This is a genomic window from Pseudomonas sp. Y3 TE3536 (genome assembly GCF_053629175.1).
The window spans coordinates 4,698,221-4,925,272 of the sequence record NZ_JBRJHU010000001.1 but is presented as its reverse complement, the minus strand read 5'-3'; the positions used below and the strand labels follow the sequence as shown (position 1 = coordinate 4,925,272).

General features: G+C 62.2%; 203 protein-coding genes, 8 pseudogenes and 1 riboswitch (2 of these 212 only partly in view). Of the genes and pseudogenes, 104 read left to right on the top strand and 107 right to left on the bottom strand.

The features are described from left to right. Positions 1–635, top strand: the 3' portion of a protein-coding gene (locus AB7M33_RS22295) for an MFS transporter (RefSeq protein ID WP_099429493.1). Its footprint begins 559 nt before the window's first position; 635 of the gene's 1,194 nt are visible here — the last part of the coding sequence; the start codon falls outside the window, past its left edge; its stop codon occupies positions 633–635. Here the strand turns inward: AB7M33_RS22295 and AB7M33_RS22290 are convergent. Beyond that, entirely contained in the window at positions 597–1,643 is a 1,047-nt protein-coding gene (locus AB7M33_RS22290) for an alpha/beta hydrolase family protein (RefSeq protein WP_454243634.1), read from the bottom strand. The two genes, AB7M33_RS22295 and AB7M33_RS22290, sit on opposite strands and share 39 nt — an antisense overlap. A gap of 197 nt (positions 1,644–1,840) precedes the next feature. On the opposite strand from AB7M33_RS22290, the gene yghU reads away from it, so the two are divergent. From yghU to AB7M33_RS22270, 4 genes are all read left to right on the top strand, one after another. Next, a complete protein-coding gene (gene yghU / locus AB7M33_RS22285) occupies positions 1,841–2,680 on the top strand; it encodes a glutathione-dependent disulfide-bond oxidoreductase (RefSeq protein WP_099429495.1) in 840 nt (279 codons plus the stop codon). A gap of 137 nt (positions 2,681–2,817) precedes the next feature. Beyond that, positions 2,818–4,524, top strand: coding sequence for an amidase (locus tag AB7M33_RS22280; protein ID WP_454243633.1), 1,707 nt, complete (start codon positions 2,818–2,820; stop codon positions 4,522–4,524). Between the two features lie 73 nt (positions 4,525–4,597). After that, positions 4,598–5,290, top strand: a complete 693-nt coding sequence (locus AB7M33_RS22275) for a helix-turn-helix transcriptional regulator (RefSeq protein WP_027594837.1) — start codon at positions 4,598–4,600, stop codon at positions 5,288–5,290. Between the two features lie 15 nt (positions 5,291–5,305). Next, positions 5,306–6,223 carry a pyridoxal-phosphate dependent enzyme gene (locus AB7M33_RS22270; protein WP_454243632.1) on the top strand — a complete coding sequence of 306 codons (918 nt, stop codon included), beginning with the start codon at positions 5,306–5,308 and terminating at the stop codon, positions 6,221–6,223. Between the two features lie 95 nt (positions 6,224–6,318). Here the strand turns inward: AB7M33_RS22270 and AB7M33_RS22265 are convergent, their stop codons facing one another. Continuing rightward, positions 6,319–6,777, bottom strand: coding sequence for a metallophosphoesterase family protein (locus tag AB7M33_RS22265; protein ID WP_099429499.1), 459 nt, complete (start codon positions 6,775–6,777; stop codon positions 6,319–6,321). Between the two features lie 201 nt (positions 6,778–6,978). Between AB7M33_RS22265 and AB7M33_RS22260 the strand changes: the two genes are divergently transcribed. The 4 genes from AB7M33_RS22260 to AB7M33_RS22245 all read left to right on the top strand — a co-directional run bounded on the left by AB7M33_RS22260 (position 6,979) and on the right by AB7M33_RS22245 (position 12,118). Further along, entirely contained in the window at positions 6,979–8,076 is a 1,098-nt protein-coding gene (locus tag AB7M33_RS22260) for a carboxynorspermidine decarboxylase (protein WP_027594834.1), read from the top strand. 31 nt (positions 8,077–8,107) lie between these two features. Then, the gene (locus AB7M33_RS22255; RefSeq protein WP_027594833.1) at positions 8,108–9,352 is read left to right on the top strand and encodes a saccharopine dehydrogenase family protein; all 1,245 of its coding nucleotides are present in this window, start codon (positions 8,108–8,110) and stop codon (positions 9,350–9,352) included. A 144-nt stretch (positions 9,353–9,496) separates the two neighbouring features. Beyond that, positions 9,497–9,877, top strand: a complete 381-nt coding sequence (locus AB7M33_RS22250; RefSeq protein WP_265969594.1) for a RidA family protein — start codon at positions 9,497–9,499, stop codon at positions 9,875–9,877. Between the two features lie 240 nt (positions 9,878–10,117). Then, complete coding sequence (locus AB7M33_RS22245) at positions 10,118–12,118, top strand: peptidase U32 family protein (protein ID WP_027594831.1); 2,001 nt, start codon at positions 10,118–10,120, stop codon at positions 12,116–12,118. A gap of 189 nt (positions 12,119–12,307) precedes the next feature. Here the strand turns inward: AB7M33_RS22245 and AB7M33_RS22240 are convergent, their stop codons facing one another. Beyond that, entirely contained in the window at positions 12,308–13,630 is a 1,323-nt protein-coding gene (locus tag AB7M33_RS22240; RefSeq protein WP_027594830.1) for a sigma-54 dependent transcriptional regulator, read from the bottom strand. Positions 13,631–13,972: 342 nt separating this feature from the next. Between AB7M33_RS22240 and AB7M33_RS22235 the strand changes: the two genes are divergently transcribed. After that, a complete protein-coding gene (locus AB7M33_RS22235; RefSeq protein ID WP_013972506.1) occupies positions 13,973–14,239 on the top strand; it encodes a hypothetical protein in 267 nt (88 codons plus the stop codon). A 129-nt stretch (positions 14,240–14,368) separates the two neighbouring features. Here AB7M33_RS22235 and AB7M33_RS22230 read toward each other — a convergent pair whose 3' ends face one another. The 4 genes from AB7M33_RS22230 to cobW are packed head-to-tail and all read right to left on the bottom strand — an operon-like array spanning position 14,369 to position 20,881. Next, positions 14,369–14,983 (bottom strand): vWA domain-containing protein, encoded by a 615-nt coding sequence (locus AB7M33_RS22230; RefSeq protein WP_225935652.1) that lies wholly within the window; start codon positions 14,981–14,983, stop codon positions 14,369–14,371. Between the two features lie 53 nt (positions 14,984–15,036). After that, entirely contained in the window at positions 15,037–16,047 is a 1,011-nt protein-coding gene (locus AB7M33_RS22225) for an ATP-binding protein (RefSeq protein WP_265968150.1), read from the bottom strand. Position 16,048: 1 nt separating this feature from the next. Further along, positions 16,049–19,810: a cobaltochelatase subunit CobN gene (gene cobN, locus AB7M33_RS22220; protein ID WP_454243631.1), complete on the bottom strand. Its 3,762-nt coding sequence runs from the start codon at positions 19,808–19,810 to the stop codon at positions 16,049–16,051. Positions 19,811–19,813: 3 nt separating this feature from the next. Further along, positions 19,814–20,881, bottom strand: coding sequence for a cobalamin biosynthesis protein CobW (gene cobW, locus AB7M33_RS22215; protein ID WP_099429505.1), 1,068 nt, complete (start codon positions 20,879–20,881; stop codon positions 19,814–19,816). A 100-nt stretch (positions 20,882–20,981) separates the two neighbouring features. Then, positions 20,982–21,195: riboswitch (cobalamin riboswitch) on the bottom strand. Between the two features lie 111 nt (positions 21,196–21,306). Here cobW and AB7M33_RS22210 point away from each other — a divergent pair. The 5 genes from AB7M33_RS22210 to AB7M33_RS22190 all read left to right on the top strand — a co-directional run bounded on the left by AB7M33_RS22210 (position 21,307) and on the right by AB7M33_RS22190 (position 25,643). After that, positions 21,307–21,684 (top strand): glyoxalase superfamily protein, encoded by a 378-nt coding sequence (locus AB7M33_RS22210; protein ID WP_454243630.1) that lies wholly within the window; start codon positions 21,307–21,309, stop codon positions 21,682–21,684. After that, complete coding sequence (locus AB7M33_RS22205; protein ID WP_027594824.1) at positions 21,681–22,040, top strand: hypothetical protein; 360 nt, start codon at positions 21,681–21,683, stop codon at positions 22,038–22,040. The genes AB7M33_RS22210 and AB7M33_RS22205 overlap by 4 nt, the downstream gene beginning before the upstream one ends. A 375-nt stretch (positions 22,041–22,415) precedes the next feature. After that, positions 22,416–23,435, top strand: coding sequence for a branched-chain amino acid aminotransferase (locus AB7M33_RS22200; protein ID WP_454243629.1), 1,020 nt, complete (start codon positions 22,416–22,418; stop codon positions 23,433–23,435). Positions 23,436–23,593: 158 nt separating this feature from the next. Next, positions 23,594–24,274, top strand: a complete 681-nt coding sequence (locus AB7M33_RS22195; RefSeq protein ID WP_027594822.1) for a response regulator transcription factor — start codon at positions 23,594–23,596, stop codon at positions 24,272–24,274. Beyond that, positions 24,252–25,643, top strand: a complete 1,392-nt coding sequence (locus AB7M33_RS22190; protein WP_454243628.1) for a sensor histidine kinase — start codon at positions 24,252–24,254, stop codon at positions 25,641–25,643. Before AB7M33_RS22195 ends, AB7M33_RS22190 begins: the two co-directional genes overlap by 23 nt. Here the strand turns inward: AB7M33_RS22190 and AB7M33_RS22185 are convergent. Beyond that, the gene (locus AB7M33_RS22185) at positions 25,556–26,401 is read right to left on the bottom strand and encodes an AraC family transcriptional regulator (protein ID WP_265968146.1); all 846 of its coding nucleotides are present in this window, start codon (positions 26,399–26,401) and stop codon (positions 25,556–25,558) included. The two genes, AB7M33_RS22190 and AB7M33_RS22185, sit on opposite strands and share 88 nt — an antisense overlap. Positions 26,402–26,514: 113 nt before the next feature. On the opposite strand from AB7M33_RS22185, the gene AB7M33_RS22180 reads away from it, so the two are divergent. Beyond that, positions 26,515–27,402 carry an EamA family transporter gene (locus AB7M33_RS22180; protein ID WP_454243627.1) on the top strand — a complete coding sequence of 296 codons (888 nt, stop codon included), beginning with the start codon at positions 26,515–26,517 and terminating at the stop codon, positions 27,400–27,402. 40 nt (positions 27,403–27,442) lie between these two features. Here AB7M33_RS22180 and cysS read toward each other — a convergent pair whose 3' ends face one another. Continuing rightward, positions 27,443–28,825 (bottom strand): cysteine--tRNA ligase, encoded by a 1,383-nt coding sequence (gene cysS / locus AB7M33_RS22175; protein WP_085273481.1) that lies wholly within the window; start codon positions 28,823–28,825, stop codon positions 27,443–27,445. A 9-nt stretch (positions 28,826–28,834) separates the two neighbouring features. Continuing rightward, positions 28,835–30,538, bottom strand: a complete 1,704-nt coding sequence (locus tag AB7M33_RS22170; protein ID WP_027594817.1) for a glutamine--tRNA ligase/YqeY domain fusion protein — start codon at positions 30,536–30,538, stop codon at positions 28,835–28,837. Positions 30,539–30,787: 249 nt separating this feature from the next. On the opposite strand from AB7M33_RS22170, the gene AB7M33_RS22165 reads away from it, so the two are divergent. Both AB7M33_RS22165 and AB7M33_RS22160 read left to right on the top strand, forming a co-directional pair. Further along, entirely contained in the window at positions 30,788–31,291 is a 504-nt protein-coding gene (locus AB7M33_RS22165) for a peptidylprolyl isomerase (RefSeq protein ID WP_027594816.1), read from the top strand. Next, on the top strand, positions 31,288–32,010 hold the full coding sequence (locus AB7M33_RS22160; RefSeq protein ID WP_099429509.1) for a UDP-2,3-diacylglucosamine diphosphatase: 723 nt from the start codon (positions 31,288–31,290) through the stop codon (positions 32,008–32,010). Before AB7M33_RS22165 ends, AB7M33_RS22160 begins: the two co-directional genes overlap by 4 nt. A 139-nt stretch (positions 32,011–32,149) precedes the next feature. Here the strand turns inward: AB7M33_RS22160 and pvdQ are convergent, their stop codons facing one another. Further along, a complete protein-coding gene (gene pvdQ, locus AB7M33_RS22155) occupies positions 32,150–34,441 on the bottom strand; it encodes a bifunctional acylase PvdQ (protein ID WP_454243626.1) in 2,292 nt (763 codons plus the stop codon). A gap of 196 nt (positions 34,442–34,637) precedes the next feature. On the opposite strand from pvdQ, the gene AB7M33_RS22150 reads away from it, so the two are divergent. Beyond that, positions 34,638–35,012, top strand: a complete 375-nt coding sequence (locus AB7M33_RS22150) for a fe2+ zn2+ uptake regulation protein (protein ID WP_085273484.1) — start codon at positions 34,638–34,640, stop codon at positions 35,010–35,012. Between the two features lie 36 nt (positions 35,013–35,048). On the opposite strand, the gene AB7M33_RS22145 is transcribed toward AB7M33_RS22150, so the two are convergent. Continuing rightward, positions 35,049–35,237, bottom strand: coding sequence for a hypothetical protein (locus AB7M33_RS22145; protein WP_027594812.1), 189 nt, complete (start codon positions 35,235–35,237; stop codon positions 35,049–35,051). A 149-nt stretch (positions 35,238–35,386) separates the two neighbouring features. Between AB7M33_RS22145 and AB7M33_RS22140 the strand changes: the two genes are divergently transcribed. From AB7M33_RS22140 to AB7M33_RS22125, 4 genes are all read left to right on the top strand, one after another. Beyond that, positions 35,387–35,845, top strand: a complete 459-nt coding sequence (locus AB7M33_RS22140) for a hypothetical protein (protein WP_454243625.1) — start codon at positions 35,387–35,389, stop codon at positions 35,843–35,845. Positions 35,846–36,094: 249 nt separating this feature from the next. Continuing rightward, positions 36,095–36,502 (top strand): Mor transcription activator family protein, encoded by a 408-nt coding sequence (locus AB7M33_RS22135; protein ID WP_099429511.1) that lies wholly within the window; start codon positions 36,095–36,097, stop codon positions 36,500–36,502. Between the two features lie 40 nt (positions 36,503–36,542). Then, the gene (locus AB7M33_RS22130) at positions 36,543–37,205 is read left to right on the top strand and encodes a DUF2589 domain-containing protein (protein ID WP_265968141.1); all 663 of its coding nucleotides are present in this window, start codon (positions 36,543–36,545) and stop codon (positions 37,203–37,205) included. Positions 37,206–37,268: 63 nt separating this feature from the next. After that, positions 37,269–37,829, top strand: a complete 561-nt coding sequence (locus AB7M33_RS22125) for a DUF2589 domain-containing protein (RefSeq protein WP_265968140.1) — start codon at positions 37,269–37,271, stop codon at positions 37,827–37,829. Positions 37,830–37,838: 9 nt separating this feature from the next. On the opposite strand, the gene AB7M33_RS22120 is transcribed toward AB7M33_RS22125, so the two are convergent. The 3 genes from AB7M33_RS22120 to AB7M33_RS22110 are packed head-to-tail and all read right to left on the bottom strand — an operon-like array spanning position 37,839 to position 43,954. After that, the gene (locus tag AB7M33_RS22120) at positions 37,839–41,513 is read right to left on the bottom strand and encodes a translocation/assembly module TamB domain-containing protein (protein WP_454243624.1); all 3,675 of its coding nucleotides are present in this window, start codon (positions 41,511–41,513) and stop codon (positions 37,839–37,841) included. Beyond that, positions 41,510–43,252 (bottom strand): autotransporter assembly complex protein TamA, encoded by a 1,743-nt coding sequence (locus AB7M33_RS22115; RefSeq protein ID WP_027594807.1) that lies wholly within the window; start codon positions 43,250–43,252, stop codon positions 41,510–41,512. The genes AB7M33_RS22120 and AB7M33_RS22115 overlap by 4 nt, the downstream gene beginning before the upstream one ends. A gap of 51 nt (positions 43,253–43,303) precedes the next feature. After that, the gene (locus AB7M33_RS22110; protein ID WP_027594806.1) at positions 43,304–43,954 is read right to left on the bottom strand and encodes a GNAT family N-acetyltransferase; all 651 of its coding nucleotides are present in this window, start codon (positions 43,952–43,954) and stop codon (positions 43,304–43,306) included. Between the two features lie 163 nt (positions 43,955–44,117). Here AB7M33_RS22110 and xthA point away from each other — a divergent pair, with 163 nt between their 5' ends. Next, the gene (xthA, locus tag AB7M33_RS22105; protein ID WP_027594805.1) at positions 44,118–44,930 is read left to right on the top strand and encodes an exodeoxyribonuclease III; all 813 of its coding nucleotides are present in this window, start codon (positions 44,118–44,120) and stop codon (positions 44,928–44,930) included. 334 nt (positions 44,931–45,264) lie between these two features. Here the strand turns inward: xthA and AB7M33_RS22100 are convergent, their stop codons facing one another. Both AB7M33_RS22100 and AB7M33_RS22095 read right to left on the bottom strand, forming a co-directional pair. Then, on the bottom strand, positions 45,265–46,017 hold the full coding sequence (locus AB7M33_RS22100; RefSeq protein WP_027594804.1) for an anti-sigma factor family protein: 753 nt from the start codon (positions 46,015–46,017) through the stop codon (positions 45,265–45,267). Next, positions 46,014–46,535 carry a sigma-70 family RNA polymerase sigma factor gene (locus AB7M33_RS22095; RefSeq protein WP_238214916.1) on the bottom strand — a complete coding sequence of 174 codons (522 nt, stop codon included), beginning with the start codon at positions 46,533–46,535 and terminating at the stop codon, positions 46,014–46,016. The genes AB7M33_RS22100 and AB7M33_RS22095 overlap by 4 nt, the downstream gene beginning before the upstream one ends. 124 nt (positions 46,536–46,659) lie before the next feature. Between AB7M33_RS22095 and AB7M33_RS22090 the strand changes: the two genes are divergently transcribed. From AB7M33_RS22090 to AB7M33_RS22070, 5 genes are all read left to right on the top strand, one after another. Then, positions 46,660–47,712, top strand: a complete 1,053-nt coding sequence (locus AB7M33_RS22090) for a catalase family peroxidase (RefSeq protein ID WP_454243623.1) — start codon at positions 46,660–46,662, stop codon at positions 47,710–47,712. Further along, positions 47,709–48,242 (top strand): cytochrome b, encoded by a 534-nt coding sequence (locus AB7M33_RS22085; RefSeq protein WP_274883726.1) that lies wholly within the window; start codon positions 47,709–47,711, stop codon positions 48,240–48,242. The genes AB7M33_RS22090 and AB7M33_RS22085 overlap by 4 nt, the downstream gene beginning before the upstream one ends. A gap of 85 nt (positions 48,243–48,327) precedes the next feature. After that, on the top strand, positions 48,328–49,533 hold the full coding sequence (locus AB7M33_RS22080) for an MFS transporter (protein ID WP_265968135.1): 1,206 nt from the start codon (positions 48,328–48,330) through the stop codon (positions 49,531–49,533). A 79-nt stretch (positions 49,534–49,612) separates the two neighbouring features. Then, positions 49,613–50,158, top strand: coding sequence for a cupin domain-containing protein (locus tag AB7M33_RS22075; protein ID WP_027594799.1), 546 nt, complete (start codon positions 49,613–49,615; stop codon positions 50,156–50,158). A gap of 2 nt (positions 50,159–50,160) precedes the next feature. Continuing rightward, positions 50,161–50,460 carry a DUF7693 family protein gene (locus AB7M33_RS22070; RefSeq protein WP_454243622.1) on the top strand — a complete coding sequence of 100 codons (300 nt, stop codon included), beginning with the start codon at positions 50,161–50,163 and terminating at the stop codon, positions 50,458–50,460. Here the strand turns inward: AB7M33_RS22070 and AB7M33_RS22065 are convergent. After that, the gene (locus AB7M33_RS22065) at positions 50,433–51,047 is read right to left on the bottom strand and encodes a 2-hydroxychromene-2-carboxylate isomerase (RefSeq protein WP_454243621.1); all 615 of its coding nucleotides are present in this window, start codon (positions 51,045–51,047) and stop codon (positions 50,433–50,435) included. The genes AB7M33_RS22070 and AB7M33_RS22065 overlap by 28 nt on opposite strands. Before the next feature lie 29 nt (positions 51,048–51,076). Further along, positions 51,077–51,808: an SDR family oxidoreductase gene (locus AB7M33_RS22060; RefSeq protein ID WP_454243620.1), complete on the bottom strand. Its 732-nt coding sequence runs from the start codon at positions 51,806–51,808 to the stop codon at positions 51,077–51,079. A gap of 89 nt (positions 51,809–51,897) precedes the next feature. Here AB7M33_RS22060 and AB7M33_RS22055 point away from each other — a divergent pair, with 89 nt between their 5' ends. Then, a complete protein-coding gene (locus AB7M33_RS22055; protein WP_099429523.1) occupies positions 51,898–52,461 on the top strand; it encodes a TetR/AcrR family transcriptional regulator in 564 nt (187 codons plus the stop codon). After that, positions 52,448–53,041, top strand: a complete 594-nt coding sequence (locus AB7M33_RS22050) for an eCIS core domain-containing protein (RefSeq protein WP_454243619.1) — start codon at positions 52,448–52,450, stop codon at positions 53,039–53,041. Before AB7M33_RS22055 ends, AB7M33_RS22050 begins: the two co-directional genes overlap by 14 nt. Positions 53,042–53,235: 194 nt before the next feature. Here AB7M33_RS22050 and AB7M33_RS22045 read toward each other — a convergent pair whose 3' ends face one another. Continuing rightward, on the bottom strand, positions 53,236–54,228 hold the full coding sequence (locus tag AB7M33_RS22045) for a bile acid:sodium symporter family protein (protein ID WP_099429524.1): 993 nt from the start codon (positions 54,226–54,228) through the stop codon (positions 53,236–53,238). Positions 54,229–54,347: 119 nt separating this feature from the next. Between AB7M33_RS22045 and ampC the strand changes: the two genes are divergently transcribed. Together ampC and AB7M33_RS22035 are read left to right on the top strand one after the other, a co-directional pair. Then, positions 54,348–55,490 carry a class C beta-lactamase gene (gene ampC, locus AB7M33_RS22040; protein ID WP_454243618.1) on the top strand — a complete coding sequence of 381 codons (1,143 nt, stop codon included), beginning with the start codon at positions 54,348–54,350 and terminating at the stop codon, positions 55,488–55,490. Positions 55,491–55,814: 324 nt separating this feature from the next. Next, positions 55,815–56,147 carry a hypothetical protein gene (locus tag AB7M33_RS22035; RefSeq protein WP_027594791.1) on the top strand — a complete coding sequence of 111 codons (333 nt, stop codon included), beginning with the start codon at positions 55,815–55,817 and terminating at the stop codon, positions 56,145–56,147. 46 nt (positions 56,148–56,193) lie between these two features. On the opposite strand, the gene AB7M33_RS22030 is transcribed toward AB7M33_RS22035, so the two are convergent. The 6 genes and pseudogenes from AB7M33_RS22030 to AB7M33_RS22005 form a co-directional block, all read right to left on the bottom strand. Then, the gene (locus AB7M33_RS22030; protein WP_027594790.1) at positions 56,194–56,499 is read right to left on the bottom strand and encodes a hypothetical protein; all 306 of its coding nucleotides are present in this window, start codon (positions 56,497–56,499) and stop codon (positions 56,194–56,196) included. A gap of 144 nt (positions 56,500–56,643) precedes the next feature. Beyond that, positions 56,644–56,832: a hypothetical protein gene (locus AB7M33_RS22025; protein WP_027594789.1), complete on the bottom strand. Its 189-nt coding sequence runs from the start codon at positions 56,830–56,832 to the stop codon at positions 56,644–56,646. A 139-nt stretch (positions 56,833–56,971) separates the two neighbouring features. After that, positions 56,972–57,292, bottom strand: coding sequence for a YbjQ family protein (locus AB7M33_RS22020; RefSeq protein WP_027594788.1), 321 nt, complete (start codon positions 57,290–57,292; stop codon positions 56,972–56,974). A 61-nt stretch (positions 57,293–57,353) separates the two neighbouring features. Then, entirely contained in the window at positions 57,354–58,241 is an 888-nt protein-coding gene (locus tag AB7M33_RS22015; protein ID WP_099429526.1) for an EamA family transporter, read from the bottom strand. Between the two features lie 141 nt (positions 58,242–58,382). Beyond that, positions 58,383–59,027 (bottom strand): annotated as a pseudogene (locus AB7M33_RS22010) (class II aldolase/adducin family protein); the annotation flags it as partial. After that, a pseudogene (locus AB7M33_RS22005) lies at positions 59,012–59,443 on the bottom strand (ABC transporter substrate-binding protein); the annotation flags it as partial. The pseudogenes AB7M33_RS22010 and AB7M33_RS22005, both read right to left, overlap by 16 nt. A gap of 177 nt (positions 59,444–59,620) precedes the next feature. On the opposite strand from AB7M33_RS22005, the gene AB7M33_RS22000 reads away from it, so the two are divergent. From AB7M33_RS22000 to AB7M33_RS21985, 4 genes are all read left to right on the top strand, one after another. Continuing rightward, a complete protein-coding gene (locus AB7M33_RS22000) occupies positions 59,621–61,573 on the top strand; it encodes an oxidoreductase (protein ID WP_454243617.1) in 1,953 nt (650 codons plus the stop codon). Positions 61,574–61,611: 38 nt separating this feature from the next. Next, a complete protein-coding gene (locus tag AB7M33_RS21995; protein ID WP_027594783.1) occupies positions 61,612–62,214 on the top strand; it encodes a cupin domain-containing protein in 603 nt (200 codons plus the stop codon). 38 nt (positions 62,215–62,252) lie between these two features. Next, positions 62,253–63,308 carry a GlxA family transcriptional regulator gene (locus tag AB7M33_RS21990; protein ID WP_238214896.1) on the top strand — a complete coding sequence of 352 codons (1,056 nt, stop codon included), beginning with the start codon at positions 62,253–62,255 and terminating at the stop codon, positions 63,306–63,308. 81 nt (positions 63,309–63,389) lie between these two features. Then, positions 63,390–64,595: an NAD(P)/FAD-dependent oxidoreductase gene (locus tag AB7M33_RS21985; protein ID WP_265968126.1), complete on the top strand. Its 1,206-nt coding sequence runs from the start codon at positions 63,390–63,392 to the stop codon at positions 64,593–64,595. A gap of 120 nt (positions 64,596–64,715) precedes the next feature. Here AB7M33_RS21985 and AB7M33_RS21980 read toward each other — a convergent pair whose 3' ends face one another. Further along, a complete protein-coding gene (locus AB7M33_RS21980) occupies positions 64,716–65,327 on the bottom strand; it encodes an FMN-dependent NADH-azoreductase (RefSeq protein ID WP_265968125.1) in 612 nt (203 codons plus the stop codon). A gap of 132 nt (positions 65,328–65,459) precedes the next feature. On the opposite strand from AB7M33_RS21980, the gene AB7M33_RS21975 reads away from it, so the two are divergent. After that, the gene (locus AB7M33_RS21975; protein WP_027594779.1) at positions 65,460–66,362 is read left to right on the top strand and encodes a LysR substrate-binding domain-containing protein; all 903 of its coding nucleotides are present in this window, start codon (positions 65,460–65,462) and stop codon (positions 66,360–66,362) included. Next, on the top strand, positions 66,355–66,714 hold the full coding sequence (locus tag AB7M33_RS21970; RefSeq protein ID WP_027594778.1) for an MmcQ/YjbR family DNA-binding protein: 360 nt from the start codon (positions 66,355–66,357) through the stop codon (positions 66,712–66,714). The genes AB7M33_RS21975 and AB7M33_RS21970 overlap by 8 nt, the downstream gene beginning before the upstream one ends. Before the next feature lie 3 nt (positions 66,715–66,717). On the opposite strand, the gene AB7M33_RS21965 is transcribed toward AB7M33_RS21970, so the two are convergent. Beyond that, positions 66,718–67,122 (bottom strand): DUF1294 domain-containing protein, encoded by a 405-nt coding sequence (locus tag AB7M33_RS21965; RefSeq protein ID WP_454243616.1) that lies wholly within the window; start codon positions 67,120–67,122, stop codon positions 66,718–66,720. Between the two features lies 1 nt (position 67,123). After that, positions 67,124–67,954 (bottom strand): undecaprenyl-diphosphate phosphatase, encoded by an 831-nt coding sequence (locus AB7M33_RS21960; RefSeq protein ID WP_027594776.1) that lies wholly within the window; start codon positions 67,952–67,954, stop codon positions 67,124–67,126. A 296-nt stretch (positions 67,955–68,250) separates the two neighbouring features. Between AB7M33_RS21960 and mcpP the strand changes: the two genes are divergently transcribed. The 11 genes from mcpP (at position 68,251) to AB7M33_RS21905 (ending at position 80,012) form a co-directional block, all read left to right on the top strand. Further along, positions 68,251–69,885 (top strand): methyl-accepting chemotaxis protein McpP, encoded by a 1,635-nt coding sequence (gene mcpP, locus AB7M33_RS21955; RefSeq protein WP_099429535.1) that lies wholly within the window; start codon positions 68,251–68,253, stop codon positions 69,883–69,885. Between the two features lie 114 nt (positions 69,886–69,999). After that, positions 70,000–70,566: a nicotinamide riboside transporter PnuC gene (gene pnuC, locus AB7M33_RS21950; RefSeq protein WP_027594774.1), complete on the top strand. Its 567-nt coding sequence runs from the start codon at positions 70,000–70,002 to the stop codon at positions 70,564–70,566. Continuing rightward, complete coding sequence (locus AB7M33_RS21945; protein WP_454243615.1) at positions 70,563–71,114, top strand: AAA family ATPase; 552 nt, start codon at positions 70,563–70,565, stop codon at positions 71,112–71,114. The genes pnuC (AB7M33_RS21950) and AB7M33_RS21945 overlap by 4 nt, the downstream gene beginning before the upstream one ends. A 298-nt stretch (positions 71,115–71,412) precedes the next feature. Continuing rightward, positions 71,413–71,850 (top strand): hypothetical protein, encoded by a 438-nt coding sequence (locus AB7M33_RS21940; RefSeq protein WP_027594772.1) that lies wholly within the window; start codon positions 71,413–71,415, stop codon positions 71,848–71,850. A gap of 1 nt (position 71,851) precedes the next feature. Further along, a complete protein-coding gene (locus tag AB7M33_RS21935; RefSeq protein ID WP_027594771.1) occupies positions 71,852–72,424 on the top strand; it encodes a hypothetical protein in 573 nt (190 codons plus the stop codon). 51 nt (positions 72,425–72,475) lie between these two features. Next, on the top strand, positions 72,476–73,975 hold the full coding sequence (locus AB7M33_RS21930) for a heme utilization protein (RefSeq protein ID WP_454243614.1): 1,500 nt from the start codon (positions 72,476–72,478) through the stop codon (positions 73,973–73,975). A 64-nt stretch (positions 73,976–74,039) separates the two neighbouring features. Next, entirely contained in the window at positions 74,040–74,720 is a 681-nt protein-coding gene (locus tag AB7M33_RS21925; RefSeq protein ID WP_027594769.1) for a C39 family peptidase, read from the top strand. Between the two features lie 44 nt (positions 74,721–74,764). After that, entirely contained in the window at positions 74,765–75,523 is a 759-nt protein-coding gene (locus AB7M33_RS21920) for a hypothetical protein (protein ID WP_265968122.1), read from the top strand. Positions 75,524–75,569: 46 nt separating this feature from the next. Further along, the gene (locus AB7M33_RS21915; RefSeq protein ID WP_027594767.1) at positions 75,570–76,850 is read left to right on the top strand and encodes a hypothetical protein; all 1,281 of its coding nucleotides are present in this window, start codon (positions 75,570–75,572) and stop codon (positions 76,848–76,850) included. A 138-nt stretch (positions 76,851–76,988) separates the two neighbouring features. Continuing rightward, positions 76,989–79,190, top strand: a complete 2,202-nt coding sequence (locus tag AB7M33_RS21910) for an LTA synthase family protein (RefSeq protein ID WP_454243613.1) — start codon at positions 76,989–76,991, stop codon at positions 79,188–79,190. Between the two features lie 96 nt (positions 79,191–79,286). Then, positions 79,287–80,012 (top strand): DUF899 domain-containing protein, encoded by a 726-nt coding sequence (locus AB7M33_RS21905; protein ID WP_454243612.1) that lies wholly within the window; start codon positions 79,287–79,289, stop codon positions 80,010–80,012. 138 nt (positions 80,013–80,150) lie between these two features. Here AB7M33_RS21905 and ureG read toward each other — a convergent pair whose 3' ends face one another. The 18 genes from ureG to AB7M33_RS21815 all read right to left on the bottom strand — a co-directional run bounded on the left by ureG (position 80,151) and on the right by AB7M33_RS21815 (position 100,422). Then, positions 80,151–80,774: an urease accessory protein UreG gene (gene ureG, locus AB7M33_RS21900; RefSeq protein ID WP_010953755.1), complete on the bottom strand. Its 624-nt coding sequence runs from the start codon at positions 80,772–80,774 to the stop codon at positions 80,151–80,153. An 11-nt stretch (positions 80,775–80,785) separates the two neighbouring features. Continuing rightward, positions 80,786–81,460 carry an urease accessory protein UreF gene (locus AB7M33_RS21895; RefSeq protein ID WP_265968116.1) on the bottom strand — a complete coding sequence of 225 codons (675 nt, stop codon included), beginning with the start codon at positions 81,458–81,460 and terminating at the stop codon, positions 80,786–80,788. Then, entirely contained in the window at positions 81,460–82,005 is a 546-nt protein-coding gene (locus tag AB7M33_RS21890) for a HupE/UreJ family protein (RefSeq protein ID WP_099429542.1), read from the bottom strand. The genes AB7M33_RS21895 and AB7M33_RS21890 overlap by 1 nt, the downstream gene beginning before the upstream one ends. Positions 82,006–82,023: 18 nt before the next feature. Next, positions 82,024–82,521, bottom strand: a complete 498-nt coding sequence (gene ureE, locus AB7M33_RS21885) for an urease accessory protein UreE (RefSeq protein WP_027594762.1) — start codon at positions 82,519–82,521, stop codon at positions 82,024–82,026. A gap of 10 nt (positions 82,522–82,531) precedes the next feature. Further along, positions 82,532–84,235, bottom strand: coding sequence for an urease subunit alpha (gene ureC, locus AB7M33_RS21880; RefSeq protein ID WP_275751362.1), 1,704 nt, complete (start codon positions 84,233–84,235; stop codon positions 82,532–82,534). Continuing rightward, positions 84,232–84,549: an urease subunit beta gene (locus AB7M33_RS21875; protein ID WP_027594760.1), complete on the bottom strand. Its 318-nt coding sequence runs from the start codon at positions 84,547–84,549 to the stop codon at positions 84,232–84,234. Before AB7M33_RS21875 ends, ureC begins: the two co-directional genes overlap by 4 nt. A 19-nt stretch (positions 84,550–84,568) precedes the next feature. Beyond that, positions 84,569–84,871 carry an urease subunit gamma gene (locus tag AB7M33_RS21870; protein WP_027594759.1) on the bottom strand — a complete coding sequence of 101 codons (303 nt, stop codon included), beginning with the start codon at positions 84,869–84,871 and terminating at the stop codon, positions 84,569–84,571. A gap of 10 nt (positions 84,872–84,881) precedes the next feature. Then, on the bottom strand, positions 84,882–85,715 hold the full coding sequence (locus AB7M33_RS21865; protein WP_454243611.1) for an urease accessory protein UreD: 834 nt from the start codon (positions 85,713–85,715) through the stop codon (positions 84,882–84,884). Positions 85,716–86,080: 365 nt separating this feature from the next. Then, positions 86,081–86,995: a site-specific integrase gene (locus tag AB7M33_RS21860; RefSeq protein WP_027594757.1), complete on the bottom strand. Its 915-nt coding sequence runs from the start codon at positions 86,993–86,995 to the stop codon at positions 86,081–86,083. A 261-nt stretch (positions 86,996–87,256) separates the two neighbouring features. Then, positions 87,257–89,518, bottom strand: a complete 2,262-nt coding sequence (locus AB7M33_RS21855) for an ATP-dependent DNA helicase (RefSeq protein WP_454243610.1) — start codon at positions 89,516–89,518, stop codon at positions 87,257–87,259. After that, on the bottom strand, positions 89,515–91,164 hold the full coding sequence (locus AB7M33_RS21850; RefSeq protein WP_454243609.1) for a VRR-NUC domain-containing protein: 1,650 nt from the start codon (positions 91,162–91,164) through the stop codon (positions 89,515–89,517). The genes AB7M33_RS21855 and AB7M33_RS21850 overlap by 4 nt, the downstream gene beginning before the upstream one ends. A gap of 252 nt (positions 91,165–91,416) precedes the next feature. Continuing rightward, entirely contained in the window at positions 91,417–92,724 is a 1,308-nt protein-coding gene (locus AB7M33_RS21845) for an MFS transporter (protein ID WP_274883843.1), read from the bottom strand. 97 nt (positions 92,725–92,821) lie between these two features. Beyond that, positions 92,822–94,039 (bottom strand): fumarylacetoacetate hydrolase family protein, encoded by a 1,218-nt coding sequence (locus AB7M33_RS21840; protein ID WP_027594754.1) that lies wholly within the window; start codon positions 94,037–94,039, stop codon positions 92,822–92,824. A gap of 26 nt (positions 94,040–94,065) precedes the next feature. After that, complete coding sequence (locus AB7M33_RS21835; protein ID WP_265968107.1) at positions 94,066–95,136, bottom strand: Ldh family oxidoreductase; 1,071 nt, start codon at positions 95,134–95,136, stop codon at positions 94,066–94,068. A gap of 16 nt (positions 95,137–95,152) precedes the next feature. Then, a complete protein-coding gene (locus AB7M33_RS21830) occupies positions 95,153–96,733 on the bottom strand; it encodes an aldehyde dehydrogenase (NADP(+)) (protein WP_265968106.1) in 1,581 nt (526 codons plus the stop codon). A 35-nt stretch (positions 96,734–96,768) separates the two neighbouring features. Continuing rightward, a complete protein-coding gene (locus AB7M33_RS21825) occupies positions 96,769–98,310 on the bottom strand; it encodes a UxaA family hydrolase (RefSeq protein WP_454243608.1) in 1,542 nt (513 codons plus the stop codon). Positions 98,311–98,474: 164 nt separating this feature from the next. After that, positions 98,475–99,440 carry a LysR family transcriptional regulator gene (locus AB7M33_RS21820; protein WP_099429551.1) on the bottom strand — a complete coding sequence of 322 codons (966 nt, stop codon included), beginning with the start codon at positions 99,438–99,440 and terminating at the stop codon, positions 98,475–98,477. A gap of 34 nt (positions 99,441–99,474) precedes the next feature. Beyond that, positions 99,475–100,422 carry a LysR family transcriptional regulator gene (locus AB7M33_RS21815; RefSeq protein ID WP_099429552.1) on the bottom strand — a complete coding sequence of 316 codons (948 nt, stop codon included), beginning with the start codon at positions 100,420–100,422 and terminating at the stop codon, positions 99,475–99,477. A 101-nt stretch (positions 100,423–100,523) separates the two neighbouring features. On the opposite strand from AB7M33_RS21815, the gene AB7M33_RS21810 reads away from it, so the two are divergent. Further along, on the top strand, positions 100,524–101,837 hold the full coding sequence (locus AB7M33_RS21810) for an L-fuconate dehydratase (RefSeq protein ID WP_454243607.1): 1,314 nt from the start codon (positions 100,524–100,526) through the stop codon (positions 101,835–101,837). Between the two features lie 67 nt (positions 101,838–101,904). Next, the gene (locus tag AB7M33_RS21805) at positions 101,905–103,206 is read left to right on the top strand and encodes an MFS transporter (RefSeq protein ID WP_454243606.1); all 1,302 of its coding nucleotides are present in this window, start codon (positions 101,905–101,907) and stop codon (positions 103,204–103,206) included. 7 nt (positions 103,207–103,213) lie between these two features. On the opposite strand, the gene AB7M33_RS21800 is transcribed toward AB7M33_RS21805, so the two are convergent. From AB7M33_RS21800 to AB7M33_RS21790, 3 genes are all read right to left on the bottom strand, one after another. Next, positions 103,214–104,587: a GntR family transcriptional regulator gene (locus AB7M33_RS21800; RefSeq protein WP_454243605.1), complete on the bottom strand. Its 1,374-nt coding sequence runs from the start codon at positions 104,585–104,587 to the stop codon at positions 103,214–103,216. Further along, the gene (locus AB7M33_RS21795; RefSeq protein WP_085273503.1) at positions 104,587–105,969 is read right to left on the bottom strand and encodes a hypothetical protein; all 1,383 of its coding nucleotides are present in this window, start codon (positions 105,967–105,969) and stop codon (positions 104,587–104,589) included. The genes AB7M33_RS21800 and AB7M33_RS21795 overlap by 1 nt, the downstream gene beginning before the upstream one ends. A gap of 515 nt (positions 105,970–106,484) precedes the next feature. After that, complete coding sequence (locus AB7M33_RS21790; RefSeq protein ID WP_454243604.1) at positions 106,485–107,510, bottom strand: zinc-dependent alcohol dehydrogenase family protein; 1,026 nt, start codon at positions 107,508–107,510, stop codon at positions 106,485–106,487. Positions 107,511–107,714: 204 nt separating this feature from the next. Here AB7M33_RS21790 and AB7M33_RS21785 point away from each other — a divergent pair, with 204 nt between their 5' ends. From AB7M33_RS21785 to AB7M33_RS21770, 4 genes and pseudogenes are all read left to right on the top strand, one after another. Then, on the top strand, positions 107,715–108,629 hold the full coding sequence (locus AB7M33_RS21785; RefSeq protein WP_027594743.1) for a LysR family transcriptional regulator: 915 nt from the start codon (positions 107,715–107,717) through the stop codon (positions 108,627–108,629). Between the two features lie 933 nt (positions 108,630–109,562). After that, complete coding sequence (leuS, locus tag AB7M33_RS21780; RefSeq protein ID WP_454243603.1) at positions 109,563–112,157, top strand: leucine--tRNA ligase; 2,595 nt, start codon at positions 109,563–109,565, stop codon at positions 112,155–112,157. 167 nt (positions 112,158–112,324) lie between these two features. Next, positions 112,325–112,549, top strand: a pseudogene (locus AB7M33_RS21775) (IS5/IS1182 family transposase); the annotation flags it as partial. 740 nt (positions 112,550–113,289) lie between these two features. Next, positions 113,290–113,607, top strand: a complete 318-nt coding sequence (locus AB7M33_RS21770) for a type II toxin-antitoxin system PrlF family antitoxin (protein WP_454243602.1) — start codon at positions 113,290–113,292, stop codon at positions 113,605–113,607. Between the two features lie 158 nt (positions 113,608–113,765). Here the strand turns inward: AB7M33_RS21770 and AB7M33_RS21765 are convergent, their stop codons facing one another. Next, positions 113,766–115,256, bottom strand: a complete 1,491-nt coding sequence (locus AB7M33_RS21765; RefSeq protein WP_454243601.1) for an MFS transporter — start codon at positions 115,254–115,256, stop codon at positions 113,766–113,768. A gap of 68 nt (positions 115,257–115,324) precedes the next feature. Here AB7M33_RS21765 and AB7M33_RS21760 point away from each other — a divergent pair, with 68 nt between their 5' ends. After that, on the top strand, positions 115,325–116,155 hold the full coding sequence (locus AB7M33_RS21760; protein ID WP_265968095.1) for a helix-turn-helix transcriptional regulator: 831 nt from the start codon (positions 115,325–115,327) through the stop codon (positions 116,153–116,155). A 470-nt stretch (positions 116,156–116,625) separates the two neighbouring features. Here the strand turns inward: AB7M33_RS21760 and AB7M33_RS21755 are convergent, their stop codons facing one another. Continuing rightward, complete coding sequence (locus AB7M33_RS21755) at positions 116,626–117,141, bottom strand: cupin domain-containing protein (protein ID WP_265968094.1); 516 nt, start codon at positions 117,139–117,141, stop codon at positions 116,626–116,628. A 157-nt stretch (positions 117,142–117,298) separates the two neighbouring features. On the opposite strand from AB7M33_RS21755, the gene AB7M33_RS21750 reads away from it, so the two are divergent. Together AB7M33_RS21750 and AB7M33_RS21745 are read left to right on the top strand one after the other, a co-directional pair. Continuing rightward, positions 117,299–119,086, top strand: coding sequence for a thiamine pyrophosphate-requiring protein (locus AB7M33_RS21750; protein ID WP_265968093.1), 1,788 nt, complete (start codon positions 117,299–117,301; stop codon positions 119,084–119,086). A 54-nt stretch (positions 119,087–119,140) separates the two neighbouring features. Then, positions 119,141–119,767, top strand: a pseudogene (locus AB7M33_RS21745) (molybdopterin cofactor-binding domain-containing protein); the annotation flags it as partial. A 15-nt stretch (positions 119,768–119,782) separates the two neighbouring features. Here AB7M33_RS21745 and AB7M33_RS21740 read toward each other — a convergent pair. Beyond that, positions 119,783–120,013: a hypothetical protein gene (locus AB7M33_RS21740; protein WP_238214826.1), complete on the bottom strand. Its 231-nt coding sequence runs from the start codon at positions 120,011–120,013 to the stop codon at positions 119,783–119,785. A gap of 162 nt (positions 120,014–120,175) precedes the next feature. Here AB7M33_RS21740 and AB7M33_RS21735 point away from each other — a divergent pair, with 162 nt between their 5' ends. Further along, on the top strand, positions 120,176–120,679 hold the full coding sequence (locus AB7M33_RS21735; RefSeq protein WP_238214825.1) for a CinA family protein: 504 nt from the start codon (positions 120,176–120,178) through the stop codon (positions 120,677–120,679). Between the two features lie 16 nt (positions 120,680–120,695). Here the strand turns inward: AB7M33_RS21735 and AB7M33_RS21730 are convergent. From AB7M33_RS21730 to AB7M33_RS21720, 3 genes and pseudogenes are all read right to left on the bottom strand, one after another. Further along, positions 120,696–121,364 (bottom strand): annotated as a pseudogene (locus AB7M33_RS21730) (OprD family outer membrane porin); the annotation flags it as partial. Between the two features lie 140 nt (positions 121,365–121,504). Then, positions 121,505–122,227, bottom strand: coding sequence for a DUF72 domain-containing protein (locus AB7M33_RS21725; protein ID WP_454243600.1), 723 nt, complete (start codon positions 122,225–122,227; stop codon positions 121,505–121,507). Continuing rightward, positions 122,224–122,517: a hypothetical protein gene (locus tag AB7M33_RS21720; RefSeq protein WP_454243599.1), complete on the bottom strand. Its 294-nt coding sequence runs from the start codon at positions 122,515–122,517 to the stop codon at positions 122,224–122,226. The genes AB7M33_RS21725 and AB7M33_RS21720 overlap by 4 nt, the downstream gene beginning before the upstream one ends. A 350-nt stretch (positions 122,518–122,867) precedes the next feature. Here AB7M33_RS21720 and AB7M33_RS21715 point away from each other — a divergent pair, with 350 nt between their 5' ends. Further along, complete coding sequence (locus AB7M33_RS21715; RefSeq protein WP_454244247.1) at positions 122,868–123,356, top strand: DUF2878 domain-containing protein; 489 nt, start codon at positions 122,868–122,870, stop codon at positions 123,354–123,356. On the opposite strand, the gene AB7M33_RS21710 is transcribed toward AB7M33_RS21715, so the two are convergent. Genes AB7M33_RS21710 through AB7M33_RS21690 form a run of 5 tightly spaced genes read right to left on the bottom strand, consistent with a single transcriptional unit; the run spans position 123,327 to position 126,385 of the window. After that, positions 123,327–123,476, bottom strand: a complete 150-nt coding sequence (locus AB7M33_RS21710; RefSeq protein WP_186676319.1) for a DUF2256 domain-containing protein — start codon at positions 123,474–123,476, stop codon at positions 123,327–123,329. The two genes, AB7M33_RS21715 and AB7M33_RS21710, sit on opposite strands and share 30 nt — an antisense overlap. Continuing rightward, the gene (locus AB7M33_RS21705) at positions 123,473–125,014 is read right to left on the bottom strand and encodes a cryptochrome/photolyase family protein (RefSeq protein WP_454243598.1); all 1,542 of its coding nucleotides are present in this window, start codon (positions 125,012–125,014) and stop codon (positions 123,473–123,475) included. The genes AB7M33_RS21710 and AB7M33_RS21705 overlap by 4 nt, the downstream gene beginning before the upstream one ends. Beyond that, on the bottom strand, positions 125,008–125,313 hold the full coding sequence (locus AB7M33_RS21700; RefSeq protein ID WP_099429573.1) for a DUF6482 family protein: 306 nt from the start codon (positions 125,311–125,313) through the stop codon (positions 125,008–125,010). The genes AB7M33_RS21705 and AB7M33_RS21700 overlap by 7 nt, the downstream gene beginning before the upstream one ends. Further along, entirely contained in the window at positions 125,310–125,846 is a 537-nt protein-coding gene (locus AB7M33_RS21695; RefSeq protein ID WP_265968085.1) for a DUF3833 domain-containing protein, read from the bottom strand. Before AB7M33_RS21695 ends, AB7M33_RS21700 begins: the two co-directional genes overlap by 4 nt. 2 nt (positions 125,847–125,848) lie before the next feature. Next, positions 125,849–126,385, bottom strand: coding sequence for a chalcone isomerase family protein (locus tag AB7M33_RS21690; protein WP_454244246.1), 537 nt, complete (start codon positions 126,383–126,385; stop codon positions 125,849–125,851). A 224-nt stretch (positions 126,386–126,609) separates the two neighbouring features. Between AB7M33_RS21690 and AB7M33_RS21685 the strand changes: the two genes are divergently transcribed. After that, a complete protein-coding gene (locus AB7M33_RS21685; protein ID WP_454243597.1) occupies positions 126,610–127,938 on the top strand; it encodes an SDR family oxidoreductase in 1,329 nt (442 codons plus the stop codon). A 38-nt stretch (positions 127,939–127,976) separates the two neighbouring features. On the opposite strand, the gene AB7M33_RS21680 is transcribed toward AB7M33_RS21685, so the two are convergent. Next, positions 127,977–128,501: a hypothetical protein gene (locus tag AB7M33_RS21680; RefSeq protein ID WP_027596487.1), complete on the bottom strand. Its 525-nt coding sequence runs from the start codon at positions 128,499–128,501 to the stop codon at positions 127,977–127,979. 185 nt (positions 128,502–128,686) lie between these two features. On the opposite strand from AB7M33_RS21680, the gene AB7M33_RS21675 reads away from it, so the two are divergent. The 10 genes from AB7M33_RS21675 to AB7M33_RS21630 all read left to right on the top strand — a co-directional run bounded on the left by AB7M33_RS21675 (position 128,687) and on the right by AB7M33_RS21630 (position 138,419). Next, positions 128,687–129,544: an SDR family oxidoreductase gene (locus AB7M33_RS21675; protein WP_454243596.1), complete on the top strand. Its 858-nt coding sequence runs from the start codon at positions 128,687–128,689 to the stop codon at positions 129,542–129,544. Between the two features lie 166 nt (positions 129,545–129,710). Next, entirely contained in the window at positions 129,711–130,175 is a 465-nt protein-coding gene (locus AB7M33_RS21670; RefSeq protein ID WP_099429577.1) for a hemerythrin domain-containing protein, read from the top strand. A 150-nt stretch (positions 130,176–130,325) separates the two neighbouring features. Further along, positions 130,326–131,246 (top strand): ABC transporter substrate-binding protein, encoded by a 921-nt coding sequence (locus AB7M33_RS21665; RefSeq protein WP_454243595.1) that lies wholly within the window; start codon positions 130,326–130,328, stop codon positions 131,244–131,246. Beyond that, positions 131,243–132,391, top strand: coding sequence for a phosphotransferase enzyme family protein (locus tag AB7M33_RS21660; RefSeq protein WP_454243594.1), 1,149 nt, complete (start codon positions 131,243–131,245; stop codon positions 132,389–132,391). The genes AB7M33_RS21665 and AB7M33_RS21660 overlap by 4 nt, the downstream gene beginning before the upstream one ends. Positions 132,392–132,402: 11 nt before the next feature. Further along, positions 132,403–133,281: a sulfurtransferase gene (locus AB7M33_RS21655; RefSeq protein ID WP_454243593.1), complete on the top strand. Its 879-nt coding sequence runs from the start codon at positions 132,403–132,405 to the stop codon at positions 133,279–133,281. A 120-nt stretch (positions 133,282–133,401) separates the two neighbouring features. Next, entirely contained in the window at positions 133,402–135,567 is a 2,166-nt protein-coding gene (locus AB7M33_RS21650; RefSeq protein WP_454243592.1) for a TonB-dependent siderophore receptor, read from the top strand. Positions 135,568–135,576: 9 nt separating this feature from the next. After that, a complete protein-coding gene (locus tag AB7M33_RS21645; RefSeq protein ID WP_454243591.1) occupies positions 135,577–136,410 on the top strand; it encodes a 5'-nucleotidase, lipoprotein e(P4) family in 834 nt (277 codons plus the stop codon). 19 nt (positions 136,411–136,429) lie between these two features. Further along, positions 136,430–137,026 carry a nicotinamide riboside transporter PnuC gene (pnuC, locus tag AB7M33_RS21640; RefSeq protein ID WP_454243590.1) on the top strand — a complete coding sequence of 199 codons (597 nt, stop codon included), beginning with the start codon at positions 136,430–136,432 and terminating at the stop codon, positions 137,024–137,026. Further along, positions 137,023–137,811, top strand: a complete 789-nt coding sequence (locus AB7M33_RS21635) for a GntR family transcriptional regulator (RefSeq protein WP_454243589.1) — start codon at positions 137,023–137,025, stop codon at positions 137,809–137,811. The genes pnuC (AB7M33_RS21640) and AB7M33_RS21635 overlap by 4 nt, the downstream gene beginning before the upstream one ends. Continuing rightward, complete coding sequence (locus tag AB7M33_RS21630) at positions 137,808–138,419, top strand: HAD family hydrolase (protein WP_454243588.1); 612 nt, start codon at positions 137,808–137,810, stop codon at positions 138,417–138,419. The genes AB7M33_RS21635 and AB7M33_RS21630 overlap by 4 nt, the downstream gene beginning before the upstream one ends. Before the next feature lie 9 nt (positions 138,420–138,428). Here AB7M33_RS21630 and bcsC read toward each other — a convergent pair whose 3' ends face one another. From bcsC to AB7M33_RS21550, 16 genes are all read right to left on the bottom strand, one after another. Then, on the bottom strand, positions 138,429–141,947 hold the full coding sequence (gene bcsC / locus AB7M33_RS21625; protein ID WP_454243587.1) for a cellulose synthase complex outer membrane protein BcsC: 3,519 nt from the start codon (positions 141,945–141,947) through the stop codon (positions 138,429–138,431). Continuing rightward, positions 141,935–143,050: a cellulose synthase complex periplasmic endoglucanase BcsZ gene (gene bcsZ, locus AB7M33_RS21620; protein ID WP_454243586.1), complete on the bottom strand. Its 1,116-nt coding sequence runs from the start codon at positions 143,048–143,050 to the stop codon at positions 141,935–141,937. Before bcsZ ends, bcsC begins: the two co-directional genes overlap by 13 nt. Then, positions 143,050–145,332 (bottom strand): cellulose biosynthesis cyclic di-GMP-binding regulatory protein BcsB, encoded by a 2,283-nt coding sequence (gene bcsB, locus AB7M33_RS21615; RefSeq protein WP_454243585.1) that lies wholly within the window; start codon positions 145,330–145,332, stop codon positions 143,050–143,052. Before bcsB ends, bcsZ begins: the two co-directional genes overlap by 1 nt. Beyond that, positions 145,329–147,938, bottom strand: coding sequence for a UDP-forming cellulose synthase catalytic subunit (gene bcsA / locus AB7M33_RS21610; protein WP_454243584.1), 2,610 nt, complete (start codon positions 147,936–147,938; stop codon positions 145,329–145,331). Before bcsA ends, bcsB begins: the two co-directional genes overlap by 4 nt. Continuing rightward, positions 147,935–148,639, bottom strand: coding sequence for a cellulose biosynthesis protein BcsQ (gene bcsQ, locus AB7M33_RS21605; RefSeq protein ID WP_454243583.1), 705 nt, complete (start codon positions 148,637–148,639; stop codon positions 147,935–147,937). The genes bcsA and bcsQ overlap by 4 nt, the downstream gene beginning before the upstream one ends. Further along, positions 148,636–148,854, bottom strand: coding sequence for a cellulose biosynthesis protein BcsR (bcsR, locus tag AB7M33_RS21600; RefSeq protein ID WP_265968066.1), 219 nt, complete (start codon positions 148,852–148,854; stop codon positions 148,636–148,638). The genes bcsQ and bcsR overlap by 4 nt, the downstream gene beginning before the upstream one ends. Beyond that, positions 148,851–150,470 (bottom strand): cellulose biosynthesis protein BcsG, encoded by a 1,620-nt coding sequence (gene bcsG, locus AB7M33_RS21595; RefSeq protein ID WP_454243582.1) that lies wholly within the window; start codon positions 150,468–150,470, stop codon positions 148,851–148,853. The genes bcsR and bcsG overlap by 4 nt, the downstream gene beginning before the upstream one ends. After that, positions 150,463–150,648 carry a cellulose biosynthesis protein BcsF gene (gene bcsF, locus AB7M33_RS21590; RefSeq protein WP_265968063.1) on the bottom strand — a complete coding sequence of 62 codons (186 nt, stop codon included), beginning with the start codon at positions 150,646–150,648 and terminating at the stop codon, positions 150,463–150,465. Before bcsF ends, bcsG begins: the two co-directional genes overlap by 8 nt. Beyond that, a complete protein-coding gene (bcsE, locus tag AB7M33_RS21585; RefSeq protein WP_454243581.1) occupies positions 150,645–152,135 on the bottom strand; it encodes a cellulose biosynthesis protein BcsE in 1,491 nt (496 codons plus the stop codon). Before bcsE ends, bcsF begins: the two co-directional genes overlap by 4 nt. Before the next feature lie 312 nt (positions 152,136–152,447). Further along, positions 152,448–152,606 (bottom strand): hypothetical protein, encoded by a 159-nt coding sequence (locus AB7M33_RS21580; protein WP_265968060.1) that lies wholly within the window; start codon positions 152,604–152,606, stop codon positions 152,448–152,450. After that, positions 152,600–152,854: a dermonecrotic toxin domain-containing protein gene (locus AB7M33_RS21575; protein WP_369124823.1), complete on the bottom strand. Its 255-nt coding sequence runs from the start codon at positions 152,852–152,854 to the stop codon at positions 152,600–152,602. The genes AB7M33_RS21580 and AB7M33_RS21575 overlap by 7 nt, the downstream gene beginning before the upstream one ends. Positions 152,855–152,931: 77 nt before the next feature. Then, positions 152,932–155,445, bottom strand: coding sequence for a hypothetical protein (locus AB7M33_RS21570; RefSeq protein ID WP_454243580.1), 2,514 nt, complete (start codon positions 155,443–155,445; stop codon positions 152,932–152,934). Positions 155,446–155,728: 283 nt separating this feature from the next. Further along, positions 155,729–156,370, bottom strand: a complete 642-nt coding sequence (locus AB7M33_RS21565) for an alpha/beta hydrolase (protein WP_454243579.1) — start codon at positions 156,368–156,370, stop codon at positions 155,729–155,731. Beyond that, positions 156,360–157,535, bottom strand: a complete 1,176-nt coding sequence (locus AB7M33_RS21560) for an MFS transporter (RefSeq protein ID WP_454244245.1) — start codon at positions 157,533–157,535, stop codon at positions 156,360–156,362. Before AB7M33_RS21560 ends, AB7M33_RS21565 begins: the two co-directional genes overlap by 11 nt. A gap of 189 nt (positions 157,536–157,724) precedes the next feature. Further along, a complete protein-coding gene (locus AB7M33_RS21555; RefSeq protein WP_265968057.1) occupies positions 157,725–158,387 on the bottom strand; it encodes an RraA family protein in 663 nt (220 codons plus the stop codon). A 59-nt stretch (positions 158,388–158,446) separates the two neighbouring features. Continuing rightward, a complete protein-coding gene (locus AB7M33_RS21550) occupies positions 158,447–159,796 on the bottom strand; it encodes an MFS transporter (protein ID WP_454243578.1) in 1,350 nt (449 codons plus the stop codon). A 176-nt stretch (positions 159,797–159,972) separates the two neighbouring features. Here AB7M33_RS21550 and AB7M33_RS21545 point away from each other — a divergent pair, with 176 nt between their 5' ends. Next, a complete protein-coding gene (locus AB7M33_RS21545; protein ID WP_085273786.1) occupies positions 159,973–160,872 on the top strand; it encodes a LysR family transcriptional regulator in 900 nt (299 codons plus the stop codon). A 99-nt stretch (positions 160,873–160,971) separates the two neighbouring features. Next, entirely contained in the window at positions 160,972–161,637 is a 666-nt protein-coding gene (locus AB7M33_RS21540; RefSeq protein ID WP_274883371.1) for an RraA family protein, read from the top strand. Positions 161,638–161,705: 68 nt separating this feature from the next. On the opposite strand, the gene AB7M33_RS21535 is transcribed toward AB7M33_RS21540, so the two are convergent. The 7 genes from AB7M33_RS21535 to vasI form a co-directional block, all read right to left on the bottom strand. Next, entirely contained in the window at positions 161,706–162,215 is a 510-nt protein-coding gene (locus AB7M33_RS21535) for a hypothetical protein (RefSeq protein WP_454243577.1), read from the bottom strand. Further along, positions 162,212–163,237 (bottom strand): hypothetical protein, encoded by a 1,026-nt coding sequence (locus tag AB7M33_RS21530; protein ID WP_085273789.1) that lies wholly within the window; start codon positions 163,235–163,237, stop codon positions 162,212–162,214. Before AB7M33_RS21530 ends, AB7M33_RS21535 begins: the two co-directional genes overlap by 4 nt. A gap of 237 nt (positions 163,238–163,474) precedes the next feature. After that, positions 163,475–164,554, bottom strand: coding sequence for a type VI immunity family protein (locus AB7M33_RS21525; protein ID WP_454243576.1), 1,080 nt, complete (start codon positions 164,552–164,554; stop codon positions 163,475–163,477). 11 nt (positions 164,555–164,565) lie between these two features. After that, the gene (locus AB7M33_RS21520) at positions 164,566–165,294 is read right to left on the bottom strand and encodes a VRR-NUC domain-containing protein (protein ID WP_454243575.1); all 729 of its coding nucleotides are present in this window, start codon (positions 165,292–165,294) and stop codon (positions 164,566–164,568) included. A gap of 471 nt (positions 165,295–165,765) precedes the next feature. Then, positions 165,766–169,335 (bottom strand): type VI secretion system membrane subunit TssM, encoded by a 3,570-nt coding sequence (gene tssM, locus AB7M33_RS21515; protein WP_454243574.1) that lies wholly within the window; start codon positions 169,333–169,335, stop codon positions 165,766–165,768. Further along, positions 169,332–170,798, bottom strand: coding sequence for a type VI secretion system protein TssA (tssA, locus tag AB7M33_RS21510; protein ID WP_454243573.1), 1,467 nt, complete (start codon positions 170,796–170,798; stop codon positions 169,332–169,334). The genes tssM and tssA overlap by 4 nt, the downstream gene beginning before the upstream one ends. Continuing rightward, the gene (gene vasI / locus AB7M33_RS21505; RefSeq protein WP_454243572.1) at positions 170,786–171,325 is read right to left on the bottom strand and encodes a type VI secretion system-associated protein VasI; all 540 of its coding nucleotides are present in this window, start codon (positions 171,323–171,325) and stop codon (positions 170,786–170,788) included. The genes tssA and vasI overlap by 13 nt, the downstream gene beginning before the upstream one ends. A 356-nt stretch (positions 171,326–171,681) precedes the next feature. On the opposite strand from vasI, the gene tssB reads away from it, so the two are divergent. From tssB to AB7M33_RS21420, 17 genes and pseudogenes are all read left to right on the top strand, one after another. Continuing rightward, a complete protein-coding gene (tssB, locus tag AB7M33_RS21500) occupies positions 171,682–172,185 on the top strand; it encodes a type VI secretion system contractile sheath small subunit (protein WP_454243571.1) in 504 nt (167 codons plus the stop codon). Positions 172,186–172,241: 56 nt separating this feature from the next. Then, positions 172,242–173,693 carry a type VI secretion system contractile sheath large subunit gene (gene tssC / locus AB7M33_RS21495; RefSeq protein WP_454244244.1) on the top strand — a complete coding sequence of 484 codons (1,452 nt, stop codon included), beginning with the start codon at positions 172,242–172,244 and terminating at the stop codon, positions 173,691–173,693. Next, positions 173,690–174,097 carry a type VI secretion system baseplate subunit TssE gene (tssE, locus tag AB7M33_RS21490; protein WP_454243570.1) on the top strand — a complete coding sequence of 136 codons (408 nt, stop codon included), beginning with the start codon at positions 173,690–173,692 and terminating at the stop codon, positions 174,095–174,097. Before tssC ends, tssE begins: the two co-directional genes overlap by 4 nt. 3 nt (positions 174,098–174,100) lie before the next feature. Beyond that, the gene (gene tssF, locus AB7M33_RS21485) at positions 174,101–175,867 is read left to right on the top strand and encodes a type VI secretion system baseplate subunit TssF (RefSeq protein WP_454243569.1); all 1,767 of its coding nucleotides are present in this window, start codon (positions 174,101–174,103) and stop codon (positions 175,865–175,867) included. Next, positions 175,831–176,847 (top strand): type VI secretion system baseplate subunit TssG, encoded by a 1,017-nt coding sequence (gene tssG, locus AB7M33_RS21480; protein WP_454243568.1) that lies wholly within the window; start codon positions 175,831–175,833, stop codon positions 176,845–176,847. Before tssF ends, tssG begins: the two co-directional genes overlap by 37 nt. Then, positions 176,844–177,401, top strand: coding sequence for an FHA domain-containing protein (locus tag AB7M33_RS21475; RefSeq protein WP_454243567.1), 558 nt, complete (start codon positions 176,844–176,846; stop codon positions 177,399–177,401). The genes tssG and AB7M33_RS21475 overlap by 4 nt, the downstream gene beginning before the upstream one ends. Continuing rightward, entirely contained in the window at positions 177,398–178,192 is a 795-nt protein-coding gene (gene tssJ, locus AB7M33_RS21470) for a type VI secretion system lipoprotein TssJ (RefSeq protein ID WP_454243566.1), read from the top strand. The genes AB7M33_RS21475 and tssJ overlap by 4 nt, the downstream gene beginning before the upstream one ends. Positions 178,193–178,244: 52 nt before the next feature. Then, positions 178,245–179,588 carry a type VI secretion system baseplate subunit TssK gene (gene tssK / locus AB7M33_RS21465; protein WP_454243565.1) on the top strand — a complete coding sequence of 448 codons (1,344 nt, stop codon included), beginning with the start codon at positions 178,245–178,247 and terminating at the stop codon, positions 179,586–179,588. Further along, a complete protein-coding gene (gene icmH, locus AB7M33_RS21460; protein WP_454243564.1) occupies positions 179,585–180,460 on the top strand; it encodes a type IVB secretion system protein IcmH/DotU in 876 nt (291 codons plus the stop codon). The genes tssK and icmH (AB7M33_RS21460) overlap by 4 nt, the downstream gene beginning before the upstream one ends. Positions 180,461–180,592: 132 nt before the next feature. After that, a complete protein-coding gene (locus AB7M33_RS21455) occupies positions 180,593–181,108 on the top strand; it encodes an Hcp family type VI secretion system effector (protein WP_265968019.1) in 516 nt (171 codons plus the stop codon). A gap of 74 nt (positions 181,109–181,182) precedes the next feature. Then, positions 181,183–183,168 carry a type VI secretion system Vgr family protein gene (locus tag AB7M33_RS21450; protein ID WP_454243563.1) on the top strand — a complete coding sequence of 662 codons (1,986 nt, stop codon included), beginning with the start codon at positions 181,183–181,185 and terminating at the stop codon, positions 183,166–183,168. Between the two features lie 47 nt (positions 183,169–183,215). Next, positions 183,216–183,647, top strand: a complete 432-nt coding sequence (locus AB7M33_RS21445) for a DcrB-related protein (protein ID WP_454243562.1) — start codon at positions 183,216–183,218, stop codon at positions 183,645–183,647. A gap of 53 nt (positions 183,648–183,700) precedes the next feature. Beyond that, positions 183,701–188,263 carry an RHS repeat-associated core domain-containing protein gene (locus AB7M33_RS21440; RefSeq protein ID WP_454243561.1) on the top strand — a complete coding sequence of 1,521 codons (4,563 nt, stop codon included), beginning with the start codon at positions 183,701–183,703 and terminating at the stop codon, positions 188,261–188,263. Next, a complete protein-coding gene (locus tag AB7M33_RS21435) occupies positions 188,264–188,695 on the top strand; it encodes a hypothetical protein (protein ID WP_454243560.1) in 432 nt (143 codons plus the stop codon). A 248-nt stretch (positions 188,696–188,943) separates the two neighbouring features. After that, positions 188,944–189,684, top strand: a pseudogene (gene icmH / locus AB7M33_RS21430) (type IVB secretion system protein IcmH/DotU); the annotation flags it as partial. Between the two features lie 132 nt (positions 189,685–189,816). Continuing rightward, complete coding sequence (locus AB7M33_RS21425) at positions 189,817–190,332, top strand: Hcp family type VI secretion system effector (protein WP_454243559.1); 516 nt, start codon at positions 189,817–189,819, stop codon at positions 190,330–190,332. Positions 190,333–190,405: 73 nt separating this feature from the next. Next, positions 190,406–191,389, top strand: a pseudogene (locus tag AB7M33_RS21420) (type VI secretion system Vgr family protein); the annotation flags it as partial. A 257-nt stretch (positions 191,390–191,646) separates the two neighbouring features. Here AB7M33_RS21420 and AB7M33_RS21415 read toward each other — a convergent pair. From AB7M33_RS21415 to pedF, 13 genes are all read right to left on the bottom strand, one after another. Next, positions 191,647–193,374: a PAS domain-containing hybrid sensor histidine kinase/response regulator gene (locus AB7M33_RS21415; protein WP_454243558.1), complete on the bottom strand. Its 1,728-nt coding sequence runs from the start codon at positions 193,372–193,374 to the stop codon at positions 191,647–191,649. Then, positions 193,358–194,521, bottom strand: coding sequence for an alcohol dehydrogenase-like regulatory protein ErcA (gene ercA, locus AB7M33_RS21410; protein ID WP_099429598.1), 1,164 nt, complete (start codon positions 194,519–194,521; stop codon positions 193,358–193,360). Before ercA ends, AB7M33_RS21415 begins: the two co-directional genes overlap by 17 nt. 89 nt (positions 194,522–194,610) lie before the next feature. After that, on the bottom strand, positions 194,611–195,780 hold the full coding sequence (pqqE, locus tag AB7M33_RS21405; protein ID WP_454243557.1) for a pyrroloquinoline quinone biosynthesis protein PqqE: 1,170 nt from the start codon (positions 195,778–195,780) through the stop codon (positions 194,611–194,613). Continuing rightward, positions 195,731–196,003 carry a pyrroloquinoline quinone biosynthesis peptide chaperone PqqD gene (gene pqqD, locus AB7M33_RS21400; protein WP_027596452.1) on the bottom strand — a complete coding sequence of 91 codons (273 nt, stop codon included), beginning with the start codon at positions 196,001–196,003 and terminating at the stop codon, positions 195,731–195,733. Before pqqD ends, pqqE begins: the two co-directional genes overlap by 50 nt. Continuing rightward, entirely contained in the window at positions 196,000–196,752 is a 753-nt protein-coding gene (gene pqqC, locus AB7M33_RS21395) for a pyrroloquinoline-quinone synthase PqqC (protein ID WP_027596451.1), read from the bottom strand. Before pqqC ends, pqqD begins: the two co-directional genes overlap by 4 nt. 31 nt (positions 196,753–196,783) lie before the next feature. Continuing rightward, positions 196,784–197,698 carry a pyrroloquinoline quinone biosynthesis protein PqqB gene (gene pqqB / locus AB7M33_RS21390; protein WP_454243556.1) on the bottom strand — a complete coding sequence of 305 codons (915 nt, stop codon included), beginning with the start codon at positions 197,696–197,698 and terminating at the stop codon, positions 196,784–196,786. Between the two features lie 53 nt (positions 197,699–197,751). Further along, positions 197,752–197,823 carry a pyrroloquinoline quinone precursor peptide PqqA gene (pqqA, locus tag AB7M33_RS21385; RefSeq protein ID WP_003253598.1) on the bottom strand — a complete coding sequence of 24 codons (72 nt, stop codon included), beginning with the start codon at positions 197,821–197,823 and terminating at the stop codon, positions 197,752–197,754. Positions 197,824–198,055: 232 nt separating this feature from the next. Further along, positions 198,056–199,576, bottom strand: a complete 1,521-nt coding sequence (exaC, locus tag AB7M33_RS21380) for an acetaldehyde dehydrogenase ExaC (protein ID WP_252824541.1) — start codon at positions 199,574–199,576, stop codon at positions 198,056–198,058. Positions 199,577–199,711: 135 nt separating this feature from the next. Then, a complete protein-coding gene (gene pedH, locus AB7M33_RS21375) occupies positions 199,712–201,526 on the bottom strand; it encodes a PQQ-dependent alcohol dehydrogenase PedH (RefSeq protein ID WP_027596448.1) in 1,815 nt (604 codons plus the stop codon). Between the two features lie 279 nt (positions 201,527–201,805). Next, a complete protein-coding gene (locus tag AB7M33_RS21370; RefSeq protein ID WP_454243555.1) occupies positions 201,806–202,744 on the bottom strand; it encodes a quinoprotein relay system zinc metallohydrolase 1 in 939 nt (312 codons plus the stop codon). A 41-nt stretch (positions 202,745–202,785) separates the two neighbouring features. After that, positions 202,786–203,547 (bottom strand): quinoprotein dehydrogenase-associated SoxYZ-like carrier, encoded by a 762-nt coding sequence (locus tag AB7M33_RS21365; protein ID WP_454243554.1) that lies wholly within the window; start codon positions 203,545–203,547, stop codon positions 202,786–202,788. Continuing rightward, positions 203,544–204,419: a substrate-binding periplasmic protein gene (locus tag AB7M33_RS21360; RefSeq protein WP_265968046.1), complete on the bottom strand. Its 876-nt coding sequence runs from the start codon at positions 204,417–204,419 to the stop codon at positions 203,544–203,546. Before AB7M33_RS21360 ends, AB7M33_RS21365 begins: the two co-directional genes overlap by 4 nt. A 5-nt stretch (positions 204,420–204,424) precedes the next feature. Continuing rightward, positions 204,425–204,886 (bottom strand): cytochrome c-550 PedF, encoded by a 462-nt coding sequence (gene pedF, locus AB7M33_RS21355; protein ID WP_027596444.1) that lies wholly within the window; start codon positions 204,884–204,886, stop codon positions 204,425–204,427. 254 nt (positions 204,887–205,140) lie between these two features. Here pedF and exaA point away from each other — a divergent pair, with 254 nt between their 5' ends. Together exaA and AB7M33_RS21345 are read left to right on the top strand one after the other, a co-directional pair. Beyond that, complete coding sequence (exaA, locus tag AB7M33_RS21350) at positions 205,141–207,036, top strand: quinoprotein ethanol dehydrogenase (protein ID WP_454243553.1); 1,896 nt, start codon at positions 205,141–205,143, stop codon at positions 207,034–207,036. Positions 207,037–207,101: 65 nt separating this feature from the next. Further along, entirely contained in the window at positions 207,102–207,758 is a 657-nt protein-coding gene (locus AB7M33_RS21345; RefSeq protein WP_454243552.1) for a pentapeptide repeat-containing protein, read from the top strand. Between the two features lie 316 nt (positions 207,759–208,074). Here the strand turns inward: AB7M33_RS21345 and AB7M33_RS21340 are convergent, their stop codons facing one another. Beyond that, complete coding sequence (locus AB7M33_RS21340; RefSeq protein WP_027596441.1) at positions 208,075–208,713, bottom strand: response regulator; 639 nt, start codon at positions 208,711–208,713, stop codon at positions 208,075–208,077. Then, positions 208,713–209,987: a histidine kinase gene (locus AB7M33_RS21335; RefSeq protein ID WP_454243551.1), complete on the bottom strand. Its 1,275-nt coding sequence runs from the start codon at positions 209,985–209,987 to the stop codon at positions 208,713–208,715. Before AB7M33_RS21335 ends, AB7M33_RS21340 begins: the two co-directional genes overlap by 1 nt. 164 nt (positions 209,988–210,151) lie before the next feature. Here AB7M33_RS21335 and AB7M33_RS21330 point away from each other — a divergent pair, with 164 nt between their 5' ends. The 6 genes from AB7M33_RS21330 to AB7M33_RS21305 all read left to right on the top strand — a co-directional run bounded on the left by AB7M33_RS21330 (position 210,152) and on the right by AB7M33_RS21305 (position 215,793). Continuing rightward, positions 210,152–211,339, top strand: coding sequence for an ABC transporter substrate-binding protein (locus tag AB7M33_RS21330; RefSeq protein ID WP_454243550.1), 1,188 nt, complete (start codon positions 210,152–210,154; stop codon positions 211,337–211,339). A 30-nt stretch (positions 211,340–211,369) separates the two neighbouring features. Then, positions 211,370–212,359, top strand: coding sequence for a YVTN family beta-propeller repeat protein (locus AB7M33_RS21325; RefSeq protein WP_274888817.1), 990 nt, complete (start codon positions 211,370–211,372; stop codon positions 212,357–212,359). Then, positions 212,356–213,102: an ABC transporter ATP-binding protein gene (locus tag AB7M33_RS21320; RefSeq protein ID WP_027596437.1), complete on the top strand. Its 747-nt coding sequence runs from the start codon at positions 212,356–212,358 to the stop codon at positions 213,100–213,102. Before AB7M33_RS21325 ends, AB7M33_RS21320 begins: the two co-directional genes overlap by 4 nt. Further along, positions 213,102–213,893: an ABC transporter permease gene (locus tag AB7M33_RS21315; RefSeq protein ID WP_265968042.1), complete on the top strand. Its 792-nt coding sequence runs from the start codon at positions 213,102–213,104 to the stop codon at positions 213,891–213,893. Before AB7M33_RS21320 ends, AB7M33_RS21315 begins: the two co-directional genes overlap by 1 nt. Before the next feature lie 616 nt (positions 213,894–214,509). Next, positions 214,510–215,070 carry a PQQ-dependent catabolism-associated CXXCW motif protein gene (locus AB7M33_RS21310; protein ID WP_412764489.1) on the top strand — a complete coding sequence of 187 codons (561 nt, stop codon included), beginning with the start codon at positions 214,510–214,512 and terminating at the stop codon, positions 215,068–215,070. A 57-nt stretch (positions 215,071–215,127) separates the two neighbouring features. Further along, the gene (locus AB7M33_RS21305) at positions 215,128–215,793 is read left to right on the top strand and encodes a response regulator (RefSeq protein WP_027596434.1); all 666 of its coding nucleotides are present in this window, start codon (positions 215,128–215,130) and stop codon (positions 215,791–215,793) included. Here the strand turns inward: AB7M33_RS21305 and AB7M33_RS21300 are convergent. From AB7M33_RS21300 to AB7M33_RS21290, 3 genes are all read right to left on the bottom strand, one after another. After that, positions 215,790–218,093: a NahK/ErcS family hybrid sensor histidine kinase/response regulator gene (locus tag AB7M33_RS21300; protein WP_454243549.1), complete on the bottom strand. Its 2,304-nt coding sequence runs from the start codon at positions 218,091–218,093 to the stop codon at positions 215,790–215,792. The two genes, AB7M33_RS21305 and AB7M33_RS21300, sit on opposite strands and share 4 nt — an antisense overlap. Then, the gene (gene nosP, locus AB7M33_RS21295) at positions 218,023–219,186 is read right to left on the bottom strand and encodes a nitric oxide-sensing protein NosP (RefSeq protein WP_027596432.1); all 1,164 of its coding nucleotides are present in this window, start codon (positions 219,184–219,186) and stop codon (positions 218,023–218,025) included. The genes AB7M33_RS21300 and nosP overlap by 71 nt, the downstream gene beginning before the upstream one ends. 221 nt (positions 219,187–219,407) lie before the next feature. Further along, the gene (locus tag AB7M33_RS21290; RefSeq protein WP_027596431.1) at positions 219,408–220,595 is read right to left on the bottom strand and encodes a porin; all 1,188 of its coding nucleotides are present in this window, start codon (positions 220,593–220,595) and stop codon (positions 219,408–219,410) included. Between the two features lie 239 nt (positions 220,596–220,834). Between AB7M33_RS21290 and AB7M33_RS21285 the strand changes: the two genes are divergently transcribed. Beyond that, the gene (locus AB7M33_RS21285) at positions 220,835–221,326 is read left to right on the top strand and encodes a DUF1543 domain-containing protein (protein ID WP_099429615.1); all 492 of its coding nucleotides are present in this window, start codon (positions 220,835–220,837) and stop codon (positions 221,324–221,326) included. Between the two features lie 164 nt (positions 221,327–221,490). Here the strand turns inward: AB7M33_RS21285 and AB7M33_RS21280 are convergent, their stop codons facing one another. Next, complete coding sequence (locus tag AB7M33_RS21280) at positions 221,491–222,132, bottom strand: DUF1109 domain-containing protein (RefSeq protein ID WP_454243548.1); 642 nt, start codon at positions 222,130–222,132, stop codon at positions 221,491–221,493. Beyond that, positions 222,119–222,707: pseudogene (locus AB7M33_RS21275) on the bottom strand (sigma-70 family RNA polymerase sigma factor). Before AB7M33_RS21275 ends, AB7M33_RS21280 begins: the two are co-directional and overlap by 14 nt. A 167-nt stretch (positions 222,708–222,874) precedes the next feature. Here AB7M33_RS21275 and AB7M33_RS21270 point away from each other — a divergent pair. Genes AB7M33_RS21270 through AB7M33_RS21255 form a run of 4 tightly spaced genes read left to right on the top strand, consistent with a single transcriptional unit; the run spans position 222,875 to position 225,233 of the window. Further along, positions 222,875–223,153 (top strand): BufA1 family periplasmic bufferin-type metallophore, encoded by a 279-nt coding sequence (locus AB7M33_RS21270; protein ID WP_027596420.1) that lies wholly within the window; start codon positions 222,875–222,877, stop codon positions 223,151–223,153. A gap of 16 nt (positions 223,154–223,169) precedes the next feature. Further along, complete coding sequence (bufB, locus tag AB7M33_RS21265) at positions 223,170–224,003, top strand: MNIO family bufferin maturase (protein ID WP_454243547.1); 834 nt, start codon at positions 223,170–223,172, stop codon at positions 224,001–224,003. Beyond that, the gene (locus tag AB7M33_RS21260) at positions 224,000–224,755 is read left to right on the top strand and encodes an HvfC/BufC N-terminal domain-containing protein (protein ID WP_454243546.1); all 756 of its coding nucleotides are present in this window, start codon (positions 224,000–224,002) and stop codon (positions 224,753–224,755) included. The genes bufB and AB7M33_RS21260 overlap by 4 nt, the downstream gene beginning before the upstream one ends. Before the next feature lie 10 nt (positions 224,756–224,765). Beyond that, positions 224,766–225,233: a DoxX family protein gene (locus tag AB7M33_RS21255; protein WP_454243545.1), complete on the top strand. Its 468-nt coding sequence runs from the start codon at positions 224,766–224,768 to the stop codon at positions 225,231–225,233. Positions 225,234–225,384: 151 nt separating this feature from the next. Here the strand turns inward: AB7M33_RS21255 and AB7M33_RS21250 are convergent, their stop codons facing one another. After that, positions 225,385–225,915, bottom strand: a complete 531-nt coding sequence (locus tag AB7M33_RS21250; protein ID WP_454243544.1) for a PqiC family protein — start codon at positions 225,913–225,915, stop codon at positions 225,385–225,387. 23 nt (positions 225,916–225,938) lie between these two features. Then, positions 225,939–227,052, bottom strand: partial view of a PqiB family protein gene (locus tag AB7M33_RS21245; protein ID WP_027596415.1) — the 3' portion only. It continues 527 nt past the right edge of the window; the window shows 1,114 of its 1,641 coding nt (coding positions 528–1,641); its start codon lies beyond the right edge, outside the window; its stop codon occupies positions 225,939–225,941.

Sequence of the window (227,052 nt, the reverse complement as noted above, 5' to 3'; positions counted from 1 at the left end):
TGGTGCTGGCGCTGCTGGCCATGCTGGTGCTGCGCAAACGCCCGGACGTGGTGGTGGTACGGGGCGAACGGCTGCCCTTCTGGTCTGCCTTCGGCCGCGTTGCGCCCTGTGGCCTGGGGCTGACATTGGCGTCGATCGGCTATGGCACGCTGACCACGTTCGTCACCCTCTATTACCTGGAACGTGGCTGGGCCGGTGCAGCCTGGTGCCTGAGCGCCTTCGGCGTGTGCTTTATCATTTCGCGGCTGTTGTTCGTCAATGCGGTCAACCGGTTTGGCGGATACAACGTGGCAGTGGTGTGCATGGCCACCGAGGTGATTGGCCTGGGGCTGCTGTGGCTGGCACCCTCGCCGCCTTGGGCGTTGGCAGGTGCCGGGCTCACAGGGTTCGGCTTGTCGCTGGTGTACCCGGCACTGGGTGTAGAGGCCATCAAGCAGGTGCCTAGCAGCAGCCGCGGCGCTGGGTTGGGGGCTTACGCGGTGTTTTTCGACATGGCCTTGGCCATTGCCGGCCCGGTGATGGGCGCGGTGGCAGTGCACCTGGGCTATGCCTCTATCTTCTGCGTTGCCGCCCTGCTCGCCTTGGCAGGCGTTGGCTTAACGCTGCTTCTGGCGCGGCGCAGCCGACGCAGCTGAGCGCTCATCCGGTAGCGGTGCGCTGAGGGCCTGGCTGAAGAACGCTGCGGTGTCGCGTTGCAACGAGTGATGAATATGGCGGCGGTCAACGCCTTCGGCATCCTTGCACAGCGCCGGCATGCGGGCGTGTTGTTCTTCGTCGCAGCGCGCCATGAACACGAAATGCCCTGCGCCGGCCAGCAGACGGTAATCCGGTGTGACTGGCAGCTTGCGTGCTAACGCTTCGGCATTGCGGTCCACAGCCACCAGTTGGTCGCGGTCGCCGCTGTAGATCAGCACCGGGATGTGCACACTGGCCAGCGCATGGCGGCCAAACAGCAGGCTCAGCGGCGCCATCAGCATCGCCGCGCCCACCCGTGAATCGGCCTTCGGTGCCAGCTCGCTGCGGTCGGCAATCAGCACGCCATGGGTCTTGCAGGCGTCGCCATCGCTGGGGCGCTCGAGGCAGTACTGGCGCAGGCGGTCCAGGTCGGGTTGCGCACCCGAGACGATCAGCGCCGTTTCGCCCCCGGCCGAATAGCCGATGACACCTACCTTGCCATCATTCAGGTAGGGCCCAAGCAGCGCGTCGTCACGGGCAGCCGTGATCGCGGCGCTGACTTGCAGCGGCCGGCCATAGAGGTTGCTCAAGGTACCCAGGCGACTGTGATCGCGGGCGTTGTCCCCCGGGTGCACCACCGCCACGACCACAAAACCCTGCCGTGCCAGCGCGGTGGCCAGGTAATGCAAGGCCAGCGGGCTGCCGGTATTGCCGTGGGAGAGCACCAGTAAAGGGAACTGCCCCACGGCCACCGGCGCCTCTTCGGCGACGTCGAGCGGGTAGCCGTCGATGCGCATGTTATGGGGCACACCTGTCGCCGGGTAAAACGCCAGCGCTTGCATCGGGCGATCATCGACAGGGTCGGCCAGGGTCATGTGGTGCAGACCGGCGACCCAAGGCGCGGCGTGGGCGTGCGCCAACACGCCGCCGAGCAGGACCAGCGCCAACACGCTGCGAGGGATGTTCATCGCCAGCCGTTCCGTGCAGGGTCAGAGATAGCGCCAGCATAGAGCCGCCGACGCCAAGGGCAGATGAAAACTGGATGAAACCCTGCATGCACGCAACGCCCGCGCCCAATGCAATTGCGCTTTTCCGAGAACCCATGGCATAGATGCAGGTCAATCGCTTTACCTGACCCTTTCGCGACCTTGAAGGAGCACCCTGCATGAGCAAGCACCCTTACGCCCCACCCAAGGTCTGGCGCAATGACGCAGCCTCCGGTGGCCAGTTCGCCAGCATCAACCGCCCGGTAGCCGGCCCGACCCATGACAAGGCACTGCCAGTGGGCAAGCACCCCTTGCAGTTGTATTCGCTGGCCACGCCCAACGGCGTGAAGGTGAACATTGCCCTTGAAGAGCTGCTCGCCCTGGGCCACAGCGGCGCTGAATACGACGCCTGGTTGATCCGCATCGGCGAGGGTGACCAGTTTTCCAGCGGCTTCGTGCAGGTTAACCCCAACTCGAAGATCCCTGCCCTGCTCGACCGCAGTGTCGAGCCACCGGTACGGGTATTCGAGTCGGGCTCGATCCTGTTGTACCTGGCGGAAAAGTTCGGTGCGCTATTGCCCACGTCTGCCGCTGCACGTACCGAAAGCCTGAACTGGCTGTTCTGGCAGATGGGCGCGGCGCCTTACCTGGGCGGCGGCTTTGGCCACTTCTACGTGTACGCCCCGGAAAAGTTCGAATACGCCATCAACCGCTTCACCATGGAAGCCAAGCGCCAACTGGATGTGCTCGACCGCCGCCTGGCCGAAAGCCGTTATTTGGGCGGCGATGAATACAGCATCGCCGATATCGCCGTGTGGCCTTGGTATGGCGAGCTGGTGCGCGGCAATCTTTATGGCGCAGCAACGTTTCTGGCGGTGCACGAATATACCCACGTACAGCGTTGGGCCGAAGAGATCGCCCAGCGGCCCGCCGTGCAACGTGGGTCACGGGTCAATCGCACCTGGGGCGATGAAGCCAGCCAAGTACCAGAACGGCACTCGGCGGCCGACCTGGATTGACCGTTCGGGGCCGCCTCGCGGCCCCGACAATGCTCGCCTGCATAAAACCATTTGCCCCTGCGCAAACCTGCGTCCGGCAATGCCTTCTTGTACACTCCTCGCACTAGCCCCCACCTGCAAAACTTTTTGGTGAACGCATGATCGAGGTAACCGAGGTTTCCATTGCCGAGCTGCGCGACGCACTCGAGTCGGGCCGCACGACGGCGGTCGAGCTGGTCAAGGCCTACCAGGCGCGCATCGACGCCTACGATGGCGCCGACACCGCTACCACACTGAACGCCGTGGTGGTACGCAACCCAGACGCACTGAAGGAGGCTGAAGCCTCCGACGCCCGCCGCGCCAAGGGCCAGCCCCTGAGCCCGCTGGACGGCATCCCCTACACAGCCAAGGACAGCTACCTGGTCAAGGGCCTGACTGCGGCTTCCGGCAGCCCAGCCTTCAAAGACCTGGTCGCCCAGCGCGACGCCTTCACCATCGAGCGCCTACGCGCCGCCGGTGCTGTGTGCCTGGGCAAGACCAACATGCCGCCCATGGCCAACGGTGGCATGCAGCGGGGCGTCTATGGCCGTGCCGAAAGCCCGTACAACGCCGCCTACCTGACTGCGCCCTTCGCCTCTGGCTCGTCCAACGGTGCCGGCACCGCGACGGCCGCCAGCTTCAGTGCCTTTGGCCTGGCCGAGGAAACCTGGTCCAGTGGCCGTGGCCCAGCATCGAACAACGGCCTCTGCGCGTACACCCCTTCGCGTGGGGTGATCTCGGTGCGTGGCAACTGGCCGCTGACCCCGACCATGGACGTGGTGGTGCCTTATGCCCGCACCATGGCCGACCTGCTGGAAATCCTCGACGTGGTGGTTGCCGACGACGCCGACACACGCGGTGACCTGTGGCGCTTGCAGCCGTGGGTAACTATCCCGGCCGCCTCGTCGGTGCGCCCAGCGTCGTACCTGGACCTGGCTGTGGATGCCAGCGCGCTCAAGGGCAAACGCTTTGGCGTGCCGCGCATGTACATCAATGCCGACCCAGAAGCTGGCACTTCCGAGAAACCGGGTATCGGTGGCCCAACCGGCCAGCGCATCAACACCCGCGACAGCGTCATCGACCTGTGGCAACAAGCGCGCCAGGCGTTGGAAGCTGCAGGTGCCGAAGTGCTCGAAGTGGACTTCCCGTTGGTCTCCAACTGCGAAAGCGACCGCCCAGGCGCCCCGACCGTGTACAACCGCGGCATCGTCAGCAAGGCATTCCTCCATGACGAACTGTGGGAGCTGTCGGGCTGGGCCTTTGACGACTTCCTGCGGGCCAACGACGACCCCAAGCTCAACCGCCTGGCCGATGTCGATGGGCCGAAGATCTTCCCGCACGACCCCGGCACCCTGCCCAACCGTGAGGACGACCTGGCCGCCGGCATGGACGAATACGTCAACATGGCCAAGCGCGGCCTGAAGACCTGGGACCAGATAGAAACCCTGCCCGACGGGCTGCGCGGTCTGGAGAAGACCCGCAAGCTGGACCTGGAAGACTGGATGGACACCCTGGGCCTGGACGCGGTGCTGTTCCCGACCGTGGCCGATGTAGGGCCAGCGGATGCTGACGTCAACCCGGCTTCGGCCGACATTGCCTGGAGCAACGGCATTTGGGTGGCCAACGGCAACCTTGCGATCCGCCACCTGGGCGTACCGACCGTCACCGTGCCCATGGGTGTAATGGCTGACATCGGCATGCCGGTGGGGCTGACCTTCGCCGGCCGCGCTTATACCGACAACCACCTGTTGAGCTTCGCAGCGGCCTTCGAGGCCACTGGCTCGCGCCGCATGATTCCACCGCGTACGCCAGCACTGGGCAAGTAAACTCGCCCCTCACATCGCCATTTTCAACGTATTGTGTAAAAATGCACAAACCGTTGAATTTGGCGATGCATTCATGCCGCTCTCTCCCCCTGAAGAACGTCAGCTCACCCTCACCGTTCTCAAGGCCGCTATCCAGGCTTTGGGCAGCGTTGCCGCGCGCAACATGGAAATCCTCCTGCACGACCTTGACCACCCGGAACACTCCGTGGTGGCGATCGTAAACGGCCACCTCTCCGGCCGTGTCGTCGGCAGCCCAATCCTCGCCGCGCCGGAGCAGGACCTAGGCTTCAAGGCCCTGATGCGGGCCACCGTGGAACAGCGCGGCTGTGCGCCTGTGGTCTTGCCGGATTACCCGACCACGCTCAAGGGCCGCACCCTGCGCAGCGCCACGGCCATTTTCCGCGACAGCACCGGCCACCCGTTCGCCAGCCTCTGCATCAATACCGACGTTACGGGGCTGGACGCTGCGATGAATTTTCTGCAGCAGTTACAGCCCCTGAGCGACTCGCCAGCGGTCAGCGAACCCGCCGACATGGCGCTGTTGATGAGCGAAATCATCCAGGGCGCGCTGCAACGCAGCGGCCAAGGCCGGATGACCAAGCAGGCCAAGGTCGACGCGGTGCGGGTCATGCAGGAGCGTGGCTTGTTCATCGTCAAAGGCGGCGTGGAAAAGGCTGCCAGCGCCCTTGGGGTGACCCGCTACACCGTTTACAACTACCTGGAGCAGTTGCGTGGCGAACAACCGGCAGCGGCTCGTGAAGACTGACGCTTGGAGCTAACGATGACTTTGCATATACAGACGCCGCTGATCGAATCCCGCCCGCTTTCGCTGGCGTCAGGCTGTACCGTTTGGCTCAAGCTTGAGGCAGTGCAGCCTTGTGGTTCGTTCAAGCTGCGTGGCGTGGGCCATGCCTGCGAAGTCCACCATGCCAGGGGCGCGCGCCATTTTGTGTCGTCGTCCGGGGGCAATGCCGGGCTGGCGGTGGCGTATGCCGGCCGCAAACTGGGGGTGCCGGTGACCGTGGTGGTACCCGAGACCACCACCGAGCGCGCCAAGCAACTGCTGCGCCTTGAAGGCGCCAAGGTGGTGGTGCATGGCAGCTCCTGGCAGGAGGCCAACGAGCTAGCCCAGACCCTGCTCGGCAGCGGCGATGCGTTCATTCACCCCTTCGACGACCCATTGCTCTGGGCCGGACATGCCAGCCTGATCGACGAAGTTGCCGCGACCGGGCTTAGGCCCGATGCGGTGGTGCTGTCGGTCGGCGGAGGCGGATTGCTCAGTGGCGTAGTCGAAGGGCTGAAACGCAATGGCTGGGATGATGTACCTGTGCTGGCGGTGGAAACTACCGGTGCCGCCTCGCTGCACGCAGCGGTGCAGGCTGGCCACCCGGTTGAACTTGAGCGCCTCGCCTCGGTGGCCACCTCCCTGGGTGCGAAGCGCGTTGCTGATCAGGCATTGGAATGCGCGCGTAACCATCCGCTGCACAACCATCTGGTCAGCGACCGTGCCGCGCTGGAAGCCTGCGAACGCTTCTTGCTCGATCATCGGGTATTGGTGGAGCCCGCGTGTGGGGCTGCATTGGCGGTAGCTTACGAAGCCGAGAAATTGGCCGAGTACAACAATGTGCTGATAGTGGTTTGCGGGGGCGCCACGGCGACACTGGCGCAGATTCAGGATTGGTTGAAGCAGGTCGATTGAGGTTGCCTGTTCCGGCCCTTTCGCGGGCAAGCCCGCTCCCACAGGAATAACTTTGCCCTGTAGGAGCGGGCTTGCCCGCGAAGGGGCCGAGGCAGTCAATCGAGCAAGGGAATGATGTTGGCGACTAACGCTTCTCCCTCTATTTCAATCACCGCCACCGTCACGGGCAATTTGAACCGTCGCGGCCCGGCGCTTCCGGGATTCAGGTAAAGCAGCCCGTTCCGCCAGTCGATCAGCGGCTTGTGCGAATGCCCGGTGATCACCACCCGCACAGCCTCATCGAGCTTGGCCGGCACATCGGCGATGTCATGCACCAGGAGTGCCTGCCAGCCCCCCATGTCGAAGCGCAGTTGATCGGGTAAGTCCGCCGCCCAAGGCCATTTCAGGTCATTGTTGCCGCGCACTACCCGCACCGGCGCCAGGGCCTCCAGCACCTCCAGTACGTCCGGTTTGCCGATATCGCCGGCATGCACGATCAGCGCACAACCGACCAGCGCATCCACCGCCTCTGGGCGCAATAAACCGTGGGTGTCGGCGATCACGCCAATTTTCATGCTTGCGTTCCTGGTCCAATGGAGTGGAGAGAAAAACGCCCGTGAGATCAGGATAGTCACACAGGCCTGTTCTAATGAGCCTCAAGCACCTGGGAAAATTCCAGCGAGCCTGACGAAAAGCGCATCTCGCCCTTTCGATCTGTAGCGAGTGAAGGCACAATGCGTGTCCTTTTTTTGGCCGGCCTTGCCGGGGGCCTTTAAATGATCAAGACGCCGTACTACCTCATCGATAAAACCAAGCTGCTGGGCAACATGGAGAAGATCGCGTATGTGCGCGAGAAGTCCGGTGCCAAGGCGCTGCTCGCCCTCAAATGTTTCGCGACCTGGTCGGTGTTCGACCTGATGCAGCAATACATGGACGGCACCACCTCTTCGTCGCTGTTCGAGCTCAAGCTCGGCCGCCAGAAATTCGCAGGCGAAACCCACGCCTACAGCGTTGCCTGGGCCGACGACGAAGTCGAGGAAATGCTCGAGAACTGCGACAAGATCATCTTCAACTCGATCGGCCAGCTGCAACGCTTCGCCGAACAGTCCGAAGGCAAGGTTCGCGGCCTGCGCGTCAACCCGCAAGTCAGCAGCTCCGACTACCTGCTCGCCGACCCGGCACGCCCGTTCAGCCGCCTCGGTGAGTGGGACCCGGAGAAGATCGAGAAGGTCATCGAGCAGATCTCCGGCTTCATGTTCCACAACAACTGTGAGAACGGTGACTTCAGCCTGTTCGACAAGATGCTCACGCACATCGAAGAGCGCTTCGGCCACCTGCTGCACAAGGTCGAGTGGGTCAGCCTCGGTGGTGGCATCCACTTCACCGGTGAAGACTATGCAGTCGATGCGTTTTGCGCGCGCCTTAAAGCCTTCTCGGAAACCTACGGCGTGCAGGTGTACCTGGAGCCGGGCGAAGCCGCCATCACCAACAGCGCCTCGCTGGAAGTGACCGTGCTCGACACCCTGTACAACGGCAAGCACCTGGCCGTGGTCGACAGCTCGATCGAAGCGCACCTGCTCGACCTGCTGATCTACCGCCTCAACGCCAAGATGGCCCCCAACGATGGCGAGCACACCTACATGGTCTGCGGCAAATCGTGCCTGGCCGGTGACATCTTCGGCGAGTACCAATTCGATCGTCCGTTGGCCATTGGCGACCGCCTGTCGTTCATCGACACGGCCGGCTACACCATGGTCAAGAAAAACTGGTTCAACGGTCTGAAAATGCCATCCATCGTGGTCAAGCAGCTCGACGGCAGTGTCGAGGTGGTGCGCGAGTTCGGTTTCGAAGACTACGTTTCCAGCCTGTCGTAAGACCGGCTTTCAGTAAGGAGCAAGGGATAAATTGAAGAAGAACGTTCTTATCATTGGTGCAGGAGGTGTCGCCAAGGTGGTGGCCCACAAGTGCGCGCAGCATAACGACGAACTCGGTCGTATTGCCATTGCGTCGCGGAACATCTCCAAATGCCAGGCCATCATCGACAGCGTCAAGGCCAAGGGTAGCCTCAAGGTACCCGCCGACATCCAGGCCTTCTCGCTCAACGCCCTCGATGTCGAGGCGACCAAAGCACTGATCCGCGAGACCGAATCGCAGATCGTGATCAACGTGGGCTCTGCCTTCCTCAACATGTCGGTGCTGCGTGCCTGCATCGATACCGGTGTCGCCTACCTGGACACCGCGATTCACGAAGAACCGGGCAAAATCTGCGAGACGCCGCCCTGGTACGGCAACTACGAGTGGAAACACCTCGAAGAGTGCCAAGAAAAGAACATTACCGCCATTCTCGGCGTCGGTTTCGACCCGGGTGTGGTGAACAGCTACGCAAAACTTGCGCAGCAGCAATACTTCGACAGCATTGATTCGATCGACATCCTCGACGTCAATGCCGGTTCGCATGGCAAGTACTTCGCCACCAACTTCGACCCGGAAATCAACTTCCGCGAGTTCACCGGGCAAGTATGGAGCTGGCAGAACAGCCAGTGGACCAGCAACACCATGTTCGAGGTCAAGCGTACCGACGACCTGCCCGTAGTAGGTTCGCAAAACCTGTACCTGACCGGCCACGATGAAGTTCACTCGATTTCGAAGAACCTCAACGTGCCGAACGTGCGCTTCTGGATGAGCTTCGGCGAGCACTACATCAATGTGTTCACCGTGCTGAAAAACCTCGGCCTGCTCTCCGAGCAACCGGTCAAGACCGCCGAAGGCCTGGAAGTGGTGCCGTTGAAAGTGGTCAAGGCCGTGCTGCCAGACCCAGCCTCCCTGGCCCCGGGCTACACCGGCAAGACCTGCATCGGTGACCTGGTCAAGGGCACCAAGGACGGCCAGCCGCGCGAAGTGTTCATCTACAACGTGGCGGATCACGAAGAAGCCTTCGCCGAGACTGACAGCCAAGGTATTTCCTACACCGCCGGTGTACCGCCAGTGGCTGCCGCCCTGCTGGTCGCCCGTGGCGAGTGGGATGCCAAGCGCATGGTCAACGTCGAAGAACTGCCAGCCGAGCCGTTCCTCAAGGCGCTGGACGTGATGGGCCTGCCGACCCGCGTCAAAGATGAGAAAGGCGATCGTCCTTGGGACGCTGAAGCCTAAGCAACATAAAACAGGGCGCCTATCAGGCGCCCTGTTTTTTTGGGATGTGCCGGTGGTACCTGCGGCAGCGCCCGAACGACTCGACCCCTGCCGCCTGCTCGCGTACGCTTGCCGCTTTCCTTCCGTAGCAAGGCAAACGCGCCCATGGCAAACACAGACATCATCTACACCCCCGATCCGGACGCCGATTCCATTTCATCCGACGTCGCCGAATACAACGGTGTGTTGGTCTCCACCCAGATCCCCACCCGCGCCGATGGCAGCCTCGAGCTGGGCGACATCGTTGCGCAGAGCGAATGCACCCTGCAGGCGCTGAAAGTAGCCCTGGAAAAAGCCGGCAGCAGCATGGACCGCGTGCTGCACCTGACCATCTACCTCACCGACATGGCTGAACGTGCAGCGTTCAACGAGGTGTACCAGCGCTTCTTCAGCAAGCCATGGCCCGTGCGCGCCGCCGTTGGCGTGGCCTCGCTGGCGGTCGAAGGCATGCGCGTGGAAGTCACCGCGATGGCTGCCAAACGCTAATCCCGCCAGCTCACGCATGCCCTATTGTAGGAGCGGCCTTGCGTCGCGAAAGGGCTGCGAAGCGGCCCCAAATTCGGTGCAGTCACAAAGACAGCTGGGGCCGCTCCGCGACCCTTTCGCGACGCAAGGCCGCTCCTACATCTCCAGGTCGCGCCGCCTCTGGGCAGCGTAGGGATGCCACCAGCCCGTTTCACCGCTACAATGCCCGCCTAAACCGTGACCGCCCGAAACTATAACGACATGTCCCTTCCAAAGAATCACCTGGAACTGCTCAGCCCTGCCCGTGACGTGGCCATCGCTCGCGAAGCGATCCTGCACGGCGCTGATGCCATCTATATCGGCGGCCCGAGCTTCGGCGCGCGCCATAACGCCTGCAATGAAGTCAGCGAAATCGCCGAACTGGTCGAGTTCGCCCGTCGCTACCATGCACGCGTGTTCACCACCATCAACACCATCCTCCACGACAACGAGCTGGAGCCGGCGCGCAAGCTGATCCATCAGCTCTACGACGCGGGCGTCGACGCCTTGATCGTGCAGGACCTGGGGGTGATGGAACTGGACATCCCACCGATCGAGCTGCACGCCAGCACCCAGACCGACATCCGTACCCTGGAGCGCGCCAAGTTCCTCGATCAGGCGGGCTTCTCGCAGCTGGTACTGGCCCGTGAGCTGAACCTGCAGCAGATCCGCGCCATTGCTGCCGAAACCGACGCCGCCATCGAGTTCTTCATCCACGGTGCGCTGTGCGTGGCCTTCTCCGGCCAGTGCAACATCTCCCACGCCCAGACCGGGCGCAGCGCCAACCGTGGCGACTGCTCGCAAGCCTGCCGCCTGCCCTACACCCTGAAGGATGACCAGGGCCGCGTGGTGGCCTTCGAGAAGCACCTGTTGTCGATGAAGGACAACAACCAGACCGCCAACCTGCGCGACCTGGTCGACGCTGGCGTGCGCTCGTTCAAGATCGAGGGCCGCTACAAGGACATGGGCTATGTGAAGAACATCACGGCCCACTACCGCAAAGAGCTCGACGCCATCCTCGAAGACCGCCCGGACCTGGCCCGCGCGTCAAGCGGCCGCACCGAGCACTTCTTCGTCCCCGACCCGGACAAGACCTTCCACCGCGGCAGCACCGACTACTTCGTCAGCGACCGCAAGATCGACATCGGCGCGTTCGACTCGCCAACGTTCACCGGCTTGCCGGTGGGCGTAGTGGAAAAGGTCAACAAACGCGACATGCTGGTCACCACTGACGTGCCGCTGACCAACGGCGACGGCCTGAACGTGCTGGTCAAGCGCGAGGTGGTGGGGTTCCGCGCCAACATTGCCGAACCCCGTGGCGAGTTCGAGGAAGACGGCCAGAAGCGCTATCGCTACCGCGTCGAACCCAACGAAATGCCTGACGGCCTGTACAAACTGCGGCCAAATCACCCGCTGTCCCGCAACCTCGACCACAACTGGCAACAGGCCTTGCAGCGCACGTCGGCCGAACGCCGAGTGGGTGTGGAATGGCACGCGGTGCTGCGCGAGCAGCGGCTGATGCTCACCGTCAGCAGCGAGGAAGGCGTCAGCGTGCAAGTGGCCCTGGACGGCCCGTTCGGCGCGGCCAACAAGCCGCAACAGGCGCTGGACCAACTGCACGACCTGTTGGGCCAACTGGGTACCACCCAGTACCACGCCAACGCCATCGAACTGGATGCCCCGCAGGCGTATTTCATCCCTAACTCGCAGCTCAAGGCCCTGCGCCGTGAAGCCATCGAGGCGCTGACCGCTGCTCGGGTCAAGGCGCATCCGCGCGGCGGCCGTAAAGCTGAAACCACGCCGCCTCCGGTGTACCCGGAGTCGCACCTGTCGTTCCTGGCCAACGTTTACAACCAGAAGGCGCGCGATTTCTACCACCGTCACGGCGTGCAGCTGATCGACGCGGCCTACGAGGCCCATGAAGAGCACGGCGAAGTGCCGGTGATGATCACCAAGCACTGCCTGCGCTTCTCGTTCAACCTGTGCCCCAAGCAGGCCAAGGGCGTGACCGGCGTGCGCACCAAGGTGGCGCCGATGCAGCTGATTCAGGGCGACGAAGTGTTGACCCTGAAATTCGACTGCAAACCGTGTGAAATGCATGTGGTCGGCAAGATGAAAAGCCACATCATCGACCTGCCGACCCCCGGCAGCGCGGTGGCCCAGGTGGTTGGCCATATCAGCCCGGAAGACCTGCTCAAGACCATCCCGCGCGCACCGCATTGATCGCGCCCTTGTAGGAGCAGCCTTGTGCTGCGAAGAGGCCGGCGGCAGCATCCGAAATCTTAAGTGCTGCCACCGCCCTCCCTTGTAGGAGCAGCCTTGCGCTGCGAAGAGGCCGGCGGCAGCATCCAAGATCTTATGTGCTGCCACCGGCCTCTTCGCAGCTCCAGGCTGATCCTACACTGGCAGGCGTCAACGAATCTGGTGCTTGTGCAGCAGCCGATAGAATGTCGGCCGCGAAATACCGAGTACTTTCGCAGCGATGCTCAAGTTGTCGCTGTGCCGGTTAAGCACATCACACAAAGCCTGGCGCTCTGCCCGGTGCTTGTACTCCTCCAGCGTACCCAGCGGCTGCTGCTCTTGCTCGATCTGCAAGCCCAGGTCCTGCGCCTCGATCTGCCGCCCCTCGGCCAACACCAGCCCGCGCCGCACTCGGTTGGCGAGCTCACGCACATTGCCCGGCCAGTCATGCCGGCCCATGGCCGCCAACGCATGGTCACTGAACGAGCGCGGCCTGCGCCCGGTTTCCAGGCTGTAGAAATGGGCAAAATGGCTGGCCAGCATCGACAGGTCACCATGCCTGTCTCGCAGTGGCGCCGTCACCACCTGCAACACATTCAGCCGGTAATACAGGTCCTCGCGAAAGCGGCCCTGTTCGATGGCTTTTTCAAGGTCCACGTGGGTCGCCGCCAACACCCGCACATCCACGGGGATAGGCTGGCTGCCACCGACCCGTTCAATGTGTTTTTCCTGCAGAAACCGTAGCAGGTTGGCTTGCAGTTCCAACGGCAAGTCACCCACCTCGTCCAGGAACAAGGTACCGCCATGCGCCGCCTCTATTCGCCCGGCCTTGCGCTGATGCGCACCGGTAAAGGCACCCTTCTCGTGCCCAAACAGCTCGGACTGGATCAGGTGCTCGGGTATCGCCCCGCAGTTGATCGCGATGAACGGCTGATCGTGCCGCTGCGACTGCCGATGCAGGGTGCGCGCCACCAGCTCCTTGCCTGTGCCACTCTCGCCACGGATCAAAACCGGCGACTCGGTGGGCGCCAGTTTCCCCAACAGTTTGCGCAACTCGCGGATCGGCCGGCTCTCACCCAGCAACTCGTGAACCGAGTCGTCCACCCGCACCGCACCCTTGCCACGCAGCCGCGCCATGCCGAAGGCACGCCCGAGGGTAACCTGAACGCGGGAAACGTCGAACGGCAAGGTATGGAAGTCGAAAAACCACTCGCAGACAAAATCACCGACGTTCTGCATGCGCAACTGCTCGGCGCTGAGCACGGCGATCCACTCGGTATTGCTGCGCTTGATCATGTCCTTGACCGCGTCGGGATGGCGCAGGTGCGACGCCTGCAGCCGCAGCAGGCCGACATCACAGGCGTGGTCCAGGGCAGCGCCGAGCATACAACTGTCCACATCCCAGCCGGCACTGCGCAGGCCTGGCAATAAACGGTGGCAGTCGTCGCAGGGGTCGACGATGAGCAAACGGCGTTGGGAAGCGGGTTGCTGCATGACCGTTCCTTGGCGCCAGAGTTTGGTTTTGTGAAGTAAAACAGCAAGTTGTGGCGCCCAATTAACAGTAGCAACGAACTTGACGGTGCCCAGTACCGTCTGTCTGCCGAATCATTTTTTTACAAACCCTGACGGGAATTTTCGCACTTTATCGACATCCCATGGCGGCGCAGGCAAGAACGGATTCAACCTTGAAACAAATTTTTACACCCAATGTGTGACTTGCCCCCGGACAACGAGCATCAGTACACATAACCCCGCGCTGCATATCGCGATGATTGAGGCGAATTTAAAGCAACGCGGACTTCACTTCGATGTTTGGGACCATAGAGAGACCGAACCATGAATGCCCCGCTCCGTGTCAACGAAGCACTGCTGATTGCCGACCACGCCTTCGAACCTTTCCAGTGCGTAGCCTGGGATGCGCCCAATGGTACTGGTGAATTGAGCCTGGCAGTGATCGACCGGACCAGCACCCGCATCGGCAGCAAGCAAGTGTCCTCGCGCATTTATTCCGACCCTGCGCAATGGGCCAGCCTGATCGAGGAAGTGCGCGCCGAGCTGTGCGAAAAAGGTTATGACCTGCAACCGTGGTCGATGCCGAAGTAATTGCGATTGCCCCTCCAAGTGCGTGCCCTGCCACGCACTTGTGCAACTTCTCAGTTGCTGCCGCTGCAACTTTTCTTATTGCGACACCTTATTGCGACATTGTGTCGCAGTATCACGCCGCACTGTTATTCAATCCACGACCTTGAAGTGTTCCAGGTGCTGATAATCGGCCTGCAGTTGCGCAGCCAATTGTTGCGCACGGCCCAGACGAACGGGCGCCAGCTCCATGTCGACCAGTAGCGTGGCACAGCCCATCGGTTGCACGTTATCCGAGTGCTGCAGCCGACCGTCGGTAAATACCAGGCAGCGCACAGCTTCATGAGGGTGAGCCTGCTGCCGCGCCTGCAGCCACTGCCGCGCTTGCTCCAACGCAGCGATCAACGGTGTACCACCTCCTGCCCCCAGTGCTTGCAACCAGGGCTGCAAGGCCGCCGAGGCCTTGAGGCCGTGTCGCTGCCACTGCGGCGTCTGCCCGCTCGCTGTCAGCAGGGCCAACCGCGCCCGCTGACGGTATGCCTGGTCGAACAACGCCGCCAGCAAACCTTTGGTCTGCGCCAGCGCCTGGTGGCGGCGGGTTGAGGCCGAGGCGTCGACGATCACCAGCCACAGTTCGCCAGGCTGAGCCTTGCGCTGTTGCCAGCAGAGGTCTTCACGCAGCCGTGGCCGCCCCTTGAGCAAAGTCGGCAGCCAGGCTACTCGGCCCGAAGTGGTGCTGTGTACACGGCCACGGCTGGCACCTTTCAACTGCCCTGCACGTGGCCTGGCATCCGTCCCTTGGGCCTTTGGCTGGCGGATGCTCAGGGCTTTTTTGCCCAGTTCGGCACCTCACGGCGCGCACCACTGGTCACTGGCTGTGGTGGCAGCGCGCCCCAGTCACCCTGCCCGCCTTGGCTGCCCTGGCTGCTTGCGCTCTGCTGGCCCGTCTGAGGCGGTGTCGAAGGCGGCGGCTGCTGGGGCGATACACGGCGACGATGGCGCAAAGCGAACTCGGCCACCGCCTCGACATCGGCTTCATCAATGGCCTCGCCGCCGCGCCAGGCACAGTGCGCGCGTGCTGCGCGCAGCCAGACCAGGTCCGCCCGCAGGCCATCGACCCCGGCGGCGTAGCAGCGCTCGGTGATCCAGGCCAGGGCCTGGTCGTCCAGGGCAATCTGGGCGAGGTCGTGGCGCGCCTGCTGGCAGCGCTGGCGCAGTTGCGCCTGGGCAGTTGCCCATTGCGCGCAGAAGGCCTGGGGGTCGCTGTCGAACGCCAGGCGGCGGCGGATGATCTGCTGGCGCGCCTGGGGCTCCGGCAAGCCTTCGAGGGCCACATTCAAGCCAAAACGGTCAAGCAGCTGCGGTCGCAACTCGCCCTCTTCCGGGTTCATGGTGCCAATCAGCACAAAACGCGCGCTGTGCCGGTGCGAGATGCCATCACGTTCGATGCGGTTGGTGCCGCTGGCGGCCACGTCGAGCAACAGGTCGACGAGGGTATCGGGCAACAGGTTGACCTCATCCACGTACAGCACGCCGCCATCGGCCTGGGCCAGCACACCGGGTGAAAACTGGGCCTTGCCCTGCCCCAACGCAGCGTCCAGGTCGAGGGTGCCGACCAGGCGCTCTTCACTGGCGCCCAACGGCAGCGTGACGAACGGCCCTTCGCCGAGCAGGTCGGCGAGGCCACGGGCCAAAGTACTCTTGGCCATACCGCGCGGGCCTTCAATCAGCACGCCACCGATCTTCGGGTCGATGGCGGTCAGGCACAGGGCCAGTTTCAGCGCGTCGGCACCGACCACGGCGGCCAGCGGAAATTGTACGGGTTCACTCATTTCAAGCCTGTTCCTCGCCGTCGAGCAGTTGCGCCTCAAGGGCTTCGCGGTAATCGCCGGGCGCCTCCCACAGGCCGCGTTGCTGGGCCTCCAGCAGGCGTTCGGTGAGGTCGCGCAGCGCCTCGGGGTTGTGCTCGCGCATGAAATCGCGGGTCGCCGGGTCGAGCACGTAGGCATCGGCCAGCGACTGATAATGATGGTCGTCGATCAGGTGCGTGGTGGCATCGAAGGCGAACAGGTTGTCGACCGTTGCTGCCATTTCGAAGGCACCCTTATAGCCATGGCGCTTTACCCCGTCGATCCACTTGGGGTTGAGCGCACGGGCACGAATGACCCGGTTGAGCTCCTCCTTGAGGGTACGGATGCGCGGCCGATCGACCTGGCTGTGGTCGCCGTGGTAGCTGGCCACCGACACGCCAGACAAAGTTTCCGAGGCGGCCAGCATGCCACCCTGGAACTGGTAGTAGTCGTTGGAATCGAGCAGGTCATGCTCGTGGTTATCCTGGTTCTGCAGGACCGCCTGGACCTGCCCCAGGCGGCGGGCGAACTGCTCACGGGCCGGGGTGCCTTCATCACTGCCGCCATAGGCGTAGCCGCCATGGTTGAGGTAGACCTCAGCCAAGTCGTCACGGCTGTGCCACAAGCGGCCGTCGATCGCATTCTGCACCCCAGCACCGTAGGCACCGGGCTTGGCCCCGAATACCCGCCAGCCCGCCTGGCGCGCCGCTTGCTCGGCTTCCACGCCCTGCGCCTGCAGAGCTTCACGCTCGCTGCGCACGCGCGCTGCCAGCGGGTTGAGGTCATCAGGCTCATCCAGCGCCGCCACCGCCTGAACTGCAGCATCGAACAGGCGGATCAAGTTGCCGAACGCGTCGCGGAAGAACCCCGACACCCGCAAGGTTACGTCCACCCGCGGGCGGTCGAGCAGGCTCAGCGGCAAGATTTCGAAATCGTCGACCCGCTGGCTACCGGTAGCCCACACCGGGCGTACCCCCATCAGGGCCATGGCCTGGGCGATATCGTCGCCGCCGGTGCGCATGGTCGCAGTACCCCATACCGACAGGCCCAACTGGCGCAGGTGGTCGCCATGGTCTTGTAAATGGCGCTCGAGAATCAGGCTCGCCGAGGCAAAACCCAGGCGCCAGGCCGTGGTGGTAGGCAGGTTGCGTACATCCACGGTATAGAAGTTGCGCCCGGTCGGCAGTACATCCAGGCGACCGCGGCTTGGCGCGCCACTCGGGCCGGCCGGCACGAAACGGCCGGCCAGGGCCGCCAGCAGGCCGTTGATCTCGGCCGCACCACAAGCATCCAGGCTCGGCGCCACCACGTCACACAATGCTTGCACTACATCACGTACCGGTTGCCACTCGCTCAAGCCGGGCAGTACCAGCGTGCCGCCAAGCGCCTGCTCTATCACCTGCAAGGCCAGCAGCTCTAAGCGCTCGCGGGTATCGCCACAGGTGCGCCATGGCGCGTCGCTGATCGCCTGCAAAGGCCCAGGCCGCAGCCCCTGCCACGGCTGCCCAAGGTCGCAATCGAGCGGGTCGAAGCCCGGCACCAGCGCCTTGGCCAGTGCACGCAACAGGCTGGCATTGCCACCCCGGCCGTCACCCCGCTCCACACGCAGCAAGGCCAACAGGGTGTCCAAACGCAGCCGACCCTCGGGCGACTGGCCAAACACGTGCAAGCCATCGCGAATCTGCGATTCTTTGAGGTCACACAGGTAGGTGTCCAGACGCGGCAGCCACACAGCGGCATCGTCCAGCTGCCCTTCCAGTTGCAGCTCCCGGTCGATGTGGTTGGCCTTGACCAGCTCAAGAATGTCGCGTTGCAGCTCGCGGGCACGCCGCGGGTCGAGCAGCTGCGCCTCGTAGAATTCGTCCGCCAGTTGTTCCAGGTGACGCAGCGGGCCATAGGTTTCGGCCCGGGTCAGCGGCGGCATCAGGTGGTCGATGATCACCGCCTGGGTTCGGCGCTTGGCCTGGGCGCCTTCACCCGGGTCGTTGACGATGAACGGGTAGATGTTCGGCAGCGGGCCCAGCAGCGCGTCAGGCCAGCATTGCGCAGACAACCCTACCCCCTTGCCAGGCAGCCACTCCAGGTTGCCGTGCTTGCCGACATGGATCACCGCGTCGGCGGCAAAGGCATGGCGCAGCCAGAAGTGAAACGCCAAGTACGCGTGTGGCGGCACCAGGTCAGGGTCGTGATACACCGCGCTTTGATCGACCTGATAGCCCCGCGCCGGCTGGATGCCGACGAAGGTCAGGCCATAGCGCAAGCCCGCAACCATCAAGCGGCCACTGCGGTACATCGGGTCTTGCTCCGGCGGCCCCCAGCGCTCCAGCACTGCCTGGCGGTTGACTTCAGGCAGGCGGGAAAAGGCTGCCTGGTAGTCATCCAGGCTCAGGCTCTGCGCGCACGGGCGTTGGTCCAGGTGATCGAGGTCATTGGTCACGCCGCCCAGCAACTGCTGGATCAACTGCGTGCCAGTGCCTGGCAGGCCCGCCAACGGATACCCTTCGGCCTGCAGTGCCTTGAGGATATTCAAGGCCGCTGCCGGCGTATCCAGCCCTACCCCGTTGCCGATCCGGCCGTCACGGGTCGGGTAGTTGGCCAGCACCAGCGCTACGCGCTTCTGGCCATTGGCTAACCGGGCCAGCTCTACCCAGCGCCGAGCGAGCTCGGCGACAAAATCCATGCGCTCGGGGTGGGCGCGGTAACAGACTACGTCGGACTGGCTGCGCTCACTGCGCCAGGCCATGTCCTTGAAACTGACCGGGCGAGTGATGATCCGCCCGTCCAGCTCCGGCAAAACGATGTGCATGGCCAGGTCACGCGCGCCCAGGCCCTGCTCGCTGGCTTCCCATGCGGGTTGGTTGTCCTGCGCGCAAATGGCCTGCAACACCGGGATGTCGCGGCGGAACGGGCGCAGGTTGGGACGTTCGGGGCTGGACAAGGCAAACCCCGTGGTGTTGATCAAGACCTCGGCGCCGACTTCATCCAGCCAGGCTTCGACCTGTTCGAAGCAGGCGCTTTCCTTGAGGCTGGCCACGGCAATCGGCAAGGGGTTGAGCCCCGCCGCCAGCAAACGCTCGCAAAAGACGTCGATGAACGCGGTGTTGGCCGCTTGCAGGTGTGACCGGTAGAACAGCAACGGTGCCACCGGATGCTCCGGGTGCCACTGCGCGTACCAGTCCTCAAGCAGTGCACTGCCTTTGGCCGGGTGATACACCGAGGTGCGTGGCAGTGGCTGCGGCTCGTCCCAGCCATAGTCACGGCCCAGCCATTGGTTGGCCAGGCAGTTGAACAGGTTGAGGGCGTTGGCCTTGCCGCCCTGGCGCAGGTAGTGCCAGAGGCGTTCGGCCTGATCGCCGGTCACGGTGCCCAGGCCGGTCAGCTCAGGGTCCGGGCGGTCATCGCCCGGCACCAGGATCAACTGCACGCCGCGGGCCGCCAGGGCGACCAGTTGCTCGACGCCATAGCGCCAGTAGCCAACGCCCCCGTGCAACGACACCAAAATGACCTTGGCATGGCGCAGCACCTCGTCGACATACAGGTCGACCGAGGCGTGGTTCTGCACCTGCATCGGGTTGGCCAGGCGCAGGCTGGGGTAGTCCTCGGGCAATTGCTCGGCGGTATCGGCGAGCAATGCCAGGTGTGAATCGCCGCTGCAGAGGATCACCAGTTCGGCGGGTGTCTGGCCGAGGTCGGCAATGCTGTCATCCGGCACGAAGCCGCCGGGCTGGGTCCGCAGCAGGTGCATGGGTCAGGCGCCCAAGGCCTGGCGCAAACGCGCTTCGAGCTGCACGGCATCCAGGTCCTGACCGATCAGCACCAGGCGTGTGATACGCGGTTCGTCGGCGCGCCAGGCGCGGTCGAAGTGCTTGTCGAAGCGGGTACCCACGCCTTGCACCAGCAGGCGCATCGGCTTGCCCGGGATGGCGGCGAAACCTTTGGCGCGCAGGATGCCGAACTCGACCACCAACTGGGTCAGGGCATCGAGCAACAGGCTTTCGTCGGCTTCTGGCAGGTCGATGGAGATCGAATCGAAGGCGTCGTGGTCATGATCGTCGTGATCATCGCCATCGTGGTGCGAATCGTGGTGGGTACGGCGGCCATCGATGTGCACCTCGGACTCGGCGCCCACGCCCAGCAGTACGTCCAGTGGCAGACGGCCGCTGCTGGCCTCGATCACCTTGACGGCGGGTGGCAGCTCTTCGGCCACCTCGGCGCGGACCTTGGCCAGGCCTTCCGCGTCGATCAGGTCGGCCTTGTTCAGCACCACCAGGTCGGCACTGGCCAATTGGTCGGCGAACAGTTCGTGCAGCGGCGACTCGTGGTCCAGGTTCGGGTCGAGCTTGCGCTGTGCGTCCACCTGGTCTGGGTAGGCGGCAAAGGTGCCGGCCGCCACAGCCGGGCTGTCGACCACGGTAATGACCGCATCGACGGTGCAGGCGTTACGGATTTCTGGCCACTGGAAGGCCTGTACCAACGGCTTTGGCAGCGCCAGACCACTGGTTTCGATGAGGATGTGGTCAAGGTCGCCACGGCGTGCGACCAACTCGCGCATGACTGGGAAGAACTCTTCCTGCACGGTGCAGCACAGGCAGCCATTGGCCAGCTCGTACACGCGGCCGCTGGCCTCTTCTTCGGTGCAACCGATGCTGCACTGTTTTAGGATCTCGCCATCGATGCCCAGTTCGCCAAATTCATTGACGATCACCGCGATACGGCGGCCTTGGGCGTTGTCGAGCATGTGGCGAAGCAAGGTGGTCTTGCCCGAACCGAGGAAGCCGGTAACGATGGTGACGGGGAGTTTGGCCAGTGTTTTCATGTCGCGATGCCCTTGGCAAGATGGCGCGGGCATGCAGGACGAAAGCCACGGGCCAGGTCGGCCGGGCTTGTTCGCCACCGGATCACCCCGCCCGGTTGAAAGTCGAAATCGCCTCGAGGCAGGTCTCCTGGCTCGCACCGTACCTGCCATGCTTTGAATAGCAGGGCTGGAGGGCGCGACGCCTTCCCGCGCGGTTACGCAGTGGCTGTGTCGACCCGTTGTCGGTGCTTACAGTTGCGGGGGCAGCCGCGGCTTGTACCGCGTTCCCGTCTTAGCTTCGGCCTGGCCGAAGAACCTCGAAGTGGCAAGGCTACGCAGTGGCTGGCAGGTGGTCAACCATTGCCGTCGACCATTGCGCGACAGACACACAGGCATTGGCGCATCTGCGCTACAGTTGCACCTTTATCAACGGCCAAGGACGCCCTATGCCGCTCGCCCCCGCCATCCCGGTACTGCGTATTTTCTCGGTCGAAAAAGCCAAAGAGTTCTACCTCGACTTCCTCGGCTTCAGCCTGGACTGGGAACACCGCTTCAGCCCGGACCTGCCCCTGTACGCGCAAATCCACCGCGACGGGTTGATCCTGCACCTAAGCGAACACCACGGCGATGCCACCCCGGGTTCGACCGTGTTCGCCCGCCTCGACGACCTGCGCGCCCTCGAGCGCGAACTTCAGGCCAAACGCTACGGCTACGCCCGCCCCGAAGCCGAACGCCTGGACTGGGGCCTGCAGATGCAGGTCCATGACCCGTTTGGCAACCGCCTGCGCTTCTGCCAGCAAATCGATGATGAGGCCTCGCAATGAAGGCCATGGGCAAGCGCGAAATGGCCCGCGTGGAGCGTGAGCTGGTGGTTTGCCTGACGGACGCCTGCGAAACGGCCAAGGCAGAGATTGTCGGGTTCACCTGGCTTACCCATCACCTTGACCCCGACAGTTTTCCGGCCAGCCTGCGCATTACCTGGGTATTCGAGCGCGAGGCAGACAAGGCTGCAGCGCTGGCTGGGGTGGCCAAAGCGCGGATGCTGGCGTTGACCTGTCAGGCGCTTGATGAAGTGGGGATACGGCTGGACCACCCGGCCTGGCATGTGCGGTTTGACAGTGAAGAGGCTTGTAGTCGGAGCCACGGCGGGGATTGGGGTAAGCGGTTGCGGGGGCGCTGAGATAGAAGTAGTGGCCTGGGTGTATGGCGGAGGGTCTTCGGCGCTCTCGAGATCGAGCCCCGCCTGCGCGGGGCTTCGCAGCACAAGGCTGCTCCTACAGTCTGTTTCGGGCCAGTATCGAGGCGGGCGTCAATGCCTCAGGAATAATTGGCCCGAAACTGACTGTAGGAGCAGCCTTGTGCTGCGAAGCGCCGCGCGGGCGGCGCTCGGCCTCATAGCCGCCGCAAAACCCCAGACATACGCCCTCCCCCTACCCAATCGCACGCTGTTTCGTGACTGGCCGTTCCCGATCCGCGACGGATGTATTATCGTGGCGTGGTGCGCATATAACAGCAGCCCGAGCGATCGGGCATCTGCAAGACAATCGAGGGTGTCATGAGTAACGAGAGCATTAACTGGGACAAGCTGGGTTTCGACTACATCAAGACCGATAAACGCTACCTGTCCGTATGGCGCAATGGCGAGTGGGACAAGGGCACCCTGACCGAAGACAACGTACTGCACATCAGCGAAGGCTCCACTGCCCTGCACTACGGCCAACAGTGCTTCGAGGGCCTGAAGGCCTACCGGTGCAAGGACGGCTCGATCAACCTGTTCCGCCCGGACCAGAACGCCGCACGCATGCAGCGCAGCTGCGCCCGCCTGCTGATGCCACACGTGCCGACCGATGTGTTCATCGAGGCGTGCAAGCAAGTGGTCAAGGCCAACGAGCGTTTCGTGCCGCCCCATGGCAAAGGCGCCCTGTACCTGCGCCCGTTCGTGATCGGCACCGGTGACAACATCGGCGTGCGCACCGCCCCCGAGTTCATCTTCTCGGTCTTCGCTATCCCGGTTGGCTCGTACTTCAAAGGCGGCATGAAGCCGCACAACTTCCAGATCTCCAGCTTCGACCGTGCCGCCCCACAAGGTACCGGCGCGGCCAAGGTCGGTGGCAACTATGCCGCCAGCCTGCAGCCGGGCGCTGAAGCCAAGAAAAACAACTTCGCCGACGCCATCTACCTCGATCCGCTGACTCACACCAAGATCGAGGAAGTCGGTTCGGCCAACTTCTTCGGCATCACCGCCAACAACGAGTTCGTAACTCCGAAATCGGCCTCCGTGCTGCCAGGCATCACCCGCCTGTCGCTGATGGAACTGGCGCAATCGCGCCTGGGCCTGAAAGTGATCGAAGGCGATGTAGAGATCAACCACCTCGACCGTTTCATCGAAGCAGGCGCTTGCGGTACCGCTGCGGTAATCACCCCGATCGGTGGCATCGAGTACAACGGCAAGCTGCACGTCTTCCATGACCTGGAAAAAGTCGGCCCGGTAACCCAGAAGCTCTACAACGAGCTGACCGGCATCCAGAGCGGTGACGTCGAAGCACCAGCAGGCTGGATCGTCAAGGTCGCCTGAGGCGCTTTGCAAGCCTGACAAAGGGGCATGCCAGATGATGGCATGCCCTTTTTTTTGGCTGCTGGGTCGGGCCCGAACCGCCAGATGAATTTTTCTTAAATCGCCGTTTGTCTATTCTTTGGCACAATCAAGCCTCTATTCGCCGCCCAGGAACCAGCATGCCACGCGTACTGACCATCGAAGACGACGCCGTCACCGGCCAGGAAATCGTCGCCGAACTCTCCAGCCACGGCCTGGACGTGGATTGGGCCGACAATGGCCGGGAAGGCCTGGCCAAGGCGATTGCCGGTGGCTACGACCTGATTACCCTGGACCGTATGCTGCCCGAAGTCGATGGCCTGACCATCGTCACGACCTTGCGCAACCTGAAAATCGCCACGCCGATCCTGATGATCAGCGCCCTGTCCGACGTTGACGAACGCGTGCGTGGCCTGCGTGCCGGGGGGGATGACTACTTGACCAAGCCGTTCGCCTCGGACGAAATGGCCGCCCGTGTCGAGGTGCTGCTGCGCCGCAACAGCGTGCCGATGACCCAGACCCGCCTGCAAGTCGCCGACCTGCAACTGGACCTGATCAGCCACGAAGCACGCCGCGGCGAGCACACCCTAAATCTGCTGCCGACCGAGTACAAACTGCTCGAATACCTGATGCGCCACAGCGGCCAGGTGATCACGCGGATGATGATCTTCGAAGAAGTCTGGGGCTATCACTTCGACCCGGGCACCAACCTCATCGACGTCCACATCGGCCGCTTGCGCAAGAAGATCGACTCGCCCGGCCAATCGCCGCTGATCCGTACGGTACGGGGCTCCGGCTATGCCATTGCTGAACCCGTCTAAGGGCTGGAGCTCGTCAACCAGCCGCTTGCTGGCGCTGTACAGCTTTCTGTTCGTGGCCTGGAGCAGCATCCTGATGGGGGTGCTGTACTTCGAGGTCTCCAGCTACCTGAACAAACTGACTCGCCATTCCATGCTGCAGCGCCAGCACCTGTTCGCACACATGAGCGGCAAGCAACTGGACGACGCCTTGATTGCCAGCCAGGCCTTCGAAGAGCGCAGCTTCGATGCCTACGGCCTGTTCGATGCCCAGCTCAACCCGCTTGGCGGCCGCCTGCGCACGCTGCCTTCAGAGCTAGGCTTGGACGGCAAGGTGCATGAGCTCAAACGCTGCCTGGACGCCGATGACCCGCACATGCCACGCGACAGCTGCGACGCCGTGGCCATCAAAGTGCAGGATGGCCGTTGGCTGGTGCTGGTACGGGACAATGGCTCGTTGTTTGTGGTCACGCGGATCATCCTGCATGCCCTGCTCTGGGGTATTTCCCTGACCTTGATCCCCGGGTTTGCCGGCTGGTACCTGCTGCGCCGCAGGCCGCTCAAGCGCATTCGCGCGATTCAGGCCCAGGCCGAGTTGATCGTCGCCGGCGACCTCACCCACCGGCTGCCGCTTTCAGCCCGTCGCGACGAGCTGGACATGCTTGCCGCCATCGTCAATGCCATGCTCGACCGCATCGAGCGGTTGATGCACGAGGTCAAGGGGGTGTGCGACAACATTGCCCACGACCTGCGCACGCCGCTGACCCGCCTGCGCGCGCAGCTGTACCGAATCCGCCAGCAGAGTGCCGCAGATTCGGCGCAAGCCGAGGCGCTGGACCAGGCGATTGGCGAAACCGATACCTTGATGGCGCGCTTTCGCGGCTTGTTACGCATCAGTGAACTGGAGGACCGTCAGCGGCGTGCAGGTTTTGTACAACTCGACCCGCATGGTCTGCTGGTAGAGCTGCACGACTTCTACCTGCCGCTGGCGGAAGATGGCGGTATTCGCCTGGAGCTTGAGCAGCCCGCGCAGCTACCGGCGCTGCACGGTGACCGCGAACTGCTGTTCGAGGCATTGGCCAACCTAGTGGGCAACGCTATCAAGTTCACCCCAGAGGGTGGCCGCGTGCGCGTGTTGGCGACGCAGGACGACCAAGGCCTGCACATCGCCATCGAGGACAGCGGCCCGGGGATTCCCGAAGAGGAACGTACGGCGGTACTCAAGCGGTTTTATCGCAGCGAGGAAGGTCACCGCCACCCAGGCTTCGGGCTGGGCCTGTCGATCGTTGCCGCGATCGTCGACCTTCATGGGTTTGGGCTGGAGGTAGGCGCCAGCGAACTGGGCGGCGCCAGGCTGGTACTGCATTGCCCATTGACGGGGGCATCGAAGTAACGGCTGGGCGCCTCGCCCAGCAAGCGCTTGAACACGGTCGCAAAGGCGCTCGGGCTGCTGTAGCCAAGCGCCAGCGCGACGCGGGTGACTGGCTCCCCTTTGCCAAGCCGAACCACGGCGTCCAGCAAGCATGCCTGCTGGCGCCATTCAATGAAGCTGATCCCGGTGTACACGCGAAACTGGCGCGTGAACGTGCGCCGGCTCATGCAGGCCCAGTCCGCCATGCCATCGATGCCTGTTTGCAGCGAGGGCGCTGCCAGAAACGCTCGGCATGCCCGCGCAAGGCGCGGCTCCTCGGGGATCGGCGCATTCAGCGACAGCGCCGGCATGTCGGCAATCTCATGCAGCAGCAAGCCCATCAAGCAGGCATCACGCCCCTGCAAGGGGTATTGCGCAGGCACTTCGATCGCCTTTTCAAGCAGCTGCTGCACCAAAGGGGAAACCGCAAACACCTGGCAATGCCCAGGCAACCCAACCCGCTCGGCGGCCTGCGGGCAAATATAGGCATTGAGCATGGTTACCGGGCCGCGCATCTGCATGGCATGGGCCACTTCTGCAGGCACCCAGATGGCCCGTAAGGGCGGCACGGCCCAATTACCTGATTCGGTTGCAACCGTGATCACGCCGCAAGCGGCAAAGGCAAACTGGCCTCGACCATGGCGATGCATCGGGAACAGTTCGCCATCCGCAAAGGCCTTTCTCGTCACCACCACATCACAAGGCGTGTCGTCGTACAGCGTATCTTCAACGTAGGTCATGGCCTGATTTTAATTGGATTCGACCTTGAATTGAAAGCGGGCCAAACCGTTACCGCGGCATAGTGACTGAAGCGTCAAGGCGCACTGCCGCGACCTCAGAAGATTGCCAAACCATGCACAGAAAACACCTGACCCTTGCCGTCCTGGTCACAGCCCTATGGGGCCTTAACTTCCCGATCACCAAACTGGGCTTGGCCCACGTCGACCCACTGCTGCTCACCGGCTTACGCTTCGCGCTGTGCGCATTGCCGTGGGTGTTTTTCGTCAAGCGCCCCAAGGTTGCCGTCCGCTGGTTAGGTGCCTATGGCCTGATCTTCGGCGTAGCCATGTGGGCACTGATCAATCTCGGCATCGCCATGGGTGTGCCACCAGGCAGCGCCTCGCTACTGATCCAGTTCAGTGCATTCTTTACCCTGGCGTGGGGCTGCTTGCTGTTTCGCGAGCCCCTGAGCGGCCCGCAACTGCTCGGCATCGTGCTAGCGGCGACCGGCTTGGTTGGCATCCTCGCAGCAAGCCCGGGCAAAACCACGACAACAGGGTTGCTGCTGGTCTTGATCAGTGCCCTGGCCTGGAGCATCGGCAACGTCATCATCAAGCTGTCAAAAGTGAAGGAGATCTTTGCCTTCGTGGTATGGGCCAGCCTATTTGCGCCAATACCCTTGCTGTCGCTCACGTGGTGGCTGCATGGCGCAACCCCGTTCGTGGCACTGGCAGCGCAGACGAATGCCATCGTGGTCTTTTCCCTGGTCTTCCAGGTGTATGCCGCGACGCACTTCTGCTATTGGGGATGGAATTACCTGTTGCGCGAATACCCGGTGTCCACGGTAGCGCCGCTGTCGCTGCTGATTCCGGTATTCGGCATCGTCAGCTCAGCCTTGATCGTGGATGAGGTGCCTAGCGGTTGGGAGTGGTTGTGTATTGCCCTGATCTTGTCAGCGCTGGCGGTCGGCATGAAAAAAGGGCGAGCGGTGCTGGGGAGAAAACCGCTGCCTGTTGTTTAGTGTCGCGAAAGGGCTGCGTGGCAGCCCCTCGCGCCACTGATCAGTCGGCCAAGCGCCAGGTAGTCCCGCCCTTGCCGTCTTCCAGCACCACGCCCATGGCGGTCAGCTGGTCACGGACACGGTCGGATTCCGCCCAGTTCTTGTCTGCACGCGCCTGCAGGCGCGCCTGGATCAACGCTTCCACTTCAGCCGCATCGACCTTGCCTTCTGCGCCTGCACGCAAGAAGTCGTCGGCCTCCAGCTGCAGCACACCCAGCACATCACCCAGCTCACGCAGGCGGCCAGCAAGGCCCGCTGCCGCGTCGAGATCGCTGTCGCGCAGGCGATTGATCTCGCGCACCAGGTCAAACAGCACGGCGCAGGCTTCGGGGGTGCCGAAGTCGTCGTTCATCGCCATGCTGAAGCGCTCGACAAACGCCTCGCCCCCCTTGGCCGCCACCCGTGGCAAGCCGCGCAGGGCGTGGTAGAAGCGCTCCAGCGCGCCTTTGGCATCGCGCAGGCTGTCTTCGGAGTAGTTGATGGCACTGCGGTAGTGGCTGGCCACCAGCAGGTAGCGCACTACCTCCGGGTGGTACTTCTCGAGCACGTCACGGATGGTGAAGAAGTTGTTCAACGACTTGGACATCTTCTCGCCGTTGATACGGATCATGCCGCAGTGCATCCAGGCATTGGCGTACTGCTTGCCGGTGGCCGCTTCGCTCTGGGCGATCTCGTTCTCGTGGTGCGGGAACTCCAGGTCGCTGCCGCCACCGTGAATGTCGAAGCTCTCGCCCAGGCAGCAGGTGGACATCACCGAGCACTCGATGTGCCAGCCCGGACGGCCCGGGCCCCACGGCGATTCCCAGCTCGGCTCGCCCGGCTTGACGCCCTTCCACAGCACGAAGTCCAGCGGGTCTTGCTTGGCCTCGTCGACCTCGATGCGGGCACCGATGCGCAGGTCTTCGATCTTCTTGCGCGACAGTTTGCCGTAGCCGACGAACTTGCCTACCCGGTAGTACACGTCGCCGTTACCCGGCGCGTAGGCGTAGCCCTTGTCGATCAGCGTCTGGATCATGGCGTGCATGCCCGCGATATGATCGGTGGCACGTGGTTCCTGGTCCGGCGGCAGGATGTTGAGGCGGCGCTCGTCTTCGTGCATCGCGTCGATCATGCGGGCGGTCAGCGCGTCGAAGGTCTCGCCGTTCTCGTTGGCCCGGTTGATGATCTTGTCGTCGATGTCGGTGATGTTGCGCACATAGGTCAGCTCGTAGCCGCTCTTGCGCAGCCAACGGGTGACCAGGTCGAAGGCCACCATGCTGCGGCCGTGGCCAAGGTGGCAGTAGTCGTACACGGTCATGCCGCACACGTACATGCGCACCTTGTTGCCATCCAGCGGCTTGAAGGCTTCCTTGGTTTTGCTCAGCGTGTTGTAGATGTTAAGCACGACGGTTCCTTAGCTGCCCCAGGAGTCACGCAGGGTGACGGTGCGGTTGAACACCGGGCGACCCGGCTGGCTGTCCTTGAGGTCGGCGCAGAAGTAGCCTTCGCGCTCGAACTGGAAGCGGTCTTCAGGCTGCGCCTGGCCCAGCGACGGTTCGGCGCGGCAGCCGGTCAGCACTTGCAGTGAATCTGGGTTGATGTTGTCCAGGAAGCTGCCGCCGTCCTCGGTCTTTTCCGGGTTTGGCGAGCGGAACAGGCGGTCGTACAGGCGCACTTCACACTCGACGCTGCCTGCGGCCGGCACCCAGTGGATCACACCCTTGACCTTGCGGCCTTCCGGGTTTTTGCCCAGGGTGTCCGGGTCGTACGAGCAACGCAGTTCGACGATGTTGCCGTCGGCATCCTTGATGGCTTCATCAGCGCGGATCACGTAGCTGCCACGCAGGCGCACCTCACCGGCCGGCTCCAGGCGCTTGTAGCCCTTTGGCGGTTCTTCCATGAAGTCGTCGCGGTCGATGTACAGCTCGCGGGCGAACGGCAGTACACGTACCCCCATGTCTTCCTTCGGATGGCGCGGCAGTTCGAGCTGCTCGACCTGGCCTTCCGGGTAGTTGGTGATGACCACTTTCAGCGGGCGCAGTACGCACATGGCACGTGGCGCGGTGCGGTCGAGGTCGTCACGGATGCTGAATTCAAGCATCGACATGTCGACCACGCCGTCGGAACGGTTGGTACCGATCATCTCGCAGAAATTGCGGATCGACGCCGGCGTGTAACCGCGGCGGCGGAAGCCGGACAGGGTCGACATGCGCGGGTCATCCCAAGCGTCGACATGTTTCTCGTCGACCAGCTGCTTGAGCTTGCGCTTGGAGGTGATGGTGTAGTTCAGGTTCAGGCGGCTGAACTCGTACTGACGTGGGTGCGCCGGCACCGGCAGGTTGTCGAGGAACCAGTCGTACAGCGGACGGTGGCCTTCGAACTCCAGGGTGCAGATCGAGTGGGTAATGCCCTCGATGGCGTCCGACTGGCCGTGGGTGAAGTCGTAGTTCGGGTAGATGCACCACTTGTCACCGGTCTGGTGGTGGTGGGCATGACGGATGCGGTAAAGAATCGGGTCGCGCAGGTTCATGTTCGGCGACGCCATGTCGATCTTGGCCCGCAGCACGCGCTCGCCGTCCTTGAACTCGCCGGCCTTCATGCGTGCGAACAGGTCGAGGTTTTCTTCGACGCTGCGCTCGCGGAACGGGCTGTTCTTGCCAGGCTCCTTGAGGTTGCCGCGGTATTCCTTGGCCTGATCAGGGGTCAGGTCGCAGACATAGGCCTTGCCACGCTTGATCAGCTCGACCGCCCAATCGTGCAACTGGTCGAAGTAGTTGGAGGCATAGCGCACGTCGCCGGCCCAGTCGAAGCCCAGCCACTTGACGTCGCTTTGGATGGCGTCGATGTATTCCTGGTCTTCCTTGGCCGGGTTGGTATCGTCGAATCGCAGGTGGCAGACGCCACCAAATTCCTTGGCCAGGCCAAAGTTTACGCAGATCGACTTGGCGTGACCAATGTGCAGGTAACCGTTGGGCTCCGGCGGGAAGCGGGTGACGATGCTGCTGTGCTTGCCCGAGTCCAGGTCGGCCTGGATGATCGGCCGCAGGAAGTTCGCAGGGACAGCGGGGGCGCCTTTGGCAGCGGCGTTGGGCGCGTTGTCGGCAGTGGGCTTGCTCATAGGATCCTTGAATGCACGTGTCCGGCCTGGGTAGGCCGATTGAATCAAAGGGCCTATCATAGCCGAAGCAGTCAAGCTGCTGACAGCCGGGCTCGGACAAACTGGCGTGATTTATCACGGCTTTTTGCCGCAGGCTGGCAAAATGGCCTGTGCGCGCCATTGTGTCGCGATCGCCTGATACTGCGTCAGGTGATAACCCGCGCACTGCGCACCCTAATTCCTTAATGCCTTGAAAGAGCGAATTTCAGCATGTCCAAAGTTAAACTGACCACCAACCACGGCGACATCGTCCTGCAACTGAACGCCGAAAAAGCCCCGCTGACCGTTGCCAACTTCCTGGCATACGTTGAAGCCGGTCACTACTCGAACACCGTGTTCCACCGTGTGATCAAGGGCTTCATGATCCAGGGCGGCGGTTTCGAGCCAGGCATGAACGAAAAGCGTGACAAGCGTGCCAGCATCCAGAACGAAGCCGACAACGGCCTGAAGAACGACAAGTACACCATCGCCATGGCCCGCACCATGGAGCCGCACTCGGCCTCGGCGCAGTTCTTCATCAACGCCTCCAACAACGACTTCCTCAACCACAGCGGCAAGAACGTGCAGGGTTGGGGCTACGCGGTATTCGGCGAAGTGATCGAAGGCCGTGAAATCGTCGACGCCATCGAAAAAGTCGCCACCGGTTCGAAAGCGGGCCACCAGGACGTACCGAAAGAAGACGTGATCATCGAGAAAGCCGAGATCATTGGGTGATACTGCTGATCTCCGATCTGCACCTGCAAGAAGAACGCCCGGATATCACCCGGGCGTTTCTTGATCTGCTCGATGGCCGTGCGCGGCATGCCAAAGCGCTGTACATCCTGGGCGACTTCTTCGAAGCGTGGATCGGCGACGATGCCATGACGCCGTTCCAGCAGTCGATCTGCCAGGCCATGCGCCAGTTGAGCGACAGCGGTACGGCGGTCTACCTGATGCACGGCAACCGTGATTTCCTGATCGGTCAGGCCTTTTGCGATGCCGCAGGCTGCACCTTGCTGGCCGACCCGAGCGTTGTCGAACTGGGCGGTGAGCAGGTGCTGCTGATGCATGGTGACACGCTGTGCACGCGGGACGTGGCCTACATGAAGCTGCGTCGTTACCTGCGCAACCCGTTGAGCCTTTGGATTCTGCGGCACCTGCCGCTGTCCACGCGGCACAAGCTGGCGCGCAAGCTACGCAGTGAAAGCCGCACGCAAACGCGCATGAAGGCCACGGAAATCGTCGACGTCACGCCAGAGGAAGTGCCCAAGGTGATGGCGGCGCACGGTGTCAGGACACTGGTTCACGGTCACACCCACCGGCCGGCGATTCACAAGCTGGTGGTGGACGGGCAACCGGCACGGCGCATTGTGCTGGGGGACTGGGACCGCCGGGGCTGGACCCTGCAGGTCGATGAACAGGGCTTTCAGTTAACGCCGTTCGAGTTTTCCTGACTACCCGGAAATCTGGGGCCGCTTTGCAGCCCATCGCAGGCAAGCCAGCTCCTACAGGTATGTGCGAATCCCTGGGAATACGCTGTACCTGTAGGAGCTGGCTTGCCTGCGATGGGCTGCGAAGCAGCCCCAGATTCACTTATCTATCCCCTTCGCTGATCACTGTCTCGCGATACTCAGGATCTGCCTTTATCTGCGCCTCGGTAAACGGAATCACTGCCAACTGCTTGGCCGAGAACGCCTTGGTCTGGTCATGCGCATGCGCCGAGCCCGCCTCGCTTGACTGTGAAAACGCCAGCAGCCCGCGCGCCTGCGGCCCTTGTTCGGTAAAGCTGACCAGTTGCAGGTAGCTGGTACCACTGACCACCATGCGCTTGCCCGGCCCATGCGGCACACTGTGGATCGCGTTGTACACCCCAAGCCCCTGCGGCCCGCCAGGCACCGGCGTACCATCGATAGCCTGCTGCACCTGCCCCCAACGGCTGTCGCCCCCTACCCCGCTTTTGGCCACATGTTGCTGGGACGCCAGCGCCGCCTGGTGCAGTAGCTTGCGCACTGCCGCCTGCTCGACCGCCAGGCCGCGCGGCGTATGCTGCGGGTCGGCCGGGTTGAACGCTACCCGCCAGCTTTCAGGGTGAGCCACCAGGGCCTCAAGCATGTTTTCGAAATGCACCAGGCCAACGCCGCTGTCCAGGTCTGCCTTGCCATTCCAGGCGACCAGGCTGGCACAGACAGGCTGCACATCTGCCTCGGCATCCTTGCACCACGCCAGCAGGTCCGGCAGCAGCAGGCTCGCGAGGTAGACTTCATCATCCATCACCATGCGCTGCAGGTCGTCTACACCCAGCTTGGCCGTGCCTTGCAGGCGCTGCAGGGCAAAACGCCCACGCATGCCGAGCGGCTGGTCATCGCGGCTGACCAGCGGCGAAAACCCGGTCAACGGCTGAGCCGGGTTGGCCATCCAGGCAGGGTCGTTGGAGTTCTGCACGAAGTCCTTGCGCTCGAGGCTCGGCAGCAATCGTGCGGGGAAGATGCCGGGCTGCGCCGCCCGCGCGTCGACCTTCCACTGGCACGCACTGCGCGAACCATCGAGCACCACCATGCGCCCTTGCGCCTTGGGGTTGCCGCACTCACTCAGCAGTTGCTGGTCGACGTACGGCACCACCGACTGGTTCAGGTACAGCGCCCCGCCCCCCTCATCGACAGCAAGCGTGTTAACCCAGGGAATGCCCTGCAACTGCTGCACCGAACCCTTCAACGCGTCCAAGCTGTCGGCGCGGTTGATGCGGTACCACTGCTGCAGCACCCGCGTGTTGCCCAGGTTGGCGTCGCGCAGGCTGTAGGCCGCGTGCGCGTCCCAATCCAGGCGCCCAGGCCATTGCACCACTGGCCCGAATTCCGAGCTGTAGACCTGGCGTTCTACCTGGCTCAAGGTGCCATCCTCGGCCTTGACCGTAACGCTGACAGCCTGCCGCATCAACGGCAGTGACTTGCCATCGAGCATGTAGCGGGTCGGGTCCTTCGGGTCGAGCTGAAGGCGATAAAGGGTGAAATGGTTTGACGTGTCGACCGTATGCGTCCACGCCAGATGCCGGTTGAAACCGATGTTCACCACAGGCAAGCCCGGTAGTGCCGCCCCCATCACATCCAGCTGGCCCGGTATGGTCAGTTGCATCTGGTAGAAGCGCATGCCGCCCATCCAGGGAAAGTGCGGATTAGCCAGCAGCAGGCCACGGCCATTGGCCGAGCGCTGCGAACCGACGGCCACCGCGTTGCTGCCGCGCTCCGAGGCAAAACGCTCCTGCCGGGCCAACGCCGTGGCAAAGCCTGTGGCCTCGCGCTGGCTGGTCAATGAGGGGGGCTGTGCCCCTGCCAACGCTTCGGCGAATTGTCCTACGCCCCCCTCAGCCAACAGGCGACGGGTCAACTTGATCAAGTCTTCGCTGGTGATCGGCCGCACCCAGTCACCCTGCCCGCACTCTGCCGGCAGGCCTTGGCTGCGGCGCTCGGCGAGGGCACGGTTGAAGCCGCGTGCATAGCCATCGAGCAGGTCACGCACCGGTGCCGGTTGTGCCTGCAGAAATGCCCCCACAGCGCTCGGCGTATTGAGCCAGGTGAAGAACAGGTCGCTGGCAAGGTTGTCCCGTTGCTCGACGGTCTTGGCCTTGGCACCGAAGTGCCGCGATCGCTCGCCGCTGACCGTCAGCACTTCGTTAGCCAACAGGCACAGGTTGTCCTGTGCGTAGGCATAGCCGATGCCATACCCAAGGCCGCGCTCATCCTTGGCCACGATGTGCGGCACTCCGTAGCTGGTACGCCGGATCTGCGCACTGGCATCCATGCTGGCGGGCTGCGCCAGCGCGGCAGTGCTGAAGGCGACCAACGCAGCCGCCAGGCCTGCGCTGGTCATGGGACGAGAAATTGAGAACACGGGCACACCTCGGATCCAGGGGTCATCCCGATCAGACGAATGGCTGAATGAAAATTTTACGTATTACAAGGCGATAGAACGTCTTGAACAGGAAAGGCATATTTTTTTTCGAGCGGGCTGCAGATTTTCCGTTCTCATTCGTCCTAGTAAGTGAGGCAACCACATTTCGGGTTAGTCCACGAAAAGGAGCATTCACATGTACAACCCGCAACCCTCAATGCAGGCTGCACGCGTACCCGGCAAAGCGCCCAAGGGACAGGACGTTTTCGCCGAAGAACGTGTCGGTAACGAACAGATTCGCGAACTTTTACGCACCTTTGGCTTGCGCACCAGCCTGATCCGCTTGAAGGTGATCGATGCGCTGCATGCGGCCGACCGTAATGGCCGCAGCATTGGCGTGCGTGGCGTGCACGCGCAACTGGAACAACTGGACATTCCGCTGTCGTTCCTGAGCGTGCGTGAAGTGCTCAAGCGGCTGTGCGCTGAAGGCGTCATCAATCTGGGCAGCGACAAATGCTACAGCCTCAACCCCCAGGCCCGCGCCGTGCTGGATCAAGCGTCCCCGCGCTGAGCGTACGGCCGGCCACGCCTGGCCGGCCCGCACAGGTCAGGGCTTGACCTTGCGCCGCAGAATGCCGTTGATGACTACCACGACCACCGCAATGGCGATCGCCAGCAACTGGAAGGTCTGCTCACTGATCGTGCCCTGCTTTTGCAGGTGGGACAGGCCAACCATGAGGCCCAGTACTACCAGGATGATCAGAAGTGAATATTTGAGGCGCTGCACGTGTGTCATTGAAAGTTCCTTGCAACATCAGGGGCAAAAGGCTCGCAACGAGCCGCGGCAATGATACAACGCCCACCCGCACTGGCGCTGCATTTCCTGCTTAGTGTGGTGCCACTCGCCTGAAAGCATGGGCCCTCATCGCCCGTGCCGGAGGCACTATGTACAAATCCCTGCTGTTCGCATCCCTTACTGTGACGCCCTTACCTCTTTACGCGCTGGACACGCGCCAGACACCCCCCGAACAGTTGCTCAAGCTAGGCAGTGAACTGGCGACCAACGCCGGGTCCAGTCAATGGCAGCAACTCTGGTACAGCGTTCGCGAAGCGGGTTACCTGCAGGCTCATGCCTCCCAGGTGCACTTCACCGTGCCGGCAACCCTGTTACCGGAGTTGGCCCGACAAACACTGGCACAGGCCGACCAGGTGCACGCAGTGAAGCAGACCCGGGCACTTTATCGCCGAAATTTTCCCGATCGCATTGTAGGAAAACGCGCCGAGCATGCGTTCAACGCGCTGTGCCTGCTGGTCGACTGGCGCGCCCTGCCCCAAGGCATGAGCACGACCCCCAAGGCATACCTGAGAAGCGCAAGCCTGTTGAGCCTCTATCCGTGCGACTGAGGGTCACTGACCCAGCAGGTAAGCCATGGCGTGTCACAGCGGGAATTCACCGGCTGCAGCGAATAGTTGAAGGCATGTCCTACAAGAAGGGAAATCACTGCCTGCAAACACTGTTCAACGAGGCTACAAACCCAAGCCTATATGGCGCCTAGCGACGCACCTTGGCTCTACCTGAGAATTCGGTCACACCTTCGACACAACGCCGCAGGTGATCGCTTACCGCATCTACACCGAACGAAGGAGCGTCTTATGGAGTTACCAGACCTTACCCGGATAGACATCAGCCAGTTACCCCACTCACTGCAAGCGCTGATCGACTGCATCGGTATCGACAATGCATTCCAGCTCACCTGCGCCTATGGCGGCAGACCCAAATACATCCCCAAGCACCGCGAGCGCACCAAGCTCGCCGATGTGCTCCCGGCCGACGCGCTCGATGCGCTGATCAAGCGCTTCGCTGGCGTGGCCCTGGAAATCCCCAAGGCCGACCACTTCATGCGCCAGTTGCGCAACCTGCAGATCCAACAGGAAAGCGCCGAGGGCTTGTCACGCAGCCTGCTGGCCGACAAGTACGGCCTGAGCCTGCGGCAGATCGGCAATATCCGCCGACAGGACCCCCTATGTTCACTAGGCGATAACCCTAATGGTCGCCACTGACGGCTACGTTTGCAGCACCCATTAAAAAGAGAATCCAGCTATGTCCCTAGACAACAGCCTCATCGGATCCGTCATCAATGCCTTGCCGATGGACCGCATGATCGCAGGCCCCCTGCAAGCCATGGTTCAGGCACAAGTTACCGCAAGCAAGTCCTACGCCGACTTCCTGATGCAAGTGTGCGTTCAGGAAGGCAAGGCGGTCGCCATCCAATTCGACTACGACGAAACCATCGTCGATGAACAGGGTGAGTACCAAGGCGTCGTCAGCAAAACCATGAAAGTGCCGCTGGTAGCGGCGATCACCCACCCGAACATCGCCATTGAGGAAGGTAATGTCGAGTTCGAACTGACCATCAACCAGATGTCGGAAGACGTGGCCGACAGAAACCTGGCCGCAACGGCAACCGGGTCGCTGGGTTGGGGGCCATTCAAGCTCAACGTCAAGGGCAGCATCAGCCACAAGTCCACGCAAACCCGCAAGACCGACACCCGCGCCCGCTACGCTTTCAGCACGACCCTGAAGCGCCAAGACCCGCCTGAAGCGGTGATGAGGGTTATCGATTTCCTGACCGAGGCTGCCACCAAACCCACTGTCGTCAAGTCCGCAAAGCTGAATAGCCCGGACATGATCTCGCAAGCCGACACGCTCAACGGCCTCGCGAACGGCAGCAAAGCAACGCCTGGGGCACCTGCTGCTAACTAACGTTGGTAACGATCGCCCCCTTGCAACAGGGGGCACCCCCCCCTGGACCCAGGAGCCGAACGTTTGGACAAGTCCCCCGCCCCCATGACATCCATCGACCTGCGTGAGATCACACGCGGCCTGCAAGAAGCCGCCAGCGCCACCAACAGCCTGATAGCTCAACAGTACATCAATCTGTTCGATCAATTCTTCGACTGCGACACCGAAGCTCTGGGTGCGCCCATGAAGGCCAAGATGGTCGAAATCGCCATGGATGAGCAGCACATCATGCGTGTGCCCTTGTTTGCGCTAGTGTCGCCCAAGGGCCTGGCACTTGAGCGCATGCAGGTTGACCTGTCGGTCCGCGTCAAGGGCACCGAGGCGCAGCAAGCGCTGCAGGCGGCCAGCGAGACGAACGCCGCCAGTTTCAAGGTGACCATTGGTGGCCAGGGCCGTCAGGGTGACAGTCGCGACCCTGACGAGGTGCAGATCCGCATGCAGTTCCAGGCCAGTGAGCCGCCTGAAGCGCTTAACCGGCTGATCGAGGAATACACCAGCCTGATCACACCGGTGCGCATAGCCAAACCCACACCCTCGCCTACTCCCGATACCAATGAATTCGTCGAAGCTGCCACGGTCCGCTGACCGCGGCGGTCAGAAGTCCCGTTTGTAGAAGATGTCCAGCGAGCTTGCCAAGCCGCTGGCAGCCTCCAGGTACACCATCCGGCTCAACTTGTAGCGCAACGCGATGGTGTTGGCAGGCTCGAACACCCCTACCCCGTAACGCAAGCTCAGCTTCTCGGTCAGGTTGCCGCTGGCGACCACACTGGTGGTATTGCCTGAGCCTTCGGTATCCAACTGGAAATCATCGATACCCAGGCTCGATGCCAGGCTGCCGGTAATGCCGGCACTGCCTGCCAAGCCCAAGCCCAACGCGGCCTCGGCGAGCATGTTGTTGTCCTCACCCGACGTGCCCAAAGGGCGACCCAGCACCAGGTACGACAGCGCCTGTTCCTGGCTCATGGCAGGTTCGGAGAACACCTGCGTGGTGGGCTGCTCGGCACTGCCGCTCAAGCGAATACCGGCAATCACATCATCGACTTTGCGAATCGCTTCGATGTCCAGGTACGGCTGGTCGAGCGGGCCGGCAAACAGCAAGCGCGCCCGGCGTATGGTCAGGCGCTGCCCGTAGGCGCGGTAACGACCATCGGCCAGGCTCAGTTCACCGCGGGTATCGAGGTTGTCGCCGATATGCACGTGGCCCAACAGGTTGGCCGTGAGGCCAAAGCCTTTGAACGACAGCTTTTCGCGCCCGACATCGACATCGATGTCCATGGCCATCGCCATGGGCGGCTTGCCCTCCTCGGTCTGATGGCCAACGATAACGGTGTCATCAGACACCTTCACCGTCGAGGGCGGCAGCTCGCGTACCGTGATCTTGCCTTTTGGCACCTGCACCTTGCCGGTTATCGCCATCTTGTCGTCGACCAGGCGCAGGTTCAGGTCCGGGGCGACTTCCAGCGTCGCATAGGGCTCGACCGTCACCGGCAATTGTTGCCCCTGCAAACGCAGGTCCATGCCTAAGGCCTGGCCCCAGGTCAGGTTACCGGACAGTTGGCCGCGCCCCGCTTCACCACTGCGCCAACCGCCGTTGAGCTGGACCTGTTCACCCGCGATCGTAGCCTGCAGCGACAGGTCTTGGAGGCTCACCGGCAGTTCGGCACCACTGACCTCGCCCTGGCTCAGTACGAGGTTGCCGTTGACCTGCGGTGCCAGCAGCGTACCCGACAAATTTCCGCTGCCATTCAACTGCCCGGCCAGGCGTTCGACCATGGGCACGAACGGTCGGGCGACGGACAGGTCCAGGCCCGCCAGGCGGAAATCGCCGGACAATGGCTTGTTCTTGCCCAACGGGTCGAGGCGGGCATTCAGGCTCAGTTCGCCCAGGCGCTCACCCCGGAAATTCAAGCGGGTGTCGATGCGGCGAGGTGCCAGGGTGCTGTCCAGGCGCAGCGCCTGATAAGGGAAATCGATCCAGCGCCCCTTGTCGCGCACGCGCAAGGTGCCGCCACTGGCGTCGACAACAATGTTGCCTTTCGGGCCGCTGGCCGGGATATCCAGGTTGACGTCGGCATTCAGCAGGCCCTGCCAGGCAAAGTCCTTTGGCAGCCACTGGGCCAGGCTGTCCAGCGGGAACTGTTTAAGGTGGTAGCGCAAGCGCGGCTCAGGCGCCAGGCGCTGGTCATCACCACACAGGCTGGCCTGGCCGGAACGCCAGCAATGGGCGCCAAAATCCAGCTGGCCGCTGGCCAATCGCTGCAGGCGTGCCGGCGCCTGCAACTGCCAATCCTGGCCTCCGGCCTGGATTCGGCCACTGGCAAGGCGACCACGCCAATCGCCTTTGCTCAACTGGCCGTCCAGGCCCAGGTCCAGCTTGAGCTGCGGGCCGTCGAGCGCCAGGGTCAGGGCTTGCTGGCGAATGTCGCCTTTGCCATTGGCCTGCAAGGTGCCCAGTGCCGTGTCACCGAGGTGAATGCCGCCGGCTTTGAGGTCGATCACACCACGTTGGGCGCTGTCCAGGCGTGCGTCCAGGTCCAGGCGCTGAATACGGTTTTCGGCCTGCGCCAACTGTTGGCCCTGCAAAGTGAGCGTACCTTGGGGTGCCGTTAAGGTCCCGGCGACGTCCAGCCGGCCCTTGACCTGCCCTTGCAGCCTGGGCCATAGCTGCCCCAAACGCGGCAAGTCGAGATCCACGCGCCCGGCCAGCCGCTGTTGCAGGCTGCCACTGCCATTGATGCGGTTGTCACCCAGCTGGATAGCCAGGGCTCCGAGCGTCCAGCTTTCCCCTGCCCCTTGGGCTTCGACCTTGAGCACTGCCGGCTGCCCGCGCAGGCGGCCTTTAAGGTCGAGCTGGGCATCGAGCTTGAGTGCATCCCCCTTCATTTCACCTTTGCTGCGCAGCGGCCCGGCCAGGGTGCCGGGCAGTTCGGCAAGCCAATACGCGGGGTCGAGCGCCGAGAGCTGCAGGTCGACATCCCACGCCAGCGTATCGGCGAAGCGCACCGCGACGCTGCCTTCGGCCTTGCCTTGCCCAGCGCTGAGCGCCAGCTGCTGCAGTTTCACCTGGCTCAAATCACCTTCGAACGGGCTGGCCAGGGAAAACGCCCCCGCCGGGCCGTCGAGATCACCCTTGAAGGTGCCTTGATAGTTGCCATCGCGGTAGTGGACCTGGGCATTGAATTGCTTGAGCGTGACGTCAGGCGGCGTCTCCAGCGGGTACAGGCGCAACCACGGGAAGTCCAGCCAATCGAGCTGGGCATCGGCTGTCAGGCCCTGTTGCCAGTCGGCACTGGCCTGCAGCTTCAGCCGCTGGTTATCGCTGGCGTTGAGGTCCAGGGCATCGACCTTGGCCCCTTTGCTATCCACCCGCCCGGACAGGACCAAGGCAATCGGTGACTGCTCAGCCGGCAAACTGGCCGAGCCCGACAATTTATAGCCCTTGAGCAAATCACCTTTGGCATTGAGCTCAAGCTGATTGAACTGCAGGGTGTCCGGCAGCGACCCGGTTGGTTTGAAAGCGTCGGAACGGATCTGCAGCGTTGCCGGCAGGTGCTCGGCCAACGCTTGTAGCTCACCGTTCAGCCGTGCATCGAGGTAACCCGAGCTGGTGCCTTCGAGAGTGAGGGTTTTCTGCAGCTCGCCTTGCGCGGTCAACGCCAGTTGCCAGCTTTTACCCTCTACCGAAGGCAGCTGAACTTGCCCTTGCAGCTGCAGCGGCCAATCGCCCTCAGGTTGCAGGTCGCCTTGCAGGTCCAGGCGCAGGTCATCGCGCTGCAGATGCAGGCGGTCGATGCGCATGCCCGTTTGGGTCCAGTGGGCGGCCAGTTGCACATCACCCAGCAGGTCGCTGCCGTCGAGTCGCAGTTGGCCGATCTTGACCTCGCCCAGCTCGATGGCGACCGGCAAGCGCAGGGCCGGGAGTTGCAGCGGGCCGCTTTCAGCCGGTGCATCGCTGGGTGCAAACGCCATGTCGATGCGCTGCGCCTGCAGTTGATCGATACACAAGGTGGCACGCAGCAGGCACCCGGGCGACCATGTCAACAGCGGGGCCTGCACCTCGACCCGATTACCGCCCTCCACCCAGCTCAGCTGGCTGGCTTGCCAACTGCCCGCCAGGCGCCCTTGGAAGTCAGCGACCTGCAACCCCGGCACCCTGGCCAGTGCCCAGCGGCTGCCGCTTTCGGTCCCCACCAGCACGCCCAGCGCCAGGCCCACGGCCACTACCCCGCCGAGCACGCCCAGCAGTACGAATTTGAACACACGTGTCACAGCTCAGGCCCCATAGAGAAGTGCAGGCGAATACCGCCCTCGTCATCGAGGGCCTTGGCCAGGTCCAGGCGCAATGGCCCGACCGGTGAAACCCAACGCACACCAATGCCCACCCCGGTCTTGAGGCTTGGCAGCTCGAAGGTGTTGAACGAGTTGCCCTGATCGACAAAGGTTGCCACGCGCCACTTTTCAGTCAGTGAGTACTGGTACTCGACGCTGCCAGCCACCAGGTAGCGGCCACCGATGCGGTCGCCGTCGCTGTTTTTCGGCGACAAGGTCTGGTAGTCATAGCCGCGCACACTCTGGTCGCCACCGGCGAAGAAGCGCAGCGATGGCGGGATGTTGTTCTTGTAGCCGTTGGTGGCGCTGCCGCCAAATTGCACTCGGCCGAGGAAGCGATGGTTATGGCCAAGCGTGGTCAGGCCCTTGAGCAGCACGTTGCCGTGCAGCAGGTTGGTGTCGGAGACCAGGCCTTCCTTCGCCACCTGGGTATCGAACTGCAGGCGGTAGCCATTGTGCGGGTCAATGCGGTTGTCGCTGCGCAGGTACGAGAAGCTGACGCCCGGCATCAGCAAGTTGCTCAGCCCCGAGTCATCGCCCAGGCGGTACTCTTCACGCTGGTACTTGAGCGAGATGACCCGCTGCCAACCACTGGGCAACTTGCTGTGCCATTCTGGCCCGACGGTGAGCAGCTTGCTGAGGGTGTCGGTACCGGCGAGTTCCTCGTTCTGGTAACCACCGGCAAAGCGCAGTTTGTCGGTCAGCGGCGGGTCGAGCGGCACGTCATACCACAGGCCGACGTTCTGCCGAGGTGCCGACAGTTCGGTTTCCCAGCCGTAGCTGTGGCCCTGAGGGTTGACCCAGTGTCGCGTCCAGTTGGCCTTGCCACGGGGGCCGACGTCAGTCGAGAAGCCCAGGCCCAGGCCCATGGTGCGTGGTTTTCGGGTTTCCAGGCGGACCTCCACCGGGATGTCCTCGCCCACGGCGGCAGTCGGCGCGGCGTCTACCCGCACACCTTCGAAGTAACCACTCGATTGCAGGTCGTTGTTGAGTTCGGCAATCAGCTCGGAGTCATAGGGCGTGCCTGGCTTGAACGAAACCATGCGCTGCAGCAGGTCTTCATCCAGCGGTGTGTCACCGCCAAACTTGACCGCGCCCAGGCGATAGCGAGGGCCGCTTTGGTAGACCAGTTCGATGTCGGCCACGCCGGCCTGGGGGTCGACCGCCAGGCGTTGGCGGCTGAAGCGGCCGGCGAAGAAGCCATAGCGTGAAGCCTGGTTCTGGATCAGCCGTTTGGCATCTTCGTAAAGCCCATGGTTTAGCTGCTCCCCAGCGCGCAGTGCCTTGCTGTCGGGCACTCGAAACGCCTTCATCTCACTGGCAGGCCCTTCGATGCGCACCGTCACGTTGCGCAGGCGCACAGGCTCGCCGGGGGCGATCTGGATTATCAATTGCGGGGCTTGGTCGGCTTTGGCGGGAGGCTTGACCTCGGTATCGATCTGGGCTTGATAGTAGCCAAGTGCCTGCGCGGCTTTGCGCGCCTGCTCCTGAGCCCCGCGACTGAAGCGCAGCAGCGCTTCTTCGTCGCGGTCACCCAAGTTGCCGATATAGCCTTCGACATTGGCCTTGAGCGCTTTGTTGGCTGGTTTTACCTTCACCAGCAACTCGCTCTGGCCCCATGCTGCGAAACTGGCGACCCAGAAAACCAGGCCCCAGGTTAATCTTCCTGAATACGTCATGCGGGGCATGCTACCAGAGCCGGGCGCTCAAGGGAGCCGTCTGGCGGCTTGTCAGGCAAAAGCGGAAGTTGAAGACACGGGGTTGGGATGGAAGAACACCCTTTCTCGGATCGGCCCTACGGCAACCTCGCCAATTTCTTCATAGCCCTGACGCTGGTAGAACGCCAGGTAGTGCTCATTGCCGGTGTCCAGCACCACGCCCTGGGTGCTGGGGTCTTCCGCGCACCAGTCATGCACAGCTTGTAACAATTGCTCACCGTACTGGCGCCCCTGAAATTGCGGGTGCACGCCCAGTAGCGGCAAGACGTGTACTTGGTCTGTAGGCAAGCAACTGGCCAATGCCGCCTGGTAGTCCATGTAGCGTCGCGTGCAGCGCAGGCCGGTACCCAGCATCATGCGCAAACGCCAGGCCCAGCTGTCGGCCACCCCCAGCCTGCGCAGCGGCGGCACGATCAGGGCCAGGGCAATCAAGCGGTCATCCAGCAACAGGCCAATGGCCGGCAGTTGCAGGTAAAAGTGCTGGCGTACCCATTCACGCACCATCACGCGCAGGCGGCGCTCATAGCCTGGGCGCTGCGCCTCGAAAATGTAAGCAAAGGTAGGTTCATGGCGGTAGGCGTTGTACAGCAGCGAACGCGCCTCACGGCTGTAGCCGTCGTCGAGTTGGCAGATACGCGCCGGCGTGGCAGTGGTTTCGGGCATTGCGGGCAGTCCTCCTGGAATGGGCTTGCAATGCCTTGGAGTGTGCTCCACCGCGCATCGTTCATCCCCTACAGCACGTTAGCAGCAGCACCCCGAACCCGCCATGCTGGTGATGACGCGCGATGTCGGCTAGCATCGCGGCTTTTACCGGGATTGTCTTTCCATGAAGATCGTCTGTTTCAACATCAACGGCCTGCGAGCGCGCCCGCATCAGCTGGCGGCGCTGATCGACAAGCATCAGCCTGACGTGATCGGCCTGCAGGAAACCAAGGTCAGCGACGATCAGTTCCCTCTGGCCGATGTCCAGGCACTGGGCTACCACGTGCATTACCACGGCCAAAAAGGCCACTATGGCGTCGCCTTGCTGTCGCGCCAGGCACCGCTGAGCCTGCACAAGGGCTTTGCCACCGATGAGGAAGACGCCCAGCGCCGCTTCATCTGGGGCACCTTCGCCGATGCCGACGGCAACCCGATCACCATCATGAACGGCTACTTCCCCCAGGGTGAAAGCCGCGACCACCCCACCAAATTCCCGGCCAAGCAGCGCTTCTACAGCGACCTGCAGGCCCTGCTCGAAAACCAGTTCCGCAACGACCAGCCGGTGCTGGTGATGGGCGACATGAACATCTCGCCCCAGGACTGCGACATCGGCATCGGCCCGGACAACGCCAAACGTTGGCTCAAGACCGGTAAATGCAGTTTCCTGCCGGAAGAGCGCGAATGGATGGAGCGCCTTAAAGGCTGGGGCCTGGTCGACAGTTTCCGCCACCTGCACCCGGACGTGGCCGACCGCTTCAGCTGGTTCGACTACCGCAGCCGCGGTTTCGAGGATGAACCCAAGCGTGGCCTGCGCATCGACCTGATCATGGCGTCGCAGCACCTGGTGCCACGGATCAAGGCGGCGGGTGTGGACTATGAGTTGCGCGGGATGGAAAAGCCGTCGGACCATGCACCGATCTGGCTGGAGTTGAGCTGACCCTAGTCAGGTGTAAGCCATTGGATTTTTATTGCCCGTGAGATCGAGCGCCGCCCGCGCGGCGCTTCGCAGCACAAGGCTGCTCCTACATTTTTTTCGGGCCAGTAACGCCTGTAGCAACGCGCACGACCGCCTTGTTTGTTCCACACGATATCGAGGTGGGCGCCAAAGGGCCGCGCGCCTCTGTCTCAGGACTGATTGGCCCGAAACAGATGTGGGAGCAGCCTTGTGCTGCGAAGCGCCGCGCGGGCGGCGCTCGATCTCACAGGCGCTGTAAATCCAATGCCCTACACCTGGCTGCCCACACCCACTCAACCAAATCATCACCATCACCCTACAACCCCAACCGCAACGCCTCCCCTACCCCCGCCCCACGCGTATCGTCCGCCGCACTGACCAACGCAAAGTTATACGCCCCATGCGACCAGTACCGTGCCTCCAGTTGCCCATCAACCCGCTGCCCCTCGGGCATGCGTTCATAACGCTCACCCGGCGAGCGCAGAAACAGGCTGATGCGTTCCCCTTTGCCATCCTGAAACACCAGGAGCGCCGCAGGCCCTTGCTCGTTGCTGAGCAACCGCGCGCCCACCGGCCTGAAACCGTAACCCGCCAGGTCCGGCAACTGGCCTACCCGGCTGAAATGACGCCCCAACCAGTCACGCAATTGAGTCGGGTCGCTGGCCTGGATATCCAGCGCCTCGCTACCGGCAAACAGCCGATGAGCCTGGACCGCATCGGCCATGGGGAGATCGACCCTGGCCAACATCGCATCCCGCGCCTGCCAACCGCCCAAACCACCCACACCAATCGCCAGCACGAGCACTGCCGCCGATGCCCAGCGCCGTTGACGACGCTGGCGCAGCCGCTGCTTTAATTGGCCCAGATCCAGCTGCGCAGCCCCCGGTTGTTCACCCAGGCCGGCGAGTGCCACACGCAGCCGCCGCGCATCGCTGCGCCAGCCCTCGACCCGCGCCGCTTCCTGCGGGTTGGCCGCCAGCCAAACCTTTACCTCTGCCCGGCGGGCAGGCGTCAGGCGCTCATCGATGTAGGCATGCAACTCATCTTCTGTGGGGATCAGGCGTGTCATTTCAGTCTCCGCAAGGCCGGGGGTTGAGGGTTGCCCTCGGTCAGTTCGCGCAAGGCATTGCGGGCGCGCGACAAGCGCGACATCACGGTACCGATAGGGATGCCCAAGGCCTGGGCGGCCTCTTTGTAACTCAAACCTTCGATGCTCACCAGCAGCAGCAAAGCACGCTGCTCGGCCGACAGCCGAGCGAAGGCACGCAGGTCGGCCTGGGCCAGCACGATGTCTTCGATATTGCCGCCAACGGGCTCGCTTTCCACCTCGGCGCGGCCGAACCAGGACAGCCAACGGGCATGCAGGCGGTCGCGGCGTTTGCCGTCAAGAAACAGCCGATAAAGGATGGTGAACAGCCAGGCGCGCAGCGCCTCAGCTTCACGTTGCTGGCCCTGGCGGCTCAAGGCGCGCTCGACGGTGGCCTGTACCAGGTCGTCGGCGCTGCCCGGTTCACGCGTCAACCACAAGGCAAAGCGGCGCAAACGTGCCAGCAGCTCGCGCCACTGGTGTTCGTCCAGATCGTGCATGGCTATGTCCCGGCCTCTGGGGTTGTCAGTGTAAGAGGCAGACGCCCGGTAACAAAATCTATTCCCACCGAGGGAATAAGTTTTTCCCTGCTGCGTCGTACCGGCACCTTCACAGAACCGGACGATGATCATGAACTCACCTTTGCACGGCCCCGCCAAGGCGCTGCGCCTGGCGGCCATCGGCGCTGTCATGCTGACTGCCGGCGCAGGCTTTGCCTATGCCGCCGGCTGGATCGGCGCACCTGAACTCACGCCAAAGCGCATCATCAACACCTTCGAGGCCCAGGCCGGGCACTACCCAGGCTACCGCAAGAACCACGCAAAAGGCCTCTGTGTCTCGGGCTACTTCCAGGCCAGCGGGCAGGCTGCCAGCCTGTCCACGGCCCGCGTGTTCAGCCAGGCACGCGTGCCGGTTATCGGCCGTTTTGCCATTGGCGGCGCCAACCCGTTCGCGCCGGACACAGCAATCCCTGTGCGCAGCCTGGCGCTTCAGCTCAGCACTGACGATGGGCAAGTCTGGCGTACCGGCATGAACAACCCGCCGGTGCTGGCGGTGGGTACGCCGCAGGCGTTCTATGAACAAATCCTGGCCAGTACGCCAGACCCTGCCACTGGCAAACCGGACCCGGCCAGGCAACAAGCGTTTTTTGCCGCCCACCCCGAAAGCGCGGCGTTCCGCCAGTGGGCGGCGAGCTACAAGCCAAGCAACAGTTTCGCCAGTACCCAGTATCACAGCATCAATGCCTTCCGCCTGATCGACGCCGCCGGCGCGGCACAGCCGGTACGTTGGCAACTGGAGCCGCAAACCCCGTTTACCGCCCTGCCAGGCCAGGTGGACGACAAACAATACCTGCAGCACGACCTGCAACAGCGCCTGGCCCAAGGGCCGCTGCGCTGGACCCTGCGCCTGGTCCTGGCCGAGCCTGGCGACGCCGTGGACAACCCGGCCAGCCCATGGCCTGCGCAACGGCGCAGCGTAGACGCCGGCACGCTTGTGCTCGAACAGGTCGACGCGCCTGAGCAAGGTGCTTGCCGCGACATTAATTTCGACCCGCTGATCCTGCCCCACGGCATCGAAGCCTCTGCCGACCCGATTCTGGCCGCCCGATCCGCCGCCTATTCGGAATCGTTCAACCGCCGCAGCCGTGAATCGCTCGGCACTGGAGCCCGCCCATGAAACCTGAAGCCTTCCACCCCCTCGCCCGCCTGCTGCACTGGCTGATGGCGGTGTTGATTGTGGCCATGTTGTTCATTGGTGTGAGCATGGTCAGCGACCTGTCACTGCGCCACCCCGTATTGCTCAGCCTGCACAAGGCCACTGGCCTGGCCTTGCTGGTACTGGTGGTGTTGCGTATCGGCCTGCGTTTAGCCTTGCCACACCCACCGCTGCCACGCGACCTGCCACGGCTGCAGCGGTTCGCCGCCGGTGCCTCGCATGTGCTGCTCTATGGCCTGATGCTGGCCATGCCACTGCTGGGCTGGGCCATGCTGTCGGCCGGCGGCTACCCGCGGCCCCTGCAATTGCCGGCAATCGCCCCCCACGACCTGCAGCTGTATGCCGTGCTGCGACAAGCCCACGGCTGGGCTGGCTACCTGCTGTTCGCGACGATCCTGGTGCACCTGGGCGCAGCGCTGATGCACGCCTTGGTGCGCCGCGACGGCGTCTTGCGTAGCATGTGGCCTGGCCCCCTGCGTCGCAGCGAATAAGCCGGTGCGGTTCAGGGCGTTCGACAATCGATAATAATTCTTACTAAGATCGGCGCACTTATCGCTGAACTTCTCTGGACTGCCCATGAACGTCGCAAAGGATCCTGCCACTCTCGTGCCTGCCAGCACGCTGGACTTACGCCCACTGCTGCTGGCCAACATGGCCTGCACCATGTCGATGATGGCCTTCGTTGCCCTGATAGGCCCAATCGCTCGCCAGCTCGGCATGGCCACCTGGCAGGCCGGTGCCGCTGTTACCGTCGCCGGGGTGGTCTGGGTGCTGCTGGCACGCCCGTGGGGCCGCGCCGCTGACCGGCTCGGCCGCCGCCGCGTGCTGCTGCTGGGAAGCGCAGGCTTCACCGTGGCCTACTGGCTGTTGTGCGTGTTCGTCGAAGGCGCGCTGCGCTGGATGCCGGGCGCAACCCTGGCCTTTATCGGCCTCATGCTCGCACGCGGCTGCATCGGCGCCTTCTACGCCGCCATCCCAGTGGCTTGCAATGCACTGATCGCCGACCATGTCGAACCGCAGCGCCGAGCCCGCGCCATGGCCTCACTGGGCGCGGCAAACGCGGTCGGCCTGGTGCTGGGCCCAGCACTGGCCGCACTGCTCGCGCGCTACAGCCTGAGCCTGCCGTTCCACCTCATGTCGCTGCTGCCGGCCACCGCGTTCTTCGTGTTGCTGTTCACACTCAAGCCACAAGCGCTGGCGCACACCCATGCGCCCAGCCCTGTGCAACTGACCGACCCCCGGCTGCGCCGGCCTTTGCTGGTGGCCTTCAGCGCCATGCTTAGCGTCACCGTGTCACAGATCATTGTCGGGTTCTTCGCCCTGGACCGCTTGCAGTTGGGCCCGGCTGACGCGGCTCAGGTCGCCGGCATTGCCCTGACCACGGTCGGTGTGGCGCTGATCCTGGCCCAAGTTGTGCTGCGCCAACTGGAATGGCCGCCGCTGAAGATGATCCGGGTGGGCGCCAGCGTGTCGGCCGTGGGCTTTGCCTGCGGTGCACTGGCGACCACCGCGCCCTGGCTGTGGGCGTGCTTCTTCGTCGCTGCGGCCGGCATGGGCTTTGTGTTCCCGGCGTTTTCGGCGCTGGCGGCCAATGCCATGCAGGCCTCGGAGCAAGGCGCCACAGCGGGCTCGATCGGCGCCGCCCAAGGCATGGGCGCGGTGATTGGGCCACTGGCCGGCACCCTGGTGTATGCCCTGGACCCACGCTTGCCGTTCCTGGCGGTAGCCGCGCTGTTGCTGCTGGTCGGGCTATGGCCGATGCCACGCGAACCACGTGCCTGATAAGCACAGCGCGCAAGCGTGCAGAGTGTGTTTTAATGCGTCGCTCATTATTTTTGACACCTCTGATTACAAGGCGGCTATGGACACGGGGACGCGACTCAAACTGGTGCGTGAACGCAACAACCTCTCCCAACGGGAACTGGCCCGCCGCAGCGGGCTGACCAACTCGACGATCTCGCAGATCGAACAGAACCGCGTCAGCCCTTCGGTCAGCTCCCTGAAAAAACTGCTCGAAGGGATCCCGATGAGCTTGGCGGAGTTTTTCAGCTTCGACGAGCCGGTGCGGGAAGAGCGCTTCGTGTTCCGCGCCAGCGAGCAGCCAGACTTGGGCCGTAACGGCCTGCGCATGCTGTTGGTAGGTGCCAGTGTCGAGGCCCGTCAGATGCGCATGCTGCGTGAACTGTACGCACCGGGCGCCGATTCGGGCGAGCCGATCGTGCATGCAGAAGGCGAAGAGTGCGGCCTGGTCACTCGCGGCACCGTCGAGTTGTGGGTCGATGGCCAGGTCAGCGTGCTCAATTCGGGTGATGGCTACTACATCCCCACTACCCTGCCGCACAGCTTCAAGAACATTGGCCAGGATGAGGCCGAAATCATCAGCGCCAACACCCCGGCGAACTTCTGACCGTGAAGCGCCCAGGCACCGTGAACGCACGGGCCGCGTATCAGCGCTTGCGTGACGCAGCCCTGGGCGTCCATCCCGTGCACATCACCGCCCAGCGCGCCGAAGGGCTGGTCGATGTGCTGATCGAAGGCTGGCAGTTGACACTGGCCGTGGATGCCGAAGGCCTTGCTCAATGCGTCCAGTGCGTGGCCCCCAACGGTGATCAGGCCGGCCTTGAAGACTGGCACCGCTACGGCACCAACCCCACCGACCTGCTCAGCCTGTGGGAACGCACTCAGCTGGAAGCACGCCTGGCCGGTTGACGCAGCGCGTCCTCGACAAAATCCAGGCGGTCTTGCCCAAAGAACATCTCATCACCGACAAAGCAGGTCGGCGCACCAAATACACCGCGCGCAACGGCTTCCTCGGTCGCCTGCTTCAGGGCCGCCTTCACCTGCGCGTCGCTTGCCAGGGCAGTGAGCGCGGCAAGGTCAAAGCCGGCCTGTTCCAGCGTCTGCTGCAACACCGCCGCGTCCCCCAGGTTGCGTCGCTCGGCCCACAGGCCGTTGAACAATGCCCGCAACAGTGTCTCGAAGCGTTCCGGTGCTTGCAACTGTGTGCCGATTACACCGCGCATCAGCATCAGGGTATTCATCGGGAAGCCCGGTGGAAGCCCAAACGGCACACCATAGCGCGCTGCGAAGCGTGCAAGGTCGGTAAACATGTAGCGGCCCTTGGCTGGGATCATTGCCGGCGAGGCATTGCCGGTGGCCTGGAATACCCCACCCAACAGCATGGGCCGATAATGCAGCGCCGCGCCATGGCGGTCACAGATACCCGGCAGCTGGGTCCACGCCAGGTAACTGGCGGGGCTGCCGAGGTCAAAGAAGAATTCGACGGTCTTGGTCATGGGTTCGGTCCTTGGTCGATGAGGGGGGCTTACCAGCGTTCCATCCAGGGGCGCAGGTCCAGTTCGAATGTCCAGGCATCTCGCGGTTGGGCGTGAAGGAACCAGTAGCTGTCGGCAATATGGGCCGGGGCGAGGATGCCATCCTGGTCCTTGAGGGCGTAGCGCTCGGGGAAACTGTCGCGGATGAACGCGGTATCGATTGCCCCATCCACCACTACATGAGCGACATGGATATTGCGCGGCCCCAGCTCACGCGCCATGCTCTGGGCCAATGCCCGCAGGCCATGCTTGGCACCGGCGAATGCGGCAAAGCCAGCAGCGCCACGGGTACCTGCAGTAGCGCCTGTGAACAGGATCGTGCCGCGCTCACGCACCGCCATGCGCCGTGCCACCGCCTGCGCCGTCAGAAACCCGGCAAAACAGGCCATTTCCCAAATCTTGAAATACTTGCGCGGCGTTTCATCCAGAATGCTGCAAGGCACATTGGCGCCGATATTGAAGACAAACGCCTCGATCGGGCCAATATCACGCTCGATGGTCTCAACCAGCGCGGCCACCTCTTCCTCCTTACGCGCATCGGAGCCAAAGCCATGAGCCTGGCCACCTTCGGCGCGGATCTCGTCCAGCAGCGGTTGCAGCTTGTCCGCCTGACGGCGAGTGACGCAGGCCACGTAGCCCTCCCGCGCGAAGCGCTTGGCGATCTCGCCCCCCGTGGCATCCCCTGCGCCGATCACCAGCACTACTTTCTGTGGTTGAGTCATGTGCGCCCCTTTGGTGAATGATCGTTTAGTAAACGAACGCTATGTTATGATCGCCCCCATCGTCAAGCCAAGCGCGCAGAGGCAAATGAATGCGCTATACCAGCGACCACAAGCAACAAACCCGCGAAAAGCTGCTGGCCACCAGCGGTGCACTGGCCAAACGCGGCGGTTTCACCAGCACTGGCGTAGCCGGGCTGATGAAAGCCATCGGGCTGACCGGCGGTGCCTTTTACAATCACTTCCCTTCCAAAGATGACCTGTTCACCGAAGTCGTTCGCCAGGAACTTTGCAACAGCCCGCTGGCGCGCCTGGCCAGCCAAGGTGCCAGCCGCGAGCGCCTTGGCCGTTGCCTGCAGCAGTACCTGAGCCTGGCCCACCTGCACAATGCCGAAGGGGGCTGCCCCTTGCCGCCGCTTGGGGTGGAAATCGCCCGGGCAGATCAACCGGTGCGTGAGGTGGCCGAACATTGGCTGGTCGAGTTGCACAAAGCCTGGAGCACAACATTGGAGGATGAACAACTGGCCTGGGTATTGATCAGCCAATGCGTCGGTGCGTTGCTGATCGGGCGCATGCTCGCCAGCGAAGCCGTGCAGTCCGAAGTACTCGATGCCAGCCGCAGCTTCGTCGAAAAGGCCTTGAATGAAAGCCGTTAACCTGTTGCTTGGCCTGTTTTTGAGCGTGCCCGTGTTTGCTGAAGAGGCCTGCCCTCCAGGGCAATACCAGGTCTGCCTGATGGGCTGTTTCTGTGCGCCAGTCGACCCAGGCCAGGCTGGGCAGATCCTCAAAGACGTCGAAGCCATGGCCTCAACCAGCCTGGCCTACGCGTTGCGCCAGGCCCGCGACGAAGCCAGCGCCAGCGGCAGTGAGCCGATCCCGCTGCACATCCGCGCCCAGCTCGAACCCTGGTATGACTTTGCCGTGCTCGATGCCGCGCGCTTCAGGGTTGGCGATGAACAGCAGATGAGCGCAGCCAACGCGATGCTGCAAAACCCCGATGTGAATGCCGTGACACTGATCGACACGATCATCTTCCGCCATGCCAGCGATGCTGAAGACAATGTGGCGCTGTGGGCGCACGAGCTCAAGCACGTGCAGCAGTACCAGGCATTAGGCGTCGATGAGTTCGCCCGGCGCTACACGCGTGACTTCAATGAGCTGGAAGGCCCGGCCTACAAGATAGAGGCGGAGGTTGCCAAGGCGTTAAGAGCGCGCAGCTCCGGCCAGGCCCGGTGATGTGACAAAGAACCTCAAGAACAACACATAACTACCTGACTCAGTGGGTATTTGTTGGAGATCCAAGGTCTGAACCTGCGCAGTCACCTGTGGGAGCGGCGGTGCGGCGGTCCGACTTGCCCGCGAAGAGGCCGGAACACGCACCACAAAACAGTTGCTCTCACACAGTCAGCAGTAGGTATACCCCTTGTCTATCAAGACGATACAGGGGCCTTCTCACCCACATCCTCACGGCTGGCATAACGCTGAGCCAGCACCGCGCACACCATCAGCTGGATCTGATGGAACAGCATCAACGGCAAAATCATCGCGCCAATGCCACTGCCCACGAACAGCACCTGAGCCATCGGCACGCCGGTCGCCAGGCTCTTCTTCGAACCTGCGAACAGAATGGTGATGCGGTCTTCAAGGTCAAAGCCCAGCACCTTGCCAAGGAAACGGGTGCCATACAGCACCACCGCCAACAAAATCCCGCAGACCACGAACAGCCCCGCCAGGTGCTGTGGCGATACCGTGTGCCACAGGCCCGTCACCACCGCTTCACTGAACGCGGTGTACACCACCAGCAGGATCGACCCCTGGTCCACGACCTTGAGCCAGCGCGCGTTGCGCTTGACCCATGCACCAATCCAGCGGCGTGCGATCTGCCCGGCCACGAAGGGCACCAGCAGCTGCAGGGTGATTTTCAGTACGGCATCCAACCCCGACCCAGTGTCACCGCTGGCGCCGAGCAACATCATCACCAGCAGCGGCGTGAGGAAGATGCCCAGCAGGCTCGAAGCGGCAGCGCTGCAAATGGCGGCCGGCACGTTGCCGCGGGCCAGGGAGGTGAACGCGATGGCTGACTGCACAGTGGCCGGCAATGCACACAGGTACAGCACGCCCAGGTACAGCTCATTGCCAACCAATGGCACGAACAGGGGCTTGAACGCCAACCCCAGCAAGGGGAACAGTACAAAGGTGCAGGAGAACACCAACGCGTGCAGGCGCCAGTGCCCGGCCCCGGCGATGATCGCTTCGCGCGACAACTTGGCGCCGTGCAGGAAGAACAGCAGGCCGATGGCCAGGTTGGTCAGCCAGCCAAAATACACTGCACCGTCACCCGAGCAGGGCAGCACGGTGGCGATCAGCACCACCCCGAGCAACGCCAGGGTGAAATTGTCGAATAACATCCGCAAGTACTTCATCACAGGTTCCGTCTTGTCATTGTGCAAGGGCAGACGATAAGGTCTGCGGCTTTTCTTCGCTAACGCCGGAACCCCCACAGGTGTCGATGAACGGACACAACCCCACAAAGGACCTGCCCATGTTGCTCCCTCGCCTGGCCGCACTGACTGCCGCCATCACATTCGCCATGGGCCACGCAGCCGCTCAGGCTGACGACACGCTGCAAGCACGCGTCGACCCCCTCATTCGCACGCTGATGCAGGAGCAAGGCATCGCCGGCATGGCCGTGGCGGTGTACGCCCACGGCCAGGCGCACTATTTCAACTATGGCGTGGGCAGCAAGGCCGAGGGCACGCCGGTTACCCAAGACACCCTGTTCGAGGTCGGCTCGTTGAGCAAGACCTACACGGCTACCCTCGCCGCCCTGGCCAGCGCCGAAGGCAAACTGGACCTTCAGGCCCCGGCAAAACGCTATCAGCCCGCACTGGCTGGGGTGCCACTGGGAGACGCCAGCGTGCTGGAACTGGGGGCCTACAGCGCCGATTGCCTACCGTTGCAATTCCCCGATGAAGTGCAGACGCCGCAACAGGTCGTGGACTTCTTCCGCCACTGGAAGCCTCGCGCCGCGCCGGGCACCCAGCGCTGCTATTCCAACCCGAGCCTGGGCCTGTTCGGCGATTTGGCGGCACGCGCGCAGCAGCGCCCCTTCGCGGAGCTGATGAGCCAGGGCCTGCTGGTGCAACTGGGCCTGAAACACACCTACCTGCAGGTGCCCGCCAGCGCCCAAGGGCTTTATGCCCAAGGCTACGACGCAGAAGACCGCCCGGTACGCGTCAGCCCAGGCCCTTATGCCGATGAAGCCTATGGCATCAAGACCAGCGCCAGCGACATGCTGCGCTACGTGCGCCTGCAGATGAAACCAGACGGCCTGCCCGCTGCACTGCAAAACGCCATCGCGATCACCCATAAGGGCTACTTCCAGGTCGGCGCCATGACCCAAGGCCTTGGCTGGGAGCATTACCCTTATCCGGTTGCGCTAGGCACCTTGATCGATGGCAACAGCCCTCGCCTGATCCGTGAGCCTCAGGCCACCACCCGCCTCGTCCCTGCCAGCCCTGCCCTGCGTGAGGCTTGGTACAACAAGACCGGCGCAACCAGCGGTTTTGGCGCGTACGCCGCTTTTATTCCTGCCAAAAACATGGCCGTGGTGTTGCTGGCCAACCGTAATTATCCCAACGAAGCCCGCGTGCGTGCGGCCTTCCAGATTCTTGAGGGGCTGTAAAGGCAACGGCCGGTTTTACGCCGGCCAGCCGCTGGATTGTCGAACAACATGACAAAAATGTAGTGCCTAAAAATATTCACTACAAAACTGTTGACGCCGTTCATCGCGCTTGGGCATGATTGAGTCGTCTCCCCGATCGGGAGCGGTGGCAAGGGTGTTCCAGACGGCTTGCGCGGTAACGCAGGCCGTCCGTGGAGAGGGAACTGTCCAAAAGGCAGCGTGTGAAAGCCCCTGTTGCGATGCTGCTGTAGCAGCCTTGGTAGTGCGCTACACCGTGGTAGCGCCAACTGTGAAAATCACCTACGAATGGGTAATGGGGGCTTTATGATGAACTTGAACAACAATCCCACAATCGACCAATTGGCCCAGCTGTTCGCCGTGCGCAAGGACAGCCTCGACGACCATCTGCTGTGGGTCAGCCAGACCGGTGAGGTGCGTCTCGACCGCCTGCCACCGAACACCATCGAAGCTGAATTCGAAGAGCACCTGCCCAGCATGCGTGCACGCTTCAAGGTCTACCGCCGTGGCCAAGGCTACGTCGGCAAGAAGGCCGCTGCCGACACCGAGTTCGTTGGCCGCGTGCTGCAGACCCTGCAACAAGAATGGCCCGCCGCCCGTGAGCGGCAGGCAGTCAAGGTGATCGAACCGCTCAACTGAGTGGCTAACCGCACCCTCAAGCCCGGCCCCAAAAGGCCGGGCTTTTTCATGCGCGCCTGCGCGGTTGCGCCATGGCTGGCAGCGGCAAGGCGCCGGTAGCCAGTGCCCGGGCCCGCTCGACGCCCCAGACCAGCGCACGGGTCATGGTCTCGCCAGGGCGCGAGGGGTAATACTCTTCCAGCACTGCCCGGCCATTGCCGGCGTACACACCGAGGAACAACTGGGTGGCGCCGAGGCGCGACAACCGCACCTGCACATCCAGCGTGGTGCCGTCACTGAGTGCTTCATCGTGGCTGCGGCTGTGCAGTTGAGCGTCGGCCCACTGCCAATAGGTCTCTTCCCTGACTCGCATGAGCGTTCAATCTCCGTTTGCTGAAATGCCGCGCCAGAAAACCACATCTTCGCAAGCCCTGCGAGCGCAACCCAGCGATGCCATGAGCAGCGTCAACGAATGGCAATAAAAACCCCGCCGTTTGGCGGGGTTGCTGGAGCGGGATCACTTTTTCAGCGGAACCCGCGGCATGAAGCGGCCCTTCTTGGTGCGCTGCAGATGTGCAGGCTGAAGCTGTTCCGAATCATCCAGCGTCATGTTGGCGAAGCCCAGACGGAATGCCGACTGGCCGCAACGCACCTGGCTGTTGATCGGGAATGCGTCGTTCAGGTCTTCAAAAAAGGATTCGCTCATGCCCAGTCTCCCTCCAGTGGTGGTCGCGCCGGCAAGCAGATGGATTGCCTAGGTGAACGCGGCCGGTAAAAGTGAGACTAGCTGGTCATTTGCAGACTGCTTGGCCAAACGCTTTACGCCCGACCAGTGGCACATGGCCTTACTTCAGGCGGACTGCCGTGCCGGTTGCGAACACCACGACCATGCCCCCCTGCACCGATGGCATGCTGATTTCGAAATCCACACCGACTACGGCATCAGCATTCAACTGCCGTGCGCGCGCTTTCAACTCTTCGGTAGCCTGTTCGCGGGCCTCGCGCAGTGCGCTCTCCAGGGTTTGTGAACGGCCACCGAAGAAGTCGCGGAAACGCGCGAAGAAATCCCGCACAAAGTTGATGCCCTGCACGGACTCAGAACTGACGACGCCCAGGTAGTCGGCAATCGGACGGCCTTCGAGCTGGCTGGTGGTGGAGATGATCATGAAAGTGCTCCGTTGGCCTGGCGAAAAGCGCCAATTCTAACAGAGCACTGGCAGCCCGGCGTCAGGAGACGCTGGCCGCACGTAACCGCTGGCCGATCTTCGCGCCAAACACATTCACCAGCAGCCCGACCATCACCAGCAACGCGCCCCACCCCTGCAACACGGTCAGGCGTTCCCCCAGCAACCAGGCCGAGGAGCTCAAGCCAATCACGGGGACCAGCAGCGAGAATGGCGCGACCTTGCCCGCCGGGTGGCGCGACAACAGCTTGCTCCACAGGCTGTAGCCGAGCATGGTGGCGACGAATGCCAGGTACGCTAACGCCAGTACCGAGTTCCAACCGATGTTGGCCAAAGCATGGCCGATGCGCTCAGGCCCTTCCAGCCACCACGACAAAGCCAAGAATGGCAACGGTGGAATCAGCCCGCCCCAGATCACCAGCGCCACCAGGTCGACCGACCCGAAACGCCGCGTGATGATGTTGCCCACGCCCCACATCGCGCCCGCACACAGGGTCAGCAACAGCGCAAACATCGGCACATGGCCGCCGTCTTCACTGCCGATCAACGCCAACCCGCTGGCCGCCACCAGCAGCCCCAGCAGGCTGGCAAGGCGCAACCGCTCACCCAGGAACAACGCAGCGAAACCCAAGGTGAAGAATGCCTGGGATTGCAGAATCAACGACGCCAACCCCGGCGGCATACCGCTGTACATGGCCTGGAACAAGAAGGCGAACTGCCCCAAGGAGATCGTCGCGCCATAAGCGATCAGCCAGCGCCAGGGCAGCTTGGGCCGCTTCACCAGCAACACCGCCGGGAAGGCCACCAACAAGAAGCGCAACGCCCCCAGCAGCATCGGCGGCAGGCCATCCAGGCCGACCTTGATGACCACGAAGTTGACTCCCCACGCAACAATCACCACCAGGGCGATCAGCAGGTCCTTGAGCGGCATTGCGACATCCTTCTTCAGGCTTTCTAGACATATTTCGTTACAGCATAAGGCTATTCCTTTTCCAGGGACCAGCACAGTTAGGGCGCAGGGTTGCGCAACAGTGTCACTGTTGCAGTCTTCATACGCCGTGGCATTCAACCATCAGTCGCGGTAACCCGGCGCCACCCGCTCCAGCATCCGCAGTAGCGCGCCCCACGCCAGCCCCACTGCATCCGGGTCCGACAGTTCGCCCTGCTTCAAGCCCTTCAGTGGCGCATTGAACTGCTGCTCGGTACGCTCACACACGGCGGCCGGCGGCATTATCAATTGCCCGGCACTCTGCGCCGCCAACTGGATCTCGCAGGCTTTTTCCAGGTAGTACATGCGCAAGAAGGCTTCGGCCACAGAACGCCCGGTGGTCAGCAACCCATGGTTACGCAGGATCATCACCGGCCGGTCACCCAGGTCGGCCACCAAGCGCTGTTGCTCATCCAAGTCCAGGGCGATGCCTTCGTAATCGTGGTAGGCAACCTTGCCATGAAACTCCATGGACATCTGGTTGACCGGCAGCAGGCCACATTCCAGTGCCGCCACCGCACACCCGGCCCGGGTGTGGGTGTGCAGCACGCAGTGGGCGTCTTCGCGAGCCGCATGAATAGCACTGTGGATGACGAACCCGGCCGGGTTGACCGGGTGTGGGGTCGCCTCGACTGGCTGCCCATGCAAGTCGATCTTCACCAGGCTGGAGGCTGTGATCTCGTCGAACAGCAAGCCGTAGGGGTTGATCAGAAAGCGGGGGCTTGAGCCAGCTTGTTGCGGTCGTAGGCAATCGCCACGCTCCACACCAGGGCGGCAGAACCGCAGTCCTGCGCGGCATCCGGAATCAGCTCGGCAGCATGGCCCAGGCGCTGCCAGTCCAGCCGCTCATAGATGCCCTCCTCACAGCCGCGCATCAGGTCGGGCCCCTCGATCTGCACCACGTCCCAATCGACGTTGCCGGTATCGGCCATGACCTGGATACGGGCCATTTCGCCGTTGTATTCGCTCTGGATCAACTTGCTGCCGTCCTGGGCACTGAAAGGCTTGAAGATCGCCTCGTCCTGGGCTTTCTGACCAGCGCCGCCATAACCGACCACGACCATCTGCGGCGCAGCGTGCGCACTGCCCAAGCCAAGGGCCAGAAGCGCTGCGCAAAGGTGGGTTCTGCGAGGGAATGCATGCATCGAGGTTTCCTCCTGCCGGTGCCCAAGGGCCCGATTTCTTGTTGTTGTGAGGTCACGCCCTCACCAGTGAGGGTGAAGAAAACCTAGCCGCGCACCAGTAAAAAAACAAGTTGATTTTTTACTGGCGGTACACTTTCATAAACAAAACAAGAACAACACCGCACCGGAGCCGCCCGTATGCAAACTGCCTTTCCCCACCTGTTCGAAACCTTGCAGATTCGCGGCAAACGGTTGAAGAACCGCATCATGTCCACGGGCCACGACACGTGCCTGCCCACCGACAACCTGGTCAACGACAAGCTCATCGCTTACCAGCGTGACCGCGCCGCCGGTGGGGTTGGCCTGATCGTGCTGCAGGTGGCCGGTGTGCATGACAGCGCCCGCTACACCTCCCACGTGCTGATGGCCACCGACGATGCCTGCATCGACGGCTACCGCCGCCTGGCCGAGGCCTGCCATGAACACGGCACCGTGGTGCTGTCGCAGCTGTTTCATCCAGGGCGGGAGATCATGGAATCTGCCGACGGCTTGCTGGCAGTGGCCTATTCGGCCTCGTCGGTGCCCAACGAGCGCTTCCGGGTGATGCCGCGCGCGCTGGACCAGCCGATGATCGATGACATCATCCAGGGCTATGCCAGCGCCGCCCGCCGCCTGCACCAGGCGGGGCTGGATGGCGTCGAAGTGGTCGCCAGCCATGGTTACCTGCCTGCGCAGTTTCTCAATCCGCGGGTCAACCTGCGCACCGATGGTTACAACGGCGGCCTGGAGCAGCGCCTGAGGTTTCTGCGCGAAGTGTTGGCGGCGGTGCGCGCCGCGACCGACGAACACTTCATCGTCGGCCTGCGCATCAGCGCCGACGAGCGTGACAGTGAAGGCCTGAGCGAAGACGAGTCGCTGGCGGCCGCCGAAGCGTTGCAAAGCCAGCTCGACTACCTGCACATCGTCGCCGGCACCTCGGCGTCCCTGGGGGGCGCGGTGCATATCGTCCCGCCCATGGCCATCGAGCCGGCCTACCTGGCGCGCGAAGCCGGCACGTTCAAGCAGCGCCTGGCCATTCCGTTGTTCGTTACTGGGCGCATCAACCAACCCCAAGAGGCCGAGCTGATCCTGGCGCGTGGCCAGGCCGACGTGTGTGGCATGACCCGCGCACTGATCTGCGACCCGCTGATGCCGACCAAGACCGAGCATGGCCGGGTTGAGGACGTGCGCGCCTGCATTGCCTGCAACCAGGCATGCATCGGGCATTTTCACCGCGGCCTGGCGATTTCCTGCATTCAGCGCCCAGAAACCGGCCGCGAACTGCAGTACGGCCAGATGACGCCCACCCCAGCTCCCAAGCGCATCCTGGTTGCAGGCGGCGGCCCCGCAGGCATGAAAGCGGCCACCGTCGCCGCCGCGCGCGGCCACCACGTCACCCTGTATGAGGCCGGCCCGCAACTGGGTGGCCAGGTGCTGCTGGCACAACTGCTGCCCCGGCGCAGCGAATTCGGCGGCGCCAGCACCAACCTGCAACGGGAAATGGCCTTGGCCGGCGTGGAGGTGGTGCGCAACACGCGGGTCGACCGCGCACTGGTCGAGCGCGAGCGGCCCGACCTGGTGATTGCCGCCACCGGCGCCACGCCCTACTGGCCGGCATTCGAACGCGCCGGCGAACTGCAGGTAGTGGATGCCTGGCAAATCCTGCGCAACGAGGTCACCCCAGGGCGCTCGGTCCTGGTCATCGACTGGCGTTGCGACTGGATCGGCCCGGGTATCGCCGAGCGACTGACGCGCGAAGGGCATCAGGTGCAATTGGCGGTGAACGGCACCCATTGCGGCGAGAACCTGCCGCTGTACGTGCGCGATCAACTGGCTGGCGAGCTGCACCGCCTGGGTATTCCCATCACGCCCTACGCCCGCCTCTATGGCTGCGACGACAACAGCGTGTACTTGCAGCACACGGCCAGCGGCGAACCGATGATCTTCGAAGGCATCGACACCTTGGTGCTGTGCCTGGGCCACCAGCCAAACGACACCTTGGCTTCGGAGCTGGCCGGCCTGGTCGAAGTTCGGCGCATCGGCGACTGCCTGGCACCGCGTACCGCCGAGGAGGCAATTCACGATGGCCTGACGGTTGCCTGGGCGCTCTGAGGCTGTACATACTGCCGTTTTCCGACGGACCGACGTGCATGAGCCAACTCCCGCAGCCCCCCTCCGCCACCGACGACGGCAGCGCCGCGCCGCAGTTTCTGGGAACCCGCATCCGCGGCCTGCGCAAGCGCCGCGGCATGACCCTGGCGGAGTTGGCCACACAGAGCGAGCTGACGGCCGGCTACATCAGCCAGTTGGAGCGCAACCTCTCTTACCCGTCGATCCCGGCACTGTTCAACATCGCCCGCAGCCTGGGTGTGACCATCCAGTGGTTTTTTGCCAGCGAGGCCAGCACTGCGCCAGAGGACCAGGGCTACGTGGTACGCCGTAACAGCCGCCTCAGCGTGCATTATGAGGACGGCATCGTCGACCAACTGCTGACACCCCAGCCCAACCGCGAGCTGGAGATGCTTCACTCGCGCTTTCCACCGGGCACCTACAGCCAGCAGAGCTACAGCCACGACGGCGAAGAGGCAGGGTATATTCTCAGCGGCAGTTTTGAACTGTGGGTGGGCGAGCGCTATTTTCAGCTGGGCGAAGGCGACAGTTTCAGCTACTCCAGCCAGGAGCCGCATCGCTATGGCAACCCAGGGGACGTGGATGCTGTGGTGATCTGGGTGATCACGCCACCGACCTTTTGAGCCCGCCAAGCGGTCACTTTTGATCAGGCCATCCGCCAATGACTGAACACGCCCACCAGCTTGAGCCTGCGCTGCAACCGGTCGACCACCCTCGCGTCGTGGTCTTCGTCGCCTATCCGCACATGGGCCTGCTCGACCTCACGGGCGCCCAGACGGTGTTCTGGGCCGCCACCAAGGCCATGGCCGAACGCGGCCGACCAGGCTATCGGGTACACACCGCCAGCCTTGACGGCGGCCTGCAGCAAACCGCTGAAGGCCTGGTGGTGGCGACAGAAACCTTGGACACCGTGATGGCACAGGTTGTCGACACGCTGATCGTACCCGGCGCCCCGGACATCATCCGCACCCTCCCCGACCACGCGCCGCTGGTGGCCTGGCTGCGCCGCGCCGCCGTGCAGGCCAGGCGCACAGCCTCGGTGTGCAGCGGCACATTTCTGCTGGCCAGCGCCGGTTTGCTCGATGGGCGCCGCGCCGCCACCCACTGGGCCATGTGCGAGGTACTGCGCCGCGACTTCCCGGCGGTGCAGGTAGACCACGAGTCGATCTTCGTTCAGCAAGGCGCGGTGTGGACCTCGGCCGGGGTCAGCGCCGGCATCGACATGGCCCTCGCCCTGGTCGAACTGGACTGCGGCCGTGAAGTGGCGATGCAGGTGGCACGCGAGTTGGTGGTCTTTCTCAAGCGGCCTGGCGGCCAGGCGCAATTCAGTGAGCTGCTCAAGCTGCAGGGGCGCGATTGCAGCGAGTTCGAAGCCCTGCACCTCTGGCTCAACGAACACTTGGGCGACCCACGGCTGAGCGTCGAACACCTGGCCGAACAGGCGCACATGAGCCTGCGTAACTTCACCCGGGTGTACAAGCTCAAGACCGGCCGCACACCGGCCAAAGCCATTGAAGTGTTCCGCCTGGAAGCCGCGCGGCGCCTGCTGGAAAGCGCCGACAGCCACATCGAGCAGGTCGCGCGCCAGTGCGGTTTCGGCAACGAAGAACGCATGCGCCTGGCCTTCCAGCGTCATCTGGCGGTAACACCGCGTGACTACCGCGCCCGTTTTGCACGCTCTGTTTCGTTGGCCGAAATTCAGGGTTCTTTGGCCTAGGGCGTTACGCTCGTCGCTCGTAACATCGGTCTCCTCAAACACGGGCTACCTTGGTTACCCGGACATTCCAGGAGCACAACGATGAAGAATATCCTGATCATTGGCGCGGGCTTTGCCGGCCTCTGGAGCGCTCTGAGCGCTATACGCCAGCTGGACTTGAACGGTCGCAATGATGTCGAGGTGACGCTGCTCGCGCCCCAGGCCGAACTGCATGTACGCCCGCGCTTCTACGAACCTGAAGTACATACGATGGCCGCGCCGCTGGAAGCGCTGTTTGAGGCGGTGAACGTGCGCTTTGTGCAAGGCACGGCCTTCCACATCGACGAAGCCGCCAGGCGCGTGCGCTATCGCACGCAAAGCGGTACCGAGTGCGAGCTGGGTTATGACCGCCTGATCATGGCCTGCGGCAGTGTGCTCAACCGGCCGGACATGGTCGGCATCGAGCATGTTTTCGATGTCGACAAGATCGACAGCGCGGCGCGCCTGGAGGCGCACCTCAAGTCCCTGGCTAGCCTGCCGGACACACCTGCCCGCAACACCGTGGTGGTGGCCGGGGGTGGCTTCACCGGCATCGAGACTGCCACCGAGTTGCCGGCGCGCTTGCGCAACATCCTCGGTGAACAGGCCACACTGCGTGTGGTGGTCATCGACCGTGGCGCCAGGATCGGCGCAGCCTTGGGTGATGGCATCCGCCCCGCGATCGAGCAGGCATCCGAGGCTTTGGGGGTGGAATGGATCTGCGGCGCAACCGTGGCCTCGGTGGACCCCGACGGCGTCCTGCTGGATAACGGCCAGCGCATCGATGCCAATACCGTGATCTGGACGGTGGGGTTCAAGGCCAACCCGTTGACCGAGCAGATCAGCGGTGACCGGGACCGCCAAGGCCGGCTGCACGTGGACGGCAACCTCAAGGTCAAGGGTAACGACGCGGTCTACGCGGCAGGTGACGTTGCATATGCCGCATGCGACGAAGCTGGCAACTATGCGGTAATGTCTTGCCAGCATGCGATCCCGCTGGGCCGCTACGCCGGCAACAATGCCGTGGCCGAATTGATCGGCGTGGCACCGATGACCTACAGCCAGCCCAAGTACGTCACCTGCCTCGACCTGGGCGCCTGGGGCGCAGTGTATACCGAAGGTTGGGAGCGCAAGGTGTCGCCACCGGAAGACAAGGCAGAAGCCAAGGTGCTCAAATCGCAGATCAACACGGTCTGGATCTACCCACCGGCCGCGAACGATCGTGCGGCGGCGCTGGCGGCGGCTGACCCGACGATACCGGTCGCCTGACACAGCCGAATTGCCGGCAAGCCGGCTCCCACAGGTACAGCGCCAGAACTGAGGTTGGCGCTATCTCTGTGGGAGCCGGCTTGCCGGCGATGGGGCGCAAGGCGCCCCCTTTTACTGCAATCAGGCAGCAGCGAACAGCTCGTTGGCGATCTGGGCCTGTGCGGCGTCGATGGCCTGGCTGCGGTGCTCTGGGCCGTAGGCCAGACCATGGGCGCGTACGATTTCCAGGTCGGTGACACCGATAAAGCCCAGGAACACCTTGAGGAAGTCTTCATGGCCGGCACCCGTCGGCTGGCCAGCGTGCAGGCCACCGGCGGTGGATACCAGGATCACCTTCTTGTTACCGCACAGGCCTTCTGGGCCGGCTTCGGTGTAGCGGAAGGTCTTGCCGGCAACGGCTACGCGGTCAATCCAGGCCTTGAGCTGGGTCGGCACGGTGAAGTTGTACATCGGCGCACCCATCACAACGGCGTCGGCGGCGAGGAATTCTTCCAGGGTTTCGGCGCTCAGCTTGGCTTCGAAGGCCTGGGCCGCGTCGCGCATGTCTTCAGCGGTACCGGCGGCCACCAAGGTAGCAGCGGAGAAGTGGGCGATGGCGTCGGCAGCCAGGTCGCGGTAGACCACTTCCAGGCTTGGGTCGGTGGCTTTCCAGGCTTCGACCACTTCGCGGCTCAGCTGGCGGGAGGCGGAATTGTCGCCCAGGATGCTCGAATCGATGTGCAACAGTTTCATGGGACTCTCCTGTAATGAAGACCGCGGCATTGGGCGATCACGATGGGGAGAATCCTACCGGGATGACGAATAGCTGATAAGCAGGCAAAAATGCGTTAGTTTGTCCCACAGATGGAACAGTGAGACATTCCCATGCAAGACCTCAACGACCTCTTCTACTTCGCACGCGTGGTCGAAGCCGGCGGTTTCGCCGCTGCCGGGCGCCAGCTGGGCATCCCTAAATCACGCCTGTCACGGCGCATCGCCGAGCTGGAAGAGCGCCTGGGCACACGCCTGCTGCAGCGCACCACGCGGCAATTGAAGCTGACCGCCGTGGGCGAGCGCTACCTGCACCACTGCCAGGCCATGCTGCTGGAGGCAGAAGCCGCCGACGAGGCCGTCGCCAGCATGAGCAGCGAACCACGCGGGCGGCTGCGGGTGTCCTGCCCAGTAGCACTGGCACATGCGTTTCTGCCGGACGTGATCAGCCGTTTTCTCGCACAGTACCCACTGGTGCAACTGGACATGGTCCTGCTCAACCGCCGTGTCGACCTGATTTCCGAAGGCATCGACGTAGCCCTGCGCGTGCGTGACCTGGGCGACGAGGACCCGGCCCTGGTTACCCGCCGGCTGCGCCAGGCGCAGATGCAACTGGTCGCCGCTCCAGGCTTTGCCGACCACATTCGCGAGCCCGCCGAGCTGGCCTCATTGCCGGTGCTGGGCGCGGCCGAAGCTGACCGGCTGGTACACTTTCGCCTGCTCGGCCCGAATGGACGCCAACAGGACATCGCCCTGGAGCCACGCTTGGCCATCGATGATTTCGTGGTGCGTAATGCGGCGGTCCGTGCCGGGTTGGGCTTCACTGCGCTGCCCAGTATGTTCTGCGAAGAGGAACTGGAACGTGGCGAGCTGGTGCGGCTGCTGCCGGACTGGTCATTGCCGGGGGGGTATCTGCAGGCGGTGTACCCTCACCGGCGCGGTGTGTTGCCGGCCGTACGGGTATGGATTGATCATCTGGCAGCGTCGTTCGAGGCCTGTGGGGAGCGTTATGTCTAAGCAGAAAATGACCGAAGCCCAAGTGGCGGACTTTTGCCTGAGCCTGCCCGGTGCGCGGGAGGACTATAAATGGGGCGGTATCCGGGTGTTTTCGGTCGCAGGCAACAAGATGTTCGCGGTGCTCGACCTGGCGGGCGCAGGGTTATCGTTCAAGGTCGCCGATGAGCTGTTTCTGGGCTACTGCGACCGCCCCGGCGTGCGGCCCGCGCCCTACCTGGCCCGGGCGCGGTGGGTCAGCATGGCGCCGCCTTACCCCATGGGGCGCGACGAGCTGTGTGACCTGCTGCAGCGTTCGCACCAATTGGTGGTGCGAAAGCTGGCGAAGCGGTTGCAGGTGGGCTTGTTGATCTGATGATCAGATGGCGGAGAGCAGGTGGCGCCCCAAAAACAGGTAGTCCACCCAGAACACCTGATGCAGCAACACAATCCCCCAGAACACCAGCTGATACGACAGCTTGCGCGTCTTGTGCCGGAACATCTGCTGGGCAACCAGCGCCCCAGGCCAGCCGCCACACAGCTCGCTGGCATGCAGCACGTTTTCTGGCGTGCGCCAGGCCTGGCTGCGTGCCTGTTGTTTGTCCTGCCAGTACAGCAGCAGGCTGATCAGGCTTACCGCCGGGTAGAGCGCCAACGGCAACCAGGACTGGTCGGTCCAGGCCATCTGCGCCGCGCCCAGGCCCGGCAGCAGGCACAGCACGCCCAACACCAGCAGTTTCAGGCGCACATTACGTACGCCCTCCTCGCTTTGAGCTTTGGCCATATCAACCATGCGCCGTCGACCAGTCGACCCAACCGAACTGCCAGGTGGCCAGTATCAACAGGCCAAAGGCAATGCGGTACCAGGCGAACGCCGCATAGCTGTGGTTGGCGATGAACTTGAGCAACGCGCGCACAGCGATCATGGCAAAGATGAACGAGGTCACGAAGCCGATGGCGAATACCGGCAAGTCGCTTGGCTGGAACAGGTCACGGTACTTGTAGCCCGAGTACACCGCTGCACCGACCATGGTCGGCATCGCCAGGAAGAACGAGAACTCGGTCGCGGCCTTGCGCGACAGCCCGAACAGCAGGCCGCCAATGATGGTCGAGCCAGAACGCGAGGTACCCGGAATCATGGCCAGGCACTGGACGAAACCAATTTTCAAGGCATGGCTCCAGCGCATCTCGTCAACGTGGTCGACCTCCACGCGGTGCTCACGGCGCTCGGCCCACAGCATGATCACACCGCCCACCACCAGGGCCGCAGCCACGGTGATCGGGTTGAACAGGTATTCGTGAATCAGGTCGGCGAACAGCACGCCCAACACCACCGCCGGCATGAACGCCAGCAACAGGTTACCCGTAAAGCGCCGCGCCGTAGGCTGGGTGGTGAGCCCAAAGACCACGTCGAGTATCTTGCGTCGGAATTCCCACACCACCGCCAGGATGGCGGCAAGCTGAATGATGATGTTGAACGCCATGGCCCGTTCGCCACCAAAGCCGATGAGGTCGGCGACGATGATCTGGTGCCCGGTGCTGGAGATCGGCAAGAACTCCGTCAACCCTTCGACCACGCCTAAGATGATTGCCTGAAAGGCAGTCCAAAAATCCATCATTCCCCCGATGGAGCCCTGCTGCTGCAGGCCCCTTGTTCTTGATTTACTTGAAGTTGCCGCACACGGCCCGGCTGTTTTACAGCGACTGTTGAGCGTAACGCCAGTGGAAAAGTTCACGCCCCCTAAAGGTTTCATCTTGCGCGGCCGAAATCCTATCAAAGCCGCTTTGCAATGGCTTGCTCCGTTGCTGCAGACTACGACCAGACTAGCACTTAGCCATTAGTCGAGTGGGGGCTTGTCGCAAAGCATGCTTGGATGCACCTGAATAACAAGAACAAGGCGGGAGTGCCTGGATGAAAACCCTGAGATCGATGTCGATCAGCCGTCGTCTGTGGCTGATTCTGCTGGTGGCAGTGGCGATGCTGGTAGTACTGGGCCTGCTGATGCTGCGCCAGATCCATGGCGACCTGTATCACGCCAAGGCGGAAAAGACCCGCCACGTGGTGCAGACCGCAGCCGGTGTGCTGGCCTATTACCAAGGCCTGGAGGCGGCCGGCACGCTGAGCCGCGATGCCGCCCAGCAACAGGCGTTGCAGGTGGTGCGCGCCCTGCGTTACGACCACGACGACTACTTCTGGATCAACGACCTGGGGCCGAAGATGATCATGCATCCGGCCAACCCCAAGCTCGACGGCCAGGACCTGTCTGCCATTCGCGACCCCGACGGCTTTGCCGTGTTCAACGAAATGGTCAACCTGGCCCGCAGCCAGGGCGCCGGCCCGGTCAACTATCGCTGGCCCAAACCCGGCGCCAGTGAACCGGTGGCCAAAACCTCCTATATACAGCTGTTCAAGCCGTGGGGCTGGGTTATCGGCTCAGGCGTGTACATCGATGACGTGCAGGCCGAATTTGCCCGGCAATTGCGCGACGCCTCGCTGGTCGGCCTGGGCATTGCCCTGCTGATGGCGCTGGTGGTCATGCTGATTGCCCGCAGTATCGCCCGCCCCTTGCAGGAGGCCGTGCAGGCCATGGGCACTATCGCCAGTGGCGAAAGCGACCTGACCCGACGCCTGGACACCCACGGCCGGGATGAAATCACGCACTTGGGTGAACACTTCAACCGCTTCAACGGCAAGCTTCAGGGCGTGGTCGGCCAGCTACAGGGCGCCGCCCATGACCTGGCCAGGTCCGCCGGCCATGTCGGTGACAACGCCGGGGCAGCGCAACAGCACAGTGCCCAGCAATCCCAACAGATGGAACAGGTGGCCACGGCCGTCAACGAAGTCACCTACGCCGTGCAGGATGTGGCCAAGACAGCCGAGCAGGCCGCCGGGGAAATGCGCGCTGCGCAGCAACAAGTGCAGCATGGCCAGCAGGCCATTCATGGCAGCCTGGAACAGATCGATCGGCTGTCGGCGACCATCGACCAGGCTGTTCATGTGATTCGCGACCTGGCCGGGCACAGCACGCGCATTGGGGGTGTGCTGGACGTGATCCGCTCCATCGCCGAGCAGACCAACCTGCTCGCCCTCAACGCGGCCATCGAAGCGGCACGCGCCGGTGAACAGGGCCGTGGCTTTGCGGTGGTCGCCGACGAGGTTCGCCTGCTGGCCCAGCGCACCGCTCAGTCCACGGCCGAAATCCATACCATGATCGAGCACCTGCAAGGCCAGTCGGACGCGGCAGTACGGGCTATCGACACCAGCAGCGAGGCCTCGCGCCAGACTATCGAGCAAGCCCGCGAGGCCGGTGCCAGCCTGGATGCCATCAGCCAGGTGCTGCATAACCTGACCGCGCTCAACGCATCCATCGCCAGTGCCACCTTGCAGCAATCGCATGTGGTCGAGGAGATCAACCGCAACGTGCTGGATACCGCCGGCTTGTCCCAGCAGACCGCCGAGGCGGCGCGCCAGTCGAGTGATGCAGGCGTGGCGCTGGGGCGGTTGAGTGAGGAACTGGAGCAACTGTTGCGGCAGTTCCGCGTGTAGCCCCCTGTAGGCGCGGCCTTATTGCCACGCAGGCCGCGCCTACACCCGTACTACTCCTTCTATTATCGACAAGCTACAATCGCGCCCCTCTTATCGCCTCTCCAAGGATCGCCGATGTCCGGCCTTGAACTCATCGCCGCCGTACTCGGCGTCACCGCTGTCTGGCTCACCGTCAAGCAGAACGCCTGGTGCTGGCCGATCGGGCTGGTCATGGTGTTGATCTATGGCTGGCTGTTCTTCGAGGTGAAGCTGTACTCGGGTATGTTGCTGCAAGTGGCCTACGCCCTGTTGCAGCTGTACGGCTGGTGGCAATGGAAGCGCCCAGGCCGTGCGCACGATGCCCGCCAGGTGACACGCCTGCACACGCGCGCGCTGTGCACCGGGCTCGCACTCGGCGCACTGCTCAGCACGGCCCTGGGTGCAGCCATGGCCAACTGGACCGATGCCGCCCTGCCCTGGCTGGACGCCACGCTGACCGGCTTCAGCCTGGTCGCGCAACTGTGGATGGCACAGAAACGCCTGCAATGCTGGCCATTGTGGTTTGTGGTAGACATTGTCTATGTCGGCCAATACCTGCATCAGCAACTGTATTTCACCGCAGGCTTCTTCGCGGTGCTCACGCTGATCGCCATACGTGGCTGGCTGGAATGGCGCCGTGACCCCGCGCTGGTGCAAGCATGAAGGTGCTGGTGCTGTGCGGGCCGGAATCCAGTGGCAAGAGCTGGCTAAGTGGCGTGCTGCAGGCGCATTTCGGTGGCGTGGTGGTCGCTGAATACGTGCGCCACTTCATCGACCACGAATGCCGCGACACCTGCTACGCCGACATCCCCACCATCGCCCAGGGCCAGCTCGAGTGGGAAGACCGCGCCCGCGCGCAAGCGCCCGAACTGTTGATACTCGACACCCACCTGCTCAGCAACATGCTCTGGAGTCGCGCCCTGTTCGACGACTGCCCGGCCTGGCTGGAACAGGCCTTGCTTGCTCGGCACTACGACCTGCACTTGTTACTGAGCCCTCAAGGCGTGGACTGGGTTGCCGATGGCCAGCGTTGCCACCCCGACCTGAACGACCGTCAGCGCTTTTTCGACGACAGCCTGAAGTGGCTGCAACGCCATCAACAAGCGCTATTAGTGATTGATGGCAATTGGCCGCAACGCCAGTTGCGGGCCTTGCAAGCAGTCGCTACGCTGCTTGATAGCGATGCGCCAGCCTGCCCCACCGAGTGTTAAGCCACTGACACACCCTGGTGGGTGATAGTCCCCGCAAATGCGGGGGTTGCCCCTGTTCCGGGGGCAGTGTCAACCTCGTGAAACACCCCTGCAAAAATCCCTCCAGGCACGGCCTGTGCTGGCTTTGCCAGTGGCTGGCCAAATGCTCTGTTTCAGCGGTGATACAAAAAAAGCCGCTCTTCTTCAGCTTTTCTTCCCAACGTGTTGATTCCATAGCATTAACTGAAAGCGGCACACCTTCTGCTCTCTTCTTCGCAACGCTGAATAGGGCCAGCGCTCAAAAGAAGGAATTGCCATCGTGGGGAATCTTGATAAAGGCATTTATCGGCTCCTGCTGGTCAGTAGCATCGTCGGATCGGGTTTGAGCCTGCCTGCCCAGGCCGAGAATGGGATCATCACCATTACCCGCGATGTGCAGACGCGCAACGCGACCATCCCGCCGCTGATTCCCGACCCCAGCCCGACCACCGTCAACGCCAACCCGTCCGCGCAGATTCTCAAGCAAACCCATGAGCTGAGCGACGGCGACTTTGCCAACATCAGCAGCGGTGCTGGCATCAGCGCCCTGGTCACGCAACAGACCAACACCATTGGCGGCAACGTCACTAACCAGACGCAATTGCCCAACCTCGCCGCTGGGCGCGGCTCAGGTTCAGGCAACGGCATCTCCAACATGGTCAACTCAAGCGTGCAACGCGGCCTGGCCCCCTTGCAAATCCTGACGGGAGGCAAGTGAGATGAGGCATACGCTGCTGATCCTGGCCACGCTCTGCAGTGCGCCGGCCTTTGCGCAATCCCCCGTGATCAACAACGCCAACATCGACGATTCGGGCAGCCAATACCAGGGCAACCTCACCGTCAACCAGGCAGCCGGCGACCTGCAGCAGCAGGCTAACGCCCGCGCTATCGCCGTGGGCCATGAGGCCAGCGCCACCACCCAGATACGCCAGCGACTCGGCACCGCAGTCGACCGCAACATGGATGCCACCGCCAGCATCCAGGGCAATGCTTTCAGCCAAGGCAGCGGCGCCCTGGGCGTCAACCAGAGCGCCGGTGCCAGCACCCAGCAAGCCAACGCACTGCGCATCAGCCTCAGTACTCAACCGCAAAGCATCGACGACAGCGTCCTCATGCAACAGAACGTGGCGCTGCTCAACAACTCCGATCCAGCTGACACCGCACCCGGCCATCGCCAGGTCACGACCAGTGACCAGGCATTCACCGGTAGCCGTGGGGTGATTCAGGTGAATCAGAGTGCCGGGGTGGGAAACCGAATGGCCAACACCTTGAGCATACGGGTCGCGGATTGACCCAAACAGTTAAGAACAACACTTAACCTAAATAAAGTACGGAGAATCACCATGAAACCCTCGATGGCAATCAAGCCTCTGGTTTTCGCAATTGCTGCGGTCATGGCTGTTGCTGTACAAGCTGGGCAAAACGATCGGCGTAATGACCATCACAATGGCCACCACAACAATGGTCAGCACACGCCTCCACCCACCAAGATCCCTGTGTATGCAACGGCAAATGCTCTCGATAGCCAGCGCAGCACCGGTAATACCGTCACCAACCAAGGCACCGTCAACGAAGCCGAAATGAGCAGCTCGGCCACCGGTGCCAGCGGCAACGTCGGGGTCAACGTGGCGGCCGGTAACGGCAACCAACAAGACAACGCCGCTGCCATCGCCAACGCAGCGTCCGACTCGAGCCTGGACAACAGCTTCGTGTTCGGCACCGCCGAAGCCACTGCGGACGTTCGCCAGTTCAGCAACAACAACCGGGTCGACAACTGGTCTACCCAATCGTCTGCGGTGATGAGCGGTTCGGGTGACGGCTCCTCCGGTAACGTGGGCGTCAACATTGCTGGCGGCGACCTCAACCAACAGAAAAACACCATGGCGATCGCCAACACCAATGCGCCATTGGGTAATGCCACCGCAACCGCCTCTGCCGACCAGAACGGCCCAGGCCTGACCGTGCACAACAACGCCGACCGCACCTACCGTGTGGATACGCTGACCTTCACCACGTCGGCCAGCGGTTCGAGCTCTCGCGATGGCTCGTTCACCTCCAGCGATGACCGCAGCTCGTCCTCGAGCTTCAGCGTGGCGGGCGCCCAAAGCGCCAGCAACAATGGCTCCAGCTCCTGGAACTCCAGTGGCTCGGCCAGTTCGAACGCCAGCGGCTCCAACAGCTCCAACGCCAGCGGGTCGAACAGCGCCACTGCCAGCGGCTCCAATAGCTGGAACGCCAGCGGCTCTGCCAGCGGCAACGCCAGCTCGTCCAGCAGTGCCAGCCTGAACGCTACCCTGGCTGCTGCCGCCGATGCGACGCGCACTGTGACCACCGACGACGGCCGTCGTGAACGCACCCGTACCGACAGCTTCGATGCTTCGCTCAATGCGTCGCTCGATGCTTCGATCGACAAGTCGCATGAAAGCGCCTACGACTCGTCGTTCGAAAAAGCGTTCGACTCCTCCTACGACAAGACCCGCAACTCTTCGTACGACAAGTCTCGCGACTCTTCGTACGAGAAGTCCCGCGACTCTTCGTATGAGAAAGCCCACGATTCTTCCTACGCAAACGCTTCGGAGTCTGCGTACGAAAAATCGGGCGAAAAAGCCAATCAATCGTCTAACGACGTGTCGAAAAGCTTCAGCGAAAGCAGCTCGTATGACCTGAGCAACACCGTGTCCTTCCAAGTGCTGACCCCAACCGGCTGGGCCAACCCTGTGACCAACACTGCAACCCTGAGCGGTTCGGTGAATGGCGGCAGCGGCAACCTGGGCGTCAACGTGGCAGCCGGTGTGGGCAACCAGCAAAGCAACTCGCTGGCCATCTCCAACACCTCGTTCTAACAGCTGTAGCCTCGAGGCCCCCTACGGGGGGCCTTTTTCAACCAGAACAAGAAGGCACCCGATCATGCGTATTTTCGCCTTGGCGTTTTTGCTGTGCCTGGCCAGCGTGAGCGAAGCTGCACAAATGCCGTTGTCCGTGCTGCCCGGTGGCGCGGTGGTGTTCAAACCCATCCAGAGTGTGCGCGAGCGCAAGTTCGCCGACCTGGTGCAACAAAAAACCGACTTCAGTTGTGGCGCCGCAGCGCTGGCCACCATCCTGCGCCAGGCTTATTGGCTGGACGTGGACGAACAACACATCATCGAAGGCATGCTGGCGCACGCCGATCAAGACTTGGTGCGCACGCAGGGCTTCTCCATGCTCGACATGAAACGCTACGTGGAAAGCCTGGGCATGCGCGCCCGTGGGTACCGGGTAGCACCCGAAACCCTGACCAGCGTGCGTATCCCGGTCGTGGTGCTGATGGACATCCGTGGCTACAAGCACTTTGTGGTCATGCAAAAGGTCGACAACGGCTGGGTGTACATCGGTGACCCTGTGCTGGGCCACAAACGCTTCAAGGTCGAGGACTTCCTCAAAGGCTGGAACGGCATCATCTTCGCCGTGATCGGCCAGGGTTATGACAAGGGCAATGCCCTGCTCGACCCGCCTCTGCCACTGACTGCCAAGGGCCGCGTCAATAACTTCACCCCGGTACAGGACGCAGAGCTGCTGGATTTCGGCTTCATCAAAAGCGACTTTTTCTAACGGTTCTTCTAACGATAGGGAGCACGACGCTCCGGGAGCATCCAATGAAGATTCCATTCTGGCTAGCCGTGGCATGCCTGGCCGCCAGCCTACCGACCCACGCACAGCCGCTTACCCCCATCGAACTGAAGGATCAGGAGTTGGCGAACCTGCGCGGGCGCTACGTGATGCCGGGGCGGATCGTCAGCTTCGGCATCGTCATGACCAGCACCTGGCAGAACGCCAAGGGCGACGTGATCGGGGCATCGTCGACGCTGCAAGTGCAGCAAAACACCATCAAACCGCAGTTCTATGTGTCGATGATCGACGAAAAAGGCACCAGTGCGGCTCATTCGCAAAGTGCCAGCCCTGCGCCCGGCACCGGTGCGGTAAGCGGCGGCAGCGGCCTGAACACCACCGAAGGGGTGACCCAGGTGGTGCGTGCGGCGGGCGACAACAACACCGCCTATAACAATGTCGACATCAACGTCACCAAGGCCAACCAGGCGCCCGTGGCCCAGCCGCAGGGCCAGGCACTGACCGCAGGCTCGACCCTGGTCGGCGAAAACGGCGCAGGCGCGCTGAGCGTTTCGTCCACCGGCGTGGGCGTGCAGCTCAATATCAATGCCGCCAACAACCAGGGCAGCACCGTGCAACGCCTGGCCCAAGGGGGCCTGACGCAGAACACGACGTTGCTTGGCAACGGCAACCAGGTCAGCAACCTCACCTCCCTCAACGTCGTCATGCGCGAGAACGTACCCACGGCCGCTTCGCTGAACGGTAGCCTCGACCAGCTCAAAGGTCTTCGCACTCTCGGATACTGATCTACGCTCAGTCTCATCAAAAGTAGTCGGAAGGGACGGCATATCCATGCACCGATCGTTAACGTTCAGAGCTTTTGTCTGTTTGACTACCCTGGCCCCATCCACCGCCCTTTATGCCGCAGTCGACCCACAGGTTGAGGCCCTGAAACAAGAACTGATGGCGTTGAAACAGCGCTACGAAGCGCAGCAGCAAGCGTTGATGGTCCTTGAACAACGGGTTCGCCAGGTGGAGGAGACCCCCGCGGCGCCGCAGCCTAAACGGTTGACCAAATCCCCGGCCGAAACGGTCAAAGGCGGGCAGACCGTCGCCGCCGGGGCGCCAGGCACCACCGGTAGCTCCTATGGCCAATCGCTCAAGGACGATTCCGAACCTGCGCAAAGTGTGTCCAACCTGTACGACGAGGCCAGCGGCTTCTTCGGTGGCGGCAAGTTCAGTTTCGAAACCGGCGTCACCTACACCCATTACGACACCCGCGCACTGGTGCTTAACGGCTTCCTTGCGCTGGACTCGATTTTCCTCGGCAACATCAACCTGGACCGCATCAAGGCAGACAACTGGACCCTGGACATGACCGCCCGCTACAACCTGGCACAGCGCTGGCAGTTCGACATTAACGTCCCAGTGGTCTACCGCGAATCGACCTACTCGTCTGGTGGCGCTGGTGGTGCGGCCCCGGTCACCAGTGATGAAACCGTCACCCGCGACCCGGAAATCGGCGATATCAACGTCGGCGTTGCCTACAAGTTCATGGACGAGTCCGAAAACTGGCCCGATGCGGTAGCGACACTGCGGGTAAAGGCGCCAACCGGCAAGGACCCGTACGGCATCAAGCTGCGCGAGGTGCCAGGCAACGACAACCTGTCGGTGCCAGAAAGCCTACCGACCGGCAACGGCGTATGGGCGATTACACCCGGCATCTCGCTGGTCAAGACCTTCGACCCCGCCGTGCTGTTCGGCAGCCTGTCCTACACCTACAACATGGAAGACTCGTTCAGCGACATCAGCCCCCAGGTCAACAGCAAGGTGCCGGGTGACGTGAAACTCGGCGACTCCTGGCAAGTCGGGGCCGGTATCGCCTTTGCCTTGAACGAGAAGATGAGCATGTCGTTCTCGGTTTCCGACCAGTTTGCCCGCAAGAGCAAGATCAAGCCGGATGGCGGCGACTGGCAATCGATCAGCAACAGCGATTACAACTCAGCCAACTTCAACATCGGCATGACCTTTGCGGCCAGCGACAACCTGACCATCGTGCCCAACCTCTCGATTGGCCTGACCGACGATGCGCCAGACTTCTCCTTCAGCCTCAAATTCCCCTACTACTTCTGACCCCCAGCCGCCTGCCGGGCCTGCGCAAGCCAGCCCGGCATTTGGTTACCAGCCTTGTAGCCCGCCGTATTCCCTGGCCCAGCCTGTTATCATTCAGCACAGTTGCATGACGATTTAATGGCAAAAGGGAAGTTTTCTGTGAAGAACCTGTTCGACCACCCACGCACCCGGCTCGTCGCTTTGGCGGGCCTGGTGCTGGTGATCCCACTGGGTACGCGCGCCATGCTGGGTTGGTCCAACCCGCTCGGTTATCTGTCCGACCTGGCCCTCGGCAGCCTGCTGGTCTTGCTGCTGCACCGCCGGCCGTGGTGGCTGGCGTTGCCGGTTCTGCTGGCCTGGGCGGCGCTCTGGGTGGCGTCGGCCGAGCTGGTGAGCGCGGTGGGCAGGCTGCCCACCAGCGCCGACCTCGGCTACCTGACCGACTCCCAATTCATGGAGAACTCAACCGGCGGCGGCCTCGCGCATGGCTGGTTGCCCTGGCTTTTGGCGGCCGGCCTGCTGGGCTGGTTGCTCAGCGTCTGGAGCAGCCGCGGCCAACGTGTCGCCCCCCTGCCCCGCAAGGCCTGGGCAGTTACGCTGCTGCTGTTTGGCGCGCACTGGGGCAGCCAACACCTGGCGCCTTCCGATGCCGAGCAGTGGCGGCAGTACAACCTCTCCCATCAGTTGCTGTCGGCCGGCGTCGGTAGCCTGCAGCGCCAGGCCCTGGGCTGGGCCGGCCAGGAACAGGGGGTCACGCCCTTGCCCAGCAGTGGCCTGACCCAGTCCGACCTGCATGGCCAGAAGCTGCTCAAGGCACCGGGCAGTGCACGCAACCTGTTGGTCATCACCGTCGAAGGCATCCCCGGGGCCTACATTCGCCCCAACCGCCAGGCCCTGCATAGCCGCTTCGACGAAGACCTGATGCCAAAGCTCAGCCGTTGGGCCGAGCGCGGCATGAACACCCCGGATTATGTGCTGCACACCCACCAGACCATCCGTGGCCTGTACGCGATGCTGTGCGGTGATTACGACAAGCTGGCCAACGGCACGCCTAAGGGCGTCGAACTGCTGACCCAGAACGACCGTAACCAGGCCTGCCTGCCGGCACAGTTGCGCCAGGCCGGGTTCACCACCCACTACCTACAGGGTGCTGGGCTGCGCTTCATGGCCAAGGACCGCATCATGCCGCACATCGGTTTCGATTCGGTGCATGGCCTGGAGTGGTTCCGCAACAAGAACTACCTGGAATTCCCTTGGGGCAAGGACGACCGCGCTTTCTTCGAAGGTGCCCTGGACTATGTCGGCCAGCTGAGGAAACAAGACAAGCCTTGGATGCTGACCTTGCTGACCGTGGGCACTCACCAGCCATATTCGGCACCGGCGGCTTACCTCGAGCGCTACGACACGCCCAAGCAGGCTGCCGTCGCCTACCTGGATGATGCAATCGGCGCGTTTCTCGATAACCTCGAACGCCAGGGTGTGCTCAAGGACACCCTGGTGGTAGTCACCTCCGACGAGTCCCACGGCATAGACGGCGTGCGCCTGGCATCCTCGTGGGGTTTCAACCTCACCCTGGCGCCGGAGCAGGCGGAGCTACCCACTATCAAGCGCGGCACTTATGGCCATATCGACCTGACCACGTCGCTGCTCGACTACTTCGCCTTGCCGATCCCCGTCGCACTGGGTGGCCGCTCGCTGTACCGCGATTACGACACTGGCCGCGAGATGATCTCCTACACAAACGGCATGCTGCGTTACCACAACGGCCAAGGCGTGTTCACCGAATGCGACTTCCAGCAGCGCTGCCGACGCTATGCCAGCGAAGGTTTCATCGCCGACCAGGCGCGCTACCTCGGCACCGGTGACGACATGCTCGGCCAGCAAATTGTCACCCTAGCCGGCACCCTCGACCAGTCGCTGCTGCAAACGCCGCTCAACCTGCGCTACCAGTTCGGCGGCCCATCACCGATAAAGTTGCGCAAGCGCATTCACGATGACTGGGCCGACAACCTGATCGGTGCGCAGTACCTGGAGATGCCCGGCGGCTCGCACACCCGCGTACGGGTCAAGGTGCGCTCGCTGGACCCGCGTCGTGCGGCCTACATTCAGCTCAAGGCCAAGCAACTGGAGCAAGATGTGCCATTGGGGCTGCCAGAAGAAATCCGCGTGACGGCGGATCAGCCACTAGAGATGGAGTTCAGCTTTGACAACCCGACCGAGCGCAAGGCGTTTTCCTTCCACCTGCTGGGGTATGGCGGCGGTGCGGTCGAAGTCAGCGACTTCAGTGTTATTACCGCATTACCTGGGGAAAGTGACGTGCCGGATGAACTGACCGACGACCCTATCGCCCATTCGGGCTGACGCCAAGCCCACCGTTCATCGCACCACCTTCGATGCCTGTCGATCTGGCCCTGCCCCGCTCGACCAGTGCTGAATCCCTACCCTGGAGTCAGCACCATGAGCAGTGAAAACAGGCATGAGGTGGTCTCCCGCAGCCAGTGGCTGGCAGCACGCCGGCAGCTGTGGTTGCACGAAAAAGCCTTCACCCATCAACGCGACGAGCTGGCTGCAGCACGTCGCGCTTTGCCCTGGGTGAAGGTCGAACAACCCTATCGATTCCAGGGGCCGGAGGGCGAACTGAGCCTGGCCCAACTGTTCGCCGGGCGCAGCCAGCTTTTGCTCTATCATTTCATGTTCGCCGAGGGCTGGCGTGAAGGTTGCCCAGGCTGCTCTTTCCTGGCTGACCATTTTGACGGCGCGAACCTGCACCTGGCGCACCACGATGTATCGCTGGTGGCTGTCTCCCGGGCGCCCTACGCCGAATTCCAGGCATTTCGCCAGCGCATGGGCTGGCAGTTTCCCTGGTACTCGTCCGCAGGTAGCGGGTTCAATGAAGACTTTGGCGTCAGCGTGGGCAGCGATGGGCCTCGGCAGTACAACTATGAGCCTTATGAAGGCAGCGAAAGCGAGTTGCCGGGGCTGAGTGCGTTCTACCTTGACGCGGACGGCAGCGTGTACCACACGTACTCAACCTATGCCCGCGGGCTGGACATTCTGGTCAATACCTACAACTTCCTCGACATTGCACCGCTGGGGCGTAACGAGGCCGGGACCATGGACTGGGTGCGGCACCATGACCGCTATGAAGGGCAGACCGGCAAGGCGCATTGTTGCCATGACTGATGCAAGCCTGCCCTGAATGGTGCCCTGTAGGAGCAGCCTTGTGCTGCGAAGAGGCCGGTGAAAGCAGCGAACATTGCCTGTGTAGCCGCCGGCCTCTTCGCAGCTCAAGGCTGCTCCTACACGCGTATTGCATGCCGGCTAGCCGCGCACGCCAAGCATCCCGCGTTCGACGATGAAATCGATCACCGCCTGCAGCCCTTCGCCCTTTTTCAGGTTACTGAATGTCCATGGCCGCTGTGGGCGCATGCGCTGGGTGTCGCGCTCCATCACCTCCAGCGATGCACCGACGTAAGGCGCAAGGTCGGTCTTGTTGATCACCAGGAAGTCGGACTTGGTAATCCCCGGTCCGCCCTTACGCGGGATCTTCTCACCCTCGGCAACATCGATGACGTAGATGGTCAGGTCGGCCAGCTCCGGGCTGAAAGTGGCGCTGAGGTTGTCACCACCGCTCTCCACGAAGATAACCTCAAGGTTACCGAACTTGCGCGCCAAGGCCTCCACCGCCGCCAGGTTCATCGAGGCGTCTTCGCGGATCGCCGTGTGTGGGCAGCCGCCGGTTTCCACGCCGACAATGCGCTCAGGCTCCAGTGCACCTGCCTCGGTGAGAATGCGTTGGTCCTCTTTGGTGTAGATGTCGTTGGTCACCACGGCGATCTGATAATGATCGCGCATGGCCTTGCACAGGGCTTCGAGCAGCGCGGTCTTGCCGGAACCGACCGGGCCGCCGACACCGACGCGCAGGGGTTGTTGATAGCTTTGCATGAAGGCAGTCCTCAGGAGCGGAACAAACGGGTGTATTGGGTTTCATGTCGCGATGAAGCAATCGCCAGCAACGGCAGGCCGCCACCGAGCTGGTCATCGCCCAGGGCCAGCGCCTGGTCGAGCACGGCGGGTAAGTCCTGGCCAAGGTCGCGCAGCAAGGTTTGCGCCGCCTGCTGGCCGAACGGCACCAGCTTGACCCCGGCCATCACTGCGCCTTCGAGCCAGGCGAAGCCAATGCCCAGCGCCAACTGACGCAGCGGGATCGACCAGTAGGCGCCGAGCCAGGCCATACCGCCCAGTTGGCTGAGTTCAAGGCTGGCCCGCCAGGCGGGGTCCTGCCCCAATTGCCAGCCATCGAGCAGGCGTGCCAGCGCCGAGCCACGCTGTTGTTCTTCCAGGCGCAACTCCGCGGTTTCCCGGTTGGCCAGCAGAAAGCGGCTCCATTGGCTGAATGCTTGGGCATCCGTGGCCAGGCAGGCCTGATACAGGCGTGCCAGCACGGGCCAGTCGACGCAGCCCAGGGTGTCGTGCAACTGCTCGCGCTGCCAGGCACTGAAGCTGGCGATATCCTTCACCCAACCCGCTTCGACGGCCCATTCCAGCCCTTGCGAGTAGGTGAACCCACCCACCGGCAAACCCGGGCTGGCCAGTTGCAGCAAGCGCAACAGCGCCAGGTCGCTGTCCATCAACCGGCCAGGACCAGTGCGGCGCCGGCCAGCAGGCCACCACCGAAGGCTTTTTGCAGGCCGCTGTGGCGGCGCAGCAAGCAACCCACCGCGAACCCGGCCACCAGCAGCAGGCCGCTGACGGTCACGAAGCCAGCACTGAATTGCCAGAACGCGCTGGGCGTGGCTTCAACGCCATGCGCCCAGCCGTGAAACAGGGCGAACACCGGCATGGCCAGCGCCAGCAACAGCTGGCGGCTAGGCAGCAACAGGGCCCCGGCGGCGACCAGCAACGACACGCTGATCATCGTTTCCATGCCCAACACATCCCCAAAAAGATGGCCGCACACCGCGCCACCAAACATCGCCGCCAGGGTTGCCAAGGGCAAGGTCAGGTTGCGTCGGGTCAGCGCAGCGAGCACGCCAGTGCCCAGCAGCATCAGCAAGTGGTCCAGGCCGGTCAGCGGGTGCAGCAGGCCGTCCTGCAACGGGTTGCTGTCGTGGCCGGGGTGGGCGAAGGCCGGCACCGCCAGCATCAGCAGAAACAGGGCGAACGTCTTTTTCATCAGTGGCTCCAGGGCAGTTCAGGAATGGGCAGGCAGGCGCACGAACGGGTGGTCGTTGCCATGGCTGTGGCTATGGCTGTGCGGCGCGCTCTGGTAGGCGCCCGCCTCGGGTTCGAACGGCGCCTGTTCGGTTTCCACCGTCAAGCCCAGGCCTCGCAGCATGTCGTCCAGCACATAGTCGTGCTGGTAACGCAGCAGGCCAGGTTCGATCTGCAGCGGCACATGACGGTTGCCCAGGTGGTAGGCGGCCCGTGCCAGCAAGTGGGGGTCGGCGCAACGTACCGTCGAAACCGTTTCTGGGGCGGCCAGCACGCGAATGACCTGGCTGCCATCGGCATCGGCCAGCAGTTCACCGCCACGCAGCAGGTGGCCGCGCGCGAGCATCAGCCCGGCGTCGCGGCCGTCGTCGAGGGTTACCCGCAGGCGGCTCTTGATGCGGCTGTCCACATCCAGGGTGACGGTACCGGTTTCGGCAAGCGAGCCGGGTTCGGTGACCCGGCGAGTCAGGACTATCATCTGTGCTCCTTCAGAACAGGAAGTAACGCTGGGCCAGCGGCAGTTCGCTGGCCGGTTCGCACACCAGCAACTCGCCGTCGGCACGCACCTGGTAGGTCTGCGCATCGACTTCGATGACCGGCTGCAAGGTGTTGTGGACCATGTCGGCCTTGCGCACCCGTCGGCAGCCGTGGGCCACACCGATCAGGCTGCGCAGGTTGAGTGATTCGGCCAGGCCGCTGTCCATGGCGGCCTGCGGCAGAAAGGTCATCCGCGTGGCGTGCCGCGCCGCGCCCAGGGCGCCGAACATCGGCCGGTAGTGCACGGGTTGCGGCGTCGGGATCGAGCCATTGATATCACCCATGGGCGCGGTGACGATCATCCCGCCCTTGATCACCAAGGCGGGCTTGACCGCAAAAAAGGCCGGGGCCCACAGCACCAGGTCAGCCAACTTGCCCACCTCCACGGAACCCACTTCATGTGCAATGCCGTGGGTCAACGCTGGGTTGAGGGTGTACTTGGCGATGTAGCGCTTGACCCGGAAGTTGTCGCTGTAGCTGTTGTCCGGCGCCAGAGGCCCACGGCGCAGCTTCATCTGGTGCGCCACCTGCCAGGTGCGCAGTACCACCTCCCCTACGCGGCCCATGGCCTGGGAGTCGGACGAGGTCATGGCGAAGGCGCCCATGTCGTGCAGGATGTCCTCGGCAGCGATGGTCTCGCGGCGGATGCGCGACTCGGCGAACGCCACGTCCTCGGCGATGCTCGGGTCCAGGTGGTGGCAGACCATGAGCATGTCCAAGTGCTCGTCAACGGTGTTGACGGTGTACGGCAAGGTCGGGTTGGTCGAGGACGGCAGCACGTTGGCTTGCCCTGCGGCGCGGATGATGTCCGGCGCATGGCCACCGCCCGCGCCCTCGGTATGGAAGGTGTGGATGGTGCGGTCGCCAATGGCCGCTAGGGTGTCTTCGATGCAACCGGACTCGTTGAGGGTGTCGGTGTGGATCGCCACCTGGATGTCCATTTCCTCGGCCACGCCCAGGCAACAGTCGATGGCTGCCGGGGTCGAGCCCCAGTCCTCGTGCAGTTTCAGGCCGACGGCGCCTGCCGCGATCTGCTCGCGCAATGCCTCGGGGCGCGACGCATTGCCTTTGCCCAGCAGGCCGATATTGATGGGCAGGCTGTCGGCGGCCTGGAGCATGCGCGCCAGGTACCATGGGCCAGGGGTGCAGGTGGTGGCGTTGGTACCAGTGGCCGGCCCCGTGCCGCCACCGATGAAGGTGGTGACGCCGCTGGTAAGCGCCTCCTCCACCTGCTGCGGGCAGATGAAGTGGATGTGCGAGTCGATGCCGCCAGCGGTGACGATCTTGCCTTCCGCAGCGATCACCTCGGTGCCTGGGCCGACTGGCACGGTGACCCCTGGTTGCACATCGGGGTTGCCGGCCTTGCCAATGGCAGCGATGCGGCCGTGCTTGACGCCGATGTCTGCCTTGACGATACCCCAATGATCGATGATCAACGCGTTGGTCAGCACCAGGTCCATGGCTTCGGCCGCCAGCATCTGGCCTTGCCCCATGCCATCGCGGATGACCTTGCCACCGCCGAACTTGACCTCTTCGCCATACACGGTGAAGTCTTTCTCGACCTCCACCCACAGCGCGGTATCGGCCAGGCGCACGCGGTCGCCCACGGTGGGGCCGAACATGTCGGCATAGGCCTGGCGGGAAATACGGCTCATGCCCTGCCCTCCAGTGCGCCCATCACCTTGCCCTGGAAGCCATAGACCTCGCGCTTGCCGGCATAGGCAACCAGTTGCACGGTGCGGGCCTGGCCCGGCTCGAAGCGCACAGCGGTGCCGGCTGGAATGTCCAGGCGAAAGCCCAGCGTAGGCGCACGCTCGAACACCAGTGCGTCGTTGACCTCGTAGAAGTGGTAGTGCGAGCCGACCTGCACGGGCCGGTCGCCGTGGTTGGCCACGCTGACGCTCACCGTCGCGCGGCCGCTATTAAGCTCGATGTCGCCGCCGGCGACCTGGATTTCACCTGGGATCATGCTGGGCTCCTGGGCTGTATCAGACGATGGGGTCATGCACGGTCACCAGCTTGGTGCCATCGGGGAAGGTCGCCTCGACCTGCACGTCGTGGATCATTTCAGCGACGCCAGGCATAACTTGCTCATGGCTCAACACTTCACGGCCCAGGCTCATCAGCTCGGCCACCGTGCGGCCATCCCGGGCGCCCTCGAGCACGGCGGCACTGATCAGCGCCACCGCTTCCGGGTAGTTGAGTTTCAGGCCGCGGGCCAGGCGCCGCTCCGCCAGCAACGCGGCGGTGAACAGCAGCAGTTTGTCTTTCTCTCTTGGGGTCAGCTCCATGGCGCTTCTCTCAGGTAGCCCAGATACGCGGCGGGCATGCCGGCAGGCCGAGGACGGCCGGGCGCAAGGCATGCCAGAGGCGTTGCAAGGTGTGTTGCAGGTGTTGGTTGTCGTGGTCGAGCAGGCGGATGACCAGCAGCGAGCCGATCAGGGTGGCGCCAGCGGGGTTGTCCAACTCATCGAGCAAGGCCCGGACGTGGTCCAGCAGCGCAGGGTCCGCCGGGGCGGCGCAAAAGGTGGCAACCAAGGGATGCCCACCGAGCTTGCCTAATTGCCCGCCTTCGATGCGCAGGCGCTCGTACAGGCCTGGGTCATCGGGCATTTCGATGTGCAAGCGGCTGTCGAGGGCGCCGTGATCGAAGCGCTCATTCATCACCGGGCGGCCCAGGCACAGGGTTTCCCAGGCCAGCAACCGGGCGCCTGGCGCCAGGGTGAAGCGGCTGTCGAGGGTGGCACGGGCACCGGCGAAGAAAATGCTGTCTTGAGGCAGCCATTCCAGGGTGCTGTCGGCGGCCAGGTGAAAACGCTGGGCCAGCCGTGCGGTCGGGCCAATGCTGCGGTAGAACTTGCTCGCGCCGGGCATGGTCAGCAAGGCGTGGCTGCCAGGTTCAAGGTGGATGTCGAGTTCCAGCCGGTCACCGGCAACGATGCCGCCGGGCGGATGCAGCACATAGACATGGCACGGCGCGCCCTCGGGATAGAAAGGCCGCTGCACCAAAAGAGGTCCAAAATGCCGCCGCGCACCAAGGCGGGTCACACCGTCGCGCTGGGTGAAACGCAACTGCAGGAAGGCACTCCAGCCTGCATCGTCTTGTTGTTGTTCGATCTGCTCCGCGAGCGACATCCTGCGGCCCCTGATATCCGTGGCCTGGTGGCCGTTTAGAGGGCCAGGCAGGCGGCGCTTGAGGGCTGCCAGCCTGACCACTCGATCAAATTCTCAGGCTGGATATAGCAGGTTGCGGGCCAACTACGCAGGTGAACAAAAATGAAATCGTCAGTGCGACCGCTCTGGCATCGGGCACACAGGGGTGGCGCGCACAAAGCGAGGGCGCGCGAAGGCCCTGTTTCGGTGCCGGAATGTAATGAGCTTTGTTTTTTGTAGGAGCAGCCTTGTGCTGCGAAGAGGCCGGTGCAAGCAGTGGAGATTGCAGGTGCTTACACCGGCCTCTTCGCAGCACAAGGCTGCTCAGACAGCTATGCAGTGAGGCTTCAGTAATCGAAGCGGTCTACCGCCCGCCGCCGTTCGTTGTCATCTCGGCGGTCGTAACTGGCAGTGGTCTGGATATTGGCATGGTGCGCGAGCTTCTGGGCAATCGACAGGTCGTGCTCTTCAATAACCCGGGTGATGAATGCACGGCGAAAATCATGGGGCATGATCTTCACACCCACCTGGGCACCGCGTTGGCGCGCAATGTAGTAGATCGCATGCTTGGTGATGCGGGCGCGGGTAATGTGGTTGCCCCGGCGAATACGGTTGAACAGGAACGGGTCGTCCGCTGCCCCCTCCGGCAAATCGTTGCGACGCAGGTCTAGCCACGCCTGCAGCTTTTCGAACGCCCAAGGCGGCGCATACTTGATCAACTGCCGGTTGCCCTTGCCCAGTACCTGCAGGCTGCGAGCATCGAAGTCGACCTGGTCCAGGTCGATGTCGACCGACTCCGACTTGCGCATGCCGGTGCCGTACAGCAAGGCAATGATCGCCGCGTCGCGCACACCTTGCGGCCGAGGGTCGGCCGCGCACACGTCCATCAACTCACGGATCAGGCTGCGCCGCAGGTTGCGCCCCGGTGGCAGGCGGCTACCGGTCGCCGGCTTGACCTCGCGGATCCTCAACAGCTGCTCATGATCGATCAGGCCCTGGCGCCATGCCTCGTTCATCACCCCACGCACCGCATTCACATACAGCGACGAACTGTTAGGGGCGTAACCATCCTCGCGCAATGCCGCTACCAAGCCGATCACATGCCCAGGTTCAAGCAAGTGCCACGGTACATCGACAAGGTTGCAGTCGACGAAACCCAGCCGGTCGGCCGCGTCCTGAAGGATGTAGCGCATGGTTTGCTGGCTCGACGGCGCCAGGCGGGCCATGTACTGCAGCAGCGGGTTCTTCGAGAGATCGGTCACAACGTGAATCCTGTAGCGACGCTTGGACCGATACGGGGCCAGCCAAAGCGTGAAGCGAGTCTATTCGACATGAAAGCAAGCCCAAATGACAACGCATGGCCATTCGGGCTTGAAGCAGTGCCATCACCTTGATATTCAAGGGGTTTGAAGACGGCGCGGAGGGTAATGTTACCCCAACTGACGCCCGCATAACGAACCCAAGCCCGCCTACCCGTCCACAGTTTGACCAGCGGTGAACGGCGCCAAGGGCAGCGGCAAGCGTCACGCACCGCCCGACCGCCACCAACTGGGAAACATCTGCTGAACCCGCGGTTCGGCAAAACGTTCGTCGATCAGCACCAACACGCCTTGGTCCTGATCCCCCCGAATGACCCTGCCCGCCGCCTGAATGACCTTGCGCACGCCTGGGTAGAGGTAGGCGTAATCAAAGCCCGCGCCAAACTGGCGCCCCAGGCGCTGCTTGAACTGCTCGTTGACAGGGTTGACCTGGGGCAGCCCGAGGGTCGCGACAAACGCCCCGATCAAGCGCGTGCCGGGTAAATCGACCCCTTCCCCGAACGCGCCCCCCAGCACCGCAAAACCCACCCCGCAGCCATCCGCCACGAAGCGATCGAGAAATGCCTGACGCGCCTCTTCATCCATGCCTGCCGCCTGCGCCCACAGAGGGATGTCTGCATGCCGCTCTGCCAACAAGCCGGCCACCTGCTGCAGGTATTCGAAACTGCTGAAAAAGGCCAGGTAGTTACCGGGCATGCGCTGGTACTGCTCGGCGATCAGCGCGACGATTGGCGCCAGCGAAGCCTGGCGTTCTCGGTAACGGGTCGAGACCTGGCTGGCGATGCGTACTTCGAGTTGTTCGGCGCGAAACGGCGCTGCCACTTCCAGCCAAGCCGTGTCGGCCGGCATGCCGAGCAAGTCGCTGTAGAAATGCCGAGGGCTCAGCGTGGCGGAAAACAGCGTCACACTGCGCGCCGCCTGCATGCGTGGGGCCAGCAGCCGCGCCGGGGTGACATTGCGCAGGCACAGGGTGGCCAGGCGCCGCTTGCGCTGGCCTTCGCGCTGGCTGATGTCGAAGATGAAATGCTCGTCGAACAATTCAGCCACCCGGCTGAACTGCAACGCCTGGTAGAAGAACTGCAGCACCTGCGCATCTACCTCGGCTGGTGCCTGATTCATGCGCTCCTGGATCAGCCCGATGCACTGCTGCAGGGCGCGTAGGAAGGCCTCCGGCAACTGCTCGCTGGCCTGATACGGTGCACGCTGCTCTTTGTACAACGCGTTCCACTGCCGGTTGAGGCGGTCCAGCGCATGGGTGAGCCCTTGCGGTTTGCTCTGGCGCAAGGCGAGCAACTGGCTTTGATCGAGGCTGGCGCTGTACATGCCGCGACCGCGCTCGACCAGGTTGTGCGCTTCGTCCACTAGCACCCCCACCCGCCATTGGTTAGCCTGGGCCAAGCCGAACAGCAAGGCATGGGCATCGAAGTAATAGTTGTAATCAGCCACCACCAGGTCGACCCAGCGGGCCATTTCCTGGCCCAGGTAATAAGGGCAAACCTGATGCGCCAAGGCCACCTCGCGCAGGCTGGCACGGTCCAGCAACGGCACCCCTGCTGCAGCCTCGCGCGCGGCGGGCAGGCGGTCGTAGAAGCCTTGCGCCAACGGGCAGGACTCGCCATGGCAGGCTTTGTCGGGGTACTCGCAGGCCTTGTCGCGGGCGATCAGCTCCAAGGTGCGCAAGGCCGGTTGCGGCGTGGCATCGGTGATCTGGCGCATGGCATCGAGGGCCAGCGCACGGCCCGGCGTCTTGGCCGTCAGAAAGAACACTTTGTCGAGCTGCTGCGGCACCATCGCCTTGAGCAACGGGAACAAGGTGCCCAGGGTCTTGCCGATACCGGTACTGGCCTGGGCCATCAGGCAGCGGCCGGTGCTGACGGCCTTGTACAGGGTCTCGGCCAGTTGCCGCTGGCCCTGGCGGAATTGCGCATAGGGAAACCCCAGCGCCTGCAGATCGCGGTTACGCTCGGCCAGTCGGCCTTGCTGACGCTGCGCCCAAGCCAGAAAGCAGCGGCACTGGGTTTCGAAGAACGCTTGCAGCGCGGCAGCCGTGTGGTGCTCGCTGATCAGCGTCTGGCCATCGCTGTCCACGTCCAGGTACACCAGGGCCACTTCGATGGCCGGCAACTGCCGCGCTTGGCACATCAACCAGGCGTAGACCTTGGCCTGGGCCCAGTGCAGCTGGCGATGGTTGGCCGGCTGGCGCGCAAGGTCGCCGCGGTAGGTCTTTATCTCTTCCAAGCGGTTGCAATTGGGGTCGTAACCGTCGGCCCGGCCTCGCACCCGCAGGCTTTCAAACTGCCCCTCAAGGGCCACTTCCGACTCGTAATCAGCCGCACGCCGCGCCACTACCCGACGGTGCCCCTCGATGCCCTCCTGGGCCGTGGGCGACGGGGTGAAGCGCAGGTCCAGGTCGCCAACCTTGGCACTGAACTCGCACAGGGCACGCACCGCCACGCTGTAGCTCACGCCGCCTCGCTCCAGCGCACATGGCACACTGCAACGGGCAAACCTTGGGCACGGCAGAACTCTAGCCAGCGTAATTGGTTGTCTTGCAGGCGGTCGCCCGGCCCCTTGACCTCGACCATGCGGTAGCCGCCCTGCTCGGGCCAGAACTGGATCAGATCAGGCATCCCGGCGCGGTTGTTGCGGATGTCCTGCAACAGGCGCAGGAAGCACTGCTTCAGGTGCGCGGCAGGCAGGCAAGCCAGTGCCTGTTCGAGCAAGGCTTCGCTGAGCATCGGCCAGAACACGAACGGCGACTGCAGGCCGTGCTTGGCGGCGTAGCAATCGAGAATGGCCTGGCGGTGGCTACCCTCGTCGAGCCGCCCCAGGCAGCGGTCGAACAACGCACTGCGCCGTTGCTGGAAGTCGCTGTCGTGCAGGTCTTGTGGCGCGGCCTGGAACGGGTTGAAAAAGGCACCCGGTACCGGCGCGAAAATCGCCTCCCAGCACAACAGGCCGAACAAGCTGTTGAACAGTGTGTTTTCCACGTAATGAACCTGCCCGCCGGCCTCGGCCAAGTGCTGGCGCACAGCCTCCTCCACACCCAGGGCTGCGTGTTCACGCGGCAGCTCAACTTCGATCAAGTGCAGCGGCGCAGCACGCTGGCGACGTTGTGGCGGGCCGCCGAGTTTGCGGGCCAGGCGCGGCAGCATGCGTTCGAGCGCCTGCACCTCCAGCGCATTGGCCGGTGCCGCGGCCAGCTGCTGTGCCAGCGCATGGGCCTGCGGCCATTGTTCGCTACGTTCCAGTACACGCACCTGACGGATTCGCGCTTGCGCATGGCTGCACTGGCCGTAGACAGCCATGGCCTGGTCCCAGTCGCCCTGGCGCTCGCATTGCTGGCCCAGGGCAAACAGCAGGCGCGCATGACGCCGGGCCAACCAAGGGTTGTCACTGTGCAGCCCTGCCATCGCGCCCAGAATCGACAGCGGGTCATCGCCCTGCTCCAGCCGCTCGGCGCACTGGTGCAAGGCCATGGCCAGATCGACCTCGGCGCGATGGCGCAAGGCGCGGGAATCGGTGCTGAAAGGCACGTGCTCGTAGCGCAGCAAGCCCAGGTCGGCGAGCACGAAGTCCGACCAGTCCTGGTAAAGGTTGCCGAAGAACAACAGGCGCATGCGGTCACACAGCGGCTGCAGGCACCACTGGAAAATGCGCACGTCACTGCCGGGGAACCACGCCTGCAATGGCCTGGCCGTTAGCCCCAGGGGTTGAAGCTGTGCGAGCAAGTCGTGCTTGGCGGCGCGCGGCCGGCTCAATTGGGCGGCGAAGCACGATGCCAGTTCGTCCTTGCGCAGCAAGCTGAACAGCTGCTCCAGCTCCAGATGCGCAGGCTCCCGAACCCAACCCAACGCCTGCAACGGCTGCACGGCCAGCGCGGTATCGCCGATCTCGGCATAGGTCAGCTTGTCACTGCGAAACAGCTCGCCCTTGCGCATGACCATACGCACCATCAAGGCCTGCGCCGGCGCGTCCAATTGCGTAAACGCCTGGATGAACGCCAGCTCCTGGTCATCGAGCAGGTCGTCATAGCGCTGCTCGACCCATAGCAGCACCTGGCGGAAGTTGTGCAGGTAATAGAACGGGTCGTCGACAGAATGGGCGATCACGGGGCAAGGTCGGGCAGTGAATGTGGGTACTGGTTATACATACAGATACCCACACCTGACAAGTGCCGTAGGTCCAATTGCGCTGCCAGGCTGTGCGCGGGGCCTGGGTGTGGGACTTGGTTGTAGGAGCGGCCTTGCGTCGCGAAAGGGCCGCAAAGCGGCCCCGGCATTCTTCGTTGCAATACGAGAATTTGGGGCCGCTACGCAGCCCTTTCGCGACGCAAGGCCGCTCCTACAAGGGCCAATCCAGCGCTATTCGGTCACCCCAACCATCGGCCCCGCCTCGGCCTTGGCACTGCCGATCGGTGCCTTCAGCAGCAGGAAGTAAGCCACCGCCGAGCACAGTGCCACGATCGCGCTGATCATGAATGCCGTGTTGAACGAGCCCGAGTACTGGATGCTGAAGCCGGTGACGATCGGTGCCACGGAGCCCGCAATGTAGCCGCCGAAGTTCTGGATCGAGCCAAACGACGCCACCCGCGGGCTGTCGACGATGGTGTTGACGATCATCCACGCGGTGGCACTGGCCATGTTGATGCTGAACAGCGCCAGGCACAGCAGGACCACACAGCCGGTCAGGCCACTGACGAAGGACAGCGGCAAGGTGAACAGCGCCGCCAGCACCAGGCCGGTGATCACGCTGAATTTGCGACTGCCAAGAATGCTCATGCCGCGTTTGACCAGCAAGTCGCAGAAGCGCCCGGCGACGATCGTGCCCGCCGCGCCGAAGCCATAGGCCAGCGAAACCACCCAGGCAGTCTTGTACAGGTCCAGGCCGTGTTCACGCTCAAAGTAGCCGGGCAGCCAGGTTAGGTGCAGCCAGAGCATGTAGATCACGCCCATGAAGCCCAGTACCGCCCCCCAAGTGCTGCGGTGCTTGAACAAGTCGAGCCAACCCGCAAAGTACGACACCTTCGGCGCCTGTGGATTGGCCGCAGGCAGCGGCTGCTTGTACTCGGAAGGCAACGGTTTACCTTGCGCAGCGAGCTCAGCCAGGTACTGCGCCTTGCTCTTGTAGAAGCTCAACCAGCACACCGCCAGCACCACACCGATCAACCCGGTAATGATAAACATGCCGCGCCAGCCGAAATTGACCATGAACAGCGTCAGCAAGGGGGGCGCCAGGCATGGGCCAAGGCAGGTCGAGGACCAGACGATACCGGTCGGGGTGCCGCGTTCGTTGGCATCGAACCATTCCGACAAGGCCTTGGCCGCCGAAGGGAACATCGGCGCCTCGCCAATCCCCAGCAACACGCGCAAGCCCATGAAACCGGCAAAGCTGCTGACCATGCCAAAGGTGGCCTGGGCCACCGACCAGGCCAGCAACGAGGCGCCGAGGGCGATCTTGCTGCCCAGGCGGTCGATGATCATGCCCATCGGCAACTGGGCAAAGGCATAAGCAATGGAGAAGGCCGACAACAGAATGCCCATCTGCGAGGGGCTGATCATCATGTCTTTCTGGATCGAGGTGTTGGCGATCGACAGCGCACTACGGTCCAGGTAGTTGACGATGCCAATCAACAGCAGGAAGACAACGGTGAGGCGCTGATACTTCTTCATAGGGTTCATTGGGTGGCCTTTATTATTATTGTTGCGGCGCCTTCAGCGCCTTGGCGATCCGTCGGTCCTGTTGCGTTCATCCTTGGTGCGGCAACCCTCAAGGTTGACGCGCAGTTACCGCCGCCTCGAGCAGGCCGCGCCGGCTCAGGCTGTCGATCAGCGCACGCAGGCCGAAGCCCCACTGCGGCGCGAGGTCGCTGGTGGTGACACGGTTGCACAGGGTGCCCAGTTGCGCGTTGCTGATGGCGACCAAGTCGCCGGGCTTGTGGGTAAAACCGTTGCCTGGCTGGTCGCGGTCCTGCTTGGGCGCGAACAGGGTACCGAGAAACAGCACCAGGCCGTCGGGGTACTGGTGGTTTTCGTTGAGGGTCTGCTGCACCAGGTCCTGGGGGTCGCGGCTGATCTGGCGCATGGAGCTGCGGCCGGACAGGATGAAGCCGTCCTGGCCCTCGACACGCAGGTCCACTTCGGCGTTACGCACATCGTCCAGGCTGAAACTTTCGTCGAACAGGCGCAGCAATGGCCCCAACGAGGTGGAGGCGTTGTTGTCCTTGGCCTTGGACAGCAGCAAGGCACTGCGCCCCTCGAAATCGCGCAGGTTGACATCGTTGCCGAGCATGGCGCCCTTGATGCTGCCGTCGCTCGACACCGCCAGTACCACTTCCGGCTCCGGGTTGTTCCAGCTCGACTTGGGGTGGATACCGATGTCGGCACCATGCCCGACCGCCGACAGTGGCTGCGCCTTGGTGAAGACTTCGGCATCCGGGCCGATGCCCACCTCCAGGTATTGCGACCACAGGCCCTGCTCCACCAGGACCTTGCGCAGCGCTTCGGCCTGAGCAGAGCCCGGGATGATCTGCGAGAGGTCCGCACCGATCCGGCTGGCCAGGGTGTCGCGAATGGCATCGGCCTTGGCCGGGTCACCCTTGGCTTGCTCCTCCACCACTCGCTCCAGCAAGCTGGCGGCGAAGGTGACGCCGGCAGCCTTCACTGCTTGCAGGTCGATCGGTGCCAACAGCCAAGGCAAGCGCGCGTCACGTTGACCAGGGTCGCTGTTGGCCAGCAGCGCCGGCAACTCGATCAACGCGTCGGCCAATGGCAACGCACGCAGGTAGGCCACCGGGTCGGCCACCTCCAGCAGGGCCGAAACCGTCGCTACATGAGCACTGATATCGTGCACGGCGCCGGCTTTGACCAGCACCACGGCGGGGCCTTGATCCGGCAGCCAGACGCGCCCCACCCAACTGCCGGTGTCGAACACGGCAAGGTCGTGGCTTAGCGGCAGTGGCTGGTTGGCATTCGATTGGTCTGTCATGGGTGCACCCTTGTTGTCATTGTCATTCATTGGGAAAGCGCCTGCGAACGGGTCGCCAGCTGCAACTGCTCGGCCAGCCGGTCGAGGTCGTCGAGCACTGGCTGGGACAGGCTCAGGCCCTGAGCCAAGGCTTGCCGGCGCAACGCCAGGCCAGCTTGCCCAGGCAGGCGCACCGGGCGCTCGGGGTCTACCGGTCGGCTGGCCACGATCAACCGGCCAAGGAAGCTGGTTTCGTCGGTAAACGCTTGCAAGCCGCCGAAGAAGCGCGGGTCGATGACCACCGCGGTGGCCGACGCGCCCCACTGGTCCGGGGCGTCCTTGCGGCCATGGCCGGCCAATGCCGAGGTCAGTGCCTCGACCAGGATTGCCAGGGCAAAGCCCTTGTGGCCAAAGGCCTGACCCCCCAGTGGCAGAATGCTGCCCTGGGGCGTGGTGAAGAAGTCACGCGGGTCATCGCTCAGGTGGCCATCGTTGCTCATCAGCACCGGGTGCGGCAGCCGGCTGCCGGCATCACGGCACTGCCCGACCAGGCCGAGGGTCACCGTAGACATGCTCACGTCCAGCAGGATCGGCTCACCCTGGGTCGGTATGCCGGCGGCAATCGGGTTGGGCGTGAACACCGGGTCGACCCCACCATGGGCACAGACCAGCCCCACGGACGGGTCCGAGGAATACACCATGGCCACCAGGCCACGGTCGGTATAAGGCTTGAGGTAAGCCGCCAGGCAGCCAATGTGCGCAGCCCGGCGCACCACGGCAATGCCGATGCCCTGTGCGCTGGCACCTTTGGCCGCACACTCTAGGGCCCGGCTGACACAGTACGGGCCAAGTACGTAATGGCCGTCGAAAAGACTGGAAATGCCGCTGTCCGACACCTGCTCCAGCGCCTGAGCCTGCGCCTTCACCTGCCCGCTGAGCATACCGCCAATATAGCGGCTGACCAGGTTCAGGCCATGGGTGCGATGGCCCAGCAGTTCGCCTTCGAGCAATACCTGGGTCACCACCTGGGCGACCTCGGCATCGGCACCGGCTTTTTCAAACAGTTGCTCGACGAACCGGGTTAGCGCCTGCACGTCATACCGTTTGGTTTGCGTCATGCCTGTCACTCCACGGTCAGTTCAGGGCTGCGGTGCTGGGCTTGCCGTCCACCAGGCGCTGGATGCCCAGCGGGTTGGCGTTCTGCAAGGCGGCAGGCAGCAAGGCGTCAGGCACGTTCTGGTAGCACACCGGGCGCAGGAAGCGGTCGATGGCCAGGGTACCGACCGAAGTGCCGCGGGCGTCCGAAGTGGCCGGGTATGGGCCGCCGTGGACCATGGCATCGCACACCTCGACCCCGGTGGGGTAGCCATTGAGCAGTACGCGACCGACCTTCACTTCCAACGCACCCAGCAAGTAGCCGTAGGCCGCCAGGTCGGCATCGTCCGCCAGCAGCGTGGCGGTCAGTTGGCCGCGCAAGGCTGCCACCGCGCGCATAAGCTCGGCTTCATCGGCAACCTGAACCACCACCGTGCACGGGCCGAACACTTCTTCCTGAAGCAACTCGTCCTGCTCCAGCAGCAGGCTGACATCGGCTTCGAACAAGTGCGGTTGGGCCTGGTTACCGTGTTGCGCCTGGCCGCTCAACCGCTTGACCCCAGGGTGGGCAATCAAGGCCTGCAGGCCCTTGCCGTAGCTGCCCAGGGTGCCAGCGTTGAGCATGGTCTGCGGCGCTTGCTCTGCCATGTGCCCGGCCAACTGCTCGACAAAGGCACTGAACGCTGGGGAGCGAATGCCCAGGACCAAACCCGGGTTGGTGCAAAACTGGCCACAGCCCTGCACCACCGACGCGGTGAGGTCCTTGGCCAGTTGCGCACCGCGCGAGGCCAAGGCCTGGGGCAGCACCAGCACCGGGTTGATGCTCGACATTTCGGCGAACACCGGAATCGGCTGCGGCCGTGCCGCCGCCATGTCGCACAGCGCACGCCCACCCTTGAGCGACCCGGTAAACCCGACGGCCTGGATGCCGGGGTGCTTGACCAGGGCCTCGCCAACCCCGCCACCGAAGATCATGTTGAACACACCGGCTGGCATGTTCGTGCGTTCGGCAGCACGAACCAGTGCTTCAGCTACGCGTTCGGCAGTGGCCATGTGGCCGCTGTGGGCCTTGAAGACGACCGGGCAACCGGCCGCCAGGGCTGCTGCGGTATCGCCACCCGCTGTGGAGAACGCCAGCGGGAAATTGCTGGCGCCGAACACCGCCACCGGGCCCACACCGATGCGGTACTGGCGCAAGTCTGGGCGTGGCAACGGCGTGCGGGCAGGCAGGGCCTGGTCGATGCGGGCGCCATAGAAGTCGCCACGGCGCAGCACCTGGGCGAACAGGCGCATCTGCCCGCTGGTACGCCCCCGCTCGCCCAGGATCCGGGCAGTAGGCAGGGCCGTTTCCTGGCAGGTCAAGGCAATGAAGTCTTCGCCGAGGGCGTCGAGCTCGTCGGCAATGGCCTCCAGGAACTCGGCGCGGCGCACCGCTGGCAGGTTACGAAACAGCGGGAAAGCCGCCGAGGCCGCGCCCACAGCGTTGTCGACTTCGGCCAGGGTGGCCTGATAGAAACCGCCGGGCAGGCGCTCGCCGGTGTGGGCGTCGACGCTGTAGACCAGGGTCTGGCCCAGCGCGCTGCGCTGGCCGGCAATGAAGTTGTATCCGCTAACGTGCATAAAAGGTTGCCTCAAATTCGGAAGTGGGCTGTCGATCAGGTCACGGCGCCGATCTGCCAGGGCACGAACTCGTTCTGCCCGTAGCCGTGCTGTTCGCTTTTGCTGCGCGCGCCAGAGGCGATGCGCAGCATCTGTTCGAAGATGTACGCGCCACGCTCTTCGATGCTGGTGGAGCCATCGGCGATGCCACCGCAGTTGACGTCCATGTCCTCTTCCTGGTGCTCGAACACCCGGTTGTTGGTCGCCAGCTTGATCGACGGCGCCGGGGCGCAGCCGTAGGCCGAACCGCGGCCGGTGGTGAAGGCAATCAGGTTGGCGCCGCCTGCGACTTGGCCGGTGGCCGAGACCGGGTCGTAGCCCGGCGTGTCCATGAACACCAGCCCATGGGCGCGTACCGCTTCGGCGTACTGGTAGACGTCGACCAAGTTGCTGGAGCCGGCCTTGGCCACCGCACCCAGCGACTTCTCGAGGATGGTGGTCAGGCCGCCCGCCTTGTTGCCGGCCGACGGGTTATTGTTCAGTTCAGCGTTCATGCGCTGGCAGTAGTCTTCCCACCAGTGGATGCGCGCCACCAGCTTCTCGCCGACTTCACGGCTTACGGCACGACGGGTCAGCAGGTGCTCGGCGCCATAAATTTCGGGCGTTTCAGACAGAATCGCGGTGCCACCGGCCGCCACCAGGCGGTCGACGGCATTGCCCAACGCGGGGTTGGCGGTGATCCCCGAGTAGCCATCGGAGCCACCGCATTGCAGGCCAACGATCAAGTGGCGTGCGCTGACCGGCTCGCGTTCGACCTGGTTGGCTTGGGCCAATAGCGCCTTGACCTGCTCGATACCGGCGGCGATGGTCTTCGAGGTGCCGCCAATGCCTTGGATGGTGAAGGCGCGCAGTTGCGTGCTGGTGGTAAGCCCTTGGGTCTCCAGCAGGCTTTCGATCTGGTTGGTTTCACACCCCAGGCCGATGATCAGCACGGCCGCGAAATTGGGGTGTATGGCATAGCCGGCCAAGGTCCGACGCAACAGGCCCAGGGCTTCACCGGAAGGGTCTACTGCGCAGCCGGCACCGTGGGTCAAGGCCACCACGCCGTCGATGTTTGGGTAGTCGGCCAGCGCTTCGGGGTGGATGTCGCGGCGGAAATGGTCGGCCACGGCCCGGGCCACGGTCGCCGAACAGTTCACCGAGGTGAGAATGCCAATGTAGTTGCGGGTGGCTACCCGGCCATCGGCACGCACAATGCCCTGGAACACCGCCTCAGCGACTGGCGTGCTGCGGGCATCGACGCCAAAGGCATAGTCGCGGGCAAAATCACCCATCTGCACGTTGTGCACGTGAACATGGTCGCCGGCGTCGATGGCCTGTGAAGCAAAACCGATGATCTGGCCATAGCGGCGCAGGGGCTGGCCCTGCTCCACGCGCTGGGTGGCGACTTTATGGCCTGAGGGGATCGCCTGGCGCACGGTAATCGCTTCTGCGTCCAGGAACAGACCTTCAGGTAGTGCCTGGCGAGCGATGAGAACGTTGTCCAGCGGGTTGAGGCGGATGACGGCAAGGTCACCAGAGCGGGCAATCAGTTGCATGGGACCTCTCAGGGCGGTGCGGCTGACTTCTTGTTATGGCGTCGCCCGTTCGATACCGGGCGAATCTGCGACCACTGTAAGAAGCCTTGCGCAACATTCCCAATGAGATGATCCGATCACGCGATAACCCAGGGTTATCGATACCGTCTATCGGTGGTGTTTTATCAATCGCTTATAGTGCCCTGCGCGACACGTCGCTGCTGCGCGAAGTCGAGCAGAATCTCGACGAACGCGTGGGCCGACGGGGTCAGCGGCTCGTCCTTGCGGGTAACGATGCCGTACTCCAGCGCGGGCAGGTGCAAGGGGCTCTGCAGTTCCTTGAACTGGCCGCTGCTCAGCTGTGCGGCGACCATCGACCTAGGCAGCATCGCGATCATCGGGCCCGATTGCAGCAACTGCAGGAACATCGGCATCGAGATGGTCTCGACGCTGTCTGCCGGCGTGGCAATACCAGCCACCCTGAAGGCCTGTTCCAGGCGATTGCGAATTGGCGTGCCCACGGGGTAAAGCACCCAGGGCCACTCACCCAGTGCCTCCACCGGGGTGCTGGCCAGTGCATTGAGCGGGTGGCGGCTGTTGACCACCAGGCTGAAGGGCTCGGGCTCCAGGGGCTGATAGTCGAACAGCTGACTGAAGCGTTCTTCCGTGAAGCGGCCGATCATGATGTCGAGTTTGTTCTGCTCCAGCATGGCCAACAGGTGGTCGCTGGAGTGCTCGACCACTTCGATCGAGAGCAACGGGCTGCGTGCCTTGATGGCGGCAATGGCTTGAGGCAGCACCACGGGGGTGGCCGCAAAAATGCCACCCACGCGGATGAACCCGTGCCCGCCCTTGCGCAGCCGGTTGACCTGGTCGACAAACTGCTGCGAGTCGCCCAGCACCCCTTGGGCGTAGCGCACCACATACTCGCCAAGCTCGGTGGGCGGCATGCTGCGTGGCAGGCGCTCGAACAAGGCGAAGCCAAACTGTTCCTCCAGGTCACGCAGCATTTTGCTCAGCGCCGGCTGGCTGAGGTTCATCCGCGTAGCGGTGGCGTGCATGTTGCGGGTGCGCGCCAGGGTGTCGATCAGCACCAGGTGCTTGTAGCGGACCCAGTTGCAGAAGCTGGAATGGGTAATGTCCGACGGCATCAGAGGGCAACCTCGAAAAGGTGTAAAGGCAGGGCTATTGCGTGCGCAGGTACTGCAGCAACCTGTCCAGGGCCACGGAATTGGGGCGCGAGCGTAAGGTCAGCAAGCCCAGGTTGGCCATCGAGATCGGCAGCTCTACCGGCAGGATGGCGACCATGCCGTAGCGCGCATAATGCTCGGCCACATCGTTGGGCACCACCGCAATCATCTCGGACGCCTCCAACATCGCGGTGGTGGCCAGGATCGAGGCGGTCTCGACAATGTCCAGCGACTGCACCATGCCGCCCGCCTGCAAGGCACTTTCGACCCGGCGGCGCATGGGGCTGCCGATGGGGTGCAGGATCCAGGTCAGGGCCACCAGGTCGGCCAACTGCAACGCCTTGGCGTCGGCCAAGGGGTGGCCGGCGCGGGCGATGACGCGCATCTGCTCACCGCCCTCGAACAGTTCGATGTTCAGGTCCTGGCTGTCGCTCTGGTCGGGCAGGCGCCCGACCACCATGTCGAAATCACCGCGCAGCAGCGCCGGCAACAAGGTATCGCTGGTGCCGACTTCGAGCGAGATACGCACCTTAGGGTGATCGCGCTTGTAGGCCAGCACCGCCTTGGTCAGCAAACCGGGCACCGGCCCCATCACACTGCCCACCCGCACCAGGCCCAAGGCACCGCGCGCCAGTTCGGCGATCTGTGCCTGGGCATGTTCGAACTCGTGCAGCGCGTTCTGCGCGTAGCGAATCATCACCTCGCCATACAGCGTTGGCTGCATGCCACGCGGCAGGCGCTCGAACAGGCGCACGCCCAGGCGTTCTTCCAGTTGCTGCAGCAGCAGGCTGGCCGCCGGTTGCGTGGTGTGCATCGCAGTGGCGGCACGGCGCAGGTTGCCGAACTCGCCCAGGGCGTTGAGCAAGGTGATCTGGCGGCTGGAGATCTTCAATGTGCCAAGGTTTTGCGGCAGCGCTGGGCTGTCTGCGGGCATTTGAGACATATCAATTCCGATATCCCTACTTAGGAATTGGCGATTATGCCTATATCGCTCGACAACCTACAGTCGAGTCTCCCACTGCCTGACCAGAACAAGAGTCCGCCATGAGCATACGTATTACCCACCTGAGCGTCCGTGACATCCGCTTCCCGACTTCGCTGTCGCTGGACGGCTCCGACGCCATGAACAGCGCCCCTGACTACTCGGCCGCCTACGTCGTGCTGCACACCGACGCCGACGCCCTCGAAGGCCATGGCCTGACCTTCACCATCGGCCGCGGCAACGAGATCTGCGCGGCGGCGGTGCAGTCGCTGGCACCGATGATCGTCGGCCTGACCCTGGACGAAATCACCGCCGACATGGGTGCGTTCTGGCACCGTTTCACGGTGGGTGACAGCCAGTTGCGCTGGCTTGGCCCCGAGAAAGGCGTGATCCACCTGGCCACCGCCGCCATCATCAACGCCGTGTGGGACCTGTGGGCCAAGCACGAAGGCAAACCGGTGTGGAAGCTGCTGGCCGACATGACCCCAGAGCAACTGGTGCGCTGCCTGGACTTCAGCTACGTCACCGACGTGCTGACCCCCGAGGAAGCCATCGCCCTGCTCCGCCGCCAGGTGCCAGGCAAGGCCCAGCGCGAAGCGCAAATGCTGCGCGAAGGCTACCCCGGCTACACCACCGCCCCCGGCTGGCTCGGCTACAGCGAAGAAAAAATGCGCCACTTGGCCCGCGAAGCGGTCGCCGACGGCTGGACCCACATCAAGCAGAAAATCGGCGCCGACCTGGAAGAAGACATTCGCCGCGCCAGCATCCTGCGGGACGAAATCGGCTGGGAACGCACCCTGATGATGGACGCCAACCAGGTCTGGAGCGTCGATGAATCGGTGGCCAACATGCGCCGCCTGGCCGCCTTCGAGCCCCTGTGGATCGAAGAACCCACCAGCCCCGACGACATCCTCGGCCACGCAGCCATCCGCCAACGCATCGCGCCCATCGGCGTGGCCACCGGCGAGCACTGCCACAACCGGGTGATGTTCAAGCAGATGTTCCAGGCGGGCGCACTGGACTTCTGCCAGCTGGACGCGGCCCGGCTGGGTGGCCTGAACGAGGTGCTGATCGTGCTGTTGATGGCGGCCAAGTACGATGTGCCGGTCTGCCCGCATGGCGGCGGGGTCGGGCTGTGCGAATATGTGCAGAACATCGCCTTGTTCGACTACATCGCCGTTTCGGCATCGCTGCACAACCGGGTGCTGGAATACGTCGACCACCTGCACGAACACTTCCTCGACCCGGTGGTGATCCGTCGCGGCCGCTACATGCCGCCACAGCGCCCGGGCTACAGCATTGAAATGCACGCTGACACCCTGGAGCGCTACCAGTACCCCAACGGCGCGGTGTGGCTCGACATCAACCGTTCCTGACCTACCGACCTGGGTGTGCCGCCGCAAGCGCGGCACACCACCAGCACTTATCACGGGGAAAAAAACAATGACAATCCTCACCGGCACGACAGCGGCCACCGCGCCTGCCGTCGCTACCGAACAGCGCCTTAACGGCCTGTTGCTGCGCAAATTGATGCCACTGCTTATCGTCGTCTACGTGATGAGCTTCCTCGACCGCACCAACATCGCCTTGGCCAAGGCCAGCATGGGCATCGACCTGGGCCTGTCGGCGGCGGCCTACGGCCTGGGTGCCGGGCTGTTCTTCCTCACCTATGCCCTGGCCGAAGTGCCGAGCAACCTGATCATGCACCGGGTGGGCGCACGCTTTTGGATCACCCGCATCATGATCACCTGGGGCCTGCTGTCAGCGGGCATGGCGTTCGTCCAGGGGGAAACCTCGTTCTACATCATGCGCCTGCTGCTCGGGGTGGCTGAGGCCGGCCTGTTCCCCGGCGTCATGCTGTACCTGACGTACTGGTTCGACCGCGAACAGCGTGCGCGCGCCACTGGCTACTTCCTGTTGGGTGTGTGCCTGGCCAACATCCTCAGTGGGCCGCTGGGCGGCGCGCTGCTGGAAATGGACGGCGTGCTGGGCTGGCACGGCTGGCAATGGCTGTTCGTGCTTGAAGGCCTGCCTGCGGTGGCGCTGGCCTATGTGGTGTGGAAGAAGTTGCCCGATGGCCCCGCGTCGGCACCTTGGCTGTCCGCTGCCGATGCCCAGGACATCGAGCGTCGCCTGAGTGCCGAACGGGCTGCAGCGCCGCAACAGAGCAAGCTGGGGCAAATGTTTCGCGACAAGCAGATCTGGTTGGCGATTGCGGTGTATTTTGTGCACCAGATCACCATCTACACCGTGATCTTCTTCTTGCCAGGCATCATCGGCACCTATGCCGCGCTGTCGCCCTTCCAGGTCGGGTTGCTGACCTCGGTACCCTGGACCGCCGCCGCCATCGGCGCCGCCACATTCCCGCGCCTGGCGACCTCGCCCAGCCGTTGCCGTACCCTACTGTTCTTTGGTCTGCTGACCATGTCCGCCGGGTTGCTGCTTGCTTCGCTGTCCAACTCCTTCATTGGGCTGATCGGCTTTTCGTTGACCGCCTTGATGCTGTTCGTGGTGCAGTCGATCATCTTCGTCTTCCCGTCCAGCCGCCTGAGCGGTAACGCACTGGCGGCGGGCCTGGCGTTCGTCACCACCTGCGGCCTGTTTGGCGGGTTTGTCGGGCCGTCGGTGATGGGCCTGATCGAACAGGCCACCGGCAGTACCCGCAACGGCTTGTGGATCATTGCTGCGATGCTGGTGGTGGCGGCACTGATCAGCACCCGTTTGCGTCAGGGGCAGGAGCAGTAGCTCGCCCTCATTTCAAGTGCTGCGAGCCGCCCTGCCCTATTGGCCGGCCGCAGCGCAGTTCCAGCGCTTGAGCCAGTTTTTCCAGGGCCTGCTGCAACGCATCAGGATCCTCGCCCACCCAGGTCAGTGCCAGGTATTGCTGATGACGCACCTCCGCGCTGTGCTGCCCGCCTGGGACCACGCGCAGGGCGGTGCCTGACAACGCCGCTACCACGTCATCCAGTCGCAGCGGCCAGCGGGAGCGCAACCACAGGGTCCAGCCGCCCTCGGGCATGTCGAACGTCACGTGGTCGCCCAGCTCAAGCTTGAGTTGCCGGCTAAAGCACGCCATGCGCCGTTGCAGTTCTGCCCGCAGCCGCCCCAACTGGGTCTCGATTTCACCTTTGCCAAGCAGATAAGCAAGTGCCTGCAACCGCAACGGCGCCAGCTGAAACGCACGCTGGGCGAACGCCTCGGCCAAGCCGGCATGACGCCCCATCACATAGGCGTAAGGCGCTTCGCCCCCCACTGCGGCCTCGAACGACCCCATCACCAACAGCCAGCGTGGGTCGACCCAGTCGCGCAGGCGCGCATTCGGTGGCCCGCTGTAACACAGTTCGCTGTCCAGGTCGTTTTCCAGCAACCACACCGGGTGGTCGCCAAGCAGTTGGCCAATCTGCTGCTGGTCGTGCTGCGACATCAGCCTGCCCTGGGGCAGGCTGAGGCACGATGGCATGATCAGCATGCCCACCGGCTCGGCACTGAGCAGCCGTGCCAGCGCCTGCACATCCGCCGTGCCGCTGTTACTCAACGGTACCTCCAGCACGCGCATGCCACAGCGCTGCAAGGCGCGCAGCACCGGCCAGCAGCACGGCGATTGCACCAGCACGGTGGCGCCGCGCAAGGCCAACGCTGCCAGCAGCACCTCCACCAATGCCTGCACGTCAGGGGCAAGGTGCACCTCCTCGGCACGCCAGTAATGGCTGGAGGAACGGGTATAGCGCTCGGCCAACGCATTGCGCAGCCGAGCACCGCCGACCTCTTCCACCGGGGCGGTGCCACGCGCACGCTGACGTGCCAGGCGCCGCTCATGGGTAAACAGCGACCGCTCTAGCATCGAGTGAGCGGGCACATGCCATGGCCCAGCCACCGCTTGCACCGGCGAGCCGCCAGCGTGGGCGCGCACGAAGTAACCCGACCGCGGCACGCAATGCACACGGCCCTCATCCTCCAGCAAGCTGTAGGCGCTCTGCACAGTGGCCAGCGATACGCGCAAGCGCCGCGAAAGCGTGCGTAACGACGGCAAGCGCCATGGCTCACGGCCTTGTGCCTCATCGATCAGCGCTTCAAGGTAGCGGTACACCTTCCGATAGGCGTAATCGCCAGGTACCGATCGGCCCATCAGGGCAAGCCCTCAAAGGCGGGCCTTCCTGCAGCGGGCGGGCGCGGCAGCCACTTCAGGTGCACATCGCGGCGAGCCAGGTTGGCCATCAAGCGCCTCGACGACGGTTGCAGGCCCCCCTCATAGATCGCCCGCAACGGTACCAGCGCCAGGCCACTGGTGTTCACCAGCCAGTCCTTCACCGCCTCGGGGCACGGCTTACCCTGCAAGGCCCGGTGCAGGTAGGGCAACGCCACCAGCATGTCGGGATGACGGCACCTTAAAAAACGCTCAAGGCCTTTTCCCTGCCGGGCGAAAGGGCTGAACAACAGGCACACCAGTTGGGTCTGGCTGATGCCGTAGGGTTTGCCCAGGTGCGCAGAGGTTGGCTCGCGCTGCCCGCCGTCGCTGCTGGGGCTTGCCAAGCGTAATGCCGGCCGATGGACCAGCGGCTCGAGGCTGCGCGCACGCAAATCGTGCAGTTGCGCCACGGCCCGCGAATCGACAAAGGCCGCCAAGGGCCAGGCGTCCTGAGCCGCATCGAAGCAGCAGCCCAGCATGTGATCGAACTGCTCGTCCTCAAGCAGGTGTGGCAGCAGGTCGTCGATGGCGATCACGCGCAAGGGCGCCTCCTCGGTCGCCATGCTGCTTGAAGCATCCACGCGCTCCAGGGGTGAGCCGGCAACCCCATGTAACCTGCCCAGCCCGTTGGCCAATGCCGACAGGCACTGGTGCACGACGTGGGGGCCACGCTCCCCTGCAAGGCGCAGGCTCCGCCGCGCCCAGGCCAGGTAGCGGCGGCGCTGGCGTGCAGGTACGGCAGTAATCAGCACATCGGCCCGCGGCTGCGCCTGCAGCGCAAGGCCCACTGCGCCCGCCAACTCCAGGTGCAGCCGGCTGCCCAGCAGGGCTTCGGGCCTGGCATCGACCCCGTGGCCGAACATCAGCATGGCATTGCGCGCCAGTGCCCAGCGCTCCGGCGTAGCCGACAGCCGCCGGCTGAAAGGCACGACTTCGCAGCCTTCGGTCATCTGCAGTTGCACCCGCGGGTCATCCTGCATGAACAAGGCATTGAAGCTGCGTTCATGGTTTTCCAGCACGGTGTTGCCGGCAGCAGGCAGGTTGACCACCAGTACCCGCAACTGAAACGTCACAGGGGCACGCAAGGCGATACTCAACTGGGCGGCACGCAAGGTGGCCAACAGGTGGGCACTGCGCCGGTCAGCCCCTTGCAACACCAGCAAACGGAACGTGCCAATGTATTCGGGCCCACCGGCAGCCACCAGCAATCGCTGAATCAGCAACTGCAAGGAGGCACGTTGCGCCTGGGACATATGGCTCAACAAGCGCTCGAGCACTTGCTGGTAGATATAGTGCATCGCCTGATCGTGTATAGCGCCCACGTAATCACCTCATCAACTTCATGTATCCATCACACTGGCAACTGCAAACAGTGCAATGCGTCCTTCCTGAAGAAATTTCCTACAAACTACGGGAAATAATGACGTGACCTGCTCTGTCGCCAAGCCATCGAAAAAAATGCGCCGCACCGATGACCGGCCGCTGCCATACGCTGCCCTAACTCGGGCATAGCCATGCTCATTCCACGCTCCTTGCGCAAACTATCACTGGGCCATTATCGAGCGTTGGATATCGAATAGAAGATACAGATCAGCGTAAAAAAACCATTCAGCAAGCACGGGAATACACAATGGTCCGGGGACCACAAGTATTCAACTTGAATTTCCTTCCAAGATATTACGACAATAAAAAGCAAAGGCTTAAAATATGTAGTCTCCGTACTTTTTAATTGTAGGATGCGTCTGATTTTTTATGGATATAGCATTTGGGCATTGCACCCACCAACGCACAAAAAACCCGGGACGTTGCCCGGGTTCTTGTGGTCTTCAACGCCCCTTCAGGAAGGCTGTGCCATATCCAGTACCACCCGCCCGCCACACGGGCATTCATCCATGTGCCGATGCGCCTCGACCACCTGATCGAAGGGATACACCTTGATGATCTGCGGTTTCAGCAACTGATCGGCGGTGAACTGGTTGATATCCCGCAGCGCCCGCTGCAGCGCGACCTGGTCCTGGCTGATACCCAGCTCCGGCTTGCCGGTAAAGTTGCCGATACAGTGCACATAGAACTGGATGTTCTTCTGAAACGCCGCACAGGCCGGGAACGGTGTCTGGTTGCCGCCTTGCAGGCCGTACAGCACCAGGCTGCCACGGGGCGCGAGCACATCGCCGAGCAGCGACATCTGCGGCCCACCCATGCCATCGAGAACCATGTCCACGCCACGCCCGTCGGTGTATTTACCAACCTGCAGCAGCAGGTCCTGCTCCTCGGTGACAATCACCTTGTCCGCCCCCAGGCCCAACAGGTAGTCGCGCTGTTCAGGCTCCTTGGTGGCCGCAAACACCTTCAGCCCCAGCGCCTTGCCCAGTTGCACGAACGCAGGCCCGGCGCAGTGGCTAGCATCAGTCACCAACGCGGTTTGCCCTGCCTTGGCGCGGGCCAGGTCGACATACGCGAAGTAGGCAATCAGCAGCGGCGTGTAATGCACACTGGCCTCGATCGGCGTGAGGATAGCCGGGTAGCGGGTGATCGCTGTACGTGGCAGCACGATCACGTCCCCATAGACCGGGTGATCATTGGCGCTGGTGGCCGGGAAGCTGGCGACCCGGTCACCCACCGCAATATCCTCGACCCCTTCACCAACAGCTGTCACCACACCCGCCATCTCATGGCCGATCCCCGCCGGCAGGCGGGCTTGGGACGGTGCCAGGTTCTGACGCCAGAGCACGTCATACCAGCTGACGCCGATCGCCTCGACGCGGACCTGCACCTCGTCGGCGGCAGGCGACGGTTCGGCCTGCTCTTCGCAACGGAGCACATCGGCTGCACCGAACTTGTGGAAACGGATCATGCGGGACATCGCATACCTCGCCTTGTGAACCTCTATTACCACGGACTTTATCCGGGCTTTGGCCGTTAGACCATCAGTGGTCATTAATAGTCGACATGCTTGTCATCGATTGGGCACCTGACATTCATCTGAATTGGCCCCCGGAAATCGGTGCAGGGTAACAGCCTTTGGCCTTAAGATTCACCCCTGCCCCACTTTAGGCGAAGCGCACCGATGAATCGAAACGACCTGCGTCGTGTAGACCTCAACCTGCTGATCGTGTTCGAAACGCTGATGCACGAGCGTAGCGTGACCCGTGCTGCCGAGAAACTGTTCCTCGGCCAGCCCGCCATCAGCGCGGCCCTGTCGCGCCTGCGCAACCTGTTCGACGACCCCCTGTTCGTGCGCACCGGCCGCAGCATGGAGCCCTCGGCGCGGGCGCATGAAATCTTCGCCCTGCTCTCCCCGGCGCTGGACTCGATCTCTACCGCCGTCAGCCGCGCGGCCGAGTTCGACCCCGCTACCAGTAATGCTGTGTTCCGCATCGGCCTGTCGGACGACGCCGAATTCGCCTTGCTGCCGCAACTGCTCAAACGCATCCGTGCCGAAGCACCGGGTATCGTGCTGGTGGTACGCCGTGTCAACTACCTGCTGATGCCAACGCTGCTGGCCTCGGGGGAAATCTCGGTGGGCGTCAGCTACACCAGCGACCTGCCAGCCAATGCCAAGCGCAAGGTGCTGCGCCGCAGCAAGCCGAAACTGCTGCGCGCCGACAGTGTGCCCGGCAGCATCACCCTGGACGACTTCTGCGCCCGGCCGCACGCCCTGGTGTCGTTTGCCGGTGACCTGTCCGGTTTCATCGACGAAGCCCTGGACGAGATAGGCCGCAAGCGCCATGTGGTGCTCGCGGTACCGCAGTTCAATGGGCTGGGGAGTTTGCTGGCCGGTACCGACATTGTTGCCACGGTGCCGGATTACACGGCGGATGCGTTGACGGCTGCCGGGGGGTTGCGGGCTGAGGACCTGCCGATCGAGGTGCGCAGTTTCGAGCTGCACATGGCGTGGCGGGGGGCGCAGGATAATGATCCGGCGGAGCGGTGGTTGCGGTCGCGGATACAGATGTTCTTTGGCGATCCGGACAGTCTTTGATCAGAACGCCATGAAGGCAACAGTCCGGCCGGACAACTGCCATGGCACTCGCCGACGCGATAAGCCGAGACAGCGAACACAGCGAACGGCCGTGACACAGCACCACGCCCTACCACAGCGCATGGAGTGGGACCTTCTTGGTTGGACTGATGTCCATCTCTGCCCATGCTTTCGCCACAACCCTCCCCCCATATCGTCAGCCAGTGCCCTGACGGTGTCACGGGACACAGTACAAATCATGCCCAGCGACATGCCCGGACAACATTGCGGCGTAGGTGGCGGCTCCAGATTGAAGTTGGAAAGTCAATAACGGCAACCGCAAGACTTGTCATCTCCGACTATGGTGCACGCCAATGACACCTATTACTGCGCTATACGCAGAGGCTGACGGAAGTTGTTTTCATGGCTACTCGGAATAATGAGTCCTCTACTTTTGACATCTTGAAGATGTGCGATACAAGGGTGCGGTACAAAAGGATACTCGAGGAACATTTTGTAACGAAACCCAATACACTCCGACGATTTTTCCTACAACTCAGTCGCCACCTTTAAACAGATCGATCACCGCCTCCAATGAGCGAAACTATGAATCGGATTTCGGTTCGAGGCGAGACGCTTAGGCGCTGAAGCCGCCAGCACTCCCACAGTATATGCAGCACTTCCAACCCGATTTCTGCTTGATTACTCACGGCAATCTGTTACGGTCGCTTAAAGCCAAATACAAGCCGCCTCGGGCTTTCAGCGTGTGGCCCCGTGGCTGGTTGGCGGGAGGGCGCAAAGAGGAAAAAACTTTTCAAACCTAATCCCTGCCAGATTACCGTAAGCGCTTACACTTGCGGCAAGCGATGTTCAACAGGCCGAGCGATATCTTACAAGAACATATGAGCCGGGCGATTTATCGTCGTCCAGCTCTAACAATATCGAGGACCCCCTATGCGACAGCAGTATGATCCTGCCTGGGTTGAAAGCACGGCTCAGGCCAAATGGCTTCGCGATGAAGTATTCAAGGCTGTCCAGGACGAAAGCCGGCCAAAGTTCTATGCCTGTTCCATGCTGCCCTACCCTTCCGGAAAGTTGCACATGGGGCATGTGCGCAACTACACGATCAATGACATGTTGGCCCGTCACATGCGGATGAAGGGCTACAACGTCCTGATGCCGATGGGATGGGATGCGTTCGGCCTACCGGCAGAAAACGCCGCGATGCAGTCGGGCGTATCACCCGCTCAATGGACACGGATGAACATCGCCGACATGAAGTCGCAGATGCAGCCGCTAGGACTGGCTTTCGACTGGTCACGAGAAATCGCCACCTGCGATCCCGAATACTACAAATGGAACCAGTGGTTTTTCTTGAAGTTGCTGGAAAAGGGCGTGGCCTACAAGAAGACCCAGATCGTCAACTGGGACCCCGTCGACCAAACCGTGCTGGCCAACGAGCAAGTGGTGGATGGCCGGGGTTGGCGATCCGGAGCGCTCGTCGAGAAACGCGAGATTCCCGGCTACTACCTGCGCATCACGCAGTATGGAGAGGAACTGCTGTCGGCCATCGATACCCTTGAGGGTTGGCCGGACATGGTCCGCAGCATGCAGCGCAACTGGATTGGCAAGGCCAGTGGAGTCCGCCTGGCCTTTGTCCACACTGTCGAAGACGCAAATGGGCAGTTGATCGACGCAGGCAAGCTGTGGGTGTTCACGACGCGCGTCGATACGCTGATGGGTGTGACGTTTTGTGCCGTTTCCCCTGATCATCCGCTGGCCAAGCGTGCCACGGCGCTCGATCCAGGGCTCGAGCCGCAGGTGCAGGCGTGTCGACAGGCGGCACAGACCAGCCCCGCCGCCGGCGCGCAGGCGAAGCTCGGTATCCCGAGCGGCTTGCACGTCGAGCATCCATTGACCGGCGAACCGGTCGCCGTGTGGATCACCAATTATGTGGTTGGTGAGTATGGGGAAGGCGCCTTGATGGGGGTGCCGGCCCATGATGAGCGCGATTTCGATTTTGCCCGTCAGTATGGCTTGCCCGTACACCCCGTCATCGCGCTCGACGGGGCTCCTTATGACCCTGCAGCCTGGTCGGATCGCTACGGCAGCCAGGAAGGTCGCCTGATCAACTCTGGCGCCTATGATGGTCTCACGGTGGAGCAAGCTGCCCTGGCAATCGTCGACGCCCTGGCCGAGCGTGGGCGTGGCGAGCAAGCCACCACGTGGCGCCTGCGTGACTGGGGAATCTCCCGGCAACGATACTGGGGAACTCCGATTCCGATCATTCATTGCGAATACTGTGGCGATGTACCAGTACCTTACGCAGACCTGCCGGTAATATTGCCGACCGATTGCATTCCCGACGGAAGCGGCAATCCGTTGCTGCGGCGTGAATCGTTCCGCCTCGTCGCGTGCCCTCGTTGTGCAGCACCCGCGCAACGGGAAACGGACACAATGGACACTTTCGTCGACTCGAGCTGGTATTTCATGCGCTACTGCGATCCCGACTGCCACACTTCGATGGTAGGGCCTGGCAACCGATACTGGATGCCCATCGACCAGTACATCGGCGGCATCGAGCATGCGGTGCTGCACTTACTCTACGCCAGGTTCTGGACAAGGGCGATGCGCGACGAGGGATTGGTGGACTTCAGTGAACCATTCAAGAATCTGTTCACTCAGGGCATGCTGCTGCGGGAAAGTTATTACCGCAAGGCGCAGGACGGTAGCCGACGATGGTTCTACCCCTGCGAAGTATCGGTTCAATACGATGAAAAAGGCCGTCCGGTCAGCGCGACAGCGATCGAAGATGGCTTGCCTGTCACCCTGGGTGGCGTGGAGAAGATGTCCAAGTCGAAGAACAACGTGGTCGAGCCCAAGGACATCATCGACCGGTTTGGTGCGGACACCGCCCGGTTGTTCACCATCTTCGCCGGCCCCCCTGATCAAAGCACGATCTGGAGCGACACCGGTGTCGAAGGGGCTTATCGCTTCCTGCGCCGTCTCTGGAGCTTTGCCGTTGATGAGCAGGCACGCTGGAGCGAAAGTGACGGCCAGGCGGCAGACGCCACAGAAGCCAGCCGTGTGCGCTTCATGACCCATGACTTGTTGAAGCAAATCAATAACGATTATGAGCGTCTGCAATACAATACCGTCGTATCGGGTGCAATGAAGATGCTCAAGGTACTGGAGAGTGCCCGCAGCGTTGGTCACCAGGTCTGCCGGGAAACCATGTCCATTCTCTTGCAGGTGCTGCAACCTGTGACGCCACATATCTCCCAGGTTCTCTGGGAGGCATTAGGATTCCCCGGCGCGATCTACGACAGTGCCTGGCCGACCCCGGACAGCGACGCCTTAAGGCAGGACGAAGTGAAGTTGATGGTACAGGTCAATGGCAAGCTACGGGGGGAGATTCTGGTCCAGGCCGATGCCGACCATGACACAATCCGTGACCAGGCGCTGTCCGATCCTGTGTTGAGCAAATATCTGGAAAGCGCAGGAATGATGATCGTAGTGCCTAACCGATTGGTGAACTTCATCGTCTGACCATTCAGGTTGTCCCCTGAAACCAGAAAGCCGACTTTCTCAGGAAATGTCGGCTTTCTGGTTCAGGCCTCAGTGGAAAACGTGTGCATCCCACCCACTGACTGCTGCGACGCGTAGCGACTGTGACGAGCCCAAAGCATAAGTTGCGCAAATGGGCGAGGGATTGCATCCCGATGCGCTCAATGAAACGCAAACCCAAGCCCGGCTTACCCAGACTGTTTGATCGGCCCAAATACCGACAGCGCAACATCATCGAGCGCATGTTTGGCTGGCTGAAAGAGAACCGCCGTATCGTGACACGCTTCGACAAGCTCGCGAAAAGATATGCCGCTATGGTCTCACTGGCTTGTTCCATGCGGTGTTTGCGACATCTCTTTTCGTACAGAGCCTAAGACCGCCTCAGTGGCTTTTTCTGTATGAGGGCATAGGCGTGCTGATCGAGTTTGAACTGGGTATCAATGGCGCAGAGGCGCTCATGCATCATTGCGCTGACCACCAGCCAGACACGGGTGACCTCAAAGAAAACGCGCGTCCGGCAGAAGCCCTGCAAGCCCTGGCATCAGCGATCAACGACGCCATGAGCCCCGAGCCTGCTTGCGGGGAATCGACAACCACGATTGACCCTCAGTTGTTGAGAGAGGCAATCGCTTTGTTTGGGACAAAGCAATTTCATTCGGGTACCGCTCTTCTGTCACCAATGACGTGCACTGAACACCGTCGACCGCCACCCGGGTCCGTGTCAGAAATCGCCAATCTTGATCGCTCTAGCACTTGCTGCGACTGCGGGCAAAACTAGGGGCATATTTCAGATTTTTACACCTGAAAATACCGTTGTAGAGCCAAGTTCAAATGTTTTTTGGCGACCCTGACAGCCTTTAAGGCGATTTAAAGGCATTGAAAAGCCGCCTCCGTTCTGGCCAAGGCATCAACAACCGTCGGTCATGCGTTCATGCCATAGCCCCTGACCACGTCCCCGTGAACATGAGAAAGGCGGCCTCGAAACGGACACTGAACCGGATGACCTGCGACATGAGCAGCCTTCCATTCGGCCTGCGCGATCTCTGCAGAAAACCGAGACTGATGTGCAAGGATTATTCCTTACAGTCTCTTCCACACGCTCAGGAGAACACTCATGCCTGCCATCCACGAAATCGCCACCCTCACCTCCAAGGGCCAGGTCACCCTACCCAAAACCGTCCGCCAACTGCTGGGCCTGAATACCGGCACCAAAGTCGCGTTCGACGTCCGTGGGAACGAAGTCGTAGTCAGCCGGGTGGAGGCCGATCACGAAGACCCTGCCATCGGCGCATTCCTAACCCTGTTGGGGGCTGACATCTGCAACGGACGCAACATCACCGCGCTACCGGACGACCTGGCACAGGCCATGCTCGCCAACGCACGCCACCCTGTGAACCTAGACGAAGAGATTAACGGTGAGGTCGCGTTTTAACACAGCAGCATGGCTGGACGCTGCTGTTCAAGGCAATACGCTGGGCAGCGCATAGCGACTGGCACGAATCCAATGCGTAAGCTGCGCCCTTAACCACGCCGCCTAACGCTCAAATGGGCGCTAGCACAATCATTACACGTGCCATCGAACGCTTTCTCTCAACAGCCTACCGCTGGCTGCTGTGCATTCGCCAACCTCAGCAACAAAAGACCAACCAGCAGCGCTGCCCCCAAGTTGTAGAGCATGCCCGTGACGAAAGCCGCCACGTAGTGACCTGCCAGCACTACCCCGCCATCACCCGCGACCAGCGCCTTGTTGAACAGGATGCCCACTACCCCTACTCCCAGAGCCGCCCCCACCTGCTGGACAGTCGAGATCACTCCCGACGCCATACCGGCCTGGGCTTCATCGACAAAAACCAATACCAGGTTCAGCAGTGGCGTCATGATGAAACCCTGACCGGCGCCGACCACCATCAGTACGGGAATCAACCCCGCGGGCCTCAGGGCCGCGCCCGCCATCCAAACCTGCGCAATCAATAGCCCGATCGAAACGGCATACACCATCGCACCTACAACGATGGCGCTCGCCCCCCATCTCGCCACCAGCTTGGGCGCGACGAGCGACGCCAGCACGAATCCCACGCTGCAGGGTGCGAAAATGCTACCCGCAGTCAAAGGATCAAGCCCCAGCCCGGTCTGCACCAACAAGGTGAAGCACAAGAAGAACGAACTGGACGTGGAATACACCAAAAAAACCAGCAATGCGCCCAACGCGAAGTGACGCTGGGCCAGCAAGCGCATATCCACCAGTGGCAATCCGCCGTCTGCTCTTCGCTGCTCCTGCTGCCTATGGAAAAGTACCAGCAGTACTCCCGCCAGGCCCAACGACCCTAGACTCCAGGCTGGCCAGCCTAGCGCCGGTCCTTCGATCAACGGCACCAGCAGCAGCACCAGTCCGGTGCTGACCAACCCTACGCCCGCCCAGTCCAGGGTAGGTCGCTGTGGTGCGCGCGACTCAGGGATATAACGTGCCGCCGCGATGGCCAACAGGCCGATAGGTACGTTGATGAGGAAGATGCTACGCCACCCCAGGCCGAACAGGTCGGCATGAATCAACCCGCCACCCAGCACTTGGCCTGCGATGGCGGCCAGCCCCAGGGTCATTCCCAGTAGACCAAAAGCACGGCGGCTGTCGCCGTCATTGAAATTGACACGGATAGAGGCATAGACCTGCGGGAACAGCAACGCTGCCGCCAGCCCCTGTAATACCCGAGCAGCAATCAGGAAGCCGGCAGTGGGGGCCAGCCCGCACAGCAGGGAGGCGAAGGTGAACCCGGCCATGCCGATCACGAAGAGACGGCGGCGCCCGAACAGGTCGCCCAGGCGGCCGCCGGTAATCAGCAAGACGCCAAACGCAAGCTCATAGCCGGCCACGATGAAACCAACCTGTGCGAAGCTGGCCGCCAACCCTGCTTGCAGGCTGGGGATGGCCACATTGACCACAAACAGATCGAAAATCGTCACGAAACCGGCCAATAGCAGCACCGACAAACCGAGCCAGGGCGGGCCGTCAACAGTGCGCACAGGCAGTACCGAAGGGTGTGAGTTCGAGTTCATCTTGCGCATCCTGAGAAGAGACGTCAGCATTCTCGAACCACCGTTAAGCGATTACAATTTAATCCTTTATGCTATTACTCAAAGTAACGAGATAAGCGATGCGAACCTTGGCACGAACACGCGTCGATCTGGCGGCATTCCTCCTGGCGCACCGCCAGCGGCTATCGCCTGTCGATGTGGGCCTACCCAGTGGTGGTCGCCGCCGCACGCCTGGGCTGCGACGTGAAGAAGTTGCCGCACTCGCAGGTGTCGGATTGACCTGGTACACGTGGCTGGAACAGGGCCGTGACATAGGGGTTTCGGCTGCTTTTCTGGACAACTTGGCGCGGGTGCTGAAGCTGGATGCCGCAGAACGACGCCACTTGTTCCTGTTGGCTCACGAACGGCCACCTGCCGAACCCGGCAAAACATGGTGCGTGCTACCCCCACTGGTACGGCGCCTGATGCACGACTTGCCGCACCCCGCCTTTGTACTCAACCTGCGCTGGGATGTACTGGGCTTCAATGCGCTTGCTAACCAGCTGTTTAACTTTGGCTCGCACACACCCGAGCGTCGCAATTTACTGTGGCTGCTGTTTACCGACTCTGTTCTGCGAGAGCAATTGTATGACTGGGATGAACAGGCGCCGCAGATGTTGTCGGGTTTCCGCCGCGACTTCGCCCGCGCCCCGCAAGATGCGGACATACATGAACTGGTGTCAGAACTGGAGCGCGTTTCACCGGAGTTCAAAGTTTGGTGGCGCCGGCACGATGTTCACGCCCCCTCTGCAGGCATGCGCAAGCTGACCATTGACGGCAAGATCGAGCTGTTCGAGCACACCTCGCTGACCATCGACGAAGACCGCCACCTACGCCTGGTGGTCTATGCCAAGTTAGCAGAGCCTTCCGTCGCTCTGCAGGCACCCTCTGGCTATCAGCAGGCCGAATAGAGGGTGAACAACCAGAAAAGGCGCTCCGCCATGAAGCCAACAAAACCACATACATTACTGCTCGCGTTGTGCCTGAGCCTGGGTGCCCCCCTTGCCTTGGCTGCCACAGACCTTAACGATCAGCGCGCCCCGGGCACACAATCTCACGACAATGGGCACATGAACGGCCAAGGCGATGCGACGGGCTCAGGAACACCAGGCGATAGCATGGGTACCGGTGATGGCGGTACTGATGACAATGGGACGGACAACACCGGAGGTGACGGTACCAACAGTAGCTCGGGAACCGGCAGTAATGGCTCTGGTGATAGCGGTACAGGCTCGGGCAGTGGAAGCAGCGGCTCGGCCGGTAGCGGATCAGGCTCAGGTTCCGGCAGTTAACTGAAATAGCCGATGGCGATGGGTTACTCGTTCATCGCCTATTTGGCGGCCCTGAGATAGTTTCAGCGCAAGCCCCGTTAGCCGCGCACTTAACGCCAATGCGTCATCAATGCACCGCGGATGCCACTGACCGGGTCTTGCTCAGGGAGCGGCACCTTGGCGATGCGCGCCAGCGCGCGCGGGTGGGCGGCGCTGTCGGGCCGCTGGATGTCGTAGTCTTCCTGCCCGTGTGGGTAGGCGCCGACCACCAGAAAGTCATCGCTGCATTCGATGCAGCAATGACCCGTGCCTGCCGGCAGCACCAGCACATCGCCGCGTTTTACGCTGACGCTTTGCCCAGATGCTCCGCCAAGCGTCAATCGGGCCTGCCCGCAAGCAATCCCCAGCGCCTCATGAGCGTTAGGGTGAAAGTGGTCATAATCGAAGATCCCGTCGCGCCACAGCGGGGTCCATTGGTGAGCCGCAAACAGTGCTTCGAAGGCACGGGCATTATCCAACGACGGATCAAGCTTCAGCCGATAGAACAGCACGGGAAAACGGCTGTTCGGCGTAGCGCCGTCGTCCTCGAAATACAACGCCTGCACGGCGGCATCTGCTGTGTTCATGAGCGTCACGATGCGCATCCTGATCGGTTGTTGGGTTCACCTTCGAACCCGCCCGCTGTTGCCAAGTTCCAGCCGGCAGACGGGTGCGGATACCGTTGAAACTTTCCCGACACCTGCCAAGTCCAGACCCCTATCGATCACTAAACGGGAGCAGGTAATGACCGGCACGGTAGGCGATTTTCTGGTGGAGCGTTTGTATCAATGGGGCGTGCGGCGCATCTTCGGTTACCCCGGCGACGGCATCAATGGCGTGTTCGGCGCGCTGAGCCGGGCCAACGGCAAGATTGAATTCATCCAGGCCCGCCATGAGGAAATGGCCGCCTTCATGGCCAGCGCCCATGCCAAGTTCACTGGCGAGCTTGGTGTTTGCATCGCGACCTCCGGCCCGGGCGCCTCGCACTTGCTGACCGGGCTGTACGATGCACGCATGGACCATCAGCCAGTGCTGGCCATCGTCGGTCAACAGGCCCGTGCAGCACTGGGCGGCCACTACCAGCAGGAGTTGGACCTGCTGTCGATGTTCAAGGATGTCGCCGGTGCGTTCGTCCAGCAGGCTTCCACGCCAGAACAGGTGCGCCACCTGCTCGACCGTGCGGTGCGTACGGCCGTCGGCGAACGCCGGGTCACCGCTGTTATTCTGCCCAACGACTTGCAGGACCTGCCCTACAACGAACCCACGAGGGCTCACGGTACGGTGCATTCAGGCATCGGCTACAGCAAGCCGAGGGTGTTGCCGTTCGACGAAGACCTGCAGCGCGCCGCCGCTGTACTCAACGCCGGGCGCAAAGTGGCGATACTGGTGGGGGCCGGCGCCCTGCAGGCGACTGAGCAGGTAATGGCGGTCGCCGAACAGCTCGGCGCTGGCGTGGCCAAAGCGCTGCTGGGCAAGGCTGTGCTACCGGATGATCTGCCGTGGGTCACCGGGTCGATCGGCCTGCTCGGCACCGAACCCAGTTATCAGCTGATGAGCGAATGCGACACCCTGCTAATGATCGGCTCCGGCTTCCCCTACTCCGAGTTTCTGCCCAAGGAAGGCCAGGCACGAGGCGTGCAGATCGACCTGCAACCCGACATGCTCAGCCTGCGCTACCCGATGGAGGTCAACCTGGTCGGCGATGCCAGCGAAACACTGCGCGCACTGTTGCCGTTACTTGAATACAAGACCGAACGGCGGTGGCGCGACAAGGTCCAGACCTGGCGTGCGGAGTGGGACAAGACCGTGGCCAAGCGCGCCCTGGTCAAGGCTGACCCGATCAACCCGCAACGTGTAGTGCATGAGCTGTCCCCTCGCCTGCCCGACCACGCCATCATCACCAGCGATTCCGGCTCCTGTGCCAACTGGTTTGCCCGCGACCTGCAGATTCGCCAGGGGATGCAGTGTTCGCTGTCCGGGGGCCTGGCTTGCATGGGCGCAGCTGTGCCCTACGCGATTGCAGCCAAGTTCGCCCACCCGCAACGGGCTGTGGTTGCCCTGGTGGGCGATGGGGCGATGCAGATGAACAACCTCGCCGAGCTGATCACCGTGGCCAAGTACTGGCAACAGTGGGACAACCCACAATGGATCTGTGCTGTGTTCAACAATGAGGACCTCAATCAGGTGACGTGGGAGCAACGGGTCATGGAGGGCGACCCCAAGTTCGAAGCGTCGCAGTCGATCCCTGACGTGCCCTACCATTTGTTCGCCATTTCCATTGGTCTGCAAGGTATCTACGTAGACCGCGAAGAGGATGTTGCCGCTGCGTGGGAGCGCGCGTTGGCTGCGGATCGGCCGGTACTGATCGAGTTCAAGACCGACCCGAACGTGCCGCCCCTGCCACCGCACATCAAGCTGGAGCAAGCGAAAAAGTTTGCCAGTACCTTGCTCAAGGGCGACCCCGACCAGGCGGGCATCATCGTCCAGACAGCCAAGCAGGTGCTCGGCTCGGTGCTACCAGGCAAAAAGTGATGGGCACGTCGGCTAACCCGCTGAACGTTTGCTCAGCCGGCCCGGTCGCACAACAAAGTGCTGGAACATGCGCGCAAAATGTACCCCCAAGTGGCCAGCACGCCCCGGGAGCAGATCGTTTTCGCCGAGGGCTACCTGCACGCGGGCAACCATCGGCTGGTCTTGGCGGACATCGTTGCCAGCGCCCCCGACGGGGAGTTTGCCGTGCAGATCGACGCCGAACCCGGCGCCAGGCGCCAACCGTTCTCCACCGCCACCCATTCGGCGGTCTTCGTGGAAGTCCACGTCGACGAGGACCTTGGCATGATCAAATTAACTCGAGTGGTCAGCGCGGTGGCGGCAGGATGGGTGGTCAATCCGAAAACCGCGCGCAGTCAGATTCTGGGGGGCGTGGTGTGGGGGGTGGGCATGGCCCTGCACGAAGCAGCGTTGACCGACCATCGGTTGGGCCGCATCGTCAACCACAACCTGGCGGAATACCAAATCCCAGTCAACGCAGACAGCGGGGATATTGACGTGATCTTCGTTGAAGAGCACGACGATATTGTCAACGAGCTGGGGTCCAAGGGTGTCGGCGAAATCGGCATCGTCGGTGTAGCCGCCGCGGTGGCCAACGCGGTCTACCATGCCACGGGCAAGCGTGTAAGGGACTTTCCCATCACGCTCGACAAGGTGCTGTGATTGAGCCAGCCAACATCACACGGCGCAAACCTCAATGTGGGACAACCCAAGCACATTGGCTTGAGCCATGATCTCGCTCGGCGATGAATCAGCAGCAGGCAGCACAAGCCCGTTTTCGCTGTCCCCGAAATGCAACACAATCAGGTGCATTGCAGCTTCGTGACGACTGAGCGTGCCCTGCTCCACCTCCAATCGATAACGTTTCGGCTCTTCAGCCAAGCGATAGTTAATGTTGTAAGTTGCCATACTCACCTCAGGTCCAAGTGCAGGGGTTCGGCGCCCCGCTCCGTGTTCCTTCAGGGAGATCAACGCAGGCAAAAAAGTTCAGCTCAGGCAACCAAGCGAACCTGGTGAACCATTTGCATCGTCAATACGTCCACCGCAAAAGCACTACGAGTCGACACCAAGATGGCAAATGATCCCGTATTGGCCGTGCTCGGCTATCTCAAAGACCACCACCTGGTACTTACCACTGCCGAGTCCTGTACAGCAGGCTGCATGGTTGCTTTGCTGGCGGCTTTCCCCGGTACAGGCGAGGTACTGGAAAGCGGCTATGTCGTCTATTCCCCTTCCGCCAAGAAGCGCCTACTCGGGGTAAGCGCGGAAACGATCGAACGGTACGGGCTGACCAGTGAGCCAGTCGCCTGGGAAATGGCCCGAGGGGCATTGAAGGACAGCGATGCCAACGTCGTTATTGCAACTACCGGTGTAGCCGGGCCTAGCCCAACCTCTGGGGTACTACCCGGCACACTGTGCTTTGCGTGGGCATTTGCCGGCGAGCCCATTGCCGTGTTTACCCGCACCCAGCGATTTTTTGGAGAGCGGTCGCAGGTCATGCATGACGGCGCCGTCTACGGGCTAACCCGGCTGATTCATTATCACGAGCGCTGGCTGCGTGGGGAGCGCGCCTGAGAGCAAGGGTGCCGCATTACCAAATCGCAATGTCGTAGGTCAGGTAGATGCGGTTACTGTCGCGCCCGCGGGAAAAATCAGAACGGTAGACATAGTTGCGTAGTTTTACACCCAGCCCTTTGACAGGCCCTGACTGCACAACGTAGGCCAGTTCCATGTCACGTTCCCATTCGTTGAGTTCAGCTTCAGCGGAACGACCGTTGTCCCCGCTCAGGTATCGCGCCATGAACGTGAGCCCAGGGACACCGGCTGCTGCAAAATTGTAGGCATAGCTTGCCATCCAGGTTTTCTCTTCCTCCTCGATGAACTTACCGATGCCGACGTTGCTGAACGAATAAACCGTCGCACCGCTGATGTAGGGCAGCCCGGCATCGCCGTCTAGCATCTGGTAACCGGCACCGACGGTGTGCCCGGAGTGGGTATACGACACCTGCCCGCTGAACATGTCGTTGTCGATCTTGCCGCCATAAGCAGCTCCGCTGTCACGGCTCTTGAAGTAGCGCAGGTCGGTGGTGAACACCCCGCCGGCCAAGGGTAGATCGTGCACCAGCCCTGCATAATCCTGGCGGTAGAAGTGCTCGAGCTGGCCGTGGAAGTAGCTCACACGCAGTTGCTTGCTGATGGCAAAGTCAGCACCCGCAAAGCTGAAATCGCCAGAATCATCGCCGCCGTAACCATCCAGGTAAGGCCAGGCCCGCTGCCGTCGGAGAGACGCCGGTAAGTGCTGGGCCATGTTACCGAACGGTGCCAGTCCATGCTCGACACCGTCTGTGGATACGACGCACTGCGCTAGCGACGTTACAAGGTCAGCACTGGCCCGCGCGCCTAAGCGTCAATACGCAGATAGGCCGACATAGCCAGGGCATCGCCCAACGCGGCACCGTTTGCAGTGTTGTCGAACACGCACCACGTAGGTAGCCCCGCAGCACGTCGAACGTTTAACTGGGCCGCCAGGCGCTGCAGATACTCGCTGCCATAGGCGCTGCGGTAGATCTGCGGCTCGCCATGCAAACGCCAGTAGACCAGCCCCGGCCAGCCTCCTGGCAGCTCATCCACGCCAAAGCGCGCCGGGCTGGCAGCGACCTGAGCGACCTGAAAGTCGACAAGCAACGGCTGCGCTGCCGACCATGACCGATGCCTGGGTTCAACGGCCAGCGACCCTGCATAACGCTTTCGCACAGACTCAAAAAATCGATAGGCCACGGCACCGTCGTACGCCAACGAAGGTGGCAACTGCACCAGCAGGCAGCCGAGGCGACTGCCCAAATGCCCGCACTCATCAAGGAACCTGTCGAGCGGCCCCTCACACGCTTGCAACCTCTGCTCATGCGTGACGGCCTTGGGCAGCTTGACTGAAAAGCGAAAATCCTCAGGTACCGATTCAGCCCATCGGGCATAGGTTTGTGGGCGATGAGGACGGTAAAACGACGTGTTGATCTCAACCGCATTCAAGCGTGCCGCGTAACGCTGCAACTGGCTTCCCTCTGAAGCAAACTCATTGCCGTAAGGGCGTGACAAGCTCCAGCCGGCGCAACCGAGGAGAATCATTCAGGAAGCGCCGTGGTCCGCAGGGGCGTCACCGTGAAGGCATGATAATCCGCACCCGCGACCGCCATCATAAAAGACTGATCGGCCAAGCGACGCAGGTCACGCCACGCCTCCCAATCGATCAGGTCCAGCCGGTCCATTTCATCGGCCTGGCGCAGCAGTTCCTCGTGGTAACTGCTGGGGCAGTTGCGCCGAATTGCCTGGTCATCGAAGGTTACAAACCAACGAGTGATGGCTTCGAGACGGCGCTGCTCTGCGCCGACGGGCTTTGTAAACGCATTCATCTCCATCACCCCATGCTCTTCTGATAATCGAGACGCGAGCACTGGAATAGGTTCCTTCGTAGCACTCAGCCGGTCATTCAGTATCAAAATGAACACCGAGCAGCGGGTTCGCGAACTGCAAGCGGAAATCGCTCACTTACGTAACCGTTGAGTGAGGCCAGGACTGGATAAAAAGCTGTACAACTTCGTTGACTTGTACAAATTTAGTCATAGGCTTCAGCTATATCCTTCAACAGTTCACTGTTGCTTGAGGATCATCTGGAGCCAGACATGTCCGTTTTTCAGCCATTCGCCAAGCCCTTCAATAATCTTGAAAGGGGCAATCTCGACGCCCATTTTTGTCCGGCCGGTGAATGATGCCCAGGAGCTGGCTGGTCGCCAATGCACTCTGGTTGCAGGCCGGTTGGTGGGCTTGCGTGCTGGGCGCTCAGTACCCTGGGTTGTTGCTGCTGGTGCCGCTCGGCCTGGCCATACACCTGTGGCTCTGCCCGGACTACAAGGTAGAAATCAAGGCATTGTTGCGTGTCGTATTGGCCGGCTGCGTGCTGGATAGCGTGCTGGGGGCACTGGGCGTATTCAGCTTCGATACGTGGCCCCTGCCCTTGTGGCTGGTATTGCTGTGGTGGGTACTGGCCAGCGGCCTTCGCCATAGCCTGGCCTGGGCCGGCCGGCCCTACTGGCGCGGCGCGTTGCTGGGCGCCCTTGGCGCCCCACTGGCCTACGTCGGTGGCGCCAGGTTGGCGGGGGTCGGCCTGCCGCTGGGTGTGATTGAAACCGGCTTGTTGCTCATGCCGGTGTGGGCCCTGGTCCTGCCATTACTGCTGCGCATCGCGGCGCGGCGCTGACCGGCGGCAGCGTTCGGAGCAATAGCGCACCTCGGCCCAGCAGCGTGCCCAGCGCTTGCGCCAATTGAAGGGTCGGCCACATACCACGCAGGTTTTGCTGGGCAGCAGGCTCTTTTTCATACCACCTCGCCAGCATCCAGCCGCGCCAGCAGTGACTGGCCACGCTGCCACACCGCTTCGCGATGGCCAAGCGGCATGCCGTCCAGGTTACGGTAGACCATGGCCAGGCGTGGATTGGCCGACAGCTGAGCGCGGTGACGTATCAGAAAATGCCAGTACAAGGCGTTGAATGGGCAGGCATCCTCCTCGATCACATGGTCGACCTTGTAGCTGCACGCCTTGCAATGGTCGGACATCCGCTGGATGTAACGACCACTGGCACAGTACGGTTTCGACCCCAGGTACCCACCGTCGGCATGCATGACCATGCCCAGCGTGTTAGGCAGTTCGACCCAGTCGAAGGCATCCATGTACACCGCCAAATACCACTCGCAAATGGCGTCTGGCGCGATGCCGGCCAACAGGGCGAAATTACCGGTGACCATCAGCCGCTGGATGTGGTGGGCGTAACCCAAGCGCAACGTCTGCCCGATGGTTTGCGCCATGCAGCGCATGCGGGTGGCGCCCGTCCAGTAGAATTCCGGTAAGGCACGCTGGTTTCCCAGATGATTGAGCCCGGCATACTCAGGCATTCGCAGCCAGTAGATGCCGTGCACATACTCGCGCCAGCCAATCAACTGGCGGATGAAGCCTTCGGCGGCATTCAGCGGCACCCGCCCCTCACGCCACGCCTTGTCGACGTCGTCGCACAGGCAACGCACATCCAGAAGGCCAATGTTGAGTGCCGCGCTGATGCGCGCATGGAACAGGTACGGTTCGCCTTCTGCCATGGCGTCCTGGTAGTCACCGAACGCCGCCAGGCCGAAATCGAGAAAATGCTGCCAGAGCTGATGAGCCTGCTCATGGGTCACGGGGTAGTTGAACCCGTCCACGGCCCCGTAATGGTCACTGAAACGCTGCCGAACCAAGGCCACTACCGCTGTCGTGATCGCGTCCGGCTCAAACTGCGCAGCGAACGGCCCTCGCAACTGGCGCGGCAACGGCTTGCGGTTGTCCCCATCAAAATTCCAGGCACCGCCTGCGGGGCTGCCATCGGCCTCCAACAGCAACCCGCAACGCTTGCGCATGCCGCGGTAGAAATGCTCCATGCGCAGTTGCTTACGCCCCTGCGCCCACCGCGCGAAGGCTTCACGCGAGCACAAAAAGCGCGTATCGCGGTGCCACACAAGCGGCAGCTGCGCATCGCGCAGCGCCTGCTCCAGGCGCCATTCACCGCACTCTGTCAGGTGGATGTGCGTGGCGCCCAATGCCTGCTGCCAGCGACGCAGCTCGCCCGCAATGCTACCGCTGTTGCCGGCAGCGTTAAGCTCGACATAGTGCACCTGCCAACCCCGCTCCCGCAGCGCCTTTGCGAAATGCCGCATGGCACTGAAGATGAGGATGATCTTCAGCGGATGATGCGGCACGTAGCGGGCCTCACCCTCCACTTCCGCCATCAGAATAGCGTCGCGGGTAGGGTCCAGGGCCGCCAGGCTTGCCAGGTCGAACGACAGTTGGTCACCGAGCACCAACCCCAGCCGCGAGGGCCGGGCTACCATTGGGTTGTCAGCGTCACGGGCACCCGCAGCGGCGCGATAGGCCCGTCACGCTGCCCACACATTTCATCATGCACCACCTGCTGCACCAGCATGCACGGCACCGGTGGCAGCTCGGCCAGCAAGTGGCGCAGCTCGGTGGTGGAGCGCAGGCGAACGGGCTGACCACGATCATCAATCAACGTGACCGGGCCGGCACCGGTCAGTGCGCGGAGAATGTAGAAGCCACCTTCGAGCGACAGCAGTTCAAGCTCTTTGACTTCACCGGCCGTAACCCGTTGAGTGAGCGCATTCAGGTTCATGGTGTGCCCTCTGGCAAGCGGCGGAAGAACAGCGTGATCTGCCCAATCTCCACACCCAGTTTGCTCATGCTTGAGCGGTTGATCAGGGTGTCGTCATCCATCAGGTACATCCAGTCGTCCAGGTCCACCTGCCAATGCTCCCCGTCTACCGGCAGGTCCAGCCGGTAGCGCCAGCGCAGCGCATTACCGGCCGATTCGCCATGGGCCTCGCCGATCACGTCACCTGCTGTTCCTCGCCAGCGGCCCGCACCTTCCGGCACCAGCGTCCAGGTTCGCTGCTGACGCGTGCCATCGCTGTAAAGAAAATGCTCATCGAGGATCAGCCGCTCACCGTCGCGGCGGCTGTCGATACGCACGTGAAAGCGCTTCACCACCTCTCCGGAACGCTTCTGGAACATCCCCCAGGCTTGCACCGGTCGCGAGAAGAATGCCGCCAGGTCGAGTTTCGGCTGCTCCTTGGCGTAGTGCTCGACACCGACGTTGCCACAACTGCCGAGGAGCAGGCAGCCAACCAGTAACAGTGCTCTGTACATGTTCACGTCCCTCGGTCGTTGCCCGCCAGCCCGAGCAGGCGCTGGCGCAGCTGTGGGTCCCTGGCCCGTGGGTCGAGCCAGATGGCGAAGAATGCTCGGGAAAATTCCGGGTCGGCGATTACCTGGCTGAGTGCGCCATCGACATAGAAGCGAGACCCTTGCCCTGGCAGGTACACACCCGTGATACGCATACCCGGGCGCACATCCACGAATGCCGCTTCAAGCGCCTTGCTCCACGCTGCGCGTTGCTGCGGCGTGATGTTGGCGTTAAGGCGGCGTATCTCCGCAAGGCTCGCGTCTACCAGCGTCTCCTTGGACAGCGATCGGTGGTAGCGCAGTTCCAGGGCAAAGGGCTGGTTCCAGTCCTGAACCGGCCCCACTGTCCACAGCCGGGCGCTGTAAAGGCGCACGCCGAACCACGTGAAATCGCCAGCACCCAACGGTTGCGCCGTTGGCAATTCGGCTCGCCAGTCCGCTGCTACGGTCGACAGCGCAACCATCAGCAAGCACAGGCTGGCCCAACGCGCAGGAGGCACCATGCTTACCTCGAACAATTGGGAAAATCCTGTACAAGAATAGCTTTTTGTATAGGTTTCAACAAACCCTTGTACAGCGTTGATGAGGACGGTAAACACGGGTCATCCGGCGCTAAAAGAAACCGCTGAAACGCTTGCTCTGAACTTAATCCTGCCCAACGGATTCCCCTGCTTACTCACTGCAATATCTGCTGCACAGCCGGCTTTCAGAAAAAGGGGTTTTCACCATGATCGATCAAGCGACAGGTATGAAACCAGGCGAGCGCTATTGCGTGGAGAACGTCGAGCGCGCCCATCAGTTCCCGGGGTACTTTCAAGACGGCAAGTATTACCTCGGCCCCGAACTGCTGACTGCGGTCGGCTGGCTCGAAGGCACGCAGTTCATCTACGACAGCCTGGATGCTGAAGGCGAACCCGTCTTCCCGGATCGGATAGCGGGCACCATCGAGGGCTTGAAGCTGGTAATGGCTGATGGAACCACCCTTGAGCTTTGCCCCCTAGAAGCCAGTGCCACACTGCCGTCTAACGACAGCGAAGACTCACCAGCCCCAGAGCACTCCATGCCAATGAGCCCGACGCCGATCAAAGGCCCATTGCGCGGAAAGGTCGTGGTCATCACCGGCGCCTCCAGCGGCATAGGCCGGGCGGCTGCGCATGCGTTTGCCTGCAAAGGTGCCCGCCTGGTGCTCGCGGCACGCGATGAGGAAGCGTTGTTCGACGTGCTGGATGAATGCACCGACTGCGGCACGGACGCTGTCGCCATTACCACCGACGTCACTCACAGCGATCAAGTGGCAGCCCTGGCCACCCAAGCTGCCGAGTTTGGCCATGGACGTATCGATATCTGGATCAACAACGCCGGGGTTGGCGCGTTAGGCAGCTTCGACGAAACACCGCTTGAAGCGCATGAGCAGGTGATTCAAACCGACCTGGTCGGTTATCTGCGCGGCGCTTACGTGGTGCTTCCCTACTTCAAGGCACAGCGCAGCGGCATACTGATCAACACCTTGTCGCTTGGCAGCTGGATCGCCCAACCCTATGCGGCAGCCTACTCGGCGAGCAAGTTCGGCCTGCGTGGCCTGACCGAAGCGCTGCGCGGTGAGCTGACGGAGTTCCCCGGCATTCATGTGTGTGATCTTTATCCGGCCGTCATGGACACGCCAGGCTTGCGGGACGCAGGCAACTACACCGGCCACGCGCTGACACCCCCAGGGCCGATCTACGACCCGGAACGGGTGGCAAACGCCATGGTAGCCTGCGCCATTTCCCCGAGCGCGCGCACCACTGTCGGCGCTGCCGCCCGCCTCGCCCATCTGGCCAGCTACCTGGTACCGGGGCTGCCTCAGTTGTCAGGGTGGCTCACGCGCTGGGGCTTGAACCGCAGCCCCAGCGCGGCGATATCTTCCGGGAATCTGTTCGAGCCACCCGATGACCGGCGAAGTGTGGACGGTGGCTGGAGAACTCAGAAAGATAAAACATCGTTATGGGTGGGTGCGGCGCTGCTGGGTGTGATTGCAGGGTTTGTCTTCACCCGTTCGCAACGCAGGCGCCGCTAAGGTTTGCTGGCAGTCATTTGCGCACAGCAGCGCGCCCGTCACGCGAGCTGGATATACACCGAGTAGCTGCCCAGCAAAACCCAGAACCCGAGAAAAATCCAAGGCGTGCGAAGGGAGAACAGCAACGATTTCCGGTGCCCGGCCCGGGACGTCTCAGCCTCGCAGAACAAGGGCGATTCATCATAGGCCAGGCCCATCATCGGCTCACTGCGCAGCAAGTGGCTCTGCTTCAACTGCCAGTGCTCGATGATCCGGAACGCCGCGCGGATGCCTGGCCAGGCATTCAACGAGCTCAACACGCCGAGCAGGGCGAGAAACGCCGGCACGATCAACGTGAACATTTCCCCCCAGCTCTGGTTAAGGTTGCTCATCGAAGACACGAAGGCGATGACCAGGAACGACTGAGCGGCCAGATACGCATCGGTACGGTTGGCCAGGATAGTGGTCTCGTACTGGATTTCGCGTCGATAGAAATCCAGGCGTTCCTTGGGCGTGCCGAACATCCGCGCATTCTGCTGATCGATCTCATGCTCAGAGGTGGTGGGCGTAATGATTCGAGGCACTCGGGCGCTCCTGAAAGGGGTGAGAGCAGCGCACTGCTGATCAGCGATAGAGCGATCCCTTCACCGAAAATTCATTGCAAGTGGGTGGCAGGCCGTCCGTCGTTCAAATCCAGCATCCACTTCAACACTGGCTTCTCGCACGGTTCGAACGGTAATGAGCGTTCTCAACTGCAGGAGCTTCGACCATGAGCGACTACCCTACTCCGCCATTCCCCTCGCAACCGCAAAGCGTCCCCGGTTCGCAGCGCAAGATGGAGCCGTACCCGGACTGCGGTGAGCAGACCTATACAGGCTACAACCGGCTCGAAGGCAAAATCGCCTTGATCACCGGCGCCGATAGCGGCATCGGTCGGGCCGTTGCGATTGCCTACGCGCGTGAAGGTGCGGACGTTGCCATCGCCTACCTGGATGAGCACGAAGATGCGCAGGAAACGGCGCGCTGGGTCGAAGCCGCGGGCCGCCAGTGCCTCCTGCTGCCCGGTGACCTGGCGCACAAACAGCACTGTTACACCATCGTCGACAAGACCGTGGAACAGTTCGGTCGCATCGACATCCTGGTCAACAACGCCGCATTCCAGATGGCCCATGAAAGCCTGGACGACATTGACGATGAGGAGTGGGTGAAGACGTTCGACACCAACATCACCGCCATCTTCCGCATCTGCCAACGGGCATTGCCGTCAATGCCGAAGGGCGGATCGATCATCAATACCAGCTCGGTCAACTCCGATGACCCGTCACCCAGCCTGTTGGCCTACGCCGCCACCAAAGGCGCCATTGCCAACTTCACTGCAGGCCTCGCCCAGTTGCTGGCGAAGCAAGGCATCCGGGTCAACAGCGTGGCGCCAGGCCCGATCTGGACGCCGTTGATCCCCGCCACCATGCCGGATGAGGCCGTCAGAAACTTTGGCTCGGGCTACCCCATGGGGCGGCCAGGGCAACCGGTCGAGGTGGCGCCGATCTACGTTTTGCTGGCCTCTGATGAAGCCAGTTATATCTCGGGTTCACGCTACGGCGTCACGGGCGGCAAACCGATCCTCTGACGACCATGACAAGGCTTGCTGTCGCAGGCCTCGACGCTTCATCTGCGCGCTGCGAGCCATGCGGTAAAGACTTGAACCATTCGCACGCCCATCACGTCCACCGCAACAGAACCGATGAGTTTGTACCCAGCAATCCGTGTTTCCCCGACCGCCATGAGGTGCCTGCATGAACGCTATCGACCTGTTGATTCAAGACCATAAATTGGTGAAGAAGCTGCTGGCTGAATTGTCTTCAACCACCGAGCGAGCCGTGAAAAAGCGCGCCGAACTGCTGCACCGGATCGAGCAGGAGCTGCAAGTCCACACTGCTCTGGAGGAGGACATCCTCTACCCGGCCATCAAGAAAGCCGGCGGCAAGGAAGAAGCGAAGATGTATTACGAAGCCAAGGAAGAACACCGTACTGTCGATTCGCTGGTGCTTCCTGATCTGCTTCATACCGAAACCGGCACCCTCGAATTTGCCGGGCGGGTGAAGGTGATGAAAGAGCTGCTTGAACATCACATCGAAGAGGAGGAAGGCGAACTGTTCCCCACTGCGAAAAAGCTGTTGGGCAAAGATCAGCTGGAAGAAATGGGCGTTGCCATGGAGGCGCACAGGAAAATGCTCAAGGGCGAACGACGGGCTGCATAAACCCAATGCGTCACAGCAAAAAAGAAATTAAAGCAGGCCAATTTATTACCTGAAGGAATAAAAATAGCACCGAACGATATTGGTATATACCAGATGTCTACCCGTTAAATCTGCTCCCTGAGCCCTGAGGGCACCAAGGAGCACGAAAGGATGAACGCTGTACGGGTAATGCTGGAGTATTTCCACCCTTGGCCAAATTCGGCAGGGTTCTACGTCGCAAGGGAGCGCGGGTGGTATCAGGACGCCGGCTTGTCGGTGCAACTGGTAGTGCCCGACCCCTTCCATGGCGACACGTTGGAGCACCTGCTCAAAGGCGATGCGGATGTCGGCGTATTTCCCAGCAATCGCTTGCTGGTCAGGCGCAGCCTCGGCCAGCCGCTGCTGGGTGTCGCGGCCATCAACCATCGGGGCCTTGAATCGATCCAGACCCTCACCGACTTCGGCATTCGCCGCCCCAGGGACCTCGCAGGCAAACGCCTGGCGCTCAACCCCTCGCCCCGTGGCCTGGCCATGGTGCGCCATCTGGTGGCCGCCGATGGCGGCGACCCGGATGCCGTGATCATCGTCGACAGCAAAGTGCGCGAACTGCGCCCGGAAGACCTGGCGGCAGGCATTGCCGACGCCAGTTTTGGCGGCTACTGGGCCTGGGAAGCCTTGATGGACAGCCCGGTTGCGGCCGAGCGACGTGTGGTCTGGCCAGTCGATGACATTGGCGCACCGCGTTATCACAGCTACCTGCTGGGCGGGCAGCAACGCTGGTTCGAGGAAAACCCCGAGATCGCCCGCGCCTTTCTCGCCGCCACCGAGCGTGGCTTTCGCGCGGCGGCCGCTGACCCGCAAAGCGCGTTGGGCGCCTATGAGGCCGCCACCCCTTACTTTCCGAGGGCGCTGCTCAGCCAATCGCTACAGCACATCGCACCCACTTGGCTGCATGAGCAGCGCTGGGGCCAGCAACGCGAAGCACTGATCGCCCCCTACGCCCAGTGGCTGCACCACCACGGCGTACTGGCCGACGCCGACGCTTGGCGTGGTGCCACCAGTAACCGTTACCTGCCGGAGCCACAGGCATGAACGAGCCCTTGCGCATGGCCCATGGCATGGGCGTACAGCCGGTAGAAGCCGACTGGCCCGCGCTGACTCAGGTGGATGTGGAAGCGGTACTGAGCCACTTCCCGCGGCTTGGCGCCGTGGGCCCGCTGCACTGGCACAGCCCCCGCCCCTTCTCGGCTGCCGCGCAGGTGCGCACGGAACAAGGGGAGCTGTTCGTCAAACGCCACCACCGCAGTGTCCGCCAGCCCGCCTGGCTGCTGGAGGAACACCGCTTCGTTCAGCACCTTGAACAGCGTGGCGCGCCCGTTGTTACCCCGTTGCTCGACCACAACGGCGACAGCGTGGTGGCCCTGGGTGAATGGACTTACGAGGTGCTGCCCTGCGCGCAGGGCCACGACCTGTACCGTGACGCGCTGTCCTGGACACCCTTCCTCAGCCTGCAGCACGCCCATGCGGCGGGCGTTGCCCTTGCTCGCCTGCACCTGGCCGCCGAAGGCTTCACTGCGGGCGCCCGACGCACGCCCGTATTGATTGCCAACCTGCGGTTCTTCAGCCACCACGCGCCGCTGTCATCCATCGAAACGGCCTTGGCGCAGCAGCCCGCACTGGCCCACTACCTCGCAGACAAACACTGGCAGCAGGCCCTGAGCGAACTCTATCTGCCCCATCACTGCGCCCTGCTGCCCCTGCTGCAGCACCAGCCGGCGCTGTGGACCCACAACGACTGGCACGCCTCCAACCTGCTGTGGGACGAATCGGCAAACACCACGCAGGTGCGCAGCGTCCTTGATTTCGGCTTGAGTGACCGGACTTTCGCCGTATTCGACCTGGCCACTGCGGTAGAACGCAATTGCATTCCCTGGCTTGAACTCGATGCAGGCGGGCGCGCCGCCGCCGACCTCGACGCCGTCGATGCACTGCTGGCCGGTTACCACAGCCAGCGGCCCCTGACACAGGCCGACCTGCTCACGCTCAAAGCGCTGCTGCCATTGGCCCATGTGGATTTCGCCCTCGCCGAGATCGACTACTTCCAGGGCATCGTCGGATCCCGGAGCAACGCCGACATCGCCTACCACAATTTCTTGATCGGCCATGGCCAATGGTTTGGCGACAGCGAAGGCACCCGCCTGCTCGATCATCTGCACCGCATCGCACGCGCGCGCTGACAGGAGCCCCTATGCCCGACATCCTCATTTCACCCAACGCCTTGCACCACGCCCTGCAACAGCCGGGCCTGGTGGTGCTCGACGCCAGTGTGGAACTGGCCGCCGCCCAGTTCGATGGCGACTACCGCGTCGCCAGTGGCCATGCGGCCTGGCTGGCCGAACACATCCCGACGGCGCGGCATGCCGACCTGACGTGCGAGCTGGCCGACACCGCGGCGAGCTACAGCTTCGCCCTGCCTTCGCCGACAGAGGGAGCCGCGGCGCTGGCACGCCTGGGCATCGCCGAGGCACGGCACATCGTGGTCTACGACCGGCATGAGGGTTTTTGGGCCGCACGCCTGTGGTGGATGCTGCGTAGCCTGGGCGTGGCCGCGTCGGTGCTCGACGGCGGCCTGAAGGCCTGGCGCCAGGCCAACCTGCCCTTGGCCCGCGGTGAGCAAGCTCAGCCTGGTGTAGCGGGTTCGCCAGTGTCGCTCACCGTCCATCCAGGGTACTGGGCAAACCGCGAAGACGTGCTGGCCGTACTCGATGGACAAGCGCCAGGCACGCTGGTGTGTGCGCTGTCCAACGGGCTGTTCGAGGGCAGCGCGGTGACCCGCTATGCCCGACGCGGCCATATCCCCGGCAGCCTCAACCGACCGGCGCGGCAACTGTTCGACGAGCAGGGCCGCTACCTGGCGCCCGACGCATTGGCCCGCGCACTCGGCCCAGCATTGGTCGAAGGCACCCAGCCACTGGTCCTCTACTGTGGCGGCGGTATTTCCGCGGCCGCCACTGCCCTGGCCCTGACGCGCCTGGGGCGCCAGGGCGTTTCGATCTATGACGGCTCGCTGCAGGAATGGGCAGCTGACCCTGCATTACCAATGACCACCGGAGCAACGCCGGCCTGAAGTTCCACCCCCTTCAAGCGCCCGCTCAACGATGCTGTCGCCGCTGCATAGGCGCGGCATCGCGAGCACAGGTTTACCCGATTTTCGGTGCCACACCGCTGGTCACCCAGGAGTTCGTTCATGGCTTCATCCTTGTCTTTTCATCACCGCCACGGCCTTGCGCTGGGGCTGCTGAGCCTGTCATTGAACCCGGCCCTGGCCTGGGCAGACAGCACCCTGCTGGAGGCCATCACCGTGACGGGCGCACAGACCAACAGCTACCAAGCCACCTCAGCCTCGGTGGGGGGGCTGGGCGAGGCGCCACTGCTCGATACGCCGGCCTCGGTTGCGGTGTTCACCGAGCAACTGCTCAAGGACCGCCAGGCCAGGCTGCTCAGCGACGTGCTCAGCAACGACGCCTCGACCGGCGAAAGCTATGCACCGATCGGTTACTACGAAAACTTCGTGGTTCGCGGGTTTTCCCTCAGCGCCGCCAACAGCTACAAGATCAACGGCAGCACCATCACCGGCGAGCAGAACGTCGCGCTGGAAAACAAACAGCAGGTCGAGCTGCTCAAAGGCCTTTCCGGGTTGCAAAGTGGCGTTTCCGAGCCGGGCGGGCTGGTCAACTACGTCACCAAGCGCCCGCAGAACGTACGTTCAGTCACCGTCGCAAGCAACGAATCAGGCGAGCGCTATGTGGCCACCGACCTTGGCGGCTGGCTGGACAGCGAGCAGCGCCTGGGCGTGCGCGCCAACTTCGCCCATGAAGACATCCGCTCCTACGTGGACAACTCGGACGGCAAACGCGATTTCGCCTCCCTGGCCGTGGACTGGAACCTCAGCGATGCCGCCCTGCTGCAGCTGGATGCCGAGTACCAGACCCGCGAACAGCGCTCGGTGCCGGGCTATCAGCTACTCGGCGGTAGCGTGGTGCCCACCGGCATCGACCCCAAGGACCGCCTGGCCGACCAGCGCTGGTCGAAACCAGTGGGTATCGATTCGCTCAACCTTGGCAGCCGCTTCGAGTACCGCTTCGACGACAACTGGAGCGCCAACTTGAGCGCTTCGCGCAGCCGGGTGGTGATCGACGACTACAGCGCCTTCGCCTGGGGCTGCTATGGCGCCCCGAGCTGCGCCAGCTCCGCCGTGCCCAACTACTTCAGCCCCGAGGGCGACTACGATGTCTACGACTTCCGCAACCCCGACGATACCCGCCGCAACGACGAGCTACAGGCGGCACTGAGCGGGCGCTTCGACAGCGGTCCTTTGCAGCATGAGCTGACCGTCGGCAGCAGCGCCCTGCGCCGTATCGTCGACCGCCGCGACTCGGTCAACGAATGGGTGGGCACCGCCAACATCTACCAGCCTGTACCCGACTTTGCGCCGACCAGCGAACCGCTGGGCCACACCTATCGGCGCCTGGACAGCCGCCAGTACGGGCTGTTCTTCAGCGACCGGCTGAGCTACGGCGAACACTGGCAGGCCATTCTGGGCGGCCGCCAGGTGCGCCTGGACGAAAAAACCTTCGATATCGACGGCAACACCACGCGCCATACCCAACGTTCGGAGTTCCTGCCCAACGTGGCACTGATCTACAAACCGCGCCCGGACATCTCGCTGTACACCCGCTACAGCAAAGGCCTGTCACTGGGCGGCGAAGCGGCGTGGTTCACCACCAATGCCGACGAGATCCTGCCGCCCACGGTTTCACGGCAACTGGAGGTAGGTGCCAAGCGTGACTGGCAGGGCTTGAGCCTCGGCGCCGCGCTGTTTCGCATCAGCAAGGCCTACCAGTATTCACGCCCCAATGGCGACGGCAGCTTCACCTACGTGCAGCAAGGCGACCAGGAAAACATCGGCCTCGAACTGTCCGCCAGCGGGCACCTGACCGAGCAGTTGCAGGTGTCGGCCAGTGCCGCGGCCATCCGCGCCCGGGTCGAGGACAGCGGCACTGACAGCTACGAAGGGCACCAGGCGATCAACGTGCCAAACGTGCGCGCCAGCCTGCATGCCGACTACAGTGTCGCCAGCATCAAGGGCCTGGCCCTGCTCGGCGGCCTGCGCTACAGCGCCAGCAAGTATGCAAGCCAGGCCGGCAATGTGAAGGTCGACGGGTACACGGTGTTCGATGCCGGGGCGCGCTACACCCTGGACCTTGAGGGGTACGAAACCGTAGTGCGCCTGACCGTGGACAACCTCTTCGACAAACGCTACTGGCGTGATGTGGGCGAATACATGGGGGATGGCTACCTGTTCCAGGGTGCGCCGCGCACCGCTCGCCTGTCCGCCACCGTGAATTTCTGAGGAATCGCCATGACCCGGTCCGTCTCGCTGATCGCCACCCTGCTGGCAACGCTGCTCACCGGTTGCCAGCAGCACCCGCCCGCTAACGACCAACTCGATGCAGTGCTCTGGACCCAGACGTCGGTGGAACACGACCTGCTGTTCCGCCAGGTGTATGCCAGTGCCACCCAGCACCTCGATAGGGCCTTGGCCGACCCCGCCTGGGATGCGCTGGCACACGCACCGCGCGCGCTACACGGCTTGCCACCGGCGCTGATCATCGACATCGACGAAACCCTGCTGGATAACGTCCCGCTCAACGCCCGTTCGATCATCAATGACCGCCCCTATGACTACGACGCCTGGTACCAGTGGGTCGATCGCGCCAAGGCCCCTGCCCTGCCCGGCGCAGTGGACTTCCTGCAGGCCGCCGCGCGCCGTGGTATCACGCCGTACTACCTGACCAACCGAGCGCCAGGCCAGGAGCAGGCAACCCTGGAAAACCTGCGCCGCGCCGGCTTCCCCATCGACAGCAGCGCCCAGATTCTCACCGCCGGCACCGCCATTGGCGGTTGCCAGGCCAGCGGTTCGGACAAGACCTGCCGCCGTCATTGGGTGGGGACCCAGGCGCGGGTGCTGATGCAACTGGGCGACAGTTTCGGTGATTTCATGGCCACCCGCGGCAGCCAGCAGGCCCAGCTCGACGCGGCCCGCCCCTACTTCGCCTGGCTGGGTGAACGCTGGTTCCTGCTGCCCAACCCCACCTATGGCGGCTGGTACAGCGCGCCGTACCAGGGGCGCGAGGAGTTGCCGGAACAACAGAAGCGCGCCTTCAAGCACAAGGTCTTGAAGCCCCAGTACTGACGCTGCCGAGGAGGCGCCCATGTCAACGTTAGAAATCATCGCCGTGCTGTTCAATATCCTCGGCGTGTGGCTGACCACCCAACGTATTCGCTGGTGCTGGCCGGTAAGCGTGGTCGCCGTGCTGCTCTACGCCTGGATATTCTTCGACGTGAAGCTGTATTGCGACATGCTGCTGCAACTGGTCTTCGCCGTGCTGCAAGGTTACGGCTGGTGGCGCTGGAGCCAGGGTTACAGCGTCGCCGGCAAGGTCGGCGTGCAACGCCTGCCGCGCCGCGAGGCCATCGTCAGCCTGGCGGCGGGGCTTGCTGGCGCAGTACTGCTTGGCACCGTCATGCAGCGCTACACCGATGCCTCCGCGCCGTGGATCGACGCGCTGCTGAGTTCGCTCAGCCTGGTGGCCAGCTTCTGGGCGGCACGCAAATACGTCGCCAGCTGGGGGCTGTGGATTGTGCTCGACAGCGCCTACGTCGGGCTGTTCCTGTTCAAGGACCTGCAACTCACGGCGGCCCTGTACGCCGGCTTCGTGGTACTGGCCGCCTACGGCCTGCTGGCCTGGCGCAACGAACTGCTGGCCCAGCAACAGCCCCTGCCTGCGGGCGCCGAGGTATTGCCATGAACCCGTTTCGCACCTCGTTCGTCAGCGAGTCGCAGCCACAGGCCACGTGGCGCGCCAGCCAGCCCCATTACCTGCGTATCCGCGATCAACTGGCCAGTGACCTGGCCAAAGGCTGCCTGCCCGCCGACAGCAAGCTGCCCGCAGAGCGCGACCTGGCCGAGCGTTTCGACTGCACACGGGTGACCCTGCGCCAGGCACTGCAATTGCTGGAAACCGACGGCGTCATCTACCGCCAGGACCGCCGCGGCTGGTACGTCAGCCCCCCACGCATCCGCTACGACCCAACCGGCATCACAGGCTTCATGGAGTATGTCGCCAGCCAAGGGCGCACGCCACGCACCGAGTGCCTGCACGCCGAGCGCCGCCCGGCCGGGGCCTGGCTGGCCAAGCGCATGGGCCTGGAGCATGCGGAGGAGCCGGTGTTCTACCTGCAGCGCCGTCGCTACGTGGACCAACGCCCGGTGCTGCTCGAGTGCAATGTGCTGGTCGCCGACTGGTGCCCCGCGTTGCTCGACGCCGACCTCAACACCTCGCTGACCGCCCTGCTGCGCGAACGTTTCGGCCGCGTGCAGTCGCGCAGCGAGTTGTGCATGCACCCTGAGACGATGAACGACTTTCAAGCCGACCTGCTGCAAGTCTCCCCAGGCTCGAGCAGTTTCTACCTGGAACGCCTGAGCTTCGGCGAGCGCGGCCAGCCCGTGGAGTTCGACCAGGAATTCTGGCGCCCGGACGCCCTCGCCGTGGTGCTGCAAACCCGCTACCCCGGCCAGGTCGAAGCGTTATGAAACACCCACTCGACACCCCACTGGAAACACGCTTGCTGGCCGCCGAAGGCCTGATTTTCGACTGCGACGGCACCCTGATCGACAGCCTGCCCGCCTACGCCAGCGCCTGGCGCGCGGGCTTCGCTGCGTCTGGCAAGGGCATGGACAGCGCATGGCACGCCGCCCGCTGCGGCCTTTGCGAGACGCAATTGATGACGCATTTCGAACAGAGCCACCAGGTCACGCTGGATCGCCCCAGGGTGGTGGCGACGATGCGCCAGCACTACCTGGCCAACCTTTCCCGGCATGTGCGTGAGATCACCCAGGTGACTGCCATCGCCAGGCGGTTTGCCGGGGTGAAGCCCATGGCGGTGGCATCCAGTGGATCACGCGAGATTGTCTTGAACTCACTGGCCGCACTGGGTTTGGTCGCGCTGTTCGACGCCATTGTGACCATCGACGATGTCGGCAAGGCCAAGCCTGATCCTGCTATCCCTCTAGAGGCCGCCCGGCGACTGGGGCTGCCGCCTGCTCGCTGCCTGGTGTTCGAGGACAGCGAGCAAGGCCTGGAAGCAGCGCAGCGCGGTGGGCTGCCGGTGGTGGACATAAGACGGCTGAGCGCCCCTTAGATGCGCCTGTCAACGCCACTCGCTGTAAGGCTCCAGCGGCGTCACCGGCAGCGCCAGATTGCCCCGCCACGGTTCGAACAGGTAGCGCAGGTAAAGCATGCCATGGCTCGGTGCATAGTCATCGCTGTGCTGCCAGTCGAACCCGCCGCCCATCACCCAGTGATCGCTCAGACGGCGCTCGAACAGACCGCGCAGGCGGTAACCCAGTCCGCTGCTGTTACTGGCGTCGCTGATGGCGTCGAGGTTGGAGTCGACGCCATACTGCGCCAGCACCTTGTGATTGACATGTGCATCCGGGTACAGACGGCTGCTGCCGCTGTGGGCCTGGGACCAACCGACGGAGCCCTCCAGCAGCAACGACCAGTCGTAGTTGCGCCAGGCATAACTGACCGGCACGCCGACCGACGTGTAGCGCTGCGGGCTGTAATAGCCGCCCTGCCCCAGGCTGTAGCCGCCCAGGTCCTTGTCGTGGCGCCAGTGCATCAGCGTCACGCCAACGCGCACACGCTCGTCAGCTTTTTCCACCAGGCGGTGGTAGTAGCCGGCCATGGCACGGCTACGCTGGTTGTCAGCCACGTTTTCGCCATACAGCCAATGGTGCCCCAGGCTGGCCCAAACCCCGTCATCGCCGCCTTGGTCCCAGCTCAGGCCAAGCGTGGCCCCGTTGGCCGTGACCCCACCCCAGCGCACACCCGTCGCCGGGTCACGCGCGCCCGCGAACGACAGCAGCGAGTTGCTCATCGGCCGCCGCGACGCAGTCAGCGACCAGCCGACCTGGCCGACATCGCCGTTGACCGTGGCGCCACCCAGCCAGTTGTTGACCTCGTAGCCTTGGGTGGTACCCAGGTCGAGGGCCCAGCGGCTGCCCTGCCAGCCCAGCGCCAGCACGCTACCGTCTGCGGTTTGCGAGCCACCGCTGCAGCCTGGGAAGGACACCCCGTCAGCGTTGCGGCCAACAAACTGGCAGGTGCCGAAATCCGTGGTATTGCGCCCCTGATCATTGAGTTCGAATGACCCCGCATCCATGCCGATGCGCTCCACGCGCGCAAAGGCGGTGCCGTCCTGCAACGGGGTATCGACATGCAACAAGGTGGACTGAGTGCTCAGTTCGGATGTGCCCGGCGTACCGTCGTCCTGGCGCCAACCGTAGTCATGCATCAGGGTCACGTGGGTATTGCGCTGTCGATACAGCGCATCGACATCGCTGCGCAGGCTGCGCGCCAACCAGTCATCGCCGTCCTGCTCTCGGCTGGCGAGCGTCATTGCGCGGTCGTCCCGTGGCGACACCGCCGCCGGGTCAAGCAACTGCGCATCGGCCATCGCTGCAGCGTAAAGGCTCAGCGCCCGCTGCGGGTCGTGCTGCGCCACCAGGCGGGCGGCGTCGCGACGCAGCAACGGATCAGGCTGCGGCTGCTGAGCAGCCATCCGCTCAAGCAGCCTGGCTGCCTGGTCGCGCTCACCCAAAGCGACCCATACCGCCGCCATGCGCTGCTGGGTGTTACTGTCATCGGCAGCCAACTGTGGCGGCTGAGCGACCAGCAACTGCCGAGCGTGCGCGAGGTTTCCTTCAGCGACCCAGCTTTCGATCACGCCCAGGCGCGCTGCGGGCTGCCCGGGCTGTAGGGCCAGCACACGCTGGTAATAGCCGCGCGCCTTGCCCGGCTCACCGCGTGCCGCTGCCCAGTCGGCCAACAGCATCAGGTCGTCCGCGCCGCCCTCGCCACGCGCCAGGTTGGCCTCAAGCAGCGCGGACGCCTGCGCGCTATGGCCTTGTGCCTGCAACTGCTGCGCCGAGGCCGGGGTCATGCGGCGCCGAATGCGCTGCTCCAGCCCCTGCATGTCAGCGTTCCAGGTGCTCTGCGGCACCGCCGCGAGGCTGTCCAAGGCCAAGGCATCTCGGTCGCTGGACTCCAGGAACAGGCCATGGGCATAGCGGGTCGCCGGGTCATTGGGCTGGCGCTGCACCAGCTTGGCGAATGCCGCGTCGGCCTCGCCGGTGCGCCCCAGGTGGCGCAGGCTGTTGGCCAGTTGATAGACCAGCCAGGGCTCATCCGGGGCCAACGCATAGGCCTGGCCCAGCGCCTGGCTGGCCGCCGACCAGTCCTCGCGCTGCAGGGCTTCATCGCCTTGCTGACGCAGACGCGCCAGTTGCAGGCTGCGGCGCAGGCTGGCGAACTGCGCTTGTTGCCGGGGTGGCAGGCTGTCGAGGTACACCTGCGCCTTGTCGGGGGATTGCGCCTGGTACACCCGCATCAGGCCACGCACGGCACTTTCGTTATCTGGCGCCCTACGCCGCACCTGCAGGAATTGGCGCTCGGCAGCGGCTGCATCACCCTCTGCCAGGGAGACATCCGCCAGGCCCAGCAGAGCGTATTCATCCTGCGGGCGCTGCTGACGTGCCCGCAGGTAAATGGCACGCGCACCTCGCACATCGTGTGCCTGCAAAGCCCGCTCACCTTTGTTGAGCAACGCCCAGTACTGGCTGGACGACTCCAGGTCCTTCCACTGGCTGATCCAGTAGGTGTCCTGCTCCTTGGCACTCGCGGCCCGAAACGCCGCATTGGCGTCTTCATAGCGTCCCTGACGCATCAGGGCATAGCCCAAGGCACCGTGCAGGCCGGCATCGTCCGGGTACTGCCGCAGCGCCCGACGCAACTGGGCTTCGGCCTCGGCGTTACGGCCCTTGTCGAGCAACGCCTTGCCCCGTTGGCCGGCCTGCCAGGACGGGTCGGCAAGCAGTTTGCGTTGCTGTTGCAGGTTCTCACTGGCCTGGGCCAACAACGGCGAGGCCGGGTAGCGCTGCAGAAAAGCTTGCCACGCCGCCGCACTGGCGGCGCTCACCGCCTGCCCAGACAGGTAGTCGAACTCGCGCTGGGCAGCGGCATCGCGTGCGCCAGGGTCGCGCGCCAGCTGGTCGAGCAGTGCCAGCGCTTCGCGGTCGCGGTTTTCAGCGAACAGCCAACCGGCCAGGGTCTGGCGCAGTCCCGCACTGCCTGGGTACTGCTGGTCCAACTGCTGCAACTGGAGGATCGCCGCAGAACGTTGGCCTGGCAGGTTGCCGCGCACGCGCCAGTAGTCCAGTGCCAGTTCAAGGCTGGGTGGCTCACCCGCAAACAATTGCTCATACGCCGCCAGCGCTTCTTCATTGCGCCCGGTAACGGCCAGCAGCCGCGCCTGCTGCAGGCGCCGCGCGGCCTCTGGCTGCTGCAGTTCGAGCAAGCGCAGGGCTTGGCGTGCCTGCGGGCTGCCGGGCGCCAGGGCATTGATCCGAGCCTGCAACTGCTGGGCCTCGGTGATGTTCTTGTCGCGCAACGCCAGGCTCAAGGCTGCCAGCAGCACTTGCGGGTTACGCGGTTCCAGCAATTGCAGGCGGCCCAGCGCATCGCGCACCAAGTCGTCACGGTGCAGCGCCTCGCCCCGGCGCACCTGGTCCAGCAGCCATTGGCGTTGTTCAGTTGCATCCTTGGGTTGCGCTGCGGCCTGGCACGCCACTGTCGCCAGCATCAACACGCCAATCATTCGCTGCATGGCGCGCTCCAGGCTGGCAACAGGCGACCGTGCGGGTCAAAACGGTAACGGGCTTCATCCCAGCCCTGGCCAAACAGCGCCAGCACCTGGCTGTAATAGGCGTTGGCTTCGACCGGCTGCTCGCGCAGACGCTGACGCTGGGCAGCCAGGCCAGCAGCGTGTTCAGGTAACGCTGCCAGCAAGGGCAACAACGCAGCAGAGAACCCCGTCGGGCCATGGCCACTGGTGTTGCCGCTGTGTGCCTCCACGCGCTCTGGCGGCAGGCCTTGGCCTGTGGTCACGGTTGCCATTGGGGCATAGTGGGCAACAAGTTCGCTACGCTGGGGCGCATCCTTGGCCAACATACCGACCCACAGGTACACCCGAATGGCGTCGTAGTCACCGGCATTGCCATGTTGCGGGTCCGCAGCCAGTTCTCCGGCCGGTGTCCACAGCAGCCAGTCCGGGGCAAACCCCTTGGGCGAGGACGCCAGCCACAAACGTCGTGTGTTGGCTGCCAGCTCACCCCACAGGGGGTCCACCAGGCTGAAGCGCTCTAACAATTGCAGCGGCAGGTAGCTGGGGTTCAAGCGAGTACCGCGGGCATCCTCGAAGCCGTAGTCACCCGGCAGCAGCATTACGCCCAGGCCCGGCAGCTTGCGCACGGTCTGGGCAGCGATGCGCCATAGCACGCGCTGGCCCAGTTGCGTGTACGCGGGCTCGTCCCACAGCCGCCCGGCCTCCAGCAGGCTGTAGGCAATCCACAGGTCGGCGTCGCTGGCGTTGTTGGCGTCCAGCACCTGCCACTGGCTCTGGCCATCACGGCCCCACAGCCAGGCTGGCAGGTGCCGGGCCAGGTCGCCCTCAGCCAGGTTATTGTGGGTCCAGCGCAGCACCTGTGCGAAGGCTGGCCGGTCATTGCCCACCAGGGCGAAGAACAGTGCATAGCTCTGCCCTTCCGAGGTGGTGATCAGGCGCTCGTCGCTCGGGTCGATGACCCGGCCATCCACGCTCACCCGCTCAGCCTTGAAGCGGTCCCAGGCTGGCCACGGGCAAGCCGGCGCGGCACTCACGAAAACGGGCACGCCCAAGGCGAACAGCCCTACCAGCCACTGACGCATCATCACCCCGCCTCACCCAGTCGACGCCGGCCAGCCCAGCGCAATGCCCGCCACAGCAAGAAGGCGAACAGCACCACGCAAACGGCCGCGATCGCCGCCAACAACACCGGGTGCTCGGACAAGTGGAACCACAGCAGCAGCCACCACGGCAACGCGCCAACAAAATAATGCTCGCCAACGAACTGGCTGGTCACACCGCTGCTGCGCACCAATGTGACCGAGCCCGCCACGGCATCGAGCTTGCCCACATCGCCGAGCACCTCGCGCAGCAACCCGTAGTCGCTGTCGCTGTTGGCCAACAGGGCCACGACGCTGCGCTGCTCATGAAACGGCGATTTCAGCCCGGTAATGGCCGCGATCGGCGCCTGCGCGCTGACCGCCACGCGGCTGCTCGCTGCCACCGGCGTGGTATCGAAACGCTGGCTGCCTGGCAGCCCCGCGCTACGGCCTTGCAGTAACCAGTCACGCTGGGCGCTGAGCAGCAGGCCTAGGTTGGGCGCATCGCTCAATGCTTCGGGCAGGCTGCCGATCAGCAGCAGGTCGGCATCTGCCAATGCTGCCTGCTTCCAGTCGTCGACCAGGCGCAGGCCAAGCGCTGGATAACCGATCTGCCCGGCCAACCCTCCCACAGTGTCGAGCAAGGTGCCAATCTGCATCGCCGAGGGCGTTGCCGGCATGATGACCAAGGTCTCGGAAAGGTCCGCCATGCGGCTGAACGGGAAGCCACTGCGGGCGAATGCGCGCAGGTCAGGCATGGCGATGTAATGGTGGTAGCCCGACAGGTCGATGGTCGAGTTTTCGTCGATCGCCGCCCGCACATCCACCGGCAGCGAGGTTTGGCAATGATCCCGCTGAGCACTGCCCAGGGTACTGGCAAAGCTGAAATCGAAGCGCAGCCGGTTGCGGTCGCCGATCTTCAACGCCGGCACCAGCGATTTCTCGGTCAAGGCAGTGCTGTCACCCGACAACACCGCCAGGCGCATCTGCTCAAGCTTGCCAGCACGCCGGTCGTTGCCCACCAGCGGCATGCTGGTGATGTACTGGTCATTGACGCTGATACTCAGGCGCGATTCGTCGGTGACTGCCGGCGCCGTGTAGCGGTACAGCGTTCGTAGCGGAATGCCTTGGTTGCGCCAGACAAACAGGTCTGGCGGCAGGTTCAGTTCCAACGTCACCGGCCGCGGCTGCAGGCCGCTGACTTGCAACTGCTCAGGGTAATCGAGCAGTTCGGCGAAACGCACCGGCCGATCAGTACGCGTCCAGTTCGGCGCATCGTAGGGCAGGCGCGGTTGCAGCGCGGTCACCTGCTCGACCTTGACACTGGCACCACGGAACAGGTTGTTGCCAACTGCCAGGGCCGAGGCTGCCTTGACCAGGTCTTCATCGTTGCGCCCCAGTACCAGCAGCATTTTGCTCCAACGGTCGCCGGGGTGATCGATCATCTGCAACACCGGGCCGTCCACCAGCGGAAACCTCTTCAGGTCACCCAGGAATGCAGGACGTCGCTCATTGCTGGCAAACACGATGCTCGGCATGGGTTTGTCGGCAATGGCCGGCAGGCTGTTGTACAGCACCGGGAAGGACGCCTTGCGCCAGCCGGCCTGGCTGCCGAAGTAAGACGCCAGGATAGCCGCCGCACGCTGCTCACCCAGGCTCGGCACACCACTGAACACCACCGGCAGCTCGACCTTGCCGGTATCGCGGGCGTCGAAGAACGGCAGCGGGAAATACGCCAGGTCGTTGTCCAGCGCCAGTGCCTGCTCGTGCAACTGCACCTGGCTCTTGCGGTTCAGGTTCAGCCATAGGCCGCTGTGCGCCGGGTCTTCGCAGATGTCGGTGTAATGCCCGACGAATTCCAAGCGTACCCGGTTGAAGTCGCTGAGCAGCTTTGGGTCCAGGGGCAGTTGTCGGCGTACGCGCTGGCCCAACTGCTGCTTCTCGACCGGCACTACCCCCATCAGCTCGTCATTGAGGTACACGCGCAGGTGCGACAGGTTCGGCAACAGCGCGGGCGAAGGCGTGTAGTCCAGCTGCAAGGTGGCATCGGTAGCAAGGCGGTCGCGACGCAGGCCGAACTCGATGTGTTCGCTGTTGCGCACCCCTAACAGCAGGCTGTCGGATGCATGCCCGAGCTGCTCGAAGGTTTTCGTAACCGGCCAGTTCGGCACCGTGGGTACGGCTGGCTCGGCAAGCGGGGTTACAGCGTCGGCTGCGGCGCTCTGCGACAAGGCGGCAAACAGCGCCATCGCCAAGCCCCAGGTACGCGCGGGATAACCAGTCATCATGCGTCTCGATCAACAAGGTTCAGGGAAGGGAAAGGCCGCGGTGTGCGGGGCCTGTAGCTGGCCAGCCAGCGCGCCAGCGTACGCAGTGGGCGCAACCACGCACGCAGCCACGGCGGCAGTTGCTCGACCAGGCGCAAGTAACCAACGCCACCCAGCTTCAGCACATCGACCAGGCTGCGCAGCGGACGATCGGCTTCATGCTGCTCGTGCCAGCCAAGCCAGGCATCGGCACGGGCGAAGGTGCAGTGAACCAGGTCGATACGCTGTTGCTGGCTCAAGTCATGGAACACCAGGCCCACGTGGTACCCGACAGTACGGGTGACACAGGCCTGGAAGGCGAATTCGCGCTGGCCACGGTTGAGCAGCAGGCGTACCCGAGCCCCCGGCTGCAGCTCAAGGCCCGGGGGCAACTGCAAGCCAACACCGCCATCGGAGTAATCCACCAGGGTGCAGGGGTAGGCGTGGCCGCTGGCAAGCACCAGCCCCGCTGGCAAGCGCATTTGTACCCGGTGGGCGCGGCGCACCTGCCGCACTTCGGCGGCCACGGCAACGGCGGCGCCGATGATCAGCAGGTTGTAGACAACCCACAGCGAGCTGACGATCACCGTGCCAATTTCTGCTGTGGGGCCTGTAAACAGACGCCACACGGCAAAGCCCAGGCCGGCCACGTTAAAAGCCGCGAGCCACAGGTAAGGCTGGGCGATACGCCAGTCGAACTGCTCCTGCTCCATCAGGCCGCCCTTGGCGGTGACGTTGAACGTGCCCTTCTTCGGCGCAAACAGGGCGACCGTGGTGGGGCGGGCGATGTACCAGGCCAGCACGGTCTCGTAGACCTCGCCCCAGAACGTTTGCCGGTACTTGCCCTGCATGCGCGAGTTGGTCAGGCTGGCGTGGATCATGTGCGGCAGTACGTAGAGCAGGATCATCAAGGCCGGCGCATAGATGATGTAGGCATGCAGCAACAGGAACGCCAGCGGCGCGGTCAGGAATACGAGCCGCGGCAAGCCGGCCAGAAAGTGCAGCATGGCGTTGGCATAACACACCCGCTGGAACAGGCTCAGCCCGCGGCCGAACAGGGGGTTGTCAGTGCGGAAGATCTGCACCATGCCGCGCGCCCAACGAATACGCTGGCCGATGTGCGCCGACAGGCTCTCGGTAGCCAGGCCCGCTGCCTGCGGGATGCTCAGGTAGGCCGAAGACCAGCCCTGGCGGTGCATGCGCAAAGCGGTATGGGCATCCTCGGTGACGGTCTCTACGGCAAAGCCACCGATGCTTTCCAGCGCCGTACGCCGCAGCACAGCACACGAGCCGCAGAAGAATGCCGCATTCCACATATCGTTACCGTCCTGGATCAGGCCGTAGAACAGCTCCCCTTCATTGGGGCGACGACGGAACGAACCCAGGTTGCGCTCGAACGGATCAGGCGAGAAGAAATGGTGCGGCGTCTGCACCAGCGCAAGCGTTGAGTCTTTGAAGAACCAGCCCACTGTCAATTGCAGGAAAGAGCGCACCGGTACGTGATCGCAGTCGAAAATGGCGATCAGCTCGCTGTCTGTCACGCTCAACGCATGGTTGAGGTTACCGGCCTTGGCGTGCTTGTTGTCCGCGCGCACGATGTAGCCCACCCCGACTTCGTCAGCAAACGCCCGAAACGCTTCGCGCCGGCCATCATCGAGGAGGTAGATGCGCAACTTCTCTCTGGGCCAGTCCAGGCCCAGGGCTGCCAGTACCGTAGTACGTACCACTGCCAAGTCTTCGTTGTAGGTCGGGATCATCAGGTCGACCGTCGGCCAGTGCCCCGGGTTTGCCGGCAGGCTCGCCGGTTTGCGCTGCAACGGCCAGCTGGTCTGGATGTAGCCCAGGATCAGCACGAACCACGAGTGAGTCTCGGCCGCCAGCAGGATCACGCCACACACCAGGTCGGTCGTGTCGTTCCAGTTCAGGGTCGAGGTGTAGCGCCACCACAGGTAACGGCAGGAGATGATCGTCGACAGCACGATCAGCATCAGTGTCGGGAAGCGGCCCGGCATGTGCCGCACCAGCATGGCGATGCCCAAAAGCAGGCAGATGAACACCAACTGCGCCAGGTAGCCGAACGGCTCGGTCACGCACAGCAAGGCCAGGCCAATGGCGCAGAGTGTCAGCACGCTATAGAACGCCCACCGGGCGAAGTCGCTCAAACCGCGCAGGCGTGCCGAGGCTTCTCGCTTGAAGGCACTGGCCCGATAGCGCCCGGGCAATTGTTGCAATCTGTCGATCAGCAGGCCACGGCACTGGCGCACATGCTGCCCCGCGATGCGCCACTGCGCTTGTACTGTGCGCCAAGCTTGGCTGGCCAGCCCAGGTTCGCGTGGCACCGGTGGGCGTCGCAGTAACAGCCACAGGCTCTGGATCAACACACGCAAGGGGTCGCCCAGGGTCGGGCGCTTGCCCGCCAGTTGCGGATACAGGCGCTGACGCTCGGCCAGCAAGGCCTGCCAAGCGGGCGACTCCAGACGCAAGAACAGGAAGGCCAGCCAAACACCCAGGGTAAACAGCCAGGCGACTGGCCGCTGTGCGCCGCGGGCAGTGAACCAGGTGTAGGCAGACAGAGGGGTCAAGCTCACGACGGGCGCCTCGTCAGGCAACGCACCGCCAGGCTCTGCACATCCCGGCAGGCCAAGCTCTGCGGCGCGTAATGGCCAAGCGGAGCTTTGCACGCCAAGGCTTCGAGAAAGGCCTCGTCGCGGTGCACCACCTGGATGGGCAACTGTTCACGGTACAGATCCCGCCACACCATCAGAAGGTCGCTCTGCAAGCGACTTGCCGGGTCGTAGCGATTGACCAGCAGCAAATCGTAATGCTCGACCTGCCGCCGCCCCAGCAACAGATGGCTGGCCATCTCGGCCTCGGCCACCAGTACGCGTACATCGGTCTCGACACGGGCAGCGACATCAGCCGGCCACTGCGGCACGTCGAACAGCAGCCAGTCAAAGTGTTTGGCCAATTCGACCTGGCGAGCGTCCCACGCGGCAGCATCGGCCGCCCGCTGCGGCGCGTCGGCAGGTAGCGCGCCGAAAGGCATCAGCCACAGCCCATCGAGCACCTCGTATACAGCATCGGTGCACGGCCGCCCTTCCCGCTCGGCAAGCGCCCACCCCTCGCGCGTGTCGAGGGGCAGGTTGAAATGCAACCCCAGCAGGTTGTCTGGGCACAGGTCGATCAGCAGCACCCGCTCACCCACCTCCTGCAACGCATAGCCCAGCGCGGCCAGCAAGGCACTGCGCCCCAAGCCACCGCGCACCCCGTGCAACGCCAAGCTGGTCATGGTGTCACCCTCTCACGCCGCGGTGCCGTCAGGGTCAGCTCGCCCTGGGCACTGGAGCGGCAGCTTTCACCCAGCAACGGCCAGCGCTGCAAGGCCTGCTGAACACCTACCAGCATGGAGATGTCCTGGTAGTGCAGGCCCGGCATATCCAGGTGCTGGCGCAGTTGGGCAATGTCGTCGCTACGGTCAGCGGGGTCAGCGTTGCCAGGTTTCATCGGCGCTCCTCGGGAATGGGCTGCCAGTCCGGCTGGCCTTGCAGGCGCATGTAGGCGCGCCCTTGGTAGTTCAAGACCTGCGCACCGGAGGTTTCCGCGACCTGCTCGGTGGTCGGCAAGTCGGTCAGCAGGCTGGGCACATCCAGCGCCTGCTGCTGGCCCAGGCCGGCGTACACGCGCGAGATCAGCTCGGACAGCGCCAGGTAGCTGGTGGGGGCCGAGACCCGCAGCGGCTCGCTGCGTGCAGGCTGCCCCATGCCGATGAACTTGAGGCCAACCGGCACATGGGTAATCGACGGCGTGGGGATTTCGCGCATGCCCGACAATTGCATGCGGTCGCCATGCAGCGCGGCGCCATGTTCCGGGACGATAGCCACGACCACCCGGCGGCCGCTGCGCTCCAGCTCATCGAGGAAGGTGCCCAGCTCGCCGAACAGGCGGTTGGCGCGGGTGGCGTAATCGGCCACGCGGGTCCCCCCATCGGCGGTAACGATGCGGTTGCCGTCGTGCAGGCTGATGCTGTTGTAGAACAACGAAACATGATCATCCGCTGTGTCTTTGCGCTGCCCCCACCAACGCCGCAGCACCTCCAGGTCACTGGCAATCGGCGAGCCGTCGAAGCCGACCAATGCCCGCGGGAAATCGGTGTTGCGCATACCAGGTTGCGGCATGTGCTGCTGGGTGATGTCGCCGATGAAGTTGTCGAACCGCCCGCTGTGGTTGAGCAAGGTATTGCTCTGGAAGCCAAGCCTGGCCAGGTTCTGGAACAACAGGCACTGCGCCGGGGCTGGCTGGTACAGGCCCGCGTGGGACGACTGCCCACAGCTGGCACGCAACACTCGGATAGCAGCTGGCCCGCTGTAGGAGGTGGCCGAGTTGAACTGATCGAAGACCACGTCCAAGCGCGAGAACAAGGGGTTGTCACGCAGCCCCACCGCCGACAGGTCGTCCCAGGCCAGCGAACAGATGTTGATCACCAGCAGGTCGAACGGCTGCTCATCGGCGTTCATCGCAGGGAATGCCGTCACCCGTTCACGCTCATGGGTGAAAAAGCGCTCAAGCCAGCTGTCGAGTGTAGCGTTGTCGGCTATCGCAGTAGCCTGCACCGGCTCAGCGGGGTGGGTAGCGGCAGTGCTGGGCACCTGGCCCGCGCTGAACCCCAGCGACGGCAGGCCACCGACTGCCAGCCAGGCCAGCCCCAACAGGCTCAGGGTGCTCAGGCGCAGCCAATGGCGCAGGTACAGATAGCCCACCAGCAGCAGCATCAGCGCGCCCAGCAGGTTCCAGTTGATAAAGCGGGCCAGCAGTTCAAGCAGGTAATCCCACGAGAAATCGAGCACCCCTGGCTGCGCCAGCAGGCGGCTGAACGGCGGCAACCAGGTGTCCTGGTAGAACAGCGCGATGCCAATCGGCAGCGCCACCAACTGGCGCGCAACGCGCAGCCACTTACCCGGCAGCGGGATCAGCAGAAACACAGCGAACAGCAGGTTTGGCAGGGCCTGGAAATCGAGCATACCCAGGGCGACCAGCAGGAACTTGGCCAAAAAATAAAGGTTCCACCCTCCCAGTCCAGGCCATTGAGCCGGTACCGGGAGAGTGGTGCTTGCATTAGTCATTACGGGTTTCCTGGCGTACAGCGCGGCGGCGTACGCCCAGCGGTTTCAAGTAACGGGGGGAAAGGCGGCGGCGCAACCAGCCGCGCAACGCGGCGCGCAGGCGCACCACCAGCAAGGCCAGCCCTACAGTGACCAGCGCAGTGATGCCAACCACTTGCAGCAGTTGCACGAAGTTCATACAGCGCCCCACTTGGCCAGTGCGACCCGGCGCGGCGCCAGGGCCGGCCGCTCGCGTGCGGGCAGCTGCACCGCCGCGTCAATCCGTGGCGGCTGTGGCACGTTGTCATCAAGGAAGGCCGGGGCGGCCAGGCTGTCGACGCCGGCAAGCACTTCCTGGCTGATGAACAGCTCTTTCCACGACAGCTGGAAGATGTGATCAAGCGCCTGTTCGACGCCTTCGGACCGGCAGGCGAACAGAAACAGGAACAGCACATCACCTACGACACAGGCGATGTCACCGTCGCGGCGGAACACGGTGCGCGAGCATGCCTGCAGCGGGGTCAGGCCAGGGGCCGGGCGCAGCACCAGCAACTGGTGGACAATTTCGCCGTTACGCACACCGTGCCACATTGTCTGCACCGCTTCAGCAAACGCGCCAGGCGCCACCAGCCCGCAGATCGCCAGCGGCCGCAAGCGCGCAAGCAAAGCATCGAAGTCGCTTGGCAGGTGCCGGCGCCAGACGTAACCCTGGATGCTCTCCACCAGGGTCAGGAAGCGCGACAGGCTCGCGCCAAAGGGCACGATCTGGGTGGCCCCGCAGGCCAGCAGCAGTTGTTCATCCTGATAGCGCAGAGTGGGCGCCATCTCGCGCACTACCAGCTTCAGGGCATTGCCGCGCAACTGGCGCAGGTGGTGCAGCTGACGCGCCAGGGTATCCAGACGCTGCCCACCCTCCATGGCAAAAATGACCGTGGCGGATACCGCCCGGCCGGCTTTGTCAGTCAGTTCGTCGAGGCTTTCGCAGACCTGCCAGTGCTCGGAGAAAGCTGGAGCGCCTTCCAGTACCGGCCGCTGGGCAAGGCACATCAGCTCATCGCCACCTGTGTCGGTTGGCGCCTGCGGCGACGCGGCAACGGCAAAACCTGCATCAAGGCGCACCAGCTTGATGTCCCGGGTGCCAACCTTGCCCAGCGCGTTACTCCAGAAGTGCTGCAGGTAACGTACCCCGCCTTTGCCTCGATACACCTGGGCCAACCCGTCGACGCCCTGGTTGAAGGCGCGCAAGCGCTCGACCAGGCCGGCGCACTGCCCGCCGCTGATGACCAGCATCAGCGCAGCCTCCGCCATCAATACCGTGCGCAGGGCATTGCACCATCCCTCGACCTTGCCGCCATCCCACACGTCGGCAGGCGCCAGCACGATCAGCACACGCCCAGGCACATCGATACGGGGCAGGTCATCGACCAGCCGCAGCATCGCTTGCGGGTTGGCTTCATACAACGCCAACGCGTCCGGCCCCTGCACCGCATCGAGTGCGCCTAGCACGTCACCCATGGCTTGCGCATCGGCGATCAGCGCTGCCCGCGTGCGCCCGGGCAAACCCTCCACCACCTGGCGGCACAGCACGGTGGCGTCTTCTGCGGTGTCACAGGCCAACCAGTACAGTCCTTGTACATGAAGCTGGCTGCTTTCGGCCCCTAGGCCGGAAATAGCCAACAACGGCATTGCATTCGTCAAAACACTGGCTCTTCGTCAAAACTAAAATGGCTTACAGCATGAAATTTCGCACGTGCGCCGCTGACGCCTTTTGACTTACGTCAAAAAAGCGATAATTCGGCATGCGAATTCGGAGGAACGTCAACTTTACAGCACTGAGACAGGGTAGAGGCCGTTTGAAATGTAATAAATTGCAAAGGCACGCTCAGTGACGTCGCCCAAAGCGTTGACTTTGACGAAGGTATCGAGGGTGAGGTTGCGTTCTGATCGCCGCTGAAAACAGCTGGCACGCACCTTGAACAGAAAACTGTCACATTGATGTCAATGAGCCTTTTCACGTGTTGGCTGATGAAAATTGCATCCGAAAAGCCAACCGAGCAGGCTCAGTTGCATGGCCACCACCGGATCGCCATCGAGGCGCGGCAAGCGATCGGTCTTGCACAGCCCGACCACCAGCTGCAGTTCGCTCTCGCTCAGCACGCCCTTGAGCCTGGCCCAGAGGCATCAAGCAGCAGGCTGTAGCGATGCGAACCGGCCAGCAACTCGGCGACGCGATCGGTGCTGCCACTCCCGGCTTGCGGCTGTAGGACACAGTCCAAATGGCGTTGATACTGTCCGCCCACGTCGGTGTCATGGCACAGCCTGGCAAACTCAATGGCACAGGGTGGTTTGATGTTGCCTGCCCGAGCGTTGCTCAAGCGATTGCCCTTCGGCTGTCCGCCCGCCACGCTCTAATCGGCGGTGAAGCAGCTCAACACCATGCGCAGGGAAATGCGCGAAGTTGAGCTGTTCGTTTGAAGTTTCCCTAGACAGGTTTCATTGCCATGGCGCCTGTGACATTCGTATTATAAGAATTCGCAAAGTGAATTGTCTTTGTTGCCACGTGATAGAAAGATCCGGAGCCTGGGCCATTGTTGTAGCGTTCAGGGAAAAGCCTATGGCCTGTCCAGGTATGACGATTTAATGGCAACTGTGCCCCGTATAATACACGCAGATCCGGGATCAAATCGTCATTCACAGGCAGGGCCGACTCCGCACTGACAAATCTCTCGGCACTGACCAAATTGTAGCTGCCTGGGCCGATCAGCACCCTGAAGCAATAACTCACCTGCACCGGATAGCTGATGGTTTTTTTCGCCACATCGGTGATCGTGATGGTTACGTCGCCATTGCGTAATGGCCAGACACGACCGTCGGCATCTACCCGAGCAATGGCTGGGGCACTTGAAGCATAGGTATACGGAGGGGTGCCGCCGGTGGGCAATCGCTGTTGGGACCTTGCGATATTGCCATTGACTTTGGGCGGGATAACGGCCCAGGCATTGGCCACCATTTGACACATCTCGATGGCCCCTCCGCGCAGCACCATCGGGGCTTGGCTGACATCCAACGGGGCAACCAGCATCGCAGGCGTTGCGATTGTAAATTCCAGGTCCGCAGACGCACGACCCGGTGTATTGGCCTGGAACACAATGTAGTAAACAACGACATCAATCGGGTTTCCATTGAGCTTCAGTTCAGCGGCAGGCACCTGGAACGAGGTCGGTGTATCGTCTGCGTCAATGTCTTGCGATTGCTCGTGGCGCCCCCCTTCCGAGGTTTTCCAGATCATTTGAAGCGTATAATCCCCCTTCACCGCGCTTAGATCCGGCAGCGCGATATAAACACCGTGTGTAAACTCCGGCCGGCAGGGGTCCAACACATTATTGGAACCGGAAAGATCGGTTTCAGTGGTGGGCGCCGGCAGCGTCTCGGCAAGATAACCGACGTAGAATCGCTGGTATAACGACTTGACCTTGTTCTTGCCCCGCTTCACGGTGTAGTAGATATCCACATAGCCCCCCTCCAAGGGCAGCAGGAACTTAGGCCCATCCAAGCGTAACCGCAATTCACTGCCGACCTGGACTTTGGTGACACGATGCTTTCTGGGTTTGAATCCCAGGCTACGACCGTCGGCAGCAACCCCGCGCATCACGACGTCAACAACATCATCCTTCACCAGATTGGCCAGTTTAGGAATGACCAGGTCTGCTACCGCCAGATCAGAGTCGGTCCACCAGCCATTATCCACACTTTCGGCGCCGTCTATCGACACTGCGGGCAATGCGTTGGATGCACGCGTGCCGATGAAATCAAGGGTGGCTGACTGTGACAACGTGACCGTATTATTGCGTTTTACTTCGTAATAAGCGCTGCCCGAACCATTGGCGAGGCCCCACAACTCCGTGTGGGACAGTGTAAAGTTAAGCACTTCGCCAGCAGCTGTTATATCCACAGTACCCAGATCGGATGCTTGAGCAAGGCCTGCTTCGGTAGTGGCTTTCCATTTGACGGTTACAGTATCGCCTGGCTGGAAATTGCCGGGGTCAGCTTTAATTTCCAGCCCCCTGCTGCCATAGATGTCCAAATTGAAAGGTTGGACAATAGTGCGTTTCAGGTCTTCCAAATCGCTGAGGGTGGGTGCAGCAAACTTAAGCTTCGATACGGCGACCTGTACACGGGTGGTTACCGACCATTCGGACTCGTTGCCAACCTCATCAACGACGTAGTAATCCACTTCAAGGTCTTTGCTGTCTCCCGCTGCCAGTACTGTAGCCTCCGGCACGGTGATGACAATCGGCTTGCCCACGTGTGCCGCTTGCACGCTATGCTCAACGGTTTCATGGCCCCAATACAGTACGAGCGTATCGAAGGCCGCCATGCCCGTGTAAGCCGCAATCGTCACTTGCACGCCGCTCTTGGCGTCGCTTTCGCCTACCGGCCCCATGGCCGGCGTTGTCAGGGTGGGCGCATTCAACGGCACAGGCGCTGCGTTACCCACATGCCCCGGTTGGCCGAATCGCACCTTTACAATCAACACCTGTGAAGTGCCCACAGTGCCATAGAGGCCAGCGCTGTCTTTGCGTGTAACGTAATACTTTACTTGCGCGTCATCTTTTTCCTTGATGAAGGCACTGGGCACGATCACTGTCAGATACTGGTTGCTCACGTCCCCCGCTACGACCTTCGCGGGTACTCTCTTGCCGCTCCAGTCTGCGATGATCCAATCATCCACGGCCATGCCCTTGAAGGCAGGGATGACGACCACCACGCCGTCGTCAGGGTCCCAGACTTCCTCGTGGTTGATACCCACATCCGCGATTGAGACAGGCCACGTGGCACCAATGACCATAGGCCTTGGATAATCTGAGATCGCCTCTTTCGGATAGCGGCTCTTCAGGTGAAGATCAAACTCGATGCGCAGATCGTCAATGCCAGCAGGACTGCCTGGCACAATGCTATTCGGATTAACGGGGGGGGCTATCATTGTTGAGCTCATTTTTTCAATCCTTCAATGCAGTTGGAGCTGCAATAAAACAAGCAACATTAGTTATGGGCGCCCCACCCAGCCCTCTTCCAGCGTAAGGGAAACAGGCGCGCAGGTGCGTTCAGCAACGTTACACACACGGGAACACTTCAACACCTGGTAAAAGTGATAGTTTTGATAGTGCCGGACACTGCATGACCACTACAGTACCAACCCCCGAGATGCATCAGGCGAAGAAAGGTAACCCATACTTCTTCGGCATGAAGGTGCATATTGGCGCCAAGGTCGAGGGCGTTCAGCTTCTCTCGTTCAAATGCCTGACCACCTGGTCTGCTACCTGCGCCAGGCAGCCTTTGAAGAAGTGATTGGCCGCGCTATAGACGACGACCGGGCGGTGCTCTGGCCGTGCCCAATCAAGCAGGTTGGCCAGCGGCGCCATCTCGTCGTGCTCGCCATGCAGCAACAGGCAGCGGGAGGGTAACGGCAGCGCTGGGTAGAACCGCCCGCCAGGCACCTCTCCCACCGGCAGCCCCAACAACGCGACAGCATGCAGCGAGCTTTCCAGCGTGACCGCGACCCTGGCAAACACGTGCGCACCAAACGAGAAGCCGACGAGTGCGATGGGCAGCTCGGGGTAACGTTCCTGCAGGTGCCTGACGACGACAATGCTGTCTTCGGCCTCACCTACTCCCTCGGCATGTGCGCCAGCGGTTTGCCCCACTCCGCGAAAGCTCGGGCGCACCACGCGCCAGCCTGCAGCGCACAGCTTGCGGGCCAAGGTCAGCGGTACCACGTGGTGTGGGCTGCCGCCCAGCAAGGGTTGCGGATGGCTGACCACCGCAATGCCCCTGACGGGCAACACCGGTTCATCGACAATCAATTCGATCCGCCCGGCCGGGCCCGTGATCAGCTGTTCGCTTCGTGCATCATCGTGCATCGCTATCTCCATCGACCGCTATCGTTTCGTCCGTTTCATTCGGTGCCGACTTGGCTGGTGGCAACGCGCGCAACACCATCACTACCAGCCCGACATTGATTGCCGCCAAGCAGCCCAACGCCATGAGCACCCCCATGGCACCGAAGTGCTGCAGCAGGTAGCCGCCAACTAACGGTGTCAGTGCCTGGCCGATCAGTGAAGGCCGCGACATCTTGCCCATCAGCACCACGTACTGCGACGGTGGCATCAACGCCAGCGGTAGCAGGCCGCGAACGATCGCTCGCAGTCCGTTGCCCAGGCCGTAGAGTAACAAGCCCACCGCTGTCGCGCCTGGCGCAAACGCGACTAACAATACGCCTAGCGCAACCAGCACGACTGACACCAGTGCAGTCCAAATGGGGTGGCGCTTGCCCGCTAGCATCTGCAACACCCGCGAGGCTACCTGGCTCGGCCCCAACAACGCCGAAAGCGCGATGGCAGCAGCCAGCGAATAGCCCAGCCCTTGCAGAACGGCGACCAGTTGCACCGAAATGGCGGTCATGATGACCGCACCCAGCGCGAAGATCCACGTCAGTTGCCGGTACACACGTCGGTTTACGCCCTCACTGCGCTGCTCGATGAGGCGCTCGCGCGGCGCTGACCGGACGGCGCTCGGCAGTACCTTGAGGTAAAACGGCGTTGTCACCAGAAGCACTGCGGCATAGCCGAAACACGCGTAGCGCCAGCCCACATGCTCGATGGCAAATGCCACCAGCGGCCAGCACAGGGTTGTGGCAAACCCTGTAATCAGGGTGATGCCGGTAATGGCTTTACCCGCACGCTCGGCATACAGCGCACCCAATGTCGCGAACAGCGCTTCGTAAAGCCCGGCGGCCATGCCAACACCGATGATCACCCACGCGAGCAAAAACGTCGGCAACGTCTGGCTAGCCGCGATCATCAACAACCCGAGAGCAACGATCACGCCACTGCTGGCCAGTTGTGTCCGGCCACCATAACGGGCAACCAGGTGGCTCGACAGCGGTGCAAGCAGGGCCGAGACCATCAGGCTCAGCGACAACGCGCCGTACACCCACTGGCTGCCCCAACCGGTCTCGCGCGTTATCGGCTCGCCCATGACCGCCAACAAAAAGAACGAGCCGCCCCAGACCAGAATCTGCAGCATGCCCAGGCAAAAAATGCCAGGGGCCCCGGGTAGACGAGCTTCGGCGTGCACGGTAAACCTTCAACAAGACGAACGAATCAGTGCGCGGGACGCACGCGCCTAGTTTAAGGCGATGCTGCGAGCGGTGCTAAACCCTCTGGGCATAACAGCTATTGACCCCTGCACCTGCAGGGGTCAGCACAATGCCACTTAGGACTTGCGTTGCAAGGTGTGGTAATTCAGCGCTTCGCGCGCTTGCTTGAGGGTGCGCCCTTCGCTGATCAACGCACGGATATCCGCTTCGACTGCTTCGATCTGACGGGCAACCTGGGCAACTTCTTGCGCCCGCGCACGCGGCACTACAACAACGCCGTTGGCATCGGCAACGATGATGTCACGGGAGCAGACACGCGCCTGGCCGATGGAAACCGGCTGGTTGACCGATTCGACCTGGACACGGTCCTTGCCTGTGCGCATGAAGCGCCCCTGGGTAAACAGCGGATAGCCATCGCCCAAGGCCTTGTTCACATCGCGGCAGACGCCGTCGATCACCGTGCCAGCAATCTTCCGGGCCCCGGCATATTGGGTCATGATATCGCCCCACACGGTGCAGTCGGTGCGGCCATCATTGTCGATCACCACGATATCGCCCTCAGCGACCTCTTCGATGAAATCACCAACGGTGCCCGGAGGCACGCTCGCCGACACGTACTTCACCGTGAACGCCGGCCCCACGACCACCTGCTTGTAGTTGTCGAGCGGCATCACACCAAAGCAATGGCCAGGCAGGCCGAGCTTGTCCAAGGCATCCGAGACGCCGGGCGTGTCCAGCCCTTCGAACAGTGCGACCAGCGCTTTATCTTCTGCGTGCATCATTAGCTCCTTTCAAACAGACGGATTGATCACAACGGGTGACACCACAGGCCGTGAGGTCACGCCTTTTGGGTCTTCGGCACCGGCTCCAGAATCGTCAGCAACAGCACAAAGCTGGCGAACGAACCAATCGCAAGGTAAGAGAACACGTAGTTCCAGCCATAACTGTCAAGCAACAAGCCGGTCAAAAACGGCGTCGCCGCGGCCCCTAGCTGCCCGACCATGTTGACGATGGCGTTGGCGACGGGGAACGTCTGCTTGGTCGCCAGTGCCATTGGGTAAACCATGTAAGAAGAGAACCCGAAGCTCAGCACGATGCCGGTCGCCATCAGCAACAGGCCGTACGAGAACGGGTCGGCAGGCGAATGAATCAACAGGTACATCATCACCGAGGTACCCAGCGCTGAAAGCAGCATCCCAGGCTTGCGCCGCCCGCCCAACCAACGGTCCGAGCAATAGCCGCCCAACAGGTTGCCCAGCACTGCCCCAACCCAAGGCGCAGCCGAGACCAACCCCATATTCATCAACGAGAAGCCTTTGACGGTGATCAGGTAGGTGGGGATCCAGGACAACAATACGCTGGAAACACCCAGCTGGAAGCAGTACGCCAGCGCACTCCCCCAGATCAACCACGAACCGAAGACCTGGCGCTTGGTCTCCAGCGCCGCTACCTCGCGCCGACGAATGAAGAAGTCCAGGCGCTCGAAGCCTCGCCCTGGGGCCTTCTGCACGGCGGGTTCATTGCTGGCGACGTTGTCGCGCGGCGTTTCGTCAGTGATGTAATCAAGCTCCGCCTGATTGACGAAGCGGCTTTTCGAAGGGTGGTCGGCAATCAGAAAGTACCAGGCGATCGACAGCAAAATGCCCGGCACGGCGAAGAAATAGAACACCTCGCGCCAGCCCCACACCGCGATGATCACGGCACACAGCGGCGGTACGATGACCGGGCCGAACTTGACCGCAGACAGAAAAATGCCTGAAGCAATGCCCTTTTCTCTCGGCGGAAACCAGTTGTTGATGGTGGTGGTCATGCTGATCGGCAGCGGCCCTTCGGCAAGGCCCAGGCCGAACCGATAGATTTTCAACGCCAGCAGTGAGCCTGCGGTACCTACCAACCCGGTCAGCACCGACGTCATGACCATGGCGGTCGGCAAGATCCGGCTCACGCCCAGGCGGCTGAAGGCCAAGCCTGCCGGGATTTGTGCCAAGGCATAAGCCAGCAGGAACAGGCTCATCAGCCCACCCGCTTCGGCGTTGCTCATCTCGAACTCTTTGCGAATAAAAGGCAACGCCACGCCGAGATTGGCGCGGTCGGCGGCAGCGATGGTGTAGATCGAGAAGATCATGCCAGCCACGATCCACCGGTAACTGCTGCGCCCTTTGGCATAGGCAACTTCAGCGATCGACATAGGTACATACCTTTGTTTTTGTAATTCGGCGGTAATCTAGGCGCCGCAAATGTAGAAAAAAAGCGACAAATACTCACCACTTATCATCACTTTTAGTGGACAATCGCTTTCACTCACCTGCCTTGAAATCTCTTCGGGGCCGCTCTGAAACGGGCTTTTCACACCTGGAGCACACGATGATCACGCTGAAGCAAATCGAGGCCATCTACTGGATTGTCGAGCTGGGCAGCTTTGAAGCGGCTGCCGCCAAACTCAACATGTCTCAATCGGCGATCTCCAAACGCGTGCAAGAACTCGAGGATGCCTTTGGCGTAGCCATCTTCGACCGCTCGAAACGCAGCGCCCGGCTGACCCAAAAAGGCCTGGAGCTGCATGGCTGCGCCGTTGAAATGTTGCGCCAGCGGGATAACCTGCTGGAGCGCATCAGCTCGAAAGAAACGCTGGTCCGACGCTTCAGGCTCGGCGTAACGGAACTCACGGCGCTCACGTGGTTGCCGAACCTGGTCGATCAGATTCACCAGACCTACCCCAAGGTCGATCTGGAACCCTCGATCGAGTTGAGCACCGACCTGTTGCGCCGGCTCGAGGCTGACGAGCTTGACCTGATCATCGTGCCTGACATCTTCCGCGATGCCCGCTTCATCAGTACCCCGCTCGCCTCTGTCGAAAACGCGTGGATGTGCTCACCCTCGCTGTACCCGAGTGACGCGCCCATGGACTTGCAATCGCTGTCTTCGTTTACGGTACTCACCCAGGGAGGCAGCTCAGGCACCGGAAAAACCTACGAACGCTGGCTGGCGGAACATGACGTGCGGCTGACCAAGACGCTCACCAGCAACTACCTGGTGGCACAAGTCGGGTTGGCGATTTCGGGTGTCGGGCTCAGCTACCTGCCTAGGCAATGCATGAGTTCGATGATCGAGCAGGGCCGTTTGAAGGTCGTACAAACCGACTTGCCACTGCCGCCGATCAGCTATGTCTGCGTGCACCGGGCTGACCGCTACCAAGGGCTCAGCAATGAAGTGGCGCGGTTGGCGCAACAGGCCTGCGACTTCACCCGGCTTATCATCACCTGAGGCGATGTTTTTTAATCAAAAAATATCGCTAAAAGTAACGGCAGTTCTCTCCTACCATCGACCCATACCCCACTGGGTCAAGCCATTCAGGAGATTGTCATGCTGTTACCCGGGTCTCGTATCCTGCCGTCGCCAACACTCGCCCCTGCGCATGTAATCGAATCGTTCCGATCGGTCGTGACGCCGCACATCAGCGACAACCTGGGTCGACACATTGGCGCGCGAGGGCTTACCCGCTACAACACCTCGGGCAAGCTTGTCGGCACTGCGCTGACCGTCAAAACGCGCCCCGGCGACAACCTGTTCATCTACAAGGCACTGACGCTGCTCGAACCCGGTCACGTACTGGTCATCGATGCCCAGGGTGACACCAACAATGCGGTCATCGGCGAGTTGATCAAGCTCTACGCAGAGCAGCGTGGCTGCGTCGGTTTCATCGTCGACGGGGCGATTCGCGACGTTGAAAGCTTCAAGACCAGCCCTTGCTATGCACGGGCTGTCGTGCACTGCGGCCCTTACAAGAGCGGGCCGGGCGAAATCAACGTGCCGGTTTCGATTGGTGGCATGCTCATCTCACCCGGTGACATCATCGTTGCTGACGAAGACGGCATCGTCGCCTTCCCCCAGAACGTGGCTGAACTCGTGCTAGGCAAAGCGCGCGAACACGAGGCTCATGAAGAGGCCGTCAAGGCAGAGATTGCCACGGGTGCACTGGACCAGTCGTGGCTCGACAAGGTGCTGGATAAAGCAGGCTTGTCGAACTGAAGTGAACTGAATTGCCATTCCAGGCTAGCCGGCTCCCCCCGTGTTAGTGTGGTGTCTCAGAAATACCACTAAAAATTACTTGCCCAGTGCCCGTGCCGTACGGGCGACTGAGGCAAGGATGTCCTCGTGCAATCCTCAAGCATCTGCTCAGGCGTCAGCGCAATGGCCACCGTCACCTCACTACACACTGCTGTGCGTATCTCCTCATAGGCCTTGCGTGGCAGCAAGCGCTTGGCATGACACATGAACAGTGCTTGCTCCGACAGTTGGGTCAGCAAGGTCAATCTGCGTCGTTCCTCCTTTTGCTGGAACTGCGCCAGACCACGATCAACCCGAAGTCCTGCCAACTCCTTCTTGGTCATGATGATCGCGTAGTTGATTCTTCTCAGCCACTGGGTGTCCAACTCCTTGCGTCCTGCGTGAGCCTCCTGCCGGGCGAGCTTGACCTGTTCACGCATCGAGGCAATTTCCGAGACCAAAGTGGCTTCCCGGCTGAGCATGTCGACAACGCGGCAACCTCGCTCATGTTGTTCCTTTGCCAGCCGATCGATGACCTCCCCCAGTACACCGCTCGTCATCGCTGGACCTCCCGAGATGGGCTGAGTGAATAGTCCTTGTGGATCATCTCCCCTGTTGCACTGGGATTCACAAGCGCCGGCCTCACCCACACCATCCGATCCTGCAATCGTCGAATGTGCCCCCGCCGCAAATGCCCCCTTGGAGAGGCATGATGACCGCCTGCGCTAGCAGCCCCACTTCGGGGTGCCTCGACCTCAAGCACGTGGTAACTGAAGAACGGCGGTTTGCCTTTGGCCTTGCGTTTCTTGTTCAACAGACTGGGAGCAGCAACGTCGCCCAGGCGCACATTGGCGCAGTTCAGCATCACGCTGGCTTGCAGGAAGGCCCCGACCTCTTCACGGGTTTCTTTGATAATGCATGCAAGGGAGCTTTCAAGCCCAAGCTCGACACAGCAATGATCGAACTTCTCGGGCATGAGAACCGTAGGCGCGACATTGAATTTTTGTAGCCTGGAACAGGCTGGGTTCACCTCCAGCAACCAGTCGCTGGCCAAGCGGTCCAACAATGTCGCCTCCTCTGGCACATAGTCTGCCACCTCGTTCTGATGGGGAACAAACACGCCACCTATCGGCAGGGTCCATCGACTCGTCGCGTCATTCCAATACAACGAGTACACCACCACGCCACCATGCTCCTCTTTGAGAAACTTTCTGGTATCGGGCAGCAACTCAGCCAGCTCAGGCCCCATAGTGACGCACAGGGCGATTCGCTTTGTTGAACGGTGACAGCCTGGCTTATCCTCACCTTCGTTGCCGACGAACACCCAGGGTGATTCCAGCGCTACCACCGGAAAGGGCAGTCTCGCCAAGTCCAGATGTGCCTGGCGGATTTCGCCCATATCAACCAGCTCAGCGCAGTTGGGCAGGATAAACTTCACACTTTCACGCAAAAGCCTCACCAAGACGTGATGGGCGTGCAGGATGCCGGGCATATCCTTACGCACGGTACGCATGCCTAACTCCAGTTGCTCGATGGCCTGCGTACAGTAATTCAACGCTTTTACACGCTCTTCCGTTTGCATGGACTAATCCTTATATTGCCTGTAGGGCGGCCTAATGCCCACACCAACTTCGCGTAGATCTATAAAAGTCACTAAGATCACGAATGATCTGTATCCCACACAGGCAATCGGGGCAATGGTTTTCCAAACACTTAACCCATAGCACATCATTACCCATTGAGCCCAGACCAGAATCATCAACTAAAAATAAGGTTGATTTATGAGCAACACTGCAGAATCAAACAAACCGAAACATTACTACTCAGGAACATCTTCATCCTCAAGTAAAGGCTCATGACCCAGCCTCCTCAAGTGTATAGGCATCTCTGCTGGTCCAACATCAAAACGCTTGAGCCACTGATCTGCCGCCCAACCAGTAAGACGAATCTCTCCACTCCGAGAATTACGATGCAGGTCTCCCACCGAAAAAGCGCGAATATCGCATAGCTGATTATCAAGAATGATATAAGCAGCAGGCCTTAGATCACATTCATCACCAACTGCTGCGGGACTCACCCCAGCCCGAACTACTAAACCAAACCCATAATCATAAGTTTTAAAATGAGAAGGAGGAAGATTCTTATTGAGCTTTGAGGCACCTCCTGCCAACTCCACTCTGCCTGAGTTAATTATAGTCAACCAGCTCACCGTCTTAATTTTACCAACTCTTAGCGCTGGCGCATTTGCCAAAAGAGGAGAGTTCCCTACATCCAACCCCGGCATGCGCTCACTAACAAATGCCTCGACAGGCTCGTTCCGCTCCCGACGAACAGGGGAAAGATTCAAAGCATACCCTGCACACCCGTACTCGGCCTCAAGCATTCCGGAGCAAGATACCACTAAAGAAATGAATTCCCGGCGATTTTTCTCTAAGAATTCGATCGGAACAGAAAACTCAACAACGCTATACTCTTGCCCAATCTTTGACTTCCACCCCCTTTGGCCGAACAGCAAAAATTGCCAAGGTCCCGCATCCTCAGCTTTAACACCACTGGTGTAACAAAAGCCTAAATGATCATCCTCATCCATTGAAAAAATTAAGTCCCGAAATGCCCCTGAATGGTCATACGTTGCCTTTGGACTCCCACCCACAGGATTCTCACGCCACACCCATGTAAAAACGCGCGGCCCTGACAGCGCTATGAATTCTTCAAAACATGAGCATATAGCCTCTCGTGTCACGCTAGTGTGCGCCCCCTTGAAAAAAAAGGTGGCCCGAACACAAAGCACTGCGCCAATGTAATCCTTAGGACCACCTTTCATAAGTAGATCCCCAGGAATACTAACCAAATCCGGACGCTTTAATAGCTCCGATAAAAAGTCAAATTCTTCATCCACGCTTGCGCCCCTCAGAAAGCAGTAACAGGAATTGGCCTAGGCATCTTAGGTATGCTAGGCAACCGAGGAGTCTTTCCTCTAGAAAGCAACCACATTAGCTGCACAATCTTCTCGATAAGCCCATCTAACTCTTGGAGTGGAACTCGAACTTCCTCTTCAACCTGACTACAATCACAATCCTCTGGACCCAACACTTCAACCTTACCCGGATCCCCCGTAATTCTTTGATAGTCATCAATCTGCTCCACATCATACTCATCCGGAGGGAATTTCATTTCAATTACCTTTTTTATATTTTCCTGGACCGGCGCTTCCCTTGGATTTATCAGTATAACCACATCCGGACGACGTATCATTCCGGCCCCGGCCTTGAATGGGGGATGTTCCGGATCGTCATGCCAATATTTCTTAATCCACCCAGGAATCCAAGCGTGCGTCTCAACGCCATCTTTGTTCAAAATTGGTGCAGGCGGAGTTTTGGTCATATCATAACTCACCTCCGGACGGTATGGGCTTCGACCTCCATGCGACTTGAAAACAGCATCCAGATTATTAAGCCTCCCCTCAACACAGCTTTGCTTCAAGTTCTTACCATCAACGCTTACATTAGGTTTCGCCTCACAAAAGCAAATAGCTGCACACAATACCTTTTTATCTGCATCATCAAGCTTCGGCTCATTTATGCCAACCCGCGTTGTCGCCCCCATCGGCGACACACCTCCCATGGGCGAAGAGTTCAAGATAGCTCCCCTTCATCCTTAATAATCCGCAACACTCCCGCCGGAGCACAACTCACCCATCTTGTATAACCCTCTTCATCAGTTGTATCACAAGCATTGTTCCCCGACGAGGAAATAACTCGAACCTTGAATCCTGAAATGGGAAGCCCCGTATCTCGGTCAATCAGCCTAAAGCGTCCAGACCACATTTCTTCGGATGCACCATTCAACATTCGTGGTTTCACCTTACCCCCACTCATCCACACCTCCATCGCTTTCCTTATAGTTGAGCAAATACAAATCACACTCTTTATCAATGGCCAAGTTCAAAAACTAAAACTCATGATCAAACCACGCACACCTTGCACGCAGCACACCCTACCCTGCCTCTTCCCAAAGCATTTATCGACTTAGAAAGCTTATAAATACACGCCATAATTCAACCATCACGGATCTTGCAGGTTCGTCCGCTGAAGTTCTCCGCCAGCGCCGCTACTGGAGTAGCCTCCTCGGCAACTGGAAGCCTTTGAAAGGTTCTTGCGTGATCGGGTTGAAGGCCTTCTCCGCGTTGAGCCTGTAACGCATCACGCCGTCGCCCGTCCTGAAGCTCAGGTCTACGCTGGTTGCCGTACGCCCGTTGAGCGATCCACGGCTGAGCAAGCGGAACATCGACCACGGCCCTCGGTACTCCAGACTGCTGCTATTGCCGTTCTGCCTGAGCAAGGTCAGGTTGCTGCGCACCTGCTGTCCCAAAGTATTAGGCCAGACGATACCGGTGATCTGACTCGGGCCATGGGTGTAGGAAATCAGTTGGCCGTCCAGGTCCAACAAGCTTGTGCGCTGATTGGCACTCAACCCCAACGGCTCGATGCTGAACTGCACGCTCAGGTTGCCGCGCTGATCAAAGAAGGTCTCGCGGATACGATCTGCTCGCGCCAGCTGTTCGAGCACATCACTGCGGATCAGTGATTGCCCCTGCTGGCCGGCTTGCAGGGCTTCGAGGTTATCCTTCAGGAAGACCTTGAGGTACTGATCATGAAACTGCTGTAGCCGCCCTTTCGGCCCGAAGAAAGCCTCGAAATCATCCAGTGAGGCATCGGGTGCCCTCACCACGAAGGGGTAGCGTCCTGCCAGCCGCTGCTGGAAGAAGCTAAACACTTCAGCATCCCAGCGCCGCTCCAGCTCGCGTAGGGCTTCGACATTCAGCACTTGTGCTGTTTGATCGGCAATCTTCCTGACCTGATGGTTGATGGGCTCCGGTATGCCAGTGGCCACCCGCTGCAGGGTGCCGATCGGGTCTTGCCCTGTCATCGAGAATCGCTGATGCACGGCCTGCAGTGCAGCCTTGCCTCTGTCGGGGCTGTCTTGCACCGCCTTGGCATAGTCGTGCACGGCCGCGATGGCGCCATGGGTTTCATCGTAGTAGCTGGGTTTCTCACCGGTTGCCTGTAGCATGGCACTCAGCCCGGCAAAAGCCCGCTGAATAGCCCATGCCTGCTGTTGCTCGGGGTTGCTACTGTTCGGTCGCAACGCGTCGGTCTCTGCAGGGGACTCAACGCCCACGGGTGATGAAAGTGATGTGTTGTCCCTTACTGTATCCAGCAGCCGCTGCAGCGGGGCCGTTGGACCGGTGAACTGCTGCAGGATAGCCACCCCATGATCCAGATCGCGGAAGTCAGCCACCGAAATTGCGTTCAAGGCACGCCGCCAACTGTCAATGAAATCGGCGCTGTACAAGTTGCGCAGCCGCTCGCTCAGCGCCTCCCGGTCAGCGTCCGAGTAATCAAGCTGGCCGCGCTCGCCCAGTGCCCATTGGTCGATCATCGCCATGTCGGCAAACCGCTGACTGCGCGGCTCAAAGTAATCCTTGAAGCCTTTGGCGGTGAGCATCGATGCCAGCAAGACGTCATCGTCCTTCCTGGAACTGCCAGTTGACTGATACACCACATCAAAGGCCGGCCCCACCTGCTGACGCAGATCCAAACCGGTGTGCAACTGTTCCGCGGCCTGCTGTTTCAGGCTCGCATAGACCCGCTCTGGCAGGGGTACTTTGCGCAGAACCTGCTGCACCTCGGCGATACGCTGGTTGTACTGTGGCAGTTCGGTATCGGCATAGGCCAATGCGTACTTCAGGTGCTGCATGAGGTCGCGTTGCAGTTGCCCCTGCCCTGGGAACCGCTGCTGCCACTGGCGTGCCATCCAGTCTTCGACCCATTCGGGCCGGCGGTTCTGGCGATCCTCCAGCATGCGGTAAACCCTGAGTGCAGCCATCTGCTGCTCACTGCCTGGGGGCGCCGCGTTCATGGCATCAATCACACCACTGGCCAAGGCCGGCAGGAAGCGTTTGGAAAGCAAGCTCAGGTAGGCCTCGTCGACCGTAGGGCCGATGGCACGCCCTTGGTACAACCCCAGGTCAGCAACACCCGGCCACGCAGCACGATAGTCACCAAACACCGAAACGGCATCGCGGATCTGGTCCAACGGCCCCAGCAGGTTGCGCCCGGTCGGATCCAAACGCTGGTCCACTTCGTGGTGGCTGTATTCCTTACTCTTGGCAAGCACGTTGGCGGCTTTGGCACCATTGATATCAAAGTAGCGCTGCCAACTGGCGAGGCCGACACAGACCGCCAGGACGCCCACAGCGGAGCCGACCCAGAGCAGCTGGCGCTTGCTGCGCGCCACTTTGATGTTGTCCCCGGCAAGGCCGGCTTCCTGATAGATGACCCGTCTGAACGCGTGCTGGATGAAATAGGCCAGCGCCTTGCCTTGCGCCTTGCCCTCACGCAGGGGGAGTTCCGTCTTATAGGGTTGTGCCGCCTCACGCACGAACGCATTGAGCATGTCGCCCTGCTGCACGACCGAAGACCAGTACACGCCACGCACCAAGGCAGGCGTAGTGAAACGATCGCTTGCCAGTGTTTCTTTCAGAAAGCCCAACAGTATCGGGCGCAGCCCGATCAACTGGGCATGTAACGAGAACAAGCGAGCTCGCAGTGGCGCACCGCCTACTCCATCGAGTCGGTCCACCACCTGCTCAAACAACTGACTGATCAACCGATCGTAATGATCGCCATATTCATCCAGCCAGGCATCGAACGTGCCGACCGCATTCAGTTTGAAGGTAAAGCCCAGCATCTTTTCCCGCGTGCCAGCGGGAAGCCCGGCGTACAGCTGGTCAAAACCGTCCAGCAGATCGAACTTGGTCAGTACCACATACAGCGGCAGGCGCGAACCCAACTGGCTACTCACTTCATACAGCCGCGTGCGCAGCACATGCGCCAAGGCGACACGTTGCTCAGGCGTGCCATGCAACAGCGCAGGCAAGTCGACGACCAACAGCAAGCCGTTGAGGGCTCTCTGGCTGCGGTTGCGCAGCAGCCAACCCAACAAGTGCTGCCACAACCTGGCCGGAGTGGCGGGAGGAACTTGCGATGCGTTTGCTTCCTCGGCTGACAGAACTGACCGCGATGCTTGACTGATGAAAGTGCCCGGAGGATCGATGATCACCGCATCGTTGCTGACCCACCAACCGATCGGGTAGGCCAGCGTTTGCGCTTGTCGGCCGCGCGCCTGTGCCTTGTCGATGCGGGTCAGAGAGAAGCTTTGTTCGGTACGGTCGATGAAGCTGGTCTTGCCTGCCTGCTGGTCGCCCAACACCAGGTACCAGGGCAATCGGTACAAGGCGCGTCGCCCACCCGCATTGTGCAGAAACCGCGAAAGCCCTTGGTCCAACGCCTTCTCTTGCGCTTGAACGAACGGCAACGCTCGGTCCAGTTCGGCGGCCACTGCCTGATTGCGTTCTGCCTGCAAGCGGCGAAAACGCCTGCGCAGCACAACAAGCCAGCACAGCAGTGGTACCAACACGAGCACCAGACTTGCCAGCCCTCGATGGGCCACGCTGGACAACGGCTGCTGCTCACGCCACGTCCATTGCGGACCGAGCCACCAGATGGCAACGAGCATCAGTGCAGCCCCCAGCCCGAGCAGCAGCGGCATGGCCAGACCGATACGGGTCACCAAGGGCAAGCCCCAGCGTTTTAGGTGCTTCCATAGTTGATTCATCGTGACTCCCGTTCCTTGTTCCGATCAGTCTGCATGTGCGGTGCCGCATACTGCTGAAGACGTTGAAACACCTCCGGTTCCCAGGCGCTTGCGGTGGTTTCCTGCATCGTTCTGGCTACACCTGCGCACAAGTCGCGGGCCAACCAGGACACGCCCCGAGCAGCCAACAGGTCAGCTGCAATGACGGTGGTATGGCAGCGTTCGCGGGGGGCGTGGAGCTCCGCCTGCATCCCCTGCAACCTGAGCAAAACCGGCTCCACGCCGCCCGTTTCCAGCTGGCTGACTAATTCTTCGCGCAGGCTGACAAACTCATGGGTGGCCGCCCCCTGATCGGATGTACCTTGTGTACCCTTGAGCCACGCCAGGCTTTGGTCATCGACAAATACCCTGCCGTCGCTGAAACACAGCTGCTGCAGCGCTGGCATGCGCTGCACGAACCGCGCAGTCGCAGCGCGAATGGCCTCGGCCACCTCGCCCATGGCCAGCCGCGTGGCAGCGGTTGCCGCCAGGAAACTGCCGCGTATCCAGTAGGGGCAAGCCGTCACGCTCTTTTCGATCCGCAGAAGCAATACCGCGTCAATCGCGCTGCTCGAAATGGCCTCTTCATAATCACTGGCAATATCCTGAGGCACTGCCATCAGCTCTGTGCGGTTGCCTTGCTTGGTTTGAGGCGCCGCCTGGATATGGGCCCACAAGCCGAACCGCCGTAGCTGGTAACCGGTCGGGTCATACGGGTCCTGCTGATTGATCTGCTCGGCCATAGACAGCACGGCCCTTCGTGACTCACGCTCGTTGCCTAGCGATACGCGCGGCATCGGTGTAGCGACGACCTCGGCCAGCGGTACGGGCTTGATGCTCGCCGCAGAGGCCTTGACCGTGGCCGACTCGTCCACGCCGTTGGCAAGCTCTGTGTGTTTGCCAAGCAGGCGCGTCAGTTCGCCCAGGGCTGCTTCATCCAGCTGCGCAGCGGCTTGCTGCTGTTGCAAACGCTGCAACGCGTCCTGGGCCGCCGCCGCATGAGCAGGGCTGTAGGTGAAGCGGTCCAGCCGTGGCAGCGCTTCGATCAAACGATTGAGCATCAGGGCAACCAGCTTGCGTTTGCCCAGGAAGCCTTTAGGGCCAGGTTTCGGGTATGAGCCTTCCCAATACTGTTCGATTAGGCCAGCGAGCATTGCCAAGGTAAAACCCCATCGCTCCCAGCATCGGCTGCGCAGCCAGGCGGCACTCAGATGCGCGCCGATGCGCAAATGCTTGCACTGCTCACCCAGGTACTGACGGGACGCTTCTTCGATGTAGGCCCAGTCGATGGAAGACTCCTGCAGCCCACCCAGCTTGACCATCTCCTGGTCAATGGCCTGGTACGTTTCGTCCTCCACGTCGAACAGGCCGGCAGGGTTCTGCGCGTCGATGGGGGCAAGCAACCGAGTAATTTCCTGTGCGGTGACCTCGGCTACCAGCGACATGCTTTGCGCGCCTCATCGATGAGTGGATCCAACCCCTGAGCGTCGAAAACCAGGCCGTCAACGGCTGGGTTGTCGCTCTCGACGTGAATGCGATGAGCCCCAATCAGTTGCTTGATCTGCTCGATACCCGGTAGGCCTCGCCCGGCATCGAGCACTTGGCCGTTCTCCATCACCTGCCATGGCCTGGTGGTGGTTGCACCGCGCTCCCCACGCAGGCGCACGTTGACACGGCCTGTGTCGATAGGATGCGCGGTAACCAGCTGCAGTCTGGAGATGCTCTGCACACAACTGATCACCAAGTAGGGCTGAGGTCTGGCCGAAACAATTGCAGGAGCTGAAATCATCACACCGTCGTCCCCGGAACTGAGACGAAACATCAGGTCCTCTGGCGGGCGCCCCTGCTCTTGGGCCATCACGCGGCGCAACGTGGGCGCATCTTGCTCCTGTGCTGACCACTGTCGATTCGTCGTGAGCCCCAGGGTACCCGCCGCCTCATCGAAGCACGCCAAACGCTCAACATTGGACACGATTCGCGGACAGTCCCGCGATTCCGTCGCTAAGGCGGGCGTCGAGCAAAACAGCAGTAAGAGCCAAACTCCATTTGCATATCGAACATTCATCCCATTTCAACTCTCTTAAGCACGCGCACTGGCAATCACCCGACCACCCAACAGCGAAAAGAGGCTAGTACACGGAGACAGATACATACAAGAAATTATTCTGTTACATATTTAAACTCGACCCACGGCATTTTTTAAGCGCATGGTTTTTAGCAACACGACATTCAAGCCTCGAAATCTTGAGCAGCACGCGTTTAATATTAAACGTCAACCTGTAGGACCCATCCTACCTATAAGCCTGGCGCTAGCAAGGATATATACCCATGACCAAATCATCCGGTTCCGTCGCACCCAAAGAACGCATAAACATTAAGTACGTACCCGCCAACGGCGATGAGCAAGCCGAAGTTGAGCTGCCGCATAAGATGCTGGTGCTGGGTGATTTCGGCCTTGATGACACGCGCGCTTTGGAAGACCGCTCGGTCATACGCATCGATAAACACACCTTCAACAATGTGTTGAACGATGCCGATGTCAACTTGGCCTTGTCCGTACCCTCCGTGCTCAGCACAGCCCCCGATGCGGAACTGGCGATCAACCTGCAGTTCAAGTCCATCAACGATTTCGGGCCAGACAGCATCGCCCGCCAGGTCCCGGAGCTGAACAAGCTGCTGGAGCTTCGCGAAGCATTGGTCGCCCTGAAAGGCCCGCTGGGCAACGTGCCCACGTTCCGCAAGCAATTGCAGCACCTGCTAAACGACGAGCACGCGCGCAAACAACTGGCCCAGGAACTGGACCTGGTGCTTGAAGCGCCAAAAGAAGACTGAGACAACGGAGCGTCCCCATGCCGAAGCAAAACAGCACGACCGTCGCGGTTGAAACAATGACCGAAACGCTGAGCAACGCCACCCTGCTCGACCAGATCATGGCGGAAACCAAGTTGGTGCCCACTCAAGAGGGTTATCAAGTCGCTCGCCAGGGTGTATCTGCCTTTATTGCCGAAATCCTTAAAAGCCATGACCCAGATCAATTAATCAACAAACACCGTGTCGATCAAATGATTGCGGAGTTGGATCGAGTGCTCAGCAAACAGATGGATGCCATCCTGCACCAGCCTGAGTTCCAGAAACTTGAATCCGCGTGGCGCAGCCTCAAACTTTTGGTTGACCGAACAGACTTCCGCGAAAACATCAAGCTTGACGTCTTGCATGTCAGCAAAGACGACCTGCTCGATGACTTTGAAAATGCAGCCGACATTACCTGCAGTGGCATCTACAAGCATGTTTACACCGCAGGTTATGGCCAATTTGGTGGTGAACCCGTTGCAGCAATGGTCGGCAATTACAGCTTCGGGCCCTCTTCTCCAGATATCAAACTGCTAAGTTACATGGCCTCGGTCGGCGCCATGGCACACGCACCTTTTCTCGCGGCGCCCTCTCCTGAATTCTTCAATTTGAGCAGCTTTGAAGAACTCCCCAATCTCAAGGAGATCAAGGACATCTTTGCCGGCCCGCGGCACGCCAAGTGGCGCGCGTTCCGTGAAAGCGAGGATTCCCGTCATGCTGGGCTGACCGGACCTCGCTTCATGCTCCGCTCTGCCTATCATCCGCAAGAAAATCCGGTTCAGAGCTATCACTACCGGGAGGACATTGACGGCCGGCACGACAACTACCTGTGGGGTAACTCTGCCTTCCTACTGGCGAGCTGTATCAACGACAGCTTTGCCCGCTACCGCTGGTGCCCGAACATTATCGGCCCCCAGTCCGGTGGTGCCGTCGAAGACCTGCCGGTGCACCTGTACGAGTCCCTGGGTCAGCTGCAGGCCAAGATTCCGACCGAAGTCCTGATCTCCGACCGCAAGGAGTTCGAGCTGGCCGAAGAGGGCTTCATCGCCCTGACCATGCGCAAGGACAGCGACAACGCCGCGTTCTTCTCCGCCAATTCGGTGCAGAAACCCAAGAGTTTCCCCAAGACCCCAGAAGGTCTGCAAGCGCAGACCAACTACAAGCTCGGCACCCAGCTGCCCTACCTGTTCATCGTCAACCGCCTGGCTCACTACATCAAGGTGCTGCAACGCGAACAGATCGGCAGCTGGAAGGAACGGCGCGACCTTGAGTCCGAACTGAACAAATGGATCAAGCAATACGTCGCCGACCAGGAAAACCCGTCAGCCGATGTGCGTAGCCGTCGCCCGCTGCGCGCTGCAAGAGTCGAGGTTTCGGACGTTGCCGGCGATCCGGGCTGGTACCAGGTTTCGCTCGCCGTGCGCCCGCACTTCAAGTACATGGGGGCGAATTTCGAGATCTCCCTGGTCGGTCGGCTCGACACGCAATGAGTCTTTTCAGTCGTTTGAAGGTGGATCAGTCAGTAAGCCGCGAACCCTCCCGACAGGAGAACGCCTCCCAGAAGTTCGCCGCCATCAAGTGCCACCTCGAAACGCTGCTCAACGCTCGCCAGGGTTGCTCAAAAAGCAGCCCTGAGCTGGGCCTGCGTGACTTCAACGGGCACGACGTCAGCAGTGGCGACCTCCTCAAGCAAGTGGGCGCAGACATCCGCCGCACCCTTCAGCGCTTTGAGCCGCGTGTGCACGTGCGAACGCTCAAGGCCGTGCCCGACTGCCATGCCCCGCTGGAGCTGCATTTCAGGCTGGACTGCCACGTACAGGTCAACAACCACACGGAGCAGCTGCAACTGGAGTTGCTGGTCAACGGCCATAACCGCCACACCCGCGTGAGGTGACCCATGTCACTCAAGGATCGATTCAGCGAAGAGTTGCGTTACCTGCATGAATTGGGAAACGACTTCGCCCATGACAACCCACAACTTGCCCGATTGCTCGGCAAGGGGGGGAGCGACCCGGATGTCGAACGCCTGATGGAAGCCTTTGCGTTCCTGACGGCCAAGCTTCGGCTCAAGCTGGAAGACGACCTGCCGGAGCTGACGCACCCGATGCTGCAGCTGTTGTGGCCCAACTACCTGCGTCCTCTGCCAAGCGCCACGATCATTCAGTTTACGCCTCGCAAGCAGGCGCTCAGCCAGTCGCAGCGCATTGCCAAGGGCTCGCGGTTGTTCTCCAGACCCGTGGACGGTGTGCCCTGCGAATTTCGGACCTGCACGTCGGTCGACATTCACCCGTTCGAGATCAAGTCGGTGGGCGCGACCCAAACACTCGACAGTTCGGTGGTTCGGCTCGATCTGCACACCTTGGTCGAGCGGCCATTGAACACCCTGGGCTGCGCCAGCCTCGATTTTCATCTGAGCGGTGATACCCAAACGGCCCGCACGCTGTACCTGTGGATTGCTCAATACCTCAAGCATGTCGCAGTGACCGTCAATGGCGAGGTCCGCCGGCTGCCGGCCGGCAGCATCGTCTTCCCCGGTTTCAATCCAGACGAAGCGTTGCTGCCTTACCCACAGAACGTCTTCGACGGCTACCGGATTCTGCAGGAGTACTTCATATTTCCTGAGCGTTTCCACTTCTTCAACGTAACCGGGCTGGAGAAGGTCTGGCCCGACCAGGCGACTCAGCAGGTCGGCCTCGAATTTCACTTCACCCGCCAGTTACCTGATTCGCTACGTGTCAGCAGCACCGATTTCAGCCTGTTCTGCACCCCTGCGGTAAACCTGTTCAGCCACAGCGCCGAGCCTATCGACCTGTCCAACCGGTCCGCCCAAGTCGAGCTTACCCCCCGAGGCGAGCAGCCGCACGCCTATGAAATCTTCAGTGTCGATCAGGTCATCAGCACCCGTACGACGGCAGACGGCAGTACCGGGGAACACCTGCGAACCTTCCGCCCCTTCGAGTCGTTCGCCCATGAGATCGAGCATGTACAAGGGCGCACGGCGCTGTACTACCGCTACACGCTTGAAGACTCCCTGCGGGGCGAGGGTGTCACGCACCGCATTGCGTTCGTACGGGCCGACGCCAACGCCTATATCGGCGAACTGGAAACAGCGTCCATCGACCTGACCTGTACCAACCGCGACCTGCCGATGGCGTTAACCGTCGATGACATCAATGTGATTTCCGAAGTCACGCCTCCCCTGGCCACCTACACCAACCTTCGTGCTCCCACCCGCCCCTATCGGCCGGTACTGGACGGCCAGCTGCAATGGGCCCTGATCTCCAACATGTCGCTCAACTACCTGTCGCTGCTCTCGGCCGAGCCGCTGAAAGCGGTCATCAAAGCCTATGACTTCGCCGCCCTGCATGACATCCAACAAACCCGCACCACCCGCAAGCGCCTCGATGGCATCCGGGATGTTCAAACAGACCCCCTAGATTGGCTGATCAAGGGCCAGCCCATTCGCGGCTTGCGTACACGGCTGAAGCTGGATCAAAACGCATTCCTCTGCGAAGGCGACCTGTACCTGTTCGGTTGCGTGCTCGCGCACTTCTTCGCCCTGTACGCCAGCATCAATTCCTTCCACCAACTGGAAGTGATCAACACCACCAATAACGAGCACTACACATGGCCCATCCAGACCGGCAAACAACCGCTGATCTAGCCGACAAGCTGCTCGCCGAGGCGCACCAGTACAACTTCTTCCAGTTGCTGGAGCGCCTGCACGGCTTGCACGGGGATGATCTGGAACCGCGCTGGCCCGACCCCGCCACCCGGCTGCGCGTGCGGCTTGCCAGCGACCCGCGCCTGACCTTTCCCGTGTCCGACGTGTACAAGGCCGAACGCATCCCTGAAGCAGAAGACCGCTATCGCGTGTGCACCACCTTCATGGGGCTGCACGGCACAGACTCGCCCTTGCCAACCTACTACCTGGAAGAAGTGTCGTACGAGCACGCCCACGGCATCGGTGTGCGGCCGGCCTTCTTCGACTTCTTCAATCACTACCTGCTGAGCCTGCTGCACCGCATCTGGCGCAAATACCGCTATTACATCCGCTTCCAGCCGGGCGCGACCGATGGCTTCTCGCAGTACATTTTTGCCCTGCTCGGGTTGAATGACAAACAACTGCGCGGCGACACCGCGCTGCCCTGGAGCCGGTTGCTCAGTTTCGCCGGGGTCATCGCCAGCCGCAGCCGTGCACCGGGTACCGTTGCCGGCATCATCGCCCACTGCTTCGACTTGAAGCAGGTGCACATCCGCGAGTTCGAAACCCGCTCGGTCCCCACCACGGCCAGGCAACTGGTCAGCCTTGGCCGCAGCAATGGCGAGCTGGGCAGCTCCTTCATGGTCGGCAGCCGCACACGCACCCGCAGCAGTAAGTTCACCATCGTGATCAGCGAGCTCGATCAGGAACAGTTACGTGACCTGTTGCCCAGCGGCATCAACTTCAACCGCTTGCGAGCACTGATCGACTTCCTGTTGCGTGACGGCCTGGCCTACGACCTGGAGCTGCGCCTGAAGCAGAACGCACTGTCCCCCTTCTGCCTGCATCGCAGCCAAGGCGCCTACCTGGGCTGGACCAGCTTTGTCGATGACCGTCACGGCCAGATCAGCCCTGTCGTGCGGTTCCGGGGGCGCTCATGAGCACATTGACCTTGAGCATCACCAACCTTGATCAGCTGCAGCACAACGTCACTGCCCGACATCAGTTCGATTGCACAGGCGGCACCCTCGGCAGCGCCGGGGCCACGTGGCTGATCAACGATCGTGAGCAGACCATTGCACCGGTCCATTGCGAGATTCGCTGGATCGAGGGCAGCTTCTGCGTCATTGACCGTTGTCAGCGTACCTACCTGAACGACAGCCTCGACAGCGTGGGGTCGGGCACCGCCAGGCGTCTGCTTGAAGGTGACCAACTGCGCATTGGCGCCTATCGACTGCAGGTTCAGTTCTCACAGGCCGATGCCCGCTCACTGGAAGACCTGTTCAGTCCTGAACAGAGCACCCTTGATCACTGGCTACTGGATGCTCCAGCCAACGCTTGGCAACCCACTTCAGGCGCCAAGCAGGCTGTCGCAGACATCTGCTCAGCCTTCGCGCCAGGTATCGGCAACGATCCCTTGGCAGCACTGGACACCGCGACAGGGCCAGCGCAAGAGAGCCCGCTGGAACACCTGATTGCAGGAGAACGCCCATGACGCGTCATTCTTTCGTGGCCGGACTGCTGGTTGCGCTTCTCGGACTTTCCGGTTGCACCTCCCTGAGCAAAATTGGCCAAGTGGTCATGGATCCTTCAGTACCCGTCGGCCCACCCAAGGACCACCCCACCCAAGTTGCGTTCAGCATCAATGCCAGCCCGACACTCAATGGCAATCCGAACAGCCTTGAGATGGCGTCCGAGTTGGAGTCAGTCATCGAGCCCAGCCCCTATGCCGTAAGCCTGAGCGCAGGTGACCCCTACGTGCTGACCGAAAAAGTCGGGGCCTTGTTCGAGTACCTTCAGGAACACTTCCCAGCTATGTCACCCGTCGATATGCCAGTCGACGATGGCGAGGATCCCGCACGCTCCCCCCTGGAGGAAAGTGCCCCCGGTAGCTACGACGACCCGACCGTAGTGCTGACCTTACCGCGCACCACCACCGTGGCTGCCGAGCCCGTCGCTACGCCCATGGCCATCAAGATCCTGCAACTGCGCGACGACTCGTTCCTGCGCAACAGTGTTTACGAACTGCTGGACAAGGACCCTGCCAAGGCGCTGCGAAACACCTACATCCGCGATGACGATTACCTGCTGCGACCTGGCCAGTTCAAGTTCATCCCCTTTGCACCCATCGAGCCCGAAACGCGCTTCGTTGCGGTGATCGCCGACTACCGGAACCAGGAAAACGCCACCTGGAGCCAAGTGCTGCGCATTCCGCCCCGCGGCCACCAGATCATCCTGTCGGTGTTGCTCAACGACACGCAGGTCCTGCTCAAGGAGGAGGACTGATGGCGCCTGCAATCCTGCCCTTCTCGATTACTCACGCTGACACGGAGCGCTCATGAGTTCACGTAACCCCGTCCTGTGGCCTGAAGGCCTGTTCGTCAAACCGCAGCATTTCCAACAAGCTACCCGTGCCGCCGAAGCGGCCCTGCATCAACGCCTCGGCAGCCTGAACGCAGCCTTCTATGGCTTCAGCGAGCTGCAGTTGAACGACGAGTACCTGAGCCTGGGCAAAATCGCTATCACCCGTGCACGGGGCATCATGCCGGACGGCACGGTGTTCGATATACCAGCAGACCTGCCGCCCCCGCCACCGCTGGAAATCGAAGACGACGGCGCCAAGGACAGCGAGATCTACCTGTGCCTGCCGCTGCGTACCGAGGGCGGTCGCGAGGTGAGCTGGCCCGACAATGCCGCCAACTTCCGTTACAGCGCCCAGACCGAGGAGATCAAGGACACCCACAGCGCCGACGGCGATCTGGTTCAGGTCGACCTGGCGGTGCCGAACCTGCAGCTCAAACGCAAGGCCGACGACAGCAGCGCCTACACGCGGTTGGCCTTGGCACGCATTCTGGAGCGGCGCCCCGATGGTAGCCTGCAGCTGGATGAAGGGTTCTATCCCACCAGCGTTTCGGTGCGCGCCGTGCCAGCGCTGCAACGCTTCCTTGAAGAAATCACCAACTCCCTGCGCGAGCGCGCACGTAACCTCGCCGCCCGCATTGGCGCCTCGGGGCAGTCCGGTATCGCTGACATTCGCGACTTCAACCTGCTGCAGGCCATGAACCGCTGGTGGCCGTGCTTCCAGCATCTGGCCAGGCAAGGCCAGACTCATCCAGAACAGCTCTACCTGTGCATGAGCCAGGCTTGTGGCGAGTTAGTGACCTTTACCGACGAAAGCAGATTGCCGCAGGAACACCCGGCGTATCACCACACCGCGCTGCGCACCTCCTTCAAGCCGCTGGAGGACACGCTACGCCGGGCACTGAGCACGGTCCTGCAACCACGCGCCGTTTCGCTGCCGCTGGAGACGCTGGAGTACGGCGTCATGACAGCCGCGCTGGAGGACCGCCGGTTGATCGATGAGGCCACCTTCATCCTGGCCGTGCGCGCCGATTTGCCACCCCAGGCGTTGCGCCAAATGTTCATTCAGAAAGCCAAGATCACTTCACTCGAAGCACTGGAGGATCTGGTGCAACTGCAACTGCCCGGCATTCCCTTGAACGCCTTGCCGGTGGCACCTCGCGACCTGCCCTTCCACGCAGGCTTCAGCTATTTCGAGCTGGACCGGCGTGACCCGGCGTGGGCGTGCATGAAAACAGCCAATGGCTTTGGGATTCATGTTGCAGGGGACTTCCCTGGGTTGGAGCTGCAGTTCTGGGCGATCAGGGGGGAACAGAAATGACAGGGGATTTCAGCAATGAGGATGATGTCAGCCAGAGCGTAGTGGCGTCGATTCAGCGAGCCAGGAAGAAAGCACAAGAAACGCAAGCACGCGCCCATGATGAGGCCGAACAGAGTGAGACCGAGGAAGCCAACACTGCAAAGGACGAATCTCTAGGGTACGCGGCAGACCCAGATTTTCAGCTGCGTGGCGGATACGCCAACCTGATGCTGGATGCCGCCGCGCCGCTGTTCGGCCTGGTGATACGCCTGCGTACCCTGGATGCGTTGCCCAACATCAAGGACGTGCACCAGCAGGTGCGCAACCAGATCGACAATATTCGCGAGGAAATGCGCCAGCACGGCTACGAACCCGCTCAGTTGCTGGCGTACTCCTACGGTCTTTGCCTTTTCATCGATGAAGCCGTCATGGACAGGCCTTGGGGAAAGACCAGCTGCTGGAGCCATGAACCCCTGCTCAGCATCTTCCACGACGAAACCTGGGGTGGAGAGAAGTTCTTCACGGTGCTCTCCCGCCTCATGCAGGAACCCACGCGCTACCAAGACGTGTTGGAGTTCATGTACTTCGCCCTGTGCCTCGGTTTGAAGGGCAAGTACGCCATCGCGCCGAAAGGCGAAGAGTCCCTCAACGCATTGATACATCAACTCCACGGGATCATTCGCGAGCTGCGCGGCCCGACACCAGAGACCGTCTGCGATCCGTACACCAACGTCGCCCCGCGCAACTTCCGCATGAATCGGCAATGGCCTTGGTGGAGCCCGCTCGCACTCTCCGCCCTCGCCATGGCGGTGGCCTACAGCATCTACAGCTACCGACTGCACCTGATTACCACCGAGGTGCTGGAGTCGCTAAACGGCATTTTGCAGCAGTAGCAAGCCGGTATACGGCGCAACTGATTTCAACGAATTAGCGAGGCGTTTGCTTCGTTGACAAGCCCATCGCTCCCGATGGCCACGCCACCCTGAGTGCGCGTGCTTATCCACATGGACGCAGGAGAGACTGCCATGCCAACACCCGCCTACATCACAATCACTGGCCAAACTCAAGGCCTCATCACTGCTGGCGCATTCACCGCTGACTCCGTCGGCAATGTTTACCAGCAAGGCCATGAAGATAAAATCATGGTTCAGGAAATCAAGCACCAAGTTACCGTGCCCACAGACCCGCAAAGCGGCCAGCCCGCCGGCCAGCGCGTGCACAAGCCGTTCATCTTCACCAGCTCGCTGAACAAGGCGACACCACTTATGTACCAGGCGTTGGCCAGCGGTGAAATGCTGCCGACCGTGGAGATCAACTGGTACCGCACCTCGGTGGAAGGCAAGCAAGAGCACTTCTTCACCACCAAGCTGGAAGACGCCACGATTGTCGACATCAATACCACTCTGCCCCATGCACAAAACAAGGAGAACGCTGATTTCACCCAATTGATCGAGGTATCAATGGCGTACCGCAAGATTACATGGTCCCACGTAACCGCAGGTACCGAAGGCTCCGACGACTGGCGCAAACCGATCGTCTGACCCGCCTGAACATCCCTGGCAGGCAAGCCCTGCCAGGGGCTTTCGAATTTTCAGACGGCGGACAAGGACTTCTCATGCCTAGCCAATCTGACTTGCGTTACAGCTTCCAGCCGCTCGTTGGCAAAGCTGTATTCGAAGTGGTGTCGTTCGAACTCCGAGAAGGGATCAGCACACCCTTCGAGCTGGAGCTGAAACTGATCAGCTTCGATAACGATATCGACTTCGGCCACCTGCTCGACAAACCCGTGCTCTTCACCATCTGGGAAAAGGAGCAACCAGTACGGTATGTGCACGGACTCGTCAGCCGTTTCAGCCAGGCTGAAAGCGGCTCCTACCGCACCTACTACCACGCGCTGGTCGAGCCGCAACTGGCCCGTGCCAACCTGCGCTCGAACTGGCGCATCTTCCAGCAAAAGACGGTCCCGCAGATTCTTGAGCTTATGCTCCAGCGCCAGGGCATCAATCAGTACGAACTGCGCGCCAGCATGGACCATCAGGTTCGCGAATTCTGCGTTCAGGCCGGTGAGACGGACCTGGCATTCATCGCCCGTATTGTTGCGGAAGAGGGCTTCGTCTACCGCTTCGCACACAGTGAAAAGCTGCACAAGCTGATCATCACCGATCGCCTGCAGTCCCTTGGCTTGATCAGCCATGGCGCCATCAAAACCGAGGGTGAAGACGAGGAGTTCTCTGATGACGACGAGCCTGTAGACCCCAACATCGTCTTGTACCACGCCAACAGCGGTGGCGATCAAGCCATACCCTGCCTTCGTCGCTTGCGCTACAGCGAGCAGGTGCGCACGGCTCGCCAGGTTCAGCGCGACTACACCTTTACCAACCCAGCCTACCGCCAGGAACACAGAGCCCCAGGGCCCTTCCTGGAGCATCAGTCCAAGGAGTACGAATACTTTGATTACCCGGGCCGCTATAAACGCGATGCCGTGGGCAAGCCGTTCACCGAAAACCGCATCACCGCGCTTCGCCATGATGTACGCACTGCCGAAGTCCAAGGTGACGATGTTCGCCTGCAACCGGGCCTGAGCTTCACGCTGACTGGGCACCCTCGTGACAATCTCAATGAGCATTGGCGGGTGAACACCGTTACCCACAAAGGTATCCAGTTCACCAGCCTGCAGGAAGAGGCCACCAGTTCCGATGCAAGTACGCGCTATGAGCAGACCGCCGTGCTGGTTCCCGGTCGGACCGAATGGCGCCCTGCGCCACTGGCAAAACCGCGAATCGACGGCCCGCACATGGCTACCGTTGTCGGCCCGAAGGGAGAAGAGATTTATTGCGATGAGTGGGGCCGGGTCAAGGTCAGCTTTCCCTGGGACCGCGAAAGCCAAAACAACGAATTCAGCTCCTGCTGGGTACGTGTATCACAAGGCTGGGCCGGTGGTAGCTGGGGCTCGATGGCCATCCCGCGGATCGGCCAGGACGTGATCATCCAGTACGTCAATGGCGACCCCGATCAGCCGATGATCACAGGGCGCACCTATTGCGGTGATCAGCTCCCGCCCTACGACCTGCCTGATCACAAGACCCGCATGACCATCAAGAGCCAGACCCACAAAGGCGACGGCTATAACGAACTGCGCTTCGAAGATGAACTGGGCAAAGAAGAAGTATTCATCCACGCCCAGAAGGACCAGAACACCCAGGTCAACAACAACCAGTCCCTCACAGTCGGTGTTGATCGGACCCAGAGCATTGGCCAGGACGAGTCTGTTGCCATCGGCCGCAATCGTCTGCGCGTCGTGAAAGCCAACGACACCTTGAAAGTGGGCGGCGGAAAAAACGACCTCATTGCCGGTGACTACGAGATCGAAGCAGGCAACACCCTGCGCCTCAAGTGCGGCAAGACGCTGATCGAGATGCAGGCCAACGGCACGCTCAATATCACCTGCGAGACCTTCAACCTCACCGGGCAACAAACCGGACAGATCAACACGCCCGCAGCGAAGCTCGACCTTAACCCTGAGGGCGGAGCGGCGGGTGCCGCCGCGGATGGACGCGATAGTGGTGCTTTGAAGACTGAAGTAGATGGGCATTTCGAGTAGCAGCTCCCGCTTCCCGCATGTAACAAACTTCCGAAAGGACTCCTGCAATGACGGAATACCTGACTCACGACCTGATCCTCAATCTAGGCGAAGAAGTACCTGAAGACCTGACGCTCAACATGCTGCGTTTCCGTGCCCGAGACACCACGTTGGTAATGGCCCGCAGTCCTGTCGCCGATGACAAGACGTTGGACGAGGCCATCGAAGACCAGCTGCGAATGCTGCGTGAAAAGTCCAAGGCAATGACCATCACGCCCACAAAGATCGCGCGTTTGGGGGCGGATGAACAGCCAGTGGAAGCCCGCGAGATGGGCATTGAATTCATGGTGGGTAACAAGTCCCACTTCCAGCTCCAGGCGGCCTGTCTCATTCCAGGCCAGCACCGGCTGCTGGTACTGAACTACAGCAAGCCAACCCCATTGAACACCGACGACATCGAGCACTGGCGGGCAATCAAGCAGAAGCTCCGATTCAACTAAAGCCCACGCCTGCGAAAAAAAACACCTACTCAATAGCTTGGAGCTAACAACTCATGGCGCAGATCGTTCACGCCGCCCGGAAGGGCGACGAAATACTGCATTCCTCCCTCTTGGCCGAAATGGTCAGCGCGGTCGCCGAGGTCGCTATTTATGCCGCCGCCACAGCAGCCGTAGCTGCCGCCGTAAGCCTGGCGGTTGTGGGCACCGTAGCGACCGGTGGCGCAGCAGGCATCGTCATCGGAATCGTCGCAGGGGCGGCAGTCGGTGCAGTGAGCACCCTCTCGGTTGGTGAAAACCAGACCATCGGCGATGCGATATCCAGCTTTTGCGACAACCTTGGCAACAGCGTCGCCGCTCCCGAGCCTTTCGGAAAGATCAAAAGCGGGTCAGGCAATGTGTTTATCAACAGCAAGCCCGCCGCTCGCGCGGCCGGTATCACAGGGCCGCCAGGAGGGGGAGCGGCCGATGCCGAGCAAGCGGAACCCTCGATTCTGGAGAACGTGGGTTCGATGGCCATGGCGGCGACGTCCTTGCTGATGCCTGTGGTGGGTTTGGCCATGGCGATCCGCGATGTCTTCAACCCGCCCGTCACCACACCAAAGGACCCCGGCGCGCAAGACAAGAGCAAGGATGAGATCTCATGTAGCCGCCATCCCCCGATGCCCGAAACCTATATTGCGCAAGGGTCGGACAAGGTCTTCATCAACGGCCAGCCTGCAGCGCGATCGGGTGACAAGACCACCTGCGATGCCACGATCGATGTGAATGAGAAGGTATCGCCGAATGTACGCATTGGTGGCGGAACGGCGACGGTTCGGGATATTCGCAATGGCAAGAGCAAGATTGCGATGTTCACCGGAATCATTGCGGGGATACTTATTTCACGACGTTTTGGCCGCGTCAAAGGTTGTAAATTGGGCAACCCCGTTGCCGTCGCCACCGGCAGCAAATTCCAGGACGGTCCGGAAGACATCGACTTCAGTCTGCCTGGTTTGCTAGGCATTCAGTGGGCCCGTCGCTATGACAGTAGGGACCTGCGCACAGGTGGCCTGTTCGGGATGGGCTGGTGCTTGCCCTATGAAGTCGAACTCGTTCGTATCCCGCACCCTCAGGGTGGTGAGCTGTGGCTCTACATCGATGAAGAAGGCAATCGCCTGGAGCTGGGACGACTCCACACGGGTGACGCCTTTGTCAGTGTCACGGATGGTTTGGCATTCTTTCAGTTGGAGAATAACCAAACGGTCGTGGAGGATATCCACCAAGGGCTCTATCGCGTCTTCGAAGTCGACCCCCATGATGCTCACCGCTCACGCCTCATAAGACTTGGCGACCGCAACCTCAATGTCCTCGACGTGCTGTACGACAACCAAGGGCGTCTGCAAGCACTCTATGATAAGTACGGCCAAACCGTCGTACAGCTGCATTTTGATTCCCCACACGCAAACCGCGTCAGCAAAGTATCACGGGTTTTCCTCAAGAAAGGTGATGCGCCGGGTATCGAGCGCAACGAGTTGTTGGCCAGTTACCGCTACACCAACGACGGGCAGTTACATGAAGTCTTGGATGCAAGCGGTCAACAGGTCCGGCGCTTTACCTACACGGCAGAGGGTTTCCTCAATAGTCACCAACTGGCCAGCGGCGCTGTCCGAGAATACCAATGGGAACGTTTCGCCATTTCAGAGGAACGGCCCACGCCAGAACGTGCTGACGGCACACCCTATCGCTTGCCACCGTTGCTTGAACCGCAACCTGACCACGAATGGCGTGTGGTCCGTCACTGGGGAAGCGATGGCGAAGCGTACGAATTCACCTACGACCTTGAGCGTGGCGAAACACGGGTAACCGACAGTTTAGGGCGTCAGGATCTCTACTATTGGGGGCCGCTGTACGAGGTCTACAAGCACATCGATGCTCTGGGCAATTGCTGGCAGGCAGAGACTATCGCGGGCCAACTGACCAAGCGCATTGACCCACAAGGTGGTGAATGGCGCTATCACTATGACGATATCGGCCGCCTGATCGAGACACGCGACCCGCTCGGACGCAGCGAGCACATCAAGTACCTGAAGCATTGGGCGCTACCCACCGAGGTCTCCGACGGTGCAGGACGTATCCTACGTTACGGCTATGACACACATGGCAACCTGCTTTGGGAAGAAGACCCACTTGGCCGTAGGACCCAGTACCAATACAACCCCGAAGGCCGCGTCACCTGCATCGCGGATGCCTTGGAGAAACGCAAGTTCCTTGAATGGAACACACAAGGCCAGTTGACCCGCTTCCGCGACTGCAGCAACGCGCAGACGCTCTATCACTACGACGCCGATAGTCGTTTGTGCCAGACCATCAACGCTCGTGGTGAACAGACACGCTTTCACTACGATGTACGCGGTTACCTGATCGAAAGCGAACGCCCCGACGGACGATGCGATCGCTACGAGATCGATAGCGCAGGGCAAATGACTCGCTACATCGATCCTGCGCAAAAGACCTTGCAATTTCGCTATGACCGCAGTGGCCGTCTGGTCGAACGTATAGATGCCATGGGGCACAGCGTGAAGTTTCGCTATGACACCTATGGTCGCCTACTGCAACTCACTAACGAGAATGAAGAGTCCTACACGTTTGGCTGGGACAAATTGGACCGCTTGGTGGCACAGCAGGATCTGGATGGCAGTGGCCGAATCTACGAATACGACACACTCGATGCCGTCACCCGCCTCACCCATGTCCCCTCTTCATACGAACAACCACCCCTCTCTGAGAATGCCCCGCCGACACGGACCGCTTCGATTCGCCATGATTTCCAACGCGATGCAGTTGGCCGCCTACTGAGCAAGCACACCGAGGATGGCACCACCGACTACCACTACGACGCCGCCGATAACCTGCTGTCTATCAGCTTTACGGACAACCAGGGTGAAAAGCAGCAGCTTGATTACACCTATGACGCGAGCGGGCAACTGATTAGCGAAAGCAACAGTGCTGGCTTGCTGCAATACTGCTATGACGAACTTGGCAATCTGCAGATGTTGACCCTGCCTGATCAGCGAACGCTGAACTACCTGTACTACGGCAGCGGGCACCTTCACCAGATCAACTTGAATGGCCGCGTCATCAGCGACTTCGAACGTGACGCGGTGCACAACGAAGTGCTGCGTACTCAGGGAAGTCTGATCACACGCACTCACTATGACCAAAGCGGCCGGCTGGGCAGCAAGGCCATTCACTATCGCGACGCCCCAGCGGAAGTGCTGCCATTACTGGAGAAGAGCTACCGCTACGACAACAGCGACAACCTGATTGCTGAGATTTTGACCCAAACCCAGCGTCGTGGTGTTGGCGACGCTGCAACTGGAAACACCGCGCACCTTGAACAGATCATCGGCCATTTTCATCGTTCCCCACACACTGGCAAGAGCTACACCGGTAGCAACCGGTATGGCTACGATCCGAACGAGCAATTGCAGAGTACTCAGCAATCTCGTCCCAACTGGCAAGCAGCACAGGTTGAGCATTTCAAATACGACAAGGCCGACAACTTGTTCGACGGGCCGAAGCTCAATGGCCTGATCAAGCACAATCGTGTCCTGGTCTATCAGGACAAACGCTACCGCTATGACCGCTTTGGCCGTTTGTGTGAAAAGCGAATCGGCAGCCATCGAGTGCAGCGCTTCCAGTATGACGCCGAGCAGCGGTTGGTATGCGTGGAGCAAGAGCGGCATGAGGAGACCGAACGCATTGTGTTCGGCTACGACCCGCTGGGGCGTCGGATTAGCAAAATGGTGTACAAGCAAGGCGAAGCTGAACCGGTAAGTTGTACTCTGTTTCACTGGCAGGGGTTGCGATTGCTGCAGGAAGTTCAGAGCGGGCTGCCCAACCTTTTTGTCTATCCTAATCTGCACGGCTATGAGCCGTTAGCACGGTTAGACGGAAAACCAGGTTTGGAAGACATACAATATTTCCACACCAATCTGGCCGGGTTGCCCGAACAGTTAACCGATGAGCAGGGCCAGTCGGTGTGGCGCAGTGATTATCGAGGGTGGGGTCGCTCATGGGATGAATGGTGCAGCCCACGGCAAATCCGTGAGCAAAACTTAAGATACCAAGGGCAGTACCTTGACCGAGAGACGGAGCTGCACTACAACACATTTAGATACTACGATCCTGATGTGGGTTGTTTCACTCAAGTCGATCCGGTAGGACTGGCGGGGGGGCTAAACCTCTTTCAGTATGCACCCAACCCATCTAGCTGGGTCGATCCACTAGGACTCAAATGCTGGCCATCAGCAAGACGTCATTATTGGAAAGCTGAGGCTAAAGCGGCACCAAAGGGCATGTATTCATCAATAAACATGTTTAGAATGCGCCTAGGTCTTGCCCCAAGAATTCGAGTCAAAGAGTTTCACTTCAAATCCGGCACGGAAAGAATAAGAAATGTCTCGATCGAGCTTAACCATCGCCACTGGCCTCAACGTAATGGCAAACACGTTGATATTCCATACAATCTTGAAAAGGTAACACCTTGGGAGCATGCAGCCAAAGATCACCACAGGCATCCAGGAAGTGAATTAATTGAGATTATACAAGATGTTAGCCGCTACAGAGGATTTTAAATGACACTTTCTGAGCTCATGCACTCCGATATCTATACAAACCTTCTCGACGAACTGGACAAGTACATTCCCGAGAAAATAGATAGAAAATCCAAAATTCACGAAGCCGTCATCACACTTATGGAGAAATGGATTAAACACGCCTCACTTTCTTGTGAAAGCTTGCAGTGTACCATATTAAACCACCGGCAACACCTATTAGCTTACATCATAAAAAAACAATCCACCTATACTGAGCCCAATGGCGGCAGAGACAACATAGTCAATCAACCCCCCAAGATAAACTTCCCAATCAGCCACGCTATTGAATACTGCTTGCTCTCGAACAAACCAAGCGAATTGCCAGAGTACATAAAACAGATCCGAATACCTGCCCCCCGCCAATACTCAAGAGAGATTGAAAGAATATTCTCCGAAACCAAGCCCGCATGATCAAAGTGGCCGTACAGCAGTGCAAAGCTGTCCGGCCCCTTGTCACTCGCCTCAAGGCCCTTCAAGTTATATTTTGCAAACCTTACTTTAGGCCTTGAAGTAAATACTTAGAAGTCCTACCGCCTTCTCGATCACTCAGAGCCTGCATAACATTGGTAACTGTATTTCTCAGACCATTCACTGGACCATACAGCTTGTAAAACGAATTTTGCAATGCCGCTTTCAATAGAGCTTCCCCTGAGATAACGCCCAAAGCAGAGCCAGTCTATGAGGGATACCCGGCAGACCCAGACTTCCAGCTGCGTGGCGGGTACGCCAACCTGATGCTGGATGCCGCCGCGCCGCTGTTCGGCCTGGTGATACGCCTGCGCACACTGGATGCGTTGCCCAACATCAAGGACGTGCACCAGCAGGTGCGCAACCAGATCGACAATATTCGCGAGGAAATGCGCCAGCACGGCTACGAACCCGCTCAGTTGCTGGCGTATTCATACGGTCTTTGCCTTTTCATCGATGAAGCCGTCATGGACAGGCCTTGGGGAAAGACCAGCTGCTGGAGCCATGAACCCCTGCTCAGCATCTTCCACGACGAAACCTGGGGTGGAGAGAAGTTCTTCACGGTGCTCTCCCGCCTCATGCAGGAACCCACGCGCTACCAGGACGTGTTGGAGTTCATGTACTTCGCCCTGTGCCTGGGTTTGAAGGGCAAGTACGCCATCGCGCCGAAAGGCGAAGAGTCCCTCAACGCATTGATACATCAACTCCACGGGATTATTCGCGAACTGCGCGGCCCCACGCCGGAGACCGTCTGCGATCCATACACCAACGTCGCCCCAAGCAACTTCCGCATGAATCGGCAATGGCCGTGGTGGAGCCCACTGGCACTCTCCGCCCTCGTCATGGCGGTGGCCTACGGCATCTACAGCTACCGGCTGCACCTCATAACTACCGAGGTGCTGGAGTCGTTAAACGGCATTTTGCAGCAGTAGCAAGCCGGTATACGGCGCAACTTATTTCAACGAATTAGCGAGGCGTTTGCTTCGTTGACAAGCCCATCGCTCCCGATGGCCACGCCACCCTGAGTGCGCGTGTTTATCCACATGGACGCAGGAGAGACTGCCATGCCAACACCCGCCTACATCACAATCACTGGCCAAACTCAAGGCCTCATCACTGCTGGCGCATTCACCGCTGACTCCGTCGGCAATATTTTCCAGCAAGGCCATGAAGATGAAATCCTGGTTCAGGAAATCAAGCATGAGGTGACCACGCCAACTGACCCACAGAGCGGCCAACCCAGCGGTCAGCGCGTGCACAAGCCGCTCAGGTTCACCAGTTCGCTGAACAAGGCCACGCCGCTGATGTATCAAGCGCTGGCTACTGGCGAAATGCTGCCATCAGTCGACATTAAGTGGTACCGCACTTCGACGCTGGGCACACAAGAGTATTTCTTCACCACCAAGCTTGAAGACGCGACCATAGTCAGCATCAATACCGTCCTACCCCACGCGCAAGACACGAAAAACGAGCACTACACGCAGCTGATCGAGGTAGCACTGGCCTACAGGAAGATCACCTGGGAGCACAACATAGCGAATACCTCAGGCTCTGATGACTGGCGCGCACCAGCCGTCTGATATTTACAAAGGCCCCGGGCGGGTACACCTGCCCGGACTTTGTGTCTCTTCAGACGGCGGACAAGGATTGCTTATGCCTAGCCAATCTGACTTGCGTTACAGCTTCCAGCCTCTGGTTGGCAGCGCTGAATTCGAAGTGATGTCGTTCGAACTCCGAGAAGGGATCAGCACGCCCTTCGAGCTGGAGCTGAAACTGATCAGCTTCGAAAACGATATCGACTTCGGCCACCTGCTCGACAAACCCGTGCTCTTCACCATCTGGGAAAAGGAGCAACCAGTACGGTATGTGCACGGACTCGTCAGCCGTTTCAGCCAGGCTGAAAGCGGCTCCTACCGCACCTACTACCACGCGCTGGTCGAGCCGCAACTGGCCCGTGCCAACCTGCGCTCGAACTGGCGCATCTTCCAGCAAAAGACGGTCCCGCAGATTCTTGAGCTTATGCTCCAGCGCCAGGGCATCAACCAGTACGAACTGCGCGCCAGCATGGACCATCAGGTCCGCGAATTCTGCGTTCAGGCCGGTGAGACGGACCTGGCGTTCATCGCCCGTATTGCTGCGGAAGAGGGCTTCGTCTACCGCTTCGCGCACAGTGAAAAGCTGCACAAGCTGATCATCACCGATCGCCTGCAGTCCCTTGGTTTGATCAGCCATGGCGCCATCAAAACCGAGGGTGACGACGAGCCTGTAGACCCCAACACCGTCTTGTACCACGCCAACAGCGGTGGCGATCAAGCCATACCCTGCCTTCGTCGCTTGCGCTACAGCGAGCAGGTGCGCACCGCTCGCCAGGTTCAGCGCGACCACACCTTTACCAACCCAGCCTACCGCCAGGAACACAGAGCCGCAGGGCCCTTCCTGGAGCATCAGTCCAAGGAGTACGAATACTTTGATTACCCGGGCCGTTATAAACGCGATGCCGTGGGCAAGCCGTTCACCGAAAACCGCATCATCGCGCTTCGCCATGATGTACGCACTGCCGAAGTCCAAGGTGACGATGTTCGCCTGCAACCGGGCCTGAGCTTCACCCTGACTGGGTACCCTCGTGACAATCTCAACACGCCTCGTCAGTAGCAGACTACGAAGCTCTGCTGCCGTGGGACTGCTCGCCAGAGACGCCACGGTAAGCCGTTAACCCACTGCTTGGGGAGGTGGGGTTTGTGGACCGCATACGTATAAAGCAGGCTTGTCGAACTGAAGTGGAACGAATTCGCTTGGGTTCAGATTGTGGGTCAGGGTTGTGCAGGATTGCCTGGGCGACTGAGTGGGCTGTTATTGGGGCCGCCGCGCAGCGGACCCTTTGGCCCCAAACCGCCCTACCCCAACAACTGGCTCAACACCGCCCGCAACTTCCCCGGTTTGACGGGTTTGTTCAGCAGCGGAGCGCCAAGCTTCTGCAAGGCGCGCCGGCACTGATCGCTGCGGTCTGCGGTAATGATCACCGCTGGAATGGCGACGGCAAAATGCTCGCGCAAATGCCTGACCACCTCGCAACCCACAACGCCGTGGTCAAGGTGGTAATCCGCCAGGATCAACTCCGGCGCCTGCCCCCGCAAGGCCGCCAGGGCACCGGCCTGGTCGGTCGCAGTCACCACCTCACAGCCCCACTGCCCAAGCAGCGCGCCCATGCTTTCGAGGATGCTCACTTCGTTGTCCAACACCAGCAGCCGGCGGCCGGGTAACGGGTTTCCGGCGCTGGCTTGCGGCATCGCCGGGTGAGCAGGCAGCGGCACTTCTGTGCCGATCGGTACCTCGATGCTGAACATCGAGCCACGCCCCGGCCACGACCGTACCTGGACGCGGTAACCGAGAATCTTGGCGATCCGCTCGACGATAGCCAACCCCAGGCCCACGCCTTTGCGATCGGCAGCACGGCCGACGTCCAGTTGGTTGAACTCAAGGAAAATAGCCTCCAACCGATCTTCGGCGATGCCCCGCCCGGTGTCCCAGACCTCCAGGCGCAAGTGGCTGCCGCGACGCCTGGCCCCGAGCAAGATCTTGCCTTCGTCGGTGTAGCGGCAGGCGTTGCTGAGAAAGTTGCGCAAAATCCGTGTCATCAGCCGCAGGTCGGTGTTGATGGCATAGTCGCCAATGTGCGCCCGCAGCTTCAGCCCTTCAGCGTCCGCCACCGAACTGAACTCCGAGACCAGCGGGCCAAACAGTTCGTCGAGGCGGTACAAGGCCACGTCGGGCTTGACCGCCGCTTGATCGAGCCGGGAGATGTCCAACAGGTCGGTCAGCAGGTCTTCGGCGCCTTCCAGTGCCTGGTGGGTGCGCTCCACCAGCACCTGCTCCGCCTCCGGCAACTGCCGTTCGCGCAGGGTCGAGATCAGCAGGCGGGCGGCATTGAGCGGTTGCAGCAGGTCATGGCTGGCAGCAGCCAGGTATTTGTCCTTGCTGCGGTTGGCGGTTTCGGCGGCGTCGCGGGCATCGCGCAGGGCGCGGGCAATCGCTTTACGCTCGGTGATCTGCTGCTGCAGGTTGCGGTTGGCCTCGAGCAGTTCATCGGTCCGCGCGGCGACCCGTTGTTCGAGTTCGTCGTTGAGTTGCTGCAGGTGCTGCTGGGCCTGCTTACGTTCGGTGATGTCGGCGACAAAGCCTTCGACCAGCCCTTCGTGGCCAGGCTTTAGCAGCAGGTTCATCAGCACATCAAGGTGGCTGCCGTCGCGGCGCCGCAAGCGGGTTTCGTAGCCGTGCAGGCTGTGTTCGCGCGCGAGCGTCGCAGTGATCGCATGCAGCTCTTCGGCGCCGCCAACAAACAGGTTGGCGGCCAGGTCCGTCAGGGAAAACAGCACCGCCTGCGGGCTATCGTAGCCAAGCATGCGCGCCAGCGCGGGGTTGGCGGCACGCATGCCTTCTTGCAGGCTGGCCTGGAAAATCCCGTGGACGGCATTTTCGAACAGCCATTTGTAGCGGTTGCGTTCGGCCTCCAGCTCGTCCAGGCGGGCTGCCAGCTCCGGGTAATGGCTCTTGCGTGCCGAGTGGTCGCCCAGCCCCAGCAGCCCGGCGAGCGCCCGCTGCTGCTCGTCAGAGGGCCTCGCCATAAACGACCTCGACATCACGCTGGCTCGACTCGCGGGGGTTGGTGAGGATGCACGGGTCATCCATCGCATGTTGCGACAGGAACGGGATGTCGGACGTACGCACCCCATGCAGGCCCAGGGTTTCGTGGAAGCCGATTGCGTGCTTCAGGGCGATCAGGTGGTCCACCAGGCGCCCGCAGATCTGCCGGTGGTTAAGCCCGCGGCAGTCGATGCCGAACACCTCGGCAATCACCTTGAAACGCTCGGGTGCCGAGCTGTAGTTGAACGCCACCACGTGCTCCACCAACACCGCGTTGCACAAGCCGTGGGGCAAGTCGAGGAAGCCGCCCAGGCTGTGGGACATGGCGTGGACCGCACCCAGAATCGCATTGGAAAACGCCAGCCCGGCCTGCATGCTGCCCAGCATGATCTTCTCGCGCAGGGCGATATCGGTCGGGTTGGCGATCATCTGCACCAAATTGCCATTGATCAAGCGCATGGCTTCCAGCGCATGGGGGTCGGTCAACGGCCCGTGGCCGGTAGACACAAACGCCTCGATGGCATGCACCAGCGCATCGATGCCGGTGCAGGCAGACAGGAACGGGTCCATGCTCAGGGTGGTTTGCGGGTCGATCAGCGAGACGTCGGGCACCACCGCCTTGCTGACGATGGAGAACTTCATGCGCTCCTGCTGGTTGGAAATGATCACGAACTGCGACACGTCGGCCGAGGTGCCGGCCGTGGTGGGGATGAGGATCAGCGGCGGGCTGGGCACGCGGATCATGTCCACCCCTTCGAACTCGAGAATACTGCGCCCGTGGGCGACCACGATGCCGATCGCCTTGCCGCAATCCATCGGGCTGCCGCCGCCGACGGCGACGATCACGTCACAGTGGTTTTCCCGGTAGATCTCGGCGCCGAGCATGACCTCTTCGACCCGCGGGTTGGGCGAAACGGCCGTGTACAGGCAGTAGTCGATGCCCTGCGCCTGCAGGCTGGCCTCGACATCCGCCACCCAACCCGCAGCGATTACGCCGGGGTCGCTGACCACCAACACCTTGCGCGCACCGAAGGTCTTGGCGTAATTGGCGACGTTGTGCCGGCAGCCGGCACCAAAGATGATTTCAGGCGAAACGAACTTGCGAAGTGGGCTGAAACTCTGGCTCATTGGAAAGCCTGTTCTTATTGTTCTGGAAGGTAATCGCCAGCCTAAAGCATCCCGCAGCGAAAGCAACCAGACCAAAGCGGGGGCCCGGCTTAGCCACGAAAAATCAACCGCGACGCCTGCTCGTTGCGCAGGGTCAGCTGCGCCATGCCCTGCCCTGCGGTCTGCGCTTGCTCCCGGGCCTTGAGGATCACCCCGTGGTGCGGCGACTTGCTGCACACCGGGTCGGCGTTGGCGGCATCGCCGGTGAGCATGTACGCCTGGCAGCGGCAGCCGCCCAAGTCCTGGTGTTTTTCATCACACGAGCGACAGGGCTCCTTCATCCAGTCATTGCCACGGTAGCGGTTGAAGCCAAAAGAATCGTTCCAGATGTGCTCGATGCTGTGCTCGCGCACGTTGGGGAAGGCCACCGGCAACTGGCGGGCGCTGTGGCACGGCAGCGCAGTGCCGTCTGGGGTGATATCAAGAAACAGGTTGGCCCAGCCGTTCATGCAGGCCTTGGGGCGTTCTTCGTAGTAGTCCGGCGTGACGAAAATCAGCTTGCACGGATGCCCCTCGGCCTCCAGCCGCTGGCGATACCCTTGGGTAATGGCTTCGGCCCGCTGCAATTGCTCGCGGGTCGGCAGCAGGCCGGCACGGTTGAGTTCGGCCCAACCGTAGAACTGGCAGGTTGCCAGTTCCACGAAGTCCGCCTGCAACGCCAGGCACAGCTCGATGATGTCGGCAATCTGGTCGATATTGTGCCGATGGGTCACGAAGTTCAGCACCATCGGGTAACCCTGGGCCTTGACTGCCTTGGCCATCGCCAGCTTCTGGGCGAACGCTTTGCGCGAGCCGGCCAGCATGTTGTTGACCGCCTCATCTGCGGCCTGGAAGCTGATCTGGATGTGGTCGAGCCCGGCGACCTTGAAGTCGCGGACTTTCTGTTCGGTCAGGCCAATACCCGAGGTAATCAGGTTGGTGTAGTAGCCCATGTCCCGCGCGGCCTTGATCAGCTGCGCGAGGTCCTGACGCACCAGCGGTTCGCCGCCGGAAAAGCCCAGCTGCGCGGCGCCCATCGCCCGCGCTTCGCGGAACACGCGGATCCACTCGTCAGTGCTCAGCTCCTGGCCATGTTGGGCAAAGTCCAACGGGTTGGAACAATACGGGCACTGCAACGGGCAGCGGTACGTCAGCTCCGCCAGCAGCCACAGCGGCGGCCCCGGGCGCGTGTCATTCGATCCAGTGCTTGCCACGGGCCACCTCCAGAAACGCCAGCACATCCTCGTCCAGCCCCTGTACATCGGGGAAGCGCTGCGCCAAGCCGTCAATGATCGCCGCCACACACCGCTGGCCGTCCAACAGCTCCAGCACCCAACCGGCGCTGGCATTGAGCTTGATCATGCCCTCGGGGTACAGCAGCACATGGCAATCCTGGCGCGGCTCCCATTGCAGGCGGTAGCCGCGGCGCAACCCCAGCACCTGTTCGCCATCGATCAGTTTCACAGGGCGATCCCCCGATGCCAGACGTTTTCCTGGGTCACGCTGTGATAAGGCGGCCGCTCCAGCTCATACGCCATGCTCATGGCATCGAGCATGCTCCAGAGCACGTCGAGCTTGAACTGCAGAATCTCCAGCATCCGCTGCTGGCCAGCACGCGTGACGTAATACGCCAAGGTGATGCGCAGGCCATGTTCGACGTCGCGCCGCGCCTGGCCCAGGCGCGTGCGGAAGTAGTCGTAGCCGGCGGCATCGATCCAGGGGTAGTGCTGGGGCCAGCTGTCCAGGCGCGACTGGTGGATCTGCGGCGCGAACAGTTCGGTCAGCGAACTGCTGGCAGCCTCCTGCCAGCCTGCGCGGCGGGCGAAATTGACGTAGGCGTCCACAGCAAAACGCACCCCAGGCAGGACCATCTCCTGGGACAAAATGCGCTCACGCGTCAGCCCGACCGCCTCCCCCAGGCGCAACCAGGCTTCGATGCCGCCTTCGCTGCCCGGCGCGCCATCGTGGTCGAGCACCCGTTGCAACCATTGCCGGCGCACTTCGCGGTCCGGGCAGTTGGCGAGGATTGCCGCGTCCTTGAGCGGGATGTTGACCTGGTAGTAGAAGCGGTTGGCAACCCAGCCCTGAATCTGCTCACGGGTCGCACGCCCGGCATACATCGCCTGATGGAAGGGATGGTGGATATGGTAATAGGCGCCCTTGGCACGCAAGGCCGCTTCGAATTCAGGGGGTGTCATGGGGGTGTCGGTCATTGCGGTTCTCCAGGGCACGCGGTGCCAGCCCTTACAGCGTGATAGACAAGCCGTCGTACGCCACTTCAATCCCCCGTCGATCCAGCAAGGCCCGTTCGGCCGAGTCTTCATCGAGGATCGGGTTGGTGTTGTTGATGTGGATGAGGATCTTGCGCTGGCGGCTGAAGCCCTCCAGCACGTCGAGCATGCCACCCGGGCCACTCTGCGCAAGGTGGCCCATTTCACTGCCCAGGCTTTGGCCGACTTCGCACACCCGCATCTCGTCGTCGCGCCACAGCGTGCCGTCCAGCAGCAGGCAGTCGGCATGGCGCATCCAGCTCGCCACTTCGGCATCGACCTGCCCCAGGCCCGGCGCATAGAACACCGAGGCACCACTGCGCCGGTCCTCGATGAGCAGGCCAATGGTGTCGCCTGGCTGCGGGTTGCCGCGGTTGGGCGAATACGGCGGCGCGTTGCTCAGCAACGGGACCGCGCGAAATTGCAGGTTTGGGCAGGCAGCGATGCGAAACGGTTCGCGGTCCAGGCCGATGCATTGCCACTGCAAGCCACCGTTCCAGTGCTTGAGCAGGGTAAACAGCGGGAAACCGCTACTCAGGTCTTCATGCACCCGCTCGGTGCACCACACCGTGTGCGGGCAGCCTTCGCGCAGGCTGAGCAGGCCCGTGCAATGGTCAATCTGGCTGTCCAGCAGCACCACCGCGCCAATTGCCGTGTCGCGCAGGCGGCGCGCCGGTTGCAAAGCGGGGAAGCTTTCGAGCTGGGCGCGGATGTCGGGTGAAGCGTTGCACAGTATCCACTGCTCGCCATCGTCGCTCACCGCGATCGAAGACTGCGTGCGCCGCTGCGCCCTCAGGCTGCCATTACGCACACCGGCGCATTGGCGACAGTTGCAGTTCCACTGTGGAAAACCTCCGCCAGCGGCGGAGCCGAGAACACGAATGTGCATGGACAACAATCCCCAGAGAAGGAACGGCCATCGCTACGATGGCCGCAGAGCCATCAACGATTGGCGAAATACATCGTCACTTCGAAGCCAATGCGCAGGTCGGTAAAGGCGGGTTTAGTCCACATGGGGCGGTCCTCTTCTTGTGCCGGGCAATTCCGGTAGAGGCATTAATGCACGGGGGGCGGCGGGGCCGAATGCTACTTTGGAACGAGCTTGCGGGGTGCGTTGGTAGGGGGTTGTCTAGTTCTGTACCGGCCTACTCACGGGCAAACTGCTCCCGCCTGGATCAGTGTGGATCTTGTAGGAGCTGGCTTGCCTGCGAAGGGCTGCAAAGCAGCCCCCGAGGCCATCCAAGGCTTAGAAAAAGCCCAGCGGATTGATGTCATAGCTCACCAGCAAGTTCTTGGTCTGCTGGTAATGGTCGAGCATCATCTTGTGGGTCTCGCGGCCCACGCCGGATTTCTTGTAACCGCCAAACGCCGCATGCGCCGGGTACAGGTGGTAGCAGTTGGTCCACACGCGGCCGGCCTTGATCGCCCGGCCCATGCGGTAGGCGCGGTTGATGTCACGGGTCCACAGGCCAGCGCCCAGGCCGAACTCGCTGTCGTTGGCGATGGCCAGCGCTTCGGCTTCGTCCTTGAAGGTGGTCACGCCCACCACCGGGCCGAAGATCTCTTCCTGGAACACGCGCATCTTGTTGTGGCCCTTGAGCAGGGTCGGCTGAATGTAGTACCCGGTCGACAGGTCACCGTCGAGCCGCTCGGCAGCGCCGCCGGTGAGCAACTGCGCGCCCTCCTCCTTGGCAATCTCCAGGTAGGAGAGAATCTTGTCGTATTGCTGCTCGGAGGCCTGGGCACCCACCATGGTGTCGGTGTCCAGCGGGTTGCCACGGGTGATCTTGGCGATTTTCTTCATCACCTCGGCCATGAACGGCTCGTAGATCGATTCCTGGATCAGCGCCCGCGACGGGCAGGTGCACACCTCACCCTGGTTGAAGAACGCCAGCACCAGGCCTTCGGCGGCCTTTTCGATGAACGCAGGCTCGGCCTGCATGATGTCTTCGAAGAAGATGTTCGGCGATTTGCCGCCCAGCTCGACGGTAGACGGGATGATGTTCTCGGCCGCGCATTTCATGATGTGCGAGCCCACCGGGGTGGAGCCGGTAAAGGCGATCTTGGCGATGCGCTTGCTGGTGGCCAGAGCCTCACCGGCTTCACGGCCAAAGCCCTGGACAATGTTCAACACACCTGCTGGCAGCAGGTCGGCGATCAGCTCGGCGAAAATCGTGATCGACAACGGGGTCTGTTCAGCGGGTTTGAGCACCACGCAGTTACCGGCGGCCAGGGCCGGGGCGAGCTTCCAGGCGGCCATCAGCAGCGGGAAGTTCCACGGGATGATCTGCCCGACCACACCCAGGGGTTCGTGGAAATGGTAGGCCGTGGTCAGCGCGTTGATCTCTGCCGCCCCACCTTCCTGGGCACGGATGCAGCCGGCAAAGTAACGGAAGTGGTCCGCCGCCAGCGGCACGTCGGCATTGAGGGTTTCGCGCACGGCCTTGCCGTTGTCCCAGCTTTCGCTGACGGCCAGCACTTCCAGGTTTTGCTCGATGCGGTCGGCGATCTTCAGCAGCACCAGGGCGCGGTCTTGCACCGAGGTTTTGCCCCAGGCGTCGGCAGCGGCATGCGCGGCGTCCAGGGCGTGGTCAATGTCCGCGGCGGTGGAGCGTGGGAATTCGGCAATCGGCTGGCCATTGACCGGCGAGCTGTTGGTGAAGTACTGGCCACCGGACGGCGGCACGAACTCGCCGCCGATGAAATTGCCGTAGCGGGGTTTGAACGACACGATGGCGCCTGGGGTTCCGGGTTGTGCGTAGATCATGCTGAGCCTCTGCGGGTCGATGCCTGTCCAACGACAGGCGATGGACCGATGGTAAAAAGCCCCGCGTGCCAGACGTATGCATCGTTGGCAGCGGAGCTCTCGTCATTTGGTAGTAGGGCCGCAAGCGGCCCGGTGTCAGCTTTGCGGCTTGGCGCTGGGTGCTGGCGCCTCGGCACTGGCCGCTTGCTGCAGCTGTTTAGGCAACTTGAAGGTCCAGAGCATGCCGCCCTGGTTGAAGTCCTTCACCCGCTTGGCCACTTCGCCGCCCCACAGCGGTACCGCGCCCCCCCAGCCAGACAGCACCGAGACGTACTGCTCGCCGTCCATTTCCCAGGTCACCGGCGAGCCAAGTACGCCGGAGCCGGTCTGGAACTCCCAGACTTTCTCGCCGGTCTTGGCGTTGAACGCCTGCAGGAAACCTTCCGGCGTGCCGGTGAACACGAGGTTGCCTTTGGTGGTCAGCACCCCGCCCCACAATGGCGCGAAGTTCTTGTGGCGCCAGACTTCCTTGCCGCTGACCGGGTCGATGGCGCGCAGCACGCCGATGTAGTCTTCGTTGAGCGGTTTGATGGTGAAACCGGCCCCGAGGAATGCCGCGCCTTTCTTGTAGGCGATCCCTTCGTTCCAGATGTCCATGCCCCATTCGTTGGACGGCACGTAGAACAGCCCGGTGTCCCTGTTGTAGGCCATGGGCATCCAGTTCTTGGCGCCGAGGAAGGCCGGTGCGACGAACACGGAACTGCCCTTGGCCTCAGTGCCCGGTGCCCCTGGCCGGCTGGCCTCGTTGTAGATCGGGCGGCCATTCTTGTCCAGGCCGGTCGCCCAGGTGATCTTGTCGACGAAGGGGAAGCCGCGGATGAATTTGCCGTTGGTGCGGTCCAGCACGTAGAAGAAGCCGTTGCGGTCAGCGGTTGCGGCGGCCTTGACCTCCTTGCCGCCGTCCTTGTAGTTGAACGAGATCAGCTCGTTGACGCCGTCAAAATCCCAGCCGTCATGGGGCGTGCTCTGGAAGTGCCATTTGATGGTGCCGTCGTCCGGGTTCAGGGCCAGGCGCGACGAGGAATACAGGTTGTCGCCTGGGCGCAGGTGGGAGTTCCACGGCGCCGGGTTGCCGGTGCCGAACAGCAACAGGTTGGTTTCAGGGTCGTAGTAACCGCCCAGCCACGGCGCTGCACCACCGGTCTTCCACAGGTCGCCGGGCCAGGTCTTGCCCGCTTCGCCGCCCGAGATACCATTCTCGATGGCCTTGCCGTCTTTGTAGACGTAGCCCATGTGCCCTTCCACGGTCGGGCGCATCCACAGCAGCTCGCCGTTTTCCGGGTTGTATGCCTGGATCTTGCCCACCACGCCGAACTCGCCCCCGGCCACACCGGTGATCAGCTTGCCGTTGACGATCATCGGCGCGGCGCTGATGGAATAGCCTTCCTTGTGGTCGGCGACCTTCTTGCTCCAGACCACCTTGCCGGTGTCTTTGTTCAGGGCCACCAGCTTGGCGTCCAGGGTGCCGAAGAACACCAGGTCGCCGTACAGCGCTACGCCGCGGTTGATCACGTCACAGCAAGGGCGGATGTCATCTGGCAGGCGCGCATCGTATTGCCAGAGCTTTTTGCCGGTACGGGCGTCGACGGCGAACACCCGCGAGTAGGAGCCGGTCATGTACATCACGCCGTCCTTGATCAGCGGCTGGGCCTGCTGGCCGCGCTGCTTTTCACCGCCGAACGAAAAGGCCCAGACTGGCCGCAGTTCCTTGACGTTGCCGACATTGAGCAGGTCCAGCGGGCTGTAGCGCTGGCCCTGAACCCCCAGGCCATTGGTCACGATCTGCTGCGGGTTTTTCGGGTCCTGGAGGATTTCTTCATCGCTGACAGCGGCCTGTGCCGCGCCGGACAGCAGCATGGCGCTGAGCACCAGGCTCACGGCGAACAAGGGACGACGTGGGGATCGGGTCATGACGGCTACCTTTGGTTTTTTTGTTGTGCCCGGGAAATTTTCCCGGTGTGCCGAGAATTCTTGTGCCCGACCTGCTTGCCAACAATTGCCCGCAATGTGGAGTTTTCTACTTCCTTGGTACAGGGGCTTTCATAGAACAGCGCATAGCTTTGTTGAGCTAGCAGGGACTCTGTGGGAGCGGGCTTGCCCCGCGAACACCGGCAAAGCCGGTGCCAAGCACCGCGTAGGCCCGTTCGCGGGACAAGCCCGCTCCCACAGCCTGTAGGCTGCTTCTTCGGGTCAGAGAGGCGGCTTGCCGTCGATACGCTGCAACCGCAAACGCTCATACCGCGGGTACAGGTGACTGACGCTGCGAATCAACTCATAACGGGTCAGGCTGATACCGGCAAACCGCTCAGGGATCGGGCTGCGGATCATCTCGACCATGTCATCTCCACGCGCTGCCCCCTCGCGCATCAGGCCATCCAGCCAGCCCAGGTAATCACGCATCTGCGCAAAAGGCTTAGCATCGCTGGCCACCGGCCCATGCCCCGGCACGAGCTGCTTCCAGGGCAAGGCCTGCAAGGTGTCCAGGTCCTTGAGCCAAACGTCCAGCCCTGGGCTGTTGGGGGTGGTCAGGGCGCGCTCGTAAAACACCAAATCGCCGGCAAACAGCACCCCAGTCTTCTCATCGAGAATCGCCAGGTCCGCACCGGTATGCCCGCCCAGCGCCAACAGCCGCAACCGGTGCCCACCCACCTCATGCACACCCGGTTCCAGCACCCGGGTCGGCAGCACCACCTCGGTGCCGCGCATCCAGTCACCGACCAAGCGGTACATGTTCTCGGCCATCGCCTCGCCCTGCTGGCGCAGCAGGGCGCCTGTGCCAGCCAGGGCGCCAATAGGCACATCGGTAAAGGCCTGGTTGCCCAGCACATGGTCGGGGTGATGGTGGGTCAGCAGCACTTCGACCACCGGCTTGTCGGTGGTGGCGGCAATAGCCTGGCGCAGGGCCTCGCCGTAACGCTTGGACGGCCCGCTGTCGATCACCACCACGCCGCTGTCGGTGACGATGAACGCGGTATTGACGATATTGCCGCCGTTGGCCTTGGCGAAATTGTCGGTGCTGCCCTCCAGCAGCCAAGTGCCTTCCGCGATTTGCCGGGGCGTGAGTCGATAGTCCAGGTCCGCCCAGGCCGGCAGGCCCAGGCACAGCAACAACAGCAGCATCCAACGCATGACAGGCGCCTCTGGTCAGGGGGTGAAGGCGAGCAACGCGCTCACGGCACCGCCGCTTCGAACTGGTTACCGCTGTTGTCCCGCAACAGCAGCCGGGTAAGCCCGGGGCCCTGGATATCAAACCCCAGGTTGGGGTTCTCACTGACTGCCGGATACAGCGCGAGGCTGGCCAGGCGCTGGCCATCCGCGCCTTGCAATTCGGCATGTTCGAGGAAGAACTCAGGGATGCCGCTGACCAGGCCGTTGTCCATCGGGTGGGACACCTGCAGGCGCAAGCGGCTGCCACCACCGCGCGGGTAGCGCCCGCCCAGCACCTCACCGACATGCTCCTCCCAGCCAGGCTGGGTGCGCACCACGCTGGGCGCGGTACAACCACCGCCAGCTGCATCGATCAGGGTCGAACCGACATGCCACACGCCGTCACGCGTCAGCACCGCAGCGCGCAGCGGCGTGGCCTGTTCGATGCGGATGCGGATCGACAGCCACGGCAGCACACGTTCGCCAGGCTCGAAGTCGACAATACGCGGCAGGGGGTTGAGTTCGGCCCAGGCGAGAATCCGTACCACGTCACCCGCGAATGCGCGGGCGTCGATCTCCAGCGGCACTTGCCGGGCGTCCTCGGCAAAGGGCGGCGCCAGCAGCTTGACCCGCTCATCGAAAACGAACGGCGCTTGCCCCAGCAGTTGCTTGTGGTAGAAATCCCACATCACCGAGGGCACCGGGTCGGTCTTGCTGCTCGGTTCACCGGCCTGGGCTGCCCAAGGCATCCAACAGGCCAGCAGTAATGTCGCCCGCCAGTTCATTGGTACATCTCCGGGACCTCGTAGCGCAGGCCGTAGGTGGCGTACAGCGCCTTCAGCCGGCCATCGCGGATCATCGCCTCGAGGGCTTCCTCCACCGCATAGGCCAACTGCCGGTTGCTTTCATGCACTGCCATGCCGATGTCCCATGCCTGCTTGCCCAGGTTCGGGTAGGCGTTTTCCGCCAGGGCCAGTTGCGGGTCGGCGGCCTGATGCAACTGCCAGTCAACCTCGCCGCGCATCGCCATCACCGCGTCCACGTGGCCGGCCTGTAGCGCGCCGAACGCCTGTTGCACGCTGGGGTAATGGTGGGTGTTGGCGCTGAGCATGCCGTTGAACACCGAGGTCAGGTAGAACGACGGCACACTGTCCACCTCGACCCCGATGGGGTGCTGCTGGAACACCGCGACACTGGCCACCGAGGGCAGGCGGCGGCGGTCATAGGCCACCTGCCAGCGCTCCTCCTGATAGGGCCCGAACATCACCACCTGGGCGTTTTCCAGCTCGCCCAGCTCGTTGCGCTTCTGCGCGTAGGCGTGGTCGTAGGGCACCCGCATCATCAGGTCGGCCAACTGCTGGTGGCGCAGCGGGCTGCCGCGCCAGATGTAGTCGCGCAGGTCGTCGTCGAGCTTTTCCCCTGGCGGCGCCCAGATCAATTGCAGGTGCACCCCCAAGGCCGTGGCCAGCGCTTGCGCCAGCTCCACATCGACGCCACGCGGCTGGCCGTGGTCCTCGAAGCTGTAGGGCGCGAAATCCTTGTACACAGCCACCTTCAATTCACCGGCAGCGATGATCGCGTCGTAGTTGCGCACCTGAGCCTGCACTGCCGCACAGCACAGCAGCAGGCCACTCAACAGCACGGCCGACAGACGCATGGCGATCACTCCTCGACGTGCACGCTGTCCAGGTAGGTGCGTACCGCCCACAGGGCTTCCTGGCTCAGGTAATCGGCCATCTTCGGCATGTACACCCGCCCGTCACGCACCGCGCCGTGGCGCACCCGCTCGACGAACCACTCATCCCCGGCCTCGCCCACATCGAGCAGGCGCAAATCCGGGGCGATACCGCCAGACTTGGCTTCCAGGCCATGGCAAGCAGCGCAGTTCTGGTTGTAGGCCGAGGCGCCGATTTCTACGGCTTTGTCGTGCTCGGGGGAGGTGCGGTACGGGTTGACCGCGGCCCAGCCGTCACCGTCCAGGCTTACCCCGGCGTCTTTGATCGGGGTCAAGCCCTGGGTTTCCACCGCCTGGGGCACCACATTGCCATGAGCCCACACCGTGCCCGTCAGCAAAGCACCGGCCAGCAGGCCTGTAGCGAGCAAGACGTTGCGTTTTTTTGTCATTGTTATGCCCTCAAGATTGCACGCAAGGCCTCAACCACAGAGGCCGTGCCGCCATCTTAGAAACAGCCCGCGCGCGGCCGTATGCTGCTTTGGTGGCCGGGCCTTACTCCCTTGGTAGTAGGGCTTGTGGCGAAGGGCCAAATGAGGTGCCGCCCGGGAACTATTCCCGGCAAGGGCGGGACTTTTTCCGTATCCCCAGCCGCCGTCCCGCCGCCACCCTGTGCAGGCCAAAACCTCCACAGGGAACTGCAACCATGACAATAAGATCGCTACCCGCCCTTTCCCCTCTGGCCCTCAGCGTGCGGGCCCTGCTGCTGGCCGGTAGCCTGGCCCTCTGCACGGCGGCCACCGCGGCCACCGCCCCCGCGGCACCTGCCAGCAAGAACGTGACCTGGGAAGACATCGCCAACGACCACCTGACCACCCAGGACGTGCTGCAATACGGCATGGGCACCAATGCCCAGCGCTGGAGCCCACTGGCCCAGGTCAACGACCAGAACGTGTTCAAGCTGACCCCGGCCTGGTCCTATTCTTTCGGCGACGAAAAACAGCGCGGCCAGGAATCCCAGGCCATCGTCAGCGACGGCGTGGTCTACGTCACCGGCTCCTACTCGCGGGTATTTGCCCTCGATGCCAAGACCGGCAAACGCCTGTGGACCTACAACCACCGCCTGCCAGACAACATTCGCCCGTGCTGCGACGTGGTCAACCGAGGGGCGGCCATCTTCGGCGACAAGATCTACTTCGGCACCCTCGACGCCCGCCTCATCGCCCTCGACAAGCGCACCGGCAAGGTGGTGTGGAACAAGAAGTTCGGCGACCACAGCGCCGGCTACACCATGACCGGCGCCCCAGTGCTGATCAAAGACAAGACCAGCGGCAAGGTGTTGCTGATCCACGGTAGCTCTGGCGATGAGTTCGGCGTGGTCGGCCAGTTGTTCGCCCGCGACCCGGACACCGGTGAAGAAGTGTGGATGCGACCCTTCGTCGAAGGCCACATGGGCCGCCTGAATGGCAAGGACAGCACCCCGACCGGCGACGTCAAGGCGCCGTCCTGGCCAGACGACCCGACCACCGAGACCGGCAAGGTCGAGGCCTGGAGCCACGGCGGCGGCGCACCCTGGCAGAGCGCCAGCTTCGACCCCGAGAGCAACACCATCATCGTCGGTGCTGGCAACCCTGGCCCTTGGAACACCTGGGCGCGCACGTCCAAGGACGGCAACCCCCACGACTACGACAGCCTCTACACCTCGGGCCAGGTCGGCGTCGACCCCAGCACCGGCGAAGTGAAGTGGTTCTACCAACACACGCCGAACGATGCCTGGGACTTCTCCGGCAACAACGAGCTGGTGCTGTTCGATTACAAAGACAAGGACGGCAAGGTGGTCAAGGCCACCGGCCACGCCGACCGCAACGGCTTCTTCTACGTGGTGGACCGCAACAACGGCAGATTGCAGAACGCCTTCCCCTTCGTCGACAACATCACCTGGGCCAGCCATATCGACCTCAAGACCGGGCGCCCGGTGGAAAACCCCGGCCAGCGGCCAGCCAAGCCCCTGCCGGGTGAAACCAAGGGCAAGCCGGTGGAAGTCTCGCCGCCGTTCCTGGGTGGCAAGAACTGGAACCCCATGGCCTACAGCCAGGACACCGGCCTGTTCTACATCCCCGGCAACCAGTGGAAGGAGGAGTACTGGACAGAAGAAGTGAACTACAAGAAGGGCTCGGCCTACCTGGGCATGGGCTTCCGCATCAAGCGTATGTATGACGACCACGTCGGCACCTTGCGCGCCATGGACCCGGCCACCGGCAAGCTGGTCTGGGAGCACAAAGAGCGCCTGCCACTGTGGGCCGGCGTACTGGCGACCAAGGGCAACCTGGTGTTCACCGGCACTGGCGACGGCTTCTTCAAGGCCTTCGACGCCAAGACGGGCAAGGAGCTGTGGAAGTTCCAGACCGGCAGCGGCATCGTCTCGCCACCCATCACCTGGGAACAGGACGGCGAGCAGTACATCGGCGTGACCGTGGGCTATGGCGGCGCGGTGCCGCTGTGGGGCGGCGACATGGCCGAACTGACCAAGCCGGTGGCCCAGGGCGGCTCGTTCTGGGTGTTCAAGATCCCAAGCTGGGACAACAAGACCGCGCAGCGGTGATCGCCTGCGGGGAGCGCCCAGCGCCCTCCCCGCACCTGCCCTCCTTTCACCGAGAGTCTTCGCTCATGAATTACCTGCCCTTTGCCCTGCTGTTGCTCCTTGCCCCTGCCCTGGCCGTGAATGCCGACGACGACAACGATGCCCCCTTGACCGTCAACGGCTGCGTAATTGCCGAAGGCAGCCAGTGCCCGGGCGCCAATTTGCGTGGCGCCAACCTGGCCAACCAGGACCTGCGCAAGATGAACCTGGCCGGCGCCGACCTGCGCGATGCCGACCTGCGCCATGCCCGCCTGGACCTGGCCAACCTGGAAAAGGCCCGCTTGCAGGGCGCCAACCTGACCCGCGCCAGCCTGCAGCAGAGCAACCTGCGGTTGGCAGACCTGAGCCATAGCACGTTGATTGCCATTCAAGGCTGGGGGCTGTTTGCTCAGGGGGCGCAGTTCGAGAAGGCCGACCTCAGTGCGGCGTACCTGCAGTTCGCCAGGCTTTCCGGGGCGAACATGCACCAGGCCAACCTGCGGGCGGCGGACCTGGAGATGGCCTGGCTGAGTAAAACCGACCTGCAAGGGGCCAACCTCGGCGATGCCAACCTTCAGGAAGCCAAGTTTGGCCAGAGCAACTTGGCACAAGCCGATCTGCGCGGGGCGCGGCAGCATTATGGGAATTTTCAGGAGGCAAATATGGAAGGGTGTGTGGGCTGTCCTGGGAGTTGGGATGATTGAGCAGGGTGTTCGCCGTGAGGGGTTTGGCGCCTGTGAGATCGTGCGCCGCCCGCGCGGCGCATCGCGAGCAACGCTCGCTCCTACGTTTGTTTTTGGCCAATAACGCCTGTGACAGGCGCGCGCGACCGCCTTGTTTGTTCGACGCCATATCGCGTCATGCCCCAAGGCGGTCGCGCGCATTTACCCCAGGAATAATTGGCCCGAAACAAACGTAGGAGCGAGCGTTGCTCGCGATGCGCCGCGCGGGCGGCGCTCGATCTCCCAGGCGCCAAAAATTCCAAACTGAACCCCAGGCCACAAAATCTCCCACAAAACCTCACCCCGCCACCCGCACCACCCCCAGATCGATCCCCAGGTGCACCAGCTCAGCATGGGAACTCACCTGCAACTTGCTCTTGAGCAAGGTCAGGTGATTGGAAACGGTCTTGGCACTGATGCACAGCTGTTCGGCAATCACCCGCACCGGGGTGCCCTTGGCCAGCATCACGAAAATCTCCAACTCGCGCTGGGTCATGCGCTGCAAGCGCGGGTCGCTGGCGTTCTGTTGCGGTGTGCAGGCCAGCTGTGTGGCTAAAGGCTGCTCGATATAGGCATGCCCGGCCAACACCCGGTGCACCGCCTCGATCAACACCTGGGGCGCCGAATTCTTGGTCAGGTAGCCCGAAGCCCCCGCCTCCAGGGCCTGGCGCACCAGGGGCAGTTCATCATGCATGCTGAAAAACAGCACCCGTAGCTGCGGCAGGCGCTGACGCAGCCGGCGGGTGGTCTCCAGGCCGCTGATGCCGGGCAGGCCGAAGTCCATGATCACCAGGTTCGGCACTTGCTCCTGAACCCGCACCAGCGCCTCTTCGCCACTAGCGGCCTCGCGCACTTCCATCGCCGGCAGCACCGCCCGCAACAGGCTGGCATAACCTTGGCGCACCACGGCGTGGTCATCCACCAATACGATATTCATCAGGCCTCCATGGGAATGTTCAGGGCCAACGCCCAGCCGGCACCCGGGCGACTCAGGATGCGTAATTCGCCGCCCAGGCTGCGCGCGCGCTCGGCCATCGAATGCAGGCCTACGCCGGGCCGCTGGGGCTGGCTCGCGCCGCAGCCGTTGTCACGCACCAACAGGCGCAAGCCCTTGGCACTGCGTTGCAGGCGCACCCGCACCTGGCTGGCGCCGGCATGCCGGGCAACGTTGGTCAACGCCTCCTGCAGCAGGCGATACAAATGCGTTCGGCTGGGGCCGGGCAGCACCGGCAGGCGCTCACCGACCCGCAAACGGCAATCGATGCCTTGGCTGGCCTGCCATTGGCTCACCAGCACCCCAAAGGCTTCGGCCAATGGCACGTGTTGCAACGCCACCGGATACAAGTCGTGTACCAAGGCACGAAAGCCCTGCTGCAGGCGTTCGCAGTTAAGCTCCAGGGCTTGCGCGGTCTGCTCCACCACCGTCGGCTGGCCTGCCACCATTCGCAGCAGGCAGACCTGGGCGCGGATACCCGCCAGGTACTGCCCGAGGTCATCGTGCAGGGCCTGCGCCAGGTGGGTGCGTTCCTGTTCCTGTACCGCCAACAGGGTTTGGGTGAGCTGGGCATTGTCAGCCCGGGTCTGCTCCAAGGTCGCAGTCATGCGGTTGAAATGCGCCGCCAACTGGCGTGCCTCCGGCAGGCCGGATTCGCGCAGGCGAGTGGTCAACTGCCCACCCGAGACCTGGCGCAACGCACGCAGCAGTTCATCCAGCAGGCCCATGCCGCGCCGCACCGCCCAGCGGATGGTCAACAGGCTCACGAGCAAGGCCAGGCCACACAAGCCCAGCAACTGCTGCAGGGAATCCCGGACTTCGTCGATTTCATCCCGTGCATCCACGGCGATCAGTACCCGGCGCCCCTCGCTCAGGTCCAGCAAGCGGGTGCTGTGGCGGCGATCACCGAACAGCTGGCGCCCCAGCCAGGCATCCAGCCCGGCCTCCCGCGGCATCTGCGCGGTTTCGCCCGCCGCCAGCCAGTGCACCCGCACGTGGCGCAGGCTCTGGGTCAGCCGCGGTTGCAGGCTCGCCGGGTCGCGTTCGGCCGTGTCGGCGAGGTACGCCACCACAGCTTCGGCAGACTGCAATTCGCGCTCCACATCGGCCACCGCCTGGTGCAGCAGCAACCCGCCACAGGCCAAGGTGACCAAGGCGAAAAAGAACGTGACCCACAGGTTGATCCGCCACTGGGCCGACAGGTTGATGAGGCGCATTGGGCAGTTTCCTCCGGGTGAACGCGGCCAGGGCTGCGACCCATCGTAAAACCGAGGCCTTAGCGGTGATTTACTACCTTGGTACTGGCCGAGCGCTACTTTCTGCATATTTCCCCCTCCCGGCCGGCTTCCTATGCTGGCGCCATCTGCCGTGGAGTGCGTTTATGCGCCAGCCTGCCCCTCTTGCCCTGACCTGCCTGCTGGCCCTGGCCACGGCGCTGTGTTCGGCCTTCGCATCGGCCGCCCCGCCAGAGCAGCAATTGCAGGTGCGCATCGGCTACCTGGGCTATCGCCCCGATCCCGGCCCGCTGCTGTCCAACATCATCCCCGAGCCCGCCGACGCGGGGCTGCAGGGCGCCGAGCTGGCGATTGTCGACAGCAACAGCACGGGGCGTTTTCTCAAGCAGGCGTTCACCCTTGCCAGCACCCAACTAGACAGCCCCGAGGCCCTGCTGCAAGCCGCCAAGTCCCAGCATGACCAGGGCCTGCGGCTGTTTGTGGTGAACGCGCCGGCCGCCAGCCTGCGCGCACTGTCTGCCGCCCTGCCCGACAGCCTGCTGTTCAACGCCGGCAGCCCCGACGACAGCCTGCGCAGCAGCCAGTGCCTGGGCAATGTGCTGCATAGCCTGCCCAGCCGCGCCATGCTAGCCGATGCCCTGGCGCAGTTTCTGGTACTGCGCAAATGGCAGCGGGCGTTGCTCGTTGTCGGCCAGACCGAAGACGACAAGGCCTACGCCGCGGCCCTGCGCCGGGCGGTGAAGCGCTTCGGCGTGCAGCTGGTGGCGGAGAAAACCTGGCGCTTCGACAACGACCAGCGCCGCAGCGCCCAAGCCGACATGCCCCTGTTCACCCAAACCGCCGAGTACGACGTGGTGCTGGTGGCCGACGAGCGCGGTGACTTCGGCGAATACCTGCCCTACCAGACCTGGTACCCCCGCCCCGTGGCCGGCACCCAGGGCCTGACCCCCACCGGCTGGCACAATACCGTGGAAACCTTTGGCGCGGCGCAGTTGCAAAAACGCTTCGAAGCCCAGGCCGGACGCTGGATGAACGACCGCGACTTCGCCGCCTGGATGGCCGTGCGCAGCATCGCCAGCGCCGTCAGCAAACTGCGCCAGGCCGAACCACGCGCCCTGCAGCAACTGCTGCTCAGCGACCAGCTGCCGCTGGATGGCTTCAAAGGCCGCAAGCTCAGCTACCGCCCATGGAACGGCGAACTGCGCCAACCCATCCCGCTGGTTCAGCCCCGCGCGCTGGTCAGCACTTCGCCCCAGGAGGGCTTCCTGCACCCCTTCAACGAAATGGACAGCTTGGGCTTCGACAAGCCCGAAGTGACCTGCGGCTACCCCTGAAACCGATAATCACAAAAAAAGGATTCCGCCATGCGTCGCCCCCTTTGCTACCGGCCTGTGCTTTTCCCCTCCCTGCTGGCCGGCGCGCTGGCGCTTGCCACCGGGCACGCCAGCGCCGCCACCGCCTGGGTCTCGAACGAGAAGGACAACAGCCTTAGCCTGATCGACCTGCAAAGCCTGGAAGTTACCGAGACCCTGCCCGTGGGCCAGCGCCCACGTGGCCTGCTGCTGTCCCACGACAACAAGCGGCTGTACATCTGCGCCAGCGATTCGGACCGGGTGCAGGTGATGGACGTTGCCACCCGCAAGATCATCAAGGAACTGCCCTCCGGCAAGGACCCCGAGCAGTTCGCCCTGCACCCCAATGACCGCTGGCTGTATGTGTCAAACGAAGACGACGCACTGGTAACGGTGATCGACACCGAAACCGACAAAGTGCTCGGGCAGATCAACGTCGGCATCGAGCCCGAGGGCATGGCGGTAAGCCCCGATGGCAAGTGGGCGGTCAATACCAGCGAAACCACCAACATGCTGCACTGGATCGACACCAGCACCCAGACCCTGGCCGACAGCACCCTGGTGGATCAACGGCCGCGCTTCGTCGAGTTCAACCAGGATGGCTCGCGGCTCTGGGCCTCGGCGGAAATCGGCGGCACGGTGACCATTCTCGACGTGGCCACGCGCCAGGTGCTGAAAACCCTGAACTTCCAGATCAAGGGCGTGCACCCGGACAAAGTCCAGCCGGTGGGCATCAAGCTCAGCGCCGATGGCCAGTACGCGTTCGTCGCCCTGGGCCCGGCCAACCATGTGGCGGTGATCGATGCCAAGACTTACGAGGTGCTGGACTACCTGCTGGTTGGGCGGCGCGTTTGGCAGCTGGCATTCACCCCAGACCAAAGCCAATTGCTGGCCACCAACGGGGTCAGCGGCGACGTCTCGGTGATCGATACCAAAACCCTCAAGGTGCTCAAATCGGTAAAGGTCGGGCGCTACCCCTGGGGCGTGGTGGTCACGCCATGAATACCCTCGACGTCAGTGACGTGAGTTTCGCCTACGGCCAGCGCGAGGCGCTCAAGCACGTGGGGTTCAGTGTGGCGCCTGGGCGTTTTGCTGCGTTGCTGGGCCCCAATGGCGCCGGCAAGTCGACCTTGATCGCACTGCTCACCCGGCTTTACGACGTGCAACAGGGCGACATCCGCGTCTGCGGCTGCTCGTTGCGCAACGCGGCGCGCCCGGCGTTGCGACAACTGGGCGTGGTGTTTCAGCAAAGCACCCTGGACCTGGACCTGAGCGTCGAACAGAACCTGCGCTACCACGCCTCGTTGCATGGCCTGTCGCGGCGCCAGGGCAACCTGCGGGTCGAGGCCGAACTGGCCCGCCAGGGCCTCGACGAGCGCCGGCGCGAGCCCGTTCGTGCGCTGAATATCGGGCACCGGCGCCGGGTGGAAATTGCCCGCGCCCTGCTCCACGAACCGCGCTTGCTGTTGCTCGACGAAGCCAGCGTCGGCCTCGACCCGGCCAGCCGCCTGGCGCTCAACCAGCACCTTCGGCACCTGTGCCGCGAGCAGGGGCTGAGTGTGCTCTGGACCACCCACCTGCTGGATGAGGTGCAGCCCAGTGATGACCTGCTGATCCTGCACCAGGGGCGCCTGGTGGCCAGTGGCACCGCTGATGCCCTGAGCCAAGCGCACGGCGGCGACCTCGACAACGCCTTCGCGCGCCTGACCCGCGCGCCTGGCCCCACCCCAGGAGTGAAGGCCTGATGAACGCCTACTGGCAATGTTTCAACGGCATCCTGCTGCGCGAATGCCTGCGGTTCGTGTTGCAGCGCACGCGGTTTCTCAGCGCCCTGGTACGCCCTCTGCTGTGGTTGCTGGTGTTTGCCGCCGGGTTTCGTGCGGCCCTGGGCATAGCGATCATCGAGCCCTACGACACCTACATCCCCTACGAGGTGTACATCATCCCCGGCCTTGCCTGCATGATTCTGCTGTTCAACGGCATGCAGGGCTCGCTGTCGATGGTCTATGACCGCGAGATGGGCAGTATGCGCGTGCTGCTGACCAGCCCCTTGCCGCGCGCGTTTCTGCTCGGCAGCAAGCTGCTGGCGACCTCGTTGATTTCCCTGCTACAGGTTTATGCGTTTCTCGCCATCGCCTGGCTGTATGGCGTGCAGCCCCCAGCTGCGGGGTTGTTGCTGGCGCTGCCGGCCTTGTTGCTGGTGGCCCTGATGCTCAGCGCCCTGGGGCTGTTGCTGTCGAATGCGATTCGCCAGTTGGAAAACTTTGCCGGGGTGATGAATTTCGTGATCTTCCCGTTGTTTTTCCTGTCCTCGGCGCTGTACCCGCTGTGGAAAATGCGCGAGGCCAGCCAGTGGCTGTATTGGCTGTGCGCCCTGAACCCCTTCACTCACGCCGTGGAACTGGTGCGCTTTGCCCTGTACGAACGCTTCAATCCGCTGGCGCTGACGGTCTGCCTGGGCCTGACCGTGCTGTTCACCCTGCTCGCGATACTGACCTTCAACCCCCAGCACGCAGCGCTGCGCAAGCCGCGCTGACCCCTCATGCCTTGCGAAAATCCCTGTAGGAGCAGCCTTGTGCTGCGAAGAGGCCAGTGACAACACAGAGAATCTTCGCTGCTGTTGCCGGCCTCTTCGCAGCACAAGGCTGCTCCTACCGGTCCGTGCTGAGTGAAGGAATAACTGAGCACACGCAAGGGCTTTGCAATGATTAAGGGGTGACGCTGAGCCAATCGCCATGTGCAATCTCTGTAGGAGCAGCCTTGTGCTGCGAAGAGGCCAGTGACAACACAATGAATCTTCGCTGCTGTTGCCGGCCTCTTCGCAGCACAAGGCTGCTCCTACCGGTCCGTGCTGAGCGAAGGAATAACTGAGCACACGCAAGGGCTTTGCAATGATTATGGGGTGACGCTGAGCCAATCGTCATGAGCAATCTCTGTAGGAGCAGCCTTGTGCTGCGAAGAGGCCAGTGACAACACAATGAATCTTCGCTGCTGTTGCCGGCCTCTTCGCAGCACAAGGCTGCTCCTACAGTGGCGTGCGTCAGCAGCGGGTTAGGCCCTACTACTTTAGTACTGGCTTTACTGTCTATCGTCGCATTCACAAAGCACCGCCGCTGGCATGTAATGGGCCTATAACAAAAAGGATAAACCCCATGCCTCGTGCCCTGCCCAGGCTGCCACGTGCTTTGCTGGCAGCCCTTTCACTGAATCTGCTGCTGGGCGTCGCTCAAGCCGGCACCACGCCGCTGTTTTCTGCCGAGGGGTATCGCACCACCCTCTACCGCAGCCCGACACCGCACCAGGTCGAGGGCGCCCAGGTCATCGACACCGCCACCTTGCAAAGCCTGCTGGGCCAGCACCCCAAGCCGGTGCTGGTCGATGTGTACCGCCGGCAATGGCTGCAAGGCCGCTTCATCGAAGACGAACCCCACGCCAACCTCCCCGGCAGCCACTGGTTGGCCAACACCGGCGACGGCGAGCTGAGCCCGGCCTGGCAAGACTACTTCGTGCGCCACCTGCAAAAAGCCACCGCCGGCCGCCTGGAGCAACCGCTGGTCTTTTACTGCCGCTCCGATTGCTGGTTAAGCTGGAACGCGGTAAAACGCGCAGCATCCCTGGGCTATAAGACCCTGTATTGGTACCGCGACGGCCTGGACGCCTGGGAAGCTGCCAACCTGCCACTGCAGCCGGCCCAGCCAGAGCCCTTCCCCTGAACTCACCACCGGTAAACGCGTGCGCGCCCCATCCAATAAAAACGAGGTGAAAAGGCCATGTACAAAATTCTGATTGCCGACGATCACCCACTGTTTCGCGAAGCCATCCACAACGTCATCAGCGATGGCTTCCCAGGCAGCGAAGTCATGGAGACTGCCGACCTGGACAGCGCCCTGGCGCTGACCCTGGAGCATGACGACCTCGACCTGATCCTGCTCGACCTGAACATGCCCGGCATGCACGGCCTCAATGGCCTGATCACCCTGCGCAACGAGGCCCCGACCACACCGGTGGTGATCGTCTCGGCCGAGCAGGAAAAACAAATCGTGCTGCAGGCCATCACCTATGGCGCCGTGGGGTTCATCACCAAGTCCTCGCCACGTTCGCAGATGATCGAAGCAATCGAGCAGATCCTCACCGGCAATGTCTACCTGCCACCCGACATCATTCGCGCCAACAAAAGCAGCACCAGCCGGCGCCAGAGCGATACCCCAAGCTTCCCACCCGAGATGCTCCAGGCCCTGACCCGCAAGCAGTTGCTGGTGCTCGAGCGCATGACCAAAGGCGAGTCGAACAAGCAGATCGCCTACACCCTGGACATCGCTGAAACCACGGTCAAGGCCCACGTTTCGGCGATCTTGCGCAAACTCAACGTGCACAACCGGGTGCAAGCCATCCTCAGCGCTGGCGATATCGACTTCGGCGACTACCTGCGCCGTTAAAGCGGCTGAACGGGGCTGTTGGCCAGCAAATGGCTCATCGCAGCCTTGAGTTTCATTGGCCGCACCGGCTTGTGCATCAGGGTGTGGCCCCGCTCGCGGATCTGTTGCTTGAGTTCGTTGCTGTAGTTGGCGGTAATCATCAATGCCGGAATCGGCACGGCGCGGCGGGCACTGATCCGCGCCACGGCATCGACACCATTGCAGTCGTTGTCCAGGTGGTAGTCGGCGATCAACAGGTCGGCTTCGGCGTGGTAATTGTCCACCTGCCGCGCCAGGTCTTCCTCCGACAGCGCAGTGACCACCCGGCAACCCCACCCTTCCAGCAGGGTGCGCATGCCGGCGCAAATCGCCGCATCGTTATCCAGCACCCACACCCGCGCACCGCGCAGGCGTTCGAGCATCGGCTCGCTGATGGCCAGGCTCGGCGGGGCTTTGGGCGCGGTTGCGCTCAGCGGCACTTCGACGGCGAACACCGAGCCTTTGCCGAGCCAGGAACGCACCCGAATCCGATGGCCGAGGATGCCCGCGATCTTTTCCACGATCGCCAGGCCCAGGCCCAAGCCACGGTCTTGGTCCGGGCGCTGTACATCGCCCCGTTTGAACTCCTGGAACATTTCCTCCAGGCGCTCTTCGGCGATGCCGATCCCGCTGTCCCAGACTTCGATCCACAGGCCCCGGCGCTGACGCCGACAGCCCAGCACCACGCGGCCGCTGCGGGTGTAGCGGATGGCATTGCTGAGCAGGTTGCGCAGGATCCGCGCCAACAGCTGGATGTCACTGTGCACCAAGGCCGAACAGCCCACGAAGTGCAGTTCCAGCCCTTCGCTGCGCGCCACCTGGGCGTATTCGGCGGCCAGGTTGTCCATCAGTTCGCTAAGGGCGAAGGGGGCGATATCGGCCTTGATCACCCCGGCGTCAAGCTTGGAAATATCCACCAGGGTGCCTAATAGGTTTTCCACGTCCTCCAGGGAATTACTGACGTTGCGTACCAGTTGAACGCTCTGGTGCGGCTCGCGGCGTTCGAGCAACGCGCTGGTGAACAGCCGCGCCGCGTTCAGGGGTTGCAGCAGGTCATGGCTGACCGCAGCGAGAAATTTGGTTTTCGACAGGTTGGCCTGCTCGGCCTCGCGCTTGGCCTCGCGCAACCGTGATTCGGCCCGGCTGCGCTCATCAATCTCGCGCAGCAACTGGTCGTTGAGGCTGGTCAGCTCGGCGGTGCGCTCGCGCACCCGTTGCTCAAGGTTCTGGTAAGCCTGGTGCAGCGCCTCGGCGCTCTTGCGCCGCTCGGTAATGTCGCGGATCAACACGAAGATCCCCACCACTTCGCCATTGGCCAGGCGGTTGGGGACGTAGGAGCGCAGCATGTAGCGCTCCTGGCCGTTGATGTTGTTTTCGGCAAACTCGAAGGTCACGCTCTCCCCCGCCAACGCGCGCGCCACGTAGGCCTCCAGGCGTTGGTAATGCGACTCGCTGTGGGCCTCGCGCAGGCTTTGGCCCAACATCACGCCGCGGGGCCAGCAGTACCACTCCTCATACACCTTGTTGGTGAATTCGTAGACCAGGTCAGCATTCAGGTAGGCGATCAGCGCTGGAACATGGTCGGTGATCAGGCGAATCAGTTGCGATTTCTGCGCCACCGCTTGCTCGCGGCGCAAGGTCTCGCTGAGCTTGACCTCGGTGATGTCGGTGAACAGGAACACCCGCCCGCCTTCGCAAGTAGGCCGTTCGCTGACTTGCAGCCAGCGCCCGTTCTGCAGGCGGTACAGCAGGTGCTCATCGGCCGGCCCGCGGGGCTCTTCGGTGAACACCCCGCTGGCGGTCATCAGTTGCTTGACCTCGGCCAAGCGCATGCCGGCGATGATCCGCACCCGGCTGTTGGCCCAGAACGCCTTGAAACGGCTGTTGCACAGTACGATGCGCTGGTTCTGGTCGAACAGCACGAAGGCGTCGGAGATGCTTTCAATGGCGTCGATCAAGTGTTGGTGGGCGGTCTCGGCCCGCAGCCGCGCTTCACTGAGCAGGTGGTTACCGGCCTTGAGCTCGGCCATGGCCTGGTTGAGGGCGTCGGTGCGTTCGCGGACCTGTTCAGCCAGCACCACCGAGTGCTGAAATGCCGCGTAGGGGTCGTTGCCGCGGGTCACGCCCGACTCGACGCGTTCGATCAGCGCAGTGTTGATGCGCTGCAGCTTGCGGTTCTCGTGCTGCAGCCGAACGACCTCGGCCTGCAGTTCAGCGGCTGACGGGTGGCCGGTTGCGGGCAATGGCGACCCCGGTGAAGGTCTGGTTGATATGCATGCCATTGAACTGTTCTCCATAGGTGTTGAAGCCCATCACCCGCTGCTCGCGCAAGAACGCGCCGACCTGCTCCAGGCCATCGTGCGCTTCCAGTTCCAGGCGCCGCAGGAAACAGTCGCAGCCAATGGTCAGCAGCAAGGGGCCCAGGCGCTGGTGCAGCCCGTCGAACAGGGTGTGCAGCTTTGGCAACAGCGGGCCCGGTGTCATGGCCGTGAGCACGATGCCGTTTTCCACCGCACAGTAAAAACTCAGGCTCAGGTCCGGGTGCACCTGCTGGATTGCCCGGACGTAATACTGATCGTGAATCCGCACCGCCAACGGGTGGGCAGCGAATACCCGGTGATCGAGCTCGGCCACCGGCACGCCGATGTGCCGGGCGTATTCCTCGGCAGCGGGTTCGGCATTGAGTTCGAAGACCCGCCGCTGAGCGCTGTCGGCGCCGGTCACCACCAGCTTTTCATCACGCGGCAGGATGTGGTGCGTGGTGAACACTTCAAAGTCGAGCCAGGTATTGACCAGCACCACTACCGCCGCGCCGCTGTGGAACGCCCCGCCGAAGTACACGTGGGTACGGGTCAGGTAGTTGTCGTCGCCGGCCGACCCGCCGAAATGCGGGATGTCCCCCAATGCCGCGCTCAGGGCGCCAAGGAACATCTCCTCGCGGCTGGACAAGCCGTCGAGCAGGGTCAGGGCAAAGCTGTGGCCTTTGATCGGCGCGAGGGTATTGCTGCGGCAGGTGCCGACCAGCCGTTCGACCATCTGCTGGGCGTCGATCAGGCTGAAGCGTTCCATTTCATCGATCAGTTCGGTGGCGATGGAAAACTGCCGATGATCGAACCCCAGCGCCGTCACGCAGTTACGGCCGTAGCCTAGCGGGGTGATTTCGCCGGCACTGGTGCAGCCCACCAGGCGAATGCCGCCGAAACCTTGTTCCAAGGCCTCGCCCAGTTCCTGCAGGTCGTACTCGGCAGAACAGAAGAACAGCACGAACCCCAGGTGCGGGTGCAGCAGCTGCCGCGCCAGGTCCTGGGCTGCAAGCCGCGCATCGGTTGCCTGGGACATGGCGCTGACCACACCGTCGTTCTGGGCCTGCTGCATCGTGGTCTCCGGCGCGGGTTGGCTGAAGGTTGAGTGTACGGAGGACGTCCTGGAGGGCGAATGCTACTTGGGTAGCGGGTAGGCGGTTCCATGGGAGTATGGGTTGGTTGTGGAGGCCTGCCTTGAGGGTTGTGGTGGGGCGCAGATCGAGCGCCGCGCGGGCGGCGCTCGATCTCATGGGCGCAGAAAATGCCGAGGCGAACACCTCGCCCGCCAAAACGCTACCAGGTCAGCACCGCGCCCAATGCAAGGGTATCGGTGTCTTCGTTCTGGTCGCTGGTGTCATGCCCATCAATGGAAAACTGGTTGTACTCGGCCACCAACGTGAGGTTGTCGTTGACGTCATGAAACAGCGCCACACCCCGCGTCTCGTAATCCGCGCCACTGCCCACCACCCCGTTGCCATCGTCCTTGGTCTTGCCGTAGGACAACGCCAGTCGGTTTTTGCCAACTTTGTATGACCCTTGCAGCAGGTAACCGTCGCTGTCGACATTGCGCAGGGTTGGCTCGCCGGCGTTGTTGGTGAAGAACGGGTTGATACCCTTGGCCTGGAAGCCGGAGCCGGTGAGCGACAGCCCGCCCATCTTCGCCTGCACGCCATAGCCGACACCTTTGGAGGTGATCGACTTGACCGTCGAGTCGGTGTTGTCCGAGGTCTGGTAGCTGCCATTGATCCAGCTATAGATCTTGGCGCCGGCCAGGTCGAACTGGTAGGTGATCTCGCTCTCGGTGCGGGGGTTTTCCTGATAAGCCTTGCCGGTCGGGCTACTGTCGTTGGTGTCCACCGGGTCCATGATGCCCACCGCTACCCGCAGGCCCTCCATCACCGGTGTGCGGTAGGTGATCTGCGAGGTGGGGAATGGGTACGGGTAACCGCTGCCGATGTTGCCGAACGATACCCCGCCGCCGTCCACCAGCCCCAGGCTGTCACTGACCTGGCCGTAACCGGCAAGCAGTTCGTCCAGCAGAATGTTGGAACGCGCAAACAGCCCGAAGTCCTTGCCGATCAACACCTCGCCCCACTCGGGGTTTGCCACGGTGCCGTAGAACTGACGCACGTCGATGGCGGTGTCGGTGCCGTTGGTTTCGCTGTCGTTGATGGTCACCCAGAACGAGGCACGCGCCCCGAGCTTCAGGTCATCCACCTGTTTACCCATGTTGAAGCCCAGGTAGTTGGGCAAAAAACCCATCTTCACCCGTGACTGGCGGCGGTCGAATTGATCGCCCGCCCGGTCGACATCACTGTTGACGTAAAAGGCATTGATGTAGCCGTCGGTGGAAAACGTGGTCTGGTCCTTGTCGTACAGCATGATCTCGGCCTCGGCGACGCCGCTCAGGCCCAGGGTCGAAAGGCTGGCGATGACAGCCGTCAGGATACGAGGCGATAGTTTCTTATTGTTGTTGTGCATGACGCGCTCCAAAAACGTGGGCTCGGTGTTGGAGGCGATTATCAGAAGCGGGCACACCGCTCGGTACGCTGCCTTGGAGGGGGTTGCAGGCTGCTTTGGGCCGGCGCGCGTGGCGCGATGATTAAGGCCCGAGACCGGCTTAGGCCAGGAGGCAACACCAAGGGTGTACGCCTGATGAACAGCCAGGCACCCAGTGTGTCATCATCCGCATGACCCCTTTCGAAATTGCAGGATCATCCATGCTCTACGTCGTCATGCTCGGCGGACGCCACCCCCGCGCCAGCATCGAAGTTCACGATGTGGTATTTGCCCAGGCCGACTCGCTGGAGCAAACCTACCCCCTCTTGCGCAACGCCTGGTTCGGCAGCCCCAAAGGGTTGCACATCGACTCCTGGCTGGAAGTGCACGGGGTGGAGGGTTATCGCATCGAATTCAGCCAGGCAGCACCACCGCCAGGGGCCATGCGCCTGTTCTTCCTGAACCTGGGGGGCTACGAGCGGCAGGTGTTTGGTGAAGCTCACCGTTACCTGCTAGTGGCTGCTACTGACAAAGCCGCCGCCAAGCAACTGGGTAAGCAGCGTATGGCGGCAGGTTGGTTGAAACCCCATACCGACGCGGTGCTCGATGTCGACGATTGCTTACCGATTGATCTGCTGGAAGGGCGCTATGTGCACCTGGTTGAGGGTGAGCATGACGGCATTGTGCAACGTAGCGATTACATTCTGATTTGATTGACAGGTCATCTACGCCTGTACGTTCCGTGCAGATGACGCGCGACTAAATCTCGCAAGAGGGGATCACATAGTCCCTTCGATTGTTCTGACCGTTATCGTTTTCGCGAAGAACAGCCGATTTGTTAACACATTCGCGTGGGCTTTAGCATTTTCGCTGCCTCTCACCAGCGCAACAACCGGGGCCCTGCCAACGCCCCCACCAGCGTCGGTACCAGCATGCCCAACAGGTACCAGGTCCCCCAGAACGGCACCTGCATTTCCGGGCAGTGCAGGCAATAGGCCAAGGTTGCAGTCGAACCGGCGAGCAGCCCTGCAGCGCCACCAGCCTGGCGCAACCGTGTTGGGGCCAGGCCGCGCAATGCCCAGAACACGGCGATGAACACCGGCACGCTCAACAGCGAGATATTCAACGCGCAGGTGCGCCAGGTACGGCCGAAGATCAACTCGGCACGGGCCTCGACCGGGGCGCCCGACAGGCTGATCGCCGCCCCCAACCAGACCAGCAGTAACGGCAGCCCCAGCAGCCCCCAGGCCAGCCCACCCTTCACACCCGGCCGGGCCAAACGTTGCGTGAGCCATAGCGCAAGCAGCGCCAGGCTGCCAGGCAAGGCCAGCTTGGCCCAGAACAACGGCGTGCGCGCCACGTCGGCAAGGTCGCTGCGCACGCCATAGAGGGCCACTGTCATCAGTACTGCGGCGAGCAGGCCCGCGAGCAACGCCTGGGCCAGGCGCCGCGCCAGGGCATGGCGGTCCACCGGCCCTTCGCCAGCGGCCAGCAGGGTAATCAGTTCATCGGTTTTCATCGTCTTCACTGCCTCGAATCAGCCTGGCCAAGGCCTTGAGCCCACGGTGTATGCCTACCTTGACTGCCGAACTGGAGAGCCCAGTGATACGCGCGGTCTCCTCCACCGACAGGCCCTCGAGCTTGACGTGGACGATCGGCAAGCGCTGGCGCTCCGCGCAACTGCCCCAGCAGTTTACCCAGGTCTCGGCTGGCCTGGGCTGGCGCTTCGTCGCTGGCGGCGAACAGGTCACTGTCGTCGTCCAGCAGGTCGTGCAGCGCATCGTGATGCGCGTAGCGGCGCAGGTAATCCGCCAGTTTGTAGCGGGCAATCGCCTGCACCCAGGCCGTCAGCGGCTGTTGCGGCTGATAGGTTTGCCGCGCGTTATGCACGGCCAGCAACACCTCCTGCAACAGGTCTTCGACCTCGGCAGGGCGCTGTTGCAGGCGCCGCTTGAGAAAACCCCGCACGTGCAGCGCCAGTGCCGCGAGAAATTCGCGGTAGGCCTGCGCATCACCCGCCAGCCCGCGCAGCAGCAAACCCTGCAACTGCGTCTCGCGAGCGGCGAGGAGGTCCTGTGGGTTAGTTCGTTGCATTGGGCGCCAGGGTTACACCGTCGGAAGGTTTCTTTTATCGAACCTTAGATGAGCCACGGCCACTGGAAAAAAATTTTCGTCGGCCTGTAACCCGGGCAGCGATCGCCGCGAACTACTCAATGAGCCTTCGGTACACCACCCGGGCCCCATCCTCTGGAGACACCCTCATGAAAACCCTCGCCCTCGCCACCGCCGCCCTGGCCCTCGCTTCAATGGCCAGTGTCGCCTTCGCCGGCACCACCGCCGGCACGGGTACCGCCATGGAAAAATGCTACGGCGTCGCCATGGCCGGCAAAAACGATTGCAAGGCCGGCGCTGGCACCACCTGCGCCGGCAGCGCGAAAAAGGACTACGACGGCATGCACTGGAAGAACGTCCCGGCCGGTACCTGCACGTCGATCAAGACCCCCAACGGCATGGGGTCGCTGACCCCAATCAAGTCCTGAGTAGAGGCCGCCGACCATGAACCGGAACTTACCCCTGGGCGCTGGGCTAGGGCTCAAGGCCGAACACTATGCCCAGGCCCTGGCGTGCAACGCCGAAGGCCTGTGGTACGAGGTCCATCCGGAAAACTACATGGTCGGCGGCCCGCGCCTGGCCTGGCTGCAGCGCATGGCCGAGCGCCATCCGCTGTCGCTGCATGGCGTGGCACTGTCACTGGCAGCGGACGCCGAGCCGGATGCCACCCACCTGCGCCGCTTGCGCAAACTGATCGACCAGGTAAAGCCGGCGCTGGTGTCCGAGCACCTGGCCTGGTCCACCTGGCACGGCCAGTACCACCCCGACCTGCTGCCGTTTCCCCGCAGCAGCGAAGCGCTGACGCGCATCAGCGACAATATCCTGCGCACTCAGGATGCACTGGGGCGGTCAATCGCCCTGGAAAACCCCAGCCACTACCTGCAGTTGCAAGGGCATGAGTGGGACGAGATCGATTTTCTCGACGAACTGGTGCGCCGCACTGGGTGCACCCTGCTGTTGGACGTCAACAACGTGCATGTCAGCGCACACAACCTGGGTTTCGACGCCGCAGCCTATCTCGACCGCTTCCCTGCCCAGGCCATCAGCGAAGTGCACCTGGCCGGGCACAGCCACGACGCGCAGGGCGCGCTGCTGATCGACTCGCACGATGCCGCGATTGCCGAACCTGTATGGGCGCTGTTCCGCCGCTTGATCGCACGAATCGGCCCACGCCCGACGCTGATCGAGCGCGACGGTAACCTTCCAGCGTTCGATGACTTGCTTGCCGAACGCGCCATCGCCCAAACCACCCTCACGTCTGCAGGAGACTTGCCATGAACCTGCCCCTCGGCCAGTTCCAGGACGCCTTCATCGACGCGCTTTACCAGCGCCCTGCCCCGGCGCTGCAAAGCCTGACCGGGCAAGCGGCGTTCGCGGTCTACCGCAATACCGTGCTGGCCGGTTGCGTCGACGCGCTGCGGGCCAACTTTCCCAGCGTCGAGACCTTGGTCGGCGCCGATTGGATGCAGGAGGCCGCGACCACCTACGCCCAGCAGTCCCCCCCGGACGATGCCCGGCTGATCCACTACGGTGCGGGCTTCGCGGCATTTCTGGAAGAGTTGCAGGCTAGCCATGGGCTGCCCTACCTGGCCGATGTGGCACGCCTGGACTTCTACTGGAGTGAAGCGTTCAGCGCTACCGAAGACCCTTGCCTGGCGCTCACCGACTTGGCTGGCATGACCGCCAGCGACTTGATGCACAGCTACCTGGCCCCCCGCCAGAGCGTGCGCTGGCAGTGGTTCGATCCGCACCCGGTGCTCAGCCTGTGGCGCTGCAGCCGTGAAGGCCTGCCGTGGTCGGGCGCGCAACCGTGGGTGGCCGAAGGCGTGCTGCTCAGCGGCGGCCTCGACGGCGTCAGCCATCAGCCGCTGGAAGCCGGTGGTTGCGCCTTTCTGGATGCCTGCGCGGCAGGCCATACGCTGGAAACCGCTTCGCAATGCGCCCAGCAACGCCAACCCGACCTGGACTTCAGCGACCTGCTCGGCCGCCTGATGCAAGCCCGGGTCTTTCGCCCACTCTCATTCGCATGAAGGAACGGCCATGGACACCCTGCGCCCCACTGCCCCGGCAATCAGCCTGCGCCAACGCTGGAACGGCTTGGCCGAACGCCTGCAATGGCTGCTCAACGACACCGTGCTGTGCCTGGTCGCACGCCTGGGTATCGCCTCGGTGTTTTTCATGTCTGGCCGGACCAAGGTCGAGGGCCTTCTGAGCATCACGCCCAGTACCTATGAGTTGTTCCAGAGCGAGTATGCGCTGCCACTGGTCTCACCCTGGCTCGCGGCCCACCTGGCGACCTATGCCGAGCACCTGTTCCCGCTGCTGCTGGTGCTTGGCCTGTTTACGCGGCTTTCGGCGCTGGCCCTGCTGGGCATGACCACGGTGATCGAGGTGTTCGTCTACCCGGACGCCTGGCCTACCCACCTATCTTGGGCGGGCCTGCTGCTGTTGCTGGTGGCCAAGGGCGCTGGCGCGCTGTCACTGGACCGCGTATTGAGGCTGCGCTGAACGCGACCTAGTAGGCTCTGTACGAAACGTTTTGTGGGAGCGGGCTTGCCCCGCGAATGGGGCTACGCGGTGTATGGCACCGGCTTCGCCGGTGTTCGCGGGGCAAGCCCGCTCCCACGTGCGTCAATGTTTAGAAATTGCGCAACAAAGCCTAAGACCTCGGGCACCCCGACGCGCTGGCACGCACGGCGCTGGCGAGCTTCTGCAGGTTGGCCTGCTGGGCGCCGACCAGGCTGCCGACGCTGTTTTGCGCGGGGGTATGCACGGAGGTGCGGCAGGTCATCTCGTCCTGCCCGGGGCGCTTCAAGCGCCACACCGCCTCCAGCAGTGCGTACTGGCCAGGGACTGAGTCGAAGCGCTGCACATCCACCCGCAGCAGTGTGCTGGGCGTACCGCCGACCGGCCCGCCTAGCTGGTCCTGCAAGGCGCTGCGGAACTCATCGACCAGGTTGGCGCCCCACCACTCGGTTTCGAGGATCACCAGGCTACTCGTGCCCTGGCGGATCACCAACTGCGGGCGGTCCACCTGCGGCGGCATGCTGACCCGCTCGACCAGGAACTTCTCGCCCGCCGCATGGCTGGGCTGCGCAGCGACCAACGTGTGGTAGTTGTTGGGCGCGCTGCGACAGCCCGCGGTCAGCACCACCAGCGTGGCCAGCAACAGGGTAGGCAACGTGCGCATCGGCTCTCACTCCTTGGGCGTGGTCAGGGTTGCACGTCGTCCGCGCCTGCCGCTTTTGGCCGGCCGCGAATGAGCGATTCGGGATGACGGCCGAGGTAATCCGCCAGGTCCCTCAGCGAACGGGACATACGCTCCAGCTCCTGCAGCGTGTCACCGAGTTTCTCCCGCTGCGGCGAGTTCTCGGAGATCGCTGAATTGGCCGTGCGCAGGGTTTTCTGCAGTTCATCCAGTGTGGTCGTCAGTCCAGGCAGGGTTTGCCCATCGACGCGCTTGGCCGCGCTGCGCAGTTCGCGCAGCGTGCCGTCTAGATTTCCGGCAATACTTTCAAGCGGCAGCTTGCCGATGCGCTCGACCACACCCTGCAACTGCTCCTGGAGTTTTTCCAGGCTGCCGGGCACGGTGGGGATGACGATCGGGTCGGCGCTCATGTCGAAGGCGACCTTCGGCGCCTCGGGGTAGAAGTCCAGCGAGATGTACATCTGCCCGGTGATCAGGTTGCCACTGCGCGCCTGGGCACGCAGGCCGTGCTCGACGAACGTGCCGATCAGTTGCCGGGCACCGGCGGCGTCGCCTTCGGTGTGCTTGAACACCTTGAGCATTTTCTGGTGCACCGGTCCCAGGCGTTTCGGGTAGATCGCCGCATCGACCACCACAGGAAAGATCTGTTTCTTCGGGTCGTAATCCAACGTAATCGACGTCACCCTGCCAAATTCAACCCCTTTGAACTCCACCGGCGCGCCCACCGTCAGCCCGCGCATCGACTGGTCGAAGCGCAGGCGCAAGTACTGCGGGCTGCCCGTTGGCGGTGCGAGGGCCGCATCGCGGTCGGCGAACAGCTCGAACGCCTGCTGGTCGGCGGCGGGCTCGGCTGCAACGGCATATTCGGGCGTGCCGAAGGCCAAGCCGCCCATAAGGATCGACGACAACGACTGGGTCTCGACCTTCAGCCCGTTGGCGCCAATCTGCATGTCGATGCCGCTGGCGTTCCAGAACCGCGTATCGAGGGTGACGAAGGCGTCGTAGGGGGCCTGCACGAAAACGTCGATGTCCACGCCCCTGCCATCGGGCTGCAGCGCGTAGGACACCACCTCGCCCACCGGGATCCGGCGAAAATAGATCGACGAGCCGATATCCAGC

What these genes read in the sequence shown, in the direction of transcription:
- AB7M33_RS22290 (WP_454243634.1), bottom strand. Translation starts at nt 1,643, where the DNA reads ATGAACATCCCTCGCAGCGTGTTGGCGCTGGTCCTGCTCGGCGGCGTG.
- yghU (WP_099429495.1), top strand. Translation starts at nt 1,841, where the DNA reads ATGAGCAAGCACCCTTACGCCCCACCCAAGGTCTGGCGCAATGACGCA.
- AB7M33_RS22280 (WP_454243633.1), top strand. Translation starts at nt 2,818, where the DNA reads ATGATCGAGGTAACCGAGGTTTCCATTGCCGAGCTGCGCGACGCACTC.
- AB7M33_RS22275 (WP_027594837.1), top strand. Translation starts at nt 4,598, where the DNA reads ATGCCGCTCTCTCCCCCTGAAGAACGTCAGCTCACCCTCACCGTTCTC.
- AB7M33_RS22270 (WP_454243632.1), top strand. Translation starts at nt 5,306, where the DNA reads ATGACTTTGCATATACAGACGCCGCTGATCGAATCCCGCCCGCTTTCG.
- AB7M33_RS22265 (WP_099429499.1), bottom strand. Translation starts at nt 6,777, where the DNA reads ATGAAAATTGGCGTGATCGCCGACACCCACGGTTTATTGCGCCCAGAG.
- AB7M33_RS22260 (WP_027594834.1), top strand. Translation starts at nt 6,979, where the DNA reads ATGATCAAGACGCCGTACTACCTCATCGATAAAACCAAGCTGCTGGGC.
- AB7M33_RS22250 (WP_265969594.1), top strand. Translation starts at nt 9,497, where the DNA reads ATGGCAAACACAGACATCATCTACACCCCCGATCCGGACGCCGATTCC.
- AB7M33_RS22245 (WP_027594831.1), top strand. Translation starts at nt 10,118, where the DNA reads ATGTCCCTTCCAAAGAATCACCTGGAACTGCTCAGCCCTGCCCGTGAC.
- AB7M33_RS22240 (WP_027594830.1), bottom strand. Translation starts at nt 13,630, where the DNA reads ATGCAGCAACCCGCTTCCCAACGCCGTTTGCTCATCGTCGACCCCTGC.
- AB7M33_RS22235 (WP_013972506.1), top strand. Translation starts at nt 13,973, where the DNA reads ATGAATGCCCCGCTCCGTGTCAACGAAGCACTGCTGATTGCCGACCAC.
- AB7M33_RS22225 (WP_265968150.1), bottom strand. Translation starts at nt 16,047, where the DNA reads ATGAGTGAACCCGTACAATTTCCGCTGGCCGCCGTGGTCGGTGCCGAC.
- cobN (WP_454243631.1), bottom strand. Translation starts at nt 19,810, where the DNA reads ATGCACCTGCTGCGGACCCAGCCCGGCGGCTTCGTGCCGGATGACAGC.
- cobW (WP_099429505.1), bottom strand. Translation starts at nt 20,881, where the DNA reads ATGAAAACACTGGCCAAACTCCCCGTCACCATCGTTACCGGCTTCCTC.
- AB7M33_RS22210 (WP_454243630.1), top strand. Translation starts at nt 21,307, where the DNA reads ATGCCGCTCGCCCCCGCCATCCCGGTACTGCGTATTTTCTCGGTCGAA.
- AB7M33_RS22205 (WP_027594824.1), top strand. Translation starts at nt 21,681, where the DNA reads ATGAAGGCCATGGGCAAGCGCGAAATGGCCCGCGTGGAGCGTGAGCTG.
- AB7M33_RS22200 (WP_454243629.1), top strand. Translation starts at nt 22,416, where the DNA reads ATGAGTAACGAGAGCATTAACTGGGACAAGCTGGGTTTCGACTACATC.
- AB7M33_RS22195 (WP_027594822.1), top strand. Translation starts at nt 23,594, where the DNA reads ATGCCACGCGTACTGACCATCGAAGACGACGCCGTCACCGGCCAGGAA.
- AB7M33_RS22190 (WP_454243628.1), top strand. Translation starts at nt 24,252, where the DNA reads ATGCCATTGCTGAACCCGTCTAAGGGCTGGAGCTCGTCAACCAGCCGC.
- AB7M33_RS22185 (WP_265968146.1), bottom strand. Translation starts at nt 26,401, where the DNA reads ATGACCTACGTTGAAGATACGCTGTACGACGACACGCCTTGTGATGTG.
- AB7M33_RS22180 (WP_454243627.1), top strand. Translation starts at nt 26,515, where the DNA reads ATGCACAGAAAACACCTGACCCTTGCCGTCCTGGTCACAGCCCTATGG.
- AB7M33_RS22170 (WP_027594817.1), bottom strand. Translation starts at nt 30,538, where the DNA reads ATGAGCAAGCCCACTGCCGACAACGCGCCCAACGCCGCTGCCAAAGGC.
- AB7M33_RS22165 (WP_027594816.1), top strand. Translation starts at nt 30,788, where the DNA reads ATGTCCAAAGTTAAACTGACCACCAACCACGGCGACATCGTCCTGCAA.
- AB7M33_RS22150 (WP_085273484.1), top strand. Translation starts at nt 34,638, where the DNA reads ATGTACAACCCGCAACCCTCAATGCAGGCTGCACGCGTACCCGGCAAA.
- AB7M33_RS22145 (WP_027594812.1), bottom strand. Translation starts at nt 35,237, where the DNA reads ATGACACACGTGCAGCGCCTCAAATATTCACTTCTGATCATCCTGGTA.
- AB7M33_RS22140 (WP_454243625.1), top strand. Translation starts at nt 35,387, where the DNA reads ATGTACAAATCCCTGCTGTTCGCATCCCTTACTGTGACGCCCTTACCT.
- AB7M33_RS22135 (WP_099429511.1), top strand. Translation starts at nt 36,095, where the DNA reads ATGGAGTTACCAGACCTTACCCGGATAGACATCAGCCAGTTACCCCAC.
- AB7M33_RS22130 (WP_265968141.1), top strand. Translation starts at nt 36,543, where the DNA reads ATGTCCCTAGACAACAGCCTCATCGGATCCGTCATCAATGCCTTGCCG.
- AB7M33_RS22115 (WP_027594807.1), bottom strand. Translation starts at nt 43,252, where the DNA reads ATGACGTATTCAGGAAGATTAACCTGGGGCCTGGTTTTCTGGGTCGCC.
- AB7M33_RS22110 (WP_027594806.1), bottom strand. Translation starts at nt 43,954, where the DNA reads ATGCCCGAAACCACTGCCACGCCGGCGCGTATCTGCCAACTCGACGAC.
- xthA (WP_027594805.1), top strand. Translation starts at nt 44,118, where the DNA reads ATGAAGATCGTCTGTTTCAACATCAACGGCCTGCGAGCGCGCCCGCAT.
- AB7M33_RS22100 (WP_027594804.1), bottom strand. Translation starts at nt 46,017, where the DNA reads ATGACACGCCTGATCCCCACAGAAGATGAGTTGCATGCCTACATCGAT.
- AB7M33_RS22095 (WP_238214916.1), bottom strand. Translation starts at nt 46,535, where the DNA reads ATGCACGATCTGGACGAACACCAGTGGCGCGAGCTGCTGGCACGTTTG.
- AB7M33_RS22090 (WP_454243623.1), top strand. Translation starts at nt 46,660, where the DNA reads ATGATCATGAACTCACCTTTGCACGGCCCCGCCAAGGCGCTGCGCCTG.
- AB7M33_RS22085 (WP_274883726.1), top strand. Translation starts at nt 47,709, where the DNA reads ATGAAACCTGAAGCCTTCCACCCCCTCGCCCGCCTGCTGCACTGGCTG.
- AB7M33_RS22080 (WP_265968135.1), top strand. Translation starts at nt 48,328, where the DNA reads ATGAACGTCGCAAAGGATCCTGCCACTCTCGTGCCTGCCAGCACGCTG.
- AB7M33_RS22075 (WP_027594799.1), top strand. Translation starts at nt 49,613, where the DNA reads ATGGACACGGGGACGCGACTCAAACTGGTGCGTGAACGCAACAACCTC.
- AB7M33_RS22065 (WP_454243621.1), bottom strand. Translation starts at nt 51,047, where the DNA reads ATGACCAAGACCGTCGAATTCTTCTTTGACCTCGGCAGCCCCGCCAGT.
- AB7M33_RS22060 (WP_454243620.1), bottom strand. Translation starts at nt 51,808, where the DNA reads ATGACTCAACCACAGAAAGTAGTGCTGGTGATCGGCGCAGGGGATGCC.
- AB7M33_RS22055 (WP_099429523.1), top strand. Translation starts at nt 51,898, where the DNA reads ATGCGCTATACCAGCGACCACAAGCAACAAACCCGCGAAAAGCTGCTG.
- AB7M33_RS22050 (WP_454243619.1), top strand. Translation starts at nt 52,448, where the DNA reads ATGAAAGCCGTTAACCTGTTGCTTGGCCTGTTTTTGAGCGTGCCCGTG.
- AB7M33_RS22045 (WP_099429524.1), bottom strand. Translation starts at nt 54,228, where the DNA reads ATGAAGTACTTGCGGATGTTATTCGACAATTTCACCCTGGCGTTGCTC.
- ampC (WP_454243618.1), top strand. Translation starts at nt 54,348, where the DNA reads ATGTTGCTCCCTCGCCTGGCCGCACTGACTGCCGCCATCACATTCGCC.
- AB7M33_RS22035 (WP_027594791.1), top strand. Translation starts at nt 55,815, where the DNA reads ATGATGAACTTGAACAACAATCCCACAATCGACCAATTGGCCCAGCTG.
- AB7M33_RS22030 (WP_027594790.1), bottom strand. Translation starts at nt 56,499, where the DNA reads ATGCGAGTCAGGGAAGAGACCTATTGGCAGTGGGCCGACGCTCAACTG.
- AB7M33_RS22025 (WP_027594789.1), bottom strand. Translation starts at nt 56,832, where the DNA reads ATGAGCGAATCCTTTTTTGAAGACCTGAACGACGCATTCCCGATCAAC.
- AB7M33_RS22020 (WP_027594788.1), bottom strand. Translation starts at nt 57,292, where the DNA reads ATGATCATCTCCACCACCAGCCAGCTCGAAGGCCGTCCGATTGCCGAC.
- AB7M33_RS22015 (WP_099429526.1), bottom strand. Translation starts at nt 58,241, where the DNA reads ATGCCGCTCAAGGACCTGCTGATCGCCCTGGTGGTGATTGTTGCGTGG.
- AB7M33_RS22000 (WP_454243617.1), top strand. Translation starts at nt 59,621, where the DNA reads ATGCAAACTGCCTTTCCCCACCTGTTCGAAACCTTGCAGATTCGCGGC.
- AB7M33_RS21995 (WP_027594783.1), top strand. Translation starts at nt 61,612, where the DNA reads ATGAGCCAACTCCCGCAGCCCCCCTCCGCCACCGACGACGGCAGCGCC.
- AB7M33_RS21990 (WP_238214896.1), top strand. Translation starts at nt 62,253, where the DNA reads ATGACTGAACACGCCCACCAGCTTGAGCCTGCGCTGCAACCGGTCGAC.
- AB7M33_RS21985 (WP_265968126.1), top strand. Translation starts at nt 63,390, where the DNA reads ATGAAGAATATCCTGATCATTGGCGCGGGCTTTGCCGGCCTCTGGAGC.
- AB7M33_RS21980 (WP_265968125.1), bottom strand. Translation starts at nt 65,327, where the DNA reads ATGAAACTGTTGCACATCGATTCGAGCATCCTGGGCGACAATTCCGCC.
- AB7M33_RS21975 (WP_027594779.1), top strand. Translation starts at nt 65,460, where the DNA reads ATGCAAGACCTCAACGACCTCTTCTACTTCGCACGCGTGGTCGAAGCC.
- AB7M33_RS21970 (WP_027594778.1), top strand. Translation starts at nt 66,355, where the DNA reads ATGTCTAAGCAGAAAATGACCGAAGCCCAAGTGGCGGACTTTTGCCTG.
- AB7M33_RS21965 (WP_454243616.1), bottom strand. Translation starts at nt 67,122, where the DNA reads ATGGCCAAAGCTCAAAGCGAGGAGGGCGTACGTAATGTGCGCCTGAAA.
- AB7M33_RS21960 (WP_027594776.1), bottom strand. Translation starts at nt 67,954, where the DNA reads ATGGATTTTTGGACTGCCTTTCAGGCAATCATCTTAGGCGTGGTCGAA.
- mcpP (WP_099429535.1), top strand. Translation starts at nt 68,251, where the DNA reads ATGAAAACCCTGAGATCGATGTCGATCAGCCGTCGTCTGTGGCTGATT.
- pnuC (WP_027594774.1), top strand. Translation starts at nt 70,000, where the DNA reads ATGTCCGGCCTTGAACTCATCGCCGCCGTACTCGGCGTCACCGCTGTC.
- AB7M33_RS21945 (WP_454243615.1), top strand. Translation starts at nt 70,563, where the DNA reads ATGAAGGTGCTGGTGCTGTGCGGGCCGGAATCCAGTGGCAAGAGCTGG.
- AB7M33_RS21935 (WP_027594771.1), top strand. Translation starts at nt 71,852, where the DNA reads ATGAGGCATACGCTGCTGATCCTGGCCACGCTCTGCAGTGCGCCGGCC.
- AB7M33_RS21930 (WP_454243614.1), top strand. Translation starts at nt 72,476, where the DNA reads ATGAAACCCTCGATGGCAATCAAGCCTCTGGTTTTCGCAATTGCTGCG.
- AB7M33_RS21925 (WP_027594769.1), top strand. Translation starts at nt 74,040, where the DNA reads ATGCGTATTTTCGCCTTGGCGTTTTTGCTGTGCCTGGCCAGCGTGAGC.
- AB7M33_RS21920 (WP_265968122.1), top strand. Translation starts at nt 74,765, where the DNA reads ATGAAGATTCCATTCTGGCTAGCCGTGGCATGCCTGGCCGCCAGCCTA.
- AB7M33_RS21915 (WP_027594767.1), top strand. Translation starts at nt 75,570, where the DNA reads ATGCACCGATCGTTAACGTTCAGAGCTTTTGTCTGTTTGACTACCCTG.
- AB7M33_RS21905 (WP_454243612.1), top strand. Translation starts at nt 79,287, where the DNA reads ATGAGCAGTGAAAACAGGCATGAGGTGGTCTCCCGCAGCCAGTGGCTG.
- ureG (WP_010953755.1), bottom strand. Translation starts at nt 80,774, where the DNA reads ATGCAAAGCTATCAACAACCCCTGCGCGTCGGTGTCGGCGGCCCGGTC.
- AB7M33_RS21895 (WP_265968116.1), bottom strand. Translation starts at nt 81,460, where the DNA reads ATGGACAGCGACCTGGCGCTGTTGCGCTTGCTGCAACTGGCCAGCCCG.
- AB7M33_RS21890 (WP_099429542.1), bottom strand. Translation starts at nt 82,005, where the DNA reads ATGAAAAAGACGTTCGCCCTGTTTCTGCTGATGCTGGCGGTGCCGGCC.
- ureE (WP_027594762.1), bottom strand. Translation starts at nt 82,521, where the DNA reads ATGATAGTCCTGACTCGCCGGGTCACCGAACCCGGCTCGCTTGCCGAA.
- ureC (WP_275751362.1), bottom strand. Translation starts at nt 84,235, where the DNA reads ATGAGCCGTATTTCCCGCCAGGCCTATGCCGACATGTTCGGCCCCACC.
- AB7M33_RS21875 (WP_027594760.1), bottom strand. Translation starts at nt 84,549, where the DNA reads ATGATCCCAGGTGAAATCCAGGTCGCCGGCGGCGACATCGAGCTTAAT.
- AB7M33_RS21870 (WP_027594759.1), bottom strand. Translation starts at nt 84,871, where the DNA reads ATGGAGCTGACCCCAAGAGAGAAAGACAAACTGCTGCTGTTCACCGCC.
- AB7M33_RS21865 (WP_454243611.1), bottom strand. Translation starts at nt 85,715, where the DNA reads ATGTCGCTCGCGGAGCAGATCGAACAACAACAAGACGATGCAGGCTGG.
- AB7M33_RS21845 (WP_274883843.1), bottom strand. Translation starts at nt 92,724, where the DNA reads ATGAAGAAGTATCAGCGCCTCACCGTTGTCTTCCTGCTGTTGATTGGC.
- AB7M33_RS21840 (WP_027594754.1), bottom strand. Translation starts at nt 94,039, where the DNA reads ATGACAGACCAATCGAATGCCAACCAGCCACTGCCGCTAAGCCACGAC.
- AB7M33_RS21835 (WP_265968107.1), bottom strand. Translation starts at nt 95,136, where the DNA reads ATGACGCAAACCAAACGGTATGACGTGCAGGCGCTAACCCGGTTCGTC.
- AB7M33_RS21830 (WP_265968106.1), bottom strand. Translation starts at nt 96,733, where the DNA reads ATGCACGTTAGCGGATACAACTTCATTGCCGGCCAGCGCAGCGCGCTG.
- AB7M33_RS21825 (WP_454243608.1), bottom strand. Translation starts at nt 98,310, where the DNA reads ATGCAACTGATTGCCCGCTCTGGTGACCTTGCCGTCATCCGCCTCAAC.
- AB7M33_RS21820 (WP_099429551.1), bottom strand. Translation starts at nt 99,440, where the DNA reads ATGCCGTCGGACATTACCCATTCCAGCTTCTGCAACTGGGTCCGCTAC.
- AB7M33_RS21815 (WP_099429552.1), bottom strand. Translation starts at nt 100,422, where the DNA reads ATGTCTCAAATGCCCGCAGACAGCCCAGCGCTGCCGCAAAACCTTGGC.
- AB7M33_RS21810 (WP_454243607.1), top strand. Translation starts at nt 100,524, where the DNA reads ATGAGCATACGTATTACCCACCTGAGCGTCCGTGACATCCGCTTCCCG.
- AB7M33_RS21805 (WP_454243606.1), top strand. Translation starts at nt 101,905, where the DNA reads ATGACAATCCTCACCGGCACGACAGCGGCCACCGCGCCTGCCGTCGCT.
- AB7M33_RS21800 (WP_454243605.1), bottom strand. Translation starts at nt 104,587, where the DNA reads ATGGGCCGATCGGTACCTGGCGATTACGCCTATCGGAAGGTGTACCGC.
- AB7M33_RS21790 (WP_454243604.1), bottom strand. Translation starts at nt 107,510, where the DNA reads ATGTCCCGCATGATCCGTTTCCACAAGTTCGGTGCAGCCGATGTGCTC.
- AB7M33_RS21785 (WP_027594743.1), top strand. Translation starts at nt 107,715, where the DNA reads ATGAATCGAAACGACCTGCGTCGTGTAGACCTCAACCTGCTGATCGTG.
- leuS (WP_454243603.1), top strand. Translation starts at nt 109,563, where the DNA reads ATGCGACAGCAGTATGATCCTGCCTGGGTTGAAAGCACGGCTCAGGCC.
- AB7M33_RS21770 (WP_454243602.1), top strand. Translation starts at nt 113,290, where the DNA reads ATGCCTGCCATCCACGAAATCGCCACCCTCACCTCCAAGGGCCAGGTC.
- AB7M33_RS21765 (WP_454243601.1), bottom strand. Translation starts at nt 115,256, where the DNA reads ATGCTGACGTCTCTTCTCAGGATGCGCAAGATGAACTCGAACTCACAC.
- AB7M33_RS21760 (WP_265968095.1), top strand. Translation starts at nt 115,325, where the DNA reads ATGCGAACCTTGGCACGAACACGCGTCGATCTGGCGGCATTCCTCCTG.
- AB7M33_RS21755 (WP_265968094.1), bottom strand. Translation starts at nt 117,141, where the DNA reads ATGAACACAGCAGATGCCGCCGTGCAGGCGTTGTATTTCGAGGACGAC.
- AB7M33_RS21750 (WP_265968093.1), top strand. Translation starts at nt 117,299, where the DNA reads ATGACCGGCACGGTAGGCGATTTTCTGGTGGAGCGTTTGTATCAATGG.
- AB7M33_RS21740 (WP_238214826.1), bottom strand. Translation starts at nt 120,013, where the DNA reads ATGGCAACTTACAACATTAACTATCGCTTGGCTGAAGAGCCGAAACGT.
- AB7M33_RS21735 (WP_238214825.1), top strand. Translation starts at nt 120,176, where the DNA reads ATGGCAAATGATCCCGTATTGGCCGTGCTCGGCTATCTCAAAGACCAC.
- AB7M33_RS21725 (WP_454243600.1), bottom strand. Translation starts at nt 122,227, where the DNA reads ATGATTCTCCTCGGTTGCGCCGGCTGGAGCTTGTCACGCCCTTACGGC.
- AB7M33_RS21720 (WP_454243599.1), bottom strand. Translation starts at nt 122,517, where the DNA reads ATGGAGATGAATGCGTTTACAAAGCCCGTCGGCGCAGAGCAGCGCCGT.
- AB7M33_RS21715 (WP_454244247.1), top strand. Translation starts at nt 122,868, where the DNA reads ATGCCCAGGAGCTGGCTGGTCGCCAATGCACTCTGGTTGCAGGCCGGT.
- AB7M33_RS21710 (WP_186676319.1), bottom strand. Translation starts at nt 123,476, where the DNA reads ATGAAAAAGAGCCTGCTGCCCAGCAAAACCTGCGTGGTATGTGGCCGA.
- AB7M33_RS21705 (WP_454243598.1), bottom strand. Translation starts at nt 125,014, where the DNA reads ATGGTAGCCCGGCCCTCGCGGCTGGGGTTGGTGCTCGGTGACCAACTG.
- AB7M33_RS21700 (WP_099429573.1), bottom strand. Translation starts at nt 125,313, where the DNA reads ATGAACCTGAATGCGCTCACTCAACGGGTTACGGCCGGTGAAGTCAAA.
- AB7M33_RS21695 (WP_265968085.1), bottom strand. Translation starts at nt 125,846, where the DNA reads ATGTACAGAGCACTGTTACTGGTTGGCTGCCTGCTCCTCGGCAGTTGT.
- AB7M33_RS21690 (WP_454244246.1), bottom strand. Translation starts at nt 126,385, where the DNA reads ATGGTGCCTCCTGCGCGTTGGGCCAGCCTGTGCTTGCTGATGGTTGCG.
- AB7M33_RS21685 (WP_454243597.1), top strand. Translation starts at nt 126,610, where the DNA reads ATGATCGATCAAGCGACAGGTATGAAACCAGGCGAGCGCTATTGCGTG.
- AB7M33_RS21675 (WP_454243596.1), top strand. Translation starts at nt 128,687, where the DNA reads ATGAGCGACTACCCTACTCCGCCATTCCCCTCGCAACCGCAAAGCGTC.
- AB7M33_RS21670 (WP_099429577.1), top strand. Translation starts at nt 129,711, where the DNA reads ATGAACGCTATCGACCTGTTGATTCAAGACCATAAATTGGTGAAGAAG.
- AB7M33_RS21665 (WP_454243595.1), top strand. Translation starts at nt 130,326, where the DNA reads ATGAACGCTGTACGGGTAATGCTGGAGTATTTCCACCCTTGGCCAAAT.
- AB7M33_RS21660 (WP_454243594.1), top strand. Translation starts at nt 131,243, where the DNA reads ATGAACGAGCCCTTGCGCATGGCCCATGGCATGGGCGTACAGCCGGTA.
- AB7M33_RS21655 (WP_454243593.1), top strand. Translation starts at nt 132,403, where the DNA reads ATGCCCGACATCCTCATTTCACCCAACGCCTTGCACCACGCCCTGCAA.
- AB7M33_RS21650 (WP_454243592.1), top strand. Translation starts at nt 133,402, where the DNA reads ATGGCTTCATCCTTGTCTTTTCATCACCGCCACGGCCTTGCGCTGGGG.
- AB7M33_RS21645 (WP_454243591.1), top strand. Translation starts at nt 135,577, where the DNA reads ATGACCCGGTCCGTCTCGCTGATCGCCACCCTGCTGGCAACGCTGCTC.
- pnuC (WP_454243590.1), top strand. Translation starts at nt 136,430, where the DNA reads ATGTCAACGTTAGAAATCATCGCCGTGCTGTTCAATATCCTCGGCGTG.
- AB7M33_RS21635 (WP_454243589.1), top strand. Translation starts at nt 137,023, where the DNA reads ATGAACCCGTTTCGCACCTCGTTCGTCAGCGAGTCGCAGCCACAGGCC.
- AB7M33_RS21630 (WP_454243588.1), top strand. Translation starts at nt 137,808, where the DNA reads ATGAAACACCCACTCGACACCCCACTGGAAACACGCTTGCTGGCCGCC.
- bcsC (WP_454243587.1), bottom strand. Translation starts at nt 141,947, where the DNA reads ATGCAGCGAATGATTGGCGTGTTGATGCTGGCGACAGTGGCGTGCCAG.
- bcsZ (WP_454243586.1), bottom strand. Translation starts at nt 143,050, where the DNA reads ATGATGCGTCAGTGGCTGGTAGGGCTGTTCGCCTTGGGCGTGCCCGTT.
- bcsB (WP_454243585.1), bottom strand. Translation starts at nt 145,332, where the DNA reads ATGATGACTGGTTATCCCGCGCGTACCTGGGGCTTGGCGATGGCGCTG.
- bcsQ (WP_454243583.1), bottom strand. Translation starts at nt 148,639, where the DNA reads ATGACCAGCTTGGCGTTGCACGGGGTGCGCGGTGGCTTGGGGCGCAGT.
- bcsR (WP_265968066.1), bottom strand. Translation starts at nt 148,854, where the DNA reads ATGAAACCTGGCAACGCTGACCCCGCTGACCGTAGCGACGACATTGCC.
- bcsG (WP_454243582.1), bottom strand. Translation starts at nt 150,470, where the DNA reads ATGACTAATGCAAGCACCACTCTCCCGGTACCGGCTCAATGGCCTGGA.
- bcsF (WP_265968063.1), bottom strand. Translation starts at nt 150,648, where the DNA reads ATGAACTTCGTGCAACTGCTGCAAGTGGTTGGCATCACTGCGCTGGTC.
- bcsE (WP_454243581.1), bottom strand. Translation starts at nt 152,135, where the DNA reads ATGCCGTTGTTGGCTATTTCCGGCCTAGGGGCCGAAAGCAGCCAGCTT.
- AB7M33_RS21570 (WP_454243580.1), bottom strand. Translation starts at nt 155,445, where the DNA reads ATGAGCTCAACAATGATAGCCCCCCCCGTTAATCCGAATAGCATTGTG.
- AB7M33_RS21565 (WP_454243579.1), bottom strand. Translation starts at nt 156,370, where the DNA reads ATGCACGATGATGCACGAAGCGAACAGCTGATCACGGGCCCGGCCGGG.
- AB7M33_RS21560 (WP_454244245.1), bottom strand. Translation starts at nt 157,535, where the DNA reads ATGCTGCAGATTCTGGTCTGGGGCGGCTCGTTCTTTTTGTTGGCGGTC.
- AB7M33_RS21555 (WP_265968057.1), bottom strand. Translation starts at nt 158,387, where the DNA reads ATGCACGCAGAAGATAAAGCGCTGGTCGCACTGTTCGAAGGGCTGGAC.
- AB7M33_RS21550 (WP_454243578.1), bottom strand. Translation starts at nt 159,796, where the DNA reads ATGTCGATCGCTGAAGTTGCCTATGCCAAAGGGCGCAGCAGTTACCGG.
- AB7M33_RS21545 (WP_085273786.1), top strand. Translation starts at nt 159,973, where the DNA reads ATGATCACGCTGAAGCAAATCGAGGCCATCTACTGGATTGTCGAGCTG.
- AB7M33_RS21540 (WP_274883371.1), top strand. Translation starts at nt 160,972, where the DNA reads ATGCTGTTACCCGGGTCTCGTATCCTGCCGTCGCCAACACTCGCCCCT.
- AB7M33_RS21535 (WP_454243577.1), bottom strand. Translation starts at nt 162,215, where the DNA reads ATGACGAGCGGTGTACTGGGGGAGGTCATCGATCGGCTGGCAAAGGAA.
- AB7M33_RS21530 (WP_085273789.1), bottom strand. Translation starts at nt 163,237, where the DNA reads ATGCAAACGGAAGAGCGTGTAAAAGCGTTGAATTACTGTACGCAGGCC.
- tssM (WP_454243574.1), bottom strand. Translation starts at nt 169,335, where the DNA reads ATGAATCAACTATGGAAGCACCTAAAACGCTGGGGCTTGCCCTTGGTG.
- tssA (WP_454243573.1), bottom strand. Translation starts at nt 170,798, where the DNA reads ATGTCGCTGGTAGCCGAGGTCACCGCACAGGAAATTACTCGGTTGCTT.
- tssB (WP_454243571.1), top strand. Translation starts at nt 171,682, where the DNA reads ATGACCAAATCATCCGGTTCCGTCGCACCCAAAGAACGCATAAACATT.
- tssC (WP_454244244.1), top strand. Translation starts at nt 172,242, where the DNA reads ATGACCGAAACGCTGAGCAACGCCACCCTGCTCGACCAGATCATGGCG.
- tssE (WP_454243570.1), top strand. Translation starts at nt 173,690, where the DNA reads ATGAGTCTTTTCAGTCGTTTGAAGGTGGATCAGTCAGTAAGCCGCGAA.
- tssF (WP_454243569.1), top strand. Translation starts at nt 174,101, where the DNA reads ATGTCACTCAAGGATCGATTCAGCGAAGAGTTGCGTTACCTGCATGAA.
- tssG (WP_454243568.1), top strand. Translation starts at nt 175,831, where the DNA reads ATGGCCCATCCAGACCGGCAAACAACCGCTGATCTAGCCGACAAGCTG.
- AB7M33_RS21475 (WP_454243567.1), top strand. Translation starts at nt 176,844, where the DNA reads ATGAGCACATTGACCTTGAGCATCACCAACCTTGATCAGCTGCAGCAC.
- tssJ (WP_454243566.1), top strand. Translation starts at nt 177,398, where the DNA reads ATGACGCGTCATTCTTTCGTGGCCGGACTGCTGGTTGCGCTTCTCGGA.
- tssK (WP_454243565.1), top strand. Translation starts at nt 178,245, where the DNA reads ATGAGTTCACGTAACCCCGTCCTGTGGCCTGAAGGCCTGTTCGTCAAA.
- icmH (WP_454243564.1), top strand. Translation starts at nt 179,585, where the DNA reads ATGACAGGGGATTTCAGCAATGAGGATGATGTCAGCCAGAGCGTAGTG.
- AB7M33_RS21455 (WP_265968019.1), top strand. Translation starts at nt 180,593, where the DNA reads ATGCCAACACCCGCCTACATCACAATCACTGGCCAAACTCAAGGCCTC.
- AB7M33_RS21450 (WP_454243563.1), top strand. Translation starts at nt 181,183, where the DNA reads ATGCCTAGCCAATCTGACTTGCGTTACAGCTTCCAGCCGCTCGTTGGC.
- AB7M33_RS21445 (WP_454243562.1), top strand. Translation starts at nt 183,216, where the DNA reads ATGACGGAATACCTGACTCACGACCTGATCCTCAATCTAGGCGAAGAA.
- AB7M33_RS21440 (WP_454243561.1), top strand. Translation starts at nt 183,701, where the DNA reads ATGGCGCAGATCGTTCACGCCGCCCGGAAGGGCGACGAAATACTGCAT.
- AB7M33_RS21435 (WP_454243560.1), top strand. Translation starts at nt 188,264, where the DNA reads ATGACACTTTCTGAGCTCATGCACTCCGATATCTATACAAACCTTCTC.
- AB7M33_RS21425 (WP_454243559.1), top strand. Translation starts at nt 189,817, where the DNA reads ATGCCAACACCCGCCTACATCACAATCACTGGCCAAACTCAAGGCCTC.
- AB7M33_RS21415 (WP_454243558.1), bottom strand. Translation starts at nt 193,374, where the DNA reads ATGGCGAGGCCCTCTGACGAGCAGCAGCGGGCGCTCGCCGGGCTGCTG.
- ercA (WP_099429598.1), bottom strand. Translation starts at nt 194,521, where the DNA reads ATGAGCCAGAGTTTCAGCCCACTTCGCAAGTTCGTTTCGCCTGAAATC.
- pqqE (WP_454243557.1), bottom strand. Translation starts at nt 195,780, where the DNA reads ATGTGCTGGCGTTTCTGGAGGTGGCCCGTGGCAAGCACTGGATCGAAT.
- pqqC (WP_027596451.1), bottom strand. Translation starts at nt 196,752, where the DNA reads ATGACCGACACCCCCATGACACCCCCTGAATTCGAAGCGGCCTTGCGT.
- pqqB (WP_454243556.1), bottom strand. Translation starts at nt 197,698, where the DNA reads ATGCACATTCGTGTTCTCGGCTCCGCCGCTGGCGGAGGTTTTCCACAG.
- exaC (WP_252824541.1), bottom strand. Translation starts at nt 199,576, where the DNA reads ATGATCTACGCACAACCCGGAACCCCAGGCGCCATCGTGTCGTTCAAA.
- pedH (WP_027596448.1), bottom strand. Translation starts at nt 201,526, where the DNA reads ATGACCCGATCCCCACGTCGTCCCTTGTTCGCCGTGAGCCTGGTGCTC.
- AB7M33_RS21370 (WP_454243555.1), bottom strand. Translation starts at nt 202,744, where the DNA reads ATGCGTTGGATGCTGCTGTTGTTGCTGTGCCTGGGCCTGCCGGCCTGG.
- AB7M33_RS21365 (WP_454243554.1), bottom strand. Translation starts at nt 203,547, where the DNA reads ATGAACTGGCGGGCGACATTACTGCTGGCCTGTTGGATGCCTTGGGCA.
- AB7M33_RS21360 (WP_265968046.1), bottom strand. Translation starts at nt 204,419, where the DNA reads ATGCGTCTGTCGGCCGTGCTGTTGAGTGGCCTGCTGCTGTGCTGTGCG.
- pedF (WP_027596444.1), bottom strand. Translation starts at nt 204,886, where the DNA reads ATGACAAAAAAACGCAACGTCTTGCTCGCTACAGGCCTGCTGGCCGGT.
- exaA (WP_454243553.1), top strand. Translation starts at nt 205,141, where the DNA reads ATGACAATAAGATCGCTACCCGCCCTTTCCCCTCTGGCCCTCAGCGTG.
- AB7M33_RS21345 (WP_454243552.1), top strand. Translation starts at nt 207,102, where the DNA reads ATGAATTACCTGCCCTTTGCCCTGCTGTTGCTCCTTGCCCCTGCCCTG.
- AB7M33_RS21340 (WP_027596441.1), bottom strand. Translation starts at nt 208,713, where the DNA reads ATGAATATCGTATTGGTGGATGACCACGCCGTGGTGCGCCAAGGTTAT.
- AB7M33_RS21335 (WP_454243551.1), bottom strand. Translation starts at nt 209,987, where the DNA reads ATGCGCCTCATCAACCTGTCGGCCCAGTGGCGGATCAACCTGTGGGTC.
- AB7M33_RS21330 (WP_454243550.1), top strand. Translation starts at nt 210,152, where the DNA reads ATGCGCCAGCCTGCCCCTCTTGCCCTGACCTGCCTGCTGGCCCTGGCC.
- AB7M33_RS21325 (WP_274888817.1), top strand. Translation starts at nt 211,370, where the DNA reads ATGCGTCGCCCCCTTTGCTACCGGCCTGTGCTTTTCCCCTCCCTGCTG.
- AB7M33_RS21320 (WP_027596437.1), top strand. Translation starts at nt 212,356, where the DNA reads ATGAATACCCTCGACGTCAGTGACGTGAGTTTCGCCTACGGCCAGCGC.
- AB7M33_RS21315 (WP_265968042.1), top strand. Translation starts at nt 213,102, where the DNA reads ATGAACGCCTACTGGCAATGTTTCAACGGCATCCTGCTGCGCGAATGC.
- AB7M33_RS21310 (WP_412764489.1), top strand. Translation starts at nt 214,510, where the DNA reads ATGCCTCGTGCCCTGCCCAGGCTGCCACGTGCTTTGCTGGCAGCCCTT.
- AB7M33_RS21305 (WP_027596434.1), top strand. Translation starts at nt 215,128, where the DNA reads ATGTACAAAATTCTGATTGCCGACGATCACCCACTGTTTCGCGAAGCC.
- AB7M33_RS21300 (WP_454243549.1), bottom strand. Translation starts at nt 218,093, where the DNA reads ATGGCATGCATATCAACCAGACCTTCACCGGGGTCGCCATTGCCCGCA.
- nosP (WP_027596432.1), bottom strand. Translation starts at nt 219,186, where the DNA reads ATGCAGCAGGCCCAGAACGACGGTGTGGTCAGCGCCATGTCCCAGGCA.
- AB7M33_RS21290 (WP_027596431.1), bottom strand. Translation starts at nt 220,595, where the DNA reads ATGCACAACAACAATAAGAAACTATCGCCTCGTATCCTGACGGCTGTC.
- AB7M33_RS21285 (WP_099429615.1), top strand. Translation starts at nt 220,835, where the DNA reads ATGCTCTACGTCGTCATGCTCGGCGGACGCCACCCCCGCGCCAGCATC.
- AB7M33_RS21280 (WP_454243548.1), bottom strand. Translation starts at nt 222,132, where the DNA reads ATGAAAACCGATGAACTGATTACCCTGCTGGCCGCTGGCGAAGGGCCG.
- AB7M33_RS21270 (WP_027596420.1), top strand. Translation starts at nt 222,875, where the DNA reads ATGAAAACCCTCGCCCTCGCCACCGCCGCCCTGGCCCTCGCTTCAATG.
- bufB (WP_454243547.1), top strand. Translation starts at nt 223,170, where the DNA reads ATGAACCGGAACTTACCCCTGGGCGCTGGGCTAGGGCTCAAGGCCGAA.
- AB7M33_RS21260 (WP_454243546.1), top strand. Translation starts at nt 224,000, where the DNA reads ATGAACCTGCCCCTCGGCCAGTTCCAGGACGCCTTCATCGACGCGCTT.
- AB7M33_RS21255 (WP_454243545.1), top strand. Translation starts at nt 224,766, where the DNA reads ATGGACACCCTGCGCCCCACTGCCCCGGCAATCAGCCTGCGCCAACGC.
- AB7M33_RS21250 (WP_454243544.1), bottom strand. Translation starts at nt 225,915, where the DNA reads ATGCGCACGTTGCCTACCCTGTTGCTGGCCACGCTGGTGGTGCTGACC.